The following is a 230,686-nucleotide window of genomic DNA, read 5'->3' as shown; positions in this document are numbered from 1 at the left end:
CTACATAGCCCTTACCTGTTTCATCACCCGTTCCTCTCGTCAAGGAATCCCCTAAGGCCACAACTGTTAGTCCTTTTTGATTTTCAACTTTCATGGTTTCATCCACTGTCTTCTCGATCTTTTCGGGTTTTACAGCATAATAATCCCCCACCGCCCAGCCAAGTCCGACGAGCCAAATAAGGAAAAAGAAAACGGCAATGACTGTGATGGTTCGAACAAGGTTTTTACTCAAAAAAAATCTTCCTTTCACGACCTTTTCTTTTATTTAATCATAGTTAAAACGAAAGTCAATTTTTAGTGTAAGTGAAAGTTCCTGATCATATTATGCGGTAATCAGTAGGTTTTTTTGTATAATAGAATGATGAAAAATGATTGGCGGTGTTATAATGAAATCTCTACAAAAATGGAAAATTAGTTTTATAGTTTTCATCATCATGGCTGCTACATATGGTGGTTTTCTTCAATTTAAAATATCTGAATATAGCCATTTGAAAACGCCTGAGAATGCGGATTATTTAATTGTTTTAGGAACATCCGTGAAAGGACAGGTCCCTTCGAAAGCACTCTCCTGCAGAATTAACACAGCAGCCCATTTCTTACAAAAAAATAAGCATACTATTATTATAGCTTCCGGTGGCAAGGGGAAAGCAGAAAAGATTTCCGAGGCCGAGTCCATTAAACGTGAGCTTATAAAAAGGGGAATTGACGAATCAAGAATCATAAAAGAAGACCGTTCAACCAATACAAAGGAGAACATTCGCTTTTCAAAACAACTTCTCCCGGATAAAAATATGTCCGGAGTCATTGTTACTAACAATTTTCACATGTACCGTTCTCTTTCAATTGCACATGATCAACATTTGAAGGTACAAGGTCTCCCTGCAAGTACACCAAAGAATGCAATTATAAAATTGTATACGCGAGAGTATCTTGCCATCACCAAGTACTATTTATTAAAATATGTTATATAGAAAAAGGCCCCTGCCAGGGGCCCTTTTTCCATTTTTTAGTATGCTTTAGCCCAATAAACCATTTGCTTTGCTTCTTTACCACAACAAACACATGATTCGGACAGTTGTTCCTGTTCAAACGGAATACATCTAGAAGTGGCTGTTGTCTCTTCTTTGATCTTTTCCTCACAGGCTAAGTCCCCACACCACATAGCTTTAATAAATCCAGTTTTTTCCTCTAATGTTTCTTTTAATTCGGCCAGGGTTTTTGCAACTGAAGTTCTTTCTTCTCGATGGGCCAACGCTTTATTATAAAGGTTTGCTTGAATGTCATCCAATAATTCTACAAGTTTTGCTTCTAATTGATCCAATGGTACGATGACTTTTTCCAGAGTGTCACGTCTTACCAAGACGACCTGTTTATTCTCAATATCTTTAGGCCCAACTTCTAAGCGAACTGGGATTCCCTTCATTTCGTACTCATTAAACTTCCACCCTGGCTTTTTGTCACTAGCATCAATATCGACGCGAGCCACTTTGCCAAGCTGATTTTTCAAGTCATAAGCAAAATCAAGAACACCTTCTTTATGCTGAGCAATTGGAACGATCATTACTTGGGTTGGTGCTGCTTTTGGCGGAATCACCAAGCCGCGATCATCGCCATGAACCATGATCAATGCACCAATAATCCGTGTTGTGAAACCCCAAGAAGTTTGATGGACGTATTGCAGCTTGCCTTCCTGATCAGTGTATTGAATGCCAAATGCTTCGGCAAATCCGGTTCCAAAATGATGTGATGTTCCAGATTGCAAAGCTTTTCCGTCATGCATTAAACTCTCAATCGTAAAAGTTGCTTTAGCACCAGCAAATTTTTCCTTTTCTGTCTTTTGTCCTTTTACTACCGGAATAGCCAGAATTTCTTCGCAAATCGCAGCATAAACATTTAACATTTTAATGGTTTCTTCCATGGCATCTTCGTCAGTAGCGTGTGCAGTGTGCCCTTCTTGCCATAGGAATTCTAATGTACGTAGGAATGGACGTGTTGTCTTCTCCCAACGAACCACGTTTGCCCATTGATTATACAATTTCGGAAGATCTCTATAAGAATGAATAATATTTTTATAATGCTCACAGAAAAGCACCTCTGACGTTGGGCGGACTACTAGACGTTCTGCCAGTTCTTCAGAACCGCCATGAGTTACCCAAGCCACTTCAGGGGCAAAGCCCTCGACATGATCCTTTTCTTTTTGCAGCAGGCTTTCTGGTATGAATAATGGCATATAGACATTCTCATGTCCTGTTTCTTTAATGCGTCGGTCAAGTTCATTTTTAATATTGTCCCATAAGGCATAGCCGTACGGGCGAATAATCATCGAACCACGAACGCTTGAATAATCAATTAAATCTGCTTTTGTTACCACATCTGTATACCACTGGGCGAAATCATCGTCCATCGCCGTAATATCTTTTACAAATTCCTTTGCCATGTTGACACCTCATTTAAATTTTTAAAAATATAGCTCCGTTTTACATGGCTGTTGATTTGCGCTCCAGGCACTTCGCTTTCCGCGGGCGGTCCGGTGAGCCTCCTCGGCGCTTTGGCGCCTGTGGGGTCTCACCTGTTCCGTACTCCCGCAGGACATTGAATTGCTACCTTGAATTTGCCCACGCACGAAGAAAATGCGTTAGCATTTTCGAGGAGTCTGCGTGCCTTCCGCTCCAATCAACAGGTTCCAAAATCAACAATGAGCTTAAATCAACTTAAAACATAAAAAGGCCTTGATCCTAAAAAAGGGACCAAGGCCTGGCGGTACCACCCTACATTTAATAAAGCAATGCTTTATACACTCTCCATGATAACGGATTTGATCCGCGTGTATCTTCAAGTAAAATCCGATACAGAACTCGTGAGGCAGGTTCAAATGACTGTCTTAAGAAACCTCGCACCATTGGTTTCCTCTCTTGGTAAGACTCAAACATTTTACTAGTCCCCGTCATTGTTTCAAGTATATTTTTGAAAAAATTATATATTTCCCGAACATAAATGTCAATTGAAAATCGGGAAATTTTTCATTCTTAGCTCAGTTTTTCCAAAATACTATATTCCTAAACTTTAAACAGCTTGTAAATTAAGGTAGAATAAATGAAATGCTGGGGCAGGTGATTAGTTTGACAAAGGAAGAAAAAGATGAACTTGAATTAGAAGCAGAAGAAAAAGAATTTCTTCTTGAATTTATGAAAATGCAAAATGAAGCCCTTAAACGGATCTATCAACAAACGCTCGATAAGAAAAAAGAAGATTCATAAAACGTTCATATAGCAATATTTAACAACTGTTAATTTACATTTATAATACTCTTATGTTGTAAAAAAAGAGCAGCATTTGAGGAGTTTTCAAATATGATGATTTTTTCGGTACTATCAACTGTTATTGTAGCCATTTCCACAGGATATTCGATTGTTCTCCTGTATCGTAATAAAACAAAAATTTCCAAGACTCCCGGTTTGATGATTGCCATCGGGATTGCGTGCATGGCTGGTCTTTTATCTGGCACTATTATTGGGATGGTCTCAGGTGAGATGTTTCTAGTCGTTGGTGTCAGCATGATTATTGGATTTATGATCGGCTTTTTGTCTGGTCATCCAATTGGACTATTGGCAATCATTATGAGTTCTATTTCAGGTTTATTCGGTGGAATGGTAGGCGCCGTTCTGGGAGTTTTTCTCCAATTTATTACCGCCACTATTTTGCTGGGAATTTTACTAGGAATCTATGTGATCATCAGCGGGTTAATCATTTTGTTTATCCTATCCGAAACGAAGGATCAATTCACCGTTCAGACAGAGGAAATTTCGCCCTTTGCGATTATCTCTGCAGGGGTTATTTTTGTTTCATTATTCCTTTTTTTGTATAGCAGCAATCTAGTGAACATTCCAGACAAAGCGGGGTCAACTGCTTCTGCTCAAACTAGTGAAAAAAACACTATGGTGAAAACCGTTGATAAAACCGAAGTCGACGTTTCAGAAGAAAGTACTCCTAAGGTAAAGATGCTCGTGACTGAAAAAGGGTATAGTCCCGCTACTATTCGTGTAAAAAAAGGGGTACCTGTGGAACTGGAGATTCAAAATCCTTTAGAAAACAGTTGTTTATCTATTTTAAATATCCCCGATTTTCATATTAATAATGCCAAACTTAATGTTGGTATGACAAAATTGACGTTTACGCCAGATGAAACAGGCCAGCATACTTTTAGCTGCGGAATGAATATGTATAAGGGTACTATTATTGTAAAATAGCAAAAAAGACTCTCAACATGTGTTTGGGAGTCCTTTTTATATTAATGCTCAGTTAAACTTGTCTGTTGATTTCCGCTCCAGGTGCTTCGCTTTCCATGGGCGTTTCGGCGAGCCTCCTCGGCGCTTGCGCCTGCGGGGTCTCTCCAGAACCGTACTCCCACAGGAGTCTTCGCACCTTCCGCTCCAATCAACAGAGTGTAAAAAATCAACACTAGTCTTTAACACAGCCTATATTAAAGTAATACCTGCTCATCTAGTCGTTTTTTTTATGTTTTTTGGGTTCTCGGGAAAGTGATTTCAATTGTAGTTCCTTTGCCAACGGTGCTTTGAACTTTTGTTTTTCCATGATGTTTTTCAATGATCCATTTTGCAATTGATAGCCCTAATCCTGTTCCCTCTGCGGATGTCCTGGCTTTATCGCTTTGGAAAAAACGGTCAAAGATTTTCGGAATATCTTTTTCCGGAATGCCAATTCCTGTATCTTTTACTTTAAGGCTAATAGAATTAAGCGTTTGTTCGCAGGATAGTAGAATTTCCCCACCTTCATTTGTATACTTCATCGCATTATCAAGAAGAATGACAATTAATTGATGGATTCTTTCCTTATCCGCATAAAATTGGACCGGTTTGGGTGCCTGCAATCTGATCGCTTTTTCTTGATACATCGCAAATTCTTCATAATGTTGTATAATTTCCTTTAACAATTCATCTAACTGGAACAGCTGTTTCTTTACTTCAATTTGGTCTGAATCAGATCTCGCCAGTGTTAATAAATTGGTTACTAACTTGGACAATCGACGTGATTCAGTTGAAATCGCGGATACATCTAATATCTTTTCTTGAATCGTCGCTGATGGCTGACGGAACAACAAGTCGGTTTTTGCTTGAATCACCGCTAATGGTGTTCTTAGTTCATGCGAAGCATCAGAAACAAACTGTTGCTGTTTCTGCCAAGATTTTTTGATGGGAACAAGGGCTCTTCCCGCCAAAAAATAACCTGATGCCACTGCACAGAGGATCCCTATTCCACAGCCGACTATTAAAATTAACAAAAGTCTATTTAATAACTCTTTTTCGGAGTTGACGTTGCGGATAAATTGAATCGTTAATTCTCCGTATTGAGGCATGTTCACCTTAACAGCCATATATCTAAATGAAAACTCCTCTACTTGAACATCCTGCAAAGCGTTCAACTTTTTTGGTATAATCCGTTTCTCATTCCCTTGGAAAAGCTCAAAATTTCGGTCTTGTTCAGTTAATAATTTATTATTTTCATCCCAAATTAACGTCATAATCCGCGGGTCTCTTCTCATGAATTTTGGAGCCCCTGCATTGTCATCGTCCCGCTTATCCATATCTCCAGGAGGCTCCTGAAAATGAGTGACTGATTCCGTTAAAGATTGGTTTACATCTTTATATAACTTATTTTCCGTATAAAAATAGATGACACTCGCCAGGATGCTGATCAATACCATGAAAACGATTGAATTAATTAACGTTAGTTTTATGTGTGTTTTCCGAAACATGGCTAACTCCTACTCTTCACTTAAAATATACCCTACACCGCGTATCGTTTTAATATCCCTATGATATCCGAACGGTTCAAGCTTTTTACGCAAATGATGCATAAATACTTCTACAATGGCAATAGTTGTATCAGAATCAAAACCCCAAACCCGGTCATAAATCTGTTCTTTTGTTAAAATAGCACCTTTATTTTGGATTAAGTATTCTAACAGCTCATATTGCTTGGTTGTTAGTTTAATCTGCTCATTGTCAACGTGAATTTCACGTTCTTTTCCAAACAATTCGATTCCACGGTATTGGATTGTTTGATTAGTGGTCAAACTGCCGCTCCTTCTCAATAAGGCCCGAATTCTTGCTTTTAATTCAGCTGATTGAAACGGTTTTACTAGGTAATCATCACCACCACTGTCCAAACCCATTACCCGATCTTCAAGTGAGTCTCTTGCAGTTAGAAATAATACCGGAATTTTCAAGCCCTCTTTGCGAATGGTTTGCAGAACCTGAAATCCATCAATTTCAGGAATCATAACATCCAAAACAATGGCATCATGGATGTTTTGCATCGCTAAAAATAAGGCATCCTCACCGTTTGAGGCCTGATCGACTTCAAATTCATCCGATAATAGTTGAACGATTGATTCTAATAAAGGAAGGTTGTCTTCTACTACTAATAATCGCATCTTATCTCTCCTAGTAAAATAGAACTAATAGCCCTATTATATAGTAATTAAAGCGGCCGCAATAGGCGCGACCACTTTTTTAGTGATTCTTATTCACACTGAGCACTTGTATGGTATCCGGATTTAAGCAGTATGATCAATTTCTGCCCATACTGCGAGTCATTCCACCCAAGCCTCCCAAACCTCCAAGACTGTTATTATTAGAGTTTGTCGTTGATGCAGCATTGCTGGCAGCTAATTGGGGTAACTTAACTATTTGGCCTTCTGATAATCCTTCCGTGATTTCTACGTAATCTTCATTTGCCAATCCTGTTTTAATTTCTATTTTCTCTGAGCTTGCTCCTGACAGATCTACATATTTTTTGCCCTTTGATAAATGGACAGCATCAAGCGGAACATATAAAGCATTCTCTTTTGTATCAGTTAGAATACTTGCCTCTGTGCCCATGCCAACTTTTAGATGATCGATTTTGTCAATATGAATGTAAACTTCAAATGTTGAGACTCCATTTGATGAAGTTCCTTCCTCAGATACTTTTGAAACAGTCCCCGAGTAGGTTTGGTCTGCAAATGCATTCACTTTTAAACTGACAGATTGTCCAACTTTTACCTTGCTAATATCTAATTCATCGATTTGTACGACAGTCTGTAAATCCGAATAATCAGAAACATGAGCAACCACTTGCCCCGTGTTTACCTTATCACCGGATGCAACTGAAATTGAGGTGACAACTCCTTTAGCCGGTGAAACAATGGGATCACTGCCATCTGTAAATGTAACAAGTTCATCGCCTTCATTCACTTCTTCCCCAATCGATGCCAATACTTCATCGATTTCATCATTATTTGAAGTGGATTCAACATCCTTGCTGACCACTGGCTGAACAGTTCCAGAGCCACTTAATTTAACTTCCAACTTACCTTTCTTGACTTCAGCTGTTCTCTCTTTAACGGTTGCCGCTGATGTTTTGGTAGTTGAAGAATATAATTGAACACCGATGATACCCACCACCAATATACTCACAGCAATCCAGATCCATTTTTTCATACATACTAAACTCCTTTTCTAATCCTGTACAACGGGTCAGGAAGATTTGATATTGGAATAAGCTTATTATTCTATGAAATCCTTAACTTTTCCTTAATGAAATCAATTGACAACCATTTTACCCTAATATATAGTTAAACACATTAATAGTTAAACAGTTTAACTAATTTTTAAGAGGTGATCATCTTTAAATGGAAAACAGTCCTATTCAATATCTAATCGATCGTTATATTTCACTTAACTTTCAGGTGCATAAAAAAGCGGAAGCGTTGATAAAAGGTAAGATTGGAGATGATTTGACTAATGACCAGTACTACATATTAAAGTACATTTATCAAACCGGTGAATGTACATCCAGTGATTTAGCTGCGGTTTTTGAAGTAAATAAAAGCGCCATTACGGCCATTATTAACAGAATGGTTGACAAAGGACTCATTGAAAGAACCCGTGATGAAAATGACCGTAGAGTGATCTATTTAACCCTTTCTGACGAAGGCAAGGAGCTTCACCAAAATTGCATGAAAAAAGTACGTGTGTTAGTCGAATCCATCATCACTCAATTTGATGAAGTTGAAATCACGGCTTTTTTAGACACGTATGAAAAATTAGCTCAAATGATCAACAACAAGAAGAAGGAAGAATTGGGGGAATAACCAGTGCGGGCCATTATTAAAGGTAAATGGATGATTCTAATGGCATGGATTGCCATTATTGTCGGATTAGCCATGATTGCTCCGAATATGGAGGGCTTAGTCAGAGAAAAAGGCCAGATTTCAGTACCAGAAGGATACTCTTCCACCATTGCCCAAAAAATTCTTAAGGATGTACAGGCAGATGAAAATAAGGGTTCAAATTTATCTACTGCCCTTGTTTTTCACAGTGATAAAAAGCTGACGGATGCTGACTTTAAACAAGCTGAAAAGGCTGTAAGAGAGTTAGAAAAAAACAAGGATAAATTAGGAATTACAGATCTGCTAACCCATTTTAGCCAAAAAGAATTAAAAGACCAATTGATTTCAAAAGACGGAAAAACCATTTTAGTTTCTGTAAAGGTAACCGCAAATGACCGTCAAGCAAAAGAAATTATTAAAGAATTATACAATTCTATTCGTGATGTTAAACTATCACATTACTATACCGGCAACTGGGTTATTGGCGAGGATCTTGTTACAAACTCTCAAGAAGGTCTAAAGAAAACAGAAGGCATAACGGTTGTTTTTATTTTGGCTGTATTGCTGCTAGTTTTCAGATCGGCAATTGCACCGATTATTCCGTTAATTACCGTAGGCTTCAGCTATTTAACCGCACAATCCGTCGTATCAATTTTAGTAGATAAGCTGAATTTTCCTTTATCTACTTTTACCCAAATTTTCTTAGTAGCTGTCCTTTTTGGAATTGGAACAGATTATTGTATATTATTACTCAGCCGCTTTAAAGAAGAATTGGCTAAAGAGGAAAATGTGACAGAAGCGATTATTACTACCTACAAGACAGCTGGAAAAACCGTTTTCTTTAGCGGAATCGCGGTATTAATTGGATTTGCCTCCATTGGATTCTCTACATTCCAGCTATATAAATCAGCTTCTGCTGTGGCCATTGGGGTAGCCGTATTATTATTGGCACTCGTGACCGTTGTTCCATTTTTTATGGCTGTTCTCGGAAAAAAACTATTCTGGCCATCGAAAGGCAAATTGGAACATAGCGACAGTAAAATTTGGGACGCCATGGGCCGGTTTGCCCTGCTTCGACCATTAATTGCTTTTATCATCGTTGCTGCCGTCTCTGTTCCCTTCTTATTTTCCTTTAAAGACCAACTTTCTTTCAATTCATTAGAAGAGATTAGTGATGAATATGCCTCAATCAAGGGCTTTAATATCATTTCAACATCATTTGGCCCTGGCGAATCAATGCCGACTCAAATCGTAATCAAGAATGATGACCAAATGAGTACTTCTGAGTATATCGGGATTACAGAAAAAATTAGTCAGGAACTTAAAAAAGTGAATGATGTCAAAACGGTTCGTTCCGTTACCCGCCCTACCGGGAAACCCATTGATGATTTTTATATTTCTAAACAAGTCGTTTCTTTAGAAGAAGGAATTGGCAAAGGAAATGACGGACTAAAACAAATTAGTGATGGTCTTTCCGATGCAGGCAGCCAAATGGCAGCGAATCAGCCGAAAATGGATGAAGCAGTCAATGGGATCAGTAAATTAATCAATGGCACCAATGAAATGAAATCGAAAATGGGCGAACTTCAAAACGGCCTCGCGCAAATTGAGACCGGGCTGAAAGGCGGTTCTATTGGGGCCGGGCAAGCAATAGAAGGTTTAAATACGATCAAAGCTGAATCTGAAAAAATAGTTGCTGGAAGTAAACAATTACTTGCGGGATATCAGAAAGCAAGTTCCGGGCTAGGTACCTTAGAAAGAAACTATGAAAAAGTTGCAGGTTCACTATCCTTACAACACCAAAAGCTACAAACACTAGATACTAAATTTACAGGGCTTGAAAAAGATTATCCTGGTATTTCCGAGAATACAACCTATAAAGATATAAAAAATACAGTTGGAGAAGTAAAAGCTGCCACAGACTCAGCAATTCCTGATCCACGGGTTTCAGTGGCAACCTTCCTAAACTCTCTTAATTTAGGTCTTAAAGGTGCACAAGACGGGTTAACTACAGCTAATACCAGTTTGGAACAAATAATTTCGGGCCAGGAACAACTGATTATTGGAATGGGAAGCCTTGTTACAGGCCTCGATCAGCTTAAAGTTGGACTAATCAAAATGGAGGAAGGACAAGGAACTGCCGTTTCCAATTTACCAAAGTTTACAGAGGGTCTATCAGGGATCAACAATGGACAGCAGCAGCTCCTTACGGGATTTCAATCGGTAGGATCTCAAATTTCCCAGCTGTCTGATGGTTTGACCAAAAGCGCAGACGGTTTGAATGAAGTTTCTAACGGCCTTGGATCTGCCCAAGATTATTTGTCGGGTGTATCCAAAGAAAAACAAACTGGCTTTTATATTCCACAGAATGTATTGGACAGTGAAGATTTTGCCAAAGTAATGGATACGTATCTATCAAAAGATCGAAAAGTGATGACGATTGATGTTATCTTTAACAAAAATCCATATTCAAATGATGCAATCGGGCAAATCCCGGCAATCAACGATGCCGTAAAACGCGCGATTAAACATACAAAGCTTGAAAATGCAAAAATCGCTATTGGCGGTGTTTCCAGCATGCATCATGACCTGGATACAATTTCTGAGGGTGACTATTCACGCACAGTCATCCTTATGCTTGCAGGTATTAGCATCATTTTAATGATCTTGCTCCGCTCTTTGATCATGCCGATTTACTTAATTGGTTCACTAGTCCTAACCTACTATACGTCTATGTCTATCTCAGAAATGATCTTTATTAATTGGTTAGGGTATAGTGGGATTAGTTGGGCCGTCCCATTCTTTGCGTTTGTTATTTTAGTAGCACTCGGAATTGATTACAGCATTTTCTTAATGGATCGTTTTAACGAATATAGGGATCTCCCTGTCAATAAAGCGATTCATGAGGCAATGAAAAAAATGGGGACAGTGATCATTTCTGCCGCAGTGATTCTAGGCGGTACCTTTGCCGCCATGATGCCATCAGGGGTACTGTCATTACTTGAAATTGCCACCATTCTATTAATAGGTCTTGCCCTTTATGCCTTGGTTGTTCTGCCATTATTTGTACCAGTTATGGTTCGAACTTTTGGAGAAGCAAATTGGTGGCCATTTAAAAAATAATCAAATCCAAAGCACGCTAAAACTCAAAGATTTTAGCGTGCTTTTTTTTCCAGGTTACTATATAATAACATTCTAAATATATTTAAGATTCCATATTTACTAACTTATCAGTCACTTATTGTTATATAATAACTTATATAGATAGGGTTGTTATATAGTAGCGTCAAAACCTATTAAAAAAAGGGGGAAATTTATGGAACAATTTGTTAACTAGCTCAGTGGAATCATTTGGAGCCCTGCACTCATTTATCTTTGCTTGGGAACAGGTCTATTCTACTCACTTGCAACTAGATTTCTTCAAGTCAGGCATATGAAGGACATCATACCGCTTATGTTTAAAGGAGGAAAATCCGAAGCAGGTATTTCCTCATTTCAAGCTTTAACACTTGCCTTATCTGGAAGGGTTGGTACCGGAAATATTGCCGGTGTTGCCACTGCGATTGCTTTTGGTGGTCCGGGAACTGTATTCTGGATGTGGGCAATTGCCTTCTTAGGAGCTGGTTCCGCGTTTGTTGAAGCAGCATTAGGTCAAGTATATAAAGTAAAACAAGACGGTCAATTCCGTGGTGGTCCAGCCTATTACATAGAAAAAGGCTTAAAAATGAAATGGTATGCTGTATTATTTGCCGTTGTTACCGTGCTTGCAACCGGAGTTTTATTACCTGGTGTTCAGGCAAATAGTATCGCTTTGAGTGTTGAAAACGCTTTCGGTATTAGCCCGATGATTACAGGTATTATTTTAATAGTTTTCCTAGCTGCCATAATTTTTGGCGGAGTAAAACGTATTGCTCGTGCCGCGGAATTAATTGTTCCTTTTATGGCACTGGGATATATATTAGTGGCTTTAATCATTACATTTATGAATATTAGTGAATTACCTGGAGTCATCAAACTAATCTTCTCTAGTGCATTTGGTGCTAATGCGGCATTTGGAGGTATATTGGGATCAGCAATTTCTTGGGGTGTTAAACGAGGAATTTATTCAAACGAAGCCGGTCAAGGTACAGCCCCACATGCAGCTGCAGCCGCGGAGGTTTCCCACCCTGCCAAACAAGGCATTGTTCAGGCTTTCTCGGTTTATGTTGATACCCTTTTTGTTTGCTCAGCAACAGCGTTTATGATTCTAATTACAGGAATGTACAATGTTACACCTGATGGAAAACCGGAAATTGTCAATAACCTTGGAAAAATGGAACCAGGCCCAGGTTATACACAGGCAGCAGTTGAATCTGTCTTCCCAGGATTTGGCGCTCCTTTCGTAGCCATTTCACTATTCTTCTTTGCCTTTACAACCATTATGGCTTATTACTATATGGCTGAAACCAATCTTGCGTATATTAACAAAAATAAAAAACGTATCTGGTCTGATTACCTTCTGAAAATCGCCATTTTGGGTATGGTGCTATACGGAAGTGTGAAAACTGCTGGTTTAGCATGGACATTAGGTGATATTGGTGTAGGAAGTATGGCCTGGTTAAATATTATTGCCATTCTATTGCTTACAAAACCTGCTTTAAGAGTTCTTCGAGATTATGAAGCACAATTAAAGGATGGCAAAGATCCTGTTTTTGATCCCGTGAAACTAGGAATTGAAGATGCTGATTTCTGGGAAAAAGAATACACTTATATTGAAGAAGAGAAAACAGGCTGATCTATTAAGGACTGATTGCATTTTACATCAGTCCTTGTTATATAACACCATTTTTTATTGTGAGCTTCTTTTTAGAAGTATTGAGGGTTGCATGGACTCCTAATGGTATAGCAATATTGGGATTACAATGGCCAATCTTAAAACCTTTTATAGCAGGTTTTCCAGCTAAACGAACATAATAATTTATAACCTCATCGAGTGTTAGGGACTGATCACTTCGTGACGTACAATTGCAGAAATCTCCAATTATGATTCCCGAGGCAGCTTGGAGCTTCCCTGACAATAACAGTTGATTTAACATTCGATCGACAGCCCGCGGCTCTTCATTAATATCCTCGATTAAGAATAATTTTCCCGTGGTATCAATTTCAAATTTTGTCCCCATTGTACTGATAGCTAAGGTTAAATTGCCCCCGACGATTGGTCCTTCTGCATAACCTTCAACCACCACTTCCAATGGTGAGAGTTCCTCTGTATAAATAAACTCTTTAGGTTCAAATAATTGACTGAAACATTGTTTCGAAACTGGATGAACGGACTCCCGTCCTAAGTCGGACCCTATCATCGGCCCGTGAAAAGTACAAAGTCCTGTATGTTGGTTGATTGCTGTATGCAAAAAAGTAATATCACTATAGCCCCAAAATAATTTGGGATTGTTTTTAATAAGTCCATAATCGATCTGTGAGGCAAATCTGGCCGTACCATAGCCCCCGCGAGCACAGAAAATCCCCTTAATTTCAGGATCACGAAACATTTGATGCAAATCTTCTAATCTTTCAGCATCTGTACCTCCCAAGTAGCCATAAGATCTTCCGACGCTATTTCCCATTTTAACTTTCAGTCCCTGCTCCTTTAAAAATGCGATTCCTAGCTCTAATTTTTCAAGCTCTATTGGACTTGCAGGTGTAATAACTCCGACGAGATCTCCTCTCTGTAAACGGACCGGTTTAATTTCATCCATCTCCTCCACCCCCATCTTCTTCTTTTCTATCCTATTTATAAAAAACCAAAATATACATTTGAAACTTGTCATTTGGCGAAGACGGAGGACTAGTTAAACTGATACCTGATAGAACGTTTATACTTTCCTATTCACTAAAAAAAGCCTGCATTAGCAGACTTCTACTTTTTCCAGACACGCTTATTTTCAACTCTCTTTGTCAACCCAATAGCATCCAATCGCTCTAAAAATGGAATCATATATTTGCGTGAAAGATTCAGTATCTCTTTCGCCTCACCTACTTCAAATTCTGTACCTGTATGTTCTCTCAGCTTGTTCACAGCATTTTGAAAAACTGACTCAGCATAGGCAAATTGATCATCCAGCATAACGATTAAGTTTTGATCCTCTAAAAATCGTCTTAACTCTACCGTTAAATGATCTGGGATTCCTGCAGTTGCAAAGTAGTCCTTTACGTAACGAACCTTGTAGCCATCTTTTGTTAATTCCTCCAACAGGTTATCCACACGCTTGGCCCAATTTTTCGGGACATGAGGGTAAAATTCAGCCAATGATACAAATTGTTCCCTGCGGTTAAAAATATGGTTCGAGATGCCCTTCTCCACTACAAATTCTACTAATGATTTAGGAAATCTTTTTTGCATGGATTGTAACAGTTCAGCTTTATTTAACCCTATTTTCATCGGATACTTTTGATGAAAGTCCTGTATAAGATCGTATATATCTTCTTCGATGGAATCAATCATTGTCTGCAATGTAAATTCTTTTCCATTATAAAAAACAAATGACGAATCCTGTAAATGTTCAGTTAATGTTTCCTCATCAAGAGCCGTCCGTTTAATCAGTTCATGAAGCGGCAGACTTCTTGCTTCCATTAAAGCCGCAGTTATTCGCTCTTTTGGCGAACCAACCTTTTTTTTCTCAAGCTCATCAATGGTTTGGTTTCCAAAACGATATTTGTTCCCTCTAGGGTCTATCACCCAGCCGCCGCCAATGGTTTCAGTAGGACTAGGTCTTCTAATGATAAATCGATCGCCACGCTTAGTAAGAATTTCCTCTTCCAAACGAAGTTGGCATAGGATTTCACCGTTCTCTTCCTTTATTTCATTTCGGTCAAAAAAGACAATCCGCCCCATAACTTCTGCAGTCCCTATATGGAGCTTTATTGGCATCCGTTGTTTTATCAAATGCTCAAGTTCGGAAACAACACGAATAGCTACATCAATTGTTTTTGTTACGATAAAATGTTCTGATGAAACAAGGACGTCTCCCCGTTCTAAATCTTCCCTGGAGATCCCGGATAGATTTATCGCAGCTCTTTGGCCGGCAAATGCTTTTTCTGCCTGCTTATGATGGACCTGAATTTGTCTAGCTCTGACCTCTATCCCTTTTGGCATAATTTTCAAAGCCTGTCCTTCCTCAACCGTTCCCTCATAAACCGTACCTCGGACTACTGTACCTTGCCCTTTCACGGTAAATACCTGATCAATCGGTAAACGGAAGGCACCCTTTGCATCACGCATTTCCAGTTCCTTTAACTTCCTGATAATCAATTCCTTTATCTCGGCTATTCCTCTTTTGGAGATACTGTCGACAAGAACAACTGGTGCTTCTTGAAAAACAGTTCCCTCAAGTTCTGTTAAAATGTCATCTTTTACTAATTCGATAAACTCTTCATCCACACGGTCCATTTTTGTGATCGCAATGATTCCGTTTTTCACACCCAAAAATTTCAAAATATCAAGATGTTCCTTCGTTTGTGGCATAACTCCTTCATCCGCTGCAACAACAAGCACAACTAGATCGATTCCGGCAACACCGGCTATCATTTGTCTGATAAAACGTTCATGTCCGGGTACATCTATCACAGATATTTGTATTTCGTCATCTTCATATAATGGTGCAAATCCTAGTTCAATTGAAATCTGACGTTCTTTTTCTTCCTTTAAGCGGTCCGTATCTACATTAGTTAATGCTTTGGTCAACGACGTTTTTCCATGATCAATATGACCTGCCATCCCAATGGTAAAATATCTTTTTTCCAAGCTAGCCACCTTCTTTAACGGTCTTCCATTCTACTGTAGCCTTCTTGGAGATAATGTTCAAGAGGACTGTTAGTTTTTCACGATTCCTCCACATTCACATCGTCCATCGTTTTTAAGAGTATGCTATGGTTAATTAAGAATACATAAAAAAGGGACGAGAACAATGAAAAAATATTTATTGCCATTTATGACAATTATTATTTTACTAGCGGCGTGCCAAAATCAGGAGCCTAAAGCAAGTTCCTCAAAAAAAACGTGCAAAACCATTACTCAAACGGCAACGGAAACGAAAACTCCCAACAACTTTCCGTACCCAAACCTTTTAGCTGAAAATAATCAATCCTATTCCCTATTGGTTGTTGGAAATCAAAATGAGCAAACTCCGATTGAGAAAAATGAAAAGGTTACTTCACAAGTCAAAAATATTTTAAGTTTACCAGAACGGGAAATGGTTACAAATGTCTATCCAAAACTCGAAATTCAAAAAGAGGCAGCTTATATTCTTTTTAGTCAGACAGGGATCGTACATCAATCTGCCACAATAGAAGATCTCATTGAATATTTGAGCAAAAACCCTATAAAGTAGCGGCCAGAATAATTTCTGGCTTTTACTTTTACTATGTAAAGTTGATAAAGGAATCAAAGGACTTAAATACTTGAAGCTAGATTTTTAATTTATTGACAAGCAATTTAATTGTAGTGCCCTGAATAAGCAAAGAGAACAATACATTGGCAAACGTCATCGCCAAAATTAAATCTTTCCCGGTAAAATCAGGAGAAATGGATAAAATGAGGGCAATGGATAAAGAGCCCTTTAATCCTCCCCAACCAATGACAGCTTTCCAAGATAACGGGACTGATTGATCGAATGACAGGCTTACAAAAACAGCTATAATCCGTGAAATGACCACAATGGCAGTACTCCCCAAAACAACTGACCATTTTCCTTCAAGGCCAATTCTTGCTGCTTCTAAACCTACCATGAAAAAAATCAAAGCATTAGCCAAAAATGAAATAGTCTCCCAAAAAGAATCCATTTCACGCAGAGTTTTCTCCGACATCCCTATTTTCTTTCCGTAATTGCCAAAAATGAGACCCGCGACAACGACTGAAATGACCCCTGAGAAATGAAAGTGCTCAGCAATTCCAAAGGCACTATAAAAGAGAACAATGGATAATCCTATTTCAACTAAATGTTGATCAATATGTCGAGTAATCCTAGAAGCTAAAAAGCCGAACAAAGCGCCAACCAGTATTCCACCAAGGACAACCTTAAAAAATTCAGCAGAAGCATCTAAAACCCCAGCTGATGTCAACGCAGTAGTAACAAGAGCAATCTTAAATAGGACAACGGCCACTCCATCATTCCCTAGACTTTCCCCTTCAACCATGATGGACAATCTTTTGTTTAACTTCATTGATTTAAAAATGGTCAAAACAGAGATAGGGTCTGTGGCGGACATGACGGCCCCAAAAATAAGTGCCAATTGAAAGGGTAATTTCAAAACAAAATATGAGACTGTTGAAACCAATAAAAAAGTAAGAAATGTTCCTAATAAGGACAACAATAAAATGGGTTTTCTATTTTCTTTCAATTCATTAAAAGGCAGCTTCAGTGTGGCATCTCCTAATAATGCAGATAAAAAGATGGTTATAATTGCTGTTTGAAAGACAATATCATTTGTTGCGTAATGTTTTACCTCTTCCAAAACTGGAATATTAAGCAAACCTATAAGCAGCCCTGTAATAACAAGCAATGTCGGGTATGGCTGATTTATTTTTTCAGCAATAAAAGCAACTCCAACAGCAATTCCAAGTAGAATGATCCAAACCTCAATCATCATATTAATGTCCCTTCTAAATTAAGTTTTCCTTGCTATCCTTAATCTTTGCTTATAAACCAACTTAAATTCAAAAAGAGCCTGTTTCCATGGGGATGATATTCCCCTTTGTGACAGACTCCTCCGAATTAATTTTTTATTCAATTATTTTTTATGAAGGATGTATTTATAGTGGTAACTTTGATTAAAATCTGCAATAATATAAATTATAAAGTTGCACAAGGGCAAAAAAAATAGCCTTGTTTAAAAAAATCGAATTAGGTAAACATTTTTATTTCAACTCATTAAGGAGAGAATTTAGATGAGTGAGTTAGGGAGAGAAATTTCTATTAAGAATAAAAAAGTGCTAACAGCTGCTAATGAAGCAGTAAGTGGAAAGCGAAAAGGTTTATTTGCCCTACTTCCTTTCCTTGGCCCTGCTTTCATTGCATCCATTGCTTATGTGGACCCCGGTAATTATGCAACAAACATTTCTGGTGGAGCACAATTTGGATATAAATTGCTTTGGGTAATCGTGATTGCCAATTTAATGGGGATTCTATTCCAAAATATGTCGGCTAAATTAGGAATTGCTACAGGCAAAAACTTGCCTGAACTCTGTAAAGAGCACTTCCCTAAATGGATGAATATGGTCATGTGGATTTTCTCAGAGCTTGCTGCGATGGCTACTGATTTAGCCGAATTTTTGGGAGCTACCCTGGCACTGAATTTGTTGTTTAACATTCCCATGATGATAGCTGTTATTATTACTGGAGTTGTAACATATGCAATTTTGATGATGGAACGTTTTGGGTTTCGTCCATTAGAAAAGTTTATTACAGCCTTTGCCATTTCTATAGGGTTATGTTATTTGGTTGAAATGTTATTATCACATCCCTCTTTATCGAAGATCGCGTATCACAGTGTCACACCGTGGATAGGGGGTACCTCTAGTATTATGTTAGCCGTAGGGGTAATTGGAGCAACAGTAATGCCACATGCCATTTATCTGCACTCAAGTTTAACTCAAAAGAGAGTTGTTCCCGTTAATGACCAACAAAAGTTACGCATTCAAAAATTCAGTACCATTGAAATTTTTATCGCGATGGGGTTGGCTGGACTTGTAAATTTAGCCATGATGGCAATGTCCGCCGCTGTCTTTTTTGAATCAGGGAATACAGTCATAGCGAGTATTGAAACAGCCTATCAAACGTTAACTCCTTTACTAGGTCCAGCAGCTGCATCTGTCTTCCTAGTATCCTTATTAGCATCTGGAATATCAAGCTCAACTGTTGGAACTATGGCGGGCCAAGTAATTATGCAAGGTTTCGTGGGGTTTTCAATCCCTTTGTGGCTTCGTAGAATGATTACAATGTTTCCAGCTTTTATTGTCGTTTTTCTTCATTTAGATCCAACCCATACACTCGTTATAAGCCAGGTGGTCTTAAGTATTGTGCTTCCGTTCCCAATAGTAGCGCTTATCTACTTCACCAGGAGAAAAGATATTATGGGGGTATTAGTGAATAAACAGTTAACCACAATCGTTTCTATTTTATGTGCTGCAATTGTCCTTATTTTGAATATCGTGTTGATTCTCCAAACGATTGCATAATGAATAAAAAGAACCCACAGCGGTCAGCTGTGGGTTCTTTTTTCAAAAATACTTATAAAAAAACCAGGAGCAACTTCCATATCACTAGTCCATTTAAAACCGTTTTTTAAATAAAGCCTTATGGCAGGAAAATTATCCCTACCTGTCGACACTTTAAATACTGATATTTCATTGTTATTTTCTTCTAGGTTGATCAGCAGCTTTTGGGCAATTCCTTTCCTGAAATGGTTCGGATCCACGATCAACCTGCAAATGGTCAGTTCCTGACCGACCATTGTATATGACAAGGCTCCCACCAGTTCATCCTCGTCAAAGAAACCTATGAATTGCTCTCCACTATCCACTAAATCCTTGATGGTTTCCTTCAATGGAGGAATATCATAAAAATCAATTAATTTTGCCTCTATCAAATAAGAGGATCTCTGTAAGGAAAAAAGACGTTGTAACAAGTTGCCATTCTGTAGATTAATTTTCTGGATCATTTTTCTTCCCCCAAAAAAATCCTTGTATAGAATGATTCTATACAAGACATTTATTTTCCTATTATTCAACTTATTTTTTTAAGTGATATGGGACAGTTGTAATCACAACATCCTTATGTCGGAAAAACCAGATTCTTAGCTGTAATGCTGTTTGGTTATGCAAAAGGTTGTGCCAGCCTTTTCTAGGAATAAATTGTGGAATTATCAAGTGAATGTGACCTTTACTTCCTCGTTTTTCTTCTATTACCTTTATAAAACGATTTAAAGGTTCAATGACAGACCGATATTTACTTCGTAACACAACAAGCCGGCAAGGGTTGCCCCATTCCTCCCATTTTTTTTCAATCTTATGAATTGAATCATCATCAAATCCTACATAAACAGCAATCGGTTCTCCACCTAAACTTTTAGCAAATGATAGTGTATTACTTACCACGCGGTGAACACCTGAAATGAGCACGATGGTTGTAACATCTCTGATTTCAGGGAATTCGTTAGTCACATCAATATGAAGCTCCTGTGCAATAAATTCATAATGCCGATGGATCGCTAAACATAGGCATACAATTGATGGCAACACGATTAACACAATCCAGGCCCCACCCATAAATTTGGTTACCGCAAAGATGACGGTCACACTGCTGGTAATGATTGCACCAAGGATATTAATAGATAGTTTTATTTTCCAATGTGATCCTTTCACTCGCAGCCATCGGCGGATTAAACCGAACTGTGCGGTTGAAAATGAGAGGAAAACACCGATCGCATACAATGGAATCAACGAGTTCGTATGGGCATGAAAAGTCAGAATCAGTATACTTGCACAAGCAGATAAGGTGATGATTCCGTTCGAATATCCCAGTCTGTCTCCCCGATTGGTTAATACCCTTGGTAAAAATCCATCAGAGGCGACAATTGCTGCTAGGTGTGAAAAACCAGTATAGGTAGAATTCGCAGCCAAGATTAAGACAATAAAAGTGGACCAAATAATGATTTGATAGATCACTCCATCTCCAAAATAAAGACCCACCAATTGGGAGAACATCGTATTATCCGCTTTGGGAGAAATCCCTTTTATATACAATAGATACACAAAACCTGTCAATGTGAAGGAAGTAATGGTACCTAAGGCGATATAGGTTTTAATCGCATTTCTCTGCTGGGGAATCCGAAATACCGGAACTGCATTTGAAATGGTTTCAATCCCTGTTAATGCAGAGCATGCCGAACTAAAAGCTTTTAATACAAGCAAAGTAGTAATACCGTCTGGAATAGTGCCAAACGAAGGAGTCGTGGATTGTACAAATCCATTTTTCCAGCCGTCATATAAACCGGTAAAAATGAGGATGATCATACAAACCATAAAAGCAATGGTCGGCCATGCAAAGACCTTTGCTGATTCCGCCACTCCTCTTAAATTCATGACTAATAATATAAAGACACAAAAATTAGCTAATTCCGTTTCAACCGGTGCAACTGCCGGATAGGCAGATGAAACCGCCTCTAAAGCAGCTGAAACGGAAACTGCCACGGTTAAAATATAATCAACAAGTAAAGAACTTGCTGCAACTAATGAGATCCACCTGGGTTTAAAATTATCCTTAGCGATGGCATAAGCGCCTCCCCCATTCGGATAAGCTAAAATCCCCATAATATATGATAAAATCAAAATTCCCAGGAGGATAACAGTCGCGAATGTTATCGGTATAATGTACCATTTGGCTGCAGGGCCAAGCTTCAATAATTCTGTAATCCCCGCCTCCGGACCATAGGATACAGAGGAATATAGATCCGCAGAAAGAATGGGCAGGGCTATGAACCACAGCAATTTAGTATGCGGAGTATAGAGTTCAGCAGTTCGCATGGGTCTACCAATTAAAAATCGTTTGACCACACTAAAATTTGTTATTGAAATCCAGATTAACAATATCATGATGACGAATAAAACAACATTTACCCAATGACTTGGAATATTCATGTTCATGCGCCTTCTTCTTTTTATAATAAAAATGCAACATGATTTTGATTTGAATATATTCCTAATCTTGGTAGAAGTACATGGAAAATTTGTGAATTTTTCTACTATATATAGCTCTCTATTAAGATATAATGATATTAGACTAATTTTCAGAATAGTATGTATATCAGATTGTTTCTGGAGGTTGAGAGATGAAATATGATGTCATTGTAGTAGGCGCCGGTCTTGCAGGTCTAGTTGCCACCGCCGAACTGGCCGAGGCTGGTAAAAAAGTTCTCTTGCTAGACCAAGAGCCAGAAGCATCCCTTGGAGGTCAAGCTTGGTGGTCTTTTGGCGGGCTCTTCTTGGTCAATTCACCTGAACAGCGCCGAATAGGAATCAAGGATTCGCGTGAGCTTGCATGGCAAGATTGGCTCGGTGCCGCAGGTTTTGACCGGGAAGAAGACGAAGATGTTTGGGGAAAAAAATGGGCGGAGGCTTACGTTAATTTCGCTGCAGGAGAAAAGCGTCAATGGCTTTATAACATGGGAGTCCGTTTTTTCCCTGTTGTGGGCTGGGCTGAACGCGGCGGCTATCTTGCCGAAGGTCACGGGAACTCAGTTCCAAGATTTCATATCGTCTGGGGCACCGGTCCGGGGCTGGTCAAACCTTTTGAGGAACGAGTCCGCAAGGGAATGGCCAATGGCCTGATTGATTATCGACCGCGTCATCGCGTTAATGAATTAATTACTGAAAATGGTACTGTCATTGGGGCTCGAGGTGATCAACTTGTCCCAAGCGATGCTGCCCGAGGTGAATCCAGTTCACGTGAAATAATCGGAGATTTTGAGTATCACTCCCAAGCCGTCATGGTGACAAGTGGCGGAATTGGCGGGAATCACGAATTAATTCGAGAAAATTGGCCTGCACGACTAGGCAATCCCCCAAAAAATATGATCTCCGGAGTCCCTGCACATGTAGATGGCAGAATGCTGTCCATTACCGAAAAAGCAGGAGGACGGATTGTAAACCGGGACCGTATGTGGCATTATACAGAGGGAATTAACAACTGGAACCCGATTTGGCCAAGTCACGGGATACGCATCCTTCCAGGCCCTTCTTCTATTTGGCTGGATGCCGAAGGAAGGCGCTTTCCAACTCCTAACTTTCCTGGATTTGACACATTAGGTACTTTGGAAGCAATCATGAAATCAGGCTATGATTATTCTTGGTTTATTCTGAACCAGAAAATTATAGAAAAGGAATTTGCATTATCCGGCTCCGAACAAAATCCAGACTTAACAGAAAAAAGTATCAGAAAAGTATTAAGTCGTGTCCTTCCCGGACCGACTGCTCCAGTAAAGGCCTTTATGGAAAAAGGTGAAGATTTTATCATTGCTGATACACTCCCTGAACTTGTCTCCGGAATGAATAACCTTGTGGAAAATGACTTGCTGCAACTGGAAGAAATAAAACGACAAATCCACTCCAGAGACAGGGAAATCGATAATCCATTTGCTAAGGACCTCCAGATTACTGCCATTCACGGAGCGAGAAAATATCTCGGCGATAAATTGATCCGTGTGGCACCTCCACATAAAATTCTTGATCCAAAAGCGGGTCCATTAATTGCAGTACGGCTTAATATTATCTCACGAAAAACCCTTGGCGGCCTCCAAACTGATCTATCTGGAAGAGTCCTAAATGCTTCCGGAAATCCTGTTCCGGGATTGTATGCTGCTGGGGAAGTTTCTGGGTTCGGCGGTGGAGGAATACACGGATACAGATCACTTGAAGGAACCTTTGTCGGCGGCTGTCTTTTTACAGGAAGACAAGCGGGTCGTTTTTTGGCTAAAGAACTAAAATAAAGGGTGCTCGGAGCACCCTTTTTAATTAGTAAAGACAAATTCTGTTCTACTGCCAGTTTGACCGGAAATCACTTCTAATCTTGCATCAATCCGCTCTTTTAACTCCGGAACGTGGGAGATGATGCCAACCAAACGGCCACTGTTTTGGATATCCATCAACGACTCAATCGCCTGATCTAATGATTCAGGGTCCAAGGTTCCAAAACCTTCATCTATAAACATTGTTTCCAATGATACCCCGCCTGCATATTGTTGAACAACATCTGCCAATCCCAATGCCAGCGAAAGGGAGGCCTTAAAGCTTTCCCCACCTGATAAGGTTTTAACATGTCGTTCCTGACCCGTATATTGATCATAAACCAGCAATTCCAATCCGCTTTGAGCATTTCCTTTGGAACGATCCGTTTTTCTACGCAATTGAAAACGACCAGATGTCATTTTTCTTAGTCTGCCATTTGCTTCTCTTAATATATCATCCAAAAATGCTGCGAGGACAAAACGTTCAAAGGTAACTTTAAAGCTATTATCTCCTTTGGCAATCCTATAGAGGTGACCGATCAAGCTATAACGTTCTTCCAGCTCTTTCACTACTTCATTTAAACGTTCAATTTGCTGTTGAATCTCCTCATTATTCTTCTTTTTAATGACAAGATCTGTTCGTTCTTGTGATAATGTGTGAATTTCGTTAGTAATGTTCTCTAATTCCAGTTTTAAACTGGCAATATCAGGTGTTGGTATATTCGCTAAACGTTCTGTTAATTCCGTCAAACGATCGGAAACAGACCGTAACTCCTCCCGATAGTTTCGAATTTGAGACTCTAGTTCCTTTGTATCCGATTCGGTAAGCTTTGCAGCGTGATATTCAGTATAGTTTTCAAATCCTTGTTCTGCTAATTTATTTTTAAACGTTTCTCTTTCAGTTGCTAGTTCCTGTTGTTTGGTTAAGAGAAATGCCTCTGCATCCTGCAGACGGGCAACCACGGCTGCCAGCTTTTCCTTGACATCATTCACTTTCTTTTGTGCATCCTCAAGACGCTTTACTAAATTTTGCTGGTGATTTTGTGCAGCAGTTAGCTCCTTTTCATATTCTGATTCCGTGCGAAGATTCTCTGGAATCATCTTCATCATTCTGTTTAGGTTAGTTCCTTTTTCAGTAACCTGTATCGTTAATTCTGTTATTTTTTCTATAACATCCTGAATTTGATTCTGTAGATTCATTTTTTCAGATTCATACTTTTCTATTTGAACTATTACCTGGTCAACTAGCTCCATTTGTTCTTTTAGTTCTACTTGTTTGTCCAACAAACCATTTTTGGCCGACAGCGTCTCAGCTTTTAAAAGAAACAATTGGTCCTTGGAAAAATCAGGACGGATTGTTTTTAATTCAATGAATGTTTCACTTAGAGCGTCCAACTTTGCTTTTTCATCAGCTTTACTTTGAAAATAGGAGGACTCATCTTTGGATTTTTCTTGTTCCCATTTTTGAACCTGCTCTTTCGATGCCTTCAAATCTTCTTCATTGGGAATTTCCCCATTTTGAGACAGCGTCGGTGAAGGATGATGTTCAGAACCACAGACTGGGCATGGTTCCCCGGATGTTAGTGATGCTGCTAATAAAACAGCTTGGCCATGTCTCCACTTTTTCTCCAGCTCTTCAACAAGCGCCTTGGCATCTGTCCATTTTGCTAGGCTATTTTCATAACGGGATAAAGCCAACACTAATTGTTGCTCCGCTTTTTGATGCTTTTCCATGATGGTTTCATATTTCATGATAAGGTCATATTCTGTTTGCAGTTTTTCTATCTTTGCCTTATTTTCTAAGAATACTAGTTTACCTTGCTCAATAACTTCTTTTTTCCGTAGTTTAGCTGATAGTTCCCTTTCCACTAGACCAAAAGAATTTTCTAGTTGCTTCTTTTTCTCCTGGGCTGCTTGAAGAACTGCCTCTAATTTGGTAGTTTGCTTTTGCAATGCGTCAAAGGAATATATGTCTTCCTTCATATTGGTTAATTTGGTGACTTGATCAAGGGCTGCCTGGCGCTCTGCTTCACGGTCAATTTCCTCCTGAAGATGATTTACAGCCTGTTTGGACATCACGGTCAATTTTTCCTCTTGTTCTTTGATATTGTTAAGATTCAAAATTGCTTGATCTACATCCCGCTTTAATCGGTGACAGGTCTCTTCCTTACTTTCTAAAAGTGCTGCCTTTTGCGCCCGCTGAACTTGTTGCTCTTTTTCTAAAAAGAGGTTTGCTTGGGCCACAAGTTGAGTTTTTAGCTTCGTTAACTCATCCCTTTTTTGCAGGCTTTTAATAATTTCTTCTGCTTCAACAAGTCTGGTTTTCACTTGGTCTTGAAACAGGGTTTTTTCTTTTAACTTCATTTCTTTTTCCCTCAGTAAATTCCCCATTCCCTCGATTTCTAACAAGAGCAGCGGTAAAATCAAACGATCATTTTCACTACCTGCTTCTAGGTATTTTTGCAATTCTTCGTTTGTCAGTGCTTGGATACGATGTATGGCTTCATTCCGCAATTGTACTTTGTCATCAACTGCTCGCTTCAGTTCGCTCGACTCCTCCTTCAGCCTTTCTTCCACCTGCTTATAAAGCTGCGTATGGAATAGACGCTGAAGGATGACTTCCTTATCTTTACTATCCGATGTTAATAGTTTGCGAAATTCCCCTTGGGGGATCATAAGAATTTGCCGAAATTGATTGGCATCAATCAACATGATTTCCTTGATTTTTTCCTCAATATCATTGATCTTAGTTGCCAAAAGCTTTTTTTCATTGCCTTCCCAAACATACAATTCAGCTTTTGCTCCGATCTGTGTATAACCTTCACCCTTGTCCTTCTTTTTTAGTTGTTGGGGAAACCTTGTAATGGAGTAAACTTTATTTCGTAATGAAAAATCAAGGGATACCTCTGTCAAAATATCATCTTTGGCAAATTGGCTTCGCAATTCAGGTCCATTGCGGTCTTCACCGCTTGCCTTCCCATAAATGGCATAACTAATCGCATCAAAAATGGTGGTTTTGCCTGAGCCGGTTTTTCCGGATATAACAAACATGGTCCGATTGCCCAGCTTGGTAAAGTCAATCGTTTCTGTTTCTGCGTATGGACCAAACGCCCTCATTGTCAAACGCAATGGTCTCATTTTGCCGCCTCCCCTCGTAAAACACTATTAATAATGTCTGACATTGTTTCTCTTTTTTCTTGAGTAAATTCAGCCGTTGTCATTTCTGTATAAAATTGTTCGAATAACTCAATCTCAGATTTTTTCTCACTTCTGATAGACTGATAGAATTGTTTATGTTTAAGATCTGTTAGATCCATTTTTCTTTCCAGATGAAGAACATTTGGATATACCTGCCGCAATTTGTTAATAGGATCGATGATTTCACCTTCATCTAACAAGGTAATCTTTACATAATCATTTGTTTTTTGTTTTTCATAAAATTGTGGGTCAAGCAGTTCATCCATATGCCCCTCAAGCTCATGCATATCAATAGAAGGAATCAGGTATCTTTCACGATGAGTAAATAAGCCTTTGTCATCCATTTCAATAATGGAAATGGCTTTACGTTGCTTTGCCTCGGAAAAGGAGTATTTTAATAGGGATCCAGAGTATTTAACCTTGTCGTGTTTAATGGCATCCGGACTATGCAAATGTCCGAGGGCAGTGTACGAAAAAGGTTCAAATAACTCGGCACTAACGCAACCGGATCCGCCAACAGAAAGGATTCGTTCTGAATCTGAGGTTTGTCCGCCTAAAACGAAGGCATGTCCTACTAAAATATTGGGTTCATTAGGATTAAGCTGTTCCTCAATTTTCCCTATCAATGCCTTCATGGCATCCTGATGGGAATGGATCGAATCATCATTTAATAATTGACGGACAACACCAGGCTCTGCATAGGGTAAAAGATAAAAATTGGCCCCGATTAAACGGACAGGCTCTAAGCTAAAAGGTGTTAATTTTCCCGATAAGTGGAGTTGGCTATGCTTATACCATGAGGTACCAAATGAAAGCCGTTCCGCACTGTCATGATTACCCGCAATCGAAATGATGGGTGTTTTTAATGTTACATTTATTTTAAATAGAATATCGTCGAGTAGTTCTACCGCATCAATTGGTGGCACGGAACGATCATAAAGATCACCGGCAATAATGACGGCATCCGGTTTTTCATCTGCTACAAGGTCGACAAACTGCTCTAATACTTCGCGTTGATTTGGCGTCATGTAAATGCCGTGGACCAGTTTTCCCAAGTGCCAATCGGCTGTATGAATGAATTTCATTTATTTCACCTCGTCTGGAAATTTCACTCTGTTCAATATAGCTATTATAGCAAAATAGAATGGGTAAGAGTCTTTGTTTTAAGAATGGATTGTTGGAACTGTGGGGATTAAATGGATGCAGTGGAGTGGGGATCAAGCAAAAAACAGCCCGGTCATGAAACCGGACTGTTGTCAATTTTATAGGGAATTACTTCTTAGTTACGTTAGCAGCTTGTGGTCCACGAGCTCCTTCAACTACTTCGAAAGAAACTTCTTGACCTTCTTCTAAAGTTTTGAAACCATCAGTTTGGATTGCAGAATAATGAACGAATACGTCGTTTCCGTCTTCTCCTTCGATGAATCCGAAACCTTTTTCTGAGTTAAACCATTTAACTTTACCGTTTTTCATGAAAAAAAATCCTCCTATTGGCTTACACGAAAGCCATGTGTAAAATTCACCAAATTACAACGTGATAACTTTACTTTCATTACCTATCCAAAAATTCGGTTAAAACCTTGAACAAGCTTGTAACATAAATCTTATCTCGTGCAACGGCTGTTTTCAATTTATCATTTATTAGTTTTGATGTCAAGATTGGAAGAAATGACACAAAATGACACATTTCGATTCGTTCTCCTACAGTTTGATTTTTCGTTTTTTGCATTTTTACAAATGGACTTTTCCTATTTCCAGATCAATCCAATTATTTGAGAACGCTGTCATATTTTGTTGTAATTTATTTAAGCAAAACGAAAAAAAACCAGCGGAGAACCCATTGATCCTAGAGTATTTATTTATGATTGCTCTTTGAAATGACGACCATGTTTCGGTCAATTTTTCCTAATCGGCACTTAATCCCTTTAATGATTTCAGTTACAAGCAGTTCCGCTCCAATATAGGTTAAGGATGGAATGTCAGCAAACAGTTTTTTGACCTCCCATTTTAGTTCATTTTTTCCACATATACTATGTCGGTTAATTTTGTCCACCTCATCCTTGATCTTAGCCAATTCGTCTGATTTTAGGGAGTCAGGCAAATGCTCAATTTCATCAAGTCGGTGCAAAAACTCTACTGATTTGGAAATTTTATGTGCAACCTCGTCATAAACATCCTTCGTTATGATGTTATGCCTAAATTTAAATTCATTTAAACGTAGTGCTGAGTCATAAGTCGCCCTGACGATTTCCTCTCTTGTCATTTTATTGGTTTCATAACTAAGCATATTTTTCCAAGATGGCTGTTTCATTGCTGCCCTGAAATCCTCAAGGGTATAACAGAATTTTTTATACCCGTATTTATCGGGATTTTCAAAAGCTGGACTTCCTGGATCAAGAAATGGTGATAAAGGTGCAACGAAATAAGAGATTCGTGAGCTTTCGTCACATTCCTTGTGAATAATTTCACAGAAATCCACGTTCCTCATCGCGCTTTCATAGTCCTGATTTGGAATACCGGTCATGAAAAATAAATCAATTTTGGCACAGTTATGTTTTAAGGCGTATTGCAGCATTTCTATTACTTTCGTGTTCGTACATGGCAGCTTGCCATTGTATTTACGAATATCCTCATCAGCAGATTCAAGAGTCAACTCTATACTGTATTTAGGCATGGCCCGATCAAGACGCCTGAAGAATTCTTCATCTGCATAGTTAAACAATTCAAATACGATTTCATTTTTCAAATCCATTTTCTCTAAGCCGGAAAGGAATTCATCTACATATTCTTTCCCCCCCTGCCTAATATCGTTTAGCAGGAAAATAGGTGCTCTTGTAAACCGTTGAATAAAGGCAATATCCTCAAGCATTTTTTTCGGTGAGCGCATCACCAGTTTTTTACGGTTGCAATTGAGCTCATAGGCATTTTTCGAACCGCCGCAAATCAGACAATTGTATGTACATCCCTTAGAAGTAAGAATGGCAGTGTTCGGATATTGGATCCACCCTTTATATGGAAGCGGGTCCAGTAAATTAAAGTATTTAAACACAGACCGAATGATATATCGGTAGCCGGGAAATTCGAACTCATCTAGGCTGTCAGGGACATAAGTAAGTTCATTATAAAAATATTGATTATTTCGCTTCCAGGTCAGATTCGGAATATCGAAGAAGCTGTCATTTTCCTTATTTTCAAGTTTATTAAGTAGCATGAGAATTAATTTTTCCGTCGTATCGCCGCGAACAACGAAATCGATACATGGGTACTCAATCAATTCTTTGTGAAAATAAGTGCTTGAAAGTCCGCCAAATAATACGGGTGTGTCGGGATGATATTTCTTAATAATCTTCGCCAGTTCGACACTGCCGTTTGCATGTGGGAGCCAATGCAGGTCAATACCGAATGCTTTAGTTTTAATCCCTTTTATTTTTTTTTCAACATCAAAATTAGGATTTAACAGCATTCGATTGGCGATATTAATAATCTTCACCTTTAACCCATATCGCTCCAGATAATCTCCAATGCTTGTTAAACCAATTGGGTACATTTCAAAAACAGGTGAAGAAGGGACAACATCGCTGATTGGCCCGGTAAACAGCATTTCTTTGCGAAAATCATATACGGTTGGTGGATGCAGCAAGACCAAATCATACTTCATTTAATCACCTTCCTACTATTATTATTTAGTCTTAATTTAATAGTAAACGATTTCCTTAATTACCAACTAAGAAATTTATTACAAAAAACCGATAATTTCCAAAAGGTTACATTTTTAACATAATTACTGTATAAAAAGAAAAAACCGAAGAAATTATTTCTTCGGTAAAAGGAAAACCTCTTCATCTTCTTTAAATTTATCTAGGATGGTTATGGTATCTACCAAGTGATTATTAAAAATTTGCCTTGCCACTGCAAGAAGCTCGATAATCATTGGATCCTTGAGGGTATATATGACTTTGTTTCCTTCCTTTGTTCCAGTCACGATATTTTTAGCTCGCAAGACTTGCAGCTGTTGTGATACCGCTGATCCTTCACTGCCTGCGAGAGTCTGGATTTCGTTTACACTCTGATCTCCCTCAGCTAATATTTCCAAGATCCGAATTCGTAAAGGATGTGCTAACGCTTTAAAGAATTCAGCCTTAAACTGTTGCATTTCTAAATTCAATATCCCAACTCCTAACCTCTAGAAAGTGGCCGTAAGTTTCTTTCTTCCACTGCTTCCTACAGCCTCTGCCCCCGATAGCTTTTTACATTCCCTAAAGGCAAAATGTTTACATCCAAGGCATTTATTTTGATTAATTTGAATAAGTGCAAACTGAATTGCATCCCCGGTATGTTCAAAAAAATGTTCTTCACCAATATTCTCGTACAATCCGGTCTTTTTCAAGACATTTTCAGGCTGAGGATTCAATCCCGATATTAGTACTATACCATTTTTCGAAAAATGACGCACAATACTGGAAAGGTTTGCTTCACCAGTGGTATCTATAAACGGTACCCGCCCCATCCTAAGTAACAGAATTTTGGGCCGATAATTTATAGTGTTCATGATCGTTTTTTCAAAGGTATCTGCCGCGCCAAAGAACAATGGGCCCTCAACATTAAAAATACTGATTTGCGGACAATCGTGCGTATCCGTCACCATTCCTGTTTCCACTTTTTCATGTTTATGCATTGGGTTCGGCAGGGCCTTTTCAGTAATCATTAAATCACTCATTCGTTTTGTAAAGAACATCGCCGCCATGATTAAACCCACCTCAACAGCTGTTGTTAAATTCACAAAAACAGTCAGTAGAAATGTTACGACAAGTACTAGAGAATCTGTAGATTTTGTTTTAAATACATGCGCAAAAACTTTGCGTTCACTCATGTTCCAAGCCACTACCATCAGGATTGGTGCCATACTAGCCAAAGGAATATAGGATGCATAGGGAGCAAAGAACAATAAAACAAATAAAACTACGATCCCGTGAATAACACCGGAGAGCGGAGAAACAGCTCCATTTTTTATATTGGTTGCAGTCCTGGCAATCGCTCCTGTTGCGGGAATTCCACCAAATAATGGGGTAATCATGTTAGCGATCCCCTGCCCTATTAATTCTTTATTGCTATTATGTCGGCTGTTGGTCATTCCATCGGCGACTACCGCTGAAAGAAGCGATTCAATGCCTCCTAACATAGCAATAATAAAGGCAGGTTTCAATAATTTTGTTATAATTTCAAGATTGATTTCAGGTATATGCAGTTGTGGCAGTGTATTTGGAATTTGCCCGTATGCTGTTCCTATAGTGGCAACTTGACTTGGGTATAAGAATGTAGCCGCTAAGGTGGATACAAGTAACCCAATCAGCGGTCCTGGAACCTTTGGTGCAAATTTTGGCGTCAAAATAATGGTAAGTAAACAAAGGGCTGCCGTTAAAACACTATAGATATTTGTTGTACCGAGATGGATGATAATCTCCTTGATATTAAGGATAAATTCCTCATGCTTTTCAATTCCTTTTAACCCAAGAAAACTGGCAATCTGCCCTGTAAAAATGGTTACAGCAATCCCCGTTGTAAAGCCAATTGTTACTGGTCTGGGAATGTATTTAATTAGAACCCCCATTCGGAATACTCCCATTAATAGAAGAATAATCCCCGCCATAAATCCTGCAATAAGAAGATTTTCATAACCGTAAGACATGACAATCCCAAACAATATTGGGATAAAGGCACCGGTCGGACCGCCAATTTGATATTTTGATCCGCCAAATAAGGATATGAGAATCCCGGCAACAATTGTCGTATAGATTCCATACTCCGGTTTCACTCCTGATGCAATGGCAAAAGCCATACCGAGTGGAATAGCGATGATCCCCACAATTAACCCTGATAGGAGATCCTTCGGCATGCTTCTAATGGAATACTGATGGAACCTTTTGTCTGTAAACATATTCACCCTTCTTATCTTTTTATTTTCGTATATTCGATTATTTGAATATATTATAATAGTTTCATATAGTCAATATGTTTTGTCAACAATTTGAAACTTGTGTTTAAAAGATTGCTATGCTATAATAACAGAGCGATGAGCTGAATTGTGTAAGCCGAAAAACATTCCTTTTTGGAGCGCACTATGTGGAGTGTGGTTTTTCGCCTCAATACGCAAAGACGTCTGTTTTATACAGGCGTCTTTTTATTTTTTATTTTTTGTTATGGAACTTTTTTCCTAAGTATTTTAAAATGAGAATGTGTTCAATTATTAGAATGGAGGTATTCCCATGAACAATCATGAAATTGATTTTAAAATTTATGGCGATGATATGCAATTTGTTGAAGTTGAGCTTGATCCACAGGAGACAGTTATTGCCGAGGCAGGCAGTTTTATGATGATGGATGATGATATACATATGGAAACTATCTTTGGAGATGGTTCTAGCGGTGGAGGCACTGGCTTGATGGGCAAGCTGTTCAGCGCCGGTAAACGTGTTCTTACAGGTGAAAGCCTGTTCATGACAACCTTTACAAATGGTGGAAGCGGCAAAAAACATGTGTCTTTTGCGGCCCCCTATCCAGGAAAAATCATTCCAATGGATTTAAGTCAATTAGACGGAAAGATTATCTGTCAAAAAGATGCATTCTTGGCAGCGGCAAAAGGCGTTCAAGTTGGCATAGAGTTTCAACGTAAAATTGGGGTCGGATTCTTTGGCGGTGAAGGCTTTATTATGCAAAAGCTTGAAGGCGATGGAATGGCATTTGTTCACGCCGGCGGGACTATTACGAAAAAAGACTTGCAACCTGGGGAAACACTTCGGGTGGATACAGGCTGTTTAGTGGCTATGACTAGTGGAATCAGCTATGATATTGAATTTGTGAAAGGAATTAAAACGGCTTTGTTCGGTGGCGAAGGTTTGTTCTTTGCTACATTACGAGGACCTGGTTCTGTTTGGATTCAATCACTGCCATTCAGTCGTTTGGCCAGTCGTGTATTCGCTGCAGCCCCTTCACGCGGTGGTTCACGTGATGAAGGCAGCATTGCCAGAGGACTTTTTGATATGTTTAATGGGGATTAAGATGATGGAAAGGCGGAGCCGGATTGGCTCCGCTTTTTTGTTTGTGGAGGTTTGTTGAATTCATCAATGGTTTTGTTGAATCCTTCTATTTTTTTGTTGAATTCACCTGTAGCATTGTTGAATCCTTTATTTCTATGTTGAATTCACCTGTAGTTTTGTTGAATCCTTTATTTCTTTGTTGAATTCACCTGTAGTTTTGTTGAATCCTTCTAAAAACAGGGACAAATCTACTTCATCAATCAAGATTAAGCTCTTTAAGCTTCTCAAAAGCCTGCTCCCGTTTTAAATTAAATGATTGCCACGGATAAGTCTCCACCATCGCTTCCTGTTTTCGTTCTTTTAAAATAGTAGCTAAACCATCAATATATTGATCTTCCTCATAAAGATCCATTAAACCTAAAACACCGGTATAGGATAAACTATTTAGATAGTGAAGATCAATTTTCTCTGTTACTTGATATCTCTTGATATTTTCTTTTACCACAATTCGATTCAGATCAATCATGCAGATCGAAGTGTAATACACTAGCGAAGCAACAAAATAGAAGTGAAAAAGAGACAGTTTTTCCATCCAAATTTTCACAAGTGTATACATAAATATGAGCCCAAGAAAGATCATGAAGGAGTGGGCTAACACCCTTGTCAATGTATAACCATACGCATCTTCATACAGGCTTAGCCGTATAAAGGCTGAACATAACATTACCGCACTGGAAACCACAATTAAAGTCAACAACGTTTGCGTCAATCGTTTCAAGAAACCATCCTCTTGTTTACCTAACCATAAAACCATTACTGTAATAGAAAGATTAATGATCGTCACAAACAACAGTTCAAAAAAGCCTTTTCTAGCGTATTCCGCATAGGTGAAGTCCTGGTCCAGCGACCCGCCAAAAAAATATTTGAATTGGACCACCGTAAATAATACATAAACTACATTCATGATAATTAATACCGTAATGGTGATGATGCTATCCAGTTTGATTACGGTCACTTCCGATTGCTTTAATACTGTAACCTGTTTTTTGAATAGCACTTGAAGAAATCCAAAGAAAGCAATGGTAAAAAGAAATATGACAACTGATCGGAAGACAACTTCCCCATCCAACATGTTAAACCAGTTTGGAATACCTCCGATTAATAATTCAAATTGTGTATCAGCCATCATTAATAATCTCATGACTACAAGCATTAGCGGAAAAGCAATAACAACTCCTAGTGCTATCTTTTTTCCTACTATAAATTTTTGATGATCTACATCACCTTTAAAACCTTTGCCTATTTGTTTCGTAAAGCTGACATCATATTTAATGGCATTAAGTATTCTTGAAAAAATCAAGGCCATAAAGGACATTTGGTTCCACTTCAAGTTTTTGGGGCCCGTGACCAAAACTAAATGAAAAATGACTAAAGCTGGAATGAACAATATATTTAATACATAAAAAAGCATGCTGTCATTAAGAACATAGCTTGCTGATAAAAGCCATATACAGCAAAGAATTAGATAACCCAGACGTTGATGGGAAAATACGAAGCTTTTGCTACGGTAAAACAATACTGCATAAAAAGCTAAAATAAAAACAAGATAGGAAATCCCGATTTGTCCACGAAAAAAAGCCTCCTCAGCCAATATACCCAATATTAAGCAAAAGACTAAAAAAACCCAATCTGACTTTTCAATTTTTTGTACCATTGTTTTCCCCTCTTTTATATAGATTTTCTATATACATTGTTATTCTAGGTATAATTTCAAAAAAAATTGCTTATATGGATGCTTTCCTACCCCAACGATAGCCCAACAAGCAGATTGGATAGAGGAACATCGTTAAAACAATACAAGCAATGATAAACGTTTTTGTCAATAAAGGTGCAAACCATGAATTCGGTATAATATGAAAGACAGTTAAGACCATTAGCATTAAATTTGGTATTAGTGATAAGAGAAAAGTTTTCTGAAGCAGCTTTCGTCCTCCATGACCAAATCCTCTTCCTATTTCATAGCCAAGCAGAGCCCAAAAAAATAAATATAAAAAGGCAATGAGGGTTGGGGTTGCGGTTAACTGTTCCCAAACAACCGTAAGCCAATCCCAACGAAACAAATTATGAGCCAAGGTTAAAAAACTGCCCCCCAAAAAGAAGCATATATTTAACAGGATGAACAACCATTTCATATTACTTGGGGTAACCGTAAGCTCTTCCCGCCAGGCCTCGGCAATTTCCTCGGGGCTGCCTAACCGCGAAATGAACAAATTCATAAGTTCTTCTTCTGTACATTGAAAATTTTCAAGAATCATCTCATCAATATGGCATTCATATTCGCGTAATATCGAATCTTTATCTTCGTGATTCCCCAATTTCACACCAAGGTCTTCAAGGAATTTATTCTTTTGCTGTTCCATGATTAGTTCTCCCAATCACTTTGTTCATTACTTTAACAAAATCCCGCCATTCTCGTGTTTTTTCATCTAAAACCTCTCGGCCTGCAACGGTGATCCGGTAGTATTTGCGTGCAGGACCCTTTTCCTGTTCCTGCCAATAGCAGTCAATATACTCTTGTTTTTCAAGTTTATGAAGGGCAGGATATAAGGTACCCTCTTTCACACTCAAGCCATTGTCGCTGCGCTTCTCCAATTCTTTCACAAGTTCATATCCATACATATCACGTTCATCAAGTAACTGAAGTAAAATTAATGAGGTACTCCCCTTAACTAATTCTCGGTTAAACATGTTATTCACCTACCTAGATTTATTAGGTACATAGATATTCTATATCTATTAAAAAACTTTGTAAAGGAATTATTGGTAAATTTTCCTCCAAAGAAAAAGCAGCGATGTTCCCATCGCCACTTTTTACTTCATTTTCAAGTTTTTTTGCTGCTTGTTAATGTACTCGTCACGTTCACCACCATCAGATAGTTCTTCTGAAAATTCATGAGCAACATTACTTCCCGGCAATTTTCCTGTTTTTATTGTTTTTGGCGGCAGATTATTGTTTGGCGCTGATTGTCCATTCCATTTTCCCATGTTAATCACCTCACCAATAGTATTTGGTGAATGAATTTGTTTATCCACAAAAAAATGCCCGGATTTATATCACCCGGACATCGATTAAAGATTAAATAATCATACGCTTGTCATCTTGTAATTGTAATTCATGTTCTTCCAATCCGCCTTCTTCACGGCTCTTTTTAATGCGGAAATGGTAGATCAAATAACAGGCAATGACGAATGGTACCCCAAGGTATAGGGCTAAGCGTTGCTCAGAGTCAAACGCTAAGCTGACTAATACCGAAATATTTAAGACTAAAGCAATAATCGGTAAGAGCGGGAATAGCGGTGTTTTGAATTTTAGCTCCTCCACTTTTCCGCCTTCGCGAATAAACACTCTACGGAATGCAATTTGTGATGCTGTGATGGAAATCCAGCCCACTTGCGCACCGAGCCCGGCTACTGAAAGCAACCAAACAAAAACGGTTTCCTCTGCGAAAAATCCAGATAATAAAGATAATAATGCAATACCAATCGTTAATACTAATGCATTAATTGGTACCCCGCTCTTGTTTACCTTCGCTAAAGACTGGCTTGCCATTTTTTCACGAGACATCGCATACAACATTCTTGTTGCAGCATAAAGTCCTGAGTTTGCAACAGAAAGTAATGCAGTCAAAATAACGAAGTTCATAATATCTGCAGCATAAGGAATACCAATACTATCAAATACGACAACAAATGGGCTCTCGATGACACCTGCTTTGTTCATTGGGATGAGACCAGCTAAAACAAAGATTGCCAAGACAAAGAAGAATAACGTACGCCAAACTGTTTGTTTAATTGATTTTGGAATTGTTTTTTCAGGCTCTTCACTTTCACCCGCAGCAATTCCAATTAACTCTGTCCCTTGGAAGGAGAAGTTTACGGTAATCATGGTTATAATCAATGCAGTTAATCCATGTGGCAGAAGACCATGTGCTGTAAAGTTGCTCATAAATGGTGCACTATGGCCGCCTTTCATATGAATTAATCCGAACATGGCAGCTCCACCTAAAACAATGAACATGATAATAGCTAGAATTTTTATGCTGGAGAACCAAAATTCTGCTTCTCCAAACGCTCTTGCAGATAAAGCATTTAAAAGGAATAAGATAACAGCAAATACACCGCTCCAAACCCATACATCAACATGTGGAAACCATCTTTGCATTAATTGGCCTGCAGAAAGTAATTCCAAAGCCACTGTTACTGACCAACCTAACCAATATAGCCATCCTAGTGCAAAACCTGTTCCAGGACCAATAAATTTAGTAGTATACGTTTGGAATGAACCGGATACCGGCATGGCAACAGAAAGTTCGCCAAGGCAAAGCATGGTCAAAAACATGATAATACCGCCAACAATATAAGAGAGAATGGCTCCAGTAGGTCCGGCCTGACTAATTGTATAACCAGAACCCAGGAATAAGCCAGAGCCAATGACACCCCCAAGTGAAATCATAAATAAATGCCGTGATTTCATCGTTCTTTTCAATTCGTGAGTAGATTGGTTTTCTTGTAGCTGCATTAAATTTCCCCCTTTGTTTGAATGCGCTTCCAAAATAAGTAAATGTCTTGATAAAAATAGGAGAATTTTAGAATCCCAGACATGATGTTCACATCTTTGTCACAAAAAATAGCTTAATATATTTGTCGACAAATTACAACACCAAATCTTTCTAAAATTTTCACTATTATAAACTTTTATAATGCAAATACCGTGCCAAGCCTAAAAGTTGAATTTGTGAACATTTTTCGAACAAAAACCGCAAATTTTTTTGGCACACATGGTCGTTTTTTGCATCACACATGCAAAAAAATGCTCTTCCCATCGAAATGGAAAGAGCGTTTCATTATACCCAGCCTCTGAAGCTTGCTGCTTCCGCCATCTTTCTAATACCGACCATATAGGCTGCTAATCTCATATCAACTTGATGTTTTTGAGCTGTTTCATAAATAGTTTCAAATGAATGAACCATAACCTTAACTAGTTTTTCATCTACCTCTTCTTCCGTCCAATAATAACCTTGATTATTCTGTACCCATTCGAAGTAGGAAACTGTCACACCGCCTGCACTAGCCAAAATATCCGGAACGAGTAGAACACCACGTTCTGAAAGAATCTTTGTCGCTTCAAGTGTTGTTGGCCCATTTGCTGCTTCTACAACAATTTTCGCCTTAATATTAGCAGCATTTTCAACAGTAATCTGATTGGAAATTGCCGCAGGAACGAGAATATCACAATCCAATTCCAACAACTCTTTATTGGAAATCGTATTTTTAAATAGTTGAGAGAACGTACCAAAGCTGTCTCTGCGATCAAGTAAATAATCGATATCAAGACCATTTGGATCATGAACAGCACCGTATACATCAGAAACAGCAATTACTTTTGCACCAGCATCATGCATAAATTTCGCCAAATAACTACCTGCATTTCCGAAGCCTTGGATAACGACGCGAGCACCTTGTATGTTAAACCCTTTTTTCTTAGCAGCTTCATCAATACAGATCGTTACACCACGGGCTGTAGCTGTTTCACGACCTTGAGAACCACCCAAAACAATCGGTTTTCCGGTAATAAATCCCGGAGAGTCGAATTCCCGTAAACGACTGTATTCGTCCATCATCCAAGCCATGATTTGTGAGTTTGTGTATACATCTGGTGCTGGAATATCTTTCGTAGGTCCTACAATTTGGCTGATAGCACGAACATATCCTCGGCTTAAACGTTCAAGCTCTCTAAAAGACATTTTCTTTGGATCACAGATGATACCGCCTTTACCGCCACCATATGGTAAGTTAGTAATTCCGCACTTTAAGCTCATCCAAATTGATAATGCCTTTACTTCTTCTTCATTAACTTCTGGATGAAAACGAACGCCACCTTTTGTTGGTCCGACAGCATCGCTGTGCTGAGAGCGATATCCAGTGAAAATTTTAACCGTTCCATCATCCATCCTTACAGGAATTCTCACGGTTAACAAGCGAAGCGGTTCCTTTAATAATTCGTACATTTCGTTAGGATAGCCCAGTTTACCCAATGCTTTTTGAATTACGGTTTGAGTAGAATAAAATAAATTTAATGACTCTTTTTCCTCTTGCTGTTCCTTTGAAATTTCAGTTGTCATTGAATTTGCAGTCATCGTTCACACCTCATTGGATTTGATTATAGTCATAAAAAATTACGCTAAAACTTTTTTAATTTTTTCAAGCGCCCAGTCAATTTCCTCTTTGGAAATAACTAATGGAGGTGCGAAACGAATAACGGTATCATGAGTTTCTTTACATAGTAAGCCTTCTTCTTTCAATTGTTCACAATATGGTCTTGCTTCTTCAGTCAACTCTACTCCAATAAATAATCCTTTTCCGCGAACATCTTTAATAACAGGATTTTTAATAGATTTTAATTCGTTCAAGAAATATTCGCCAAGTTCAAGAGAACGTTCAGCAAGTTTTTCTTCTTCCAACACTTCCAATGAGGCAATAGAGACTGCACAAGCGAGTGGATTTCCACCAAAAGTTGAACCGTGCGAACCTGGATTAAAAACTCCAAGTACATCAGAATTGGCCACAACACAAGAGATCGGGAATACTCCTCCGCCAAGAGCTTTACCCAAAATCCACATATCCGGCTTAACATCTTCCCAATCGCAGGCAAACATTTTTCCAGTACGTGCCAAGCCTACTTGGATTTCATCAGCAATAAACAAAACATTATTTTCTTTACATACATCAAAGGCTTGCTTTAAGAAACCTTCCGGTGGCAAGATAATTCCGGCTTCACCTTGGATTGGCTCCATTAAGAATGCTGCCGTATTTGGAGTGATGGCTGCTTTTAATGCTTCTAAATCACCATATGGAATTAATTTGATGCCAGGTAGCATTGGGCCGAATCCACGCTTATATTCAGGATCAGAAGATAATGACACGGCTCCCATTGTCCGGCCATGGAAGTTGCCGACACAAGCAATAATTTCAGCTTGATTTTCTGCAATGCCTTTCACATCATAGCCCCAACGGCGTGCCGCTTTAAGAGCAGTTTCAACAGCTTCAGCTCCGGTATTCATCGGCAGAGCCATTTCTTTTTCTGTTAGTTTGCAAATTTTTTCATACCATGGTCCTAACTGATCATTATGGAAGGCACGAGATGTTAATGTCACTTTATCTGCCTGTTCCTTTAATGCCTGAATAATTTTTGGATGACGATGTCCCTGATTTACGGCAGAATAGGCGCTAAGCATATCCATATAGCGGTTTCCTTCAGGATTTTCTACCCAAACCCCTTCTGCTTTCGCAATAACGATTGGCAGTGGATGATAGTTATTGGCACCATATTTTTGTGTTTGTTCAATTAAATTAGATGTTTTAGAAGTTGTAGCTGTCATGTGTATTTCCCCTTTGTTTTAGAATTATATTTTTATAGATTTCAAACGTAGTTTTTTGCCTGCATATGAGGCAATTAAAAATCAGGGCCTTTAAAAGCTGTTTTATTTTTTTCTAAAGAATAATCTGTAAATGGTTCACGTGAATACGTTTTCATTTATTCCCCCCATTTTGTTTGTACAAATACCTATATTGCATTTTTCGTGCCAACTTTTTTTGGTAGATAAATTCACATTTTCGCCATATTTGATGCCAGTTTTTTTTGCGTTTTTTCATCTCTCACCATTAAAAACGCAAAAATATTTTGCATTTCAATGCTAAGTTCGTTTAAAATAGTGCAAAAAGGGATCATTAAGAGGGAGATAAATTTATGGAACAGACAAAAAGGTCGGTGAATCATTTGGAGTATCTAAATCAATTTTATAAGAGAATTTTAGATGAAGTTGATGTTGGGATTCATGCGGTCGATGAAACAGGAAAAACGATTATTTATAACAAAAAAATGATGCAGATAGAAGCTATGGACATTCAAGAGGTTATAGATAAAAATCTTCTGGATGTATTTAGATTCAAAGACAATCAAACTAGTACGCTGGTAAAAGCTTTACAAGAGGGGAAAGAAACCAGCAATGTGAAACAAACCTATTTTAATAATAAAGGCAGAGAGATTACAACGATTAACAACACGATTCCCATTTTCCATGAAGAAAATGTTCTGGGGGCCGTGGAGATTGCCAAAGATGTAACCAAACTGGAACGGCTGATGAAAGGTAATTTGAATAAAGGCGCAACCAGGTATACATTTGATCATATTATTGGCAACAGTCCAGCAATTAAAGAAGTCATTGAAGCGGCAAAGCGAGCAAGCAGAACAGCTTCCTATGTCCTTATTGTTGGGGAAACTGGAACGGGAAAAGAATTATTCTCGCAAAGCATCCACAATGCTAGCAATCGATTGTCCGGCCCGTTTATTTCTCAAAACTGCGCAGCTTTACCAGATAATTTAATTGAAAGCCTATTATTCGGGACCAAACGAGGAGCTTTTACCGGTGCAATGGATACCCCCGGTTTATTTGAGCAAGCAGAAGGTGGAACACTGCTTCTCGATGAAATAAACTCATTGAATCTAAATCTGCAAGCGAAGCTGCTTAGGGTTTTACAGGAGAAAACCATTAGGAGAATTGGTGATACAAAGGATACCTCTGTAGATGTCAGGGTCATCGCCAATATTAATGAAGACCCCATTGATGCAATCGCCAATAATCATTTACGGAAAGACTTGTATTATCGACTTGGGGTCGTCACCATTTTTGTCCCGCCGTTACGGAATCGAAAATCCGATATTCCTCTTTTAGTTCAGCATTTTATCGAAAAATATAATGATATGTTCCATATGAACGTAAAGGGGTTATCAAAAGAGGTTGAAAATTCCTTTTTTGAATATGAATGGCATGGTAATATTCGTGAACTTGAACATATTATTGAAGCAGCCATGAATATCATGGATGACGAAGATGTCATCCAGTATGCCCATCTGCCTTATCAATACCGCAACAAAATGCAACTCAAAGAACGGATGCTGCCGATCTCTTCTGTCGATACATTCATCTCCGATATGGCAGATGAACCGGTGCCGCTAAAAGAGCAATTGGAGTTATTTGAAAAATCATATATCGATCATGTTCTAAATAAAAACGACAGAAATATTTCAAGAACAGCAAAATTACTTGGATTAAGCCGTCAAAGCCTACAGTATCGAATGAAAAAACTGGGTATCTTTACTGAATAATTTTTTTCTAAAGGTGGATGGCTATTATGCCTTTCGCCTTTTTTTTTAACAATTAATGTAAACAAAATAGGATTTTATACATAAAATTATTATTACATAATAGTATTTTTTTAGGACAATCTTTACTATTCTTTCTTCATTCGATGCATAAATATTCCATTTTTCCTCCAAACTAAGTTTAAAGATGAGGTGAAAAAAATGGGACTGCTCAGTTCATTTAATCAATGGAGAGAGGCAAAATACCAAAGTCATCTCTCCGATATGAAGGACCAAGGCAAATGCCCAGATTGTGAGGGCCGCGGCTACACGATTTATCCTTATAATGAATTTGCTTACTTTAATTCTTATGAATGCCCTGGGTGCCAAGGCAGCGGTCATTATACTGATTGGGAAGAATTTAGATAATACCTATAAAAACTCGCTAGCTGAAAAAGCGGGTTTTTTTTTCCGAATGGCTGTGTAAAAAAACAGTGTTGATTTTTACACTCTGTTGATTGTAGCGGAAGGTGCGAAGACTCCTCGAAAATGCTAACGCATTTCCTTCGTGCGTGGGCGAATTCCAGGAAGAAATTCAATGTCCTGTGGGAGACGGTTCTGGAGAGACCCCGCAGGCGCAAGCGCCGAGGAGGCTCGCCGAAACGCCCACGAACCGCTTGCACCTGGAGCGAAAATCAACAGACAATTTTAACAGAGCCTTCCGAATAAAAATCATTCAATGGTCCAAATTAAACTTATCTATGTTTGAGTTCACTGGAGGTGCCTGAATGTCTGTACTTGTCCATCAGACGTTTATCATTAAGCAAGATAAATTTAAAGAAGGAATTGAAAATTTACGAGAGATTAAAAAATTTAGAATGGAAAATTATAATCATAAGGTCGAAATCCTTACACCTATATCGGGTAAAGATCATACATATGCTTTACTCACCACTTATGAGGGTCTAGCTGAAATGGAACTGCAAAATAAAAAAATGTTTGATGATGATGAATACCTAGAATTAATCGGTCCTTTTTTCCTGGAAAACATCGTGGAAAACAGTATGTATACGCAAATCTACCGTACCCTAAGCGATAAGAATACCGAGAAAAAAAGTGAAAAAAAATAATGTATTGCTCCCCCCTGCAGAAATTACAGTACTGCAGGTTTTTTTTTGGACAACTGCACCATTTTTAACTTAATGATATAATAAAATTAGAAATCCTCATCCTGCATGATCCTTCTCTTTGAACTACGCTAGGTATGCTCCCTGGATTCTTACTAAAATAGATCGGGGGAAACCTTATGACAAAAATCCTGATTTTAGTTGGGCTGATCTTATTTACAACATTTATCATTTTAGCTGTTATTTCTTTCATTAAAAAGACTGGTATGCGATGGTTTTACTCCATTTTAAGTGCAATTTGTTTAGCAAGTGTTCTATACACTTTATTTTATTTTGATGTGGGCCCGAACGACAAAAATCAAGCAAATCCTGAAAATCCACCTAAAACTGAAGCTCCCGGACCAAGCCCTGGAGAGCACAAACCTGACCCAGGAGGACAAGAACCGCCTGAGGAAACTCCCCCACCTAAAGATGACCCAATGATCCCTACCCCGTCCGATACTGATAAAATTATCATTTCTTCAGATCAAGTGGTAAAGTATACCGTTGTGAAAGGCGACACACTTTGGTCTATTGCGAAACGCGCGAATCTTACAGTTGACAAAATTAAACAATGGAACAACTTAAAATCTGATGCAATCTACGCTGGACAAATTTTACTCCTTTATGGAAAAAATGCTGAGCCTCCCGTAACCACCCCACCGCCAAAAGAAGATCCACCACCAGCCACGGTCTCTTCAAAACTCATTTATAATGGCAACGAGAAGCAAAAAGAGATTGCCCTGACCTTTGATGCCGGCAGTGACGCTGCAGGGATCAGTATTTTAGATATCCTACGAAAATATAACATTAAAGCTACCTTTTTTCTCACTGGGAAATGGGTTGAAAAATTCCCGGAATATGCAAAAAAAATCGTGGCAGATGGCCATGAAATTGGGAATCACACGTATTCACACCCCGATGCGGTTAAAACAACATCAGAAGCTTTTAAAGCGGATATTATAAAGGCCGAACAAATAATCAAAAACATTACAGGAAAAACACCACGTCCGTATTTTCGCTTCCCTTATGGCTCTTTTAATGATGCAGCCCTGAAAACAGTTGGTGAGGCTGGTTATCCATATAGTATCCAATGGTCCATCGATACAATTGACTGGAGGCAGCCATCCGTTGAAGAAATCGTCTCTCGAATAGAAGAAGGAGCGAGCAATGGGGATATCATTCTGATGCATATTGGTGGGATCCATACTCCCGAAGCTGTTAATAAAATCATTCCGATTTTGCAGGAAAAAGGATATAAAATCGTGACATTAACAGAGGTATTAAATTAGGGCTGCTTTTCATAGCAGCCCTTACTTTTAATCCCGATCTAATAATGAAGCTCCCGCAATGCCTGGTTCGGTCATTTCATAGATATTTAATATTAAGTCTAATTCTTCTTCTGTTAAAACGTCATGCTGCAAGCACAGTTCACGAACCGACTTCCCTGTTAATGTTGCCTCACGTGCAATTCTGGCGGCAATTTCATAACCTAGATGAGGATTCACTGCGGTGATGATCCCAACACTTTTTTCTACGTAATCCTTTAATCTCTCGGCATTGGCTTCGATGCCTCTTAAACAATTATCTGTAAAAGAGCGGAAACCATTATTCATGATGCTGATGGATTGCAGCAGATTAAATACTAAAACAGGCTCCATCACATTCAATTCTAACTGGCCGGCTTCAGAAGCAAGACAGATGGTATGATCATTGCCGATTACTTGGAAAGCGATTTGGTTAATTAACTCAGGCATTACCGGATTTACTTTTCCCGGCATGATGGATGAACCTGGTTGACGAGCAGGAAGACTGATTTCAGCTAACCCTGCACGTGGTCCGGAAGCCATTAACCTTAAGTCATTCGCAATTTTTGACATATTCATCATGCACACCTTAAGTGCAGCGGAAACCTCTGTATAAGCATCTGTATTTTGGGTGGCATCCACTAAATGATCCGCATTCACTAACGGCAGACCACTTATTTCGGCTAATTGCTTTACCACATCTTGGATATATTTCGGGTCAGCATTTAATCCAGTACCTACTGCTGTTGCTCCCATATTTACCTCATATAAGTGATTTCTGGAATCTTCAATTCGTTTAATATCTCGTGCTAGAACTCGACTGTAAGCTTCAAATTCCTGTCCAAGACGGATCGGTACAGCATCTTGAAGGTGAGTACGTCCCATTTTGATCACTTTTTCAAACTGCTTTGCTTTTTCCTGAAACACCTTATGCATTTCTTTCATGGTGTCTAATAATTTTTCTAATAATTTAAGGGTAGCAATATGTATCGCCGTAGGGAACACGTCATTTGTTGATTGTGACATATTGACATGACTGTTTGGACTTAAATGTTTATAAGCCCCTTTCTCATGTCCCATCAATTCAAGAGCACGGTTAGCTATAACTTCGTTGGCATTCATATTCATCGAAGTACCTGCACCACCCTGAATCGGGTCTACGATGAACTGTTCGTGCCAATTACCTTCAATAATTTCAGTGGCTGCCTGAACAATTTTTTCACCAAGCCCACTGTATAGACGCGTTGTGTTCATGTTAGCAATGGCTGCAGACTTTTTCACGATTGCAAGCGCTTTAATTAATTCTTCATGGATTCGATACCCAGTAATCGGAAAGTTCTCTACTGCTCTTAATGTCTGAATTCCATAATAAACACCAGCAGGAATCTCTTTCTCCCCTAAAAAATCATGTTCAATCCGTTTTACATTATTCTCCATTTACTATCCCACCTTAAAAAATAAAACTTTCATAGCAATAATAACATATATTTTAAACTTGTCTCCTTTTTAAACTATTAATTTTATAATTACTCTCTGTATATTGATAATGGTGACAGACACCATTGGAAATTACTACGTTAAAATAATAATTTATTTGCGTTTCCATGCCCTTAAACCTTTATCATCATTTGTTAAAAAATAAGTGAGACTTTCACAATTATGAAATCGCTTTCATTATTTTTCACAATTTAACAGGAATTAGGAGATTTTGAATTCAGAGAATATTGTAGAAATTTGTCAGAATTTTTAATTAGTTGTTATCTTATATTATCACAACTTAAATGTTATAATTTACTAAAATATTATTTCGAAATTATAAATGAAAGTTAGAAAGAAAGGAAGGATTAATGGTGTCAACAAATAGTAACAAGACTGAAATTCCGCAACCAAAAACCTTTGGTCCGTTAGGGAATCTCCCACAATTAGACCTGCAAAAGCCATCCCAATCAATCATGAAGCTTGCCTATGAGTATGGACCAATTTTTAAACTCAAATTCCCTACAGGGACAGGTATTTTCATATCTTCTGGAGAATTGGTCAAGGATGCCTGTGATGAATCCCGTTTTGATAAGCTTGTGAATGCACCGTTACAGAAGGTCCGATCTTTTTCGGGTGATGGTCTTTTTACGAGTTGGACGAAAGAAGAAAATTGGAAAAAAGCCCATAATATACTGCTGCCGAGCTTCAGCCAAAGTGCCATGAAGGGTTATCACTCCATGATGGTGGATATTGCTGTACAACTAATCCAAAAATGGGGCAGGCTTAATTCTGATGAAAGTATCGATGTTCCTGAAGATATGACAAGGCTTACGCTGGATACAATTGGGCTTTGTGGATTTAACTACCGTTTTAACAGCTTCTATAGAGAAAAACCCCATCAATTTATTCAATGTATGTCCAGTGCTCTTGATGAAGCAATGAATCAGAGCAATCGTCTTGGTATTCAGGATAAATGGATGGTAAAGAAAAGACGACAATTTAAACAGGATATCCAATATATGTTCTCTTTAGTAGACGAAATTATCAAGGAACGTAAATCCAGTGAAGAACATGATGGTGAGGATCTTCTGTCAAGAATGCTGAATAGTTCAGATCCCGAAACTGGTGAAAAATTAACAGATGAAAATATCCGATATCAAATTATTACTTTCTTAATTGCCGGTCATGAAACAACCAGTGGGCTTCTTTCATTCACTTTGTATTTTCTTATGAAACATCCAGAAAAATTAGCAAAGGCTTATGAGGAAGTGGATCGCGTTTTATCTGGTTCAGTACCGACCTACCAGCAGGTGCGAAATCTTAAGTATATACGAATGATTTTAAATGAGTCTCTAAGATTGTGGCCAACCGCCCCTATGTTTTCGCTTTATGCCAAAGAAGACACGATTCTGGCCGGTAAGTATCCACTAAAAAGACGTGAAGTTGTTAACATAATGAATTTAAAACTCCATCGCGATAAGGATGCTTGGGGCGACGATGTCGAAGAATTTAAACCGGAACGATTTTCCGATCCAAAAAAAGTGCCACACCATGCATATAAACCGTTTGGGAATGGACAACGCGCTTGTATCGGACAACAGTTTGCCATGCATGAGGCTACCCTGTTAATTGGGATGATCTTAAAACACTTTGAATTAATTGACCATACAAATTATCAGCTCGAGGTAAAAGAAACCTTAACCTTAAAACCAGATGGATTAACGATGAAAGTCCGCCCGCGTGATCCTGAAAGTAATTTTGCCTTAATGGCTAGCGATACAGACAATACTCAACAGTATTTTGAAAAACAAGCTTGGGCAAACCAACAATCCATTAAGAATGCACATAATACACCGCTTCTTGTGCTTTACGGTTCGAATATGGGGAATGCTGAAGGAATGGCTCGCGACCTATCCTTAACAGCACGCTTCAAAGGATTTCGGAGTGAATTCGCTGCGCTCGATGAATACGCTGGCGTACTCCCAAAGGATGGTGTGGTGATAATAGTTACCTCCTCTTACAATGGGAATCCTCCAAAAAATGCTAGAAAATTTGTCAAATGGCTTAAGGATGCTGAACCTGCTTCTTTAGAAAATGTAAAATATGCCGTATTCGGATGTGGTGATACAAATTGGGCAAGCACCTATCAAAGCGTTCCAACTCTAATAGACGAAAAGCTGAGTGAATTGGGAGCCTACCGTGTTTCACCAAAAGGTCAAGGAGATGCTAGCGGAGATTTTGATCTGCATTTTGAAGAATGGCACAGTCAATTATGGCCAAACATTTTTCATACTTTAGGATTAGAAATGACTGTTGACTCTGACACATCAAGTACACTATCTGTACATTTTATTCAAGAGAATGAAGATGCAAACAATGCTACTCCTTCTCATCCAACTTTCAAAGGGAGGTTATCTCAAAATCCTTCTGATGTTGTAGAAAAGGCTCTTAACCGATTCGCATTAAATGGGAATGAACTCATCCTTCTATCTGGTAACAAAGAAAAATTAGAACATCTTCCGCTGGATATACCAGTCCGAATGCGGGATTTGTTAACGTATAGTGTCGACTTACAGGAACAAGTTACGGAGAAGCAACTCCATGAACTTGCCGAACATACAGTTTGTCCCCCTCATAAACGTGAGTTGAATGAAATGAAAACAGGCATAAATAATGTAAAAATGACGATGTTGGATTTATTGGTAAAGTACCCCGCTTGTGAACTACCCTTTGAACAATTTATCGAGCTCTTAGAACCTCTCAAAGTGAAGGTTATGTAATTCGTAATAGGCAGCTTAGTCTGCCTATTTTTTAGTTGCTTGAATGTATTACCTTCCCGTTTTTTTCCATAAATCTATCTGCTCCCTTTAGACTCGCCAATAGTCGGTTTTTTTGAAAATGGCAATCACGTTTTCTTCTATACTTTATAAATAGTGAGGAAAATTATAGGAGATGTAGTCGATTGAAAAAAATATTAGGAGTATAATAGCTATATTCAATCCTTTTCGAAACCATTTGGATTAAGGAGGAAACACTATGAAAGCAAATGAGATCATGATAACCCAAGTCCACAAAGTAAAGGAAAGTGATTCAGTCAGGTCGGTAATCGAGAAATTCTTAGAGTACCGGATCAGCGGACTTCCTGTGGTTAATGATAGAAATGAAGTAGTTGCTTATGTTAGTGATGGCGATATTTTGCGTTATATTGGGAAGCATGAAGACCGTGTAGTGGATAATTTCTATTACACTTTTGTCATAAAAGGGGACCAGGAAGAGTTTGAAGAACGGGAAAAACGTCTGTTAAACCTTAATGTTATGGAAATTGCTAAAAAGAAAGTTTTCACTGTGTCTTGGAATGAAGATATTGAGAACATTGCTGCTTTTTTAGGAAAAAAACAAATTAAGAAAGTCCCTGTAGAACGAAATGGCGTTTTAGTGGGGATTATCAGCCGCGGTGATGTCGTTAGAAATGCATTTAAAGCACTTCTATAAGTTATTGAAAAACGGTCACTATTCAGGGTAGTGACCGTCCTCTTTTAGGTTTAGAAACCATTGGTAAAATGGTCAGGATCTGGACCAACTCGTTCATCTTTATTTAAGCCATCGATTCTAGCCATATCATCTGCTGAAAGCTCAAAATCGAAAATATCAGCATTCTGAATAATCCGCTCTTCTTTAATAGATTTTGGAATAGTGACGACCTTATTCTGTACGTCCCAACGCAGGATTACTTGAGCAGCCGTTTTTCCGTATTTTTCAGCAATTTGATTTATGGTTGTATCTTCCAGAAGTTGTCCCTGCTTTAGTGGTGACCATGCTTCAAGCTGGATTCCTTCTTTTTGGCAAAATGCCAAGAGTTCTTTTTGTGTTAAATGTGGATGGAATTCCACTTGATTGACCATAGGCTTGATTTCAGCATCCTTTAATAATTCCTCTAAGTGATGAACATTAAAGTTGCTGACTCCGATTGCCCGGACTTTACCATCTTTATATAATTTTTCAAGAGCCTTCCATGTTTCTTTGTATCGATCTTTGCCTGGCCAGTGGATTAAATATAAATCGAGGTAATCCAAACCCAATTTCTTTAAGCTTGTTTCATATGCCTGCAAGGTGGATTCATAGCCCTGATCAGAATTCCATACTTTTGAGGTAATAAATAGTTCCTCTCTTGGAATTCCTGATTCTTTAATCCCTATTCCCACTCCTTCTTCGTTTTGATAGACGGCAGCGGTATCAATGCTGATATAACCATTTTTAATAGCAGCCTTGACAGAATTAACCACTTCTTCTCCTTCTTTGACTTTGAAAACCCCTAGTCCAAACCAAGGCATTTTGATTCCGTTATGTAAGGTAGTTGTATCTTTGAGACTCTTTGGCATATGATAACCCCTCTCTTATGTTATATGGATTAGACAGAACTTTAGTATATCCAACCTACTCCACATTCATTTTACAATAAAATGTTTCGACTTCCAAAATATTTTATCCTATAAAAGTGCTTTCCAAAGTAGGGTTTGATTTACGCTCCAGGCACTTCGCTTTCAGCGGGCGGTCCGGGGAGCCTCCTCAGCGCTTTGGCGCCTCCGGGGTCTCTCCCCTGCCCCGTCCTCCCGCAGGGAGTCTACGTGCCTTCCACTCCAATCAACGTGTATAAAAAACGTATTATTCAGGTTATTAAAAAGAACCTCAAAAAGGTTCTAATTAATGATTCATTGAATTAAGAGGTCTTCAAAAATTTTGTGCCTGCTTAAAGGAACGGTGCTTATAATTGAGTGCCCTTGTTTTTGTAAGCGGCGGACTTTTTGCTGGACTTCGTTTAACAGGAGGCCGGAAAATAATAAATAGGGCACAACAATGATTCTCTCGGAAGTTTCTTCTGTTAGCCTTTCTAATCCTTCTGTCAATGTTGGACGGCATGCCGCTAAAAAACAAACAGAAATCCGCTTCGCATCAAGTCGGCACTGCAGGCCATTGGCTATTTGATCAAAAGCAAGCTGAATGGCCGGGTCGCTGCTCCCCCTACCGACTATTAACACTGAATCATTTTCTGAAACCTCACCTGCGGTATCCTTTATTAACTCGGCAAGCCCGTCCAATAGGCAATCTTGAATACCAAAAGGCTCGGTGATTTGAAAAGAAACCTTTGGAAATAGCATACTAATCTCATTAAGTGCTTTTGGGATATCTTCTTTAATATGGGCGGCAGCCAAAAGAAATAAAGGAACAACAGTAATTTCTGTTGCTCCCCTTTCTACGCATCGACGAAATCCTTCGGCAATGGTCGGTTCAGCCAACTCTAAAAAGCTAATTTCTTGAATGGGTACATTACTACGCTCCATTACTCGCTGAATGAACGCTTTTGCCTCTTGAAGTCCTGTTTTAGAACGAGTTCCGTGACCAATGTAAAGTATTGCTTTCAATGATGGCTGCTCCTTTCTATTTTGCTCTGTTAAACTTGTATGTTGATTTCCGCTCCAGGCACTTCGCTTTCCGTGGGCGTTTCGGCGAGCCTCCTCGGCGCTTGCGCCTGCGGGGTCTCTCCAGAACCGTACTCCCACATGATTTTCTTCCTAGACTTCGCCCACGCACGAAGGAAATGCGTTAGCATTTTCGAGGAGTCTTCGTGCTTTCCGATCCAATCAACAGGGTTTAAAATCAACAGTATTCTTTAACATAGCCTTCTACTAAATAATTTCTTTCTTATTCAAATAATCCAAGACCTGCTTAACAGCTTCTTCCACTTCCACTGCATCCGAATGAATGATCAATTCAGGCTGTACCGGAGCTTCATACGGGGAATCAATACCGGTAAAATCCTTGATTTCTCCTCGTCTTGCCTTGGCATATAACTGTTTAGGATCCCTTCGTTCACATTCCTCAATTGGACAGCTAATGAAGATTTCAATAAACTCTCCTTGTTCAAACAGCTCCCGGACTTGATCGCGATCAGAACGAAATGGTGAAATAAAAGCAGTGGTAACGATTTTTCCACTGTCCACGAACAGTTTCGCCACTTCACCTATTCTACGGATATTTTCTGTACGGTCAGCTTCAGAAAAGCCGAGATCTTTATTTAAGCCGTGTCTAATATTATCTCCATCAAGTACATATTCACTAATTCCAAGACGGTGCAACTCATGGGATACGGCATTGGCGATTGTTGATTTCCCAGAACCAGATAATCCGGTAAACCAGAGAACACAACTGCCGTGTCCATTCCGCTGGCGACGATCTTCTTTCGTGACTGTTGTATTATGCCAAGTTATATTCGTTGCTTTAGACATCCCAATTCCTCCCTATGCGTGAGCTTTCTCTCGTAAACCTTCAATTAGTACTTCAACAACCTCTTTACGGCTGAATGTGGAAGGCGGAAGTTCACCAGCTCGAAGCATTTCACGCACTTTTGTTCCTGAGAGAATCACTCTATCTTCTTTACCATGTGGACATGTTTTATCAGATGCCATTCCTTCGCACTTTGTGCAATAGAAGCTGTGCTCAAAGAATAAAGGTTTAATTCCTAACTCTTGTTCTGTAAAGTTACTGAAAATATATTGGGCGTCATATGTCCCATAATAGTTTCCAACACCAGCATGGTCACGACCGACGATGAAATGTGTACAGCCATAGTTCTTACGGGCAAGCGCATGGAAAATGGCTTCACGCGGACCGGCATAACGCATGGCAGCAGGATGTACTCCTAGCTGTACACGGTCACTAGGATAATAGTTGTCAAGTAATGCCCGATAGCTTTTAAGGCGTACATCTGCAGGGATATCATCTGATTTTGTTTCGCCAACCAATGGATTCACAAACAATCCATCAACTGTTTCTAAAGCTGCTTTTTGAATGTATTCATGGGCACGGTGAATTGGATTCCTTGTTTGGAAACCAACCACTGTTTTCCAACCCTTCTCTTCAAATAGTACTCTTATATCTTTTGGCTCAAACCAGACATCGCCGAATACGCCTTTTTCTGGTTTCTTAACTAGAGTTACATCCCCAGCAACATATACCGGGCCTCTTTCAAAAAGTCGTTTCACTCCAGGATGTGCCAATTCATCTGTCTTATATACCTCGACAGCTTCCTTTTGAAGATTTGGTTCATACCATTCAGAAACCTCAATTACGCCATATACAACATCTTTATGCTTTAATTTGATTTTCTCGCCTACTGCTAAATTAGCTGCAAATTCTTGTGAAACAGGAAGGTTAACAGGGATTGACCAGATGGTATCATCTGCTAAACGCATTCTGCTAACAACCGATTCATAATCCTTTTGCCCTAAAAAGCCTGTTAGGGGGCTAAATACACCAACCCCGATTAACTCTAAATCACTAAGAGCAATTGAGTCAATTTCTAATTCTTTTGCAATATCACTATAATCGAAATTGGGACGATATGAATTTATTAATTTTCCGCCATGTGGTTTTGGTAAAAATGACATTTTCAATCAACCTTTCTTTATTAGAATTCCTTAGGTACATTAGTTTCTGTGACATTTGTTTTTGAAATGGGGCGTTTCATTAACGATCGTACGCCAAACACAGATATAAGTGCCCCAATGATCATGATTATTGGGTAAACATTTCTAACGATTACTAATTGAATTATTGTATATGATATGACCATCGACAAAACTGGCGAAACTATCCAAACTGTTAACAATTGAACTACAATATCCTTTTTTAACACGGATAAACCATGCTTGGCAAAACCGATACCGATAATGGAAGAAGTCGTAATTTGTGTAAGCGGAACTGGAATGCCGAAAACGGATGCTGCTGTAACAATACTTGCTCCAGTTCCTGATATGATACATCCTTCTTCAAGTCTAAGGTCTGTTATTTTTTTACCGTTGGTCTCAATAACCTTGTGACCAAGAATGATGGCACCTACTGCTACTGCCAGTCCTCCCCAGAAAATTCCGTCCCCTTTTGATATGATGGAAGCTGCAACAAGTGGTCCTACTGCATTGGCAACATTATTCATCCCCGCTGAGAACGCTTCAAACAACCCCATAAAGACAACTAGAATAGACAGGATTGGAATAAATTTTGGTTTTTCAACCAAACCTTTGATCGTTTTTATTTTTAAAATTTTTATAGCGAGAATGGCGATGATAAACGCCGCAAATGGAGTTAGTAGCCAGAATAGGGCAATCCACAAAATATTGCCTAAAATAACAGATTGATAAACAATCCCTGCCCCAACCACGGAGCCTACTGCTACTTCGCTGGTAGAAAGTGGTATACCAAAGGTATTTGCCAAAAACAGTGATAGTGCAGCTGAGGCTAATACAATTAATGCAATAGCATTTGTAAAAGTCTCACTTGGAACGATTCCGCTTCCTATTGTTTTGACAACTTCCCCACCCCCAAGCCAAGCACCAAGGAATACAGCTGCTCCGCATAGGAGGAGAGCTACTCTCTTTTTCACCACTCCGGCGCCGTACGAGATCCCCATTGAGGCTGCCGCTCCACTCGCACCGATATTGATTGCAAAAAACAAACCTATTATAATCGCGATGATGGTAAGCGTAAGGAATCCCTCCTTTTCCCGTGCTATGGGAAGTTCATTATTTCATGTGCAAGCCGCACTCTGTTTTTCCGCTGCCAGCCCAGCGCCCTGCACGGGAATCTCCACCTTCTAAAACAGCCTGAGTACAAGGGAAACACCCTATGCTTGGGTAATTGTGGTCATGTAATTCGTTATATGGAAGATCTTTTTCACGAATGTAATTCCAAACCTCATCCCATGTCCAGTGAATAAGCGGGCATATTTTAATATTTTCAAATTTTTCATCCCGGTTAAGGAATTGTGTATCTTTGCGGGTTGGCGATTGCTCCCGACGCAAACCTGAAATCCAAGCTTGTTTTGAGGTTAATGTTTCTCTTAACGGAATGACTTTTCTTAACTGACAACACTGGTTAGGATCCCGTTTCCAAAGTGCAGACCCATACTGTGCAGCTTGTTCATCCAAACTAATGGCAGGCTTTTTCTTTTCAATTTTTAATTCCGGGAACCGTTTCTGGATTTTATCAATCACATCATATGTTTCCGGAAAATGAAGATCTGTATCTAAGAAAACGATATGGGCATCTTTTTTCACCTGATAGATCAAATCAATTAGGACAATTGCTTCTGCCCCAAAACTTGATGAATAAACGATTTGATCTTCAGGATAACTTTGGTATGCCCACTCTAAGACGGCAAGTGCCCCTTTTGTATCATCCTCTATAGAAAAGCTATCGGAGATTTGGCTCCAATTTTCAAATATAATCGCAGTTTTCATCGTAATTCCTCTCCTCTGCTTATAAAAAAGGCAGTCTTCATCTGAATATGTGAAGACCGCCTCTAGTTTGTCTAGTCAGCGTGGCTTATTTGATTGAAGACGAACCTTTTCATTTTTCTCAATTTGGATGATCTTTCCATCTTGAACAACCAGTGTGATGGAGCCGTAATTTAATTCTTCTAGCATTCTTTTAATCTGCTTGGAAATTTCCTCCCATTCAGATGTTTGCAAATGATTCGCCTCCTTTTCTAAAATATCTGTTATTTATTCCACTTAAGGTACCACCTTTTAGTGGTTGATGGAATTAATCCTATTATACCAATAGGAATTTGTCAATATTGTTAGTGAAAATATTTAAAAAATTTGTACCTTTTGATAAAGTAATCCTCATTTTTTCAGAATTTTCCATGGTTTTACCTAACGAAACACTTTTGTCCTTATCGACAAAAGTTAACATAGATTAAAAAGGTTTCTCTAGACCCACATGTCATTTGGTTGCTAAGATAAAATGGAAGATAAAAATATAGGAGCCCTTTTTATGGAACAGCAAAAATATTTAGAATTAAAAAAAGGTGAACAAGGTGCTATCATTAGTATCATTGCATACCTATGTTTAGCAACTTTGAAATTAATCATCGGATACGCTGCCCATTCCGAAGCGCTAACGGCTGATGGATTAAATAACACGACGGATGTCCTTGCCTCTATCGTAGTTCTGGTGGGATTAAAACTATCCCAAAAACCAGCTGATCATGATCACCCCTATGGTCATTGGAAATCAGAAACCGTTGCCTCAATGATTTCTTCTTTCATTATGATGGCTATTGGATTGCGTGTACTTTATGAGGCGTTTACGTCTGTGATCAATGGAAAGACAACTGCACCGGACCCCATTGCTGCGATAACGGGGTTATTTTGTGCGGTTGTGATGTATTTTGTTTATCGATATAACAAGAAACTAGCCAAAGAGATTCGTAGTCAAGCTGTAATGGCCGCTGCCAAAGATAATCTTTCCGATGCTTGGGTTAGTGTGGGAACGGTAATTGGGATATTGGGAGCACAGTTTCATCTCCCATGGCTTGATCCGGTAACGGCAATCATTGTTGGTTTCTTAATTTGTCATACAGCTTGGGATATTTTCCGTGATGCTTCCCATACATTAACAGACGGATTTGATGATCAGGAAATCAATGTCTACCGTGAAGCTATTCAAAAAATACCTGGTGTTAAGGGAATTTCAGATATCAAAGCCAGAAATTACGGAAATAATGCAGTTGTCGATGTGGTGATCTTAGTTAATTCCAATTTAAATATTCGTGATGCTCACGATGTTGCCACGAGAGTTGAGAGTGTTTTAATGGACGAGCATGGTGTTTTTGATGTGAATGTTCATGTTGAGCCTAATTAATTAAGATTACACACTTTGTTTATGGGATAAACTACTCCTAGTCATCTTAACGACAAGGAGTGTTTTTATTGGAAAAAGAGTTGTCATATGGTGAAGATTATAAAATGATTCCAGCAACCTCCATTGGAAGTGGTGTAGGAATTGAAGTGCTGCCGGATTTATATTGCTATACCATCCAAATTGTTAACATTTGTTTATTCGGTAATTCAGAAGATTTTGTCTTGGTTGACGCTGGTATGCCTGGATCCGCTTCTGAAATAGTGGCCGTGACTGCGGAAAAATTTGGTGAAGGCAGAAAACCAAAAGCGATTATATTAACACATGGTCACTTTGATCATGTTGGCGGGATTATTGAATTGGTTAATGAGTGGGAGATTCCTGTATACGCACATGAAAGGGAGTTACCATTTTTAACAGGGAAAACTAGTTATCCTGAACCAGATTCATCTGTTGAAGGAGGCTTGGTGGCCAAAATGTCCCCGTTGTTTCCAAATGAACCAATAAATCTTGGATCTTACGTCCACGCATTACCTGCAGACGGCAGCGTTCCATATATGAAGGGATTTCGTTGGATTCATACTCCAGGGCATTCACCAGGACATGTCTCTTTCTTTAGAGAACAAGACAGGGCCTTAATAGTTGGAGATGCTTTTATTAACGTAAAACAAGATTCCCTTTACAAAGTGATAACCCAGGAAGAAGAAGTAAGTGGGCCACCAAGATACCTAACAACTGACTGGCAACAAGCGAAGCAATCCGTTAGTAAACTTGCAGCGCTGAATCCTTCTGTTGCGGTAACAGGCCATGGTCTTCCTCTTTCTGGGGATGCTCTGACCATCGGTTTACAAAACCTCGTTCAACATTTCGATCACTTAGCCATCCCTGATTACGGAAAATACGTCGACAGAAATTTACACTAAATCAAGTATTACATAATAAAAAACTAGATCCACCGGTTTGGCGGATCTAGTTTTTTTACTTATACCATGATTTTGCAGATATTGTTGGTGAATTCTACAGGGTCTTCGATTGGAAGCCCTTCGATGAGTAATGCTTGATTGTAAAGCAGGTTGGTGAAAAGTGTTAGTTTGTCTTTGTCGTGTTGGAATGCTTCTTTTAACGATTGGAATACTTCATGATTTATGTTAATTTCTAGTACTTTGTCTGCTTTAATATTCTGATTGTTTGGCATGGCGTTCAGGATTTTTTCCATTTCAATAGATACTTCACCATCTGTTGTCAAACAAACCGGGTGTGATTTTAATCGTTTAGAAACTCTTACGTCCTTCACTTTATCAGATAGGATACTCTTCATGAGGTCAAAGAGCTCTTTATTTTCAACATTCTCATTTTCAGTCTCATTTTTTGTTTCGTCTGCTTCTATTCCTAAGTCACCACTTGAAACGGATTTGAATTCTTTTTCTTTATAATTGATTAGCATTCTAATAGCAAATTCATCGATATCATCCGTAAAGTATAAAATTTCATAGCCTTTATCGGCAACTAGTTCGGTTTGCGGCAGCTTGTCAATTCTCTCATTTGATTCGCCAACAGCATAGTAAATATATTTTTGGTCTTCAGGCATCCTTGCAACGTACTCGTCAAGCGTTACTAGCTTTTTCTCTTTAGAAGAATAAAACATCAGAAGATCTTGCAATTCTTCCTTATGACTACCAAAATCACTGTAAACTCCAAACTTTAACTGTCTGCCGAATGATTGATAGAATTGATCATACTTTTCTCGCTCATTTTTTAATAAGCTTTGTAATTCACTCTTAATTTTTTTACTAATGTTTTTCGCAATTAGCTTCAATTGGCGATCATGCTGCAGCATTTCTCTTGAAATATTTAGTGACAAATCTTCTGAATCCACTAGCCCTTTCACAAAACTAAAATAATCAGGCAGTAAATCAGCACATTTGTTCATGATTAGGACACCGCTTGAATATAATTCAAGTCCCTTTTCGAACTCCGGAGAATAATAATCAAATGGAATGTTCTCAGGTATATACAAAATGGCGTTATATCTGATAGCCCCATCAACACTTACATGAATATGCTTTAATGGCTTATCAAAGCCGTATCGTTTTTCAGTATAAAATTGTTCATAATCAGTATCAGTCAGTTCCTTTTTATTTTTGCGCCAGATTGGAACCATACTATTAATGATTTCTTCCTCTTGAAAGTCCTCATATTCATTGTCACTGCCCTCTTTTAAACGGCTCTTGGTCACATCCATTTTAATGGGGTAGCGAATGAAATCAGAATATTTTTTGATAATAGATTTCAGGCGATATTCTTGTAAATACTCGTCATAGTTTTCTTCTTCTGTGTTTTCTTTCATTTTTAAAATAATCTCTGTTCCAACAAAGTCTTTATCAACTGGTGTAATGGTGTATCCCTCTGCCCCTTGAGATTCCCATTTGTAGGCCTCCTCACTTCCCAATGCCTTACTGATCACAGTTACGACATCAGCAACCATAAAAGCAGAATAAAAACCCACTCCAAATTGACCGATAATATCATAACCATCTTTCAATTCATTTTCTGATTTAAACGCTAAAGAACCACTTTTGGCGATCGTGCCAAGGTTATTTTCTAGGTCCTCCTTCGTCATTCCAATTCCTTTATCCATTATTTTCAAGGTTCTGTCTGCCTGATTAGCAACTACCTTTATGTAAAAATCGTCTTTATCGAAAGAAATTGAATCATCTGTCAGTGCTTTATAATAAATCTTATCAATTGCGTCACTGGCATTTGAAATTAACTCTCTTAAGAAAATTTCCCGATGCGTATAAATGGAATGGATCATCATGTCTAATAATCGTTTCGACTCTGCCTTAAACTGCTTCACTTCCATATAAGACCTCTCCCTTAAAGTTAAATTTAAAAGCTACAAGTACAATTAGCACTCTAATACATTGAGTGCTAAACACAATAAAATAAATATCATAAAAATATCATTTCGTCAATCATATAAAAAAAGTCAAAGGGTGCCTGACACCTTTTGACTTATATTGGAAAGGTTGTGACGATGGTCGTCCCATTCTGATTACTAAAAATTTGGAAAGTTCCGTTGTGATTGTCGATGATCTGCAGACTGATCATCAGTCCAAGGCCCGTGCCTTTTTCTTTTGTTGTAAAGAATGGTTGGCCAATCCGATGGAGCTGTTCCTCAGGTATCCCGCACCCCTGATCAATGACACGAAGCTGGATCTGATTAGATTCAAGCAAACCTACTTCAATCGTAATTTTTCCGCCGTTTGGCATGGCTTCAATAGAGTTTTTAAGAAAATTGATAAACAGCTGTTTTAATTGATTTTCATCACAAATAAAGCTAGGAATCTCTGAAAAGGATTGAATCTCAATTTCTACATTATTCATGATAGCCTGTGTATCAATCAGAGCTTTTACATGTTCTAAAATAGTGAGGATGTTTCCCCTTTTAAACTTCATTTTTTGTGGCTTCGATAGTAAGAGTAATTCACTAAGAATCAGCTCAATACGGTTCATTTCTGAATTAATAATTTCTAAATAATTTTGTTTAAATTCATTTGCGGCTTCCATCAGCCTAATAAAGCCCTTTATAGCTGTGATTGGATTTCTGATTTCGTGAGCGATACCCGCAGCCAATTGTCCGGCAACCGATAATTTTTCCGATTGAAGCAACAGCTCTTGAGTCCTTTTCTTTTCGGTAATATCGCGAATAATGATATGTCGGGCAGGTTCATTTTGATAAATAGCAGGGATGGACTTAACTTCTACTTCAATTTTTTTACCGTCCTTACGGATCAATCTTTGCTCCATAAAATCAACGGCGCTTCCCTTCTCAACATCTTTAACCCGTTTTTCCACCACATCGTAGTAACAAGGATCCACAAAATCAAATAAGTTTCTTCCTATAAGTTCATACTTATTTAGTGCCCCAATTAATGCTACAGCTGTGTCATTGGCAAATAAAACCTCTTCATTTCTGGCAATCACAACAGCATCAGGGGAATGTTCGACTATTTCGCGATAAATTTCTTCGCGGTGCTGCATTTCTTCTATGTATTTTTTTCTTTTTTGTTTTATTTCCGTAATATTTTTGGCAACTCCATAAACTCCCACAATTTTCCCATCAATTAGAATAGGATAATTGGTGATATTTACGTCAATGATTTCGCCGCTTTTATGGATAATCTGACAATCAAAATTTTGTAATTTTCCATCCACCGATTGATAAAAGAAGGAGAATGCCCGCTCTAAATGCTCAAGAACAATCACTTTCATATAAGAAAGTTTTGAGAATTCTTCTGCTTCATAGCCAAATAGTTGCTCACATGCTGGATTAACCGGTAAAAAATAGCCATCCAAATCCATCGCATAAATAGCATCTGAATCACAATCTAATAATGGTTTATGATGAATAAGACTTTCTTTCAGATACTTTTCCAATAATAATCTTTTTTCAATCTTAACTATGGAACTATTCATCTCTCTTTCTTGTTCCTTTCTATATCTTTATAAAAAAACCAAACTAGAAATAGACTTTGTCTCCTACTTCCAATTTGGCTTTGTCAAGGGACAGGCTTACTTAATCTGCAACTAACTTCCAGATTCTTTTATACTAAAATAATATTAATCGGAATTTGATGATTATTCAATGGGATTAAAGGGGTTATTTATATTAAAACCTTAATTTAGAAGAAATGCAATTGGGAAATATTTTTTAAAGGGGAGAATATTCATTCTTTCCATTGGAAAAAATAAGCAAAACTAATAGCTATGGAGGATCGCGATGGCAAAGGAATCCAACATGAAACCCGATTATAAAATAATTGCTTATCTAACATCAAATGAAGAACGAAAAGTAACTGGAGCTCCACTTTTTCTATCCTTTAAGACAGAAGAAGAGCTTAAAGATACGACTTTGGAAATTGCCAAGGCCTTGAAAGCAGAAATAGTAAAATTAAAAAATAATGATTACTTAATTATTCGGGCTTAAAACTGCTATATTATTTTCTCATATTTTTTTTTCATTCCTCATAAAATGGACAAGGAAGGCAAGTCCTAGGAGGAATGAATTCCAATAAAATGAGCAAAAAACTGTTAGTTTATGGTGTTTTACTTTTTGGGGGAACTTTGCAAGGACTGTCGATGTCCTTATTTTTATTTCCACATTCCATCCCATCCGGCGGAGCAGCTGGATTAGCGATTTTATTGAACCATTGGTTCCATCTTTCACTTGGCTTTTCCTTATGGCTGGCCAATATCGTTTTTTTACTTTTCGCGTTAAAACATTTTGGCTACACTTGGACATTACGTACGATTATTTCCGTAGCAACGACCTCAACGACTGTATCATTCATTACGGCCCATGTACCTCATCTGCATTTTCATTTATTAGTAGACATTGGTGCGGGGAGTCTCTTGTTTGGAGTGGGTGTGGGTTTGCTAATCCGCGCCGGGGCATCCAGCGGAGGGATGGTCATACCTGCATTAATGATAGCCTCATATAAAAAGTGGAGTCCGGGAAAAGTGATGATGGGCATTAATCTAATTATCTTTTTGTTAACTGCATTGGTGATTGATTATAAAATTGTCATTTTTGCGGTAATATGTCAATTTCTATCCACTAATATTATTGATTTTATTTATGAGTTACGCTTTCAAAAGCTATTGTTTCTGACTGCAAATTGGCGGCGAAGATAAGAAAGAAGATCCTACCTATTACAGGATCTTCTTTTTCGTTAAATAATCGATAACCTTATTTACCGATTCTTCAATTGTTTCCATAGCAGTTTCGATAGTAACTTCTGGTTTCTTAGGTGCCTCATAGGGGGAAGAAATCCCAGTGAATTCTGCAATTTCTCCTTTTCTTGCTTTTAGATAAAGGCCTTTAGGATCCCTGTTTTCGCAGACTGAAATCGGGCATTTCAGATATATTTCGATAAATTCATCAGCTGCAAACATGTTACGAACCAAATCGCGGTCTTGCGAAAATGGTGATATGAAGGCGGTTAAGACTATTTGCCCACTGTCAACAAACAATTTTGCCACTTCACCAATTCGACGAATATTCTCTTTTCGATCACCCACACCAAAGCTTAGATCCTTGTTCAGTCCATGACGGATATTATCACCATCCAACACATAACTTCGTATCCCCTGTTGAAATAATTCTAGATCCACAGCATTAGCTAATGTCGATTTACCAGATCCAGATAGTCCAGTAAACCACAAAACACAGCTTTTATGCCCATTCATTAAGTGGCGGTCCGCTTTTGAGACGGTAATATGATGCCAAGTGATATTCCTGTTTTTCCCCATTTTCGACATCCTTTTTTATTTTGTAAAAACTTCCTTCATTCCTTGAATTAGTATCTCAACAACCTCTGGACGACTGAATTCTTTTGGTGGTTGTACCCCATCTCTCAGCATTCCCCTTACTTTGGTCCCTGAGAGTATTACGTGGTGTTCCTTTGTATGAGGGCATGTTTTTTCAGAGGCCATGTTTTCGCATTTTTTACAATAAAAGCTGTGTTCGAAAAATAAAGGTTTTATTCCTAGCTCCTCTTCACTAAAATGGCTGAAGATTTTCTGAGCATCATATGTTCCATAATAATTTCCTACTCCCGCATGATCCCTGCCTACGATAAAATGGGTGCAGCCAAAATTTTTCCTGACGATAGCATGAAAGATAGCTTCCCGTGGTCCAGCATAACGCATTGCAGCTGGAAAGACAGAAAGAAACACCCTATCCTTTGGATAATAATTCTCTAACAGCACCTGATAACTTTTCATTCGGATTTCACTAGGAATATCATCTGCCTTGGTCTCACCGACTAACGGATTTAAAAACAACCCATCTACTGTTTCCAACGCTGATTTTTGTATATATTCATGTGCCCGATGAACCGGATTGCGAGTCTGAAACCCAACAACCGTTTTCCAGCCTAATTCCTTAAATTTTGCTCTTGTTTGTAGAGGATCTAGATAAAAATGCTCAAACAATCCTTTTTCAGGCCTGTAAAATAGTTTAATTGGACCCGAAACATATATATCGGGACGATCAAATAATTTCTTCACACCAGGATGGGCCATGTCAGTTGTTTTAAAGATATTCTCTGCCTCAAAATGTTTTTCAACTTGATAGATTTCTTTTACTCGCATTTTCCCGTAAACTTTATTTCTAAAAGCAAGGTTAACATCTTCACCCACACTTAGTTCCGAAGCCTTTTCAGCAGTTACAGCGATTGTGATCGGCAGTGACCATGGTAAACCGTTCGCTAACCTCATATTTCTTACGACTGACTCATAATCCTTTTTCCCCATAAACCCATCTAGGGGACTGTAAGCCCCGTTAGCAATTAGTTCCAAGTCACTGAAACCCATTTGATCCAATTCGATATAGTTCAATGAAAAATCTATTGGTCGGTTGTTTTCAAATAGATTTATTAATTTACCTCCATGAGGCACACTCTCAGTCAACGTGATTCCTCCTCGGTTTTCACAACGATTCTTCTCTATCTATTGTCTAATTGATGTAGTCCGCACTCTGTTTTAGACAGTCCTGCCCATCTTCCTGCTCGAGAGTCTCCTTCATCAGCAACTGGCTGAGTGCAAGGTGCGCAGCCAATACTAGGATAGCCCTGATCATGTAATGGGTTATATGGAAGTTTATTTATTTCAATATAGGCTAAGATATCCTCCCATTTCCAATGGATAAGCGGGCAAATTTTGATGTTGTTGAATTTATCATCTTTATTAAGGTACTGCGTTACACTTCGGGTTGGGGATTGTTCTCTTCTTAAACCTGAAATCCAAGCTTTGTGTCCACTCAATGCTTCCTGCAACGGAACAACCTTTCGAAGGTGACAACAAAGATTGGGATTACGTTTCCACAGTGCAGATCCATGTTTACTTGCCTGTTCTTCTAATGATAACTTTGGCTTTATTAATGAAATCTTTAATGTTGGATATTTGTTTTTAACTTGATTTATTAAATCGTAGGTTTCTTGGAAATGAAGTCCAGTGTCGAGGAAAACTATTTTTGCCGTTTTATTTACTTTATGAATTAAGTCTATTAAAACAATCCCTTCGGCCCCGAAGCTGCAAGCATAGACGATTTCTTCTTTGTATGTTTGATATGCCCATTTTAATACGTCCAGATAATCGGGCAGCTCTGTAAGTGTTGAATCAACTATGCGCTGGTCCCAATTTTCATAAGTAAGTAATTCCGACACCCCCTCACCCCTCCCTATCTTTTATTGTTAAGGTTACGCATGAATTATTTTTAAGTTCTATTTTATTCATGTTATTGATGTGGCCATATTCGGAAAAAGAAATAGAAGCGCGGATCCAGGCTCCGTGGCCAAATGCTAATAAATGATGAACACTATGATATTTTTCAAAAAATAACTCGATTCGTTTTTTTAAATGAAGTAATGATTCTCCCAATACGATTTCTTCGGGATGTTCAATCCAAAGGTCCCCATAGGTATCTTTTAAGTGTTTCTTTGGCTTTCCCTCAAATGAGCCGAAATCTAATTCATCTAATAAAGCTTCTGTTTCAGGTTCATACCCGTAAACCTGTGCTGTTTGATGAGTTCGCTTTAACCTACTGGCTAAGATGAGGTCAAATGGTGCAAGTTTTGTTAAAAGACGATGATTCTCTGCAACCCCTTGCTGATATTCAACCGAAACGGGGGATATTTCAATATCCCTCCTACCTTGTAATTGTTGCTGATGATTCCATTCAGTTGGAAGATGCCTTATTAAAGTAATTCGCATTCACGTTCCTCCAAGAAAAAGGTTTCACTTCGTAACCCGCATCGCTGCGTCTCTAACACTAAAACATCCTGCAGCTTAACATTCCCCAAATTGACATTTGCCCCAATTTCTTTTATAAAGTACATCTGATGTTTGGGAGTCGGAGCTTCAAAAATAATTTTTTTGGGATCAAGATCTTTTATTAACTCTTCTATCAAGCAGCTTTTAATCTGACCCGTCTTTTCATAAATGCCTGATGTCCCCGAATCCCGTCCCTCGGTAATCACATATTCACACCCGGCTTCAAGCAGTAAGGAAATTTCTCTTCTCCATTCATCAATATTCATTTCCTTCTTGCAATCCTTTGAGCCTACCTCCGAAATAACATAGAAATCTTGCTTTAATTGGTTAATCATATTTAAACGTTCTCCAAGCGGTATATCAAGGGTCCCATTTGACACCTCTACCCATTCAATTCCTAAATCACGTAAAAATGCTGCGTATTCAACTACCTTATTTTGATGATAGCATTTCTCGAATAAAGTTCCGCCACAATACGGCTTAATGTCATATTGCTGATAAAGCTCTATTTTTTGCTTAAGGTTGGGGGTAACATAAGCTGAACCAATTCCAATTTTTGCTATGTCAATCAAATGACTGTAATCTGATAAGATGTGCTTTAATTCCCCCATTGAAGTTCCAAAATCAATGATCGAGGTGATTCCATAGGTTCTCTTTCCAGAGGTCCTTTCAGGCAGTGTTAAAAAGTCCATAGGAAAAACTCCTCCTCTTTTTTCTAGGATAGATTATTCAAAAATTGGGTGAATGTGTAAAGATTGAGGTTTTTCCTCAAAAATTAGGCATTTGTCTTGAATAAACAAAGAGGGCATATCAAACAATATAAGAGCTTTAAACATTCATTTAAGGGGGGTACTTTTGTTGTCGCAGCAAAAACACAAAGGCATGACTATTTTTGCAATCGGTTCGATCCCTCTTATCCTTGTGTTGGGAAATTCAATGCTTATTCCGATTCTTCCCAAAATGAAATCTGTCTTGGATATATCACAATTTAAAGTAAGTCTAATTATTTCAGTTTTTTCAATTGCTGCTGCTATTTCCATTCCAGTTCTGGGTTATTTGTCAGACCGCTTTTCTCGTAAAGCTATTATTATTCCAGCATTAATTTTATATGGAAGCGGTGGTTTGCTTGCCGGGGCTGCAGCTGCTTGGTTTTCAAATTCTTACATGTGGATCCTTGCCGGAAGAATTATGCAGGGTATTGGTGCAGCAGGAACCGCCCCAATCGCCATGGCCTTGACAGGAGACTTATTTAAGGGCGGCGAACAAAGTAAGGTTCTTGGACTGGTTGAGGCCTCCAATGGCTTCGGAAAAGTAATCAGCCCGATCATCGGATCTTTATTAGCCCTACTGTTTTGGTATGCTGCTTTCTTTGCTTTCCCTCTTTTTTGCCTGATTTCCATTTTGCTAACCATCTTTTTCATTAAAGAAAAAAAGGCAAAGAAGGAACCGCCACCTGTCGGTAAATATGTGAAAGGACTCGTTTCGGTTTTTAAAACTGAAGGCAGATGGTTATTTGCAGCTTATTTGACCGGTGCTGTATGTTTGTTTACTTTATTCGGTATTTTATTTTACATATCGGATATTCTTGAAAAAGATCATCATATAGATGGTGTATTGAAAGGAAGCATACTAGCAATACCGCTTCTGTTCATGACTACCACTTCTTATATTACGGGGAGTAAAATCGGGAAAAGGATGAAATTGATGAAATCTTTAATCATCATAGGTCTTCTGTTAATGACCGGCTCCTTTGCCTCTTTAATTTTCTTTAAAAAATTAATTCCGTTTTTTTCGGTCTTAGTCATTAGCAGTGTTGGAACAGGTTTAGTGCTTCCATGTATCAATAGTTTTATTACCGGTTCAGTTCCGACAGACCGCAGAGGATTTGTTACATCACTTTACGGATCGGTACGGTTTTTGGGTGTGGCTATTGGTCCCCCTATTTTTAGTAAATTAATGGACTGGTCCCGCGCTGGAATGTTCCTGACAACAGCAGGGTTAACACTGGTTTGTGCCATTCTTTGTCTAGCACTAATCCATGTGGCTAAAAAAGAACCAACAAAGGAAAATGATTCTTTATTTGAAAAGCTTCAGTTCACTTAAAAAGGAGTAGATTTATGTGCAAATTTATTTTTCTCCTGAGGTTATTACACCCCAATTTCAAGTTTTAAATGTGGTAGACACAAACAACAAGGCTGTCGGAAATGTCGCCTTTCTATTTGATGAAAAAAAGCTGTATGTATATGGAATTTTAGAGGAAGAAGGAGTCGGTGCAGACTTTAAGGATTTGGTCACTCCCTACATCAAAGGGTTGGCAAAAGCAAAAGAAGGCACTGAAATTTATTCCTGTCTTTATATCGGCTGTAAGAAGATTAAACTGCAAGAGGAAGAAGAAAAATAATCACTGGCTGGGGTGAAACAAATGAAAGCACAATGGATTTCCCACGAACATGTCGTTATGATTGTCACAGCAGTTATTGTAGGCACCTTAGCCAGAGTGTTTACTATTAAAGAGGATTATCGACAATACCCCAGTTACCCGAATGGATATTTGATTCATGTAGTGACTGGATTTGTATCAGCTTCCATTGGTGCTGTGGCAATCCCAGCATTAATGACTAAAAATTTTATTGCCGTTACATTTCTAACTGCGGCTACACAGCAATTTAGAGATGTCCGTAAATCAGAGAGAGAAAGTTTGAAGGATCTCGAGAATACTGAATATGCTTATCGAGGCGATGCTTATATTGATGGGATTGCCAAAACGTTTGAATCACGAAATTATTTTTCGTTAATTGTTGCACTAGTAACAGCCATAACCATGCAGGTGGTGGATACAAAAACTACTTGGATTGATTGTTTGTCAGGTACGGTTGTGGGCTTCCTTGTATTCTTCATATTAAAACGTTTTTCAAAGGGCAAAACAATTGGAGATATAGCTCAAGTTGAACAAGGTTCAATAGAGGTAAAGGGCTCTGATTTATATGTAGATGGGATTTTTGTTTCTAACCTATTGGGTACGGATTATGCGTCGGAATTGTTTGAACGAGAAGGTCTAGCCGTAGTCATTCATCCGAATGAAGAACGATTTAGAATTACACTGGACAATTTTGGCCAAAGACAGGCCGCTCTATTTGAAGCTGCAAGAACGATTGGATTGAAACGATACTCATTTACCCGAAAGGATTTTGACAAAGGACGGGTCATAATTGCTTTAGTTCCAATCATTAAAGATATTGACCGGTTCATTGAAGCTGTAAAGAAAACCCCATTGCTCGAAAGCACGAAAAAGACCCCAGCAGTGATGAAAACAAATATAGCAGGTAAGGAATAGAGCATTCAAGGAAAAAAAGTCTTTGGTGTTCTTTTTCTATTGCTCCGAATCTATGCTCGTATTTCGGTCAATTTCATTTGAAAGGTAACAAGGCATTTAACTACTTCATATTTTATTGTGACGTTTAGTATAAAGAGATATTGGAGTGTGTGCCTTATGAGTATTGGCATTATCATAATGGGGCTGTTAATTGGCTTTATGGTTGGGTTAACTGGAGTTGGCGGAGCGGCGCTATTAACACCAGTATTAATCTTAATTGGCATTAGCCCATCCATCGCAGTTGGGACAGATCTTTTTTACAACTCCATAACAAAGCTGTTTGGTTCCTTCCAGCATTGGCGGCAAAAAACGATTAATCTGAAGCTGGTCAAACATTTAGCTATGGGGAGTATTCCTAGTGCCATTTTAGCGGTAGGGATTCTTCATTTATTTGATTCTTATTTTCATAATCAGGAGCAAATCATTAAACATGCATTAGGATATGTATTAATATTAGTCGCTCTTGCCACCTTGGTTAAAACGTTTATAAAAAACAAATTGGTGTTGAATAAAATTCAGATGAAGTCTTTAGAGGAAAAGCGGACCATGACCATCATGATTGGCGCTGTTTTGGGCTTTATTGTCGGGCTGACCTCCATTGGTTCAGGATCATTATTTGCCATTGCTATGTTGTACCTATATAGAATGACTCCTTCCGAATTGGTTGGTACAGATATTGCCCACGCCTTTTTACTCGTATCAGCAGCGGGTTTGATGCATGCTGGCATTGGCAATATCGATTATTTATTAATGGTCAATCTATTGTTAGGCTCCATTCCTGGTGTCCTATTGGGCAGTACCCTTTCTTCCAAATTTCCGGCTAAACCATTAAGAACCATTATGGCCCTGATGATTTTAGTTAGTGGGATCAAATTAATTTAAATACCCCATTAAAAAAACACGGCCCGCCCGCCGTGTTTTTATTTAAGAATGTAATGGTTCCTTTACATCTTTGTGCCTGATCCTTATAACAATATATAAAACGATAATTATCACCTCTAAAAATAACCCCAAAGATGTCCATGTGTAAAAAGAAAAGTGCAGGTGATTCATACTATTTTTAAATAATAGAATCGATAAATACCCCAGTATTAGGCCGATTGGAAAGAGAAACTTGTTTGTATTGGACTTATATAAAAAGCTTGTACAATAATTAATAGCATAAAGAAGATAGGCTGCTTTAGCAAAAAATGTAGGAACCCAAACCGCAACAACTAACAAATCAATTCTGTCGAGGAAATCCGTTATATTAATTTGTTGTATTAGAATATAGGAAGGGTAGGCAGCTTCACTGACAAGTTTTACACCAAGTACCGAAATATCTAAAATAAGGATAATCAAAAACATAAATAATCCTAAAGCAGTCCCTGAAATGACTGCTTTTCTTGCTGCACCTACTGGGTTAACATTAGCAATCACTAGGATAAATAAAACCATTTCCCCCATCCAGGCAAAAGTAAAAAAACTTGATTTTATTAAAGATGTTACAGTCTTAAAATGAGGAAGAGGCTGAAAATTCCCTATTTGCCATTCATTGAGTAAAAGCAATGGCAAAAGAAGAATGATCACAAACAGGATCCCAAAGTGGACTGCGTTAATTCGGGAGATAACCTCAATTCCTGCCATACTGACATAGACGAGGACAAATACAGAAAGCACCATTATCATATCAATAGGTGTATTGGGTAGTAACACGGCGGCAATAAAATCAATTACCCCCCTTAAATCGCGTAAAAACAAAATGGACGCAAAAGCAATAAAAATAAGAACAAATCCCTTTTCTAAAACTTTGCTTTGTTGACCGATTAAAAACATTTGGCTAAGGCGATTGACATGAAGTTTCTTTCCGAAAATCAGAAAAGTCAAGAACAGAAAAACAGGAAAAAGAATAATCGGAATCATCCAAGTATTTTGTTCTCCTATTTGAACCATAATCTGTGGCAGGCTGATGATGGTGGAGGTAAAAATAAAGTTGGCCACTAATAGCATCAATTGAAGATTGGATATTTTTTGCCTCATATATCGACAACCAGCCTTGAAATTCTACCAAAAGAATTATTCAAAAAATTTGTAATACTGTTTAAGGAAATATGGAGGGCGACCAAAAGCGAAACTCCCATCGCTGCTAAGATGAGCAAATACACCCACTTCCGCTCTTTTTTATCTATAATTTTTGCTTTTAAGACCACGATTAAATAGATCATCAGCGAAATCCATACAATCACAATTCCAATACTCATGATGTCATCCTTTCTCTACTTTTCCTGAGTTAGTGATTCGTTGAATATCCGCATCAACCTTCACATTGACTTTCAAGTCAGAAAGTATCTTACCCCAATTTTTCTGCCACTTATTTTCCCATTGGATATTGTGATTCCGATATAAATACCAACCAAATCCAAACGGGTCGACTCCTTGAGAATGGGTGTGTGAAATAATAGAATCTATATCATCTTTGATTTGTTTCTCCATTTTTTTGGTTATAAGATGATAGGTTGAAGGGTCTTCAATCCTTAAATTTGGTTCATTTTCTAACAGAGTTCCATTCAATTTAATAGTAAGATCAAAAACAGGTCTGTCATGAACAGATTGGAAGTTTGTTTTAACACTACTATCAATAATTTGTAAAGTAATCTCTTGATTTTCATCAACAGGAAAAGAATATGTCTTTTTTGCCATTTTTTCTAAAAGCCAGAGTATTCCTTGGGATTCATTCTTATTGGTGAGAAATAGCATCTTATCACCTTTAAACACGCCAAAACTGCTCATTAGGATTTCTTTACCATTTTTTTCTTTTTTTAACGTTCCAGTATTTTCAATAACAGGTATAATCGTATCTTTCCCCGGACGGTTCAAGTCCTGTAGAGCGTCCTTAACCGTTGTATTGGTGCTCGCTTTCGCCATTTCCCGAATCGCTTCTCCTGAAAATTGTTCCATTCTTGGCTGAGTATTTAACATTTTAACAGCATCCCCTTTAGAGATGACAATGAATGTGGATATTCGGGATTGCGGTTGTATGAATACTGCGTTTAATGTTTCGGTAATCCCCTGCTTTGCCAGATCCTCCCCAATAATTAACACCCTTCTATGAGCAAAATAAAGTTTACGGGATAATCTAATCTGGATGTCCTCCATCCCTTCGCGCAAATTGCCGCCAGTTCCTTGAGCAACGAAAAACGGTCCCTCACCGCTTGTTCCGCCTCCACCGCCACTCGAACCCGAACCGCCTAAAGAACTTGGAAGGGGTATTTGCACTGAAAATCTGTAATTATGTCGGTCTCCTTTATCCACACCTGTTGCAACAACAAATGCAATATCATTGATCTCTTGTCGATCCCAACAGCCAGTCAACATGATCAAACATAATAGGCACAGCAATGGTAAACTTTTTTTCATGTTGGGCTCCCTTCTTCGTTACCTTCGGGAGGGGACGGCTGTAAATGTTCTGTCTGTCTTAGGGAATCACGCTTCACAAATTGATTCGGTCTGTCGTTCATTGCCCACCAAGGCACACGGATAAACACATCCTTAAGTGCCTGAAAGGATAACGGGGCAAGCGGCCAAAAATAAGGGATGCCGAATGAACGCAATTTGCAAAGGTGTGTCAGAATTATAAGGGTTCCTAACACCACTCCAAACAGGCCAAACATCCCGCCTAAGATCATTAATGGGAACCTAAGCATTCTGATGGAAATGGACATGTTAAACCGAGGAATTGTAAACGAGGCAATTCCCGTCATGGAAACAGCGATTACGGTAGGAGCTGATACAATTCCCGCCTCTACAGCTGCCTGTCCTACGACCAAACCCCCAATAATCCCGACCGCCTGTCCTACCACCTGAGGAAGTCTTACCCCCGCTTCCCTAAGTGCTTCAAATGATAATTCCATAATGAGGACCTCAACAAACATAGGAAAAGGGATCGCCTCCCTGCTTGCGGCAATAGAAAACAGTAAGGATGTTGGAATCATTTCTTGATGATAAGTTGTTACAGCCACGTAAATACCAGGTAAAGTTAAAGCGATAAATAAAAAACCGACTCGCAACAATCTAAGAAATGCAGATATGTGATAGCGCCCATAGTAGTCCTCACTCGCTTGGAAAAACTGCCAAAACGTGGCAGGCATGACCAGAACAAATGGAGTACCATCAATAATCACGGCCACTCTTCCTTCGAGAAGATTAGCAGCAACAGTATCGGGACGTTCAGTGTTTTGAATTTGCGGAAACATACTCCATGGACTATCCTCGATAAATTCTTCAATATAACCACTTTCCAAAACCCCATCTACTTTGATGCGGTCAAGACGTGCCAAAACTTCTTTGACAAGCTCAGGAGGTGCCAGTCCCTCGACGTATAAAATGGCGATCCCTGTCTGGGTCTCTTCTCCAATTTCCTTGGACAGAATCTTTAATCGATTCGAACGAATTTTGTGGCGCACGAGGGCCGTATTGACTCTTAATCTTTCATTAAACCCTTCCCTTGGCCCTCGAACAGCTGATTCTGTTTGCGGCTCTGCAACACTGCGCCGCTCTCCTCCTTTAGCATCAAAAATGATGGCCTTCCGCATTCCATCTACAAATAGGACCGTATTGGCTTTTAATACATTACTTATCGCTTCATCCAGTTCTGTTGTTTCAGCAATAGAGCTAATAGATATGACTCTTTCTTTTAAAACGTCAATGGTTAATCTCTCTCGCTCAATTTCCTCAATGAGCTGCCTTAAACCATGCATTTCAACAGAAAGCGAATCAATAAAACCATCTACAAACACTAAATAAGCTTTTACCTTTCCTGCTATAAAGGGACGAAAAACAATATCCGTGCAATCTTTAAACAACTCTTGTAAAATCTCAATATTATCCATTATGTCAGCTTGAATTGGTTTTTTCGTTTCATCACTAGTTATCACTTTTTTACTTGTTTTCTTAGGTTTCAATAATTTTCTCATTACAAATCTCCACACTAAAGAGTAAGAATATCCAACCTTAATTTGACCAAAAGATAGAAATTTATTCCTGATTTGGTTAATGAGTTCATAAACCTGTCCTGATCAAAGCGACTTGAACATATACTGTACAAGATCTTTTTTTCTGGGGGTTATTATGTTTAATATGCTGGAAAAAGCAGTACTTGGTATGGCCACTTTAAGGGTCCTTTCAGGTAGTATAGAAATTTTTGCTGCCATATTAATGATTAAATTTAATACAGTTGAAAAAGCATTACTGGTAAATAGTTCTTTAGCCCTTGTAGGACCGGTGGTTTTAATCTTAACAACTACCATTGGTGTTTTGGGAATGATGGAAGGTAATATTTCCATAGCTAAAATTGCCTGGATTTTTCTCGGGGTAAGCTGTATTTTAATTGGTGTGATGAAATCTTAAAAAAGGAAGGACGAATGGCTGTGCTGTTCGTTTTTTTTTGAAGAAAAACGGTAGTATTTATTAGTTCCATTTAATAACATTTGACGTTAAGAGGGGTGAATTTTATGAATATTCGACAACCAAACATTCTAGTTTATAGTCCAAATCAGGCTGAGGAATACGCGAACTATATACGAAAAAAAGGATTTTCTTCTGTTATGGTTGCAACAACCCGTGATGAAGCGGAAAAATTGTTACTAGGCACTGAGGTCATTTTAGGGTGGAAGTTTCCTACTGAATTATTGAGTTCGTCTGCTGCGGCTACTGTTAAATGGTATCAATCCACTGGGGCTGGAGTGGATGATTTGGTCGCTGATTCTTCAATCCCAGATCTTTTGATTCTAACAAGGATTGTAGACCAATTTGGTGGTTATATTTCTGAATATGTTTTTACGTATTTATTATATTTAGTGAAAGATGTAGCACGAATCAGTCAGGCTCAATTGGAACATCGTTGGGATCCATTTATTGCTGATTCATTAGCCGGAAAAACAATCGGGGTGGCAGGGATGGGGTCGATCGGTACTGAGATTGTCCGAAAAGCCCGAGCCTTTGAGATGAAGGTATTTGGCTTAAGTAAAAGTGGAGTTAATTCGGAAATAGTAGACAAACATTTTTTTTCAGATCAATGGCCTGAATTTGTTAAGGACTTAGATTATTTAGTATTGACCCTTCCCTTAACAATGTCTACTTATCATATAGTAAATCGCGAGCTATTACTGTCTATGAAACCTGGAGCGATAATCGTTAATGTAGGTCGTGGAGCATTAATGAATGAAAACGATTTGGTAACCGTGTTGAAAACTGGACACCTTGGAGCTGCGGTTCTTGATGTGTTCGAGACGGAGCCTCTGCCAGTAGAACACCCGCTTTATTCCATTCCAAACGTATATATCACGCCCCATCTTTCAGGACCAAGTACGGCTGATGGTGTTTGTGATTTCTTTGCAGAAAATTTGAATCGATACATGGCTGGACAACCATTAGCAGGTGTAGTTGATTGGAAGCGCGGATATTAAATCAATCAACAAGTCTATTAGTGATTCATAAACTATTAAACTGAAAGCACCCCAATACAATGGAGTGCTTTTATCCAGATTTATTTATAGATCGGATATCCAATAAATTTAAAATCCTTACCGATTTTTTCAATCGTTGTATCTGTTAACTCAATTGCCTCAAGCATTTTATCTACCCCAGTACCTTCCAAGAAGGTAGGAGCATCTCTTCCACCGATTAATTTAGGGGCAAAATAAAGAACCACTTTATCAATAAGCTGATTCTCTAAAAAGGAGCCATTAACCGTCCCTCCCCCTTCAACTAAGACAGAGGAAATAAGGTGTTCACCCAATGTATCGAGGACTTCTTTTAGATGTACATTTTTTGAACCATTCGTATGAAACACTTTAATCCCCAGTGATTGTAAAACAGACTCTTTCTCTTGGTCATATTGATTACTTGTAAATATCCAAGTATCCGCTTGCTTGTCTGTGATGACCTTTGAATCCAGCGGAATTCTTAAGGTAGAGTCTAAAATAACCCGGAGGGGGTTCCGTCCATTTGGGATTCTGGCAGTCAATTCTGGATTATCCTTTAAGACCGTATTTACTCCGACTAATATTGCCATATGTTCATTTCTCATATGATGAACGTCTAACCTCGACTCTTGTGAGGTGATCCATTTGCTATCAGATGTATGTGTGGCTATTTTCCCATCCAAGGTGGTACCAGCTTTTAAGGTGATAAACGGTTTTTTCTGAACGATAAATTTATTAAACACTTCATTCATTTGACGGGATTCTTCTTGTCGAACTCCAACGATCACCTCAAGACCAGCATCCTTAAGGATCTTTACCCCGTTTTCAGAAACAATTGGATTCGGATCAAGAGTGGCAATTACTACCTTTTTAATTCCTGCCTCCACAATGGCAACAGCACAAGGGCCAGTTCTTCCATGATGCGAGCACGGTTCAAGTGTAACATAGATGGTTCCGCCCTTTGCTTTTTCTCCAGCCATTCTTAATGCATGAATTTCAGCATGGGGTTCTCCCGCTTTCAAATGGGTACCAATTCCCACAATCCGATTATCATTCACAATGACCGATCCAACTAATGGATTCGGATCTGTCTGTCCTTTCATCGCCTTTGCATTACTTAAGGCCAAATCCATATAAAACTCGTGATTAGTCATTACAACAGGTCTCCTCTTCCTTCAAATGACCAGATCGTTTCACTTTGGTTTCTAAGTATTTCTCGTTAAATTCAGACACGTCTCCCCATAAAGGTTCCCTGCCTGAAACCGGTAAACCGGACTCTTTTAATGCCGTTAATTTTTTCGGGTTATTTGTAATTAAGGCGACAGGTTTGGAACGTAATGCCTTTAAAACCTGTATGGCATCACTATAATTTCTGGAATCATCAACAAAGCCAAGTGCTTGATTTGCTTCAACGGTGTCATAATTATTTTCTTGAAGTATGTAGGCAAGAGCTTTACTAAATAAACCAATTCCCCTTCCTTCATGGTTCGCCAAATAAAATAATGCTCCCGTACCGTGCTCTACAATCATTTTCATCGATTGTTTTAATTGGAATCCACAGTCGCACCTTTTACTGCCAAAAATATCCCCAGTGTGACAAATGGAGTGCATTCTTATAATGGCGTCATCTCCATACTCAAAATCACCGTAAACCAACACACTAGATTGTTGGAATTCGGCTAAATTCGCTGATGATAATTTTTCAATAATACGCTCAAAATTCTCTGTTACCTCATCACAATTTAACCAGCAATACCAATTAAAAATAACTGTTTCCCCATATAGATTAACTGGCAGGCGAATCGGACCTACTAAATAAATGGCCCCTTTGTCTGTTTTTATTAATTGAATCTTATCGTTTAAGACAGAAAGAACCTTTGTATCAAATTTCGTCTGTGCCATTTTTTAAAATCCCCCTAATTAAAGACTTATTGTTAGTTTTTTCATGAAAGTTATTGGTATCCAATATAAAAAGAAAAAAGTTTACCTCAGTCAGTAGAGATAAACCCATTTTAGCGTATTTTACGAATATTATCCAAATTGCCACACGCTATGGCTTAGATTTCCATAACGGAAACTACGATGGAGTAAGGTTGCTTTATGCTCATTGTCTGCTGCGCCCATTGCATAAAAAATCGGAACAAAGTGTTCAGTCCCGTACGGTGGCACGGCAAACTGTGCATTTGGGGCTAATTGATTGTATTGAAAAAGTGCTGATAAGTCCCAATTTTCGATATGATAGGCGAGCCAATTTTCAAATTCAAGGGCCCATTCATCAGCTCGTCCATCGTCTGCCCAGTTAAGTGCACGAAGATTGTGAGATGTTCCACCGCTGCCAATAATTAAAATATCTTTTTCTCTTAAAGCTGATAATGCTTTTCCAATATTATATTGTTCTTGAGGTGTTAGTCTCGAATTGACTGACATCGATATGACAGGAATATCTGCATTTGGATAAAGCATACGAAGGACCACCCAAGCTCCATGATCTAAACCACGCTGAACATCTTTTTCAAACGGTATTCCACTGTCAATGAATAAATTCTCAATTTCTGAAGCCATTTGTTGATCCCCTCTGGCAGGATATTGAATCTTATATAGTTCTTCATCAAATCCTCCAAAGTCATAAATGGTCCGATACTGCTCAACATTGCCCACTTGTTGGATTCTTGATTCCCAATGAGCTGAAAACAAAACAATGGCCCTTGGACGAGGCAAATCTTTTCCTAATTGGTTAACAAACTGTGTATATTCATTGTTTTCTACTGCAAGCATGGGAGAACCATGGGCAATAAAAAATGATGGCATCATAACTATTTCCTCCTCTTTATATCGGTTTATATTTAGTTTTGTTATACGAAAATTTATTTCTTATTAGGATAACTTAGCTAAAGCTTAGCATGAGATAATAAATTTGTAAATATGAAATTAAGTTCTCTATTTAAAAACTTTCATCTTAAAAAAGGTTATATTTTTATATGGTGTTCAGTATTGAAGTACCAAAACAGGAAATCGCCCAAAAGTATATACCTGTGTTTAGTGGGTTTTCATAGACATATTGTGTATGGTCGAGAAGATTTTTGCACTTATTGTAATGGAAGATAAGTTACATTCGTTTTTTTCTAATCCAAAAGGAATAGTTCTACCCGCATCGAATTATTAATTTAAAACCAGTGAAAAAGGAGAGTTAAGAGAATGATTGGTGAAGAGAAAAAAGAAATGGTTAAAAAATATGTAGATGCATACAATTCGTTTAATGTTAATGATATGCTTAAGCTTTTACATGATGAAATCTTGTTCAGAAATATTTCAAATGGTCAAGTTGACACGGAGACCAAAGGAATACTAGAATTTAGAGAACTTGCCGAAAAGTCGTCAAGGAACTTCTCAAGCCGAAAACAAACAATTATTAACATTGCAACTATTGACAATCAAGTTGAGGTGCAAATTGATTATGAGGGAATACTAGCTGTTGATTTACCCAATGGATTAAAATCAGGTGATAAGTTACAACTCATAGGAAAGTCTCTATTTGGTTTTAAAGAAGGAAAAATTTCTTTAATTGAAGATTATAGTTAAAACAGCTTAAGCAGGTTCTACTATTAACAAATAGCTCCCGAGTCGTAGTTACGACTCTTTTTTCTCTTTGAAGATTACTTCTAGAAATATTATCAATCCCCTATTTGACAAACAGGGACAAATATTATATTATTATCTCGAATTCGAGATATTGAAATTTGAGATTGTTAAAATAAAAATAAGGGGTGTAAAAGTATGTTAAAGAAATTAGATCACACAAATATGGGTAAAAGTAATTTGGGTTGGCTTAGAAGTATTTTTCATTTCTCATTCGCGGAATATTATAATCCACAAAACATACAGTTTGGAAAACTGCGGGTGGTAAATGACGACTTAGTTACCCCTGGAACAGGCTTTGATTTTCATCCTCATAAAGAAATGGAAATCATTTCATATGTCGTGAATGGTAAGCTAACTCATGGTGACAGTATGGGCAATCAAAACACCATCTCGCGGGGACATGTTCAATATATGAGTGCAGGAACCGGTGTGTTTCATAGTGAGCATAATTTGGGTGAGGAAACATTAAGATTTTTGCAAATATGGATCTACCCAGATCAAGCAGGCTACGAACCAAATTACGGTGATCACCGATTTGATTGGGACGAGAGACAAAATAAATGGCTCCTCATGGTATCAAGCAAAAACGGCAGTGCTCCTATAAAAATAAACCAGGACGTAAATATTTATGCCCTTGAATTGGAAGCAGGCAAAGAAATTGAGTTTCCAGTGGACGCTAATCGACAGGCCTATTTAGTGCAAGTTGAAGGAAGCTCCATGATTAATACTGTTACTTTAAAAACAAGAGATGCATTGGAAATTGTGGAAGAAAATATCTTCATTAAGGCTAATGAAACTGCCCATTTCGTTATTTTGGAAATGGAGAAAATTTCTTAAAAAACATGGTCCTTCGTACTTTACGAAGGACCATGTTCATTTTTTAGTTTGATTTTAAAATCCTTTTAAGATCTTCCACAAATCCTTGGACCGCTTCTTCTTTAGTTGCCCAGGATGTTACTAGGCGAATGGCAGATTGATCAGGATCAGTCTTTTCCCAAATTAAAAAGCCATATTTCTTTTGCAGTTGTTCAATAGATGCATTTGGAAGAATAGGAAACAGCTGATTAGATGGTGAATGAATTAAAAAAGGAATATTCGCTTCACTAACCCCCTGTCGAAGGATGCCTGCCATTTTATTGGCATGCTCCGATAATTCAAAAAACAAATTATCACGAAACAATTCAGAAAACTGAATGCCCAATAACCTTCCTTTTGCCAGGAGAGCGCCCTTTTGTTTCATATGGAAGCGAAAATCTTCTTTAAGACTCTCCCGACAAATCACTAATGCCTCGCCAATCAATGCACCATTTTTGGTGCCGCCTATGTAAAAAGCATCCACAAGTCTAGGTAAATCACTTAGCTCGAGGTCATTCTCACTCGAACACAATGCTGAGCCAAGCCTTGCACCATCCATAAACAAGATGAGCTGATTTTGATCACAAAAATGACGCAGTTGTTCCAAATCATTTTTTTTATAAATCGTGCCAATTTCTGTAGAGTTTGATATGTATACTAGCTTTGGTTTTACCATATGCTCATCCGAATGGGTCTCAAGTACCGAATGTAAGTGCTGAACCGTTAATTTTCCGTCATTCGTCTCTACTGTTATTACTTTATGGCCGGTAGCTTCAATTGCTCCGGTCTCATGCGTTGCAATATGAGCAGTAACTGCGGCTATTGCTGCTTCATGGGGTCTTAAAAATGCTGAAATAGCAATCAAATTGGTTTGAGTTCCACCTGATAATAAATGAATGTCTAACTCATTTTGCTTAAGTCTTCGCTTTAAATACTCAATGGCTCTTTTGGAAAATGTGTCTTCTCCATAGCCATCCTCCTGATCTAAGTTCGTTTCTATTAAAGCATTTAAAATTTGGGGGTGTGCGCCCTCGCTATAGTCGTTCTTAAAGCTGTACATTTCAATGCCTCCCTTTTTACACTATCATTCTTTCAATATCGTAACATAAGATTGATCCAATTAAGAACCATATTTAAAGGGTGCAACCAAATTTTGGGCACCCTCTAAATTCTATATCGAAGTAGATTGATCCGCTTCTTCTAAATTAAAGTCTTTAATGCTTATCTTGAAGAATTTCGTCTGAAATACCATATAAATTAGCCCAATAGCCGTCCAAACAAGCCCACCTATTAGGGCATCTGAACTTAGATTAACCCAAAGAATCCCTGTCGATCCCGCCCCAAGCAACGGCATAAAAACATATGAGAAAAGCTGTTTCCCCGTTTTATATTGCTTTTGCCGGAAAACAAAATGGGCTAAAACAGATAAGTTAACGAATGTAAAAGCAATTAGCGCTCCAAAATTAATAAAGGAAGCAATTAGTTCGAGACTTGGTGTGATCGCAAGCAGTGAAACCAAACCAACTAAAATTGCGTTAAATGTTGGAGTCCGAAATTTTGGATGAACATAACCAAACACCTTTCTTGGCAGAACACCGTTGCGACCCATGACATAAAGAAGTCGAGTTACACTTGCATGGGAAGCTAATCCGGAAGCTGCCGTTGCGGCAAAACCACCGGCTACAAGGAAGACTTTAAATAAAGTTCCCCCTACATACAAACCGATTTCAGGTAGAGTATTGTCTGTCACTTTAAAATTGGAGAGATCCGGAAAAAGGGCCTGTGCAAAGTAGGAAGCAACAAAGAAGATCGCTCCACCAATAAACACTGTTAAGATAATGGCACGTGGCAGTGTTTTTTGATTGACGGCTTCCTCTGCATACATGGTGATAGCATCAAATCCAATAAAGGAGAAGCATACTACAGTAGCTCCGGCTAAAATAGCACTGAGATGGACATTGGAATGGAAGAATGGCTCTGAGGTGAATAGGGTTCCTTGCCCCATGCCTTGAGATAACTTCATGAATGCAAGGACAAGAAATGCTACAATTAGAAACAATGAAAAAACAACCAGTACCGCATTTGCACTAGAGGTTTTCCCCATGCTCCAAACATTAAATAGGGTCACAACAGCAACATAAGTGACAACCCAAATCCAAGGAGGAACATTCGGAAAAAATGATTCCATATATAGTCGAATAATTAAGGCGTTTACCATGGGAAGTAGGAGATAATCTAGCAAAGCTGTCCATCCAACTAAAAATCCCAAGTAAGGGTTCATAGTCTCTCTGGTATACGTGTAGGCCGATCCAGCACTTGGATATACCTGAACCATCTTCCCATAACTAATGGCAGTGAATAGCATAACGATCAATGCAGCAAGGTATGCCATTGGAACAACACCATTTGTTTCCTCTGATACAATACCAAAGGTATCAAACACAACAGTTGGTGTCATATACCCCAATCCAAGTCCAACAATTGCCCATAGACCTAACGAACGCTTAAGAGTTACCTTCTCCAATTGAACCTACACCCCTTTTTTATACGCTTGTTTTTATTTCACCTCTCAATAGAGAGATTGAAACCAGCCCTTATCGCACTCCTACATTTTTCCTATTTTTAATTACTATTCATCTTTTTTACTAAACCAGCCACTTGGACAGACATTTAGGTTGATGTTGACCTGCTTTACTTCTTGATACGCCTCTAATCCAAACGTACCAAGTTCCCGACCGATTCCGCTTTGTTTATACCCACCCCAAGGGGCCTCATTAAAGGTTAGATGATACGTATTAATCCAAGTAATGCCGGCTCTTAGTTTACGAATTACTCTCTGTGCCTTAGCCCCATCGGCTGTAAAAACAGCACCCGCAAGTCCATAAATAGAATCATTCGCCAGCCGAATTGCTTCTTCTTCTGTTTTAAAACTTTGAATGACTAAGACTGGACCAAAAATCTCCTCTTTTACAATTCTCATAGTAGGTTTGGTTTTACCAAAAATAGTAGGAGCAACATAATAACCCTTTTCATATAACCGGTTGCCCCCGCATAATAATTCGGCTCCTTCTGCTATTCCGACTTTAATATAATCTAACACCTTTTCCATATGAGGTTTCGAGATTAACGGGCCCATTTCAGTATTAGCATCTAATCCGTTTCCAACGCTAATTGCTTTTGCCCTTTTAACAAGTTCCGGTACAAATTTTTCATAGAGAGAATCTTGCAGCAATAGCCTCGATCCTGCAGAGCACACCTGACCTTGATTGGCAAAAATGGCATATAAAGCATAATCTACTGCCGTTTCAAAGTCTGCATCTTCAAAAACGATATTCGGGGATTTTCCTCCCAATTCAAGTGAAACATTTTTTAATGTTTCCGTGGCAGCTCTCATGATCTTCTTTCCTGTAACCGTTCCCCCTGTAAAGGCTACCTTATCCACCAGTGGATTTTCTGAAATCTCGGCTCCAACGGTTTGGCCTGGCCCAAGGACCAAATTGACAACACCTGGTGGAAAGCCTACTTCATCGATAATCTCAAATAGTTTCATTAAACTTAATGGGGTATGCTCAGCAGGTTTGATCACAACCGTACACCCTGCGGCAAGTGCGGGAGCAATCTTTTGGACAGCCATTACTAATGGATAATTCCACGGTACGATTTGACCAACAACTCCAATGGGTTCCCTCACAACATATGCTTGTATATCATCTGGCACATCATATACCTGCCCGGTAGGTTTTGTGATTAACCCTGCATAGTATTCTAATTGATTGACGGCATCTGCAATGTCATAGCTTGACTCCCTTAATGGTTTTCCATTATTTTTCGTCTCTAGCAGGGCAAACGCTTCGATTTGTTGCTTAAGCTTATCAGCCACTTCAAAAAGTAGTTGAGCCCGGTACCTGGCATGCGTCTCTCCCCAACCAACCTCGTAAAATGCTTTATATGCTGCATGAATGGCTTCACGTGCATCTTCTACCGTACCTTCTGTAACGTTTGCAATCACTTCCTCAGTTGCAGGATTGATGATTTCTCTGTGTTCCCCACTTTTGCTTAACACCCACTGACCATTGATATACATCTTGTTGACATTCATCGATTTAACGTCTCCTTTTTATTAAACTATTAATCTTTGTACATTTTAAACTGAAGAAATAATTCATTATAATAGGCAAGATTTTTCTTACCAAGGTTTTCATAAACTTCTAACTTTTTTGTAAGCTCGGGTGATGGGTAGAAACGTTTATCATTTACCATTTCTTTCGGCATATATTGAAGGGCTTGCTCATTTGGCGTTGAATATCCAACATATTCTGCATTTTTCGCCGCATTTTTTGGATCCAACATAAAGTTAATGAATTGATGTGCACCTTCAATATTTTTGGCAGTTTTCGGGATGACCATGTTATCAAACCACAGGTTGGAGCCCTCCTTTGGAACGACATAATCCAAGTTTTCATTATTGGATATGGCTTCAGAGGCCTCACCTGACCATGTAAGCCCAACGGCAGCCTCTTCATTGGCTAAAAGGATCTTGATCTCATCCCCAACAATCGCCTTTACGTTCGGCATCAGTGTTTCAAGTTTTTTCTGCGCCTCAATGAGATGATTTCGATTTGTATCATTCAGCGAGTACCCTAAGCTATTCAAACCTACCCCCATCACTTCCCGAGCTCCGTCAATTAATAGAATTTGATTTTTCAAGTCGGGATCCCACAAGTCTTCCCAGCTCGCTATTTTTTTACCATTAAGCATACTGGGATTGTAAACAATCCCGACCGTTCCCCAAAAATAAGGGATTGAGTATTTATTTTTGGGATCAAAAGAAAGATCCATAAAACGTTTATCGATATTTACTAGGTTGGAAAGCTTAGAATGATCAAGCGGAATGAGTTGCCTCTTTTTTACCATTTTCATAATGGTATATTCTGATGGGACTGCAACATCGTAATTTGTGCCACCCTGCTCAATTTTCGTCATCATCGCTTCATTCGAATCAAACGTTTCATAGATAACCTTGATTCCAGTTTCTTTTTCAAAGCTTTTGATTAATTCAGGGTCAATATAATCACCCCAATTGTAAACGGTCAGAGTATTCTCGCCCGAATATCCCTCTGAAGCGTTCAAGCGGGAATTAATAAAAATCAAGACCGCTGTGGTAACCAGAAGCGTAATAAAAAAACGCAGGAGTTTTTTCATTGTTTATAAACCCCCAGTTCGTTCGCCTTTTTATTCCTTACCGAAATCAATTGGTAGATGACTACCATCAACAATGTAACGAGGCAGAGTATGGCAGATAAAGCGTTAATATTTAAGGAAATTCCACGGCGAGCAAGGGAGTAAATTTCAACTGAAAGTGTTGAAAAACCATTGCCAGTTACAAAAAATGTGACGGAAAAGTCGTCAAGGGAATAGGTTAAGGCCATAAAAAAGCCAGCAAAAATTCCGGGAGCAATAAATGGAACGATCACTCTTGTTAAGACATTCCAGCTACTTGCTCCAAGGTCAAGCGCCGCGTCGATTAACGACGGACTCATCTCCATCAATTTTGGCAATACCATTAAAACGACGATGGGAATACTGAAAGCAATATGTGACAACAATACGGAATAGAATCCCAGTTTTATTCCAGCCATCGTAAATAGGATTAAAAAGGATGCTCCAATAATTACGTCCGGGCTGACGATTAACACATTATTTAAAGACATTAATAGATTCTTGGTCCTTCTTTTTTTGGCATAGTAAATAGCCAGTGCCCCTAGGACACCTATAATGGTAGAAATTATCGCTGATAAAAGAGCAACGATAATGGTATTTAACACTATGATCAATAACCTAGTATCATGAAAAAGTTCACGATACCATTCCAGCGAGAAGCCTTTAAAATCGAACATCGTGTCTCCACTATTAAAAGAAAAAATAATTAAGAAGAAAATGGGTGCATACAAGATGAAAAAGATGAAACCTAAAGTGATTTTTGACAAAGGCGAAATCCCTTTTTCCATCTTATACACCTCGCTTTCGGGTACTCGTTAGAATCATGAATAAAACCATGATGATAATCAAAAACACCGCTATAGTAGAACCCATGCCCCAATCTTGAGTGACAAGAAATTGCTGCTCTATGGCTGTACCTAAGGTGATCACCCGATTACCAGCTATTAATCTAGTAAGCATGAACAATGAAAGTGCCGGTATAAAGGTAACCTGCCAACCAGATTTTACTCCGTCTAGGGTCAAGGGAAAAATAACTCGATAAAAGGTTGTCCATGAGGATGCCCCAAGGTCATTGGCTGCATCTAACAAGGATGGGTTTATCTCATTTAAACTATTAAAAATAGGAAGGATCATGAAGGGGATAAAAATATAAACGGATACAAACACAAAGCTAAAATCTGTAAACAAAATTTGCTGTTCCCCGATCCCAATACTTTTTAAAATACTGTTTACGGTTCCATAGGTACCAAAAATACCTAAGAATGCATATGCTTTTAATAGCAGGTTAATCCATGATGGAACAATAATTAATAAAAGCCAGAATTGCTTATGTTTTGTTTTCGTTAATAAATAGGCGGTTGGATATGCCACAATGAAGGTGAATAGGGTAATTAAAAAGGCATACCAAAAGGAACTAAGCATCATTTTCAAGTAAACGGCAGTGAAAAACTTTTGATAGTTGGCTAGTGAAAGATTTCCTTCAATATCTATGAATGAATAATAGACAATTAGTAATATAGGAACGATGACAAATATGAGAATCCATAGATAGTAGGAAAAAGAGTAAAGGTTTCTGGTTAGTTTACCTTCCATAGGGTTGAATCCTCCTTATCCGCATATGTTTCCAAGCGGCGGTCGAATTCTTCCTCTGTCTCTCCATAGCGCATAACGTGGATGGCTTCTCGATCAAAATCAAGGCCAATTTCTTCACCTACATTAGCCTTCTTAGTAGAATGGACCAGCCATACATTTCCATCTTGATCGTTGCAGCATATTTCGTAATGGACTCCCCTAAATAATTGGGAATCCACCACCACACGAAGTTTACCTTTTTCAGGAGAGGTGATTTCTAAATCCTCAGGTCTTATGACAATCTCTACCGATTCATTTTCTTCAAAACCTTTATCATCACATTCAAACTTTCTTCCGACAAACTCTACTAAATAGTCTTTCAACATTTTTCCTTGAACGATATTTGACTCACCGATAAAGTCCGCCACAAACCGGTTTATCGGATTGTCATAAATATCTGTCGGCGTCCCACTTTGTTGGATTTTTCCTTTATTGATGACAAAAATTTCATCCGACATGGCCAAGGCTTCCTCTTGATCATGGGTGACAAAAATAAACGTGATACCTAATCGAAGCTGGAGCTCCCTTAATTCATATTGCATTTCGGTTCGCAGTTTTAAATCAAGAGCAGAAAGCGGCTCATCAAGGAGGATTACCTCTGGCTTATTTACAATCGCCCTGGCAATGGCAACCCTTTGCCGCTGTCCACCTGACATTTCTCTGATTTCTCGATTTTCATATCCCTCGAGATTGACAAATTTCAACGCTTCCTTCACTTTTTCATTCACATCAGCCTGTTTCGCCTTTTTTATACGGAGACCAAAAGCAACATTTTCAAACACATTTAAATGAGGAAAAAGCGCATAATCCTGAAATACAGTATTGACCTGTCGCTTATTGCTGGGAACATGGTTAATCATTTCACCATTAAACAAGATCTCACCGGTAGACGCTTCAGTAAAACCGGCAATTAATCTTAAAATGGTTGTTTTTCCGCATCCCGATGGACCCAGAAGTGTATAAAATTTTCCCCGTTCCAGTTTAAAACTGACATTATCTAATATAGAAGGATTATTCCCATATTTTTTTGTTACATTGTTAAATTGAATAATCGGCATTCTCCATTTCATAAGGTCCTCCCTGATCTATTCATTTCAGTTTGATAAACCTTTTTAGTAATCGCTTTCATTTTAATGTTATTAGAGAATAACCCCATTGAAGGAGTTATTCTCTAAGATGACGTTGATTAAATTCTATGATTAAGCCGTTTTGATAATTGGACTAGTTTTCTTCATCACATACCATTCCATTCCTCTTGCCTGTAATCTTTCAAAGAATGGAACAGGATCGATTTTTTCAGGCGGTATACAGCCTGTTTCAGTTAATAGACCTTCAGCAATCATATCAACTGCTACAACCGGCGGAACACCGGTTTGCCATACTGTTGCCTGAAAGCCTACTTTTTCATATATCTCATCATGGTTGGCCATTGTATAGACGAACATCTCCACGTTTTGACCAGCTTTGGTTCCTTTCACATTGGCACCAACGCATGAATATCCATGAATTTTTCCGGCCAATTCTGCTGGCTTCGGCATGGTTGTTACCACCACATCGCGTGGTACAACATCCGCACCGCCAACACTGATTGGCTCTTTGCTATCAAGCCCTAAATAGCTTAGAACTTTGAGCGTGTTGACAAAATCCGGATGCAGCGCATATCGGAACTCTACGTGTTCACATCCTTTTCCAATAGATCTTCCTAAGGTCACTGCTTCCTCATGTTCTACCACATAACAGTCCAGCCAGCCAATCGGCTCTGGAAATTCGAATTCATCTCTATTGGCAAAAGGGGTTGGATAATATTGCAATCCCTCTTTTGCTGTCCAGTAGTTAGGTTTGGCTAAACATTCCTGAATGGCTGTTTGCGGGCTAAAATAAGCACAGAAGCCTTCATAGTCTACATCGGAATTATCCCCATCAAGTATCGTAATCGATTTAACAGTATCCATCTGGTCGGCAGCGAATCTAGCCGCTATATTAGAAAATCCAGGGTCGCAACCTAACCCCATAATCCCCAGCACTCCTGCTTGCTTAAACTTATCACCCCATTCCAGTTGCTTTAATAGGTCATCTGGGCTATCGGAAGCCATATCAATATAATGGGTTTTTGTATCAATACATGCCTGCATTACCGTATAATTAAATTCTGGTATCCCCGCATGAAGCACCACATCTACATCATCCAAGATAGAAGCTACACTTTCACGATTGTTCGCATCTACCTGACAAACCTCAATCGGTGTCGTAGTTTGCTTCCTTAATTGTTTTGCAATTTTCTCAGCTGACTTGGTTGAAATATCTGCGAGAACTAATTCTGATAAATACCCTTTTTTGACAACCTCCGACGCACACACCTGACCTACACCGCCAACTCCTAAAACTACAACTTTAAAACTCAAACAGTCGTCCTCCTAATTTTTTTAAATTTCTAAATCCGAATGTGAAACAACCAACGTTTTCTGAATACAAATACGCTTTTCAATTTACCTTGTCACGCTCCTCTCGGAAAATTCGCAAGTTATTTATATTAAGCCGAAAAAAGGATCTACCCTATTCGGCTCAATAACCAATTATAGCCGGCAACTAACATCCCATATATTGGTATTTTACCATTTATAAAGTGATAACTGAAGTTTTATTGCCAATTTTCAGACTTTAGAAACTGTACTTTTACACACGAACTGATTGACGTTTTTGTTCCTCAGCCAATTTTTCAATATGTCGCTCAATGGCATTAAGAACTGTATCAATTTGTTCATAAGAAATGACTGCAGGCGGCTCAATTCGGATCACGGTGGCGTTATTAAGAGTACCACCTACCAAAATATTGTCGGTAAATAGGCGCTTCGCTAAATCAAAACCTATATCGTTATTAGCAAACTGCATTCCAATCAATAAACCTTTCCCTCTCACCGCAACCATTAAATCAGAATACTTATTTTGGATGTTAGATAGCCTTGATAATATATATTCACCTTTTTCCCTCGCCATCTCAGGAATATTTTCTTCAAGGATTGTTTTAATACCAGCTATTGCCCCTGCACAGCAAAGCGGGTTACCACCAAACGTAGAGGAACCTAATAAAAACGGATTCTCCTCTAACTTAACCCAATGTTTTGGACGGGCAACCATTGCAGCGATTGGCATTACACCTCCACCAAATGCTTTACCAAGTGTCATAATATCTGGAACGACATCAAAGTGTTCAATACCGAACATCTTACCTGTCCGACCCATACCCGTTTGAATTTCATCCACAATGAGCAAACAACCATGGTTATCACAAATTTCACGTAAGCGCTTAAAATAATCCTGTGAAGGAACGTTGACCCCACCTTCGCCTTGAATTGGCTCCACTAAGATCCCGGCAACGGATTCTCCGGTGGCTTCTAGATTTTTTACCATTGTTTCCATTGCCTCTGCATTACCATATTCAACATGATAAAATCCAGGTAAAAGCGGCATATATGGTTCACGGAAAACTGCCTTTCCAGAAGCTGAAAGGGACCCAAATGTTTTACCATGGAAGCCATTTGTGGTAGAAATAAAACATTTTTTCCCTGTTGCAATCCTTGCTAATTTAAGAGCCATTTCATTTGCTTCTGTTCCACAATTGGTTAAATAGGAATATTGGAGATCACCAGGGGTAATTGCTGCAACTAGTTTTGACAAGTATCCACGAAGAGGATCAACCAACTCCTGACTATGCAGTGCGTATCGTTTAATTTGCGATTCTACAGCCTTCACCACATTTGGATGACGATGGCCGAGTAAGTATACACCGTAACCTCCAAGACAGTCGATAAATTCCCGACCCTTTGTATCCCGAAATACAGCACCTTCTCCTTCCCACTCCACAAACGAGAAATCAGTGGAAGCAGCTTTGCGGTGTTTAAGGATTGCTTTATTAACATACTGTTCGAAATTCTCAACTGAGTCCTCGACAATCTGGTTCTTTTCCTCCGACGTAAGTTGATCACTCTCAATTAGATGTAAAATATTTTTGGCAAGACTTAAGCTTTCTTCTCTTGGTTTTTGCATTCTATCCATCCTTTTTATCATTTTTAAAAAGCTCATAAATCTAAAATGCAAGTATCGTGCCAATTAAATAACATTGATAAATCAATGTTTACTTAAAAGGGTACTTCTCATTTTTGAGAAATACCCTAATTATAGAAATGATTTTTCTATTGAAGCCTGCCACCCATCTAGGGAAAACTGCAATTTCTCGAAATTTAGAAATTTTTCTCATAATTGAGAAGGTCATACTCTTCTAATTTGCGATAAAGGGTTGCTAAACTGATTTCAAGCTCATTAGCCATCTTTTTTTTGGCCTTGACACTTGTACCATAGTTTTTCATAAAATGGGATAAAATCTTTTTCTCTTCTAGCTGTAACCTCTTTTTTAAATTTAAATGATTAGCATGTTCGTTTGGTTTCCTCCAATTAAAAATACGCCGCGGCAAACTTGATGGGGTGATTTTTTCTGTTATTTCCATATTTACTGCGTATTCTACTGCATTTTCTAATTCTCTAATGTTACCCGGCCATGTATACTCCGTTAAAATAGAAATTGTTTCATGATCAAACTTTTCCACGTATTTACGGGCAATTTTCATATGCTTATAGAGGAAGTGATTCATTAATATGGGAATGTCCTCTGCCCTCTCTCTCAATGAAGGCATCGAAATGGGAATAACGTTTAGTCTAAAATATAAATCAGCCCTAAATTCACCATCTGAAACCATTTGCTCCAGATTTTTATTAGTGGCAGCAATTACCCGAACATTAATGGGAATCGCTTTTGTACCACCGATCCGTTCAATCTCTTTGTTTTGCAGAACATGAAGAAGTTTAATTTGCAAATGCAGGGGCATATCACCTATTTCATCTAAAAAAATGGTTCCTTTGTCCGCCAATTCAAATTTCCCTGCTTTTCCTTGGTGTCTGGCACCTGTAAAGGCTCCATTTTCATAGCCGAACAATTCACTTTCCAATAAAGATTCAGGGATGGCCCCACAATTAATATTAATAAAGGGACCATCATAGCGGTTTCCTGCATTATGTATCGCCATGGCTAATAAACCTTTTCCTGTACCTGTTTCTCCGGTAATGAGAACCGTTGATTGGCTATTACATACCTTTAAAGCTTGTTCTTTTAATTTTTTCAATGGTTCGCTATCTCCAATAATTTCATCCATAGAAGAAATACGTTGCAAGCTGGTCATGGAAAATGCCAATTTTCGTACATCTGAGCTTTTTCGAAACGAGGCAACAGCTCCAATAATCCGATTGTGGGCACGAATGGGCGATGTGGATACTAAAAAATCAGCCTGTACCCCACTCACTTCATAACTTTCCTCTTTTTCTTTATATTCTTGACCGTTGATTAGAACCTCTAACATAGGTGAACCTGGTAAAATTTTTGATAAATGAAATCCAATCAGTTCTTCCTTGGGGCGTTCCATTAAAATTTCAGCCGTTGGGTTTACATGATTAATGATGCCTGTAGCATCAATTGCCATGATCCCTTCGTGAATAGATTCAATGATGGTGTTCAGCTGATTAGTTGTAAGTTGTAATTTTTTTATTGCTTCTTGTTCGGTTATTTTTCCTGCTAATAACTTTTCCATTTGCTGGAGGAACTCAAGCATTTGATGCTTATTTTCTATTAGTTGCTGCTGCTGTTGTTGTGTGAAGGCCAACAGTCCAATCACTCCGATGGCCCTGCCTTTAAACCGGATCGGGCAGCAAATTTCGGCGAACTCTTCTGTTTGACTGGTTAAGTAGGATGGATCGTAATTGGGGTCATTTCGTGCATCTTCAATTATATAAGGACGATTAGTGGTTAGGACTCTGCCATATAAAAAACCAGCTTCCTTTGATCCGTTTTCTTCTTTGTGATTAATGCGCTTTTCAATATGACCAGTACCAGCAACTACTGTCATGTTTTCATCGACAATCTCCGTATCCAGCTTTAATGCTGCGGAAATGGCAGCTGCGATTTCTTGCACCTGCACCTGGAACTCCATTAATCTACTTGTCATCCTATCCCTCCGTAGATTGGTATATTTATTTAATTTTACAATAAATTTCGCAAAAATTCTGTAAAATAAATTTTTATGACTCTTGCAGAATTCGTAAGCTAATAAAATATCCATAAGTTGTAATCATATAATTTACCAAAAAATCACACTTCAAATGTTCCACAATATTGACACATTGGGAATGATTGGCTGAAACGAAGATATGCTAAAATTTTTGGTATGAATTGTGATGAAAAAATCCATGAGGTTTCGCATGAATTTTTTCAAAAATAATAGGTAAAGAGGTTATTTGTTATGAAGAGAATTGTCACACTTACTACACGAAAACTGATGGATACTGTAAAAAATGGCGGTTGTGGGGAATGCCAAACATCATGTCAGTCAGCTTGCAAAACTTCTTGTGGGGTTGCCAATCAGAAGTGTGAGAACACAATGAACAGATAGGAAAAAGAGTGGGCCGCCCATCTGGTTTCAGATGGGCGGAAATTTTTTGTCTAAAGGAGTAAGAATTACAAATGATTCATCAATACAAACTAAACGGATACAACATTGTACTCGACACCTATAGTGGTTCAGTTCATGTTGTAGACGATCTCGCTTATGAAATCATTGGACTTTATGAAAATACAAGTAATGATTGTATTTTGAGCAAGTTGAATGACAAGTACGAACATAATTGTAATATATCTAAAGAAGATATTCTAGAAACTCTTTCAGATGTTGAGAACCTAAAAAAGGCTGGACAGCTCTTTACTCAAGATGAATATAAGGATCTCTCGACTGATTTAAGAAATCGTCAAACTTATGTAAAGGCTCTCTGCCTAAATGTTGCACATACCTGCAACCTTTCATGCGAATACTGTTTTGCCAGCCAAGGGAAATATAACGGTGACAGAGCGATTATGAGCTATGAAGTGGGGAAAAGAGCCATTGATTTTCTATTGGAAAACTCAGGACACCACCGAAACCTTGATATTGATTTCTTTGGTGGAGAGCCTTTGATGGCCTGGGAGGTTGTCAAACAGATTGTCGCTTATGCTAAAAGTAAACAGAAGGACTACAAAAAAACATTTCGCTTCACCTTTACTACAAACGGCTTGCTATTAAACGACGAGGTCACTGATTTTCTAAATAAGGAAATGCACAACGTCGTTTTAAGTCTGGATGGTAGGAAAGAAGTCCATGACAGGCTGCGGAAAACCGTTACTGGAAAGGGCAGCTACGATTTGATCATTCCAAAGTTCCAGGAATTCGTCAAAAAGCGTGGAGACAAAGAATATTATGTTCGGGGAACCTACACAAGTAACAATGTAGACTTTACCAATGATATTTTTCACTTAGCTGACCTTGGATTTAACAAACTCTCGATGGAGCCAGTTATCTGTGATCGACAAGAACCATACGCGCTTACCGAGGAGCATCTCCCTGAAATCTACAAACAGTATGAGATTCTCGGCAAGGAAATGATTAAGCGCAACGAACAAGGCAATGGCTTCACTTTTTATCATTACATGCTAGACCTATCAGAAGGACCTTGTATTCAAAAGAGAATCTCAGGCTGCGGATCTGGAACCGAATATCTTGCTGTAACACCATGGGGTGAACTCTTCCCATGCCACCAGTTTGTCGGAGATGAAAAATACAGCATGGGAAACATTTGGGACGGAATTAAAAAACCCGAGATCCAAGATCAATTTAAAGAAAGCAACTGTTACTCAAAACCAGAATGCCAAAACTGCTGGGCAAAATTATACTGCAGCGGCGGCTGCCCTGCGAATGCATTACATGCAACCGGCTCTCTCACCGGAACCTACGATTTCAGTTGTGATATCTTCCGTAAGAGGGTCGAGTGTTCCATTATGGTGAAGGTAGCTGAAGCCATAAAATCTATGGAAGATACCAAGGACATGTAACCAGTTCGTCCCATTGACAAAAGACTACCTCAAAAAAGAAAGCTGTCTCATTGAGAGACGGCTTTTTCTATACTATTTTGTTTACGCAGTCGGTCCCTCTCCAACAACAGTTATCATCCAGCCCTCTCTTTTATACGACACATAATAAAATCTAAATCTATAACGTTTAATATTGAAATTATTCAGTGTTATATAATATAATCGTATATAAATAATCTGTTATATAATAATTGATTTATGGAGGGAAATTAGGCTATGAATAAGACAGATTCGATTGCTCGGAGAATTTTGGGATGGAAGTTAAATCGATGGGATCGATGGTTTGATTTTGAAAATGGGGTGTTTATCCATGAATCAGAATTTCAGCCAGAGCATAATCTGGACCATGCGATGAAAATCGTACAAAAATTGGAAGAGTTCGGATATCATTACACAACGGACGGTGTTTCAATGGTAAGATTCAATGACATTCAAGCCTCCGGTGATACCTTGCCAAAGGCGATCATTAATGCTGCATATTCTATCATCGAAAGGCATGCTAATATACACACTCCTAATATATGGAACCAATTATGTTAAGCTGCTGGCAGTAAATGCTTTTCCTGTTCATAAAACCCTGGATAACTATGATTTTAGCTTAATGCCATGCTTGAATAAGAATCGTTTTTTAACTTTAGCAAAAGGAGAATTTGTAGAGAAGAAGGAAAACGTCATTTTTTTGGGGAACAGTGGGACTGGGAAGTCTCACTTAGCTACCGGCCTCGGACTTGAAATGATCAAGAATGGCTATAAGGTCAAGTTTATTACAGCTGCAGAATTAGTAGAAGAACTTTTACTGGCCAATCAGGAGCATAAGCTGGGGGCATTAGAAAAAAAGTGGCTCAAATTCGATGTGATTGTTGTCGATGAACTTGGATATGTACCTTTTACGAAGGTAGGATCTGAACTATTGTTTCAATTCTTTGCCCGTCGATATGAAAGAGCCAGTGTAATGATTACGTCCAATTTAGAGTTTACTGAATGGACATCTATCTTTGGTGATGAAAAAATGACAGCTGCCCTTCTAGATAGATTTACTCATAAAGCTCACATCCTTTTATTAAATGGTGAATCTTATCGTTTTAGGCAGAGTATGAAACAAAGAGATGAGAGAGACCAGTAGTCTGGAAGTGCAAGGAGTTTAGGAGATCTTGCCCCTCGGGGCAAGATCTCCTAAACTCCCAAACATCCCCCAAATATGGTAATAATGCAGAATGAAGTGGCTCACTTTTGAAGTGATAGCTCTGGCTCAAATTAATATTGACAAATACAATCAATAACAATCTAAATGTAAAAAGAGATTGGAATTTCCAGCCTCTTTTTACGGATTAAATAAACATTAGTTTTTCTTTCTCCTAGTAGTGTTTTATTTAAATGATCTTTTTTTCTGCTTGATAACCTAATTCCCCAAGAGCTTGCTCATATTGGAGAAGTAACATTTGTAAGCTGTTAATATGCTGAATCAACTTTGGAATATCGTTTCGTGCATGGGCAATAAATTCACACTCTTGCCTCGTAAATGGTATTTCTGTGTCGCCGTCTGTAACTACATCATAAAATGAAATATCACCAAATGTAATTTTACTAACCTTCCAATTTTGACTTGGTATTTGATTACACCGATGTGCTATGGCGCTGATTTCAGTTTTTGTTAGAAACTTCATGTGAATAATCTTCCTTTCTTAACGAAATTAAAGTTAATTCGATAAATAGGAATAAAAGTCATAAATTAATAACTATGAAATTAATATGCGAAATGGAGACTTATACAAAAATGAAGTAAATCAGGTAGTAATCTATCGTAGAATATGGAAAGAAATAGAGAATAATTATTTGTAGGATTTTTTCGTTTTCCCCCCTTATTTGCAACGCAAAATAATTATATATTATCAAATCATCGAAAACCTCTTTGCAGGAAATTATTAAATGGCTAATCTCATGCCCCAAAATTCTTTTTTTTCTAAAATTGGTTAAAGTGGTGCGACTGACATTCTCACGTGTTGTATTACAAAGTTGCCTTATATCTACATTATTTAGTAGCCAAAATTCTTCCGCAATCTAAAACCTTACCAAACTTATTTGCCAAATAATACAACATATGCAAAATTATTTCACTTTTCTTTAATAAGGATAAAATAAATAGTCTTTGGACGGAATCTTGCAATAAAGCTCCAAATACTCCCAAAAAAATTAGCTCTTAGTTTATTATTCATAATGGAATGATTTTGTATTGTTTCATTATCTAAAAACAATATTTCTGTATCTTAAAAAACTCCAGTTTTGAATAACATTAACCTGTAAAATAAACAAAATCTAAATATCCAAAGAATTCCCCCTCTTTTAAAAAAATCGGCAGCAATAACCTAATCCTTTGAATGTCCGTATAACAATTTAACAGTCCCGCGATTAATGTAATAAAGTCCATTATTCATGTGTATATTTAAACCGTCATTCTTTTTATATAATGCCTTTTTTCCATATTTTAAAGCCAGTTCATTTAACAACATTTAATACACCCCTTTTTGTTAACATATCCTCAAACTCACTTTCCCAGGAAAACCAAATATTAATTCACTTATATAAGTCTGCAGATAAATTGTGGAATATATCAAAAAATTACTTAATCAATGATAAAAAATCTACTAATTACCTGTAATTTTAAAGGGTTAACTTATTAATTTTTTTACTTTATCCATCATACTTTTACAATCAAATGGCTTTACTACAAATTCATTAGCTCCGGATTTCATAAAGAAGGTCATAACATTTTCATCATCTTGAGAAGATACTATGATGACCGGTGTTGATTTTATCTCTCTTAATTTTGTTAAAACCTGGTATCCATTAATACCTGGAAGTAAAAAATCTAATATGATTAAATCATAATGTTGATTTAATGCCTTTATTAATCCAGTCCTGCCGTTCCCATTTATGTCAGCTATAAAGGATTCCTTTTCCAAATATATTTTTAATAGTTTACAAATTCCTATCTCATCGTCGACAATAAGTATTTTTTTAGGCAAAAAAACCCTCCTTGGGATCTTTTATTTAATTATTTATTAAAAGAATATTCCTTTAAAGGCTCTATGAAAATACTCCTTATTAGTAACTTATCTTGATGGTATTATCTATATTTTACTTAGTTTATTTAATAGGTTATCTAATTCTTGGCTGCATTTAAGAACCTCTTGACTTGTTAACCCATATGTTCTTACTAGATCGTATAATTCACCTCTTTTTTTCATGACTTGACACTTTAAATATTTATAATTATTATTGTTTGAAGTTACTATAATATAAATCACCACCTTCCTACCACGCAGATAGTGTTAACCTTTGCCTTAATTATCCAAAAATAAGGCATATTTTCATATCCACTACCATTCCTATTTTTCGACATAAATAACGAATAGGAATGTATTCCTATTCGTTATTTATGTCGAAATACATAAAAAATTTAAAGATTCTTGCATCTTTAACTCTATGAATTTTCATTAATTGAATTAATTATAAAAAGAAAAAAGCATCCAATTTACCTAGTTGGATACCTTTGTCTTTTTAATATATTTGAACCTCAAAAAATTTTATTTTTCTAAGACCAGACTAAACTAAACAGTTATGCCCTTTTTTATTACATTTTTGGAGGCTGAATTCCCAATTGATAGATTTTCGCGAAAATTTGCGATCGGTCATTTACGCTTAATTTTTTGAAAATACGAGACATATGATTTTTAACAGTATGTCCACTTATATACAAATTTTCCGCTATTTCACGATTATTTTTTCCTTCAAGTACCAATGTTAAAACTTCATTTTCCCTTTTAGTTAAGATATTATAATCTCTAAAATTAAAAGACGTCATAGAGTCATCATGATCTCTCTCATTTAGTTCAGATACATATAAATTAAAATTCTTGAGCAAATCAGTATTAATTCCACTAAGAGTTGATACGAATTTAATATTATCTCCTTCATTTATATAGTTCATAACCAGGACGAGTGTCTGAACATTAAGTGAAGCGTCTGATAATGCTAAGAGATTCTGCTTCACTAACATATATTCTTGGTATATTTCCATCAAAACTTCATTTTTTAATCCACTCATAAAGCTCTCATCGTATACAGATAAAAGATAGCATACTAATTTTAAAGCATTTATATTTATTTTAAGATCAGGTTGATATGTTCCAAATCCTTTTAAGATTTCCCATGCTCTTCTTACTTTTTTCAAATGCTCAGGATTATTGAATTCCAGCAATTTAACTAATGAGTCAATCATATTCCTATCAATTTCTTTTTTGCAAAGGGTTTCCACCAGGTAGAATCCCATCCCCCCTGCATTTGCAAGTATTTTTAGTAATGTTAATTGATTCTCTTCAATATCATCAATTTGCCCGATACAAATCCATCCATAAAGGTTATTTTTATGGCAAATTGGGATTTCAAGAATTTTATCTCCCCATGTTGATAAATGCTTGTTAGGTTCCAAATTATGTAATTCTAAATCATTGTTTTGAAAGTACCTAAAAAGAATATCTTTCTTATACTCATCCATATTTTCTATAGATAAGCCATTTGAAACAATATCTATTGAATAATCTGATTTTCGCAAAAATAAAACTGAAACAAATTTTGCAAAAAGAATTGCCATGCTCATGTCTAACAAAAACATTTGAACACTTTTAATATCTTCAAATGATGCCATTGCTTGATATATCTCATTGAACATTTTATTTTTTTCATGGTAAGTAATAGCTTGTTTTCTCCAATACATTTTAATTTCTAAAAAAGAAATCATCGATGCTGTTAATTTAACTTCCAAACTAATTTCTTTTTCTATAGCTTCAAATTTACTGCTTCCCCCAAAGAATAACCCAAGAATATCCTGTCCATGAATAATTGGAAAACAGAATATGGATTTTGGAAAAATTCCTCTACGATGAAAAAATGCACTTCGGGGATCCCACTCAATATCTTCCCAGAATTTCACCGTATTTGTTGCTGCAACTTGCCCCAATATTCCTTCGCCTATCATAAATACTGTGCCTATTAATTCGGTGCTAAAAGGTAAACAATCTTTTATTTCAAAATGAACCGGGCTAATTCTCTTTGCAAAACCAATAAAATCTACTTTGGTATTTTTTTTATAAAATCGTTGTAACAAATCATTAACTGTTATATTATCATTTGCAACCATACTAACAAGCTCATCTTGATTAGTAATTTGGGCCATTATATCAGCATTTATTTTTTTTATTTTCAACCCATCAGACAATATTTCTGACATTTTTTTTATTTTTTTAATCTTATCCTGTATCTCACCTAAAGTAAATTCTTGAATAAGTGACATAATTAAATTGGATTTCTTAGTACTATTCAAAAACCTGTTAAGATATATTTGAACTGACTGTTTAGAAGGAGATTCTATCATGCAACCAGCATAAATAAAGTACTCAATTTCCTCCTCCAAATAAATTGGGCAAACTATTATTTTTACTTCTGGCAACACTTCATATAAAAGGGGATCGTTAATTTCAGGATAATTCTGAGCTATTTTTCCAAATAATACTTTTGAATTTTCTTCTTCACTAACTAAATCAAAAATATTAGTAGCATTACTTAGTTGTATAATATTATTTCCTTTTTTATCAGTAATACTAATTTGGAGATTTGTTAATGCAGAATACAAAGATTGAATTTCATGAAAGTATTCCAATTCAGAAAGTATCATGCTTTTCTCACCTCTATAATTGATTTCTTTTAGTTTGAATAAAATATATTGTAGTTATTTTATAGAGTATGATGCTTGTTAAAATACTAATATATAATATATTTATCGAAACACAAATACTTTTATATTTTATTGCATATTAATATAGATATTACTATAAGTATATAAGAAACCTTTCCTATTTTTGTCGATTAGTATATCCTAGGCATTTGTTTCAGCAACAAACTCAAAATCTAATTCACTTTTATTAAGTAATTTTTTCCATATATATCAGGAGCGTGTAACAGATTTCCATGATCAGCTAATACTGTTAGCACAGTAAGAGCATTCCATTCCAACTGCTAAAATATTCTTTCCTTCAAGTGGATCAAACAGCAACATTCTACATGTGGACCATAACCTGTAACTAGTTTTTCCACTATGAATAATATTTTAGCTTTATGCGTCTCTCCTTCACCAATTCCCACTGTACCTTTTCATGGGGATTGTATAAAAAACATCCCGCATACTTTCAGTAGCCGTATCCTCAGCTTCTGCCTTCTTTACTCTTCCCATCCATCTTGCAGCTAATGTTGCTGCTTCAGTTATACGGAACAAGTTCCAGTGTGAAGCTTTTATCTACACATTAACACATTACATTCTATGTCTTAGTACTAATTTAATATAATGAATTTTGAAATCACACCTAAAATAAAAAGGGTCAACCTTCTTGGGAGAATAGTGACCCAAAAACAAGGTTAATCCCTAATTTTTTCACCAATTATTGATCCTGTACCTTTTTTTAATACTTTATCTACAATTGCTTTTGGACTAATTTCTGGACTTGTTAAAACAGGTATTTCAATATTTTGCATCCTATTTGTCGCTCTTGCCATTGATAACTGAGCCAGTATTACTACGTCAATATCATGCTCTCTTATTAATTTGTTAATCATTTGAGAGAAATCATGCCTGTCATATTCCTTTTCATTTAAGGCATCGAATGCTAATATACAAAAAAGTACACCACTATCTATAAGGGATGTACTAATTATCATATAATGTTTGACATTAAAGATAAGTTGCTGTTTTTATAATAAAAACAAACATTCACTTATCTTTAATTTTACAAAGTAAATCAACTTCTTTTTACTTTAATGATTACGGTTCACAATGTAGTTCAATAAATGTTTAAGAAACGGGATATTTCGCGGTACTTCCTGAAGGGCTTCCATGGCAAGACAATAATGGTTCCACATTTCTTTTTTGGCACCCTCAATACCTAATATAGTTACAAAAGTAGAGTTTTTGTTTTCAGCATCTTTGCCCGGTAATTTTCCAAGTACCGACAATTCCCCTTCTACGTCTAATAAATCATCTTTTATCTGAAACGCAATACCGGCATGACGGGCAAATTTTTTCAATGAGTCCATTTCAGCAGCATTGGCATTAGCTAGAATCGCCGGCATGATGAGCGATGCCTCAAACGCCATCCCTGTTTTATAAAAGCACAATGTATTTAATTCTTCAACGGTTAATGCTTTCCCTTTCGAATTCAAGTCCATTGTCTGACCCTTACACATTTCTTCGGTTACCATTGCTGAGTATTGAATAAGCCCAAGGACTGTTTTCGCATCAAAATGGGTGATCGAAGCTTGTTCTTCAATGGCCTTTTGGGTAAGAAATAATCCCGTCAACTCAGCAGTAGCGGAGTTAAAAACTTGATGTAATGTTGGACGTCCCCGGCGGAAAGCTGCATTATCCTGTGATGGCAAATCATCAAAGATTAACGAGGCGGTATGCATATATTCTAATGATCTTAATAGTGGAATAATGGTCGATTCATCCAACCCATAGCCATTGACCCCCATCACCCAAGTCATGATGGGTCGCAATCTCTTTCCATCACCATCGAGACTGTAATTGGCAGCCTTGACTATAGGATCGACAGCATTCACCATTTGATTGATCTTTAAATTACTGTTGATCTTCACTCGTACTTGTTCAACCGTTTCTTTAAATTGATCCTGCTCTTTTCGATCATTTTTCAAATTCGAAATCATCTGATCACGAAGCAGTTTATCAAAAAAATCTACATCATCTGCTTTTCGCACCAATTTTTGAATCAGCTCATTAAACCCTCCCATTTTAGAGGAAAACAGCTTCATCACTTCATTATACTTGTCGGCCCCCATTTTTTCCTTATAACGTTTTAATCCGTTAATGGCCCGATCCAACATCACTTCACATGTTTTACGGTCTGAGTTGTAAACATCGTGAATTAAATGAGAAATAACCGCCCAGTACAATTCAAAAGGGTTTATCAGATCAGGTCGAATAGTATGATATTTCATATAATAGGTATAAGGTGTTACAGCGCCCTCTTCCAAATCATCAAACATATCGGCGAAATCATCTGCCAATTGATTATAGATTCCATAGAAAAATGTTCTTGCATCAAATCCTTGATCCTCTGGTGCATCCATTACAGACCTTGCGATTAAACGAGACGAAGCTGATTTTAAAATGACTGGGATGAAAAGCTCCTCATTCATATAGTTTGGATTCCTTAAATCCTTTTCTCGATCTAATTCTTGCGATCGGAAAAACACGTATGCCTGTTCGAAGAACAATTTCCTTGTATCAGGTTGATGGTAGGATTTTATAAATTTGAAGGCTTCGCTAAGTTCGGAATGAATAAATGAGATTAGGGTCATATTGCTTCCTGACCATGGACCAAAATCCGAGACTTCCCCTGTCAAAAGGGCTTTTTCAATTAAATTGGAATACTGTTTTTTTTCATTATTCGATAAAATATTGGAATCAAGGAGGTCATCAACAAATGGGTAGGTTAATCCATAGGAATAACCCAGCCTAATGGCTTCATCTAACCTTCGTGACCGCTCAACCGGAGGTGTATCCTCATCCAACTCATCATCCACATGCATGACAACACCTGCGATTATTTTCATGAGTTTGCGTTGGGCATGTTCTGCATCCATTCCTTTTGGAAGATTGTCAGAAACCTTTTTTAATTTTTCCAACAGCCAAATAATCGTGGATTCAATCGCCTCCTTCTGTCCCCAGCGGTATAACCATGCGATATCAAAAACCTCTGTTTTCGTTTCATCCTCATTTGTCAGATTTTTTTTCAAGCGTTGCACCACTTGAGTAACTTTGTCTCTTGTACTCTGATCCCTTAAGTCTTTGCCTAAATCACGCATGTATAAATAAGAAATGCTCCGATCAAGGTAACTTTCTAATTTTCCCTTATAATTCAACCACTTAATGTAATGATGATAATTATTGGTCTCAGGTTTACCCTTCCGCTGTGAAAATAATGAAAACACTGGGTAATGGTGAATATGATTTTGCTTCCATGTATGAAAATCTTTAGTCAGGTGATCGACATAGGTCTTTTGCATAGCCTGAGTGTAAAGTGTCTTGAAGTAATCAGCCGCTTTCTGCTCTGCCTGCTGATAGCAAACCTGAGGATCTATCATTAACGTTGTATTCATTCTCCACTACCCCTACTTAATATCTATTGAAATACCATAATATATATCTTTTATTACCACTTTATTACCTAAAACTTAAGTTTACCTTATTTGTCAAAGTTAGTTAATACTATTACGTAAACTTCAATTAAATGTTTCAACTACTTTTGAAAAATAAAAATGACTATCAAATAGGCAATTTGATAGTCATTTTGGTATTAGAATGATCCTACCGGTTCCTTCACTTTTTCGATATTTGTTGCAAGGGACTCTAATACATACGCTTTTTCAAAACCATCTTTAATGGCATTTGTTATGGAGCTCGGGTCATTGGCATCGCCTAGAACGAAGACATTTTCAAAATGCTCGAGGTAGGATTCTTCAAATGGGTTATGGGCCTGTGTTCCCATTGAAAAGACAACATGATCCACGTTCATTTCTGTTTGTTCTTCCATTTCGTCCTTTATAATAATAGAATTCGGAAGTATTTGGTCCAGTTTCTTTCCTTCTATGATTTGGACATGATTATTTCTTAACCGATTTAATAACATCATTCTTGTAGGTGCTGAAACCTTTCCACCGGTAGCTGTTGGGACATCGATTAAGATCACTTGGTTCCCTTTTTCGGCAAGCTTCCTAGCAACACTATAACACACCATTCCGCTACCGATTACGGCAATTCGTTTATTTACAAAAGCCTGTCGTTCCAAAAGTACATCTTCATAGTCACAAACGATTTGTAGGTCCATTCCCTTCATATTTGGCATGATTGGTTTAGCTCCAGTTGCAAGGAATACGGCATATGGATTTATTGCCTTGATTTTATCAATGGTAGCCTCTGTTCCTAATCGTACATCTACATGCAATCGTTCCATCTCATTGCGATGATAATCAATGATCCAGTTCATTTTTTCCTTGGCCACAGGTGTGGTGACAAGATTTAGTTGACCGCCAAGTTTGTTGTCTTTTTCAAAAATGGTTACCTGGTATCCTTTTAATGATAGGATCCTGGCTGCCTCCATTCCTCCAGGTCCACCGCCAACGATTGCGACATTCCGGTTTTCCTCAATTGGTTTCATTTCCAGAAATTCCAGCTCTCTACCGGCTCTAACATTTACAGAGCATTTCACGTTCATTTCCATCGCCGATCTTATACAACTCAAGCAGCAAATACACTTTCGAATCTCTTGATCTCGACCTTCTAATGCTTTTTTCGACCATTCAGGATCAGCAATTTGTCCACGACCTATTGCAATAAAATCCGCTCGTTGTTCTTCTAGAATATTCTCCGCAAATTTAGGCTCGCGAATGACCCCAACGGTTATCACAGGAATGTTTACTACTTTTTTTATTTCTTCGGCAAGATACACTTTCCAACCTTGTTCAAACATCATGGATTCGATCATCTTGTCCATAGAGTTATAATTACCGCAGCTTGCATGGATACCATCAACACCTATTTTTTCTAGATACATGCTGATTTCTTTACTTAAACTTACATTCTGTCCTCCTTCATCAAATTCATCTACACTAAGACGAACCGTGACAGGATAATCCCAGCCGCACTTTTCCTTTATGCCGACGACAATTTCTTTTAAAAATCTCATGCGGTTTTCAAAACTTCCACCGTATTCATCTGTTCGCAAATTGGTATTGGGACTTATAAATTGATTGATTAAGTAGCCGTGGGCACCGTGCACTTCCACACCATCAATACCCGCAGTTTTACATCTGATTGCAGCTTTAATAAATTTATTTACTAACTCTTTTACTTCGGCATTCGTTAACTCCCTAGGTTCTTCCCCTACTGCTGCACATGTAATCGCACTTGGAGCAACCATTTGTTTCCCTTCTGTCAGTATAGAATTAGATTGCCTTCCAGCGTGATGGAGCTGAACAAAAATCTTTGCATCATATTTATGTACGGCATTGGCTAAGCGATGGAAGCCGGTAACAAATCGATCTTCATCGATTCTTAATTGATTAAGCATTCCCTTTCCTAATTCATAGTCAATGGAAGTAAACTCGACGATGATTAATCCCGTACCACCCATTGCCCTTTCCTCATAGTAGCGAATCTGACGGTCAGTCACTTCACCGTAAGGACCAGCAAGGTTGGTTCCCATAGGTGGCATCACTACTCGATTTTTCAAAACTAAGCTGCCGATTTTTCCTTTTTCGAATAAATGAGGGTATTTCATATGTTTCCTCCTTTATTTTGTGAAAACTTTCACAAATATACTTAAAAAGAAAATATTCCCAAACTCTATTATATACAAAAAAAAGGTTGAAATTGTGATAATAATGCGACACTTTGTTTTCTACCATCTACTAATAAAAAATTTTCTTGAAGTAAATCATATGTTGAAGAAGAATATGCCACTGTTCAAATATATAAAACTGGGGGAATAATATGGATAAAATTGTCCAAGCCATTAGACAATCGGCAATACCACTGACTAAAAATGATGGATATTCTATTCTTTTAGAAAAGGCTGCCCAAGTAAAACATGTGTTATTAGGTGAATCATCACATGGAACTTCTGAATTTTATAAGATTCGTGCTCAGCTATCCAAAAGATTGATTGAGGATTTGGGATATTCATTCATTGCCGTTGAAGGAGATTGGCCAGCATGCCAAAAAGTAAATCGTTATATTAAAGGCTATGACCAAGTACACAAAAACGCCCGAGAGGTGTTGTCGACTTTTCATCGTTGGCCAACTTGGATGTGGGCAAATGAAGAAATGATTGAACTAATCGAATGGATAAAAGAATTGAACCTAAAGCGCCCCAAAAATAACCAGGTTGGATTTTATGGAATTGATGTCTATAGTTTATGGGAGTCCATGGAAGAAATTATTCATTATTTAGAAAAAATAAACTCCCCTGATATTGAAAAAGCCAAAAAGGCATTTGCTTGTTTTGAACCCTTTAATCGAGAAGCACAAATGTATGGTGTTTCAGCTGCTTTTTATTCGGAGGACTGCCACGATGAGGTGATCCAACTTTTGACTGAAATCGTTACAAACAAGGAAAAATACACTAGTTTGGAAGAAAGCCAATTAAATCTCGAGGTAAATGCGTTGATCACAGCCAATGCAGAAAACTATTATCGGACTATGGTTGTAAATGATAACGAATCGTGGAATATTCGTGACCAGCACATGGTTGAAGTATTAAATAAAATCAGTTCTTTTTACGGTCAGGAGTCAAAGGGAATTATCTGGGAGCATAATACCCATGTTGGAGATGCCCGAGCAACCGATATGACAGATGCAGGGATGGTTAATGTGGGACAAATAGTTAGAGAGCAGCTTGGGACTGAAAACGTGTTTATTGTTGGATTCGGAACCCATCGGGGAACGGTCATCGCCGCGGATGCATGGGGTGATGACTTTAAAAAAATCGTGGTTCCTTCTGCTCAAGAAGAGAGTTGGGAAGATTTCTTGCATAAGGCAGGCCCATACGACAAAATGATCATTTTCAGTGAAAATACCAGTGAATTTAACAAGAGAATGGGTCACCGTGCCATCGGAGTGGTGTATGATCCTAGATACGAGCATTTTGGAAACTATGTTCCATCCATCCTTCCTCAACGATATAATGCATTTATTTATGTTGATTCTAGCAATGCCCTTCAACCATTAAAGTTAGAGAAAATATATATTTAAAAAAGCGACAACTAGGCTTTGTCGCTTTTTTTACTGTTATTTTTTCACTTGAAGAAATTCTGTTACAAAGTTGGTAGTTGTATTCCCCACTTTAAAAGCTGGGTGACTTATTACTTCTTTTAACATAGGGATATTCGTTTTTATTCCTTCTATTGAAAAATCATTTAAAGCGTTTAGTAAGGTTTTAATCGTTTCATCACGATCTTCTCCTTTAGCTATCAACTTGGCAACCATCGGATCGTAAAAAGGCGTTACCTTTGATTGATCATGTATAGCTAATTCGTTACGGATATTAGGGCCTTCTGGTACAATTAATTTTGTGATTTGCCCTGGAGAGGGGAAGAATGTTATGGGATCCTCGGCATAAATCCTTACCTCTATTGCATGGCCCTCGAATTTTACTTCCGATTGGGTAAAAGTTAGGTGCTCACCAGCTCCAATGCGAAGCTGCCATTCCACCAAATCAAGCCCAGTAATTTCCTCTGTTACTGGATGCTCTACTTGAAGTCTTGTATTCATCTCTAAAAAGTAAAAATTTTTGTTTTCATCAACTAAAAATTCTATTGTACCGGCATTGGTATAGCCGAGAGACCTTACTGCTTTGACAGCTGCTTCGCCCATTTTTTGCCGTGTTTCTTTATCTAAAAACGGTGATGGCGCCTCTTCCACTACTTTTTGATGGCGGCGTTGAATTGAACATTCCCTCTCCCATAAATATAGAGCATTTCCATGGGAATCTGCTAACACTTGTATTTCAATATGTCTAGGATTGGCTATGAACTTTTCCACATACATGGCCCCATCACCAAAGAAATCAGTGGCGCGTTTTTGATTGCCAGCATATGCTCTTTTTATTTCATCATCATTGTAGGCAATCTGCATACCTATTCCTCCGCCCCCTGCAGAGGCTTTTAGCATGACCGGATATCCAAATTTAGCTGCGATTAAAGCCGCCTCCTCAGCATCTTTTAGAGGATAGGTAATCCCTGGAACAACAGGCAACCCAGCTGATTCCATCATTTTTCTAGATTCAATTTTGCTTCCCATTTTAGCAATGACGTCAGGGCTTGGTCCGATAAATACGATACCAGCATCTTCACAACTTCTAGCGAAGGTGGCATTTTCGGAAAGAAGTCCATACCCAGGATGAATGGCCTCTGCCCTAGTCTGCTTGGCCACATCAATTATTCTATTAATATTTAAATAGCTCTCATTCACTCTTGGCCCACCAACTAGATAGGCTTCATCAGCAAAGCGGACATGAGGAGCGTCTGCATCTGCTTCTGAAAAGATGGCAACTGTTTTAATCCCCAGTTGTTTACAAGTTCTCATAATACGTACAGCAATTTCTCCACGATTGGCAACTAATATCTTTGTAAACATCGTAATCCCTCCTCTTGGAATACCTGATTGAACCTTATAGAGTAGAGTGAGTTTGAATCTCACCCTCAACTAACACTATTAGACATCTTTTCTCGATATTCCTGCTAATTGAGTTGGGTCCTTGGTTTATTGAACAATTTTGCTTTAGAATTCTGTCGCTTGGGCATTGAATCTATTTCTATCAAGACATCTCTTGCTGACTTTTCTGCTTACCGTTCCTTGAGACGATTTTTATAAAAGCAGCTTTTACAGTGATATGCTTTTTCTAGCTTTCCTATAAAGAAGTTAAAACAACTTCGGACACGATTTCTCTTTTTCAGCACTATCTTGTTTGAGGGATGCTCGACTTCGGACATCAACTGATTTTTTTGCATCTTCCTTTTCTGAAGTTGGCTTGGCTTCGGACTCAATCTCGGTCGTTTGGCTTTCCCTTGTCTGAAGCTCGCTCGACTTTGGACTCAATCTCGCTCGTTTGGCTTTCCTTTGTCTAAAGTTTGCTCAGCTTCAGACATCAACTGATTTTTTTGCTTACTCCTTGTCCGAAGTTGGCTTGGCTTCAGACTCTATCTCGCTCCTTTGACTTTCCCTTGTCTGAAGGTTGCTCGACTTTGGACACAATCTCGCTCGTTTGGCTTTCCTTTGTCTAAAGTTTGCTCAGCTTCAGACATCAACTGCTTTTTTTGCTTACTCCTTGTCCGAAGTTGGCTTGGCTTCAGACTCTATCTCGCTCCTTTGACTTTCCCTTGTCTGAAGGTTGCTCGACTTTGGACTCAATCTCACTCGTTTGGCTTTCCTTTGTCTAAAGTTTGCTCAGCTTCAGAGATCAACTGATTTTTTTGCTTCTTCCTTGTCTGAAGTTGGCTTGGCTTCAGTCATCAACTGATTTTTTTGTTTCTCCCTTGTCCGAAGTTGGCTTGGCTTCAGACTCTATCTCGCTCGTTTGACTTTCCTTTGTCTGAAGGTTGCTCGACTTTGGACACAATCTCGCTCGTTTGGCTTTCCTTTGTCTAAAGTTTGCTCAGCTTCAGACATCAAATGTTTTTTTTGCTTACTCCTTGTCCGAAGTTGGCTTGGCTTCAGACTCTATCTCGCTCGTTTGGCTTTCCTTTGTCTGAAGGTTGCTCAGCTTCAGACATCAAATGTTTTTTACATCTTCCTTGTCTAAAGTTGGCTTGGCTTCGGAAACATTCCTCCGTTTTTGCCTTTTATAAAGTAAATAGTCCAATTCATATTGAATTGGACTAAAAATGCAATGAAAGGAAAATTTAAAATCTACTCAAATTTTGCTAGTGCTTTTTGTAAGAAATGTCTTTAGACCGGTACGGCGGCAAAAAACTCGTCATATAAAGCTTTTACTGCTCTTTTTTCATCGACTACTTTTACACCAAACATCATGCTCACTTCTGATGAACCCTGGTTGATCATTTCAATATTAACTTCTGCCTTAGCAAGGGCTTTCGAGGCTTTGGCCATTGTTCCAACATTATGGCGCATTCCTTCGCCTACCACCATGATCAGCGCGAGGCTGTGTTCAAACTTAACTTCATCGGCATTCAGTTCGTTTTTGATCCGGCTAATGATTTTTTGCTCAGTTTGTTCATCAAACTGATTTTCTCGTAAAATCACTGAAACATCGTCTATTCCCGAAGGAGTATGCTCATAAGAAAGGCCGAAATCCTCTAAGATTCCCAATAGTCTGCGCCCAAAGCCAATTTCCCTGTTCATTAAGTATTTGCTGACATAAATACTGCAAAAACCTTGATCACTGGCAATCCCTATCACTGGACCATTGGTATTATCCCGCTCAGCAACAATCTTAGTTCCCGGTGCCCCAGGGTTATTCGTATTTTTTACCTGTACCGGGATCCCTGCACGAAAAGCCGGGACAAGGGCTTCATCGTGTAGGACACTAAAACCGGCGTAGGATAATTCTCTCATTTCCCGATACGTCAATTCCTTAATCTCTTTAGGGGAATTTACAATAAACGGATTTACTGAGTAAACAGCATCAACATCTGTAAAATTCTCATATAAATCGGCCTTTAAGGCGTTGGCAAGAATGGAACCGGTTATATCGGAACCGCTTCTAGAAAACGTATAGACGTCCCCCTCTTTACTGTAGCCAAAAAATCCAGGGAAGATCAAAATTCCAGGCTGATGTCTTAGTTCGAATAAATTTTCATATGCCTCTGGAAGTGCTTGAGCGTTACCCGGTTCATCACTGACGAGCAAACCTGCTTCTTTGGGATTTATGTAAGATGCTTGAACGCCCATTTTACGGAAGTAGGCCGCCACCAATTTTGCATTATTATCCTCCCCGCTCGCCTTCAATAAGTCGATAAAGCGATCTGAATTCCGTTGGTCTCCATTCAATCTATTGAACAAATCTTCTGATATCTCATCAATAACTTCTGAAGATAAAGATAACTCTTCTGCAATATCTTTATATCTGGCAATGACCGCTTTTAAAGGACCGCTCCAGTCGGCACCCTGCAAGCATTGTTCTGCACACTCAATTAATAAATCTGTTACTTTTATGTCATCACTGGACCGCTTTCCCGGTGCTGATACCACTACAACCTTACGCTCAGGGTCCGACATAACAATCTGAAATACTTTTTCTAGCTGTTGACCTGAGGATAAAGAGGATCCCCCAAACTTAACTACCTTCATTCTGACCTCTCCCAATAAAAAAATATAATCTCTATTTTAACTTAATTTTAAAAATTTTCAAGCACTTTATTCCACCTTAGAAAAACAATTGTATTTTCGGAAAAGACAGCACAAAAAAAAACACAGAGAAATTCTGTGTTTTCCTTCAACGAATTAATTCAATAAAATGCGAAAGAATCCTTGCTGTTAGTCCCCAGATGGTTTTATCCTCATATAAATAAAAATATTCCTCCACCCCACGAGTTCGCCAATTATAATTTTCACCACCGACAATGAGGTCAAACGGGAAATTTTCCTCTGGTTCCATTTTTAATTCTATTTGATAAATCTCTGGTTCTTTTTCAAAAAAGAAAGATAATGGGACTGAAAATACTTCACCAACCTCGGCAGGATTCAGTTTAATCTGGGCATGTTCACTAATAAAGCCTGCAAAGGGATACACAATCATGCCAAAGGGCGAAACCATGTAATCGAGAGGATAAACTTCCTGTATTTCATTACTGCTTAGACCTAATTCTTCCATTGTCTCTCTAATTGCTGCAGCTTTCTCGTCCGAGTCATTGACATCAATTCTTCCACCCGGAAAGCAAATTTCCCCTGGCTGCCGCCTTAATTCAAGCGAGCGAACCTCAAACAATACATGAACTCCGTCCTCTTTTAGAATGAGAGGAATCATCACCGCATATTTTGAAAAGTTCTTACTCCCTAAAATCGTCGGTATATGCTGTTTTAATTTTGCTATTATCTTCTCCTGAGCCATCATTTCACCTCACAATAAAGACTCGATATTTTCAGGATAGCATGTTTTTAAAGATAATACCTTTGTAATGGTTTATGTAAAAAATACAACCCTATACCGGATTGTATTTCAAGATAAATTATTTGTTTTCAACCCATGAGTACATATAGTCTGGATCCTCCAGTTCCGCTGCTTGCTTTACTACTTTTAGCGGATGGAAGGTATCAATCATAACTGCGAGTTCTAATGTTTCCTTCTTGCCGATACTGGCCTCCGCTTTTCCAGGATGCGGACCATGTGGAATGCCACTTGGATGGAGTGTAATCGATCCTTCCTGTATCCCTTTTCGACTCATAAAATTACCCTTTACATAATACAGCAGTTCATCGCTATTAACATTACTGTGGTAATATGGAGCCGGGATTGCTTCCGGATGGTAGTCATACAGTCGCGGTACAAAGGAGCAAACTACGAAATTGTTTCCTTCGAACGTCTGATGGACAGGCGGCGGCTGATGGACCCGACCGGTGATTGGTTCAAAATCCTCAATATTAAACGCACAAGGATATAGATAGCCATCCCATCCGATGACATCTAAAGGATGGTGTCCAAGAATATGGCTATGGATGGCTCCCCTTGATTTAGTTAGTACTTCAAATTCTCCTTTTTGGTCGTGAGTGATCAAGTTCTCTGGTCCACGAATATCCCGCTCACAGAAGGGACTATGCTCCAATAGCTGCCCATATTCATTGCGATAACGCCTAGGTGTCGTGATATGACTAAAGGATTCGAGGAACAGAATTTTTGTGGGTTCATCCTGGTCTGGTACCATTCGGTAGATTGTTCCAATAGGGATCATCAGGTAATCTCCTGCACGATAAGAAAGAGTGCCGAACATCGTTTCCAACTTCCCCAAACCATTATGGATAAACAATAGCTCATCACCATCGCCGTTGCGATAATAGTTTTTCATAGGCTCAGTCACATTGGCGGTACCGATTAAAAGATCCTGATTCCCCAAAAGATAATACCTAGCAGAAACAGCATCACCTGATTTACTTACTGTACCAGTAAAAAAGTGTCGATGCTTAAGTGGAAGCTGTTCTTCATATTCGGGTAGGTAACCCCGAAGAAGATCTGTCTTGACCACCTCCGTCGGCATAAAATGGTGATAGAGAATGGACTGTGTTCCTGAAAACCCTCGCGTTCCCATAACCTGTTCTCGATATAAATTCCCATCTTCCTTTTTAAAAATGGTGTGTCGCTTATGAGGGATTTGACCCATTTGCCTGTAAAACAACCTTTTCACCTCTCTTCTGCTACAATCGTATTTTCTAATACACCTAGATGTTCTATTTCCAACTCAATCTGATCCCCAGGCAAGAGCCAGCGATGGACACTAGTCCCCAACTCAAGAATGCAGCCCGTGCCTACTGTTCCCGATCCGATGATTTCCCCAGGATATATAGAGACACCTTTTGATGCTCGCTCAATCATTTCCTCAAAAGAATAATAGATGTCCCCTACATTGCCTTCTGATAGCGGAATTCCATTGACCTTTGCTTTCATTGTGAGATTAAAACCTTTTGCTCTTTTTAATGACTCCAGTTCGTCCTTTGTAACAATCCATGGGCCAATGGATGTGGCAAAATCTTTCCCTTTGGCCGGGCCCAGTCCCACCACCATTTCTTTCCGCTGTAAGTCTCTGGCGCTCCAATCGTTTAAGATGCAGTAACCAAAAATATACTGATCAGCGTCAGCGGCTTTTATATCTTTTCCCTGCTTCCCAATGATGCAGGCTAATTCTAGTTCATAATCGAGACATTTGCACTCTAGCGGCTTCTCTATAGGCTCCCCAGGGCCTTTAATAGCTAGATGATTGGAAAAATAGAAAACAGGGATTTCATACCATTCTGGAATCATATCAAGGCCTCTTTTTTGTCTTGCTGTTTTCACATGCTGCTCAAAGGCATAAAAATCTCGAAAGCTTCGGGGTACAGGTAATGGTGCCATTAGTTTTACAGCTGATATGGGATACACTCCTTTATCGATTTCAGTAAGATTAACTAAGTTTCTTGTTTTTTCCAAATTAATTTCACTGGAATCTAGAAAATCTAAAAAGCTCTCTGGCAGTTCACCATTAGATGCTTCATAAAGATCGATTATATGATCTGAATTCAATAATATTCCGGTCCGAATTGTCCCATCCTTTTTTTCGAAGGTTATAAATTTCATTTTTATAAGTTCCCCCGACGTTCCTGTTCCCGCTCAATTGATTCAAATAAGGCCTTAAAGTTTCCTTCACCAAAGCCCCTAGCCCCTTTGCGTTGAATGATTTCAATAAATAATGTTGGACGGTCTACAATCGGCTTTGAAAAGATTTGCAGGAGATATCCCTCATCGTCGCGATCCACCAAGATATTCAATTCCCTAAGTTTTTCTATTTCTTCATCAATGTTACCAATTCGTTCACCAAGCGATTCATAATAAGTACTAGGTGTTGATAGAAATTCGACCCCATTCTTTTTTAAGGTGGTAACGGTTGAAACAATATCCTCCGTTAATATGGCCAAGTGCTGAACTCCTGGTCCATTATAAAACTCCAGGTATTCTTGAATTTGCGATTTACGTTTTCCCTCCGCCGGTTCATTAATTGGGAACTTGATACGTCCACCATTATGCATGACTTTTGACATGAGAGCGGAATATTCTGTTGTGATATCTTTATCGGTGAAATGCTTCATTTCTCTAAAGCCCATGACTCTTGAGTAATATTCAACCCATTCCTCCATACTTTCGACGTTGCCTACCACATGATCGAATCCGATCAAGCCGGCATCGACAATCGGCAAATTAGATGAGAATGGTTGAAATCCTGGCAAAAACACTCCTTGATAATGCTTTCGCTCAATTAAAGTATGGATCGTATCTCCATAGGTTCCAATAACCGCCTTTTTGACAACTCCCAGTTCATCTGTCAACTCAAAAGGCGCTGTCACCGCAATAGCACCTCTGGTTACGGCCTCAGCATATGCTTTTTCCACATCATCTACTAAAAGGGCTACATCTTTTACTCCATCTCCATGTTTTTGAACAAATTGGGCCACTTGGCTTGATTCTTGATAAGATCCTGTTAGAACTAAGCGGATATTTCTCTGTTCAAGTACAAATGAAACCGCTTCCCGATTACCCGTTTCTAATCCAGAGTAAGCAACAGGTTTAAAACCAAAGGCGGTGCAAAAATAGTGACATGCCTGTTTCGCATTACCTGTGTAAATTTCGATATAATCAACATCTTGAACCGGAAAAAAATCCTCCGCCAATTCTTCTGCCCGAACTCTATTTTCTTTCATCCATAGGCCCCCTTTTTTCAATACTATTATAATATTCAGAATTTATTTTAAGTCGAAGGGTCCCGTCTACTCAAGAATTGGAGCTAAAGCAGTAACGCTTTCGGGCAGTAAAGGGACTTTCTTTTTCAATAACATAAAAAAAAGAAACATACCCATAAACGAGCATGTTTCTACTTTTAAGCCTTTTATTATGTTTTCTACAAAAATATTTTAGATAAAAATGATCTAAAATATTTTTTATGAAAGAATCGCACGGTCACTCGCCATTTGGACCCCACGAATCCGTTTAAATTCTTCAAGTAACCCTTCGATCGTAAGCTTCTCTTTTTCCTGCTCATTAACCTCTAAAATGATTTGACCCTTATCCATCATGATTAATCGATTTCCAAGATCAATCGCCTGCTGCATATTATGAGTGACCATTAAGGTTGTAAGCTTATATTTATCCACAATTTCCTTCGTTAAATTCGTAATTAACTCAGCCCGCGATGGATCTAGTGCAGCAGTATGCTCATCCAACAGCAAAATGGAAGGCTCAGTAAAGGTCGCCATTAATAAGGAAAGAGCTTGCCTTTCACCACCTGATAATAAGCCGACTTTTGCGCTAAGTCTGTTTTCCAAGCCTAAGTGTAATGACTCCAATACTTCGCGGAAATAATCCCGACGCTTTTTTGTTACACCTCTTCTAATGGTTCTGGATTTATTTCGCGAGTAGGCCATGGCCAAATTTTCTTCAATGGTCATGCTCGGAGCTGTCCCAGCCATTGGATCCTGGAACACACGGCCAATCATTTTGGAACGCTTGAACTCCGACATTTGCGTTACATTTTTACCATCGATATAAACTTCACCCACATCCGGTATTAATACACCGGAAATGATGTTCATTAACGTGGATTTTCCAGCACCGTTACTTCCGATTACTGTTACAAAATCCCCTTCCTTTAGGGTGAGGTTAACATGGTCGATGGCAATTTTTTCATCAGGTGTCCCTTCATTAAAGATTTTATGAATCTGATTTAATTGCAGCATGATTTTCACCCTTTACAGAAGCTTTTATAATGTTGATTTTTTCCGCTTTGCGGCGAGCCTTGCGTTTTTTCTCTTTGGACCGGTCAACGATTTTTGGCATGGTTAATGCAAGAATGACGATAATGGCAGTAATCAGCTTCATATCTCCAGGCTCTAAAAATTCAAATCTTAGAGCTATTGAGACCACAATTCGGTAAATAATCGAACCGCCTATAACGGCTAGTGTCGTTCTTGCTATTGTTTTAGTGCCAAACAGAGCTTCACCGATAATAACGGAAGCCAGCCCAATCACAATCATCCCAATCCCCATGCCCACATCAGCAAAGCCACCTTGCTGAGCGATTAAGGCACCGGAAAAGGCCACCAATGCATTAGAAAGACCCAGGCCTAATACTGTCAAAAGATTTGTATTGGCGGAGAAGCTGCGAATCATGCGTTGGTTATCACCCGTCGCCCTGATGGCAAGACCAATTTCGGTTTTTAAGAACCAGTCGGTAATAAATTTGATGAGGAATGTAACAATGAACATAAAAATTAGAATTCCCCAAGTTTCCGGCAGACTGTCTCCTAGTCCAATTAATGTTAATACATGATTTAAAGTGGAATCTATCCCAATCTTTTCAAAAAGATCGCCAATTTTCGTAAAGATGGTCTCCGTATTTAATAAAGGGAGATTGGAGCGACCCATAATTCTGAGATTAATAGAATAAAGAGCAATCATCATTAAAATTCCGGATAGCAAGTTGTTAATTTTTCCAAAAGTATGAAGGATTCCGGTCATGCACCCAGCAAGAAATCCGGCAACTAATGCCAAAAGAGTGGCGATGAACGGGTTGACACCATTTGTAATTAGGATCGCTGCAATGGCGCCTCCAGTGACAAAACTTCCGTCTACCGTTAAATCCGGGAAATCCAAAATACGAAAGGAAAGATAGACGCCAATGGCCATTATTGCATATATTATTCCCGCTTCAAATGATCCAAATATGGCTGTAAACATAAGAATCTTCCTTTCTACTACGCTTTTTTACATATTATGTAAAGAAACCGGAGTCAATCCCAAGAGATTGACTCCAACCTATATTTTACTCGTTATTTTCCATCATAAAATTCGCCAAGCTTGCTCCATTCATCCTTCACTTTTAATCCTTGAGCTTCCGCTGCAGCTTTGTTAATAACTAGCTTCAGGCTCTTTGGCAGTTCAACCGGAATTTCAGATGGTTTTTTCTTCCCAGTTAAAATGTCAGCTGCCATTAGACCAGATTGGTAACCAAGGTCGAAATAACTAAATCCGCTCGCTGCGACAGCCCCTTTTTTCATAGAATCCAATTCTCCTACGAATAATGGGATTTTCTTGCTATTTGAAATGGCAATAACAGAATCAAGTGCTGTAACAACTGTATTATCTGTAGGAATATAAATAGCATCTACACGACCCACTAAGGATTCAGCTGCTTGCTTTACTTCAGATGTATTCGCAACGGAAACCTCTACAAGTTTTGCCCCTTTATCTTCCACTAATTTTTTAACTTCTTTCACTTGAACTACTGAATTTTGTTCACCTGAGTTATAAACTACACCTACGTTTTTCGCTTTTACCTCTTGTGTAATAAAACTGATTGTTTTCTTTGTAGCATCTGGATGGTTATCCGTTGTACCAGTTATATTTTTGCCAGGTTGATCAAAGGATTTCACAAAGCCCGCTCCAATCGGGTCAGTAACGGATGTAAATACGATTGGAATGTCCTTTGTTGCATTTAGAGCGGCAGTAGCACTTGGTGTTGCATTGGCGAAAATCAAGTCAACTTTATCACCGACAAAATTCTTGGCAATCGTCTGTGTATTGTTCATGTCAGCTTGTGCATTTTGCTCATCAAATTTGACATCAATTCCCTTGTCTTTCAAGGCCTTTTTAAAACCCTTTGTTGCCGCATCTAATGATGGGTGTGGCGCAAATTGCGAAATTCCTACCGTATACTTCGCATCCTTACTTCCTTTTTCCGTACTACCAGTTTCCTTGCTACTGCATCCAGCAAATAGCAGCATGCCTGCTAATGCCATTGACAAGGCTTGTACCTTTTTCTTCATGAATAAAAAACCCCCTAAAATAATTTTAATTTACCAATTATCTAAAAATTTATTATATTAAAAATTATTCTAGTATTTTTTTCTAGTAAAATCAATAGAAATCACAAAAATATTTTTTTGCTTTAAAGCGACATAATCTAATTGGAATGCCCCGAATAAAAGAAAAGAGGTCTTCCGCTAAGAAGACCTCCAACTTTTTATGAAATTACTTTTCGACCGAAACAATAATATTCCTTACCATTCCTTTGTATGATCTAATAACCGATCAATTTCTTCCAATGTCATAAAATAATTATTTTTCTCAGCTGTCAGATCGGTCGTTGCTTCTAGTAATTTATCAATGTCAATTTTTGTGGTACCCATATACGAAACCTCCCTGTCATGACTGTCACTACAGTTTTCGTTTTTTATTGGATTTTCATGGGGGTATTTTAAAAAACGATAAATTTTTTATACCAAAAATTTGGAGTAGCCTAGAAATGTTGGAAAATCCTCTGATTCCTTTCTTTATTTGAAAGGCTTTCTTCAAAAAAATCCAGCTATATCTAGTAGCTGGATTTTTCGTTTATGCAGTACTTTTCATATCATTACGTTGGTCTTCTTGTTGAAAGAAGAATTTCATCATTGGTGGTGTTACGATAGTGGTAATTAATACTACAATGACCAAAATAGAGAATAGTTCTTGGCCAATTAGCTTTGATTCCAAACCAATGGTGGCTAGGATTAAGGCGACTTCTCCACGTGAGACCATGGCTGCGCCAATTCCCATTGAACTAGCCCATGAAAAATTAGATAATTTTGCTCCTAATGCCGCACCAATTAACTTTGTTAGGATGGCGATTATGCTGAATAATAAAATCAATCCTATATTTTGAGAAAGTCCATCAAGGCTTGCTTTTACACCTATTGACGTGAAAAAAACAGGAACAAAAATGGAATACCCGATAGTTTCTATCTTTTCAAAGACTTCTTGGCGATAATTTGTTTGACTGATGGCTACCCCCGCTATATATGCACCAATTATGGCTGCAACACCAGCTAATTCTGCTGTATAAGCAAATAGAAAACAAATGATTAGCGCAGCAGAAACCAGTGATTCGGTTACTCTTAATGGAGAGAATTTCTTGAGAAACCAAGGGACGAGTTTCCATGCAGCTAATATGGCTAACCCAAAGAATAATACCTTTTTAAAAAGGACCATTCCCAAATTAACATCTCCACCAGCCATACTCATTAAAAAGGCTAAGGCAATGATGACGACTACATCATCAATGACCGCAGCTCCAAGTATTGTGGCGCCCTCTTTCGATTGCATTTTATTTAATTCCTTTAATGCTTGAACAGATATACTTACACTGGTAGCTGACAATAATAATCCTAAAAACAAGGCCTCAATTGTTGTCATATTCATGATGATTCCAGCAAAGTAACCTACTAGAAATGGAACCATAATACCGCTAAGACCTACGAGTGTTGCTGCTTTGCCTGAGCGCTTAAATTCCTGTAAATCTGTTTCCATTCCGGCGATAAACATTAATAAGATCACGCCAATTTGACTAAGTTCCTCTAAAGTTGTTGTTTCTGAAACCAATCCCAACACAGCAGGACCTAATAAAACCCCGATTAACAGCTTACCTAAAACGGCAGGCTGCCGCAGTTTTACACTAATTTCCCCCGCCAGTTTTGACGCCACTAAAATAATGGCTAACTCAAAAATTAAATCCATCTAATCACCATTCCTTTTATTGAAATAGAAAAAGAGCCCATAAATGGAATACAGGCCCTTTTTTAGGTACAGAAAAAGCCTGTCAACCAAAGGACATACGTATCCTTAGGTGACAGACTCCTCCAAAAAAATATACCGTAATATTAAGTTATTAATATAGTAACAGATTTTAAAGTATTTTTCAAGCTACTCCCATTTCTTTATCCTATTGATAACCTTTTCCTTAAAGAGCATGATGAATGTGGTTTCTCCTTTTTGAACTTTTTGCTTATTCCATTCATTCAAACTGGCAATTAAGATCAGAATGAAACCGGCAATTAATAAATAGATCCACCAAGGCATATTACCCCAATATGGTCTTGTTTGAAGAAATACATTTAATAGCAAAACGCCTGCTCCCGTAAAAAAATATGATTTTATTTGTAAAGTCATCCCAGCAATCATCGATAATAAAGATAGTGAGCCGATAATAATCGCATCATAAATTGTATTGCTCGCAAGACCGTCTTGAATAAGCAATAATGAAACAATTAGCAGAACACTCCACTGTAATCTTTTAGTAAATCCATTATATCGTCCTTTTAACATCTTTCTAATAAAGATGACAACTACAATAAATGGCAGAACAAGAACTTCCCTTTGCCATAAAGGCGGAATATTTAATAATTCAATCAACACGTAATAGGGCTGTAAAAGGTAAATACCACCAAGAATCGGCATGAAAACAGACAATTGTTGTGGTACTCTTTTACTTTGCAATAAAAAGGTAATCGCAATGAATAATCCCGGCAACGTCCGTAACCATAAATAAGGCTGAACAAAAAAGTATAAGGATCCAAAATAAAGAAAGCTAATCAATGTATAGGCATCCAGTTTAAACGTACGTTGCTTTGTTCCAACCTCAAAGATTTGAGCATATAGGAATTGACCTAATGCAACCATGCCCACCCCAATTCCTCCAGATAGGAGGATTTTGGAGAAAGGAGCCAGTTCCTCTAAAAAGGAGAATTCCATGGTTGCCATAAACATGATAAATAGTGGAATAATCCCCCATTGATCCCATTTGATTTTATGCATATAAAAACAGGTCATCAACACATACGTACATAAAACTAAGTATGTCTGCCAATGAAAAGGATACGTCCAAAGCATACATAAGATCCCGAAGATAGAAAATGGAACCAAGTAATAGGTAGTTCGTTTTTTAAATTCATCATTCGTCAGGTATGAAAACCCGAGGAGCAGTACACTTACAATTGGAAATTCATAGTACCCACCATATTCTTCAATGAAAAAGTCAAACCCTGTTAAGATACTAAAAAATAACGTGGTAAAACTGCCATATAAGAAACTTTTTATTTTCCATTCCACCGATGCCAGTTTAGCGCAATATCCGTAAATAAACACTGCTAGGATGAAACTGTAAATCGAATCTGCATGATAAACAAACCAAGTAATAATGAGGGCTAATGGATAAATGCAATGACCTACCCATGCAAATTCATGAGACAAATCATTGTCATTTCTCCTCAATCCAAATGCAATAATTAGCAATAGAATTGCACTACCTGTAACCATTAAAGCTTTTATGGCGACATGAATTGCACAAGTAACAAATAAGGAATGCATAATTGAAAAATAGGCTAAAAGTGTTTCCACACTTACTAGATACGAAATCCATTTAGCCCCCACTTTTCTATAAAAATAATAAAGCATTCCAATTCCCATGGATAGAATAAGCGGCTGAACCCATAATTGATTGATGGGGCCAGTCAGAGCATAGAGTATGCTGATTCCATAAAATGCTACAGATGTATATAAGGAAGTCTCGGCTAGTTTTATTTCACCTGTTTTCTTCCATACAAAGCTGGAACCAAGTAAAAGAAATGCCGCGACGGCAAAATGGACTGCTGAACCATAATATAAAGAATACTCTAGATTATATGCGTTTATTTGCTCTCCAAACGCAGTAAAGGATAGACCAAATGTAATAGGTAATGCCCATATCGCCGCTTGGGTGAATGGTTTCCTTGTTTCAAACTTCCATTCCAGAAAGGATATCAGGGCTAAAGCCAACAGCATAACCCCTAACTCCCACCACATAAAAAGTGCTAACGTATTTAAAATAGCTAAGGCCATTACTGCTAATCCGGTATCTTTTGAACTATTTTGGATCACCAGAGTATATTTTGACCATTTTATGACTCCAAAAACAATAAATAACAAAAAACCACTGAAAAATAAAATCAGAGAAACATGAGCATCTGTTATCATGGTTAATGCCTCGTAGATACCAGTTGCTGCGAATACAGAGCTTAGATACGAAAACAGCAGAATAGAACTATTATGAGTTAAATAAATAAAGTTTATGGCAATAATCCAGTATGCAATCATCAGGATCACTGAATGGTGCTCTGAACGGAGAAGAATGCCTTCCAGAGTTATATAAATAAAGGCAAATCCTGAAATAACCGCACTAGTATACTGAAAGATTTTATCTAATGAAAACCGTTCATCCAACCTCTTTGGAACCAACACCATACCAAAACCTATTAGAGCATAGACGATTTCACCAAAATAATCCAGAAAACTATGTTCAACCAATTGATAGGCTCCATATACAATCATGATGCTAAAGACAAAATGATAATGTCTTGTCCCGCTTACATACATCATCGATAAATAAATAATCGCTGTTAATAGGATGTTCATCCCATAAACGGCTGGGTGATCAAAGAAAAACAGCAGAAATATAGTGCTTAAAACAAGATTTACTTGAATAAAAACAACAAATTCATTAACAAATAATTGGAGTCGGGACCAGTTTTTCCATTTGTGGTATAGGAAAATCAGGGTAGCATTAAATAGTGTCAACCCAAGATAAAAGAAATCAATATTGATTGGTAATCCTGCTAATAGAAAGGCAAATCCTGCTGAAGCAAACACATATGAAAACCAAACAAAAAGTCTAGAATTTAATTTATAAGCAATACATATGTACACGATCGCAGGAATCCAGCTACCCACCACTCCGAGAAGGTATCTTCCCCCTCCATAAATTGACATATAGGGCCCCAATAGACCAAACCATCCAAGTGAAAGGATGAATATGGGTAAAAAAAGACTACCTAATACAAGAAAAGAAAATGCCGTTTTTTTAATTTGTAAAAATTTATACGTTAAAAAGGCGATACCAAAAAAAACTAATGAAACGACAGCGATTGAGGCACTTTTCATGATTGCTGTCATTGTATCCCAATTACTCGTTGCGACGAATAGTCCTCCGATTAGTAGAAAGATCACTCCGATATTTAATGACCATGTTATATTTCTTTCCCGGATTTCCTCAGGAGTTAACGTTTTTTTAACCTTGGACTGTTTTTTGGGTAATCCCAAATTTTCTGATTCTAGTTTCACTTCAGGTAATTGTCTAGCTTCTATTTCTTGAAGATCAATATGATAAAGGTTATCTGCTTCTACGACTGTTTCAACGATTGATTCAGAAAGATATCCCTTTTCCATTAAAGTAAACAATTCTTTTCTAAAGATTTTTCTCCTCTGATCTCTTGTCGTCTGTTCCACTTTATTCTCCCCTTACTATTATGAAGGATTTTCCAATAATTCAATTTTACACCTAGTGTAATATTACACTTTTATATATGATTTTTCAACATTTTTAAGGAAACTTATTTGTGGACTGCCCTTTTTAAGCCACATTAGGCATTTACTCAAACTAAAGGACATGCTCTAACATAATGTAATGTAGTAATTGTAAGGAGGTGGGAAGAATGACTGGAGCAAACAACAGCTTTGCATTAATTGTTGTGCTGTTCATTTTGTTGATTATTATTGGTGCTTCTTTTATGGGAGGATACTATTAATTTAGTATTTTTTAGTAGATTCAGCAGTAAGGACACAAATAATAGCACATTATGAAGATGAAAAAAGCTGTGCATTTGCACAGCTTTTTTTAATGATCAGATGATGTTTTCGTTGCTTTACTATTTTTTGGCCCTAAATACTGATAATCATTTGGATTAATTGAAGTATAACCTTGTGGCTTATAGAAACGTAATAGATCTTTATAGACAATTTCATCTGACATTTGTAATTCGGTACTGATTTTATCGGAAATTTCTTTACATGCATCTGCCTGTTCTGTTAATTCACCAGTCTCGGCAGAATAACATTTATCTTTAATTTGAATTTTGTCAGATGAGGCAAAATCGCCATTTCTAAATAATGCCCAATTACGGTGTTGTGGTGATAATAAATCTGAACCAAATTCCATATAGTCCTTTGTGTCAATTCCCAATAAATGTAGAAGAGTTGGACGAACGTCTACTTCTCCACCCACTTGGGATTGTACCCCGCCTTTAACTCCAGGTACATGAATGAATAAAGGAACTCGTTGTAGTTTTGCATTGATAACTGGCGTAACCTCATCCACACCTAATACTTTCGCCATAGCATCATTGTGGTTTTCGGAGATACCATAATGGTCACCATACATCACGATCACCGTATGATCATATAAACCTGATGCCTTTAAATCATTAAAGAACTGTTCCAAAGCTTGATCCATGTAATGAGCAGATTGGAAGTACTGGTTAACAACCGTATCACCATAATCCCCAGCAGGGAAATCAGTATCTTCTGGATCCATGGCAAATGGGAAATGGTTTGATAATGTAATAAACTTTGTATAGAAAGGTTGTTTCATGCTAGTCAATAATGGCATAGATTCTTTAAAGAATGGCTTATCTTTCATACCGTAGTTCTTTGTATTTTCATCTGACATGCTGTAATATTCTGCATCATAAAACTGATCATAACCCAATGCTTTATACATTACATTTCGGTTCCAGAATGTCTTATAGTTTCCATGGAACACTGCTGAATTATACCCGTAGCCTTTTAAAATTGCAGGGGCTGCTTGGTAAGTATTCTGACCTTTGTTCACAAAAACTGCGCCTTGTGCCATTGGATATAATGAGTTTTCCATTAAAAATTCTGCATCGGAAGTTTTCCCTTGTCCTGTTTGATGGTAAAAGTTATTAAAATAGAATGTATTGCCATCATGTGCTAATGAATTTAGAAATGGAGTAACTTCTTGGCCGTCTGGCATTTTGTAATCAATCATAAATGATTGGAAAGATTCCATTGAGACGTAAATCACATTCATACCTTTTGCTTTACCAAAGTATTCAGGATTCGGAGCAGCATAGTTTGCTTTTCTATAGTTCTCTACATCAGTAATATCACTTGAATCAGCTAATGCACGTTGACTGGATGATTTTATATTTTGAATGACATCATAAATGGTAAAGTTATAGGCACCTAGGTATTTCACAAGGTAGTTTCTATCAAAAGAACGGGTTAAAAGCTGCGGACGATCCTTTTCAGCCAAACCTAAGTTAAAAAGAAATGTTGTAATAGCCATTAAAAGAACAATCTTATATGATTTTCTGTTCGTTACCGTTACTTTCTTAAATACAGTTAATGCAAGTGCAATTAATACAAAAAAGTCCGTAAAGTAAAAAATATCAAGTGGAGACATTAATGAAAGTGCGCTATCTCCCAGCTGCCCCGCATTTGTTTTCGTCTGCATTAATACCGGAACTGTAATGAAATCATTAAAAAACCGATAATAAGCAATATTAGCATACAATAAGAAGGATAAAATAAAGTTGGTAATAATCATTACCAGTTTTGAACGCTTTTTAAAAAGAAGAGCTAATCCAAAAAAGAATAATGCTGAGCTTATTGGATTTATTAATAATAAAAATTTCTGCAGATTGTTATCTATACCTAGATTAAATTCAATTTGATATGCCGCGTACGTTTTGACCCAGAACAGTACTACAGCAATTGCAAAAAACGTCATGTGATTATTGTTTAGTTTTTTAGGAAGTCTAATTTTCTTCATTGCCTATTTCTCCTCTCACTTACCAAATTAAGCTTCGGTAAACGAACCTCAATTACTATATCACACTTTTTATAAAAAGAAAAACATAAATTATCCCATTTTTTGTGTTATAGGACTTTGTCTTTTTTCTGCTTTTTTCGACAAACTTCACCTTGTTCCATTCCCCATTTTTCTCTTAAAACATCTCTTAATTAATATGCCCCGTTCACTTTGGACATGTCTTTTTCAGTCTCAATTATATAAGACGTTTTTGATTTCCATTTAGTTTCATTTTTTTTGCTTCCATGATCTCAAGAAGAAATTACTTTTACCAAGCAAGAAATTGTTTTTTTCATTTCCCACTATCATATACACGAATAATGGGATATTCAATCGGCTTTTAGTCTTATCTTTAGATGAAATATTTTCATAAAATAAGGAACATACTAATAAGGAACAAGTCTACATAACAAATAAGGAGAATTTTCTAATGCCAAGAATTAGGCCGGAATTTACTAAAAGCCCCTATTTTGTGGATGAACCAGGAAACTGGCATCTTAAGCCAGGTGCTCCAAAAGAACTACATGATGAGCTTAATAAGTATTTAGAAAGCTTAGAGAATCTTGATGAATCGGGTACTATTGAGGGCGTTAAAATTGATTACCCGTATGATCGTTAAACTGACTTTCTGCTATTATTATATAGAAGAAAACGATTACAAGTTGTACGCGTATGATTGCAAGAAAGATAACAAAAACTAACATGAAAATTTGATGGAGGTGTTGGTTGTGAATGTAAATCGTGTAAAACAAATTTTATCTTCTTCAGCTGATATTGAGGTTAAATATAATGGTGCCTCTGTGTGGATTGATCAATTAAATGAAGACGGAAGAACAGCAACTGTTCATTTAAGGGGTCCTCTTGAAGAACGAACTACTGTGGAAATAAACGAATTGGTTGAAGAATAAAACAAAATTTAGAAAGGCAGGAATCTCCTGCCTTAAATTACGTCTTTATTTTCCTCTTTGGATTTTACCAGCCTGCGGCTGTTCTTTTGATACGATGCTTCCTAACACTTCTCGATCATAATTCCCGGCATCCTTACCTGCGCCAGGGGAAATATGTGACATCGGCAGTTGTTCTAATTCTTTTCCTCTTGGCAAATTCCTCACTCCTTTCTTTTAAAATAACCAAAAACATAAATATTAATCGACAATTTTTGAAGGTAGATTGCTCCTTTTTTCATAATAAAAAACCAGCCAAAAATTTTTCGACTGGTTGCATTTTACTGATTATTTATACTAATAGTTGCCAAAGATTTTAATGTCATGTCATCCATTGGCGGGTTATGTAAACCAGCTCTCACATCCCTGTAATAGCGTTGCAGGGGATTTTTTAATGAAAGACTTTGGGCTCCCACAATTCTCATTGCCAAATCTACGATCTTTATAGCATTGTTGGTTACCGTTAGTTTTGCAGCACCCAGCGCCGGTCCCAGTTTTAATTTTTCCTGATCGTTTGAAAAATCCCACTGTTTGGCAACCCCGTAAAGAAAATATTCACATTGCATTAATAATAACTCTATTTCCCCCAATCTATTCTGAACATTAGGCAGTTCAATGATTGGCCCAGTAATACTGTTTGGAGAATAGCTACTTGCAAACTCTATTGCATATTTTTTTGCCGATTTCGCAATCCCTAGATAACAGGCAGGTATATGCAACAGCCAGCCATTCGTTTTTTTATCATGATCATTTAGCTTCTCAACTAAATACTGATTAGGTACTTGAACATTTTTTAAAATTAAATCGTGACTACCGGTTCCTCGCATGGCAATGCTATCCCACGTCTCCTCAATCTCTACTCCTTGGGTTGTCCGAGGGATTAGAAAATTAACGACCTCATTTGATTCATGAATAGTCGCACTTACAATAAATAAATCAAGCATGGGTGACATCGTTGTATAAGTTTTACGGCCATTGATGATCCATTCATCACCGATTTTTTTTGCAGTTGTTTCTGGTCTTCCTCCACGGGTAGGGCTACCTGTCTTCGGTTCTGTTTGTGCACTATTCAGTAAGTGACCGGATAGTACTTTTTCGCATAATTCCGCAAAGACTGTTTCGTTCCAAAGCTCTTTTTCACTTAAGTTAAAAACAATTCCCATATGCCATCCAATTGATAACGATGTAGCTCCATCCCCTTCAGCCATTTTTTCTTGAAGTCGAACAAGTTCATAAAGTGAAATGCCCTTACCGCCAAATTTGGTCGGTACGGTTAGAGCTGTATATCTTGTCTTCTTTAAATCCTGAATATTTTCATATGGAAAACTACCATCTAGATCTACCTGATGAGCTCTTTGGGAAAATTGTTTAGACAGTTCTTCCATTAATACAAGTCTTTCTTCAATTGAACTTGTCTCATAAAAATTCACGCTTCTTCTCCCCCTTATATTTTATCTATACTTTAGAATCCAGGTTAGCAAAACTCTCCAAGTTTTTATTATCACCTATCACAACAAGGACATCGCCTATTTCAATTATCTTATCCGGTGAAGGGGAAATATCAATCTCGTGCTTATGTCGAATGGCGATAACACTTAAATTAAATTTTGCTCTTAAATCAAGTTCCCTTAATGTATTATTTGTCATCTGATCGGGTATTCTGACTTCTTCCACACTATAATCCTTGGAAAGTTCAATGAAATTCAACACATTGGGCGATAAAAGCTGGTGAGCGACTCTTATTCCCATATCACGTTCAGGAAATACTACCCAATCAGCACCAACCTTTTTCAAGACTTGTCCATGCAATTTATTTAAAGCTTTGGCTATTACTTTTTTTACACCAAGCTCTTTTAATAATAAAGTACTTAAGATGCTAGCTTGTATGTCATTTCCAATTGCAACGATAACCGTATCAAAATTTCGAATGCCAATTGATTTTAACGCTTCCTGATCTGTTGAATCAGCAATGACAGAATGTGTCACAAACGGATGGGATTCGTCCACTCGTTCTTCATTAATATCTACCCCAAGCACTTCTTGACCTGATTCGAATAATTTATTAGCAATGCTTAATCCAAATCTGCCTAATCCAATTACTGCATATTGATTAGCCAATCCAAAAACCTCCTTAGAAGTCATACTACCCAATCATGATCTTTCCTTTTGGATAACGGAAAGCATCCGGGTTTCTTCGTATGGTGACAGCATAAGCAATGGTTAGCGGGCCTACCCTTCCTGCAAACATGGTAAATATAATTAATGTTTTCCCAAATGGGGACAAATCAGGGGTCAGCCCCATCGATAAACCAACTGTTGCAAATGCGGATGTTGCTTCAAAGATAATCATTAAAAAATCTTTGCCATGCTCCGTTATTGTTAAAATCAGAGATACAAAAATGACAAGAAATAGTCCACTAAAGGTTACAGTTAAGGCCTTATAAATCGTTTCATAAACAATCCTTTGCCGATAAAAAATAACATCTTCTTTCCCACGAATTTGGGACCAAACAGCTCCAATTAAAGTGGTAAATGTCGTTGTTTTAATCCCACCACCTGTGGAACCCGGCGATGCCCCAATGAACATGAGGATTATTAATAATAATAGTGAGGATTGAGTCATGTCGCCAATACTGATAGTATTTGCCCCGGCAGTACGCGCTGTCACAGACTGAAAAAGTGAACCAAGAATTTTTCCTGTCATCGATAAAGGTTTAAGCGTTTTTACATTATTGTAATCTAAAAAGAAAATACCAATTGTCCCAAAGACAACTAAAAATATACTTGTCATAATGACAATCTTTGTATGAAGGGACAAACGTTTTGAGCGTCGATACTCATAAAGTTCGTTCATGACAATGAAGCCGATTCCTCCAAGAGTAATTAACGCACAAATTGTTAAAGTTACGGTCGGATCATCCACATAACCTGTTAAGCTATGAAATTCTCCCATTAAATCGAAGCCAGCATTATTAAAGTTAGAAATAGAATGGAATATTCCATAATAAATTGCCTTTCCGAGCGACATATCAAATGAAAAACGAATCGTTAAAAAAAAGGCTCCGACCATTTCAATGACTGCAGTAAATATCAAAATCCTTTTGGCTAAACGAACAACACCTTCCATTGAAAGATTATTTAACGATTCTTGTAGAAGGATCCGTTCTTTAAGCGAAATCCGTTTACCCAATAGAAAGGCGAAAAGAGTGGCAAAGGTCATAAATCCTAAGCCGCCAATTTGGATTAAAAATAAAATAACCAATTGACCAAACATGGTAAAGGTGGTTCCTGTATCGACCACCACTAGTCCTGTTACACAGGTAGCAGAAGTGGCTGTAAATAACGCATTTAAAAAATGCAAGCCTTGCCCATCCTTTGTTGAAACTGGGAGTGTTAATAATAAAGCCCCGATGAAAATGATTACTGCAAATCCAATCACAAGAATTTTAGGTGGATCAAGTAATGGTTTTTTCCTTTGCATAATTTCCTTCCTATCCCTTTTAAATTTGTTGATATTTTTCTATTTGTACAGACCTGTTTATACTACTTTTCCCCAACAGTTCACAAATATTTTTTTAAATCCTTACTTTATATATTCTTCCTCTTAAGCTAAATTGGAATATATGAACTTCACAGGAAAAATATACTACCAGAAATAAATTCTGTAAATCATTAATAATTGTGCCGTACCTCACTGTGTAATAACAGGGGTTCTTTTATAATACTATAAGGGAAATTTTTCATGCGTTTTCATATCGTATATTTTATACTAATTTAATATAATTTTGGAATAATAAGTAAACGGGAATAAGGGGGATTATCATGAATAGAGGAACAAAACAACTTCTGGTCCAAACAAGCAGCCTAGTAGCTGGTTTTATGGTCTGGGTACTTATTTCATCACTTATGCCATTCATTAAATCAGATATTTCATTAACTTCTACCCAAATCTCTTGGGCCACCGCTGTACCAGTTATCCTTGGGTCACTTTTAAGGGTCCCAATCGGCTATTGGACGAATCGTTTTGGAGCAAGACTTTTATTTTCAATCAGCTTTTTAGTTCTTTTAGCGCCAATCGCGATTATTAGCTATGCAAATTCCTTACTTGTCCTAATTTTAGGAGGATTTTTACTGGGTATTGGAGGTGCCGTATTTTCTATTGGTGTCACCTCTCTACCGAAGTACTATCCAAAATCAAAACACGGTTTTATTAATGGTATTTATGGTGCAGGAAATATCGGAACAGCCATTACTTCTTTTCTTGCCCCTGTTCTTGCTGACCAATTTGGTTGGAGATCAACAGTCAAAATTTATTTAATTATTGTTTTATTTTTTGCTGTCTTAAATTTCCTTTTTGGGGATCGTAAAGAACAAAAAGCACACATTCCATTATCAAAGCAAATTAACGAAGTATATAAAAATCCTAAACTTTGGTGTTTAAGCTTGTTTTATTTTATTACATTTGGTTCTTTTGTGGCATTTACTATTTATTTACCGTCATTCTTGGTTAATCATTTTGAATTAACCAAAGTGGATGCTGGACTAAGAACAGCAGGTTTTATTGCCTTGGCCACCATTTTCAGACCGATTGGCGGTTGGCTGGGGGATAAAGTAAATCCATTTATCATTTTAATGGCAGTCTTTTTTAGTTTGACATTTGCCGGATTTTTACTTTCTTTCACTCCATCATTGCCTATTTATTCCTTTGGCTGTTTGTTAGTAGCTTTCTTTGCCGGAATCGGAAATGGTGCAATCTTTAAACTAGTCCCTTTATTTTTCTCAAAACAGGCAGGAATTGTAAACGGAATTGTTTCAGCTATGGGTGGTTTAGGTGGTTTTTTTCCACCGATTATTCTGACGATCTTATTTAATTGGACTGGGCATTATGCGATTGGATTTATGTCCCTTTCCGAATTTTCCTTAGCGAGTTTGGTTATCGTAGTATGGCTATTTTATCAAGATAAATTGGATATCTCCGCTAAAATTGTCAACCATGCAGTAGATGGTATTTGTCTTACAGACGTGAATGGAATTATCCAAAAAGTAAATCCTGCCTTTACAAGAATCACCGGATATTCTCAAGAAGAAGTCGTCGGGAAAACACCAAGTGTGCTGCAATCTGGAGAACATGGAAATGATTTTTATAGAGATATGTGGGAGCAATTAAAAACAGATGGCTTTTGGGAAGGCTTCATTTGGAATAAGCGGAAAAACGATGAAATCTACAAGGAGTGGTTGACCATAACAGCTATTAAGGATGATTCAGGCGATACCAAAAATTATGTTGGTATGTTTAAAGAAGAAACAGAAAAATAGTAATTCTAACTAGGGACCCTTTTCACGTAATAGGGTCTTTTTTTTGTGAAAAAGGACTTTTTGACAACTTTTTGTCATCCTCCCCGTGTTCACAATTCCTTCACCACTTTTGTGACGTACGTCACAAAATTAAGGTTGGCATGTGATTTATATTAACAATGTAAACATTAACTACTTCAGAAATGAAAAATAAGGATAAAGGATTAGGGGGAATAAATAATGGCCCGAATTACTTATTGGAATCCAGAGGATGAAAAGTTCTGGAATGCCGAAGGAAAAAAACATGCAAGAAGAAACTTATGGATCTCAGTACCATCACTTATGCTAGCATTTATTGTCTGGCAGATCTGGTCAGTTGTTGCTATCAGACTTAATGATGTTGGCTTCCACTTTTCAGAAGAACAATTATTTACTCTATCAGCTATACCAGGTTTAGTCGGTGCAACACTACGATTTGTCTATACTTTTGCTGTCGGCTCATTTGGCGGAAAAAACTGGACTGTCATTTCAACAGCATTACTTGCTATTCCAGCGATAGGCATTGGTTTTGCCGTACAAAATCCTGACACATCTTACACAACGATGCTTTTACTTGCTGCACTTTGTGGATTAGGCGGAGGCAGCTTCTCTTCTTCAAGTGCAAATATCAGCTTCCTATTTCCTAAAAAAGAAAAAGGTACTGCTCTAGGAATCAACGGCGGACTTGGAAACATGGGTGTATCTGTTGTTCAATTCGTAACACCACTAGTTATTACATCTGGAACATTTGCTTTAGTTGGTGACAAACAAGTTCTGGCAAACGGTCAAGCTCTTTGGTTACAAAACGCTGCATTCGTTTGGGTAATTCCAATCATCATTATGACTTTACTTGCTCTATTTAAAATGGATAATGTCCCTGGAGCAAAACAATCAGTTGCAGAGCAATTTGTGATTGTGAAACGTAAACACACTTGGATCATGACGATTCTTTATATCGGAACATTCGGATCTTTCATTGGTTATTCAGCAGCATTCCCGTTATTATTGAAATCTCAATTCCCTGAACATATTTCTCTTGCCTTCCTTGGTGCATTAGTTGCAGCAGCTGCAAGACCTGTCGGTGGATGGATTGCAGATAAATTGGGTGGAGCAAAAGTTACTGCAGTCGTATTTGTAGTCATGACAATTGGAGCACTAGGCGTAATCTTCTTCCTAAATGCTCATCAATTTAATGGTTTCTTAGCAGCATTCTTAGTACTATTCTTAGCAGCTGGTATTGGTTCAGGGTCAACATTCCAAATGATTCCGAACATCTTTATTCCTAAAGAAGCAGCTCCAGTTATTGGGTTCTCTGCAGCATTTGCTGCCTACGGTTCATTCTTAATTCCAAAATTATTTGGTTGGTCCGTAAAAGCTACTGGTACTCCAGTTACAGCATTCTACTTCTTTATTGGATTCTATGTCATCTCATTTGCTTTAAACTATTACTTCTATCAAAGAAAAACTACAGCTGCAAAAACAGCAATCAAACATGCCGGGTAATCCCCGGCATGTTTTTTTATTGAACGACTAGAAATATTATCGTAATATAACCGCCATTCTTGTAAATAAATTAACATCTCCCTGTTCTTTTTCTGAGGAAATACCATGTTATCATGGTTACAGTTAGCAGCAAAAGAAATGGGAGGTATGTACATGATAAAAAAAATATATTCTATGATAACAGTTGCTGTACTCTCAGTATCTCTTGGTGCTAAGGTGCAGGCTGAAGAGATTCCTTTAAAAAGCGTTGTTCAACAAGATCACCATGCCAAACAGAGTTTAAAAAAATGGCAGGATTTATCCCTTACTTTCACAATGGCAGATCCTATAAAAATGTCTTTATATACCCAAAGCAATGCGACAAATCAAACTACATTTTGGGCTATTGCAGATCATATTCATGATTTAGCTGAGCAAGAAAATATCATAAAAGTATCACCGGAATATCCGGTTACGGTTGCCGCTGAGCCTACGCAAGTCACTACTCCGGAAGTAGTTGCACAACGAATTCAGCAAAGAGATGTTGCTAAAGAGGTAGAATCTGTATCTGTACCCCCGGTTACTAGTGTACCAGTTAAAACAGAACCCGCTCCATCGAATGTTGAGCAACCTGTGGAAGTAACTGATGATAAACCCGCAGAGGCACAGACTGAAAAACCAGTTGAGGCAGATAAACCTATATCCACTGAAGAAGCAACAGCTGTACAACAGGCTACACAAGAAATCACCGTAAAGGCTACTGCTTATACTGCTTCTTGCGAAGGGTGCTCAGGAGTCACAGCTACTGGTGTTGATATTAAGGAAAATCCAGAAGCCAAAGTTATTGCCGTAGATCCAAAGGTGATTCCACTTGGTAGTACGGTATATGTAGAAGGATATGGCCAAGCCATTGCTGCTGACACTGGCGGTGCCATTAAAGGAAATCGCATTGATGTTTTTATCCCATCCGAAGAAGATGCAATGGAATGGGGGAAAAAGGAAGTTACTGTTAAAATTATTCATTAAAGCTGCCAGTTTTGGCAGCTTTTTTTTGGTGCCACGTGGCCATCGGTTCTAGGTGTTCATAGGGACCGTTTCGATGAAAATAGATAGGAAGTGAGATTTATAAAAGGTTCATAACAACTGTTTCATTCCATAATCATTCGGCGCTGGCACTATGATGGTCTCATAACGACCGTTTCGTTCCTTATTCCTTCGGCTCGGGCTTTATAATGGTTTCATAACAACCGTTTCGTTCCTTATTCCTTCGGGGCGGGCTTTATAATGGTTTCATAACAACCGTTTCGTTCCTTATTCCTTCGGCGCTGGCACTATGATGGTCTCATAACGACCGTTTCGTTCCTTATTCCTTCGGCGCGGGCTTTATAATGGTTTCATAACGACTGTTTCGTTCCTTATTCCTTCGGCGCGGGCTTTATGAAGTTAGCTCATCTTCGGTCACTGTCTGGCTTTCTCGTCTCCCCTTTAGCCTGAAAGATAATCGAAAAAAATAGTGCAGCCCATACGCTGCACTATCTTAAATAACCATTATATAATTTTAGAAATCGCTACGGCACAGGCTTTGTACTCGGCCGTTCCGGAGATTGGGTCGTATTCGTTTAATGTTAATACATTAGTTGGTGTTTCGCTCCAGTGGAAGCTCATAAAGACGAGTCCTGGCACGACCTGTTCAGTAATCTTTGCTTTTACGTCCAGTTCTCCTCTTCTCGAGCGAACATGTACCACTTCACCGTCAACGATCCCCAACAACGCTGCATCTTCGGGATGGATATCGATTGTCTCTTCTGTTTGCTTGATTTTAACACCGGCTGCATAATGACGAGTTTGGGAATGTGTATTATATGATTCGTAACGTCTTCCCGTCGTCAGCATAAACGGGTACTCATCATCAGGCAGCTCCATTGGCGGCGTGTAATCAACCGGAACAAATGGGGACTTTTTCGATACAGCCTCTGTTTGATGAAATCTTTCATGCAAGATGAATGTTCCCGGATGGGATTCATCAGGGCACGGATAATGTAGACTATACTCATTTTCTAAACGAGAGTAAGAAATTCCACCATACATCTCCCAGGCAAGCCGTCTTACTTCATCCCAAATTTCCTCACTATTATGATAAAGCATCGGATAGCCCATTAATGTTGCCAGCTCTGAAAGAATCACCCAGTCTTCTTTTGTGTTTGGATGGGCTTCAACAGCTTTGCGTACACGTTGGACTCTACGGTCTGTATTGGTAAACGTCCCCTCTGTTTCCCCCCATGAACGGGCAGGCAAGACAACATCTGCCATTCTAGCAGTTTCTGTCATGAAAATGTCTTGAACAACCAATAAATCGAGCTTTTTAAATAGTGTTTTAGTATGGTTCATATGAACATCGGCAAGGAGCGGGTTTTCTCCAATAATATATAGTGCTTTCAATTCACCTAATTCAATTCTGTCAAAAGTCCTAGTTTGAGTGTCGCCTGCCTGAGGATTAAGCATAACTCCCCACTCATTTTCATAACGGGCTCTGTATTCATCATTTGCTAGGCTCATTGCCCCAGGCAATTGGTTTGGCAGACAGCCCATATCTCCTGCACCTTGGACATTATTTTGTCCGCGCAAAGGCATGATGCCTGTACCTGGTTTTCCGATATTTCCAGTTAACAGTGCTAGGTTTGCTATGTCAAATACATTATTTACTCCACAATGATGTTCCGTGATTCCTAAAGTATAAGCAATCATTGAGCAGTTTGAATTCGCATATTCCCTGGCTGTTGCCACAATATCTTCTTCGGTTAAACCAGTTATGGCAGCCACATATTTAGGAGTGTATCGCTCAACCTGTTTTTCAAGCTTCTCAAAATCAATCGTGAATTGTTTTACAAAAGCTGCATTATACAATTTCTCTTTCAGAATAACATGAATAAAGGCATTGATGAGGGCAATATCGGTCCCTACATTAATTTGTAAGTGACGATGTGACACCTTCGTCATATCGATTTTTCTTGGATCTATGACAATAATTTTGAGACCTGATTTAACGGCTTTTTTCATCCTGTTTGCAATAATTGGATGAGCCTCCGTAGTGTTCGAGCCCATTAATAATAATACCTCGGCTTTGTCAAAATCGTCTAAGGTATTCGTTGGTGAACCGCTTCCAAAAATAGTTGCCAGACCGGCAACGCTAGGAGCGTGTCACGTTCGGTTACAACCGTCGATATTATTGCTTCCAATAACGGTTCTCATAAACTTTTGTGTCACATAGTTTGATTCATTTGTACTTCTAGCACATGCAAACATACTGATGGCATTGGGACCGAATGAATCTTTCACATCCGTCAATTTGCTCGCTATAAACTGATAGGCTTCCTCCCATGTTGTCTCAACAAGCTTTCCGGCTTTTCGAATCAGTGGCGACGTTAAGCGGTTAGGAGCATGAACATATTCATAAGCAAAAGCTCCTTTTACACAGGTTTGTCCTTTATTTACGGGAGCTTCCTTGTCACCGCGAATTTTCATGATTTTGTTGTCTTCAACTTCAAGGATTAATCCACAACCAGTACCGCAGTAACCACATATGGTTTTTACTAAACTTGCTGCACCCACTAACATCTCCTCCTAGAAAAACATAAATACCTATATAATCATATTAATCTATTTAAACGTGTTATAGGTTTTATTTTTTTAAATATTTTTCGAAAAAAATGCAAACAAAAAAACGGGGATAAACCCCGTTTAAGCTGTTCTTGCTGGTAGTAAGATATTAAAGGTGGTTCCTTTATTCGGTTCGCTTTCAACAAATACCTTTCCATTATGGCTTTCGATAATTTTAAAGCTTACCATTAAGCCTAAGCCGTTTCCATTCTTCTTCGTTGTAAAGAATGGTTCACCTAGCTTTTTCAATTTTTCCTTTGGTATTCCTACCCCTGTATCTTGGATAGAAATTTGGACATTATTTTCATGAATCATTGTATTTACGTGGAGATCCCCACCATTCGGCATGGCTTCGATACCATTTTTAATAAAGTTTAGAAATACTTGTTTCAAGCGGTTCTCATCGCATTCAATTTGAATGATTTCTTGATTGCAGTTGAAGTGAATACGCACATTTTTCTTTCTAGCCTCAAATTCGAGCAGAGAGACAACATTTTTAATAACCGGAACTACATTTTTCTCTTCCAGTTCAACGGCTTTTGGCTTGGCAAGAACCATGAAATCCTCAACAATGGTATTAACCCGTTCGATTTCATCTAAAATGATATTTAAAAATTCTAGGCGATCCGGATCCTTTTCGTCCAATTGCAAGAATTCAGTATATCCTTTCATTGATGTCAATGGATTTCGTATTTCGTGGGCTACACCAGCAGCAAGTTGCCCAACGGCGGCCAGCTTATCCTGACGGTGCAAAGCTTCCTCCTGCTTTTTCCGTTCAGTAATATCATTTCGGATCGCAAGATATTGATACGGCTTACCATTCTCATTTAAAAAAGGAACAATTGTCGTATCCACCCAATAATAAGTTCCATCCTTTGCTTTATTCCGAATTTCCTCTTGCCATACGTGCCCTTGGCCAATTGTTCGCCACATATCCTTGAAAAACTCTTTTGAATGATAGCCGGAATTAAGAATCCGGTGATCCTTTCCGATTAATTCCTCACGAGAGTATTTTGAGATCTCACAGAATTTATCATTAACTGTGGTGATCCTTCCCTTTTCATCGGTAATAGCTACGATGGAAGATTGATTTAGAGCAAAGGTGATGTCCTTTACCTCTTTCATGGATTGAATTAGATTTTCCTCAGCCGCTTTGCGCTTAGTAATATCCGATCGTATTGCTATATACTGAATCGGCTTGCCCTTTTTATTAAGAAATGGAACAATCGTCGTATCCACCCAGTAAAAAGTCCCGTCCTTTGCTTTGTTACGTATTTCCCCACGCCATATTTCACCAAATTGAATGGTATTCCATAAGTCTTTAAAAAATTCTTTGGTATGATATCCCGAATTTAGGATTCGATGATTTCTTCCAAGGATTTCTTCCTTTTTGTACTTTGATATTTCTTCAAATTTATCATTTACAAAAACAATCGTTCCCAACGGGTCAGTGATGGTTACAATCGTGGATGCATCAAGTGCTGCTTTAATATCCTTTAAATTGGTATCCGATGTAGCCAACTGTTTACTGATTAAGGTGCTTGATACAATGAGTCCTGCCATAATGAGTACGGATACAAATAACACTAAATAAATGAAAAATGAATTTCCAGCTCCGGTACTGTCCAATAATTCATTTGTACTCAAAATAACAGAGGATTTATATAATAGCATGTGTCCTTCGGCGATGGCAGCTGACATAATCAACGCACTAACCGGTTTTAACCAAACTCGATGACCAGTTGTAAAGTTCCTAGTTGAAAAAAGAATCCATAATGAAAACAAGAATGCACCAAATATTAGGGTTCCAGAAAAAATAAATAATGGCAAATTATATTTTATCGTCATGTTGAGTGAATATATGCTAAAAATATGAATACCCAGTATAGCTACTGTTAAAAACAAGCTTCCTGCAAACAAATGAATGAATCTTATTTCTTTTCCGAAGAAGGGAAAAAATGCCATCCCGGTAAAAGCAATACCAATAAAAATTGATAATAACGTAAGGGATATATGATTATTAACTAGCAAGCCCGGGTTATTGGAAATAATTCCAAAAAAGCTAGTAACCCAAATACCTATCCCCATTGAAATGGTCCCACTGATAAATAAAAAACTCTTATTTCGATCGGATGATCTGATTAACGTAAACATATCTAATGCCGTATATGAAGCCATAATTGTTAAACCTATGGCAATAATGAAAATATATGGCTGAAAATCGCCAATAATTGCATCCATTAAAACGCATCCCCTCATTTGCCCTATCTATTTCTACTATGATTGTAATGTAAAGTATATCGATATGGAAGTACAAAAATTAGGTTTAGTTCATTATTTGTTATTTAAACTGGAGGAACATTCTCAATATATCTTAATTGCAGCTAAAAAACATGATAAAAGACTTATTTTTAATAATAACTATATTTTTTTATAAAAAAGTCTACACTTTTTAGAAATTTTTGTTTATACTGTACTATAACAAGACGGATATTAATAATCTGTATTAATAAAGGGGATGTTAATAATGATGATAAGTCCAGTTGAGTTTTTCCGTAGCCTTCCTAAAAAAGTTTGCTGTGAATGTGGTCAGCACATCGAGGAGCAAGCTGAATCTTACTTGTTGGAATGCGACCGTTGTTTATCAAAAAAAGAGGAATAATTTTTTTAATATCGCTGTACTATAACAATATAAACCATTCATATACTGTATTAATAAAGGGAGGAATTTAAAATGTTAATGAGTCCAGTAGAGTTTTTCCGCAATTTACCTAAAAAGGAATGCCCAGAATGTGGTCAACACATGGAGGAACAGGCAGAATCATACTTATTAGAATGTGACCGTTGCTTAGCAAAGAAAGCCGAATAACAAAAAACCTCTCCTACTCGGAGAGGTTTTTTTGTTATATGGAAAAAAAGCCAAGCATAAAGACCTTCAGTTAAGTAAAACCTTTAGATAAGGAGTTGAATTTATATGGCAAAAAGGAAAGATTATTTAACAACCGCACCGAAAGAACCTCAGATGACCATCAATAATGGTGCAGTGTTTCCAAATAAAAAGAATGTTCCGGGTGAATCCGTTGATGAACACGAATATCTTGAAGAGGCCAATTCGATTATTGCCGCGGGTGAGATAGGTCAACAAAATGAAAATTTATAAAAGACTGCCTTTATATAGACAGTCTTTTATAAATACCATTAAATTTTAGGCAACTCTTTAATTTCAAGAGCCATTTCCGTGCCGCACATTGGACATAGTAAATCATCCGCTACAAAATCTTTTCTCATCCAGCCAATACATGCTTCAGCCAAGCAAGAGTATATTTCGGTGTCTACCAGGATTGTTTCCATTTCTTCTTCTTTTGCCCGTTTACCAAAAAAAATAGGAACCGCCTCCTTTTAATGTTAGTATGCCCAAAATAAAAGAAAAAATGTCTAGGAGGAGAAAAAATGAATAATGACCAAAAACGATTTACAATCGTCGGTACAGATATTAACAAGGTAAAGCGGCAAAACAGCCAATCGGGTTTAAGCTATAATGAAGTAAAACGAATGTTGGCTTGGGAATATGCAAAAAAGCAAAAATAAGAGGCTTCTATTCAAAGGAGCCTCTTATTTTGTTAATCCACTTTATCTTTTGGTCTCTCTGTAGACATTGCCACAGTGCGCCTCCCAAAAATTGCCCGGTAAACCACATATTTTCGATTTAAATATTCAAGTGGCAAACTCCAAACATGAACAAGTCTTGTAAAAGGCCATATTCCAAAAAGAAAAAAAGCAGATACTACATGAATTTGAAATCCGACCGGTATACCAACCATTAATTCTGGAACAGGGTTTAATGAAAGGATCCCCCTGAACCATGGGCTAATTGTATCTCTGTATTCAAAAGCAACTCCTCTTCCTGTGTACCAAACTGTATTAACAAATCCAGTGACAATGGTAAGGGTTAACAGGACAAGGACGAGAACATCTCGAAATGTGCTATGAATATAAATCCGCTTCACAGTAATCCTGCGCACCATGAGTAACAAGATCCCTATTATAGTTGCAATACCTGCCAATCCGCCAATCCAAACTGCTCCAAAATGATACATATGATCGGTAATTCCCACTGAATCATAAAATGCTTTAGGAATTAAGATCCCAGCAACATGCCCAAAGAACACAAAGAGTATCCCATAATGAAAAAGGAGACTTCCCCACTTCAACTGCTTTTTTTCTAAAAATTCACTTGATTTTGCAGACCAGCCAAACTGGTCCACATTATAACGATAAATATGTCCAATAACAAACATAGTTAACATAATGTAAGGGAAGGTAACCCAGAATAAAGTTTGGAAATATGTCATGTAAATCCCCCTACGAAGCCTTTTGTTTTGCTATTATATGGTCCATGATCTGCACACAGCCTTGAACAATTAATTGATACGGGCTTTCCTTAACTGATAATTCCTTTAACAATTGATCAATCGATCTTTTGTGAATAGTTATCATTTTTGTCATTATATCAATTGGTACCAAGGAGCAGAATTCAAGAATTAAAGGAAAATAATCTGGAAGTTCATTACTATCCAATGGATAACCTGCTTCCTTGAATTCATTTTTTAACTTAAGCAGTGCCTTTCCTCGATCGGGATTATCTCCAAAGATCGAATAGGTTAAATAAAGGGTCGTTTTTTCATTAAAATCAAATGTTTGTGCATATTCAGCACAAAGATCTACATACGAAGTGCTTTTTAAATAATGATGAAATTGCTTAAAAAGTAATTTTACCAATTGGTGATCAATGGAATTTATCTCATTTAAAAGCAAATCGTCCATCAGCCAGTCCTGCTCAGGATGCTGCAACAGAATAGATGCCATACCGAAAATATGCTGGTGCTTATCCATTCAACTCCCCCCAATAATCATCGCCGACTTTGTAATCCTCCGAAATAATTGGCGAAACAGAACAGCCGGAGCAGCCTTCCATGAAGTCATATCCTACTGTACCCTGTCCTAAATACATATTGGCGGCGTCTTCGCGATGTGACTTTGGAATAACATAGCGATCATCATATTTGGCGATAGCAGCGAGCTGATACATTTCGTGCATAGTTTCTTCTGTCATTCCCACTGCATTCAGAATACTTTTCTCGGGCTGTTTGCCTAAATTAAGTGAACGCATATAGCTTCTCATTGCCACCATTTTCTTTAATACATTTCTTATGACATCAGTGTCTCCGGCACTTAGCATATTTGCCAAGTATTCAATTGGAATACGTAACTGGTCAATTTGCGGGAAAATGACATGCGGATTTACTCCGTCCAATCCTCCATCAAATGCACTCATGACAGGGCTTAATGGAGGAATATACCATACCATTGGCAATGTGCGGTATTCTGGATGTAACGGCAATGCAATTTTTTGTTCAACTGCCAGTTTATACACTGGAGAATTTTGGGCCGCTTCAATCCAATCCTCTTGATAGCCTGCCTTGCGTGCTTCTTTAATGACCTTTGGGTCATGTGGATCTAAAAATACACCTAAATGGGCTTCGTAAAGATCTTTTTCATTTGTAACAGAAGCCGCCTGCGCAACTTTATCTAAATCGTAAAAAACGATACCAATATAGCGCAATCTGCCCACACACGTCTCCGAGCATACCGTTGGAAGACCTGTCTCAATTCGCGGAAAACAAAAGGTGCATTTTTCAGCCTTATGGGTTTTCCAGTTAAAATACACCTTTTTATATGGACAGCCTGTTGTACAAAAACGCCAGCTGCGACAGGCTTCCTGATCTACTAACACAACCCCGTCTTCTTCTCGTTTATAAATGGCTCCTGACGGACAGGAGGCCACACAAGAGGGATTCATACAGTGTTCGCAAATTCTAGGAAGATACATCATAAAGGTTTGCTCGTATTCAAATTTTACTCTCTCTTCAATCCCTAAAATATTTGGGTCCTTTTTTCCTGTTTCATATACACCAGCCAGATCGTCCTCCCAATTTGGCCCCCATTTAATATCCATATACTCCCCGGTAACTTGTGATTTTGGACGAGCAACAGGCTGATGCTCCTGGTCAGGACTATTAGTTAAATTTTCATAATCATAGGTCCATGGTTCGTAGTAATCATCTAGTTCTGCTAAATTCGGGTTATGAAACAGGTTTAACAGCTTGGAAACTCTTCCTCCAGCTTTTAATTCAATTTTTCCATTTTTTAATTTCCAACCACCTTTATATTTCTCCTGGTTTTCCCATTCTTTCGGATAGCCAATCCCTGGCTTTGTTTCAACGTTATTCCACCACATATATTCAGCACCCGGACGATTGGTCCAAGTGTTATTACAAGTAATACTACAGGTATGGCAACCAATGCATTTATCTAGGTTCATGACCATACCGAACTGTGCCTTAATTCTCAAGCCAATCCACCTCGTTCCTGTCAAGCCGGCTTATGATGACTTTTTCATCCCGTTGGCTTCCGCATGGACCATAATAGTTGAATCCAAAGCTAAGTTGAGCATATCCGCCAATCATGTGGGTCGGCTTCATTTGCAATCTAGTTGTACTATTGAAGGTACCACCACGCTCCTTCGTAATGGTTGAACCTGGAACGTTGATATGGCGCTCTTGAACGTGATACATAAAGGCGACGCCTCTTGGCAGTCTGTGAGTTACTACTGCTCTGGCTACGACGACTCCATTCCGATTGTACATTTGCAGCCAATCATTATCAGCAATTCCAACTTCCTCTGCATCTGTTCTGTTCATCCAGACATGCGGTCCTCCCCGAAACATCGTTAACATTGGGAGGGTATCTCCGTATGTACTATGATAAGACCATTTAAAATGCGGAGTTAAATAACGGAGGGTAATTTCTTTACCCATACCGGTCGGCTTTCGCTCATTACTCTGAAAAGCTACCTTCCTAAGTGGAGCCTTAAAAGCTGGAAATTCTTCTCCAAATTCCAACATCGTTTCATGATCGAGATAGAAATGCTGTCTTCCTGTCAACGTCCGCCAAGGTATTAGTCTCTCAACATTCGTTGTAAATGGTGAATACCGCCGTCCGCCTGTCTCCGTTCCGCTAAAAACGGGGGTAGAGATAACTTGGCGTGGCTGCGCTGTAATTTCATTAAATGACATGTGCTCTTCTGCACGTTCCTCTGCAAGATCCTTTAGCTTTTGTCCAGACCTTTTCTCGAGAGCATCCCATGCTTTCATAGCCAATGATCCATTGGTAGAACTAGAAAGAGTTAGTATGGTCTCTGCAGCATCTCTAGCCGTGTAAAGACTCGGACAATCAGGGTAGGCAGTTTTACTTGCCGTTCCGAGAATCTTCTTTAATTTTTCATATTCTTCTTTTGCCTTCCAGCCCAGACCTTTTGCCCCAATTTGTTCTTTAATGACAGGACCAAGGGAAATAAATTTATCAAAAACTTTACTATAATCCCTTTCTACCACATGCAGTCTAGGAAAATTCTGTCCCGGTATCGGTTCAACATTTCCATTCAACCAATCTGGAATTTTTCCAAATGAACAGGCTTCTGATATTTCATCACGAGAATCATGGAGTAATGGCGTTGCAACTAAATCTTGAACGGGTGCCTGAAAATACCGTTCTGACATCGTTGAGAATGTTTTTGCCAAAAGCCTAAACGTATCCCAGTCTGATTTTGATTCCCATGGAGGAGCAATGGCTGGATTAAACGGATGAATAAATGGATGCATATCAGTACTACTAATATCATATTTTTCATACCAGGTTGCAGCCGGTAACACGATATCGGAATAGAGCCCTGTTCCAGCCATTCGGAAATCCATATTGATTAATAAATCCAGTTTTCCTTCTGCAGACGGTGTATTCCATTCAATTTCTTCCGTTTTCAATTGATCATTTTGCTCGCCTAATGTTCCATGGTGAGTTCCCAGCATATATTTCAAAAAATATTCATGTCCTTTAGAAGAACTTCCAATGAGGTTCCCACGCCAAACGAACATGACTTTAGGAAATGACTTAGGATCTTCCGGATTCTGAATCGCAAATTTTGTATTTCCCTGTTTTATATCATTTACAATGGATTGAATGATTTCTTCTTTTTGATCCAGCTTTGTTTGATCAATAAGCTTGATAGAGTTTTTATCAAACTGCGGGTAAGCCGGTGTCCAGCCAAGTCTCGTTGCAAGCGAATAATAATCACCAGAATGCTTATACCGCGGTTTTTCGATCAAAGGTGAAATTTGATCTTCAACCGATTGATCATCGTACTTCCATTGTTCTGTAACGAAATAAAAGAATGGAGTGGCTGCATGTAATCTTGGTGGTCCTCCCCAATCTCTTGCCAGGGCGATTGTTTGCCAGCCCTCAAGCGGACGCACTTTTTCTTGTCCAACATAATGAGCCCAGCCACCACCATTAACACCTTGGGAACCGGTTAGTAAAACCAAATTCAAGATTGTTCGATAGGTTGCATCTGCGTTATACCACTGATTGATCCCTGAACCCATAATCACCATGGAACGACCCTTTGAATCAATCGCATTTTGAGCAAACTCTCTAGCAACCTGTGCAACCAATTTGCGATCTACACCTGTAAGACCCTCCTGCCAAGCTGGTGTATATGGTTTAGGATCATCATAATCCTTCGGAAAATCACCCTTTAAGCCGGTACGGGAAACGCCAAATTTTGAGAGCATTAAATCCAAGACAGTCGTTACATACACAGTTTCCCCGTTGATATCTATTGCCTTTACAGGAACTTCTCTTTTGAACGTGTCCCTTTTTTCCACTTCAAAGTGGGAGAATTCAACCTGCACAACTTTATCTTCATTGCCCAGTAAGGTTAAGACTGGTTGTAATTCATCCAAGCTTTGTTCAGAATCTTTTAAATGAAGATTCCATTGACCTTTGTCCTCCCAGCGATGGCCAATAGTCCCATTAGGAAAGGCTGGTTTATTCGTTTTCCCATCCCAAACAACGGTTTTCCAATCGCCATTTGAAATAGAAGAATTCAGCTCACTGGCACGCAAAAAAGTATCCGAAACATAATGATCGCCATGTGTTTTCAATTTTACGAGGAAGGGCAGGTCGGTAAACTTCTTGGTATAATCAGCAAAGTACTCTGTTTCTTTATCCGCATAGAACTCTTTTAAAATCACATGGGTCATGGCCATTCCCAGTGCTCCGTCCATCCCTGCCTGCACATTCAGCCAGTTATCGGCAAATTTTACATACTCGGCATAATCCGGGCTAACAGCTACAACCTTTGTGCCCCGATAACGTGATTCGACCATAAAATGGGCATCAGGAGTTCGAGTCTGCGGCACATTCGATCCCCACACCAATAGGTAGGAAGAATTAAACCAATCAGAGCTTTCCGGTACATCTGTCTGTTCACCCCAGACTTGTGGAGATGCCGGTGGAAGGTCTGCATACCAATCATAAAAGCTTAATAGTGAACCTCCCAATAGTGATAAAAATCTGCCACCACCTGCATAGCTAACCATTGACATCGCCGGGATTGGTGAAAATCCAAATATTCGGTCCGGACCAAATTCTTGAATCGAATAAATTAATGCTGCGCAAATCAGCTCGGTTACTTCATCCCAAGAAGTTCGGATCAGTCCACCCTTTCCTCTTGACTGTTTATATCTTTTTGTTTTTTCCGGATTGGTGACTATTTCTTTCCATGCGGCCACAGGGTCATTTGCCTTCTTCAATTCTTCTCGCCACATTTTTAATAGACTGCCTCGGACATATGGATAGCGAACTCTAAGCGGGCTATAAATATACCAAGAAAAGCTGGCGCCTCTTGGGCATCCCCTAGGCTCATATTCAGGCATGTTTGGTCCTGTTGAGGGATAGTCCGTTTGTTGGGTTTCCCACGCGATAATGCCATCTTTTACATGGACCATCCAACTGCAGGAGCCGGTACAATTCACTCCGTGAGTCGTGCGGACAATCTTGTCATGCTGCCATCTACGCCGGTAAATTTTTTCTGTCTCCCGATCCATTGGTGACAATACCGCATGCTCTGCCATATCTCTTGATTGACCGAAGAATTTTAATTTCTTCATAAACGGTGCTCGTTTCCGCTCCATTTACTCACCTTCTTATGACATTTTTATCTACTAACTTCTCCACAAATTGTCAATGTATGCAGGAAATAGGTGGATTTTAAAGTTATAAAAAAAGTGATTATGGGTATGAATGGAATAGATTACTTATGAAGGAGTATAAACATGTCTGGACCCTCTTTACGAAAACAGCATTCCCATCATGCAATACATGATGGTATTTATGTAGAAGCCCGTGATTTAACAAAAATATTAAAGCAACTTTTTAAGGAAAATAATCAAGATAAAATAAAAGAGGTCTGTGAAGCGTTGACTGAACATTGGGAGCAACGGACACTTGCCCATGCACAATCAGAGGAGGAAGGTTTTTTTGTTGAAAAGCTCAAAGAACAGCCAGAATTACAGGAAACGATTATCAAATTAAAACGTGATCATCAACTACTGGAATTAATCCTTGAGAAGATCAAAGACCATTTGCAAAAAGAGGAGATTTCGGAGGAGACTATTCGTTACTTTGAAGCTTTGTTGGTTGTTTTTGAAATACATAATCAAGAAGAAGAGACGCATTTATTTGAATAAAATGTTGTAGGCTTTCCAATTTGGAAGGCTTTTTTTATTTCTTGGCTAAAAATTCAAAAACCTTTAACAAAACTGCCATATAATATTTCATTTTTCTACTATGATAGAATTAGGAAATAAAATAGTTGGGTGATAGTTGTGACGAACAATACAGCTGAACATGCATTAACTGATGAATTTATTGGGCTATTAAAAACAACCGGACGAATACTAACGGTCCAAAAGGGTACTTTTCTCTTCCAAGAGGGGCAAGCTGCCAAAGAGATGTATCTAATAATGAATGGGAGAATTCACATTTCAAAAATGAATATGGAAGGACAGGAGTTATGTTTGCGACTATGCTCTGCCAATGAAATTGTCGGTGAATTAACCTTGTTTACTGAAGACCCACGATATATTTTTAATGCGAGGGCCATTGAGGATTGTACAGTAGCTGCTATACATCTAGATTCATTAGAAAAGGCAATCTTTGAAAATAGCCGGTTTTCCTATCTATTTTTAAAATGGATGAATGATCATATGCGTCGGACCATGACAAAGTTCCGTGATTTGGTATTATACGGCAAAAAGGGTGCACTGTATTCTACCTTAATAAGACTTTCAAATAGTTATGGAGTTGTGAAAGCAGATGGGATCCACATCACCGTTCCGCTAACTACCCAGGAATTGGCTAATTTTTCCGGAACTGCAAGGGAAATTATTAGCAGATCATTGGGTCATTTAAAAAAGGAAGGAATCATTTCCATTCACCATAAAATGATTACTATTCACGACCTTGAATACTTAAAAAAAGAAAATGACTGTGAAAATTGTCCCGTTTCTTTTTGTAATGTAGAATAACCCGCTTCAAAAAATGTAGGGAGCGATATATGGAATGATAAAAGATGTAATAATAGCCGCAATTCCCATCGCTCCTCCAGATACCGCCCCTTGCACTTCCCCTTCTCTGATGGCTTCAGCTGTTCCAATTCCATGAGCAATTGTACCAATAGCAACCCCCCTAGCAAATGGATGATCAATTTTGAACACCGATAATATTCGAGGCCCAAACATCGCCCCAATCATTCCCGTCACGATAACAACAGCAGCTGTTAAAGAAACATTACCACCAACAATTTTGCTTATTTCCGCCGCAACTGGTATGGTTACAGATTTAATACTTAATGAAATCAAAAGGATTTTATAAAAATGCAGCATCTTCGCTAGGATGATGGCCATAGAAATGGTCACAACACTGCCCATGATCATTCCAGAAAATGCTGCAGCAAAATATTTTTTTATCAAGCTGCCATTTTTGTAGATAGGAATGGCCAAGGCCACTGTAGCAGGTCCGAGCAAAAAGGTCATGATTCTTTTTGCGGGAATGTATTCATCATAGGTGATATGTGATGCCAAAAGTAAACATATGACAATACCGCTACTTAGAAAAACAGGATTCGTAATCGGAAGAGGATATTTTTTCGATAAAAAGAGAGTAAAAATATAAACGGTAATGGTTACTAAAATACTATAAAGTGTAATCATGGTCTTTTTGTTCCTTTTTTGATATTAAAATAATTCTTTGAGTTGTTTTTCCTGCCGCAATCAGTCCCGCTATTGCACTGATCACAAGAATAATCAATAGATAAACACCCTTTAATCCGAAAAGATTTCCCAGTGTCATTAAGCCTACCGAAATGGGAATGAAAAAAAAGCCGAGATGTTTTAAGAGCAAAGCTGAAGCCAATTCAATTTGCTCCACTTTCAAAAATCCTGTCCACAAAAGTAATAAAAGCAAAAGAATTCCAATTACATTCCCTGGGATTTGTAAATGAAGTAGTTTTGAAATGAATGCGCCCATTTGATATAGGATGATAAGCAGGAAAAGTTGCCATACTATAGTGCAAACTTGCCTGACCATATAAACCACCTGTCTTTCAACCAAAACTCAGAATGTTCCTATTATTCTTATATATCATTATAAAGGAAAAACCTTACTAACACATGATTATTTGTTCACAAAATATCCATATCTTTTTCAAAGAAACTTCTTTAATCTTAATTGTTAGGAGGGAAAACGAATGAAGAGAATTTATCTTATTTGTGGTTTAACCATCTTTTTGGGAATTGCTGCAGGAATTTCATTTTTTCTGATCCGTGATGCGAATGCAACCATTCCTTCTAATGTAACGATGACAACTCAAAACGGTGAGAAATATACCTTTGGTCAAGATAAAACGAAGTTAAAGCTAATTGAATTTATTTACACACACTGTCCAGATGTTTGTCCAACAACAACACAAAAAATGGTTGAGTTGAAAAAGGAATTAACGAAAAGCGGAGTTTTCGGCAAAAATATCGAATTTGTTACCGTAACGATTGATCCGTATCGTGATACTCCAGAAGTATTATCAAAGTATATGAATGGGTTTGGTATCGAAGAAAATAATCATTGGGTATTTCTGACCGGAGAGAAAAAGAATATTAAACATGATCAAAAACAATTAAGAAAACTGACAGATGCCTTGCAATTTCAGTATAAAGATCCAGGAAATGGACAGTTTGTCCATACTACATTCACCTATTTAGTAGATGAAAATAATAAGTTTGTCGCTAAATTCCCAATGGGGAAAGATTTTAATAAAGAAGAAGTAAAGAAAAAAATCTTAGACAAAATAGAATAAACAAAAAAAGCGGTTAATCCATTGGATTAATCGCTTTTCATTACCTATTTCCTTATTTAATTGACGGATGAAGGGTATTTTTTTATTGGTTGCAAAGGTAAAAGGTAATTGGACTTTGGTTTTGTTAAACTCGCTTTAATTCCAGCCTTTTTTAATTTATTTACAAGTTCAGCCAGTTGTTTTTGGGCCACACTTCTCACCTTCTTTTACTTCTTACCCCAATTTTACACCAAATTTATGAATAAAGTGTGAAAACGTAAAAAATTTTTTAATTTTTTTCCTAAAAAAAAATGTGTTTTTTAACCTGATACTAAAGTAAAGATTAGCCCTTCTTCATTTTTTTTGGTATAATTAAAAGCAATATGGTTTTTTGGAGGCTGTTTTAACTATGATTACCGTTAGTAACGTAAGTTTAAGATATGGTGACCGTAAGTTGTTTGAAGATGTAAATATTAAATTTACACCTGGCAATTGTTATGGTCTGATCGGCGCCAATGGTGCAGGAAAATCTACATTTATAAAAATTCTTTCTGGAGAAATTGAGCCGCAATCTGGGATTGTGCAGCTTGGTCCAAATGAACGAATGGCTGTATTAAAGCAGAACCATTTTGAATATGAAGAATTTGAAGTTTTAAAAACCGTCATTATGGGTCATACAAGACTTTACGAAGTTATGCAAGAAAAAGACGCTATTTACATGAAGGAAAATTTCACAGACGAAGATGGAATGAAGGCTGCGGAGCTTGAAGGTGAATTTGCCGAATTAAACGGTTGGGAAGCTGAATCAGAAGCTGCCATCCTTTTAAAAGGATTGGGCATTGGTGAAGACCTCCATTATAAGAAAATGGCCGAATTATCAGGTTCTGAAAAAGTAAAAGTATTACTGGCTCAAGCATTATTTGGCAGACCAGATGTTTTACTTTTGGATGAACCAACCAACCACTTAGATATTAAAGCAATCCAGTGGCTGGAAGAGTTTCTGATCAACTTTGAAAATACGGTCATCGTCGTATCCCACGACCGTCATTTCTTAAATAAGGTTTGTACCCATATCGCTGATTTAGACTTTAGTAAAATCCAAATTTATGTAGGAAACTATGATTTTTGGTATGAATCGAGTCAATTAGCGTTAAAAATGGCGCAAGATGCCAATAAAAAGAAAGAAGAGAAAATTAAAGAGCTGCAGAGCTTTATTGCTCGTTTCAGTGCAAATGCATCTAAATCAAAACAGGCAACTTCCCGAAAAAAATTATTGGACAAAATTTCACTTGATGATATCAAACCTTCTTCCCGTCGTTACCCATATGTTGGATTTACACCTGATCGCGAGATAGGGAATGATTTATTGCGAGTGGAAGGATTAACAAAAACGATTGATGGTGAAAAAGTTCTTGATAATATTAGCTTTATCATGAACAAAGGAGATAAGATTGCCCTTGTTGGTACCAATGAACTTGCAAAAACCACTTTGTTTAAAATTTTAATGGGTGAAATGGAAGCGGACAGCGGCAGCTTTAAATGGGGGATTACTACTTCTCAAGCGTATTTTCCAAAGGACAATTCAGAGTTTTTTGAGGGTAGTGATTTAAATTTGGTTGATTGGCTGCGTCAATTCTCTCCAAAAGATGACAGTGAAAGCTTTTTACGCGGATTTTTAGGTAGAATGTTATTTTCTGGTGAAGAAGTATTAAAGAAAGCCAGTGTCCTTTCAGGAGGAGAAAAAGTTCGCTGTATGCTATCCAAAATGATGCTTAGCGGCGCCAACGTGTTAGTGTTAGATGAACCTACAAACCACTTGGATCTAGAGTCTATTACCGCACTAAATAACGGCTTAATTAACTTTAAAGGTTCACTATTGTTCTCTTCACATGACCACCAATTTATCCAAACCATTGCTAATCGTATTTTCGAATTAACACCAACTGGTTTAGTGGATAAACAAATGTCTTATGATGAATATCTTGAAAACAGCGACTTGCAAAAGCAAATTGCAGAAATGTATAAATAATAGTTAGGGCATCACGATTGTGGTGCCCTTTCTTTATGGTCATTAATAGCGTTTCTGTTTTTTTCTAGATGACGGCATTTCAACAGATCCCGTTTCTGTTGTTGTTGTTCCTTGACCTTCTACCTGCGATGAATTTAACCCAACTTTAGATGGATCTTTTTTGCGTTTACTCAATTGACACACCTCCCATCTTAGCTTTTGAAAGGTGCTTTACTGTTATACGAGAATATTTTAATAAAATGTAGGCAAAATATTGAGGGAGGAGGTGTTTTGTATGGCAAGAATTGGTGTTGAACAATCACTTACGAACATTCAACAAGCACTCAAAGAAAAAGGGTATGATGTAGTTGAACTAAAGCAGGAGTCAGATGCCCAAAATTGTGATTGCTGCGTGGTAACTGGTCTTGATTCTAATGTAATGGGAATGCATGACACCGTTACAAAATCTCCGGTTATCGATGCTGATGGTATGTCAGCTGATGAAGTGTGTCAAGCTGTGGAAAACAGACTTCAGTAATTCCCTCTAAAGACTAAAGACTTCTGCTTTAGTCTTTTTTCCTTTGAATATTAATTCGGGGGCCCTTCTCCTCTGCTGGTTTAGTTTTTTTTCGAACTGGACCCTCTTCTTGATTTTCTTGTTCATCCGGCACCGGGGTGTACTCACTTCCATATGTAGCTCCGATATTCAGTTTCCCTTTTAACTCCTTGATTCCCAATTGACCAAAATTATTATTAAGCTCATATTTATCTAAAACGATTTTTTCAATATTTATTTTCTCTATAATAATCGGAGGTTCCTTTTTACGATCTTTTTCCGGCTGGTTTTGTTCCTTTAGAATTTGCAATGATTTTTCCAGCTCAAATATATTTTTCTCCAAGGAGGTTATTTTCTTCCTTAATTCCTTTTCAGCTTCATGATTGTGAAAAATAGGGAATAAATCTTTAAATGACATGACAAACTCTCCCTTTTTATACCTTCTTTTATTTATATGGGAAATTGCTTGTTACCATGTCCAAAAATGCTGTTTGTTTGAAATTATTTAATCAATTGGGATGATTTCACCTTTTTCAACCCTTCGTTCATAACGGACAATCAAAAGACCATTCCAGAATTTTGCACTAATATCGCCTGGATTAATAGTATCCGGTAAAGTGATCTGCCGCTGGAATTCACCATAAAACCGTTCTGAATAAGTTATTTTTAAATGGGGATGTACGGGCTGAGCATTTCCCTTAACTGTCAATATGTTCCCGTTCAAGCCTAATTCAATATTTTCTTTTATTATGCCTGCTACTTCAATTATAATGATAACCTCCTCTTCCCCTTCAATGATGTCTATGGCAGGAAATGTGGTGGTTTTATTAGGTGTTTCAGAAGCATTTGGACCGTTTCTTGTAAAAGGCGCTTTGAACTGTGGATCATTCATAAATTCTTTGGCAAACTCTTGATCAAAAATATTCCCCCAAAAGTCGCCTCCATGCATATTCTTTGCAAGATCTAACCATTGTTTCAATTTGTCCATGTCCACTTTCAGCCCCCCCTTTTACTTGGCTCATTAGAAACTCTACCCTATATTCCTACTTCCATCATACGAAGCATTATTAGATTTTATCCATAAATTACTAAACTGCCTTCTTAAACAAAAATAGAGTGCATATATTTAATTGCGATTAACAAGGGGGGGAAAAGACATGGCGACACCTGCACCATATGTTAATATCAATATCTTTATGATTAAAATAAATTCTTTTGAAAATGCTTCAGCGGTGAATATAGGCCAAAATCTATTGGCTGAATGGTATAATTCTGATAAAAAAAATCAGGGGTATGGGCAAAATTTTGGTGACCATAGTGACTTTTTTGGTAATCGTAGTATGGTAGATGACAGGGACCAGATTGATTTTCCAAGTTCTTTAGAATCCGTACCAAAAGTTAATAATAGTATTTAGAGCTGCCAGATGGCAGTTTTTATTTTAATCACTTTATTGATTTCTTCGCTTTCGCTATAATGATAAAGAGTGCAAAGGCGTTTGTTGAAAGAAAGAGTGAAAGTTAATGTATACTGAATTTTGGTCCCCCATTCTCTTATCTCTTAGAGTGGCTGCTATTTCAGCGACCATCGTGTTTGTGATAGGGATTTTGATTGGGAGGTTATTAGCTAACCGTGAATTTAAAGGAAAAATGCTTCTGGAAACCATTTTATTAATGCCGATTGTACTGCCTCCCACTGTCATTGGATTTTTACTTATTTTCTTTTTTGGGAGAAATAGTCCAATCGGATTAATAATAGAGGAATTGTTTGCAAGAACCATTATCTTCACACCTTTGGCAGCCGTTATTGCTTCAACCATTGTCGCGTTTCCACTCATGTATCAAACCGTTAAAACAGGATTTCTTGCGGTAGATAAGGATATTGAAGAGGCAGCACGAACGGATGGAGCCAATGAATTAAATGTTTTTCTACTAGTCACAATCCCCTTATCCATTAAATCGATTATAACCGGTTTCATTTTAAGCTTTGCTCGGGCACTGGGGGAATTCGGGGCAACATTAATGTTCGCTGGAAATATTCCCGGAAGGACGCAAACGGCTCCGACAGCGATTTATATGGCAATGGATGCAGGAAATATGAAGATCGCCTGGCTCTTAGTAGCTGCTATGGTCTTGATTTCATTTTTCATGCTGTTTGTTACCAATTGGATTCAAAGAAAGCCATGAAAAGGAGAATTTCTCCTTTCATGGCTTTTTAAAATCTTTTTGTTGCTTTCTTCTTAACGTTAAATAAAACGAGAACTCCTCCAAGCAACATCACACCAAAAATAGCACTAATATATGGCAACTGGTCTTTTTCTTTTGATTTTTCATTTTTGACAAGTTTTATTTTGGGCTTCGGTTCCTTATGTTTTAATTGAACCTGCTGTAAAACTTGTCCATCATTTTTTTCAATGGATAAAATCCCGTTGCTACTTACCTTTTTAATGATGCCATTATTATCCTCTGTTATAGGAGTATCTTTCTCCAGGTAAAATTCTTCGTGATCTACAGTAAATCGTTCTCCATGGTTAAGAGTGGAACGTTTATACTCCTTAAAACCATAGTCAAATAAACGGGCAGTATCCTCATACTTTGCCATTTTTCCATCTGACCTTAGGACAATGGCAGTTAATTTAATATTTCCGTTGTTTGCTGTTGTAGCCAAGGTTTGTTTAGCATCAGTGGTATAGCCTGTTTTCCCACCAGTTATTCCCGGGTAAGGCATTTCACCCTTTAACATGATATGATGCGTAACCAAGGTAGTATTCCATGCTTTTCCTTCCCATGGAAGGAACTTGGTTCCAAAAATTTCAGCAAACACCGGATTTTTCATTGCGTAATTTGTAATCAGTGCCAAATCCCTTGCTGTTGTATAATGATTTGGGTCATGCAATCCATTTGGATTCATAAAATGTGTATTAGTGACGCCAATTTTCGTTTTAAGAAACTCATTAATATTTTCTGAAAACTTTTCTACGTTTCCATCAAGATATTCAGCAATCGCGATAGCAGCATCATTCCCAGAATTAATTAGCATCCCCTGGATCAGTTTTTTCAGAGGAACTTGTTCCCCTTCGACGAGGTAGACTCTTGTTCCATCTTGATTCACCGCATTTGCACTAACCGTTACAATATCGTTCAGCCTGCCTTTTTCAATGGCGTAAATGGCTGTAGCAATTTTTGTAACACTTGCCGGAAACAGTTTTTCATCTGGATTCTTAGCGTAAAGAACGGCATTTGTATCAGTATCCATAAGTACCGCAGCCTCACTTTTTAACCCAAGCGGATCATTTTCCTCCGCAGAAACCTTCTGTTGGAACGAAAACATCATTAAAATTGCTAGAATAATAGGACCAATCTTATACAAATAAAACACCCTAACTATGAAAATTTTGTACCTTATATATTTTACCAAAATTTACATTATATTAAAATTCTTTTTCAGTAGAAAACCGGCTAGCATCACCAACCGGTATTCTAATTATCTACCCTCTCTTCTTAGATATCAACAGGGTAATTTGTGCCATAATAAATGGTAAAGAAGATTTTCTTCGGTAGGCCAAATATTTAGGTTCAAAAGTATCCCGATATTTTTCTTTAAATTTATGCAACTCCTGGAAATGACCGACAAAATGTCCATGGAAAAATATTTGGGCTGCAACTTTTTCGCTTAGAAATGCAAATCTTGAAAGACCAACATTTGCCAATGGAGCCAATCCCATATTAAAACGATGATAACCTTGCTCTTTAGCCCATTGACATAACGAAAGAAACATGTAATCAACCGTTCCTGAGGGACTATCTTGTCTTAAACGCATTAAATCGACCGAAATGGTTTTCTGGGAATCATAATATCCCATAATATTAATAAATCCGAGAATTCGCTTGTTTTGATCCCGAACGAGGCCAATTGGACCCCTGTTAATATAAAGCTTATCAAAATAACCCATTGAAAAGCCTTTTTCTTTTTGCCCCATCAACCATTCATTAGAAACATCCTCAAGTTCATGAATGAAGTTATCAGAATAGGGAGGCACAACCACTTCGAAGGAGAAATGTCCCTTTGTAAATTTATTTTTAATATGACGAAACTCTTTCATTTTTTCCCCGCTAAATGAGAATTTCTCTAAATGGACAAATACTTCCTCCCCCAGCTTAAAAAACGCAAACCCATGATTATGTAAAAGCGCCAGCATTTCATCACCAACTTGATAAAAAACAAGGGTATAACCATATTTGTCAGCAATCTCCTGAAATTCCTCCACTGCATTTGAAAGTTCTGTCTTTTCTCCTATTGGATCTCCTAAGATGATTAATTTGTCTGCGTATTTCTGATAAATAATCATGATATTTCTCTGGCTGTTCCAAAATATGTTCTTATCGTGCAAGAAAATAAGATGTGATAATGACTTACCTCGATATTTATGTAAATGTTGGATAATTTCTTCCTCACACTCGACTGTCGATTCAAATTTCCATTTTTTCGGCAGGCTAATTAAATAACCCAAGCCTAAAATTGAAATGGCTATGATAATACCGATCATTGCACTAGTAAACAAGTCACTTGAATCCTTAATGACAAACGGTGCAAGTTTCGTCGGTATTCCCATTTTTGCAGACGGTAGATTTAAATAGCCGATAATTAGATACATAGAGGTAATGATGAGAATAACTGTTACATCAAAAAAGGTTTTTCCCCATGTTAGTACATAGCTTTCTCGGTAAAACTGGCCTTTCGAAATTCTTAATAGCAAGGCAACAGTGATGAGAAAAATCGCCTCTTCATAATCGATACCTTTAAATATCGAAAATAGCGCCGCAAGAATCAAGGCAAGCATTGTCAGATCATAAGTCCGTTTAACGCTGTATTCGATGCCCCGGGACAATCCCAACAGTAAAAACCCTGCTGCAACCGAAAGCTGATGCGACACATTAATGATTGGAAACGACAAGAGCTCTTGGGCAATTCGGAGTCTAGACATAATTCCCGGAACACTGGCAGAAAGCAATAAAATCAATCCGGATAAAAAAACCAGCATGGTCAACAGTACATGGCTAATCCCTTGCGCAATCGCCTTTGGCAGATCGTTCCATGACTGATTCCATTTTTTCCAGTATAGTTTTATAAAGAAAATAGAGCTGATAAAAAATGGTACAAAATAGTACCCAAGCCGATAAAACAACAACAAAACAAGTGTTTTTTCTTCTGGTATATGTAAATCATGCATTCCCCAGATGAACACTAGATCAAACGAACCTAGACCTCCGGGAATCATGCTTAAAATACCGGCACATGCTGCAACGATATAAAGCGGGAAAAGTTTATCTATCGGTACGTTAATCCCTAAAATTCGACTGATCAAGAAGATTGCCAAAAACACAGCACACCATTCAATAATGGAAACGGCAATCAATTCCAAACCCACTTTTTTCGTTATGAGTGAATGTTCATCTTTTTTAAATTTGATAATATGTATCGTAATAAAAACAGGTAAATATAAACCTATACCCAGGACGGCAAAATAGAGCCATTTAGTATCTAAGAACAAAGGAAATTGTCTAAAACCAATTGTCACAATCCAGGATAGAAAAGAAATTCCTGTTAAATAAAAGAGTGACACAGTGGCTATTATACTTAAAAGTTTCCGCTTATCCATTTCAAATTTATGGAAGAAATACGTTCTTAACATTGCTCCTACAATGCCGCCAAAGCCAATCAAATTCGAAAAGGCATTGGCAATAAATGATTGCTCCAATAGTTCGTTTTTTGGTACCTTGAGCTTAAGAATCCGCACTAAAACTACATCATAAAGCAGCATTGGCAACACTGCAGCCAAGGTAATTGCCAAGATTAATAATAAAACCCAAATATCCAAATGACTTAATTCATTTTTTAACAGCTGGGAATTTAAGTTCTTAGTAAACTTTTGAATTTCAATAATGGCAAAAACTAATAAAAATAATGGAAAAATAAATTTAATTGCTTTAATCATTTTTTCTTTGCTAATCACCAATAAAATTACCACCTATTTTTCGTTCCTTACTTAAATATAAACGTTTAAAGAGTAAAATTAAAGTTGAAGTCTTTAATATTGTTGACATTTTCCTTTTCATTCAACCATATGGAAAATTATCACATTAAATAAAAAGTAGACAAGTTTTCTGACCCCGCCGGCATAAGTATGAAATAGAACAAATTTATCCAAGGGGGTTTTTTGGTGAAATTTCTTGTTTTAAAAAAAGAGACTTTTCTTTTCTTCTTAACAGTCGGTCTGATGTTAGTAGTTATTTCAGCTTGGTTTATGTTAAAGGCAGGGGATGCAACCGTTTTTAACCAACAATCAAAACAATCAATCCGAGAGATTCACATGGTCACCGCTGAATTTAAAACAAAAATGAACAATGGAAAAGAAATGGAGGCCTACAGGTGGGATCCTGGCACCATTTTTTTACAGAAAGACGAGAAGGTAAGATTATACATCAGCGGTATTAATGGGGAAAAACATCCTTTTTATATTGAGGGAACCGACATAAAGGGTACAGTAGAAAAAGGGAAAGAAACCATTGTTCCCCTTCAATTTGAAAAAGAAGGTACTTATCGTTTAATCTGCGAAATCCATTCAAACCGAGAACATAACGGTCCGATGATTGCTTATATTGTAGTTGATTAATACTATTAATAAGTAAAAGGAATCCGTTTATTTGATCGGATTCCTTTTTAGTTGCTGACTATATCATTACTTTTGCAGAACTTACTTTACAATTGGTTTTTTCCAATGTGCCGTTAACATTTGAGAGGCAAACTCGACCTTATCTTCGGTTGGCGGTTCTATGTGATTAAGTTGGTACTCATGACCTAGTGCCTCCCATTTATAAACTCCAAGCTTATGATAAGGAAGGATTTCGATCTTTTGTACATTTTGAAGAGTTCCAATAAATTCACCAAGTTGTTTAAGATCCTCTGGTTCATCGGTAACGGTTGGAACAAGAACATGACGAACCCAAATCGGCACTTGCCGATCAGATAAAAATTTTGCAAACTCCAAGATGTGGTCATTGGCCATACCAGTCAATTGAATATGTTTTTTACGGTTAATGTGCTTTAAATCTAATAAAATGAGATCTGTGTATTTAAGAAGTTCCTCCATCTGTTCAATAAACAAGTGAGCATGAGAAAAACAGCCGCCAGAAGAATCAATTGTAGTATGAATGCCTTTCTTTTTACATGCTTTAAATAACTCGATTAAAAACGGAACTTGCAATAAAGGTTCTCCACCGCTAACGGTTATACCACCGCCGGATGCTTGAATGAAAGGAAGATAAGACTCCAAATCATTCATGATTTCAGAAACAGTCATCTGTTTACCGGTACCTATTTCCCATGTATCTGCGTTATGGCAAAATTGACAGCGCAGCAAGCACCCTTGTGTAAAAATGATATAACGGATTCCGGGACCGTCAACTGTACCTAGTGTTTCTATAGAATGAATATTTCCGTTCATGATGATTTACCCCTTTCGTATAAAGCAGGAGCCCCCTTTAGGATAAAGGGCGGCTCCAATCATTGATTAAAGTGACTGATGGAATGTACGGTTAATAACGTCTAGTTGTTGTTCTTTTGTTAATTTGATGAAGTTAACCGCATAGCCAGAAACACGAATCGTTAATTGTGGATATAATTCTGGATGTTCCATAGCGTCTAAAAGTGTTTCTCTGTTAAAGACGTTGACATTTAAATGGTGACCTGACTTAATTGCGTAACCATCAAGGATGGATACAAGGTTGCTAACTTGACTTTCTTCTTCTTTTCCTAATGCTTTAGGAACAATGGAGAAAGTATTAGAGATACCGTCCATAGCATATGCATATGGAAGTTTTGCAACAGACGATAATGATGCTAATGTACCTTTAGTATCTCTTCCGTGCATTGGGTTTGCACCTGGTGCAAAAGGTTCCCCTGCACGACGTCCGTCAGGTGTATTACCTGTTTTCTTACCGTAAACAACGTTAGAAGTAATCGTTAAAATTGAAAGTGTGTGTACGGAGTTACGATAAGTTACATGCTTACGTAGCTTTTTCATAAAGTTTTCTACGATTTCTACTGCAATGCTGTCAACACGATCATCGTTATTTCCGTATTTAGGGAATTCTCCGGTTGTTTCAAAGTCAACTGCTAAGCCGTTTTCATCACGGATTACTTTCACTTGACCATATTTAATAGCACTTAATGAGTCAGCAGCAACACTTAATCCAGCAATACCAGTTGCCATCGTTCTTAAGATTTGTGTATCATGTAATGCCATTTCAATACGCTCATAGCTATATTTGTCATGCATATAGTGAATAATATTTAGTGCATTAATATAAAGACCTGCAAGCCATTCCATCATATTATCGAATTTTTCCATTACCTCGTCAAAATCAAGAATGTCAGAAGTAATTGCTTGGAATTTAGGGCCAACTTGCATTTTTAATTTTTCATCTACGCCACCATTGATTGCATATAGAAGGGTTTTTGCTAAGTTTGCGCGTGCACCAAAGAATTGCATTTGTTTACCGATTTCCATCGCAGATACACAGCAAGCAATACCATAATCATCGCCGTATTCAGGGCGCATAATATCGTCATTTTCATATTGAATTGCACTAGTTTTAATGGACGTTTTCGCACAGAACTTTTTAAAATTCTCAGGTAGACGGCTAGACCATAAAACGGTTAAGTTTGGCTCTGGTGCTGGTCCTAAGTTTTCAAGTGTATGAAGGAAACGGAATGAGTTCTTTGTTACAAGTGAACGACCATCGTTACCCATACCACCGATTGATTCTGTTACCCATGTTGGGTCACCGCTGAATAGATCATTATAATCAGGTGTACGTGCAAATTTTACAAGACGAAGCTTCATGACAAAATGGTCAACCAATTCTTGAGCTTCTGTTTCTGTTAATGTACCGTTTTCTAAATCTCTTTCAATATAAATATCTAAGAAAGTAGACACACGTCCAAGGCTCATTGCTGCCCCGTTTTGCTCTTTTACAGCTGCTAAGTATCCGAAGTATACAAATTGGAATGCTTCTTGGGCATTTCTAGCTGGTTTGGAAATATCAAAACCATAGCTTGCAGCCAATTCTTTTAATTCTTTAAGTGCACGATATTGCTCAGAAAGCTCTTCACGTAGGCGGATATTATCTTCCGTCATAACAGTGCTTGTATTGTTGAAATCTTTTTGTTTTGACTTCATTAAGAAATCAACACCGTATAAAGCTACGCGGCGATAGTCACCGATAATACGTCCACGGCCATATGCATCAGGTAAACCAGTAATAATACCAGCTTTACGGGCACGAAGTATTTCAGGAGTGTAAGCATCAAAAACACCTTGGTTATGAGTTTTACGAAAATCTGTAAAAAATTTCTCAATTTCAGGATTTAATTGATAACCATAAGCTTCACAAGCTGACTTCGCCATACGAATTCCGCCAAATGGCTGCATGGAACGATTAAATGGCTTATCAGTTTGAACACCAACTACTTTTTCAAGATCTTCATTAAGATATCCAGGACCGTGGGAAGTAATAGTGGAAACCGTTTCGGTATCCATATCAAGTACCCCACCTTTTTCTCTTTCTTCTCTGGTTAACTCCATTACTTGAGCCCAAAGTTTATCAGTTGCTTCTGTTGCACCTGCTAAGAAAGTGTCGTCACCTTTAAATTCAGCGTAGTTCTTTTGAATAAAGTCACGAACATTCACTTCTTTTGCCCATGTACCTTCTGTAAAACCTTTCCATTGTTCCATGATTTTTCACCTCTTAATTTATTGACCAAAATATATAACAGATTAATGTTCCTTTCACAATTAAAGTATAACAGCTAAAGTATGTGAAACAACGTGCAAATGTTAATAATTTGTGAAATGCGTGTTTTATAAAGATAAATTAAGTTATTTTTGAACGAATTATGAACATCTTGCAAAACTGTACTATAAAAAAATGGCGAAATAACAAAACTGTTATATAAGAAAAATGTGAGATTATCAACGTTTTTAACGTGTTAATCGGTGAAACAGCACGAAAAAACAGAAGTAACTACTTCTGTCTTCAGTGTAAAAACTGCTATATAGCAAAACTTTGGGTTTTCATATAGTTTGATTGATTATTTGCCGATTCTCCATTATACTCTTATCATTGGCTCTTTTTTGCGAGGTGAAATATTTGTTTCAATTAATCGTTGATCATTCAGATATCAATACCTTAAACGCACTCTATTTAAGTATATATTTGGGGATTGTTCTGAAAATATTATGGGTTCGTGGCGTTGAATATTCATTTATTGGATCCATATCCAATTCCGCTGATACCAAAATCATTCACCCGCAATTTTTCCATAAAGAGAATAGCAGGTTTGCTAATAACCTGATTATTATTCGCGTTGTCAAATATATACGTAAAAAGGCATGTTCACAGGATGATTCTGAAGACCCTATTTCCTTCCTGTTTACTTCATACTATTAACTACATTTTAGGAGGAAATATGAAAAAGAAATATTCTACTTTACTATTAATTGCAATTTTGTCTATGACAACTCTCATTTTATCAGCTTGTTCAACACAAGCACAAAGCGGTAAGAATGATGGGTTTTTCCACCACTATTTTGTAAATACGTTCTCTACCATTATTAAATCGGTGGCGGACCTATTCAATGGTAATTACGGTTTAGCGATTATAATTGTGACCCTCATTATAAGACTTGCCCTTATGCCGCTGATGCTTAGACAGTATAAAAACCAAATGAATATGAAGGAAAAAATGGATGCATTAAAACCGGATATGGATGCGATCCAAAAGAAAATGAAGGCGGAAAAAGATCCGAAGAAAAAGCAAGAACTTCAAGCCGAAATGATGGGTTTATATCAAAAGCACGGTGTAAATCCATTGAATATGGGATGTCTGCCAATTCTGATTCAAATGCCGATTTTAACTGCTTTCTATTATGCGATTCGTAGTTCTCACGAAATTGCCAAGCATAAATTTTTATGGTTCAGTTTAGGGAAACCTGATATCGTGTTGACAATCGTTGCCGGGTTAATTTACTATTTTCAATTTAAGGTTTCACAAACAACCATGCCAAAACAGCAGCAGGAACAAATGAAATACATGGGGTTAATGTCTCCACTTATGATTGTTATGTTTTCATTCAGTGCTCCTTCTGCCCTACCACTATATTGGGTAGTCGGGGGAATTTTCTTAACAGCACAAACTATGATCAGCCAAAAGCTTTATGCGAAAAAGCCTTCCGTTACACCAGTTAATCAAAAGTAAAAAAATAGATGCCTAAAAAGTTCAGTTCTTAGGTAGAAAAACTAAATTATTATTTTTATTAGTCCAATTCAAAATTGAATTGGACTTTTGCTTTTGTTGTGGTGCTTCTTTTTAAATGCTTTTCCCGACCAGTATTCCACAAAAGCTAATGAGCAGGCCAAATCCATAACTACATAATAAATATCGATTAAATAGTTGAAATTCCCCATCTCTTCTCAGCTGTACTAATTCAAGTTTCAGTGTGGAGAATGTGGTAAAAGCTCCCATAAAGCCTACTCCAAAAAGAGAATACCATTGGCCCTTAACATCCGTCCCGACTAATACGCCTAACAGAAATGCCCCGACTACATTTACCGATAATGTCCCTATTGGAAAACGGGATTTCAACAGAACTTGAACTGTTTTACTCAGGGTAAAACGGGCAATGGCTCCTAAAAATCCCCCGATCGCCACCATCATGATATTATTCATGGGAGATTCCCTCCTTTTTCCTACCTATTAACCCCACTTTTAAGCCTAAATGGACAAAGTAGAGCCCGCCGATCGCACTGAGAATAAAATAAAGGAGAGCATAAAGGTATTGATTAACCTCTATCAAACGGATCGTTTCCACACAGAAGGTCGAAAAGGTCGTATACGATCCAATTACTCCTGTTGTTAATGCAGTAAAAAGCTGCGGTTTTCGCTCTTTTGTTTTTGCCAGCTTATTGGTTAAGAAACCTAATATAAATGCACCAGTTAAATTAATGATCATGGTGCCAATTGGGAAGTTTCTGCCCCACAGGTAGGTACCAAATATGGAAAATAGATACCTAGTCAAACTCCCCAATATACCGCCAAGACCAACATAAAGATAAATCACCAGAAAAACACTCCAATTGACTCAAATCTATCTAGAAGGATAGATCTCATTATAATTTGGAAACCTAATCGAGTAAACCATAAAAAAGGAGAATAAGACTATCATGAAATTTCGTCTAATCATTATCACTGCTCTTTTTTTCACTATTAGCCTTACAGCATGTAACAATAATAACGATAATGCCGCTAGCAGGAACGGGGACAAAACAGAACTTACAAGGGTAAAATATAATATACCCAATCATGGAGGTCCCGCAATTAGCAGCGTGGATGTAAGTGATAAAAAACTTGATCGAAATGCCAATCATATAAACAACGAACTCATCAATAATCCCAATCACACTAATCAATCACGTATGAGAGTTGCGGATCATGCTGCTAAAAAAATCGCAAGCCTTCCAGGAGTTGAACGGGCAAATGTGATTGTGTCTGATGAAAAAGCGTATGTTGCTGCCAAAATGGACCGCAACACCAACAATCAACTTTCCAATCAGGTAAGAAATCAAATCTCAAAAACAGTAAAAAGTGTTGATAAAGATATTAAACACATCTATATCTCGGCCAATCCGGACTTTTATGACCGTCTCGATACATATGCCAATAAGATTCGAAAGGGAAAAGGAAAACCTTCCTCAGGATTCATAAATGAATTTACGAAAACAATGCAAAGAGTTTTTCCTGAATCAAAATAAATCAAAAATGCCTGGCGATTTACGCCAGGCTATTTTTACACATCTTGAAAGTAATCTTTATAAAACCCGCCTACTTTTCCAGAATTATCGATGAGATAATAAAATTCCTCGGTTTCATTTTTCACATCATATACTTTTCCGGCAGTTAACATATTGTTTACAATGTACTTTTCAGCATTGGTATGTACGCATTTCACCTGTTTAATGGTGTCTCGTTCCCGCCAATTTAAATGAATCATGGTGCTCACCGTCCTCTTCAATATTGTCCAACCTCTAGTATAATCAAAACCATCAACATGGTGCAACTGCAGAAAAAAGGTTTTTCTATACTCCAATAAATAGTGACAAAATTATGGATATTCATAATTTATGGTTCTCAAAGTAAGCGTTACCTATTACAATAGTAAAAACTGAATATTCAATCCGTTTTCCAAGGAGGGCATTCTAAAGTTGAAAATTATGAGTAACGAGCAGTTAATCGTATCGTATCGGGATGCATTAAAGTCTGGCAAGGAAAAGGAATGGATCAAAATTTTAAAGGATGAAATTGAACGCAGGGGATTAAAACCAATCATTGTCCGCTAGATGAATAACCTAAGAAACCGCTGAACAAAAGGGAGCTTCAGCGGTTTTCCTATTTAATTATCCATTAATCAATAATTTTTCCGGATCCTCTAGCAATTCTTTCACCATACTGAGGAAACTCACTGCTTCTTTCCCATCGACAATTCGATGATCATACGATAACGCAACATACATCATTGGCCGATTTTCCATCTTCTCTTTATCAATGGCAACTGGACGGAGTTGAATTTTATGCATCCCTAATATACCAACTTGCGGCCCGTTTATAATGGGTGTAGACAGCAGAGAACCGAAAACTCCCCCATTTGTAATGGTAAACGTTCCTCCTTGAAGATCCTTTAATCCTAATTTGTTCGTTTTTGCTTTATCGGCTAGCCCAATAATTTCTCCTTCTATCTCAGCAAAAGATTTTTTGTCCGCTTCTCTAACTACAGGTACAACAAGGCCTTCTTCTGCAGCAACTGCTATTCCAATATCATAAAACTTTTTAACCAAGAGCTGATCCCCTTGAATCTCCGCATTTAAATATGGATATTTTTTTAGAGATGCCACTACCGCTTTTGTAAAAAAGGACATAAACCCAAGTCTTACATTATGTTCCTCAAAAAACTGATCTTTTCTTCGCTTTCTGATATTCATGATAGCAGTCATATCTATTTCATTAAAAGTTGTCAACATCGCAGCAGTTTGTTGAACTTCTACAAGGCGTTTAGCAATGGTTTGCCTTCTTCTTGACATTCTCTCATAAATAATTGGCTTTGCCTCTTCGAACAACTTCGTTTCTGACTGGCTATCCTTTTCGGAAGTTTGAATTGAGATCGGTTTCTGTTTGGGCACAAAAGAGGAAACATCCTGTCTTCTGATTCTTCCAAGCGGATCTGTACTCTGAATATCCTCTAATTTAATCCCTTTCTCTCTTGCTAACCTCCGTGCAGCTGGAGAAGCAATTGGCCGTGGTGACTCTGTATTTTCCTGCTCTTTATTTGGTAATATGGCAGCATTAATCTTTTGCTGGGATTCGATCGCTGGCTCCTCTATTTGAAATTTCGATTGTGTTTCGGCTCTTGTAATTGCCTCGTTTTCACTTAAGATAGCAATCGTTTCCCCTACTCTAACGGTATCTCCCTCAGTAAACTTCTGTTCGGTTAAGGTGCCAGAAAAATCTGAGATCATTTCAATATTTACTTTATCAGTTTCCAGCTCAACCAGATATTCTCCTTTTTCTACATAATCTCCAATATTTTTCAGCCATTTTGCAATTGTACCCTCTGTGATGGATTCTGCTAACTCGGGAACCTTGATTTCGAACATCAGGAATACCCCCTTATTACACTTTCGTCAGTGCGTCAGTGATTATTTTTGATTGAATTAGTTTATGAATATGAGATTCACCCTCTGCAGGACTTGAACGGCGGCGGCGACCAATAAATCTCACTCTTATATCGTTTGGTGTCAGTTCATTAATACGAGGCTCAACGAATGTCCATGCCCCCATATTTTTAGGTTCCTCTTGAAGCCAAATGAATTCTTTTGCATTAGGATATTTCGCTAATATTGTTTTAAGTTCATTTGTAGGGAACGGATATATTTCTTCTAGTCGAAGTAGTTGAAGCCAACTCATGTGAACCTGATCTTTTAGAAATTCTGCAGCATCAATAGCCATTTTTCCTGTACAAAACACAATTCTCTCCACATGGTCATTTACATCATTAGACGGATAGTGCACGATAACAGGTTTGAATTCTCCTTCACTTAACTCATTCCCCTTTGAAGCAACAAGCGGATTTCTTAACAGACTTTTAGGAGACATTACGACAAGTGGCCTAATCTCATCTTTCGTCAAAAGTGCCGCTTGACGCCTCAATATATGAAAATATTGTGCAGCGCTTGTCAAATTGACAACCGTCCAGTTCTTTTCCGCAGCAGATTGGAGGAATCGTTCAAGTCTTGCACTAGAATGTTCTGGTCCTTGGCCCTCATATCCATGCGGAAGCAGCAGGACAAGCCCGGATTTTTGTCCCCATTTTGCCCTACCTGCAGCAATAAACTGATCAAATATCACTTGGGCCGCATTGGCAAAATCACCATATTGCGCCTCCCAGATCACCAAAGTATCTGGCGAAAATACATTATAGCCATATTCAAACCCGACTACAGCCGCTTCCGTTAACGGGCTGTTATAAACTGCAAAGGACGCAGCAGCATCAGGAAGATGGTGCAATGGAATAAATCTCTCGCCTGTCTGATAATCATGTAATACCAAATTTCTTTGGGCAAAGGTTCCGCGCTCAGAGTCCTGACCTGTTAAACGAATCGGAGTTCCATCCTCCAAAATGGAAGCGAATGCCAAGGTTTCTGCCAGCGCCCAATCCACATTGCCATTGTCACGAAATGCTTCTTTTCGTCTTAATAAGATCTTCTCCAATTTATGAAATACCTTAAAGTTTTCTGGCCATTTTAACAGTTCTTCGTTCATTTTCTGTAATCTGGTTAAAGGAACGCCTGTCACAATATTTTCTTTATCTCGAATAAAGACTGGCGGTTCTGGTATTTCCCTCGTGTCATCCGACTTAATTGATGACACCTTTTGATAGGCTATTTTTAACCTTTCATGAATACTCGTTTCAATTTGGTTAATGGTTTCTTTTTTAAGGATGCCTAAATGGATTAAGTACTCACCGTAAATTTGCTTAACAGTGGGATGTTTGCTTACTTTTGTATACATTTGTGGGCTGGTAGTCATTGGTTCATCCATTTCATTATGTCCAAATCGTCGGTATCCAATTAAATCGATTAAAACATCCTTTTTGAACACCGAACGATACTCAGCTGCTAATACGGCTGCTGACAAACATGCCTCGGGGTCGTCAGCATTAACATGCAGGATCGGAATCTCATAACCCTTAGCCAGATCACTGGCATAACGTGTAGAACGGGAATCGCCTGATTCTGTGGTAAACCCAATCATATTATTTGATATGATATGAATGGTTCCTCCTGTTCGATAGCCTATCAAACGACTTAAATTTAACGTTTCAGCTACAATGCCTTCCCCTGGGAAAGCAGCATCACCATGAATAAGGATCGCTAAAGCAGCCTTATTAGACTCATTAGGGTACCCGGGGTTTTCTCTGTCATCTTGGGCAGCACGTGTAAACCCTTCAACAACTGCACCAACGTATTCCAAATGGCTTGGATTATTGGCAAGTGTAATTTTTGCTTTTTGAATATTGTCTGAAAGCTGGCGATTTAAACCTAAATGGTACTTTACATCTCCAGTCCAACCAAAATTGATTCCTATTGAACCTTCAGATGGTACAAGTTCTTTGTTCGGTGCATGTTGAAATTCTGCAAAGATCATTTCATAAGGTTTCCTCAGCACATGTGCCAGAACATTTAATCTGCCTCGGTGAGCCATACCTATATTGATAAACTCAGCTCCATGTTTGATCGCCTCAATCATAATTTCATCAATTAGCGGAACCATTGTATCTAGTCCCTCAATTGAAAATCGTTTCTGCCCAACAAACGTTTTATGAAGAAATTTTTCAAATCCCTCTACTTCTGTTAACCTTTTAAAAATACTAATTCTTTTTTCGGAGGTTATGATTGGTTTATGCTGGATATTTTCGATGCGGTCTATTAGCCAATTTTTTTCTGTCTCATTATGCACATGATGAAATTCAAAGGTAATTGTTTTGGTGTAAACATCTAACAAATGTTGATAGGCTTCAAGAGCAGAAGGAAAATAGACTGAACCATCTTTAATCATGATGTCAGCAGGCAACATTTTTAAATCAGTTTCGGAAAGATTAAATCTTCCGGGGGTTAATTGATTGGCATCTATTCTACTGCTTTTTAGCGGATTTATGTCAGCAACAAGATGCCCGTAATGACGGACATGTTCTGCTAACTTAATTGCGGCAAACATCTTATCATTTGACACTTGCAGTGGAGATTGTTCTGTCACTTGAAGAGTTCCTTCAGTTACTTTACGGAGATCGGCTTCATCGATTCTTTCAAATAATTGCCTCAAATCATTTTCCACATCTTGTGGATTTTTTAGGTATTTCTCAAACTGTTCAATAACATAACCTAAATTAGGACCAAAAAATTGACTTAAATATTGGTTTTCTTCAGGTTTTATCCTCATTTTCCATGTTCCCCTCACTATATATGTATCTTTTTCCAAAGCGTTTATATTAGCATAAATCAATATATTACTATGTAATCGATTCAATATAGTGTGTGTAATGAACCATCAAAAAATTAAAGAATAAAAAAATGGACCATTCCGGTCCATTTAACATAATTAGGTGGGAATGATCAACGTAACTTTTGTTCCTACCCCTTCTTTACTTTCAATTACAATTGATCCATGATATTTATCGATGATTTGTTTTGCGATGGAAAGCCCCAGTCCTGTACCTCCACTTTCGCGTGACCTTGCTTTATCTACCCGATAAAACCTGTTAAAAACATTGGAAATTTGCTCACTAGGAATTCCTATTCCATGATCACGCACTGTAAAACATATATGATTTTCCATATGTTTCACTGTAATTTCAATCGTTTTATTTTCGGGTGAATATTTTATCGCATTATCAATTAAAATGATTAAGATTTGTTCTAAGTGCTGCTCAGAAATTGCTGCATGAGGAATCTGCTTGTCTAAATCCAATACTAGAACATAGTCAGGATGAAGCAGTTCCAAATTTTTAACTAAACGAATTATAATTTCATATACATCTGCTTTAGTTACTGTAGTGACCCATTGATTCTCTACCCTTGTAAGTGTTAGCAAATCATTGATTATTTTTTTTAGGCGATTGATTTCCTGAAGCGAGGCACCCAAAGACTCTTCTAAAATGGCAGGATCCTTTTTACCCCAACGGTTTAGTAGAGAAACGTGTCCTTCAAGGATTGAGACCGGTGTTCTTAACTCATGGGAGGCGTCCTCAACAAATTGTTTCTGCTGTGTGAAGGACTTTTCTAGATTATCCATCATTTCATTAAAAACATTGATCAAATCAGATAATTCGTCCTTTTGAGAGGAAGCTTCCATCCTCTCATGAAATCCATTTTCTTTAATGCGCTTCATAGTATTAGCCAGAGCTCTTACAGGTCTTAAAAGTTGACTTGCTAATACATATCCACTTAATGCACTTAAAAGAATGGCCGCCATTCCAAAAACCGTCATTCCCCAAGCTAAGTTCTTCATCATTTCATGATAACTTTTTAATTGACGAATGACTTCAATGGTACCGGTAAAGTACTTTACATTTAATGGGTATCTTGCAACAAGTAAATCTTTATCTTCAAAATATACTCTCTCTACTCGTTGGCTAAATCCAGGATTGGGTTCTAATACTGAAAAACTAACATTCTTATCAGAAATAATGATAGCTCCGCTTTGATCGTATACCCTGATCATTTGATCTTTGGTATTCATTTTCTTTAAAAAGAGGCCACTGCTTTTAATATCTTTTTCAGTTAAAGTATCCTCATTTTGCTTATAAAAAGTTGCAATATCGGCAAGCGTTTTTTTTACATTGCTTTCCTCCCGATTCATCATCCATTTTGAAACCATATGATATTCCATCAAACTGAACAATAAAAAGGCCAAAAAAATTGCGATTGCCCCGCTTAACATTAATTTGATTTTCCAAGGGAGCTTTTTTATGAAATTTGCTGAATTTTGTTTCATCTCATTACATATCCAATTCCGCGGACTGTTTGTATATAGCTTCCATCTTCTTCTTTGTTATCAATTTTATTTCTTAAATATCTAACATAAACATCGACAACATTTGTTTCAATTCCGGTATGATAACCCCAAACTTTATTCAGTAAGACTTCCCGCGATAACACTATATTAATATTGCTTATAAAAATAACAAGCAAATCATATTCCCGTTTGGTGAGAGTAATGATATCCTCCCCTTTTTTGACCACACAGGATTCCAATTCTACTGTAAGGTCCTTAAAAGTAATTGTCGTTACCTCATGAGATGTGATGGCTTCTATCCTCCGAAGCAGTGACCTTAAGCGCGCCAGTAATTCTTCTATGGCGAATGGCTTAACAATATAATCATCCGCCCCACTGTCAAGACCGGAAACACGGTCAAGTACACTATCCCGTGCTGTAATCATCATGATCGGCACAGTCTTATTACTTTGTCTGATTCTTCGGCAAACCTCCAACCCGTTTAATTCAGGCAGCATTAAATCAAGAAGGATGGCATCCCAGTTTTCTGTTTCTGCCAACTGTAATCCACTCCGCCCATCAGTGGCTATTTTGGTTTCATAGCCTTCATGATTCAGTTCCAGTTCCATGAATCTTGCTAGGTTTTTTTCATCCTCTATTATTAATAATCTTGTCATAGTTATCACGTCCGATTAGAATTTATACCATTATTGTATCTAATTGACCTTTCTAAATAAAATATTATCCTGTTTGAAGGAAATCGAAATGAAAAATAAATGAGAATTTGCTTAAAAATATCAAAAAGCCCACGCAGATACGTGAGCCTAAACATTTTTTAGTGTCATGGTTGGATGGAATGATAATTCTTCAAGTTTTATTGCTATTTTTTCAGCAGCATCTTCAGGATTCTCTGCGTAAATATCATAAAAAGTTCCGCCATATTCTTGTCTGGCATGATCATAACGGGGATCATAATAATGTTCCAGTAGAATTGGGATTATTTCGCGATAATTCCGTTCATTCAAGAACTCAATAAGACTTGTTTTTAGCTCCGTATTTTTAATTCGTTTTAATACCTTTTCTATGCCTTGAGAAATTTTTGTGTGAAACCACTCTTCATTTTGATACGGTAGGATATATTCTGAAACAAGAAGCTTTACTCTTTGTTCAATGGTTGTGTGCAAATAAATATTAATCCCATTAAATTTTACATCCATTAGTTTCTCAGGCTGCACCGCTTTACCAATTCTCTTACTTTCTGCTTCCACAAGAAAGTAATCAGAAGGATTAATGTCCTGTAACCCTTTAAATAATAAAGAATCAAAGGTTTTTTGATTATTGCCTTCACCTAGTCCGATTGTCCCGAATATGGAGCCTCTATGGGCAGCCATGTCCTCAAGATCCAAAACAGGATAGCCTTTTTTAGTTAATATCTTTAATACTTCGGTTTTCCCGACACCTGTCATGCCGTGGAGGACAACCGATTGATTTGGAATCATGCTTGGAATATTTTCAAGTATATAGTGACGATATGCTTTATAACCACCTATTAACTTCCAGGCATAAATGCCCGCAAATTCTAAAAATGTCACGACCGCTTTACTGCGCATTCCGCCCCGCCAACAATGAATAACCAGCTCACCTTTTAATTGATAGGATTTAATCGTATGAAGCAATTCAGGAATTTTCGGGGACACTAACTCCATTGCACGCCATTTAGCCGCTGCCTGTCCATCATTTTTATAAATTGTTCCAATTTCCTGACGCTCTTCATCTGTAAATAACGGGATATTAATAGCCCCGGGAATTGCTCCATCCTTAAACTCAATCGGTGAGCGTATATCAATGATCATTGGATTTTTAATGGTAAACAATTCTTCAACAGAAATTTCTTTCATTTTAGTACGCTCCTTAAAAAAACAAAACAAAACTTCCTAATATGGAAGTTTTCATTCGTGCATTCAATATATAATGATTATAAAGAAGTTTCACACAGCTATCAAGTTGATGTCATTTCCATTTAAAAATGATAGAGTCATCGAAAAGTAATCCCAGTTAATCGTTCTAATGCCAGGCAAAACCTTTCCCAGTTCATTGGAAAATCCTCTCCTCCTTCACACATATATACCTGTCCATCTGTTGTTAACTTAACAGACCAATATTCCCCTTCAAGGATTATTCCAGATTCTTTACGATAGTTTGGCTCCCATTCCCAAATTTTCAACAAAGAAATTTCTTTTTTAAATTCCTCTATACTACCTGGCCTGACCCACTGCAGATTGGAAAACGGCTTAGGATGTTCTCTATTTCTCCATTCTAAAAAGACAAATCTGTTCTTAATAAAATTCACTTGTATATGAAAGGAAACTCCACCAAAGCGATCTAATTTTACTGATATTTCATTGACTCTCATATTCTTCTCATTCCTATATAAACAAGCATCATTAATTAACATTATAATGAATAAGTAGCGTTTTTTGCTGTAACAAATGACACGTTCACGAACCATATTTGTTACGATTTTTCATATAAGAATAAAAGGTCTGTTCCCTTTGAACAGACCTTTCTTTTTAAGCTAAATGGGTTATTTGTTTGTAGCTAGTCATAAAGCTGGCTAATTCATCGAGTTGGTTACTTGTAAATAAATCAACGATTTTACTTCCAACAACAACCCCGTCACAGTATTTCGTCAATTCCTTTACCTGCTCCGCATTGGATATGCCAAAGCCAGCCAAAACAGGAATTGGACTCACTTCTTTTACTCTTTTCAAAAATGAGTAGAGTTCATGATCAAATTCATTTCTTGTTCCGGTAATTCCTTTTACTGTCACCGTATATAAAAATCCTCTTCCATTGCTCGCCAATTGTTTTATTCGTTCAATTGGTGTTGTAAGGGTCGCCAGCCGGATCAATTCTATTCCTACCTTTTCTAAATGCGGGGCTATAAGATCCTCTTCTTCCATTGGGAGGTCAGGGATTATACATCCATCTACTCCTGCTTTTTTGATATCTTCAATGAACGATTCGATTCCATAAGCATAAACCGGATTTAAGTATGTCATTAAAATAATGGGAATGGAGATTTTGTCTCTCCCTTGGCTAATTGCTGCAATAATACCTTTTAAGGTAGTTCCATGCTCTAGTGCCCTAATGCCCGCCAATTGAATCGTAGGACCATCCGCAACAGGGTCGGAAAAAGGAACACCTACTTCAATGGCTGTTGCTCCGCATTCTTCTAAAATACTAAGCCGCTTTACCAGGTTCTCTAATCCGCCATCACCAGCCATGATATAAGGAACAAACGCCTTTCCTTTCGTTTCATTTAAAACTTGAAAAGCTCGTTCAATTCGATTCATTTTCCATATCCTCCTTCCAATCTTTCCTTTACAGCATCTACATCTTTGTCACCTCTACCGGATAAGCAAACCACAATATTTTCCTCTGGTTTCATTTGCTGTGCTAATTTTACGGCAAAGGCAACGGCATGTGCGCTCTCCAGAGCAGGAATGATACCTTCTTGTTTGGATAACAACTGGAAAGCTTCAAGTGCTTCTTGATCAGATATTGATTGATAGGATGCACGGCCGATATCTTTCAAATAGCTATGTTCTGGGCCTACTCCAGGATAATCGAGGCCGGCGGAAACCGAATGTGCTTCTTGAATTTGGCCGTCCTCATTCTGCAATAAATACATGAGAGCCCCATGTAATACTCCTGGCTTTCCTTTTGTTAAGGATGCGGCATGAAAAGGAGTATCAATTCCCTTTCCTGCTGCCTCTACTCCGTATAAACTTACTTCTTTATCTTCAATAAATGGATAGAACATCCCCATAGAATTGCTGCCACCTCCGATACAAGCAACAACCGCTTCCGGAAGATGGTGATTTTCCTCTAAAAATTGTGCTTTTGTTTCCGATCCAATAACACTTTGAAAATCCCTTACCATCATCGGAAAAGGGTGCGGTCCCATGACCGAGCCCAGAAGATAGTGGGTATCATCCACATTTGCTACCCAGTATCTCAGTGCTTCGTTTACCGCATCTTTTAAGGTCGCACTTCCAGAGGAGACACCAACCACTTTTGCTCCCAACAATTCCATACGGAACACATTCAAGGATTGGCGCTTAATATCTTCTTCTCCCATAAAAATAATACATTCCAAGTTTAATAGAGCACAGACAGTAGCGGTTGCAACACCATGTTGCCCAGCTCCTGTTTCAGCGACAATTTTACGCTTCCCCATTCGCACTGCCAGAAGCGCCTGGCCAATTGCATTATTGATTTTATGTGCACCTGTATGGTTCAAATCCTCCCTTTTTAGGTAAATTTTCGCGCCACCGGCATGCTTAGTTAAGTTTTCAGCAAAATATAACGGGGTTTCTCTTCCGACATATTTTTTTAATAAGTATTGATATTCCCTAAGAAATTCCGGATCATTTTTTGCTTCTTCATATGCTGTGCTTAATTCTGTGACTGCCTTCATCAGTGTCTCAGGTACAAATCTTCCACCGTAAATGCCAAAATGTCCTTTTTCATTTGGTAATGTATAAGTATTCATTATTTCCCCTCCACTAGTGTTCCCTTTGCTTTTTCGATAAAGGTTTTTACTTTGCTTAAATCCTTGAAACCATCCGTTTCTACTCCTGAACTCACATCCACCATATAGGGATGAATGATCTTGATTGCTGCATCAATATTATCAGAGTTCAAGCCACCAGCTAAAATAATTTTCTTATCTCGAAGTAGCTCTATATTTACTCCATTCCAATCAAACGGCGTTCCATTGCCTCCACGATATTTCCCCTTTGGACCATCTAGCAACACATATTCAGCAGGAAATAAATTATATTTGGCTAATACTTCATTATCTTGGAAACTAATCGCTTTGATGACTGGTAATGAGATCGACTGACTAAATTCAACTGTTTCATCTCCATGTAATTGAATATGGGTTAGACCTGTAACAGAGGCTATTCTGTTAATCTCTTCACTTTTTTCGTTAACAAATACACCGACCTTACATACATGCTCCGGCAATTGCGAAATAATTTCTCTTGCCTGCTGTTCCGTCACTTTGCGCTTGCTTTCAGCAAACACAAAGCCAATGGCATCTGCTCCAAAGCTGGCAGCAGCAACACCAGTTTTCACATCCATGATTCCACAAATTTTTACTTTCATCGTTTTACTCCTTGCATGAATGGTAATCGAAAGTCTGAAAACATCTGCTTCATATTATCGCTCTTCATGAATGCCTCACCTACTAAAATGCCATTGGCACCTGCTTGAAGGACCCGTTTAACATCTTCTTGCTGATGGATTCCACTTTCACTTATTAGGAAAGCTCCAGCATTTTTCACTTTGGCTGCTAATGATTCCGTTACCTCAAGAGTAACATGGAACGTTTTTAAATCCCGATTATTGACCCCAATCAATTTAGCCCCAATACTAATGGCTGTTTCGAGTTCAGCTTCATTGTGAACTTCTACCAATACGTCTAGTCCCCTATTTGCTGCATACTGATAAAGTTCTTTTAGCTGTTCTTTTTCTAACGCTGCAACGATAAGCAGGATGATATCGGCCCCGAATGAGTCTGCCTGATCAATTTGGATCGGATCAATGATAAAGTCCTTACATAGTACAGGGAGTTGAACAGCTTCCCGAACCTCCTTTAAATCAGAAAACGACCCTTTAAAAAAGGTTTGATCCGTCAGAACCGAAATGGCACCAGCACCGAATTTTTCATATTGCATCGCCTGAATGCAAGGAATCGATTGGTTATTGATGATTCCTTTTGAAGGGGAAGCCCGCTTAAACTCTGCAATGATGGTCAGTTCTTTCGCTGATTGTAATTTATCAATAAATGGCCTTTTTTGATGACGATCATGATCAAAGTGCACTCCAGTTTCCTGAAGATTCTGAATCTCTAATTTCTTCTGCTTGATTATTCGCTCCAAAATAGTTGCCATTTTATATCGCCTCTCTTTGTTTCGACCTAGATTTCTCAATTAGTGTATTTAATTTTTCAATCGCAGCACCTGAATCAATCACTTCACGAGCTAATTCAACTCCTGCCCCAATCGCGCTTGCCTTTCCCGCGGTATAAATGCCAATTCCAGCGTTCAATAATACGGTATCCCTGTGGGCACCGCGCTTACCCTTTAACACATCCAGTAATATTTCTGCATTATCCTTTGGATCTCCACCTTTTATCGCATTGTTATCATAAAATGGCAGTCCTAATTCTTCAGGAGTAAATACATAATTGGAGATCTCTCCTTTATCCAATAATGTATAATGGTTTTCACCTTGAAGGGATGCTTCATCCATAAATCCTGCACCATTGATTACGACTGCTCGTTTTCTTCCCAATTGCTTTAAAACTTCAGCGAATACATTTAACAAATCCCGACGGTAGACGCCCAGTAATTGATAATCAAGTTCAATGGGATTCGTTAAGGGACCAATGAAATTAAAAATCGTAGGAATTTTTAACTCCCTTCGAACCGTCATGACCTTTTTTAATTTAGGGTGAACATGAGGGGCAAATAAGAAGGCCAATCCCACTTCCTCTATAAGTTCTTCCGTACTTTCTACAGACAAATTCAAGTTAATACCCAAATATTCCAATACATCAGCACTGCCGGTTTTACTAGAAACACTACGATTTCCGTGTTTAGCTACAGGGATACCTGCCCCCGCAATGACAAATGCCGAAGTTGTGCTAACATTAAAGCTTGAGGAGCCGTCACCACCCGTGCCGCAATTATCAATCGCGTTGACGAATTTCTTTTTAAATGGGAGGGTATTAGCTTTCATGGCTTTTACGATCCCAACAATTTCATCAACGGTTTCACCTTTAGATTTCAGTCCCATTAGAAATGCAGCGATTTCAGACTCAGATACTTCTTCTCCCAGCAAAAAGTCAACAGCTTCTTGCATTTGGTACTCTGAAAAGGATTTTTGTTCAGCTAGTTGGAGTAGATATTCTTTCATAGCGATCCTTCCTTTCGATTTCATGTAAAAAGTTTTTCAGAATTTGTTTACCAGATGGAGTTCCGATTGATTCTGGATGAAACTGCATTCCGTATACAGGGTACTTATAATGCTTAATGGCCATTACTTCCAGATCGTCCATTGCATGGGCAATGCATTCAAGCTGATGAGGCATGCTTCCCTTTTCAATGGTTAAAGAATGATATCGCATCACCTCTAACGGTGATGACTGATAGTTAAAAATCGTCCCGCCATTATGTTTAATATAAGACGTCTTTCCATGCTTGATTTGAGAAGCTCTCTTGATTTCACAGCCGAATGCTGCTCCAATTGCCTGATGCCCTAAGCAAATTCCTAAAATTGGTATTTCTTGATAAAAGGTTTTGATTAAAGGAATACAAATCCCTGCATCTTCCGGTCTGCCCGGTCCGGGAGATAGGATAATGGCTTTCGGATTTAATTCTTTAATTTCTTCCAGAGTGATTTGGTTATTTCGAAATACCTTAACCTCTTCACCCAATTCACCTAAATATTGATAAAGATTAAAGGTAAACGAATCAAAGTTATCAACAATAAGAATCATCCTGCACCCTCCAAGAATGTTTTTAATTTATTTAGGGTTTCCTCAAACTCATTTTCAGGGTCAGAATCATGCACGATTCCGGCGCCCGCCTGAATATAGGCTGTGTTATCTTTTAAAATCATCGTTCGAATCGCCAGGGCAAAATCGATATTTCCATTTACGGATAAGTATCCTACGGCTCCTGCGTAAAGGCCACGTTTTGATTGCTCAAGGGTGTTGATAATTTCCATTGCCCTGACCTTCGGTGCTCCGGATACTGTTCCGGCAGGCAAGCACGCGGCAAGCGCATCCAGCGGTGAATAATCAAGATGTAGTGTTCCGCTAATTTCAGATACGAGGTGCATCACATGTCGGTATTTCTCCACTGCCATATATTTATCAACCTGAACCGAGCCAAACTCACAGACTTTTCCGAGATCGTTCCTTCCCAAATCCACTAGCATTTTGTGTTCTGCCAACTCTTTTTCATCCTGTAACAGTTCCTTTTCGATTTCCTCGTCTTCCGCTAGATTCGTCCCTCTCCTTTTTGTCCCGGCAATCGGATTAGCTATCACTGTTTTCCCCCTTGTTTTAATTAAGCTTTCAGGTGAAGAGCCAATGACGACGTAATCTTCAAAATCGATATAAAACATATATGGAGTAGGATTATTAGCACGATGCTTTCGATAAAGAGATAAAGGCGCACCTTGATATTGAGACTTCATTCTTCGAGAAAGCACCACTTGGAAAATATCGCCCGCTAGAATATGTTCCTTCGCAATCTCAACATTTTTGATAAAGGTTTCTTTAGACATTTCAGAATGAAAACCTGATAAAGCAAAGGGGAGTTCTTCTTCATAGACATTTGCTTGTTTAAGTTCTTCGATTCTTTTACACATTCTCTCTTCTACTGTTTTTTCTGTACTTGTTTCTAACAATGGGAGACCGAAAATATAAACTTTTTCCTCATGATGATCAAATACAATTACCTCTTCAAAGAACAATAAATGGACATCCGGCATATTTAATTGATTCGAATATTCCTGGCCAATTACCTCAAATTGTCTGACAATGTCATATCCAATATAACCAATTGCTCCGCCAATAAATGGGATTTGCGAATCTTCCATTGCCTTTATCGGGAAAAGTTCTTTTAAGATCTCCAATGGATTTCCATGAAGATTTCTCGTTTCCCCAGTGCGATTGATTAATACATTTTCTTTCCCGATAGAAATGATTTCAAACGCCGGATCAGCACCAATGAATGAATAACGGCCAGAATGATTAAATTTATGAGAACTTTCCAATAAAAATTTTTTCTTGCCACTTATCTTTTGAAGAATTGATATTGGAGTGAGGACATCACCTCTAATTTCCTTCCTTAACACATTCGTTTGTGTTTCCATGTTTTTTTACCCCTTTCTGAATAAAAAAAAATCGTCCTCTATGCGCATAAATAAATATTTATGCGCATAGAGGACGATTCTATAACCGTGGTGCCACCTCAATTTGAAGCAAAAAATTGCTCCCTCATTTTCAGATACGGAATGATTAATTCGATATCCTATCCTTTTAACGGTGGAACTCCGTGTATCCCTACTAGTGTTCAAGATACCTCTCACAAGTCCATTCGACAAATTCTCTCTTATCGGGCTCCCACCAATACCCGACTCTCTGAAAAGAAATAAATAAGTGTACTCCTCTTGTTCAACGAGTTACTGTATTAAATTATTTTGTTTTATCTTATTAGTTTTTTCTTTACCTGTCAAGAAATTTTATTCGAATTTTCAAAACAAATGAAAAGCTCGAGCAATTCTCTCTGCCATTAAAAGGATATATCTTTCTTCATTATTTTTAAAGAAATAAGTCCATATTAACATTACAACTAATGAAGGCGGGATAGTGGACAAATGGAATATATTGAACAACTGTCGAAATCTCCAAGGACCGCAAAAAAGAAGCAGTCTCAAGCTGGTAAAAAAAATTCCGGGGAGATATCAAAACAAAAATGGGCGATCCTTTCCTTATCTTCTATTCCTTTAGTAATGACCTTGGGAAATTCAATGTTAATCCCAATCTTACCTTCAATGGAAAAGGAACTTTCCATTTCCTCATTACAATCTAGTTTGGTCATTACGGTTTATTCAATCGTTGCCATTATATTAATCCCCGTAGCAGGTTATTTATCTGATCATATAGGTCGGAAAAAGGTTATAATCCCGAGTCTTATTTTAGCTGGGATTGGAGGAATTATTTCGGGATGGGCGGCTTGGAAATTTGAAAATGCTTATTGGGTTATCTTAATCGGACGATCCCTTCAGGGAGTAGGAGCTGCTGGAGCCTTTCCAATTGTTTTGCCGTTAGTAGGTGATATGTTTAAAAATGAAGATGATGTTAGTGTTTGTTTGGGGCTTATAGAAACCTCCAACACCTTTGGCAAGGTTCTCAGCCCAATATTTGGGGCCTTTTTGGCCGGAATCCTATGGTATATGCCGTTTTTTGCATTTCCTGTATTCTGTGCCGTCTCCATCATCCTAATGATCTTTCTTGTTAAATCCCCAAAAAAGAAACAAGAAAAGATCCCATTTAAGGATTTCTTTATGGGTGTGAAAAAAACATTTACCAATGAGGGTCGTTGGTTATACGCGATTTTTTTTATTGGTGGAATTTTGATGCTTGTCTTATTTGGAGTGCTATTTTACCTTTCTGAGACTTTTGAAAAAGAATATAATATCAAGGATTTAAAAAAGGGGTTCTTTTTGGCACTGCCATTAGGTGCACTTTGCCTTTCATCGTTTATAAGCGGAAAAATAATTAAAAAAAATAAAATACTTATGAAATGGCTAACATTTGGCGGAATTCTTGCGGCAGCACTTTCCATTGCAGCACTTTGGTTCTCGATTAAATTATGGTATATGATTACGATGTTTTTGATTATGGGAATAGGGATTGGAGCAGGTCTACCTTGCTTAGATAGCCTCATTACCGAAGGAGTAGAAAAGAAAGAACGAGGAACCATTACTTCAATATACAGTTCCATGCGGTTTATTGGTGTGGCTGCCGGTCCACCAATTATTGCTTTGTTAATGAAACAGTCCAACCACTGGATTTTTATCCTGATGTCCAGTTTAAGTCTCATTGCTGCGTTCGTAGCTTTAAAGGCGATTAATCCACAGAAAAATGAAAAATAATTGTAAAAAAGAGCTGAGTAGGTCTCAGCTCTTTGAGTATTTCTCAGCTCTTTTCATGGTCTATTGTTTTACCGGCTTTTTTAATAAACCGATTAACAGTGCAGAAACAATGGAACCAATTAAAATCGCCAATGCGTATTTCAGTGCACCGTGTTCCACTAACGGAACAACGAAGATTCCACCGTGTGGGGCTCTTAAGCCTATTCCAAAGGCCATTGAGAGAGCTCCGGTAACTGCTGATCCGATCATAATAGATGGAATGACACGTAATGGGTCAGCTGCTGCAAATGGAATTGCACCCTCAGTAATGAATGATAATCCCATGATATAGTTCGCTTTTCCTGCATCTTTTTCTTGCTCTGTAAATTTATTTTTAAATACAGAAGTAGCAATCGCAATACCTAAAGGAGGAACCATACCGGCCGCCATAATCGCTGCCATTGGTTCATAAACCCCACTTGCTAAAAGTCCAGTTCCAAATACATAAGCTGCTTTATTTACAGGACCGCCCATATCAAACGCCATCATCAAACCAAGTATGATTCCTAATAAAACAGCATTTCCAGTTCCCAAGCCAGTTAACCAATGAGCAATTTCAGTGTTAATCCAAGCGACAGGTTTATTTATGACAAAATGCATGATAAAGCCAGTAATGGCAATACCTAAAAGTGGATAGATTAAAATACTTTTAATACCTTCCAATGATCTAGGCAAATTAGCAAACACTTTTTTAAGTAGATTTACGATATACCCTGCAAGAAAACCAGCAATTAATCCACCAAGGAACCCTGCACCACCATTGGCAGCCATCATACCCCCTACCATACCAGGAGCAAAACCAGGGCGATCAGCGATACTCATGGCGATAAAACCTGCCAATACTGGCACAATCAATTTGAAGGCATTACCGCCGCCAATTGTCATTAAGGCATCGGAAATCGGATTATAGGATGGGTCTTTAGGATTAAATGAATTATAGCCAAACATAAAACAGATCGCGATTAAGATACCGCCCCCGACAACAAATGGCAACATGTTGGAAACACCATTCATTAGATGCTTATAGAAACCTCCAACGGAAGAGCTTGCATCAGAAGTAGATTTTTCACTACCATTCCCCTTATAGATAGGAGCATCTTGTTTCACAGCACGATTGATCAATTGTTCAGGCTTGCGAATTCCATCCGCTACAGCCGCCTGGATGACATGCTTGCCACTGAATCTTTCCATTTCCACTTTTATATCTGCTGCGATAATGACGGCGGTTGCATTTTCAATTTCTTCTTTTGTTAAAACATTCTTTGCTCCGCCGGAACCATTCGTTTCGACTTTGATGGTAACACCCATATCAGCAGCTTTTGCTTTTAATGAATCCGCTGCCATATAAGTGTGAGCAATTCCGGTTGGACAGCCAGTGACCGCAACAATTGATGCAGCCTTCCCTGAAGTAGATGTTTCTACTTGTTCCTCTTTATCAAAGCGATTGATTGTCTCAATGATTTCCTCAGCTGTAGTGGCCTTTAGAAGCTCATAACGAACCTCAGCTTTCATCAGTAGACCTGAGAGACGGGCAAGTGCTTCTAAATGGGTATTATTCGCTCCATCCGGTGCTGCAATCATGAAAAATAAGTGTGCAGGTTTGCCATCCAAAGAATCATAGTTAACCCCTGTTGCTGATTTACCAAAGGCAATGGCAGCTTCTTTAACAGCTTTTGTTTTTGCATGAGGAATAGCGATCCCGTCACCAATTCCTGTGGTGCTTTGCTCTTCGCGTTTAAGAATAGCCGTCTTAAATTCACTTTTATCAGATATCTTATTCGCTTCGAATAATTTATCAACTAACTGATCAATTGCATCTTGCTTTTGATTGCCTTCAATTTGAAGTAAAATGGTGCTTTTTGTCAGCAACTCTGAAATTCTCATAGCGGTCTCTCCTCTAATGATTTAATATGAACTTGTGGCAATAATTCTTCAACATTTTCTTTCGTGCAAAGCCCCAATGAAAATGCTGTTGAACTTCCTGAAGCAACACTAAATTGGAATGCTTTTTCAACATCAGCTTTTTTTCGATATGCAGCCAAGAATCCTGCCACCATCGAGTCACCTGCCCCAACAGAGTTTTTCACTTTTCCTTTTGGCACCTCTGCCAATAACGATACCTCCTTGTTAATAAAGACAGCTCCTTTATCTGCAAGCGACACAATAACATTTTGTGCACCCATCTCAATAAGCTTCTTTCCATATGGAATAACTTCATCAGGCGTTGAGAGATTAACATTGAATAATTCTCCAAGTTCATGATGATTAGGCTTTATTAAGAATGGCCGAAAAGGGAGTACCTTTTTTAATAGATCCCCTTCTGCATCTACAACAAATTTTGCTCCCTTTGCCTCACAAATTTTTACTAGCTCCTCATAGGTTGTTGGAGGTAAGGTTGACGGGATGCTTCCCGCTAATACCAATAAGTCATCTTGATCCAAATAATGAACTTTTTCCTTCAGCAATTGAAAATCCTCTTCTGTGATCATAGGTCCCCGAGCATTAATCTCAGATTCTATACCCGTTTTTAGCTTAATATTTATCCTTGTATCTTCTTTCACTTCCACAAAATCTGTAGCGATACTTTCATTTGAAAGATACTGTTTAATATAAGCACCTGTAAAGCCGCCCACAAATCCAAGAGCCATACTTTTTATGCCAAATTGTTTTAAGACTCGGGAAACATTAATCCCTTTGCCTCCAGGATATTTTGCTTCACTAATCGTTCGATTTAACTGTCCTAATTCAAATTGTTCCAACTGTACAATGTAATCGACAGAAGGATTCAAAGTTAACGTATAAATCATGTTGTCACAACCTTTATTGTCGTTCTATTTATATATTGATTTTCCGTTTCAGCTTCCAATTCATTGGTGATAATGGACGCCTCATGGATTTCAGCAATTTTCGCGAATGAAATTTCAGCAAATTTTGTATTATCTGCGAGCACATATGATTCTCTTGAAAGTGAAATGGCTTTTTGCTTCACCATTGCTTCTTCCTGATCCGGCGTTGTAAAACCAAATTGCGGATGTATACCATTTACCCCCATAAAGCATTTATCAAAACGGTACAAGTCAAGACTTTCCAATGCACCTCGTCCGATAAAAGCATTTGTAATTGGTTTAACAAATCCTCCAATTAAATAGGTCGGTATCCCCTTAATTAACAACGGGGCTACATGCATTAATCCATTTGTCACTACAACGATATTTTTTGATGGAAGGAATTCTACCATTTCAAATATGGTCGAACCTGCATCTAGATAAATACAATCTCCTTCTTCCACCAAGGAAGCAGCATATTGCGCTATTAATCGCTTTTCATGAAGGTTTTTGGATGATTTTTCAATCATGCTCGGTTCTTGAAGTTTTCCCTGCAATCTTGAAGCTCCCCCATGAATCCGCTTTAAAAATTTTTGATCCTCGAGTTGGGATAAATCTCTTCGAATGGTTGATTCAGAAGAATTTGTCAGCTCCATAATATCCTGTATTTTCACCGTATTTCTATCTTTAAGTAATTGAAGAATAATCTGATGACGTTCAGGAGTTAACAAGTTATCACCACCTAACTTCTTTTTCTACCTTTATAATACTGAAACCGATTGCAAAAATCAATCATTTTCTTTCAAAAACTTTCATTATTTGAACGTTTTTGATTACTTTTTGACAATTACTTTAAAAAACTATCATTTAGTTGGCAATTTTAATTATTTTCTACCATCACATTTAATATTATGTTATAATAGTTTTCACTATTATCAGATATGCGGGTGTGGTTTAATGGTAGAATTTCAGCTTCCCAAGCTGACGGCGGGGGTTCGATTCCCCTCACCCGCTTCATACTTATGGAGGAGTACCCAAGTGGTTATAAGGGGGCGCACTCGAAATGCGTTAGGGCGGGTAACCGTCGCGTGAGTTCGAATCTCACCTTCTCCGTTAAAATCAAAAAAACGCCAACTAAACTGGCGTTTTTTTTGATTTGCTTAACCATACGGGCTTAACCATTCAGGATCTCTATTTAAGCAGATAGGGCATTCTTTTGCTCTTGAATGAAAGGTTTTGAACGTTTTACCGCATGACTGGCAGATATTTATTAAAAATTCTTCAGTTACCTCAACGTACTCACTGCATTCAAAATAGATCTCCAATGCATTTTCAGGGCAAATATCTGTACAATCCGTACAATTCACACATCGGTTGCTCATTATGCAGAGAATATTCTCTTTTATTTGGAACACATTTTGACTGCATAAAGTAAAACATGCCTGACAAAGAGTACACTTTTCCTTATTAAGCTGGACAGTGTAAAACTGGTTTCCGGGATAATATTTAGTTAAAACCCATTCCCCATCCTTTATTTTCCATGCAGCAGGAGCAGCAATTTTAGCTATTTTTCTGCCTTCACTTTTTAATGATTGTAGCAATTCTCTTCTTGTAGTTTTGGAATCTCTTTTTACAACCACTTCAAATGGGGTCTGACCCAATTGTTTTAAAAGGATGTTCGCTTCTTTTATTACATCATGCCACTTGTTTTGATGAGTAGTCTCCAAAGAAATGGACTGAATGCCTCTTTTTTTATAAATAAGTAATTCCTTTACAGAAGGTGTAAAGCTATCATTATAGATTATACTTCTATCAGAAAATTGACGTTCTGAAGCGATACCTGTGATTGCAGATAATGGGCAGGAAATCATGCATTCACCGCAAAATGTACAAAGATCCTTATTTAGTGTCATTTTTTTATCTTGTATTACTAATGCATGTAATTGGCAGGCATTCATGCAATAACTACAAGTGGAATGATTGTTTCGCACCTTTGAACATCGATCTGTCAGTTCAAAATCAATATGCATACTTTCCAGCCAATCCAGTATTAATGACACAATATCACCCCCAAATACCGGTTATTAAGTATTGGATAATTTTGCATCTTTATGTGGTAAAATAACAAGATTTGGATTTGTGATTTTACTGCTTGGCATACCTTTAATTTGGCTGACCCGACCATACTTTTTCCGAAGCTCGTCTATTGGCCCAAATTCAATTGCTCCCATTGGGCAGGTAGAAACACAAACAGGATCCTCCCCCTTTTCTTGTAGATCAAGGCAGAAATCACATTTATTTGATCTAAATACTTTTTTATTATATTGAGGAGCTCCGTACGGGCAAGCTTTCACACAAAGCTGTGTTCCCTGACAAACATCTTGGTCAATGGTGACAACCCCATTGTCTTTATTCTTACTAATAGCTCCAACTGGGCAAGTCGGTACACATCTTGGATTGGTACAATGATTACAAGCGATAGAAAAATAATAGGCCTTTACATTTTGAACGATTCCACTCGTTGGCTTTTGAAGGAAACTGCCCTCTTCATACGCGTAAACCCTTCTGAAATTGATTCCGACATTTAAATTATTTTTATCCTTACAGGCTACGGTACAAGCTTTACATCCGGAGCAAAGACTTTGATTAATATAAAACCCCAATTGCGCCAATTCACTCACTCCTTATGCTTTTTTTACTTCGACTAAATTCGTTTGCTGCGGATTGGCTTTAGCTAACGGGGTTGGCTTTTGCGAGGTTAATACATTGATCGACCCCCGTTGGTCCATACCAGTTTGATCTGGTGAGTACCAAGCACCTTGTGGAATTCCTACCACTCCGGGAACAATTCTTGGTGTTACCTTAACTGGAATTTGTATCATTCCACGGCCATTAAAGACTTGGACAAAATCTCCATTTTGAATACCCCTACCTTCTGCATCCTTGGGATTCATCCACATTTCTTGTTTTGCCGCTTCCTCAAGCCATTCTTGATTGTCATAAGTTGAGTGACATCTACGTTTATAGTGCCAGCTAATGAGTTGGAGTGGATATGTTTTAATTAATGGATCACTTGGACCTTCCCATGATGGAATGTACTTTGCAATAGCCGGAATTTCCTCATGTTTGTTCATAGCCCATAAATCTTTTGAAAATAACTCTATTTTACCTGAAGGTGTTTCAAAAGGATGTTTTTCTGGGCTTTCTATTTGGTCCTTAAACGCAATTAACGGTTCTTTATGTTTAAAATGGTAAACCCCCATTTTTCGAAATTCCTCAAAGGTAGGAAAATCCGGGTCTAGTTCCTTTTTCGTTCTTTTCACACTTTCCTTGACTAAATCTAGGGTCGTTTTTCCTTCGGTGAATTTCTCCTTCAGTCCCAGCTTACCGGCAATCTCCGCAAATACATCATATTCATCGCGGCATTCATATAGAGGTTCAATTGTTTTCTCCCCTAATACAACATAATCACCAAAACACCATGGAACTCCTATGTCCCACCGTTCAAAAAAAGTTGTGCCTGGCAGTAATATATCAGCATACTTCGCACTTGGTGTCATAAACAGATCACTTACTACGATAAATTCAACTTTACTTTCATCTTCAAGCAATTGCTTTGTCTTATTAATGTCAGAATGTTGATTAATTAACATATTGCCAGCCATATTAAAAATACATTTAATATTACTTTTTAATTTGTCGGTACCCAATAATCCATCGTCCACTGTCATTTCAGTGCCTTTTTCAACAGCTGCTGTCCATAGGAAGCAAGGAATTGATGCCTTAACCGGATTTTCATAGGTAAATGGATAAACAATGTCCGAACGGCTCCAATAACCCGTTCCAGCGGCCCATCCGCCCAATTTCCCTACATTACCAGTCAAACAGGCTAATTGTGCACCGCCACGCATGAATTGTTCCCCATATGCCTGTCTTTGGGCTCCCCATCCTTGTATAAGGACTGCAGGCTTTTGTGTAGCATACTCCCTAGCAATCTCACGGATCTTATCTGCCGGCACATGACATATTTTTTCTGCCCACTCCGGTGTTTTACGGATGCCATCCTTTTCACCGAGCAGATAGCTTTTTAAGGACTCCGTACCTGCAATTCCCTCCGGCATATGCTCCCCGTCAAACCCGATGCAGTACTTATCCAAAAATTTCTGATCATGCAAATTCTCGGTAATCATCACATAGGCCATCGCATCCATCAAAGCATTATCAGTGGTAGGGAGGATGGGAATCCATTCATCAGCAAATGCGATTGCTGTATCTGTATATCTTGGATCAATGACAACTATTTTGGTTCCATTTTTCTTTGCTTGAATCAAATACTCCCTATATGGAGTCGAAAAAATCATCTCGGCAGGATTTTGTCCCCATAAAATAATGTATTTGGAATGAAGTAGATTATCAAAACTACTTCCAGAGTTATTCGTACCATATGTATAAGGGGTGGCGATATTTCCTGCGCCTGAGCTGTAGTCATTTCGATAATTTAGAAAACCACCAGTCAGTGCCAGTAATTTCCTGGCAGCATTTTTACCGCCGTGCAGTCCCCAACTTTGCCCTGATGCATAGTTAACATATCGTGATTCTGGTCCATATGTATCACCTATTCGTTTTACTTCAGAGGCAATGGTTTCAATCGCTTCTTCCCAAGAAATTCGTTTGAATTTTCCCTCCCCTCGTTTTCCAATCCGTTTCATTGGATATTTAAGCCGGTCAGGATGATAGAGCATTTTTCGATAATTTCGACCTCTAACACATGCCCTTAAAGGAGGTGTGGATGGATCGCCGCTTTCATGTGAATCCGTACTAACCCTGACAACTGCTCCATCTTTAACATGAGCTTTAATGACACATCTTCCACCACAGTTATTAATACTACAGGTAGAAATAACTTGTTCCTTGTCAATTTCCTTTGCGCTTGTTATTTTTTCTTTTTTATTGCTGTCTACCAGCATTTTTGTTCCTATTCCGCCAGCAATAACAGGAATTCCAATGGCACCTGACCATTTCAAAAAAGTGCGCCGTTGCATTTTATTTGAAAACAGATTGGTAAGCCCTTGTTTTTTAGACATCGGCCAGTACCTCCTTTATCTCTTTTAAAGATGTCAAATCATCGCTTATAAAGTCTTCTAGCAACATCGATACCCCAAGGTACAAAGTACTTGTAGTATTTCCGATGATCCTTTTGCAAAAATCAGGAACCCAAAACAAAAGATGCTGTTCCAGAAAGTCAATTTGACACTGGATGATGTCCGTTATTTGATTCAGGTTTATTTCTGATTGACATAAACTCGAAAGGTAGATCATAAATTCTAATTCCAAAAGAAGATGGTCATCCGGTTCATTATTTTCTTTTACATATTGTAGACCAAACGTTCGATATTTCTCCCTTACCTGGAAGGTCCATTCTTCAAAAACCAAATGTTCTTTACTTCTGTAATAGGATTCCCATGGAGGTGCCACTAGAGGGCCTGGGCCAATAAAAAGTCGTTGGTACTCTTCACGCTCAAACATTAATTGTTCCAATGTTAAGGTTTTAAAAAATTGATCAAGAATTTTCCCACCTTCGTGAAACTCACCCAACATTCCAAAATTCCCATATATAGAAAGCTGAAAAAATATTTCTTCCTTATCTGGTTCAGAGAAAAGGATATGGAGTATTTGATAAAAATTTTTCCTAGATAACATGTATGATTGAAGTTGACCATAAACAGATTCAGTGAAAATGTTCATTTCTCCCCTCCTTTTTGTGAATGTATTCACAAATATATATAAAATTTTCTTGTTTTTTTACAATTTTATATTACCGCATAATTCCATTAAAGGGTTTACAATGTGCATTATTTCACATTTATTTCATAAGTATTATATTTACTGATGCAATTATTTTTTTGTTATGGAAAAGATGTGTATAATAAAATCGACTAATTAAATGCAAAGGATGATTTTTTTGAACATAACAGGCCATACAGTAGAAAAGCTGGAAGATCCATTCGGATTAATCTCAGGTGAGCGCTATGAATTCTTTTTAGAACTTGAGGTGGATGAAGAGGATGAACTTTTTTCTGAAAAAGGAATTGGACTAAGGGTCCTTTTAGGTATAGATGATGGCAATGCAAGAATGATTAACTATCATTTTTATGAACAAGGCAAAGAAGAAGTGCTTGATTTTGCCCTTGAGGACGATGAAGAGGAATTAATACTTAATTATTGTAAAAACAATATAGAAGACTAAAAGCAGGGAGTAACCCCTGCTTTTCTACATAAAATTCTGGCTATGGTTATGAATGACCTGTAGCATCTTCGTACTTTCACTCATTGGATTTTTGCAAACTGGACAAAGGGGCACATCACTGCTTTTAAAATTATCGCGAATCCAGCACTTACAATTCTCGGAAGTACAAACCCAAATCTTTGTTTCCTCCAATTTGATTTCCTCTTCATTTCTTCTGCCAAATGCCATTATTCCCCACCCCTTGTTTTTCATAATGAATATATAGTAAAAAAGGTAATGCTTTTCTTGTTAAGCATTACCTTTTTTTAATAAAAATGATTAAACTGCTTGAACGTTTGCAGCTTGAGGTCCGCGAGCACCTTCAACGATTTCAAAAGATACTGATTGACCTTCTTCTAATGTTTTGAAACCTTCAGATTGGATTGCTGAAAAGTGTACGAATACATCTTGGCCGCCTTCAGCTTCAATAAATCCAAATCCTTTTTCTGCATTAAACCATTTAACTTTACCGTTTTTCATTTAAAATTACCCCCAATATTTTGTTCACTTTAAAGTTAATTTCACATTAATATAAAAAGTCGCACTACACTGATGGGCATAGAAGACATCACCCACATTTCGTGCAGTTACGACTACTAAATCAACACATATATAACGAACTTAAAAGCGTAATTTTATTATCCCTCATTTTAAAGCTTTTGTCAACAAATTATTAGGCTTCCTTTTTGACTTTGGCTGTTGCTTTCTTTCTTGGAGCTGCTGCTTTTTTCGGTTTGGTACGATCGATTGATGCCTGTAAAGCAGCCATTAAATCAGTAACATTTGTAGCCATTTCTTTAGGTGCCGCAGAAACAGTTTCTTTTCCCTGGCGTTTCGATTCAATCAGTTCGAGAAGGGCTGTTCGATATTCATCAGTATATTTTTCAGGTTCAAAAGTGGAGGTTAATTGATCTATTAATAAAATGGCGGTATCCAGCTCTTTCTTTGTCACCTTATCTTCAGATGGAACATTAGGTACATCAGTGGCATTTCGTACTTCATCTGGATAATGAATGGTTTCCATAACTAAGATATTCTCATAAACACGGATGACCGCCAGCTGCTCTTTGGAACGAATCACAATTTTAGCCAAACCAACTTTTTCGGATTCTTGGAGTGCTTTCCGCAATAAGGAATAGGCCTTTCCACCACCCTCGTTTGGTGACATATAATAACTGCGGTCAAAATATATAGGATCGATTTCTTCCATTTTGACAAAATCAATGATTTCTACAGCTTTTTCTTCATTTTCTTTTCGAAGTTTTTCAAGCTCCTCGTTGTCGAGGACCACAAATTTGCCTTTTGTATATTCATAAGCCTTAACTATATCCTCAGGCTTTACTTCCTCTTCACAAACTGAACAAATTTTTTCATATTTGATGGGGGCATGACATTTATTATGAAGGGTACGAAGCTTGATATCTTTATCTTCTGTTGCAGCATGGAGCTTAATTGGAATATTAACCAGTCCAAAGCTAATACTGCCCTTCCACATTGTATGCATAAAAATTCTCCATTTCTTTTTGTTTCTAGTGTGTGTGTTAGGAACAAGCTGAATTCCTTAAAACAACTGGAAAAAGGATATTTGTCTCCCTTTTACACAAAATAAAGGAAAAAAGGGGTAAAGTGATGAAACCAATGCTTCCTAGTCTGACTTTTGAGACCCCAATCGAAAAAGACTGGTTTTATGAAGTAAAATATGACGGTTTTCGTGCTATTTTAGATTGGAACACCGCCAATCCTGTATTAACAAGCCGCAACGGGAAAGCGTTATTGCCGCAATTCCCTGAAATAAGCAGATTTTTATTAGATCTAAAGGATCAAATTGCTCCCTTTTTACCCCTACAGCTAGATGGTGAGCTTGTGGATCTTGAAAACCCCTATAAAGCTAATTTTTCTGCGATTCAAGTACGCGGACGTATGAAAGCAGCAAAAAAAATAAATGAGCAGGCAGCTTTGTCACCTTGCAGACTGATGGTTTTTGATGTACTGATGTTAAGTGGAAAACCATTGAATACTTTGCCTTTTCCCAAAAGGAAGGAAAAATTGAAGCAATTTTTTAAAGCACTCGAATTAGACGAAACACCGGATCCATATAATGAACAGCTGCTCCAATTTGTTGAGCCCTACTCTGATTTCAATGAAGTTTGGGAAAAAGTTGTGTTATATGATGGAGAAGGAATTGTTGCCAAACATGCGAATAGCCAGTGGGAAGAAGGAAAACGATCTTTACAATGGTTAAAATATAAAAATTGGAAATATGTAAGTTGTTTTGTCACAGCATATGAGAAATCAAATGGGTACTTTTATGTTGGCGTTTATCGAAATCAAACTGTAACGACTATTGGTCAAGTACTCTTTGGGTTTAAGCCAGATGAAAAACAAGCACTTCAACAAATAATCAAGCAAAATATGAAAAGGGAAGATTCTCAATTTATCCATGTCGAACCAGCAATTTGCCTGGAAATTAAATATTTGGAACTCTATGAAGACCACTTGCGAGAGCCACATTTTCATCAATTTCGCTTTGATTTAGAGCCTGCTCAATGTACATATGAAAACTTTATTTTCCAACAAAAAAACTTACCAGAAGAATTGAAAATTACTCATCCTGATAAACCATTGTGGGAAACTCAACAAATTCAAAAGGCAGATTATATACTATATTTAAGGGAAGCCTCCCCCTATATGCTGCCTTTTTTAAAAAACCGGCTATTGACCGTTATACGTTTTCCACATGGGATGTTTGGCGAAGCCTTTTATCAAAAAAACTGTCCAGATTACGCTCCCTCTTTCGTGAAAACTCATATGTCTATGGATATCCAATATATTCTCTGCAATAATCTTAAAACGCTTATTTGGTTAGGAAATCAACTGGCCATTGAATTTCATATACCGTTTCAAACAGTTAACAGTCATGGTCCAAGTGAAATTGTCTTTGATTTGGATCCTCCGTCACAAAAGGAATTTTCGCTTGCTGTCAAAGCAGCATTGCTTATAAAGGAAGTAACGGATCAATTAAATTTAGTTAGTTTTATAAAGACATCTGGCAATAAGGGTCTTCAGATTTATGTACCTTTGCCAGAGAATAAATTTAGTTATGATGATACAAGGCTGTTTACTAGTTTTATTGCAGACTATTTAATCTCACGGGATCCTGATTCATTCACGATTGAGAGGATGAAGAAAAATCGCGGGAACCGGCTCTATGTCGACTACGTCCAACATGGTGAAGGGAAAACCATTATCGCTCCCTATTCAATGCGCGGAAATGAGCTTGGTGGAGTAGCTACCCCTCTTTATTGGGAGGAGGTAAACGATAAGTTGGATCCGAAGGCCTTTACCATGCAAAATGCCATTACTCGACTTAAGAAGTTAGGCGATCCCTTTAGAAATTATTTTCAAACAAAAGCGATTCAACCATTTGCCCCTGTATTAGAGGTTTTAAAAAAAGGCAAAGGATAAGGCAGAAATGCCTTATCCTACATGTTTTCCTTGAGATATTGCTGGACTTTCTGCTGCAGCTTTTCATAATCAGGCTGTTCGAGAAAATCTTTTTTAGATATCACAGTATATAGGCTGTCGTGAAGGTTCACTTCAACTTCAGCTTTGTATTGATAGGTTGCATTACCTATAAGATCGATGGTGAAGGTTCCGTCATGCTCGTGAACCACACATTGAACCATTCCGCCGTTATTGTATACATTGATGACTTCCTCAAATCGATTCATTTTTTGCAGACACGTCACCAGAGATGAAGCTGACATGGCTGTACCACAAGCATTTGTAAAGCCTACACCCCGTTCATAGGTCCGAACATAAATAGCATTTTCCTGTATTGATTTAACAAAGCTCACATTAACGCCGTCAGGAAATAACTCGTTAGGACCATTAACATATTCACTTAACTGCCGTTGAACCTCATTTTGCAAGTCCTCTGTTTCCACTAGTGTGATTAAATGAGGATTCGGTACTGCCAAAGCTGTAAAAGTAAAGCGATCCGAAAGCTGCATTATTTTTTCATTCACCAATGTAGACTGATTTAACCTTAATGGAAGTGACTCAAGATCAAATAACACTGGAGATATCTCAACTTGATAGGTATGAATTTCCGGAAAGAGCTCCTCTTGCCTCCCTACCTTAAGGTCAGCTTTCATCGTTTCAATTACACCATTCTTTTTCCCAAGAAGCTCACAAACATAGCGGGCAACTAGGCGAAGTCCATTACCGCACATCGAAGCCTCCGAGCCGTCGGCATTAAAAACCCGCATTCTGGCATCGGCATGGTCACTTTTCATTGTAAAAAGAATTCCATCCGCTCCCATTCCAGTCTTGCGGTCACATAAAAGCCTCGCCATGTCAGCCCTTTCCTGTTCGGAAAAAGCGTATTGATTTGTGATTTCATCTATTATGAAAAAATCATTTCCTGAGCCATGTCCTTTTATGAATTCAATTCTCACGTCAAAACCCCCAACAACACGTAATAAAATATTGCTACTATCATATCAAATATCGATTATAAGGGAAACTAATTCAAATTTAGCGTTCGAGGAAGAATTCGTTGATTAATAAAGACATTCTAATCAGTCTGTCCCCTTGGGATAAATCCACCTTAAAAGACAGTACTGGGGTATTCGGATTAGGAAACAATGCACTCCATTGTAAAGGCATCCACCCTCTCCTTAATCTGCCTTCTTGTTTTTCATGGAGATTCCACATTTTTTCATCCATAAATCCAGGCGACCCTTCAATCATACCAATCAATTCTCCTGTCTCATTAAACAGTTCCTTTTTATCCTTTTTGAATGGCTCATTTTTTTTTACCATGCATCCCATATATTTCTTGTTCTGATCATAGACTTCAATTTTAATACCGTTCTGCTTTTTAACAACAAAAAAAGCTAAAGGAAATTGTTCCGAACTTCTGAGAACATATATTTTGTATGGTTGACGCCATTCTTTTCCCCTTTTGGGGACCTTTTCAAAACTTCCAGCTAAAAAGCCATTTGAAAAATAGAGCTGAAGCGAGGAGGAGGTAGTATTCATATGGAGGACTAATAACTGTTGAGCATCTAATAATAATCCGTTGCCATTTCTACTAATCAATTGTTTACTAATAGAATTGGATTGATTTCTCTTATAAAGATAAAATTGAAAGCTAATAAAACTATAAACAAAAAACGGTATTGCCAGTAACATGATCTCTTGATTTTTTAAAAATGACAGATTTCCCACGATAATAAAACATGCAGGAATAAGCGAAGCAATACTACCGTTTAAGCTAATTAAAGCCTCATTTCTATAAAAATCATGAATCCTCATTTTGAAATCTCCTTATCTGTTGCTCTTATATCATTCTATTATTTATAAGAGAAAAAAATGATAGGAGATAAAAAAAAGAAGAGACACTCTCTTCTTTTTCATCCAATATATTCCACAATCGATTCTTTCAATGCCTTGGCATCTTGATAACCCTGTTGATAAAGTTCCATTAAACGCTGTGGATTTCGCTCGATTCTTCCTACTTTTAATGGGACAGATGGCCGGATTAAAAATACATTTCCTTTTTTCTCTTCCTCAATAAGATAGGAAATCGTATTATTGTAGATTTCGTATCTGTCTCTTAACGATTTCTGCAGGCCTGTATATTCGGGATATTTCCGCTCCACCATAAAATGAAACTTGGAAGGCTTTTTCGCATAGCCCTCATTACGAGTTAAAACGACAATATTTTTTGTAAAACCATCCTTCTGTGCTTGTCTAATTGGAATCGGATCACTAATCCCACCATCCAGCAATAACTTATCTTTAAATGAAACTTCAGGAGCAATAAATGGCAATGAACTGGAAGCTCGTAAAACAGTCAATAAATCTTTTTGGTAATCCTGCCTTTTGTAATACACAGGCTCCCCAGTGACACAATCGGTTGTCCCTACAACAAATTCCGAAGTGCTGTTATAAAATGCATCGTAATCATAGGGAACATACTTATTCGGAATTTCATCAAAGATAAAGTCCATCCCGAAAATTTGTCTATTTCTAAAATAGTTTTTCCAAGAGATATATCTTGGGTCATTAGCATACTCAATCGTTACGGTTTTATTTCTCCCTTTTTGCTTTGATAAATAGGATGCTGCATTACAGGCACCTGCTGAAACTCCAATGACATAAGGAAAAAACAAATCCTGTTCAAGAAAGCATTCCAGGATTCCCGCCGTATAAACACCACGCATCCCGCCACCTTCTAACACTAAACCAGTTTGACCGATCACATTTGCTTCTCCCTTCTATAAAAAAAGAATTAATAAAAATTATAGTCCACCTTGATTTAAATGAAAACTATCTTGCTTTAAAACCATTATGTAAAAAACCCGACATAAATAAAATGCCAGGCTAATAATCCCATTACTTAATTATTCTAAAGATTAATGGGAATCGATATTCACTGCCTTCGTAGGCTTTCACCGCTGCAACAATCGTAAATACAAATAACATGACGCTGAAAATAGCTAATCCGACAAACCCAATAAGGATAATGGTTAAGATTCCACTAATCGTTAAATAGACTGTATAAGATATAAGAAAATTAAAATATTCCTTTCCATGGTAATCGATAAATGAGGATTGATCCCTTTTTAGAAGCCAAATAATCAAAGGTCCCACTACAGGTGCAAAGAAACTAACCACATAAAGGACAGCGGCCAACATTTTTTCATCATTACTAACCATTTCAGACCCTCCTAGCATTTCCTTCTTCTCATTATTTACGTATGATCCTTTCAAAGGTTCCATCATTTCCTTAAAATTTACTTATATAAAATTAGGCTCTGTGAAACTTGTATGTTGATTTCCGCTCCAATCACGAGCGGTTCGTAGGCGTTTCGGAGAGCCTCCTCGGCGCTTGCGCCTGCGTGGTCTCTCAAGAACCGTACTCCCACAGGACATTGATTTTCTTCCTAGAATTCGCCCACGCACAAAGGAAATGCATTAGCATTTTCGAGGAGTCTTCATGCCTTCGCTCCAATCAACAGGGTTTAAAATTAACAGTATTCTTTAACATAGCCTAAAATTAAAACAAAAACTTTTTTTCCAATAACGATCCCTTGTTATAATGGATAAAATAGAATTAACACGTTTAGAAAGGTAGTATTATGAAAAAGTTACTGTTAAAAAATGCAACGATTTATCCGATTACAACTCCACAAATTAAAAATGGTGATGTATTCATTGAGGACGGAATCATTACACAGGTGGCACCAAACATTATTCCAAAATCAACTGAAATACAGATTATGGATTGCAAAGGGGATTACCTTTTTCCGGGATTTATTGATGTTCATACCCATTTGGGCTTATATGATGAAGGGACTGGTTGGGCAGGAAACGATGCCAATGAAACGGCGGAGGCAATGACACCGCATATTCGGGCTATTGATGGAGTTTATCCGTTGGACCCCGCATTTACAGATGCCCTCAAAAGCGGGGTCACGACGGCACATGTGATGCCTGGGAGTGCTAATATCATCGGTGGAACCACTTCGGTAATCAAGACGGCAGGGAAAAATATTAATAAAATGATTTTCCAGGATATATCCGGTTTGAAGATTGCTTTAGGCGAAAATCCAAAACGAGTGCATAGTCATGGCAAAAGTGATTCTATTACACGAATGGGAATTATGGGGATGTTAAGAGAGGCCTTCTATTCAGCCATCCATGCCGAAAATACCGATGATCTCAGAATCAAGCCGCTTGTCATGGCTCTTAAAAGGGAGATTCCGGTAAGAATCCATGCCCATCGAGCAGACGATATCATAACAGCACTTAGGCTTGCTGAAGAATTTAACTTGGATTTACGGATTGAGCATTGCACCGAAGGACATTTAATTGCTAATGAGTTGCCTAATACTGGTTTAAAAGTATCTGTAGGACCAACCTTAACAAGAAGATCTAAGGTTGAATTGAAAAATAAAACGTGGAAGACCTATCAGGAATTAACGAATCAAGGGATAGAGGTTTCGATTACCACTGATCATCCCTATACACCGATTCAATATTTGAATATTTGTGCCAGCCTCGCCATGAGGGAAGGACTCTCAGAACAAAAAGCACTTGAAGGTATCACCATTCTCCCTGCCAGAAATTTAAAAATTGATGCCTCGGTTGGGAGCATTGAACCCGGAAAACATGCAGATTTGGTTTTATGGGACCATCATCCGTTCCATTATTTAGCCAAACCAAAATGGACCATGATCGCTGGAGAAATAGTGTATTCAGATATGTAGAATATTGTTGAAATGAGAGGAAAATTTTTAACAAAAATGAAGCAAAAAAACTATTTCTTTTTTGAAATTTTTCTTGTATTATACTCTAGGTAAAACTATTTTTTTATACTAATCTGCGGGGGTTTTACAAAGCATTATTAGTAAGTACAACAAAAATGATATAGGGAAGGCAAATGGTGCGCCACCAGTTTATACTGGTTCTAGTGGGTTCGATTCCCACCCCGAAATTTTTTTTCAACTTAAAAAAATTTCGAGGGTGGGCCGCTTCTTTAGACATGGAATCGGTATGCCCTAACTGGAGGGATATTCATGCTTAAGAAACGAGATCTTCAAGATAGCCATGAACTATTTGAATTAATTACGCACCCAGATGTCTTCCCTTTTGTGCGCCAAAAAGCCACTTCTTATGAAGAATTTTTGTTTATTACAAAACAAACCATTGAAGCAGAAGAACGTGGTGAATTAATCTCACGGACCGTTCTGGATGAATGGGGAACACCGATTGGCACTATCAGCTTATTTGATCTTGAATCACAAGCTGGCTTTTTAGGGACTTGGCTCGGAAAACCCTATCACGGAAAAGGCTATAATGCGATTGCAAAAGATGCTTTTTTTCAAGAGCTTTTTTTCGAGTTGGGAATTGAAAAAGTTTTTATGAGGATTCGCAAAGTTAACATCCGCTCGATTAAAGCAGCGGAGAAACTGCCTTATGTTGTAAAAGCGAATGAAACGAGAAAAAACTTATATGAACAAATAAATGCCAATGGAGATATTTTTGATTTATACGAAATACCTAAAGATTTATATACATTATATCTATGGCGGAATGGTGCTGCGCAGGCTGATTCTGCTCGTCTTGAAGCGTAAAAGCAATCGGATGTCCGATTGCTTTTACTTATTTTATTATTCAATGAGATTCTGTTCTAATGCTTCATTTACATCACTAAGACCCATTTGGAGCAAAAATTCTTCAAGTTCCTCATTGGTCATCGTTTCTAAACGTCCATCATGAAAAAATACTTGGGTTTGATTAGGGTTGATTCTATTGAGGTTAAAACTCATAGTCTTTGCTCCTCTCTTTAATGTTACTTTATATTATCCACAAAAGGAGCAACTTTCATACTATAGCTACTTTTTAAATACTTTCCCTAACACATCTATTCCACCGGTTACCGGAATAATACTTCCTGTTATAAAATCAGATTTTTCGTCAATTAAAAATGCGATGGTTCTGGCGATATCCTCTCCCGTTCCTTCTCTTGAGGGCAACCGACTTTCGGAAATGGCATCTTGTATGGATTTTTCTTTCCATTCATTCACGATATCTCCGGGACTAACCATATTGGCTGTGATTCCATTCTCTGCCTCTTCCATTGAAATCGTTCGCGTTAAAGAAGCTAACCCTGTTTTGGCTGCAGCAAAGGCTGAACGGTACATCCAACCTGGAGAAGTTTCCACTCGATCAAAACCAAGGGTAATGATCCTCCCCCATTGCTGTCTTCTCATTGATGGAATAATGAGCTTGGTTAAATAAAAAACAGAATGCAAATTGCCTTGCATGATATAATTCCATTCTTCGAAAGAATAATCGGTCAGTTTTTTTCGCTCATGTATGTACGGTCCGGCATTATGGATTAAAATATCTATACTTTCAAAATGGGCTAATGCTTCATCGACCACTCTCCTGCAATCCTGTTGATCCGCCACATCCCCCCGAATTGCCATATTTTTTGTCCCATAACAATCGGTTAATTGATTTGCTAGTGCAATCGCTTCCGTTTCACTCTTTCTATAGTTAATAACCAGCTGGATACCTAATTCTGCAAGTGTCATGGCCGTTCTTTTGCCAATGCCGGACGCTCCCCCTGTAATTAATGCCGTTTTGTTTTTCACAGACATTACCTCTCTACTTAAAAATTTCTCCCTAACCCCATGTTAAAAAGATTTATTCTGATATGCAAATATTTATTTTATATTTTTATGTACAACCATAGCTTGGATATCCCAATTATTAATAACCCATGGGCATTCATTTGCATATGATGGGGTATCAAAGAAAAGGATGTGACAGCATGCAGACTGTAATCAATATTTTCAGCCTGAAAATTAACAGTGTTTCTAACAATGGGTCTGTCAACATCGGTGACGCACTTCATAATGCTCACACAGCTAACAGTAAATCTCAAGGGCAAAATTCCTCATATGGAGATTTTGCACCTCCAACAGCAGCTATGGAAAATGTATTTATTGATCCGGATATCAATGATATGGGAGATATCGCCAACCCATCAAATGTCTTCTCTAATCCCATATAAAGGACTGAAACATAATCATGCCTTTTCAAATAAATATATTTAATATTAAAACAAATGCCATTAACAATAATGGCAGTATTGATCTAGGACCAATTGTTCACAACTCACATACTTCTAACCAAAAACTAATTGGGACGAATATGGCTTTCGGTGATTTATCCCCATCAACCTCAGGTCATTTAAACGGATATACCGATATTGACATTACTGATCAGGACCAAATTGCAAACCCGTCGGCACCAATTCTAAATCAAATTTAAAGAGAAAAGGAGTGTCACCATGTTCCCTTGGAATATGTTCCCATTTAATAAAGAAATTAGGGATTCATTACAAAAAATGAATCCCGGGGAAATAGATAAATACGTCCAAGATATTATAGGTAAAGTTATGCCCAATAATATGGGTGGAATGATGAATCCGCAGGATATGTTCAGCAACTTTACCTCATCCACCGCTCAACGAAGCTCTCAAACTGAAACATTAAATTCCTCTGCCTTTGAGACTCATGATTATGTTTTTGTTAGAATTCCCTTAAAAGATGAAGAATGGGTGAAGAAACTTCGTCTCTACCACACATCCAATCAGTTAATTATTGAGCGAGTACCAGAGGATGATGATAAACACACCATAACTCTTCCGGCAATCGTTAAAAAGAAAGGCGCGATCGCAAATTATAAAGACGGAATACTTGAAATAAAAATACCTAAAAATGTGGATATGCAGTTTTCCCAAATCGACGTGACTGAAATTTTATAAACCGTCTTTTTTTTTGCATGTTTTTATGAACGATTAATAATATGAATTAATAAGTCTACGCCTAAGGGGTGAAAAAATGGAAATCGATAAATTTAAACACTGGATGGATGTGGCCCAGAAGTTTCAAACCGAAACATTTTGGAATAAAATATTCGATACCCAACAGAAAAATCCTTCCCCCATTTCACCTACATCATCCATCAACGATTTCTTTCCAAAATGTGATTTATTTGAAATAGATAAGAAACTGGTGGTTGAAGCAGAAATTCCTGGCATTTCCCGAGAAAATCTTCGTATTTCTATTCAGCAACAGGTGCTCACGATCACCGGGGAATTTAAATCGTTACAGACAAATTGCAAATATTATGTCAAAGAACGCATGAATCGAAATTTTAAAAAGGAACTAACGTTGCCTTATCCAATTTTAATTCAAAAGGTAAAAACTGAGATTCAACAAGGTATTTTATATATTATGATGCCAATCAATGAGGAAGAAGTAGAAGATATCCCGATTTCCGTTAACCCAACGTCTAATGAATAGAGGGATCTGATGCGTTTCTTCATTCGATTTTTCACCACGAACAAAACATACTCCCAAAAATTCACGGTATTAGAGCAGAAAATAGCTGAGTTGGAATCAAGCCTAAAAGAAGTCAAGTCCAAAAGGGACCCGCCTTTAAACCCAAAGAAAGAAACAGAGTCGATCCCGGTCATTCATGTAACTCATCTAACTGTGGAGAACATCAATATCGAAAAGCTAGATTATGCCAATAATTTTGGCCAACTGGGGATAAAGGAATTAACAGGAAAATTAAACATTGGTACATCCTACGAAGGAGAATTTTCAAAGGAAATAAGTGATAAGGTTAATCAATATGTGGATGAAAAACTAGGAAAAAAAACAAAAGTGAACATGAGAGCAAAAAAAGATAAGTAAAAGAGGGGGCTAATATTTGATGCTCCCTCTTTGAGTTTCATTTTACTAGTCTGATTTTGCTACAATCAACTAGTGTTAAATTAGTTTGCATTTGTATTCCTTTTGTTTGTAGTCCTTAATGCCCTTCATCTTGATCCATTTCCATGTTATCCATAGTCCCTTGTGTGGATGGTGCTTCCGGTTCACTCGGGGTTCCAACGGTAAATTCTGTTTTAGGCATGTTATGCATATTTCTGGCGGTAACATGGGAAACGAAATAGTATGTCCCTTCTTGGGTAAATGATTTTTCCAGCCGATAAATGCCGTTTTCAGCATGTTTAACTTTAATCTTCTCATGGTTTTCATCCTTTGACCGCCAAATCTCAAAGACCACTTCATCCGCATCCGTTACCGCTTCACTCCCTTGGGTCACTTTTGCTTCGAACGTGACTTGTTGATTCGGTTCAGCCTTATCTGGATTTACAGATAAATGAACCTCTACCATCTCTGGCATCTTACCACTATCTTCCTTTTTAGTAGTATTTCCGCAGGCAGCTGCCGAAATAATAAATAGAACTGAAATAAGTCCAATAATAAGTTTTTTGACCATTCAATCTCCCTCCATTTGCATTGTTACATATTTACCTACGCAATTGCAAAAAATAGATTCAAAATACACTTGGAAAGGAGCACTATATGGATACCCCATATCGCTGTCCAAATTGTAAAACAAATCGTAGCCGTTTCAATATTATTGAACAAGTATCCCATTCTGTAAAACTTGACCCTGCTACAGGTTCTGTTATAAAAGAATATGAAAAAGGAGAACTTGAACCGTTTCATCGGGCCTACAACGGGCCAGATTATCGGATTCAATGCGGAGTTTGTGGATTAGTAGAGGATGAACTTACATTTGCAAAATTTGGTGAACAGCCAATGTAAAGCATACAAAAAACACCTTTCATAGGTGTTTTTTGTATGCTTTATAGGTGATGTTCCTGTAAAAAATGTTTCGAATCAACTTTCCAGGGATCTGTCAGAGAATAACGGACCAAATGGATCTTTCCTCTAAAAACCTTTCTGCCTTCATTTTTAATAAACCAATCCACAGTAATAGGGATGTCGATATATAATTCCTCCGTTAAATCCTCTGGCGGTAACAGCTCCATCGTTGATATTCCCACATTCTCCACTTTTTTTAAGATAGGCGGCCATTTCACCTTTTGTAGAGATGCCTGTGAAACAATTTTAACATCTTGCTGTTTAATGCCGGCAATATAAGCATTGGTTACCTCATAAGGATTTGCTTTCCCAAGGTATTCATCCAATTGTCCCGATGCTTTCAACACCATTAGCATGTGGGATAAATCCATGGAATTAGACCGATGTGTCGTGCTTCCATAAAAATGAATACAAAAATGGCCGGGAAAATCATTTTTCAATGCTCCGGCTCCATGTGGCATTCCATGCATGGATGCAGCGAACCAATGATCCTTTTGAATAACAATGATGGCCCGCCGCTTCCAACTCCATTTCCCTCCATAAATCGATTTCATGATTTTCGTATCTTTAACAGACAGCGGTTGAACATCTGCGTGATGACTTCCTGCACGCCTTTGAACACGAAACCGCTTACCCGTCTCTACATCCATCACTGTAAACTTGGAATACCGGGGCAGAATCCGGTCAACTTCCTTCCAATTTGGCATTTCCACCTTATAACTAATTTCAGACGTAGCATCGACCCGTGGTCCATTTAGGAGGATCTGAAAAAATATAAGGATGATGACAAACCTTTTCACGTAACTCCCCCTTCAGCAGACAAAAATACTACATTTTAAGAGTTACCTGAAGTTCTCCATCTCATTCATTTTTTTCATGAATAAAAAATCCCGACTCTCATCGAATCGGGATTTTTCCTCTATTTCATTCTTCCTTTTAATACCTCTACCGCTTTTTGCAGCTGAGTATCATTAGCTTGAATTTTTTCTCGTAACAGTTCCATCAGTTTCATGCTGGAATCACCTTTTAAAACACCATCTGCAGGTAATTGATTGGCTGTTTGGAATGCGATTACGGCAGCCTTTGTTTTTTCATCGAAAAATCCATCTTCACGCCCAGGGTCATACCCAATTGCTTTTAACATTTTCTGCGCATTTTGGACCTCTGTGGAGGAGGATGATAGGGCTAATTCTTTATCAGGGTTAATAATTGACAAAGTTGCATATTCAGGAAGTGCGACCTCGTAATCAGGTTTAATCCCTTTTTTGTGAATCCAGTTGCCATTTGGCGTTAACCATTTCGCTATCGTGTATTTCAAATTTGAACCGTCTTTAAAGTTTGATGCCGTTTGTACTGTTCCTTTACCAAATGATTTCTCTCCAACAAGCGGTACTCCAGCTGACTCTTTTACTGCTGCTGAAAGGATTTCCGACGCACTTGCACTTCCCTTATCGATTAAGACAACAAGCGGAAGATTAGGATTACCTTCATTCTGGGAAGGAATTTCCTTGATTTTCCCGTTTCGATCTTCTTCTTTCACAATAAGCTTTCCTTTAGGAACAAACATACTTGATATGGAAATAGCTTGGTCCAATAATCCTCCTGGATTTTGTCTCAAGTCTAAAACCAATCCTTGCATCCCTTTTTTCTGCAAATCATTTAAGGTTGTAACCAGTTCCTTTGAAGTATTGCTGGAGAAACTTGTAATTTGAACTTTAGCGATTTTATCATCTACCATTTCACCATAAACGGTTTCAATTGGTATCTCATCCCGGACAATCGGAACACTGATCGGTGCTTCTGAGCCCGGACGTTGAATGGAAAGCTCCACTTTTGTTCCCTTTTTACCTCTAATTAAAGTGACAGCTTGACTTGAAGTCATTCCTTGAAGGGATTTCCCATTAACCGATAGGATCATATCATTTGGTTTTAAACCGGCTTTTTCTGCAGGAGACCCTTTAATTGGTGATACAATTAAAATGTGTCCGTCCTTCTCTTGAATCTCAGCACCAATTCCTTCAAACGAAGAGGAGATGCTGTTATGAAAACTTGTCGCTTCTGACTTGCTCATATAATCAGAATAGGGATCATCCAATGATTCCACAAGACCATTAATTGCCCCGTTAATTAACTTTTGATCATCAAGTTTTTTATAATATTCTTTTTTTAATGTATCATATGCTTCGTACAGCTTGCTGAATTCAGTTCTTTCATTATTAACGGTAACCACCTTCTCATCACCAAACGAAAGGGCTACGGTCGTTATTCCAGCTGATAAAAACACAATTAAAAACAACAGCATAATAAAGTGGAACTTTTTCAGGCGAATATACCCCGACTTGTTTTCAGTTGCTTGCTCTTGAGTTTCTTTTTGTTGTTCATTTTTCTCTTCTTCCAAAGCCTTCACCACTTTCAATAACCATAAAAATAAATAACATAATGGGCTAAAACCTATTTCTACAACCTTAAGCTTACTTCCAAATGATTAAAACAATTGTAACATAATAAAAATAAAACCCTTAGTGTTTAGAATAACATCTTTTAATTAAAATTAACAAAGAATTAATCATGAAAATGTAATTTTTAATAATCTGTTCATACTTTTTATCCCTCTGTCATGAAATTTTAAAAATGAGGCATTCTATTAATAGCTCCAAAGAAAGCACTATGTATTTTTCCACAAATATAAAATGAGGAGAGATCCATTATGGGAAAAAAGCATCGCAGCCGCATTAATTCACCGAAAAAAAATAATCATATTCCTGCCGAAGCGATTGTAGCCGAGCATGAGGCCCATGCCAAAGAAAACCAAGCAAGCGGCGGACGTAAACGCTAACCACTAAAAAAATACCTAAGGGAGCTACCCTTAGGTTTTTATATGTTAAAGCAAGAGGATTCGATTAATAGGAAACCAGCCACCTGGTTTTAATTGATAGTAATGCTGTCCACCACGTCCTTCATCAATTAGGACGATATCCCCGGTAGTCAAGAATCTGCCCTTATAGTTTAGGGGAATTCGATCGGTTACATTAAATCGACTAAAGGTTTCCTTCAAACAATTTTCTCGGCTATTGGCCTCAATAGTTGTTCTATAAACTTGTTTATGCCCTTTTTTTTCCCGCTGCCTTGGAGTTTGAAAGATCGTCACATCATAATGAGTACCACTTTTATTTGTTAATAGTTTGATCATTTGATCTCCTCCAACCAAAAGAGTTATTTGACTATTCTAATAATTGGAGATAACCATTAAAAATTCCTTCATCAAATTTCCACTAATTTTGTCGAATCCAATTTTTTTGATTTTCTAAGAATATCTTTCAATTACGCTTTGAATTTTCTGTTGTAGATATGGCATGTCCTGGTTGGTTATGGATAACCTGACGTTGGTTTCATCCGTTCCTATTGCTTCAGAGAATAAGCCGGCTAAACCTCTCGCTCTTCGGTCAACTTGGAACATAATATCTAATTCACCGTTACCTGATGGGAGGAAGACTACTTCAAGTTCATCCAGTTTTCCTCTAAAGGGACCTGATGTTGGGACAAACTCAAATTCTTGAACAAAAGGCAAACGTCCACGCAGCCTTCTTGGTGCTTCTTCACAATCTGCTTCACGTATTCTGAAACCGAGTTGATCAACAGCATTAAACACAGCCGTCATTAACGGATTAGGGACCACTTTTAAATAATCCTTGTCACTTGGATCCACTCCACCTTTTATATCTAGACCGGTGCTCACCCATATCTTAGACCTACCAATGGATAATGGTGTATCATATGGCAATTGGAATGAGAATGGAACTTCTTTTCTTTCATTCACTCTAATGGTGAAAGGGGCTGTCACACGAAAACGGTCAATCGTTGCGGTCACAGAATATTTACGATCATCTGATTCCCGTAAATAAGTGGTGTTCACAGAAAGATAGATATCATCTACTTGTTGATCAATCTTTCCACCTTTTATCTCCACTACCCCATTAATCGTCTCTCCAGGCATATACGTTTCCTTTTCAAGCTTTGTATCCACAGTTGCTGATCCAATCCCCACACTTGCAAAAACTTTGTTAAAGAATGACATGTTTCATACCTCCTAATTGTTTCGTTAATAGATGTATATCCGCTCTTACTTGATCACAATTCTCGTATACAGGATTTATTTGGAGTAGCCGTTTTATAATTTGCTGGCCTTGTGGCGATATATTTAACTCCTCTTCCCACGATTTTTCTTGCTGATTCTTTTCAAAGGAAAAATTCGAATAGAGCAAAAACAGTAGAAAATGACCGAGCCCGTAAAAATCTGCCTGAAAGTTTAGCTCCTTTCTTAGATCTTGGCTGGGACCCTTCTTCTTTTTTGAACCATCTAACGGTCTAGCCAATCCTAAATCGATTAGTCGAATCGAAGTCCCGTCTAATAGGACATTAGGAATTCGAATATCTCGATGAATGACTCCCATTCGGTGCAAATAGTCAATTTGCTCCAGTAATTTGGAGGCAATTGTAAAAGATTCTAATTCAGTTATTTTCCAGCCCTCATAAAAAATGAGCTGCTCAAAATTCTTTCCATTAATATATTCCATCGTAAAAAATGGGATGGTATTATGCATTCCATCCTCATAATATTTTGGAAATCCAGGATGTTCAAGTGAGCCTAATAGTTTCTTCTCAACCTCAAATCCATTTCTTCCCTCTTTAGTAAGCCTTTTATGAAGGCGAAGTGCTTTTAATACCTTTTTTGTACCAGTCTTTTCATCAAACACTAGATAACTGTGCCCATAACCGCCAGCCCCTAAATGCTTAATCACTTCGTATCGTCCAGCAATTACATCAGCTGAATGAAAAGGTCTCTCTAAAATATGGGAAAGCAATAACATCACTTTTTTGATCATCGTTTAACTGCTAAAAAAACTAGACAAGAAACTGCCGCTTTTATGCTTCTTTTTATAATGATGATGCCCCATATGATTGTGCTTATAATATTTTTGTTTTTTCCAAGCATCACTGGACGAACCGTAATGATGGTGTTTATGATGAGAACCCAACTTACTTTGGATAATCGATTTAATGATCTTTTTGAACATCCTATTCCCTCCTCCGTCTTCGTAATCATTTATACGAAGCCACTAATAAAAGGTTTCGTGATTTCATAATTTTTCCCTTTTATCTTTGAGGAACACAAACAAAAAGCGGGCAATAAGATGCACGCCTTTCGGTTGATTTATCATAAAGGAATAACTAAATCCCCTAATTTTAAAATAGATATTACCTACTCGTCCTCTACTTCCTCATCAATAATACTTTTTTCAATTAAATATTCGAAGGTAATATCTGCGATTTCCTCCAACTCCTCTTCACTGGGAACGTATCCCCTTTTTACCAGCTCATGAAAGAAAAATTCTGCAATCTCTTCTGTATCAATAAAAACCTCAATTTCTTTCAAGCTATCGCCCCCTTTTTACAGAATGTATGAACCATAAAGCTTTTTCATGCTAGTTACTTAAAAAAGCTTCTGATATAATTTCGTGCTTTTGTGTACAACGTTAAAAAGGAAGTCTTTTTAAGAATGGACAAGCATAAGATAAGTAAAAACAACCATTAGAGGTGTGAGAATATGTCAGAATTAAAATGGAAGTTAGAAGCTTTAAGAAATGATCTGAATCAAGAAGAAAGTCATATCATTAAATGGTTTGAAAGAATAACAGATACCATGTTTTCTATGATTAAATGGGCGGGAATTCCATTCGTCATCTACCTATTAGTTGAAATCATCAGATGGTAGCTATACATGGCTTTTTCCGTCTTCCTTTGAGATGGCTTTCAATTTTTTCAAGATAACCCGCATGACCTGATAATATTCCTGGTCATGAAATAAATTATATAAAATTCGATAATCATTATAGAGATCTAATAGATCATCTATCAATCTCTTCTTTTCTTTTTTTCGGGTGATTTCTTCAAGCTCTGATTGGCGAACTTGATTCTTTATTTGCGACTTAGAATTGTTTTTTTCCTGCTTATTCACTAAGTATAAGAGACCTAGTTTTTGAATAAAGGTGTCCGCACTTTCCGCATCGGCGATTAAAGTAAGTTCGTCCTCCCCGACTTCAAGCCACTCCCCATCATGAACCCTGGAGAGCTCATAAATAACATCTTCCCACGCATCATCTTTAGAACGCCAAATTTCTGTCCGGAAACCAACTACTTTGAAAAGGTCTGCCTCATATCCCTTTACTTGAACAACATCCCCAATGAAAAACTTATATTCAATATCAATATGCTCCTGTTCCAACACCTTGCCATCGTAATCTGACAACGGCTTTAAAGCAGATTCAACAAATAAGCCATGGCTTTTATTTACTTCATATACATACGAACCATCCAGCCATTTTACATCTGTTACATTTCTAAATTTACTGGATCCTTTAAACTTTTGGTTTAAGGTTTTTCCATCCATAATATAAAACAATAAAAAAAACCGCATACCATATTGGTACACAAGTTTACTTTGCTTTAATCTCCGCTCTATCAGGTGGTTTATTTTCTTGACTATTTTGCTTGTAGGTTTTATTAAACAATTCAATTAGTCCCCTAGCCGCTTTATCCGGATCAAAAGTACCTCTTTCTGCATACTTAACTTTCATGGTGAAATCACCTCGTTGTATAATATGCAAGTCGTTTTTGAATGGAATCTTGTCTATTATGTATGTGTTATAATTTTAGAAAAAACGGAAAAATGAACTTATTGAACCGTTGACCCAAAACCTTTCAAAAAAAATAAGAGCTGCTGCAGCAACTCGATTATTACTTTCAAGACCAAATGCTTTACACATTCTCTAACATTAGCTGTTTTCTAGTTTATTGTGTACTGCCTGTAAGATGCGCGTCAAACATATCAATGATTTCAAGAAACCTATCAGCTTCCCGGAAAACATGGTCTGCTAATAAAGGATGAATAATGCTCTTTATTCTACATTGCTCAATTAAATCACGAGCTGTTCTCTTAAAGTCCCTTAGAGAAGCGACCGACACCCGATTTTGATCAAGGAATTGATCTAAAAGAGGAACTGTTTGAGATTGTGGCTTCATAGAATCTAAATCTCTTGCTTGATACAGCAATTGATCAAAATCATTGCTGAAATTGCGTGCTAAATCAACTAGTTTCCTTTCTGATGGATCAAGGAGATGGCCAATAAATTTGGCGTGATCTGCCATAATCCTTAAAAAGAAGACATTTTCTTTAATAATGGCATCTGGAAGCGGTTGTAATTTTCCTTCATTTAATTCCATTAATCTTTTTCTAAAATAATTGGCTTCCCTACTTGTATGGTCAACTAATAGTGGGAAATTATTTTGCCCAGGTAATTTGCATGTGAGAATTAATCCTAATACTTTTCTTTTAAATACGAAAATATTCGTTGCAGCTTGTTGTACCTCGGAATTAAACCTTCTTATTTGTTCGGGGTCTGTTTGGTTATTGAAGGAATAGGCAGTTTGTTCGATTTGTTCAAATAAACGATAAAATTGATTAGCCTCTTGAATGAGTTGTGTATCCTCTGCTCTAAAACCTAATCGAAGAAATAAAGAATGCTCTTTCATGATCCTAGCCCAAAAACGAATTTCATTTAATGAACGCTCAACGAATAGCCCAGATGTAACCCCTGTATCAGCATGTAATTCGCGTTCTTGTCCGTTCATGCTAAGGCCCCCTTAAATACTGCAATTATTCTATTGTTATTGAATAGGTCATTTAAATATTCCTAAAACAGTTCCGCCACATAAATTATTGTTGGGATTATAATTTAACTCAAAGTAAAACGAGACCTAATAAAGATCTCGTTAATGCTTTAAATCTCTTATAAATTAATAGTGTGCTTTGTTCTAAGCTTTTCCCTTGTTTGTTTTGCTGCTTCAACCATCACCTTAAGTGCATCCACCGTTTCATTAATACCGCGTGTCTTTAAACCGCAATCAGGATTAATCCAGAACAGCTTCGGATCAAGTACTTGAAGAGCACGATCAACGTTTCTTACCAGCTCTTCAAGCTTTGGTACACGTGGGCTATGAATGTCATATACACCAAGACCGATACCTTTGTCATACGTATTTTCTTCAAAGGCATGAATTAATTCACCATGACTTCTTGAGGTTTCAATTGAAATAACATCAGCATCGAGTGCTTTAATGGCATCGATAATCTCTTCGAAGTCTGAATAGCACATATGAGTATGAATTTGTGTATCATTTCGCACTGAGGTGGTAGCAAGTTTAAATGCATAAACGGCAGCGTTCAGATAGCTTTCCCAGTTTTCACGTTTTAATGGTAGTCCTTCGCGAATTGCCGGCTCATCGACTTGAATCATATGGATTCCATGAGCCTCAAGTGTTTCCACTTCTTTTCGAAGCGCAAGCGCAATTTGATTGGCAACATCATAGCGTGAAATATCATCCCGTACAAACGACCAATTTAATATTGTTATTGGACCTGTTAACATCCCTTTTACCGGCTTGGTTGTTAACGATTGTGCATATACAGTTTCTTTAACTGTCATTGGTGCTTGATAAGACACGTCCCCATAAATAAGAGGTGGCTTTACACAACGGGAACCATATGACTGAACCCAGCCAAATTTTGTGAATTGAAAACCGGCTAATTTTTCTCCAAAATATTCAACCATATCTGTACGTTCAAATTCTCCATGTACAAACACATCTAAGCCAAGCTCTTCTTGAATATCAATCCATTTTCTTATTTCTGCATTAATATATTCTTCATATTCCGCATCCGTTAACTCGCCTTTACGCCAATTTAAACGCTGTTTTCTTACCTCTTGGGTTTGTGGGAAGCTTCCAATTGTTGTGGTTGGTAGAAGTGGCAATTGAAAAGCCTCTTCTTGAATCTTTTGACGAACATGAAATGGTACTTCACGTTCTACTTTATAGTTAGGCAATTTTTGAATGGCTTCACGAACTTGTTTGTTATATCGAAAAGATGATTCATTTAAAGTTTGAATCACTTTTGTACTTGCCGCCATTTCTTCTTGTATCGCATCTCTTCCAATTTGTATACCTTTTGTAAGGACAGCGACTTCATATAATTTTTCATCAGCAAATGATAATGCTTCCTTTAATACCTCATCGAGTGATTCTTCACTTTTAACGGTCACAGGTATATGCAATAAACTTGATGAAGGTTGTACAATAAGGTGATCTTTTGAAACGACTTTTGTAATCTCTGCTAGGGTGGATAATTTATCATCTAGATTCGCACGCCATATATTACGTCCGTCAATTATTCCAGCAGCAAGCACCTTATCTTTTGGGAAACCATGTTTTTTCAAAGCAATAAGATTCTCACCATGATCATGTACAAAATCAAGACCAATCCCTTGAACAGGAAGTGAAATGACATCTTCGAAATGTTCAATACTATCAAAATATGTTTGTAAAATCACCTTTACGTTTGGTGCCGCCTCATGCAACGTTCTATAAACGCCTTTACATAATGCTACCTCTTCTTTTGAGATTGTTGTAGAGAGAATTGGTTCATCGATTTGTACCCACTCTACACCTTCTTTTTGCAATTCACGTAAAATCTCAGCATAAAGCGGTACAAATTGATCTACAACTGCATGGAACTCACTTTCTTTATACCCTTTTGACAACTTTACGAATGTTACAGGTCCTAAGATAACAGGCTTTCCGTCAATACCAAGTTTTTGCTTTGCCTCTTTATAAAATTGAAGTGGGCGATTTTCGACAAGGGAAGGTATTGCTCTGTCCAGTTCTGGAACAATATAATGATAGTTTGTGTTAAACCATTTTGTCATTTCAGATGCAACCGAACCGTTAGTGCCTCGTGCTATATCAAAATACGTTTCAAGTGATACTTTACCTCCATCGTATTTAAAGCGCTTCGGTACTAGACCGAACATAACAGCAGTATCAAGAATATGGTCATACAAGCTAAAGTCTCCGACTGGGATCAGGTCAATTCCTTTATCCTTTTGTTTTTGAAGATGCTGCAAACGAATCTCCTCGACCTGTTTTAAGAACGCCTCTTTTTCTAGTTTACCACCCCAAAACTGTTCGAGAGCCTTTTTCCATTCACGATTTTCACCAATTCTCGGATAACCCAAATTCGAGCTTTTCACTTTATTCATCGCATTTTTATCTCCTTCTATGTTTGTATTTTCGTCTTCAACTAAAAAATCTCTCTTTTCAATTAGAAAAGAGAGATTTATACGCATAGCTAACTAGAGTTGAGACCATCTGGTTTTCTCAACACGTATTCATCACTCCTCCCTATACATCCGTAGAGTACAAGAGCATACAACAGGCAGGTCTCCTGACTTTGGTTCATCGCTTCTTATCCCTTCCCATTTCAAACTATGAAACAGTGGTTCATGATAAGTCGCTCCCCATTACAGTGGCGGGACCGTGCCGGAATTTCACCGGTCTTCCCTTTTAAGCTGTGTAGATCATACTCACAGCACCTATGCATCTGATATTTAATTTTAAATTAGAAAAAGACATAAGACCCCTCTATTTGAAAATAGAGAGGTCTTCATCACTTATGGAATCCTCTCTTATTTGTCAAAGCAAAATGCTTTGCAGGAATTAGCACCTTTTCAACAAAATTGTTGAATGGTTGCCGGGCTTCACAGGGCCAGTCCCTCCACCTCTCTTCATAAGAGTTTTAATAGTTTATAATGTTCTGAATTTAATAGTCATAATAGCATTAGAAACACGAGCTGTCAAAGTAATTTTCAAAAAACATAAATATTTTGCCTATTTCAATAAAGTTTTTAATCCTCAATCAACCTATTAAGAAGGAGTTATTTTGCCACCCACTTTAAACAAAAAAGGAATAAGTGCCAATAAAATAATTCCTACTACAAATGTTGATATGATTAACTCTTTCCATATAATTATATTCTTTGAAAACATTTGATAGATAACTAATGAATTTATTGGAAGGTTAAGTAATAAACCAGTGAGAAGTCCTGGTGCATACTTTTTCATCAATATGGTCGCAATAAGGTGCGGAAAAATAGCATTTAAAATCATTGAACCTAAAAATCCAATAAACATCCATTTCGCAAAATCTAATTCTGGCATATACAAAAAACTAAATGCAGATAAATAAGCCAAAATAGTTATAAAAATAACAGCAAAAAGGAATTCACTTGAAGAAACTGGCTTTTGAAACCTTGAAGATTGCTGTGACCATTTAGGCAACCATATTGCTTCTTCGATATTATGAAGTGTAATAGCAAAACAAAAAAATATAACAAGATAATAGTCCATATATCTTCCCCCTCTTCAAGTAACTTACATCGTTAATTGAATAAGAATTACGCAATAAATTTTGATAGTCTCAGACTTTCATATGTGTCTGTCATTTCAAATACAAATGAGTTTTATTTATAGCCATTCAATTTCAATCGTGACTTCAGAAGATACTTTTTTTGTATTATGATTTGCTATTTCGTTCGTCGAAAACCAGATTTTCTTTATAAATGTTTTTAGGAAAGTATTACAATCTTCTGGTTCGAGTGTCTCAATCCTAGTTAACATTTCAATTATTTGTTCTAAACGTTGTTGTTCTTTATCAGATTGATTCAAGTTTTCTAATTGAAGATCGATGAATTCAATCTGTTGAACCACTTGTTTGATTTGTCTCTCGTTTTCATCGCTCAATTCCAGAAACTCACTCTTGCTTATTTCTCCATCCGCCCTCATGATGGTTAAATTTCTTTGCCTCTTTTCAAACCTTTCAAACTGCTTTACCATTGATTTTTTTTGGTATGTCAACTTCTTTTCTTCATCCATTGTATCAAGGGTTTTTAATTTTTCTAATGAATTTTTAAAGTCTTCTTTTTTTTCTTTTATCTTTTTTATTACGTAATCTTCTACCGGGAGATACTTGTGCCCTTTATCTCTACAAGTATTATTACTTATTTTATAAAAACAAGATTTTATAAAATCATTCGCTGCCCCATCCACTTGAATGTATCGTTTTCTTCCACAACAGTTACAATGAATAAGGTTTTGCAGTCTTCGTGTTGCTTTCTTTTTATTAAAAAAATTACCCATTGTATTTTCATCCAGTATTTTCTGAACTTCTAACCATTGTGGCTTTGGAATAATTGGTTCGTGAGCATTTTCAACAAATACTTCATCAATTACTCTTCCATTAACTCTTCTACAAGCTTTGACCACCCCATAATAAACAACATTTCTTCTTGCTGCTGAAATATGTGATGTTGTTAAAACTTTGCCACTCCTGCTTCTCCACCCCAGTGTATCTAATTGTTTGGCGATTTCATTCGCGCTAACCCGTTCTAACGTTTTTTCAAATATGTGCCTGATTATTTTTGCTTCCTCTTCAACAATGACTAGACGTTGATTTTCGTCTTTCTCATAACCCAATGGTTCCTTATTACTCATTGTCCACCTACCTTGCTCAGCGGCGGCCAAACGCCCTCTACCCAAACGCTTACGAATTTGTTTATATTCAAAGTTTGCTAACATTGCTTGGAATGAATATAGCATTTCATTACTTTCTTGAGTAAGATCAATAGCCCCTTGAGGTGTCAATATTTTAATATCGTGAGCGATCAACATCGTTTTGACCTGTTCAGCATATGCATTGTCACGGGAGATCCGGTCTATATCCATTACTAAAAGATAATCGTATTCATCTAACTTTTTAAGTAAATTATTCATTTCCGGTCGTTGAGTATTAACACCACTCGATATTTCTTGATATATGTCAAAAGTTAATTTATGTTGGTTGGCCAGTTTAACTAGAGCATTTCGATGACTTGTTAAAATTTCTTCAATATTCAATTGCTCCTCATTTCTTGATAAACGCAAGTATATTGCAGCCAATGCCATTTTTTCGTTCCACTCCATATGTTATATATATTCAAATTTTTCATTTTTTTATAACGAATAAAATTAGAAACATAACATCTGTAATTTTACCAACTGTTCCATATATGGTAATCACGACTGTATCGCCAATCACATATTTTGGTTTTTTTCTCCTCGCCATTTCCTCCCATCCTCTCAATTGTACTTCTTGAAGTTTGTTTACAATAGTATATGCGGGATCTTTTTCAAAAGCGAATGGCTTTTAGAAAATGAAAAAATCGCCCCAATCTAGGCGATTTTCATTTATATTGTTTCTTTTTTTCTGCATTCTGGTATTGCTGCCATGCGTCATCAAAAATAGCCATGGATTCCAAATAATGACCATTCAGTTCAAGATAGGAGCTTAGTTCATCATATTCATATGAATGCTTCGGAAACCCATGATCCATGTAAGCGTGATTAGCAAAACGACTAATAGAGTCCTTTGGATTTGGATGACGATATTTCATTAAAAAATGATAGAATGATTTGATCATCAATTGTTACCTACTTTCCGTCATATTACCGAATACTATAAAGGATTCTCCATTATTCGTCTAGTTTTCCTCATAAAACAAATGGCAGCCTGTTTTCATTAAACCTACAAGTTTCGTTGTTCATCACCCCGATGAAGGACTGTTCCTTTTTGGCTTGACCTCATTTTGTCTTTCATCACCCCGATGAAGGACTGTTCCTTTTTGGATCGATCCCATTTTGTCTTTCATCACACCAATGAAAGACAGTTCCTTTTTGGTTCGACCCCATTTTGTCTTTCATCACACCGATGATAGACAGTTCCTTTTTGGCTCGACCCCATTTTGTCTTTCATCACACCGATGAAGGACAGTTCTATTTATGCTCGACCTCATTTTGTCTTTCATCATACCGATGATAGACAGTTCCTTTTTGGCTCGACCTCATTTTGTCTTTCATCATACCGGTGAAAGACAGTTCCTTTTTGGCTCGACCAAGTTCTGTCTTTCATCACACCAATGAAAGACAGTTCCCATAACACCATACCAAGTTTTGTCTTTCAAAACAAAAGCAGCCCAAAGGCTGCTTTATTTATCAGGAAAAATCAAAATAGTTTCGTTTTAATAAACGAGGTATGGTCATTAATTCTTCAAAGGTAATCGTTTTGCCTACCTTTTTACAATCTATTAAAAATAATTGATCCTCGATTTCTTTCACAATCGTTTCTTTTTGATACACCATTTGACAATCGGGACAGGTGATCGTGGGAGCATCGGTTATTTCAATTGCTCTTGTTCCATCTGGCAATTCCCAATAAACTGAACCGGAGATCATTTCGGCATTTGGTGCCTGGCACCATTCACAAATTTCTTTCAACAAAATCCCTCCTACTCGTTTACGGAGTTGGCTTCAGATTTTTCTGTAGATGGACTATCTTTTTGCACCATGGCCTGGTATTTCTTTTCCTTCATTTCATCGCGTTTGCCACGTTTATCTTTAAGTGTAGAATGAGATGGATCCTGATTATATTGATTTCTTCGATTTAATCGTGACAACCCTTCAGGAATCAAATTGAAATGCTCATCGTTCATGATGCCGGCGATACCTATTAGCGATTTTTTCTCATCCATATCCGGATATACTTCCTTAAAATAACCCTCAGCTCTTCCCGGAACGTAATTTTCCGGCTCTGGATAGGAGGTAATAACCCCTTCAAAATTGCGTAGTACAACCTTTTCAGCACTTTGAGAGATTAAATAATTGGGCTGCAGGGCAATTTTTCCGCCACCGCCAGGAGCATCGACGACAAAGGTTGGCACAGCATAGCCGCTAGTGTGCCCGCGAAGTCCCTCAATGATTTCCAACCCTTTTGAGACAGGAGCACGGAAATGACCAATCCCTTCTGATAAATCACATTGATAAATGTAGTAAGGGCGGACACGAATTTTTACGAGGTCGTGCATTAAGCGCTTCATAATCGGCACACTGTCATTAATTCCGGCAAGAATGACCGATTGGTTCCCGACAGGTACCCCGGCATTTGCGAGCATTTCACAAGCTTTTTTAGAATCCTCGGTGATTTCAATGGAAGTGTTGAAATGGGTATTCAGCCAAACGGGGTGATATTTTTTCAGGATATTGCAAAGATTTTCGGTAATCCTTTGCGGAAATACTACTGGAGCTCTTGTACCGATCCGAATTATTTCCACATGATCAATTTCACGTAAGTTTTTCAAGATATATTCCAAAATATTATCGTTGATTAACAGGCCGTCACCACCGGATATTAACACATCTCTTACTTGTGGTGTTTGGCGAATATAGGAGATGGCAGCATCGAGTTGTTTCTTCGGGACTCCCATTCCGATTTGTCCGGAAAAGCGTCGTCTAGTACAATAGCGGCAATACATCGAGCACTGATTGGTTACCAAAAACAGCACACGATCGGGATAGCGGTGCGTCAACCCTGAGACTGGTGAATCTTCATCCTCATGAAGCGGATCTTCTAAATCATATTTCGTTTTATAAATTTCCTTGGAGATTGGAACAGACTGCATGCGAATCGGACAGCGCGGATCATCTGGATTCATGAGTGAAGCATAATAAGGAGTAATATTTAGCGGGATGGTTTTGGTTGAAATGCGAACGCCCTCCTCTTCATCAGGCGTCAAATGAATGACCTTTTTCAAATCATCTAATGTGCGAATGGTATTCGTTAGTTGCCATAGCCAATCATTCCATTGCTCTTCCGTCACGTCTTTCCATAGTTCAATATCTTTCCAATACCTCGCTGGCTTATATAAAAATTGTTTCATGCACCATTCCTCCTACATATGCTTTACTAAATAATATGCAAGGAACGTGCCAACGCTAAAAGGAGTAACAGCCCTTTTGTTAAGGCATTCATTATTTATGAGAATAAAAAACGTGCCGATTACTCGGCACATTCAATGGCTACCTTTTTCAATTTGTATTGCAGAGTTTGTCTGGGAATTTCCAACAGCTTGGCCGCATGTTTGACATTCCCATTACATTGATTCATCGCATCGATAATTAACCGTTTTTCTAAATCGTCGATATTTTTTCTTAATGACATGCATTCCTTATTTTCAACTTTCTTTATGACTGGCCTTTGCTGCTGCAGCATGAATGGCAAATCTGTGCAAGTTAAACTGGATCCTTCACACACATTCATCATATACTCCAACGTATGCTTTAATTCTCGGACATTTCCAGGCCAAGGATATTCTTCGAGAAACAGCTTCAACTCTGGATCTAATTGATGAATGTTTTTGTGCAATTTTTTATTAAATTCTTTTAGAAAATATTCCGTTAAAAACAGGATATCCTCCTTCCTCTCTCTTAATGGAAGAAGGGAAAAAGTAAATACGTTTAAACGGTAATAAAGATCGGAGCGCAAGTTCTGATTTTGAAGAGCTTTGCTTGGATGGACATTCATCGCGGCAATCACTCTGACGTTCACCAAAATATTTTCCGAGCTCCCCACCCTTCTCACCATGCCATCTTCCAAAACTCTAAGCAATTTGGCCTGAAGCTCAATGGGCATCGTATGTAATTCATCCAAAAAAAGGGTACCGCCGTCGGCCAGCTCAAATAAACCTTTGCGATCAACTGCACCTGTATAACTTCCCTTTGAAGTACCAAACAGGATACTCTCCAGCAATGTTTCCGGGATTGCCGCACAATTCTGCGCAATAAACGGGCCATTTGCTCGTAACGATTCATGATGAATTCCTTGGACAAATAGCTCTTTACCGGTACCGCTCTCACCATATACGAGAATCGGAGAATCTGATTTTGCCAGCTTCCTTGCTTCGTCCTTTAATTTTAAAAAAAGAGGATGGATGGTCTTAAGATCGTTTAATGTATAGTTTACTTGTCTGGTTGTCTTTTTTCTGCCCGTTTTATTTAATCCCCTTTGCAAATCAAGCAGTCGTTCCGAAAGAATTTTCATTCGTGAATAATCCTTGGCAATCTCCACAGCCCCAATGATTTCTTCCCCTACAAAAATGGGCAAGGTCGTGTTGATGGTATCAATCCTCGAGCCATGTAGATTAACGTACTCCTGGGTTTGGTTAAAAATCGGCTTCCCCGACTTAATCACCTTCAATAAAGTGCTGGATTCTTTTGTAAGGGAAGGAAAGGCTTCAAATAGGTGCTTTCCTAATACCTCATTCACTTCCATCCCATCATGTCTTGCAGCCACTTCATTATAAAAAATGGTTTTTCCATCTATATTCACAACATGAATACCTTCATCGATACTTTTTAAAATTGCCGTTAATACTTCTTGCGTTAACGCAGTTAATTGGACCATGTCTGCCCCCCATTCCCATCAACATGAATCAGTGCCTAATTTTCAGCACGCAAAGCCAAATACCTAGCAGCTTGCCAAATCTTTCACCCACATATTCATGTTTTCAAGCTTGTCATAAATATAGACATTATTCATTAACCTGCCCCGATAAGCAAAGCCCAATTGGAATAACACGGCATTCATCCCAAACGATAATGCACGGGCAATCGAATAGGCACAATAGATCCCCTTTTGTTTTAATTCCTTTTCCAGTTCCATTAGGATCAATTTCATCAACCCGTATTTCCGATGTTCCGTTAGCGTTGCACAATCGGTTAACTCGGCATTTTTATAAAATAAATTCAACTCCGCAGATGCAGCACTAACGATTTTTCCCTTATAATAATAACCGTAATAAATCGTTCCTTCCTTCATGGTCTTTTTTATATATGCCGGGTCATGTAACGGGGTTGGATAAATTTGAAAAACGTGTTTATACAAAGTAGAAAGATCGTCTGCGCAGCTTTCATTTACTTTCCGTAACTCATATTCCTTTGGTGGCAATGATTTTTGAGAATTAACATTTAACTGATAAATACTGTGAATCATACCATCTTCGGTAACCCAATGATCGTTTTTCTTTCGTTCAGTTGTATAATATTTTGTGAGTAAATAGGCATCAGATCCGTGAAAATAACGATCAATCACTCCTTCAGGCTGAAGACCAAACTCGAAAAAAGGAATGGTGTCCTCCTTGCGCCCTTTTATTATTAATTTTTCTGCTTGATGCTCATGGACCAATTCCTCGACCTTACTCAGCAATTGTTTTAGATTTCCACGGTAGTCATCCACTCTAATCCGTTTGTTAAATGGGTCCAGACAAACCTCAAGATAATAGCTGCTCTCGTCTATATAAACAGTAGTTGCCAATTGATTCATCGAGGTCACTCCCTTTTATTCGAAAAAATGCCTGGCCCGGGGAAAGCCAGACATTTTTACTAAAATAACTATTCTTAATAAAATATTACTTGAATTTTCACTATTTTTCTAGATTTACTTTTTGTACGATTTTACAGAAGCCTAGATTTCTTCCTGTACCCCACACCAATTTAATATAGTTAAGGCAATAATTTCACTTGCTAAAAACATATCTTCTAGATGGATATGTTCATTGGCGTCGTGGGCAACCTCTGTAATACCCGGTCCAAAAATAACCGCAGGGGTATGGCCAAAGTTCGATAGAATTCCTCCATCCGTTCCCCAAGGACTAGCTTCTATAACTGGATGCTGCCCTTTAATCTCTTTATAACTAGCGGAGAGTTCGGTAACCAAAGGATGTTCCTCATTCAAACTGCCTGGCTGCCATCTGCCGCCAAACCACTCAATGGATAATGGATGGTCCTGAAACCAAGGATCGTGCTGATTAAGCTCTGCCAGACAATTTTCCATTTCTAATTGGGCTGCTGAGATTGTTTCCTCCGGTGCAACCCCCATTCTCCCTTCAATAATCGCTGTGTCAGGGACAGAGGATGGCCACTCGCCGCTGTTCATTTTTCCGATATTAATAGGAATGGGAATTGGAATATTATCGTAAAAAGGGTCTGTTATACGTTCATTCCGGTCTTTTTCTAATTTTTGCAGCCGTTGGATAACAGCTAGTGATTTTTCAATCGCGTTAACCCCTTCATATCGTGTACCACCATGGGCAGCTTTTCCTTTTACGGAAATTCGGAACCACATTGAGCCTTGCTGCTTCGGAAAGACCTTCATGTTTGTTGGTTCCGGAATGATGGCACCGTCTGCTTTGTATCCTCTTAATACTGCAGCCAAAGTACCTGCTCCACCGCTTTCTTCTTCTATTACACTCTGAAAAATAACATCACCCTTAAGCTTAGTTTCGGTTGCAATAATTGACTCCATTGCCATAAGTAAGGCAACGGTGCCCCCCTTCATGTCGGTTGCACCACGGCCATATAATTTGCCGCACTCTATATGACCGCTAAAAGGATCCTCTTTCCAGCTTTTTTCGTCACCAACTGGAACTACATCAATATGACCGTTTAAAATCAAAGATTTTCCGCTACCTGTACCTTTTAAGATGGCAACCAAATTTGGATTCCCATCGAAACTGGTGCGATCACAGCAATAGGCCTCATGTTTTTTTAACTCTTCCCCGCCAATTTCCCAAATATCCATTGTTAATCCCAGCTGACGGCATTTTTCAATTAAAACGGCTTGGGCACCGCTTTCATTGCCTCTTGTGCTATTCTCGCGCACCAAAATTTGCAATAATCTTGCTCCTCTAGCTCGATTCCCCTTCAGCCAAGTTTTGATTCGTTCTTTTTGATTGATCAAATACCACCACTCCCTTTAAATATTCAGAACAGATTAATACGAGACTCTTCTAATATTTTCACTAATGGTAAACTCACACTCAGTCTTTTTGATTACCTCGTTCAGGTCATAGGGCGAGAATAATTCTGTTAATTGTAAACCTTTGTCAATAACTTTAAAAACCGCCAACTCGGTTATGATGAGATCTACGCATGAGGAGGAAGTAAGAGGAAGGGTACATCTCTTAACGATTTTTGGCATTCCATTTTTATCACAATGATTCATTAAAACAATTACTTTCTTTGCCTTTTGGGCCAATTCCATGGCACCGCCCATGCCAGGCACCCTTTTACCGGGGACAATCCAATTGGCCAAATCCCCTTTTTCACTGACCTGCAGGGAACCTAATATCGTGATGTTTACTCTTCCTTTACGAATCATCGCAAATGCAGTGGCACTATCACAATAAGAACCTCCAGGATTTAAAGTGACCGGAAAACCTCCAGCATTACAAAGGTTTTCATCCTCCTCACCTTTTCTCGGTGTGGGGCCCATTCCGGTAATCCCATTCTCAGCATGAAACATGACACGGATATCTTTATTAAGATGATTAGGTACAAGAGAAGGGATGCCAATACCTAAGTTGACCACCATTCCATTTTGGATTTCCTCTGCTGCGCGTCTCGCTAACATATTTCGAATATCTACTCCCATGCCCATTTCCAATTTACTCCTTTCGAGGGAACGATATAATCTACAAATACCCCGGGAGTTATAATTTCTTCAGGGTCAAGACTGCCAAGGGGGACGATATCCTCCACTTCGGCTATGGTTATATCCCCAGCCATCGCAACTAGTGGATTCGTGTTACGAGCACTTTTGTCAAAAATCAAATTTCCATACTCATCTGATGCTTTTGCAAAAACGATTGAAACCTCAGCCGTTAGGGCTGTCTCCACTAAGAATTCTTTCCCATTTAATTGAAAGCGAGGTTTGTTAATAGCAACAATTTCATTATCTAAACCAATATCTGATAGAATAGCAGGGAGTCCTACTCCTCCTGCACGTATTCGCTCCGCCAATATACCCTGTGGTGAAAACTCTACATCCAGCCTCCCTTCATGCATAAACTTTCCGGCAAACGGATTCGAGCCAATATGAGAAGCAATCACCTTTCCTGCTCTTCCGCGGCTTACTAATTTACCAATGCCAATTTCGGGGAATCCTGTATCATTTCCAATCAGCGTCAGATTGTTCACTCCTTTTTCAAGAATGGCATCGATAATCGTTGGTGGAGTTCCAACGCCTCCAAAACCCCCAAACATTAAAGTCATTCCATTATGGAAAAATTTCATAACTTCCTCTATTGTTGTGATTTTTCCAAATGAATTTTCCATTAACTGTCACCTGCATTTTCCGAAATTTCATTTAAAAAGGCTGTAAAGGTTTGTTTTAGTAAACTTACCAATTCAACCATTTCATTTGTTGTAATGGTTAATGGAGGAGATACAATAATCGCGTCCCCATGCACCCCGTCTATGCCGGCTCCTGCCGGATAAAGAAGCAGTCCCTTTTCTTTGGCGATGGTAATCATTTTACTGGTCACCCCCAAATTCCTTGGGAATGGTGCTTTTGTTTTCTGATTTTCCACAAATTCAATTCCCAATATCAATCCTTTACCCCGGACATCTCCAATAAAGGAAAATTGGTTCTTCAATTTTTTCAATTCGTTTTTCAAATAAACTCCTTTTGATTCTACGTCTTTTAAAATCTGGTTTTTTTTCAGATACTCGAGAACTGCCAAGGAAACGGCACATGATTGTGGGTTGGCGCTTAATGTATGTCCGCTCATAACGGATTGTGACCCTGCTAATATAGGGGCCATTACTTTTTCACTTGCCACGGCTGCGGCAATTGGCGCATATCCTGCGCCCATTCCTTTTCCTAATGCAACAATATCCGGAACGACCCCCCACTGCTCACAGGCTAGCATCGTCCCAGTCCTTCCAAAACCAGTCATCACTTCATCAGCAATGAACAGAATATGATAGCTATCACAAATCTGTTTAATTGTTTTTAAATAGTCTTTTGGCGGTGCAATAGCACCTCCTGCAGCCCCAATTACCGGTTCTGCGATAAAGGCAGCGATTTGATTCGCACCAATTCGATTGATCGCTGTCTCTAATTCTCTCGCACATAAATATTGACATGAAGGTGCCTCAAGATTGTAGGGACAGCGATAACAATAGGGGGGATGAACGACCGGAAACTCCTCTAAAAGCGGGACAAAACGTGCCCTTCTACCGGAATGTCCTGACATAGAGAGTGCCCCTAAAGTGATGCCATGATAACTGACCCACCTGGATAATACCTTTGTTTTTGTAAAAATCCCTTGTTCCTGCCAATATTGAATCGCCATTTTCATCGCTGTTTCTGTTGCTTCGGAACCACTGTTTACAAAAAAACTCCAGTTTAAGTCACCGGGAGTCCATTGAGCAATTTCCGCTGCTAATTCCTCTGCTGCTTTGCTTGTAAACTGGGACCTGTAAATAAACGAAATCTTGTTAGCCTGTTCATTCATAGCTTCAATAATTTCTTTTACCCCATGTCCAATATTTGCGGTTACAGCACCGGAAGCAGCATCCAAATATTTTTTACCATTTATATCGTATAAATAGACCCCTTTGCCATAATCAATCATCGGGTATTCTTCGCCTAGCATTGGTTTGATTAAATACGATTGCTCCAACCTTTACCACTTCCCTTACGTAATGAAGTCAGTCCTATTAAAAGTGTATGATTCGATATTTTGTTTCTTTCATTGAAATAATGTTTAAAGCAAAGAAAAAAACAGACACCATTCATGTCTGTTTTTTTAATAATAATAGTAATCGTTCTGTTACTTTACTTTCTCTGTATGGTAGGGTAAGTACATTAAACTTGAACTGATTCTCTTCCTACTTTTGCTGCTTGCTTCTCAATAATATCCCGGGCAATCCAGACTCCGCAGGCACTTGCCTGTGCAAGTCCTCGTGTGATCCCTGCCCCATCACCACCGACATAGAGACCATTAATTTCAGTTTCAAAACGTTCATTTAGCTTTGGTCTTGCGGAATAAAATTTTGCTTCTACCCCATAAAAAAGGGTATGTTCAGAAGCAAGTCCAGGTGTTACTTGATTAAGTGCCTCAGTCATTTCAATCAAACTCTTTAAAGTGTTATAGGGAAGAACTAATCCCAAGTCGCCTGGTACAGCTTCCTTTAAAGTTGGCTCGATAAACCCTTCACGAATTCTTTTTTCAGTAGAACGGCGGCCCTTAAGAATGTCACCGTATTTTTGTACAATCAATCCACCGTTTGATAACACATTGGCCAATCGGGAAATCTCATGAGCGTATTCATTCGGCTTATCAAACGGCTCTGAAAACTTATGTGAAACCAGCAAGGCAAAGTTTGTATTCGGGCTTCCCAGCTTCGGATCTTTATAAGCGTGTCCGTTTGCAAGCATGATCCCGGAGTGGTTCTCCACCACAACGTGGCCGGAAGGGTTGCTGCAGAATGTTCGAACCCTTGTACCAACTGAGGTATTAAACACAAACTTCCCTTCATATAAATGTTCGTTGATTTCCTGCATAACGATATTCGAAGTTTCCACACGGACCCCAATATCCACTTGATTACTAGACATTTTTAAGCGGCGTGATTTCATAATATCTGTCAACCATTTTGAACCATCACGACCGGGTGTAATGACGACCCTATCCGCATAAACATGTTGGTCACCCTTAATATTAATCCCTTTGACGACATATCCGTCAGCTGATTTTTCTGTTATTAAATCCTCTACTTCTAATTTAAATCTCATATCAATTTTATCTTTTAAATACTCAAAGATA

General features: G+C 37.9%; 221 protein-coding genes, 2 tRNA genes, 1 pseudogene, 2 riboswitches and 2 other annotated features (2 of these 228 only partly in view). Of the genes and pseudogenes, 70 read left to right on the top strand and 154 right to left on the bottom strand.

Annotated elements, in window-relative coordinates; genetic code table 11:
• On the bottom strand, window positions 1–232 hold the 5' portion of the coding sequence (locus tag ACI3K6_RS02160; protein ID WP_435553510.1) for an SGNH/GDSL hydrolase family protein. The gene continues 545 nt to the left of window position 1, outside the view; only the first 232 of its 777 coding nucleotides appear in the window; the start codon lies at window positions 230–232; the stop codon falls past the left edge of the window.
• Between the two features lie 154 nt (window positions 233–386).
• Between ACI3K6_RS02160 and ACI3K6_RS02155 the strand changes: the two genes are divergently transcribed.
• Window positions 387–971: a YdcF family protein gene (locus tag ACI3K6_RS02155; RefSeq protein ID WP_435553509.1), complete on the top strand. Its 585-nt coding sequence runs from the start codon at window positions 387–389 to the stop codon at window positions 969–971.
• Between the two features lie 35 nt (window positions 972–1,006).
• Here the strand turns inward: ACI3K6_RS02155 and proS are convergent, their stop codons facing one another.
• Window positions 1,007–2,437: a proline--tRNA ligase gene (gene proS, locus ACI3K6_RS02150; protein ID WP_335482584.1), complete on the bottom strand. Its 1,431-nt coding sequence runs from the start codon at window positions 2,435–2,437 to the stop codon at window positions 1,007–1,009.
• A gap of 302 nt (window positions 2,438–2,739) precedes the next feature.
• Window positions 2,740–2,957, bottom strand: a binding site (T-box leader).
• A 162-nt stretch (window positions 2,958–3,119) separates the two neighbouring features.
• Here proS and ACI3K6_RS02145 point away from each other — a divergent pair.
• On the top strand, window positions 3,120–3,257 hold the full coding sequence (locus tag ACI3K6_RS02145) for a hypothetical protein (protein WP_335482586.1): 138 nt from the start codon (window positions 3,120–3,122) through the stop codon (window positions 3,255–3,257).
• Between the two features lie 93 nt (window positions 3,258–3,350).
• Complete coding sequence (locus ACI3K6_RS02140) at window positions 3,351–4,247, top strand: cupredoxin domain-containing protein (RefSeq protein WP_435553508.1); 897 nt, start codon at window positions 3,351–3,353, stop codon at window positions 4,245–4,247.
• 266 nt (window positions 4,248–4,513) lie between these two features.
• On the opposite strand, the gene ACI3K6_RS02135 is transcribed toward ACI3K6_RS02140, so the two are convergent.
• From ACI3K6_RS02135 to ACI3K6_RS02125, 3 genes are all read right to left on the bottom strand, one after another.
• The gene (locus ACI3K6_RS02135) at window positions 4,514–5,773 is read right to left on the bottom strand and encodes a sensor histidine kinase (protein WP_435553507.1); all 1,260 of its coding nucleotides are present in this window, start codon (window positions 5,771–5,773) and stop codon (window positions 4,514–4,516) included.
• Window positions 5,774–5,782: 9 nt separating this feature from the next.
• Window positions 5,783–6,454 carry a response regulator transcription factor gene (locus ACI3K6_RS02130; RefSeq protein WP_435553506.1) on the bottom strand — a complete coding sequence of 224 codons (672 nt, stop codon included), beginning with the start codon at window positions 6,452–6,454 and terminating at the stop codon, window positions 5,783–5,785.
• A 136-nt stretch (window positions 6,455–6,590) separates the two neighbouring features.
• The gene (locus ACI3K6_RS02125; protein WP_435553505.1) at window positions 6,591–7,502 is read right to left on the bottom strand and encodes a biotin/lipoyl-containing protein; all 912 of its coding nucleotides are present in this window, start codon (window positions 7,500–7,502) and stop codon (window positions 6,591–6,593) included.
• 191 nt (window positions 7,503–7,693) lie between these two features.
• Here ACI3K6_RS02125 and ACI3K6_RS02120 point away from each other — a divergent pair, with 191 nt between their 5' ends.
• From ACI3K6_RS02120 to ACI3K6_RS02110, 3 genes are all read left to right on the top strand, one after another.
• Window positions 7,694–8,155: a MarR family winged helix-turn-helix transcriptional regulator gene (locus ACI3K6_RS02120; protein WP_435553504.1), complete on the top strand. Its 462-nt coding sequence runs from the start codon at window positions 7,694–7,696 to the stop codon at window positions 8,153–8,155.
• A gap of 3 nt (window positions 8,156–8,158) precedes the next feature.
• A complete protein-coding gene (locus ACI3K6_RS02115) occupies window positions 8,159–11,296 on the top strand; it encodes an MMPL family transporter (protein WP_435553503.1) in 3,138 nt (1,045 codons plus the stop codon).
• A 223-nt stretch (window positions 11,297–11,519) separates the two neighbouring features.
• Window positions 11,520–12,947, top strand: a complete 1,428-nt coding sequence (locus tag ACI3K6_RS02110) for an alanine/glycine:cation symporter family protein (protein WP_435553859.1) — start codon at window positions 11,520–11,522, stop codon at window positions 12,945–12,947.
• A gap of 37 nt (window positions 12,948–12,984) precedes the next feature.
• Here the strand turns inward: ACI3K6_RS02110 and ACI3K6_RS02105 are convergent, their stop codons facing one another.
• Window positions 12,985–13,908 carry a S66 peptidase family protein gene (locus ACI3K6_RS02105; RefSeq protein ID WP_435553502.1) on the bottom strand — a complete coding sequence of 308 codons (924 nt, stop codon included), beginning with the start codon at window positions 13,906–13,908 and terminating at the stop codon, window positions 12,985–12,987.
• A gap of 161 nt (window positions 13,909–14,069) precedes the next feature.
• Entirely contained in the window at window positions 14,070–15,953 is a 1,884-nt protein-coding gene (selB, locus tag ACI3K6_RS02100) for a selenocysteine-specific translation elongation factor (RefSeq protein WP_435553501.1), read from the bottom strand.
• Window positions 15,954–16,116: 163 nt separating this feature from the next.
• On the opposite strand from selB, the gene ACI3K6_RS02095 reads away from it, so the two are divergent.
• On the top strand, window positions 16,117–16,539 hold the full coding sequence (locus ACI3K6_RS02095) for a hypothetical protein (protein WP_435553500.1): 423 nt from the start codon (window positions 16,117–16,119) through the stop codon (window positions 16,537–16,539).
• A 76-nt stretch (window positions 16,540–16,615) separates the two neighbouring features.
• On the opposite strand, the gene ACI3K6_RS02090 is transcribed toward ACI3K6_RS02095, so the two are convergent.
• On the bottom strand, window positions 16,616–17,797 hold the full coding sequence (locus tag ACI3K6_RS02090; RefSeq protein WP_435553499.1) for a cation:proton antiporter: 1,182 nt from the start codon (window positions 17,795–17,797) through the stop codon (window positions 16,616–16,618).
• A gap of 298 nt (window positions 17,798–18,095) precedes the next feature.
• Here ACI3K6_RS02090 and ACI3K6_RS02085 point away from each other — a divergent pair, with 298 nt between their 5' ends.
• On the top strand, window positions 18,096–19,385 hold the full coding sequence (locus tag ACI3K6_RS02085) for an Nramp family divalent metal transporter (protein ID WP_435553498.1): 1,290 nt from the start codon (window positions 18,096–18,098) through the stop codon (window positions 19,383–19,385).
• Window positions 19,386–19,408: 23 nt separating this feature from the next.
• Here the strand turns inward: ACI3K6_RS02085 and ACI3K6_RS02080 are convergent, their stop codons facing one another.
• Window positions 19,409–19,867: a GNAT family N-acetyltransferase gene (locus ACI3K6_RS02080; protein ID WP_335479601.1), complete on the bottom strand. Its 459-nt coding sequence runs from the start codon at window positions 19,865–19,867 to the stop codon at window positions 19,409–19,411.
• 70 nt (window positions 19,868–19,937) lie between these two features.
• Complete coding sequence (locus ACI3K6_RS02075) at window positions 19,938–21,845, bottom strand: APC family permease (protein WP_435553497.1); 1,908 nt, start codon at window positions 21,843–21,845, stop codon at window positions 19,938–19,940.
• A gap of 191 nt (window positions 21,846–22,036) precedes the next feature.
• On the opposite strand from ACI3K6_RS02075, the gene ACI3K6_RS02070 reads away from it, so the two are divergent.
• Window positions 22,037–23,692, top strand: a complete 1,656-nt coding sequence (locus ACI3K6_RS02070; protein ID WP_435553496.1) for an FAD-binding dehydrogenase — start codon at window positions 22,037–22,039, stop codon at window positions 23,690–23,692.
• Window positions 23,693–23,713: 21 nt separating this feature from the next.
• Here ACI3K6_RS02070 and ACI3K6_RS02065 read toward each other — a convergent pair whose 3' ends face one another.
• The 6 genes from ACI3K6_RS02065 to ACI3K6_RS02040 all read right to left on the bottom strand — a co-directional run bounded on the left by ACI3K6_RS02065 (window position 23,714) and on the right by ACI3K6_RS02040 (window position 32,843).
• Window positions 23,714–26,848 carry an SbcC/MukB-like Walker B domain-containing protein gene (locus ACI3K6_RS02065; RefSeq protein WP_435553495.1) on the bottom strand — a complete coding sequence of 1,045 codons (3,135 nt, stop codon included), beginning with the start codon at window positions 26,846–26,848 and terminating at the stop codon, window positions 23,714–23,716.
• Window positions 26,845–27,993, bottom strand: coding sequence for an exonuclease SbcCD subunit D (locus ACI3K6_RS02060; RefSeq protein ID WP_435553494.1), 1,149 nt, complete (start codon window positions 27,991–27,993; stop codon window positions 26,845–26,847). The genes ACI3K6_RS02065 and ACI3K6_RS02060 overlap by 4 nt, the downstream gene beginning before the upstream one ends.
• Before the next feature lie 187 nt (window positions 27,994–28,180).
• Window positions 28,181–28,381 carry a cold-shock protein gene (locus ACI3K6_RS02055; RefSeq protein ID WP_335478333.1) on the bottom strand — a complete coding sequence of 67 codons (201 nt, stop codon included), beginning with the start codon at window positions 28,379–28,381 and terminating at the stop codon, window positions 28,181–28,183.
• A 382-nt stretch (window positions 28,382–28,763) separates the two neighbouring features.
• Entirely contained in the window at window positions 28,764–30,566 is a 1,803-nt protein-coding gene (locus tag ACI3K6_RS02050) for a TIGR04190 family B12-binding domain/radical SAM domain protein (RefSeq protein WP_435553493.1), read from the bottom strand.
• Window positions 30,567–30,719: 153 nt separating this feature from the next.
• Complete coding sequence (locus ACI3K6_RS02045) at window positions 30,720–31,073, bottom strand: ArsR/SmtB family transcription factor (RefSeq protein ID WP_335478337.1); 354 nt, start codon at window positions 31,071–31,073, stop codon at window positions 30,720–30,722.
• An 18-nt stretch (window positions 31,074–31,091) separates the two neighbouring features.
• Window positions 31,092–32,843, bottom strand: coding sequence for a SulP family inorganic anion transporter (locus ACI3K6_RS02040; protein ID WP_335478339.1), 1,752 nt, complete (start codon window positions 32,841–32,843; stop codon window positions 31,092–31,094).
• 328 nt (window positions 32,844–33,171) lie between these two features.
• Here ACI3K6_RS02040 and ACI3K6_RS02035 point away from each other — a divergent pair, with 328 nt between their 5' ends.
• Window positions 33,172–33,963, top strand: a complete 792-nt coding sequence (locus tag ACI3K6_RS02035) for a TIGR00266 family protein (protein WP_335478341.1) — start codon at window positions 33,172–33,174, stop codon at window positions 33,961–33,963.
• A 235-nt stretch (window positions 33,964–34,198) separates the two neighbouring features.
• Here ACI3K6_RS02035 and ACI3K6_RS02030 read toward each other — a convergent pair whose 3' ends face one another.
• The 7 genes from ACI3K6_RS02030 to ACI3K6_RS02000 all read right to left on the bottom strand — a co-directional run bounded on the left by ACI3K6_RS02030 (window position 34,199) and on the right by ACI3K6_RS02000 (window position 41,381).
• Window positions 34,199–35,656, bottom strand: a complete 1,458-nt coding sequence (locus ACI3K6_RS02030; RefSeq protein WP_435553492.1) for a DUF4153 domain-containing protein — start codon at window positions 35,654–35,656, stop codon at window positions 34,199–34,201.
• A 70-nt stretch (window positions 35,657–35,726) separates the two neighbouring features.
• Window positions 35,727–36,362, bottom strand: coding sequence for an HAAS signaling domain-containing protein (locus tag ACI3K6_RS02025; RefSeq protein WP_435553491.1), 636 nt, complete (start codon window positions 36,360–36,362; stop codon window positions 35,727–35,729).
• Window positions 36,343–36,690: a PadR family transcriptional regulator gene (locus tag ACI3K6_RS02020; RefSeq protein ID WP_435553490.1), complete on the bottom strand. Its 348-nt coding sequence runs from the start codon at window positions 36,688–36,690 to the stop codon at window positions 36,343–36,345. The genes ACI3K6_RS02025 and ACI3K6_RS02020 overlap by 20 nt, the downstream gene beginning before the upstream one ends.
• A gap of 123 nt (window positions 36,691–36,813) precedes the next feature.
• A complete protein-coding gene (locus ACI3K6_RS02015; protein ID WP_435553489.1) occupies window positions 36,814–36,987 on the bottom strand; it encodes a hypothetical protein in 174 nt (57 codons plus the stop codon).
• A gap of 91 nt (window positions 36,988–37,078) precedes the next feature.
• Entirely contained in the window at window positions 37,079–38,521 is a 1,443-nt protein-coding gene (locus tag ACI3K6_RS02010; RefSeq protein ID WP_435553488.1) for an amino acid permease, read from the bottom strand.
• A gap of 325 nt (window positions 38,522–38,846) precedes the next feature.
• On the bottom strand, window positions 38,847–40,139 hold the full coding sequence (locus tag ACI3K6_RS02005; RefSeq protein WP_435553487.1) for a Glu/Leu/Phe/Val family dehydrogenase: 1,293 nt from the start codon (window positions 40,137–40,139) through the stop codon (window positions 38,847–38,849).
• Window positions 40,140–40,178: 39 nt separating this feature from the next.
• A complete protein-coding gene (locus tag ACI3K6_RS02000; protein WP_435553486.1) occupies window positions 40,179–41,381 on the bottom strand; it encodes an ornithine--oxo-acid transaminase in 1,203 nt (400 codons plus the stop codon).
• Between the two features lie 368 nt (window positions 41,382–41,749).
• Between ACI3K6_RS02000 and ACI3K6_RS01995 the strand changes: the two genes are divergently transcribed.
• From ACI3K6_RS01995 to ACI3K6_RS01980, 4 genes are all read left to right on the top strand, one after another.
• Window positions 41,750–43,168 carry a sigma-54 interaction domain-containing protein gene (locus tag ACI3K6_RS01995; protein ID WP_435553485.1) on the top strand — a complete coding sequence of 473 codons (1,419 nt, stop codon included), beginning with the start codon at window positions 41,750–41,752 and terminating at the stop codon, window positions 43,166–43,168.
• Between the two features lie 198 nt (window positions 43,169–43,366).
• Window positions 43,367–43,573, top strand: coding sequence for a methionine aminopeptidase (locus tag ACI3K6_RS01990; RefSeq protein ID WP_435553484.1), 207 nt, complete (start codon window positions 43,367–43,369; stop codon window positions 43,571–43,573).
• Window positions 43,574–43,932: 359 nt separating this feature from the next.
• The gene (locus ACI3K6_RS01985; protein WP_335481247.1) at window positions 43,933–44,274 is read left to right on the top strand and encodes a hypothetical protein; all 342 of its coding nucleotides are present in this window, start codon (window positions 43,933–43,935) and stop codon (window positions 44,272–44,274) included.
• 176 nt (window positions 44,275–44,450) lie between these two features.
• Window positions 44,451–45,602 carry a polysaccharide deacetylase family protein gene (locus ACI3K6_RS01980; RefSeq protein ID WP_435553483.1) on the top strand — a complete coding sequence of 384 codons (1,152 nt, stop codon included), beginning with the start codon at window positions 44,451–44,453 and terminating at the stop codon, window positions 45,600–45,602.
• Between the two features lie 27 nt (window positions 45,603–45,629).
• Here the strand turns inward: ACI3K6_RS01980 and aspA are convergent, their stop codons facing one another.
• Window positions 45,630–47,054, bottom strand: coding sequence for an aspartate ammonia-lyase (gene aspA / locus ACI3K6_RS01975; protein WP_435553482.1), 1,425 nt, complete (start codon window positions 47,052–47,054; stop codon window positions 45,630–45,632).
• 410 nt (window positions 47,055–47,464) lie between these two features.
• On the opposite strand from aspA, the gene ACI3K6_RS01970 reads away from it, so the two are divergent.
• Window positions 47,465–49,876 carry a cytochrome P450 gene (locus tag ACI3K6_RS01970; RefSeq protein ID WP_435553481.1) on the top strand — a complete coding sequence of 804 codons (2,412 nt, stop codon included), beginning with the start codon at window positions 47,465–47,467 and terminating at the stop codon, window positions 49,874–49,876.
• Between the two features lie 256 nt (window positions 49,877–50,132).
• The gene (locus tag ACI3K6_RS01965) at window positions 50,133–50,588 is read left to right on the top strand and encodes a CBS domain-containing protein (protein WP_435553480.1); all 456 of its coding nucleotides are present in this window, start codon (window positions 50,133–50,135) and stop codon (window positions 50,586–50,588) included.
• Window positions 50,589–50,638: 50 nt separating this feature from the next.
• On the opposite strand, the gene ACI3K6_RS01960 is transcribed toward ACI3K6_RS01965, so the two are convergent.
• The 7 genes from ACI3K6_RS01960 to ACI3K6_RS01930 all read right to left on the bottom strand — a co-directional run bounded on the left by ACI3K6_RS01960 (window position 50,639) and on the right by ACI3K6_RS01930 (window position 56,596).
• The gene (locus ACI3K6_RS01960; protein WP_435553479.1) at window positions 50,639–51,475 is read right to left on the bottom strand and encodes an aldo/keto reductase; all 837 of its coding nucleotides are present in this window, start codon (window positions 51,473–51,475) and stop codon (window positions 50,639–50,641) included.
• 330 nt (window positions 51,476–51,805) lie between these two features.
• On the bottom strand, window positions 51,806–52,654 hold the full coding sequence (locus ACI3K6_RS01955; protein ID WP_435553478.1) for a sirohydrochlorin chelatase: 849 nt from the start codon (window positions 52,652–52,654) through the stop codon (window positions 51,806–51,808).
• A gap of 126 nt (window positions 52,655–52,780) precedes the next feature.
• Window positions 52,781–53,380, bottom strand: a complete 600-nt coding sequence (gene cysC / locus ACI3K6_RS01950; RefSeq protein ID WP_335477818.1) for an adenylyl-sulfate kinase — start codon at window positions 53,378–53,380, stop codon at window positions 52,781–52,783.
• Window positions 53,381–53,392: 12 nt separating this feature from the next.
• Window positions 53,393–54,541, bottom strand: coding sequence for a sulfate adenylyltransferase (gene sat, locus ACI3K6_RS01945; RefSeq protein WP_435553477.1), 1,149 nt, complete (start codon window positions 54,539–54,541; stop codon window positions 53,393–53,395).
• A 20-nt stretch (window positions 54,542–54,561) separates the two neighbouring features.
• Entirely contained in the window at window positions 54,562–55,605 is a 1,044-nt protein-coding gene (locus ACI3K6_RS01940; RefSeq protein ID WP_435553476.1) for an inorganic phosphate transporter, read from the bottom strand.
• Window positions 55,606–55,672: 67 nt separating this feature from the next.
• On the bottom strand, window positions 55,673–56,389 hold the full coding sequence (locus tag ACI3K6_RS01935; protein ID WP_435553475.1) for a phosphoadenylyl-sulfate reductase: 717 nt from the start codon (window positions 56,387–56,389) through the stop codon (window positions 55,673–55,675).
• A gap of 75 nt (window positions 56,390–56,464) precedes the next feature.
• The gene (locus ACI3K6_RS01930; protein WP_435553858.1) at window positions 56,465–56,596 is read right to left on the bottom strand and encodes a YezD family protein; all 132 of its coding nucleotides are present in this window, start codon (window positions 56,594–56,596) and stop codon (window positions 56,465–56,467) included.
• Window positions 56,597–56,927: 331 nt separating this feature from the next.
• On the opposite strand from ACI3K6_RS01930, the gene ACI3K6_RS01925 reads away from it, so the two are divergent.
• Entirely contained in the window at window positions 56,928–57,797 is an 870-nt protein-coding gene (locus ACI3K6_RS01925) for a cation diffusion facilitator family transporter (protein ID WP_435553474.1), read from the top strand.
• A gap of 68 nt (window positions 57,798–57,865) precedes the next feature.
• Entirely contained in the window at window positions 57,866–58,717 is an 852-nt protein-coding gene (locus ACI3K6_RS01920) for an MBL fold metallo-hydrolase (protein ID WP_435553473.1), read from the top strand.
• A 59-nt stretch (window positions 58,718–58,776) separates the two neighbouring features.
• Here ACI3K6_RS01920 and htpG read toward each other — a convergent pair whose 3' ends face one another.
• The gene (gene htpG / locus ACI3K6_RS01915; RefSeq protein WP_435553472.1) at window positions 58,777–60,657 is read right to left on the bottom strand and encodes a molecular chaperone HtpG; all 1,881 of its coding nucleotides are present in this window, start codon (window positions 60,655–60,657) and stop codon (window positions 58,777–58,779) included.
• Window positions 60,658–60,809: 152 nt separating this feature from the next.
• Window positions 60,810–62,273 carry a PAS domain S-box protein gene (locus tag ACI3K6_RS01910; RefSeq protein ID WP_435553471.1) on the bottom strand — a complete coding sequence of 488 codons (1,464 nt, stop codon included), beginning with the start codon at window positions 62,271–62,273 and terminating at the stop codon, window positions 60,810–60,812.
• A gap of 304 nt (window positions 62,274–62,577) precedes the next feature.
• On the opposite strand from ACI3K6_RS01910, the gene ACI3K6_RS01905 reads away from it, so the two are divergent.
• Together ACI3K6_RS01905 and ACI3K6_RS01900 are read left to right on the top strand one after the other, a co-directional pair.
• The gene (locus tag ACI3K6_RS01905; RefSeq protein ID WP_335477804.1) at window positions 62,578–62,784 is read left to right on the top strand and encodes a capping complex subunit for YIEGIA; all 207 of its coding nucleotides are present in this window, start codon (window positions 62,578–62,580) and stop codon (window positions 62,782–62,784) included.
• A 74-nt stretch (window positions 62,785–62,858) separates the two neighbouring features.
• Complete coding sequence (locus ACI3K6_RS01900; RefSeq protein ID WP_435553470.1) at window positions 62,859–63,491, top strand: YitT family protein; 633 nt, start codon at window positions 62,859–62,861, stop codon at window positions 63,489–63,491.
• Between the two features lie 18 nt (window positions 63,492–63,509).
• On the opposite strand, the gene cysC (ACI3K6_RS01895) is transcribed toward ACI3K6_RS01900, so the two are convergent.
• Genes cysC (ACI3K6_RS01895) through ACI3K6_RS01875 form a run of 5 tightly spaced genes read right to left on the bottom strand, consistent with a single transcriptional unit; the run spans window position 63,510 to window position 67,324 of the window.
• Window positions 63,510–64,109 (bottom strand): adenylyl-sulfate kinase, encoded by a 600-nt coding sequence (gene cysC, locus ACI3K6_RS01895; protein ID WP_435553469.1) that lies wholly within the window; start codon window positions 64,107–64,109, stop codon window positions 63,510–63,512.
• Window positions 64,110–64,124: 15 nt separating this feature from the next.
• On the bottom strand, window positions 64,125–65,270 hold the full coding sequence (gene sat, locus ACI3K6_RS01890; protein ID WP_435553468.1) for a sulfate adenylyltransferase: 1,146 nt from the start codon (window positions 65,268–65,270) through the stop codon (window positions 64,125–64,127).
• A 35-nt stretch (window positions 65,271–65,305) separates the two neighbouring features.
• Complete coding sequence (locus ACI3K6_RS01885; protein WP_435553467.1) at window positions 65,306–66,025, bottom strand: phosphoadenylyl-sulfate reductase; 720 nt, start codon at window positions 66,023–66,025, stop codon at window positions 65,306–65,308.
• A gap of 4 nt (window positions 66,026–66,029) precedes the next feature.
• Window positions 66,030–66,572, bottom strand: a complete 543-nt coding sequence (locus ACI3K6_RS01880) for a histidine phosphatase family protein (protein WP_435553466.1) — start codon at window positions 66,570–66,572, stop codon at window positions 66,030–66,032.
• Window positions 66,557–67,324 carry a phosphosulfolactate synthase gene (locus ACI3K6_RS01875; protein WP_435553465.1) on the bottom strand — a complete coding sequence of 256 codons (768 nt, stop codon included), beginning with the start codon at window positions 67,322–67,324 and terminating at the stop codon, window positions 66,557–66,559. The genes ACI3K6_RS01880 and ACI3K6_RS01875 overlap by 16 nt, the downstream gene beginning before the upstream one ends.
• 190 nt (window positions 67,325–67,514) lie before the next feature.
• On the opposite strand from ACI3K6_RS01875, the gene ACI3K6_RS01870 reads away from it, so the two are divergent.
• The 4 genes from ACI3K6_RS01870 to ACI3K6_RS01855 all read left to right on the top strand — a co-directional run bounded on the left by ACI3K6_RS01870 (window position 67,515) and on the right by ACI3K6_RS01855 (window position 70,887).
• Entirely contained in the window at window positions 67,515–68,735 is a 1,221-nt protein-coding gene (locus ACI3K6_RS01870; protein WP_435553857.1) for an MFS transporter, read from the top strand.
• 16 nt (window positions 68,736–68,751) lie between these two features.
• Entirely contained in the window at window positions 68,752–69,033 is a 282-nt protein-coding gene (locus ACI3K6_RS01865; RefSeq protein WP_435553464.1) for a hypothetical protein, read from the top strand.
• A 21-nt stretch (window positions 69,034–69,054) separates the two neighbouring features.
• On the top strand, window positions 69,055–69,966 hold the full coding sequence (locus ACI3K6_RS01860) for a YIEGIA family protein (RefSeq protein WP_435553463.1): 912 nt from the start codon (window positions 69,055–69,057) through the stop codon (window positions 69,964–69,966).
• A 156-nt stretch (window positions 69,967–70,122) separates the two neighbouring features.
• Complete coding sequence (locus tag ACI3K6_RS01855; RefSeq protein WP_435553462.1) at window positions 70,123–70,887, top strand: sulfite exporter TauE/SafE family protein; 765 nt, start codon at window positions 70,123–70,125, stop codon at window positions 70,885–70,887.
• Between the two features lie 42 nt (window positions 70,888–70,929).
• Here the strand turns inward: ACI3K6_RS01855 and ACI3K6_RS01850 are convergent, their stop codons facing one another.
• Genes ACI3K6_RS01850 through ACI3K6_RS01835 form a run of 4 tightly spaced genes read right to left on the bottom strand, consistent with a single transcriptional unit; the run spans window position 70,930 to window position 74,957 of the window.
• Entirely contained in the window at window positions 70,930–72,024 is a 1,095-nt protein-coding gene (locus tag ACI3K6_RS01850) for a GerAB/ArcD/ProY family transporter (RefSeq protein WP_435553461.1), read from the bottom strand.
• A complete protein-coding gene (locus tag ACI3K6_RS01845) occupies window positions 72,021–72,245 on the bottom strand; it encodes a hypothetical protein (protein WP_435553460.1) in 225 nt (74 codons plus the stop codon). Before ACI3K6_RS01845 ends, ACI3K6_RS01850 begins: the two co-directional genes overlap by 4 nt.
• A gap of 4 nt (window positions 72,246–72,249) precedes the next feature.
• The gene (locus ACI3K6_RS01840) at window positions 72,250–73,401 is read right to left on the bottom strand and encodes a Ger(x)C family spore germination protein (protein ID WP_435553459.1); all 1,152 of its coding nucleotides are present in this window, start codon (window positions 73,399–73,401) and stop codon (window positions 72,250–72,252) included.
• Entirely contained in the window at window positions 73,398–74,957 is a 1,560-nt protein-coding gene (locus tag ACI3K6_RS01835; RefSeq protein WP_435553458.1) for a spore germination protein, read from the bottom strand. The genes ACI3K6_RS01840 and ACI3K6_RS01835 overlap by 4 nt, the downstream gene beginning before the upstream one ends.
• A 163-nt stretch (window positions 74,958–75,120) precedes the next feature.
• Between ACI3K6_RS01835 and ACI3K6_RS01830 the strand changes: the two genes are divergently transcribed.
• On the top strand, window positions 75,121–75,390 hold the full coding sequence (locus ACI3K6_RS01830) for a YqhV family protein (RefSeq protein WP_435553856.1): 270 nt from the start codon (window positions 75,121–75,123) through the stop codon (window positions 75,388–75,390).
• Window positions 75,391–75,494: 104 nt separating this feature from the next.
• Window positions 75,495–76,448 (top strand): D-2-hydroxyacid dehydrogenase, encoded by a 954-nt coding sequence (locus tag ACI3K6_RS01825; RefSeq protein ID WP_435553457.1) that lies wholly within the window; start codon window positions 75,495–75,497, stop codon window positions 76,446–76,448.
• An 80-nt stretch (window positions 76,449–76,528) separates the two neighbouring features.
• Here the strand turns inward: ACI3K6_RS01825 and ribD are convergent, their stop codons facing one another.
• The 3 genes from ribD to ACI3K6_RS01810 all read right to left on the bottom strand — a co-directional run bounded on the left by ribD (window position 76,529) and on the right by ACI3K6_RS01810 (window position 79,277).
• The gene (gene ribD, locus ACI3K6_RS01820) at window positions 76,529–77,620 is read right to left on the bottom strand and encodes a bifunctional diaminohydroxyphosphoribosylaminopyrimidine deaminase/5-amino-6-(5-phosphoribosylamino)uracil reductase RibD (protein ID WP_435553456.1); all 1,092 of its coding nucleotides are present in this window, start codon (window positions 77,618–77,620) and stop codon (window positions 76,529–76,531) included.
• Entirely contained in the window at window positions 77,613–78,368 is a 756-nt protein-coding gene (locus tag ACI3K6_RS01815) for a GTP cyclohydrolase II (RefSeq protein ID WP_435553455.1), read from the bottom strand. Before ACI3K6_RS01815 ends, ribD begins: the two co-directional genes overlap by 8 nt.
• 129 nt (window positions 78,369–78,497) lie before the next feature.
• Entirely contained in the window at window positions 78,498–79,277 is a 780-nt protein-coding gene (locus tag ACI3K6_RS01810; protein WP_335478934.1) for a DODA-type extradiol aromatic ring-opening family dioxygenase, read from the bottom strand.
• A 384-nt stretch (window positions 79,278–79,661) separates the two neighbouring features.
• Between ACI3K6_RS01810 and ACI3K6_RS01805 the strand changes: the two genes are divergently transcribed.
• Complete coding sequence (locus ACI3K6_RS01805; protein WP_435553454.1) at window positions 79,662–80,045, top strand: nuclear transport factor 2 family protein; 384 nt, start codon at window positions 79,662–79,664, stop codon at window positions 80,043–80,045.
• Window positions 80,046–80,240: 195 nt separating this feature from the next.
• Window positions 80,241–80,942 (top strand): pirin family protein, encoded by a 702-nt coding sequence (locus ACI3K6_RS01800; protein ID WP_435553453.1) that lies wholly within the window; start codon window positions 80,241–80,243, stop codon window positions 80,940–80,942.
• A gap of 43 nt (window positions 80,943–80,985) precedes the next feature.
• Here ACI3K6_RS01800 and ACI3K6_RS01795 read toward each other — a convergent pair whose 3' ends face one another.
• The 10 genes from ACI3K6_RS01795 to ACI3K6_RS01750 form a co-directional block, all read right to left on the bottom strand.
• Entirely contained in the window at window positions 80,986–82,020 is a 1,035-nt protein-coding gene (locus ACI3K6_RS01795; RefSeq protein WP_435553452.1) for a threonine aldolase family protein, read from the bottom strand.
• Between the two features lie 111 nt (window positions 82,021–82,131).
• Window positions 82,132–83,484, bottom strand: coding sequence for an APC family permease (locus ACI3K6_RS01790; protein WP_435553451.1), 1,353 nt, complete (start codon window positions 83,482–83,484; stop codon window positions 82,132–82,134).
• A gap of 105 nt (window positions 83,485–83,589) precedes the next feature.
• Window positions 83,590–85,059 (bottom strand): aldehyde dehydrogenase family protein, encoded by a 1,470-nt coding sequence (locus ACI3K6_RS01785; RefSeq protein WP_435553450.1) that lies wholly within the window; start codon window positions 85,057–85,059, stop codon window positions 83,590–83,592.
• A gap of 29 nt (window positions 85,060–85,088) precedes the next feature.
• Window positions 85,089–86,162 carry an ABC transporter substrate-binding protein gene (locus ACI3K6_RS01780; protein ID WP_435553449.1) on the bottom strand — a complete coding sequence of 358 codons (1,074 nt, stop codon included), beginning with the start codon at window positions 86,160–86,162 and terminating at the stop codon, window positions 85,089–85,091.
• The gene (locus ACI3K6_RS01775) at window positions 86,159–86,968 is read right to left on the bottom strand and encodes an ABC transporter permease (RefSeq protein WP_435553448.1); all 810 of its coding nucleotides are present in this window, start codon (window positions 86,966–86,968) and stop codon (window positions 86,159–86,161) included. Before ACI3K6_RS01775 ends, ACI3K6_RS01780 begins: the two co-directional genes overlap by 4 nt.
• A gap of 1 nt (window position 86,969) precedes the next feature.
• The gene (locus tag ACI3K6_RS01770) at window positions 86,970–87,773 is read right to left on the bottom strand and encodes an ABC transporter permease (RefSeq protein ID WP_335480839.1); all 804 of its coding nucleotides are present in this window, start codon (window positions 87,771–87,773) and stop codon (window positions 86,970–86,972) included.
• Window positions 87,758–88,882, bottom strand: a complete 1,125-nt coding sequence (locus ACI3K6_RS01765) for an ABC transporter ATP-binding protein (protein WP_435553447.1) — start codon at window positions 88,880–88,882, stop codon at window positions 87,758–87,760. Before ACI3K6_RS01765 ends, ACI3K6_RS01770 begins: the two co-directional genes overlap by 16 nt.
• A 129-nt stretch (window positions 88,883–89,011) precedes the next feature.
• Window positions 89,012–90,214, bottom strand: a complete 1,203-nt coding sequence (locus tag ACI3K6_RS01760) for a saccharopine dehydrogenase family protein (RefSeq protein ID WP_435553446.1) — start codon at window positions 90,212–90,214, stop codon at window positions 89,012–89,014.
• Between the two features lie 271 nt (window positions 90,215–90,485).
• On the bottom strand, window positions 90,486–91,856 hold the full coding sequence (locus tag ACI3K6_RS01755; RefSeq protein WP_435553445.1) for a putrescine aminotransferase: 1,371 nt from the start codon (window positions 91,854–91,856) through the stop codon (window positions 90,486–90,488).
• A gap of 194 nt (window positions 91,857–92,050) precedes the next feature.
• Complete coding sequence (locus ACI3K6_RS01750) at window positions 92,051–93,862, bottom strand: sigma-54-dependent Fis family transcriptional regulator (RefSeq protein WP_435553444.1); 1,812 nt, start codon at window positions 93,860–93,862, stop codon at window positions 92,051–92,053.
• A 294-nt stretch (window positions 93,863–94,156) separates the two neighbouring features.
• Here ACI3K6_RS01750 and scfA point away from each other — a divergent pair, with 294 nt between their 5' ends.
• The 4 genes from scfA (at window position 94,157) to istB (ending at window position 96,937) form a co-directional block, all read left to right on the top strand.
• Window positions 94,157–94,306, top strand: coding sequence for a six-cysteine ranthipeptide SCIFF (gene scfA, locus ACI3K6_RS01745; RefSeq protein WP_335480849.1), 150 nt, complete (start codon window positions 94,157–94,159; stop codon window positions 94,304–94,306).
• 71 nt (window positions 94,307–94,377) lie between these two features.
• Window positions 94,378–95,775, top strand: coding sequence for a thioether cross-link-forming SCIFF peptide maturase (scfB, locus tag ACI3K6_RS01740; RefSeq protein WP_435553443.1), 1,398 nt, complete (start codon window positions 94,378–94,380; stop codon window positions 95,773–95,775).
• A 255-nt stretch (window positions 95,776–96,030) separates the two neighbouring features.
• Entirely contained in the window at window positions 96,031–96,354 is a 324-nt protein-coding gene (locus ACI3K6_RS01735) for a BC1872 family protein (protein WP_435553442.1), read from the top strand.
• Window positions 96,311–96,937 carry an IS21-like element helper ATPase IstB gene (gene istB / locus ACI3K6_RS01730; RefSeq protein ID WP_435553855.1) on the top strand — a complete coding sequence of 209 codons (627 nt, stop codon included), beginning with the start codon at window positions 96,311–96,313 and terminating at the stop codon, window positions 96,935–96,937. Before ACI3K6_RS01735 ends, istB begins: the two co-directional genes overlap by 44 nt.
• A 247-nt stretch (window positions 96,938–97,184) precedes the next feature.
• Here istB and ACI3K6_RS01725 read toward each other — a convergent pair whose 3' ends face one another.
• The 9 genes and pseudogenes from ACI3K6_RS01725 to ACI3K6_RS01685 all read right to left on the bottom strand — a co-directional run bounded on the left by ACI3K6_RS01725 (window position 97,185) and on the right by ACI3K6_RS01685 (window position 107,222).
• Window positions 97,185–97,478 carry a hypothetical protein gene (locus ACI3K6_RS01725; RefSeq protein WP_435553441.1) on the bottom strand — a complete coding sequence of 98 codons (294 nt, stop codon included), beginning with the start codon at window positions 97,476–97,478 and terminating at the stop codon, window positions 97,185–97,187.
• Window positions 97,479–98,177: 699 nt separating this feature from the next.
• Window positions 98,178–98,321 carry a hypothetical protein gene (locus ACI3K6_RS01720; protein ID WP_435553440.1) on the bottom strand — a complete coding sequence of 48 codons (144 nt, stop codon included), beginning with the start codon at window positions 98,319–98,321 and terminating at the stop codon, window positions 98,178–98,180.
• Between the two features lie 159 nt (window positions 98,322–98,480).
• Window positions 98,481–98,837 carry a response regulator transcription factor gene (locus ACI3K6_RS01715; protein WP_335482669.1) on the bottom strand — a complete coding sequence of 119 codons (357 nt, stop codon included), beginning with the start codon at window positions 98,835–98,837 and terminating at the stop codon, window positions 98,481–98,483.
• Between the two features lie 105 nt (window positions 98,838–98,942).
• Entirely contained in the window at window positions 98,943–99,059 is a 117-nt protein-coding gene (locus ACI3K6_RS01710) for an aspartyl-phosphate phosphatase Spo0E family protein (RefSeq protein ID WP_335482667.1), read from the bottom strand.
• Window positions 99,060–99,445: 386 nt separating this feature from the next.
• The gene (locus tag ACI3K6_RS01705) at window positions 99,446–101,545 is read right to left on the bottom strand and encodes a LuxR C-terminal-related transcriptional regulator (RefSeq protein WP_435553439.1); all 2,100 of its coding nucleotides are present in this window, start codon (window positions 101,543–101,545) and stop codon (window positions 99,446–99,448) included.
• A gap of 263 nt (window positions 101,546–101,808) precedes the next feature.
• Window positions 101,809–102,100, bottom strand: a pseudogene (locus tag ACI3K6_RS01700) (fructose-bisphosphatase class II); the annotation flags it as partial.
• Between the two features lie 182 nt (window positions 102,101–102,282).
• Window positions 102,283–102,582, bottom strand: coding sequence for a hypothetical protein (locus tag ACI3K6_RS01695; RefSeq protein ID WP_435553438.1), 300 nt, complete (start codon window positions 102,580–102,582; stop codon window positions 102,283–102,285).
• 96 nt (window positions 102,583–102,678) lie between these two features.
• On the bottom strand, window positions 102,679–105,042 hold the full coding sequence (locus tag ACI3K6_RS01690) for a polyprenyl synthetase family protein (RefSeq protein ID WP_435553437.1): 2,364 nt from the start codon (window positions 105,040–105,042) through the stop codon (window positions 102,679–102,681).
• Between the two features lie 197 nt (window positions 105,043–105,239).
• The gene (locus ACI3K6_RS01685) at window positions 105,240–107,222 is read right to left on the bottom strand and encodes an oxidoreductase (RefSeq protein ID WP_435553436.1); all 1,983 of its coding nucleotides are present in this window, start codon (window positions 107,220–107,222) and stop codon (window positions 105,240–105,242) included.
• Window positions 107,223–107,434: 212 nt separating this feature from the next.
• Between ACI3K6_RS01685 and ACI3K6_RS01680 the strand changes: the two genes are divergently transcribed.
• Window positions 107,435–108,694, top strand: coding sequence for an erythromycin esterase family protein (locus ACI3K6_RS01680; protein WP_435553435.1), 1,260 nt, complete (start codon window positions 107,435–107,437; stop codon window positions 108,692–108,694).
• Between the two features lie 36 nt (window positions 108,695–108,730).
• Here ACI3K6_RS01680 and ACI3K6_RS01675 read toward each other — a convergent pair whose 3' ends face one another.
• From ACI3K6_RS01675 to ACI3K6_RS01620, 12 genes are all read right to left on the bottom strand, one after another.
• Window positions 108,731–110,077, bottom strand: a complete 1,347-nt coding sequence (locus ACI3K6_RS01675; RefSeq protein ID WP_435553434.1) for an acetyl-CoA carboxylase biotin carboxylase subunit — start codon at window positions 110,075–110,077, stop codon at window positions 108,731–108,733.
• Window positions 110,078–111,388: 1,311 nt separating this feature from the next.
• Window positions 111,389–112,750 (bottom strand): aspartate kinase, encoded by a 1,362-nt coding sequence (locus tag ACI3K6_RS01670; protein WP_435553433.1) that lies wholly within the window; start codon window positions 112,748–112,750, stop codon window positions 111,389–111,391.
• A 145-nt stretch (window positions 112,751–112,895) separates the two neighbouring features.
• Entirely contained in the window at window positions 112,896–113,510 is a 615-nt protein-coding gene (locus ACI3K6_RS01665) for an NUDIX hydrolase (protein WP_435553432.1), read from the bottom strand.
• Window positions 113,511–113,628: 118 nt separating this feature from the next.
• Window positions 113,629–114,789, bottom strand: coding sequence for a homogentisate 1,2-dioxygenase (locus ACI3K6_RS01660; RefSeq protein ID WP_435553431.1), 1,161 nt, complete (start codon window positions 114,787–114,789; stop codon window positions 113,629–113,631).
• A 5-nt stretch (window positions 114,790–114,794) separates the two neighbouring features.
• Complete coding sequence (locus ACI3K6_RS01655; protein ID WP_435553430.1) at window positions 114,795–115,724, bottom strand: fumarylacetoacetate hydrolase family protein; 930 nt, start codon at window positions 115,722–115,724, stop codon at window positions 114,795–114,797.
• 2 nt (window positions 115,725–115,726) lie between these two features.
• The gene (hppD, locus tag ACI3K6_RS01650; protein WP_435553429.1) at window positions 115,727–116,842 is read right to left on the bottom strand and encodes a 4-hydroxyphenylpyruvate dioxygenase; all 1,116 of its coding nucleotides are present in this window, start codon (window positions 116,840–116,842) and stop codon (window positions 115,727–115,729) included.
• A gap of 237 nt (window positions 116,843–117,079) precedes the next feature.
• The gene (locus ACI3K6_RS01645; protein WP_435553428.1) at window positions 117,080–117,874 is read right to left on the bottom strand and encodes an ABC transporter ATP-binding protein; all 795 of its coding nucleotides are present in this window, start codon (window positions 117,872–117,874) and stop codon (window positions 117,080–117,082) included.
• Entirely contained in the window at window positions 117,849–118,874 is a 1,026-nt protein-coding gene (locus ACI3K6_RS01640; RefSeq protein ID WP_435553427.1) for an ABC transporter permease, read from the bottom strand. Before ACI3K6_RS01640 ends, ACI3K6_RS01645 begins: the two co-directional genes overlap by 26 nt.
• 92 nt (window positions 118,875–118,966) lie before the next feature.
• On the bottom strand, window positions 118,967–119,962 hold the full coding sequence (locus ACI3K6_RS01635; RefSeq protein ID WP_435553426.1) for an ABC transporter substrate-binding protein: 996 nt from the start codon (window positions 119,960–119,962) through the stop codon (window positions 118,967–118,969).
• A 234-nt stretch (window positions 119,963–120,196) separates the two neighbouring features.
• Window positions 120,197–120,325 (bottom strand): hypothetical protein, encoded by a 129-nt coding sequence (locus tag ACI3K6_RS01630; protein WP_435553425.1) that lies wholly within the window; start codon window positions 120,323–120,325, stop codon window positions 120,197–120,199.
• Window positions 120,326–120,527: 202 nt separating this feature from the next.
• A complete protein-coding gene (locus ACI3K6_RS01625; RefSeq protein ID WP_435553424.1) occupies window positions 120,528–121,688 on the bottom strand; it encodes a cation:proton antiporter in 1,161 nt (386 codons plus the stop codon).
• A 186-nt stretch (window positions 121,689–121,874) separates the two neighbouring features.
• The gene (locus ACI3K6_RS01620) at window positions 121,875–125,270 is read right to left on the bottom strand and encodes a hypothetical protein (protein ID WP_435553423.1); all 3,396 of its coding nucleotides are present in this window, start codon (window positions 125,268–125,270) and stop codon (window positions 121,875–121,877) included.
• Between the two features lie 206 nt (window positions 125,271–125,476).
• Between ACI3K6_RS01620 and ACI3K6_RS01615 the strand changes: the two genes are divergently transcribed.
• The gene (locus ACI3K6_RS01615) at window positions 125,477–125,569 is read left to right on the top strand and encodes a YjcZ family sporulation protein (protein WP_335475854.1); all 93 of its coding nucleotides are present in this window, start codon (window positions 125,477–125,479) and stop codon (window positions 125,567–125,569) included.
• Window positions 125,570–125,658: 89 nt separating this feature from the next.
• Here ACI3K6_RS01615 and ltaS read toward each other — a convergent pair whose 3' ends face one another.
• On the bottom strand, window positions 125,659–127,617 hold the full coding sequence (gene ltaS, locus ACI3K6_RS01610) for a lipoteichoic acid synthase (RefSeq protein ID WP_335475856.1): 1,959 nt from the start codon (window positions 127,615–127,617) through the stop codon (window positions 125,659–125,661).
• Window positions 127,618–128,086: 469 nt separating this feature from the next.
• Between ltaS and ACI3K6_RS01605 the strand changes: the two genes are divergently transcribed.
• Both ACI3K6_RS01605 and ACI3K6_RS01600 read left to right on the top strand, forming a co-directional pair.
• Window positions 128,087–128,275: a hypothetical protein gene (locus tag ACI3K6_RS01605; RefSeq protein ID WP_435553422.1), complete on the top strand. Its 189-nt coding sequence runs from the start codon at window positions 128,087–128,089 to the stop codon at window positions 128,273–128,275.
• A gap of 109 nt (window positions 128,276–128,384) precedes the next feature.
• On the top strand, window positions 128,385–128,564 hold the full coding sequence (locus ACI3K6_RS01600) for an H-type small acid-soluble spore protein (protein WP_335475860.1): 180 nt from the start codon (window positions 128,385–128,387) through the stop codon (window positions 128,562–128,564).
• A 45-nt stretch (window positions 128,565–128,609) separates the two neighbouring features.
• On the opposite strand, the gene ACI3K6_RS01595 is transcribed toward ACI3K6_RS01600, so the two are convergent.
• The 4 genes from ACI3K6_RS01595 to ACI3K6_RS01580 form a co-directional block, all read right to left on the bottom strand.
• On the bottom strand, window positions 128,610–128,759 hold the full coding sequence (locus ACI3K6_RS01595) for a hypothetical protein (RefSeq protein WP_435553421.1): 150 nt from the start codon (window positions 128,757–128,759) through the stop codon (window positions 128,610–128,612).
• Window positions 128,760–128,881: 122 nt separating this feature from the next.
• A complete protein-coding gene (locus ACI3K6_RS01590; RefSeq protein WP_435553419.1) occupies window positions 128,882–130,030 on the bottom strand; it encodes an acyl-CoA dehydrogenase family protein in 1,149 nt (382 codons plus the stop codon).
• 25 nt (window positions 130,031–130,055) lie between these two features.
• Window positions 130,056–130,718 carry a potassium channel family protein gene (locus tag ACI3K6_RS01585; protein WP_435553418.1) on the bottom strand — a complete coding sequence of 221 codons (663 nt, stop codon included), beginning with the start codon at window positions 130,716–130,718 and terminating at the stop codon, window positions 130,056–130,058.
• A 25-nt stretch (window positions 130,719–130,743) separates the two neighbouring features.
• On the bottom strand, window positions 130,744–132,081 hold the full coding sequence (locus ACI3K6_RS01580) for a TrkH family potassium uptake protein (RefSeq protein ID WP_435553417.1): 1,338 nt from the start codon (window positions 132,079–132,081) through the stop codon (window positions 130,744–130,746).
• A gap of 341 nt (window positions 132,082–132,422) precedes the next feature.
• On the opposite strand from ACI3K6_RS01580, the gene ACI3K6_RS01575 reads away from it, so the two are divergent.
• The 3 genes from ACI3K6_RS01575 to ACI3K6_RS01565 all read left to right on the top strand — a co-directional run bounded on the left by ACI3K6_RS01575 (window position 132,423) and on the right by ACI3K6_RS01565 (window position 136,442).
• Window positions 132,423–133,916 (top strand): nitrate/nitrite transporter, encoded by a 1,494-nt coding sequence (locus ACI3K6_RS01575; protein ID WP_435553416.1) that lies wholly within the window; start codon window positions 132,423–132,425, stop codon window positions 133,914–133,916.
• A 219-nt stretch (window positions 133,917–134,135) separates the two neighbouring features.
• The gene (locus ACI3K6_RS01570) at window positions 134,136–135,437 is read left to right on the top strand and encodes a NarK family nitrate/nitrite MFS transporter (protein ID WP_335475871.1); all 1,302 of its coding nucleotides are present in this window, start codon (window positions 134,136–134,138) and stop codon (window positions 135,435–135,437) included.
• A gap of 153 nt (window positions 135,438–135,590) precedes the next feature.
• Window positions 135,591–136,442 carry a 3D domain-containing protein gene (locus ACI3K6_RS01565; RefSeq protein WP_435553415.1) on the top strand — a complete coding sequence of 284 codons (852 nt, stop codon included), beginning with the start codon at window positions 135,591–135,593 and terminating at the stop codon, window positions 136,440–136,442.
• A gap of 522 nt (window positions 136,443–136,964) precedes the next feature.
• Here ACI3K6_RS01565 and fdhF read toward each other — a convergent pair.
• Both fdhF and ACI3K6_RS01555 read right to left on the bottom strand, forming a co-directional pair.
• Complete coding sequence (fdhF, locus tag ACI3K6_RS01560; protein ID WP_435553414.1) at window positions 136,965–139,031, bottom strand: formate dehydrogenase subunit alpha; 2,067 nt, start codon at window positions 139,029–139,031, stop codon at window positions 136,965–136,967.
• 123 nt (window positions 139,032–139,154) lie between these two features.
• Window positions 139,155–141,314 (bottom strand): PAS domain S-box protein, encoded by a 2,160-nt coding sequence (locus tag ACI3K6_RS01555; RefSeq protein ID WP_435553413.1) that lies wholly within the window; start codon window positions 141,312–141,314, stop codon window positions 139,155–139,157.
• A 286-nt stretch (window positions 141,315–141,600) separates the two neighbouring features.
• Between ACI3K6_RS01555 and yhfH (ACI3K6_RS01550) the strand changes: the two genes are divergently transcribed.
• From yhfH (ACI3K6_RS01550) to ACI3K6_RS01540, 3 genes are all read left to right on the top strand, one after another.
• A complete protein-coding gene (yhfH, locus tag ACI3K6_RS01550) occupies window positions 141,601–141,735 on the top strand; it encodes a protein YhfH (protein ID WP_335475879.1) in 135 nt (44 codons plus the stop codon).
• Between the two features lie 72 nt (window positions 141,736–141,807).
• Window positions 141,808–141,942: a protein YhfH gene (gene yhfH, locus ACI3K6_RS01545; RefSeq protein WP_335475881.1), complete on the top strand. Its 135-nt coding sequence runs from the start codon at window positions 141,808–141,810 to the stop codon at window positions 141,940–141,942.
• A 105-nt stretch (window positions 141,943–142,047) separates the two neighbouring features.
• Window positions 142,048–142,233 carry a hypothetical protein gene (locus ACI3K6_RS01540; protein WP_335475883.1) on the top strand — a complete coding sequence of 62 codons (186 nt, stop codon included), beginning with the start codon at window positions 142,048–142,050 and terminating at the stop codon, window positions 142,231–142,233.
• 38 nt (window positions 142,234–142,271) lie between these two features.
• Here ACI3K6_RS01540 and ACI3K6_RS01535 read toward each other — a convergent pair whose 3' ends face one another.
• A complete protein-coding gene (locus ACI3K6_RS01535) occupies window positions 142,272–142,457 on the bottom strand; it encodes a cold-inducible protein YdjO-related protein (RefSeq protein WP_335475896.1) in 186 nt (61 codons plus the stop codon).
• A 66-nt stretch (window positions 142,458–142,523) separates the two neighbouring features.
• Between ACI3K6_RS01535 and ACI3K6_RS01530 the strand changes: the two genes are divergently transcribed.
• A complete protein-coding gene (locus ACI3K6_RS01530; RefSeq protein ID WP_435553412.1) occupies window positions 142,524–142,661 on the top strand; it encodes a hypothetical protein in 138 nt (45 codons plus the stop codon).
• A 32-nt stretch (window positions 142,662–142,693) separates the two neighbouring features.
• Here ACI3K6_RS01530 and narI read toward each other — a convergent pair whose 3' ends face one another.
• The 4 genes from narI to ACI3K6_RS01510 are packed head-to-tail and all read right to left on the bottom strand — an operon-like array spanning window position 142,694 to window position 149,164.
• Window positions 142,694–143,425, bottom strand: a complete 732-nt coding sequence (narI, locus tag ACI3K6_RS01525) for a respiratory nitrate reductase subunit gamma (protein ID WP_435553411.1) — start codon at window positions 143,423–143,425, stop codon at window positions 142,694–142,696.
• 10 nt (window positions 143,426–143,435) lie between these two features.
• Window positions 143,436–143,966, bottom strand: coding sequence for a nitrate reductase molybdenum cofactor assembly chaperone (narJ, locus tag ACI3K6_RS01520; protein ID WP_435553410.1), 531 nt, complete (start codon window positions 143,964–143,966; stop codon window positions 143,436–143,438).
• Window positions 143,959–145,485, bottom strand: coding sequence for a nitrate reductase subunit beta (gene narH, locus ACI3K6_RS01515; protein WP_435553409.1), 1,527 nt, complete (start codon window positions 145,483–145,485; stop codon window positions 143,959–143,961). Before narH ends, narJ begins: the two co-directional genes overlap by 8 nt.
• On the bottom strand, window positions 145,475–149,164 hold the full coding sequence (locus ACI3K6_RS01510; protein WP_435553408.1) for a nitrate reductase subunit alpha: 3,690 nt from the start codon (window positions 149,162–149,164) through the stop codon (window positions 145,475–145,477). Before ACI3K6_RS01510 ends, narH begins: the two co-directional genes overlap by 11 nt.
• A 141-nt stretch (window positions 149,165–149,305) precedes the next feature.
• Between ACI3K6_RS01510 and ACI3K6_RS01505 the strand changes: the two genes are divergently transcribed.
• Window positions 149,306–149,719, top strand: coding sequence for a hemerythrin domain-containing protein (locus ACI3K6_RS01505; protein WP_435553407.1), 414 nt, complete (start codon window positions 149,306–149,308; stop codon window positions 149,717–149,719).
• Window positions 149,720–149,857: 138 nt separating this feature from the next.
• Window positions 149,858–150,559 (top strand): Crp/Fnr family transcriptional regulator, encoded by a 702-nt coding sequence (locus ACI3K6_RS01500; protein ID WP_335477875.1) that lies wholly within the window; start codon window positions 149,858–149,860, stop codon window positions 150,557–150,559.
• Window positions 150,560–150,565: 6 nt separating this feature from the next.
• Here ACI3K6_RS01500 and ACI3K6_RS01495 read toward each other — a convergent pair whose 3' ends face one another.
• Entirely contained in the window at window positions 150,566–151,243 is a 678-nt protein-coding gene (locus tag ACI3K6_RS01495) for an LrgB family protein (protein ID WP_435553406.1), read from the bottom strand.
• Window positions 151,227–151,619: a CidA/LrgA family protein gene (locus ACI3K6_RS01490; protein ID WP_435553405.1), complete on the bottom strand. Its 393-nt coding sequence runs from the start codon at window positions 151,617–151,619 to the stop codon at window positions 151,227–151,229. Before ACI3K6_RS01490 ends, ACI3K6_RS01495 begins: the two co-directional genes overlap by 17 nt.
• Window positions 151,620–151,779: 160 nt before the next feature.
• Between ACI3K6_RS01490 and ACI3K6_RS01485 the strand changes: the two genes are divergently transcribed.
• Complete coding sequence (locus tag ACI3K6_RS01485; RefSeq protein ID WP_435553404.1) at window positions 151,780–152,382, top strand: SCO family protein; 603 nt, start codon at window positions 151,780–151,782, stop codon at window positions 152,380–152,382.
• Window positions 152,383–152,438: 56 nt separating this feature from the next.
• Here the strand turns inward: ACI3K6_RS01485 and ACI3K6_RS01480 are convergent, their stop codons facing one another.
• A complete protein-coding gene (locus tag ACI3K6_RS01480) occupies window positions 152,439–152,573 on the bottom strand; it encodes a hypothetical protein (RefSeq protein ID WP_335477869.1) in 135 nt (44 codons plus the stop codon).
• Window positions 152,574–152,770: 197 nt separating this feature from the next.
• On the opposite strand from ACI3K6_RS01480, the gene ACI3K6_RS01475 reads away from it, so the two are divergent.
• Window positions 152,771–154,390: an ABC-F family ATP-binding cassette domain-containing protein gene (locus ACI3K6_RS01475; protein WP_335477868.1), complete on the top strand. Its 1,620-nt coding sequence runs from the start codon at window positions 152,771–152,773 to the stop codon at window positions 154,388–154,390.
• Window positions 154,391–154,432: 42 nt separating this feature from the next.
• Here ACI3K6_RS01475 and ACI3K6_RS01470 read toward each other — a convergent pair whose 3' ends face one another.
• Window positions 154,433–154,573, bottom strand: coding sequence for a YuzL family protein (locus tag ACI3K6_RS01470; protein WP_435553403.1), 141 nt, complete (start codon window positions 154,571–154,573; stop codon window positions 154,433–154,435).
• A gap of 91 nt (window positions 154,574–154,664) precedes the next feature.
• Here ACI3K6_RS01470 and ACI3K6_RS01465 point away from each other — a divergent pair, with 91 nt between their 5' ends.
• On the top strand, window positions 154,665–154,907 hold the full coding sequence (locus tag ACI3K6_RS01465; RefSeq protein ID WP_435553402.1) for a YkuS family protein: 243 nt from the start codon (window positions 154,665–154,667) through the stop codon (window positions 154,905–154,907).
• Window positions 154,908–154,935: 28 nt separating this feature from the next.
• Here the strand turns inward: ACI3K6_RS01465 and ACI3K6_RS01460 are convergent, their stop codons facing one another.
• Entirely contained in the window at window positions 154,936–155,343 is a 408-nt protein-coding gene (locus tag ACI3K6_RS01460; protein WP_435553401.1) for a hypothetical protein, read from the bottom strand.
• An 87-nt stretch (window positions 155,344–155,430) separates the two neighbouring features.
• Window positions 155,431–155,913: an Hsp20/alpha crystallin family protein gene (locus ACI3K6_RS01455; RefSeq protein ID WP_435553854.1), complete on the bottom strand. Its 483-nt coding sequence runs from the start codon at window positions 155,911–155,913 to the stop codon at window positions 155,431–155,433.
• Window positions 155,914–156,082: 169 nt separating this feature from the next.
• Here ACI3K6_RS01455 and ACI3K6_RS01450 point away from each other — a divergent pair, with 169 nt between their 5' ends.
• On the top strand, window positions 156,083–156,340 hold the full coding sequence (locus ACI3K6_RS01450) for a hypothetical protein (protein WP_335477862.1): 258 nt from the start codon (window positions 156,083–156,085) through the stop codon (window positions 156,338–156,340).
• Between the two features lie 106 nt (window positions 156,341–156,446).
• On the top strand, window positions 156,447–157,109 hold the full coding sequence (gene modB / locus ACI3K6_RS01445) for a molybdate ABC transporter permease subunit (protein WP_335477860.1): 663 nt from the start codon (window positions 156,447–156,449) through the stop codon (window positions 157,107–157,109).
• 28 nt (window positions 157,110–157,137) lie between these two features.
• On the opposite strand, the gene ACI3K6_RS01440 is transcribed toward modB, so the two are convergent.
• Window positions 157,138–158,301, bottom strand: a complete 1,164-nt coding sequence (locus ACI3K6_RS01440; RefSeq protein WP_435553400.1) for a D-alanyl-D-alanine carboxypeptidase family protein — start codon at window positions 158,299–158,301, stop codon at window positions 157,138–157,140.
• 109 nt (window positions 158,302–158,410) lie between these two features.
• On the bottom strand, window positions 158,411–160,936 hold the full coding sequence (mprF, locus tag ACI3K6_RS01435; RefSeq protein WP_435553853.1) for a bifunctional lysylphosphatidylglycerol flippase/synthetase MprF: 2,526 nt from the start codon (window positions 160,934–160,936) through the stop codon (window positions 158,411–158,413).
• Between the two features lie 207 nt (window positions 160,937–161,143).
• Here mprF and ACI3K6_RS01430 point away from each other — a divergent pair, with 207 nt between their 5' ends.
• Window positions 161,144–161,596 carry a cupredoxin domain-containing protein gene (locus ACI3K6_RS01430; protein WP_435553399.1) on the top strand — a complete coding sequence of 151 codons (453 nt, stop codon included), beginning with the start codon at window positions 161,144–161,146 and terminating at the stop codon, window positions 161,594–161,596.
• Between the two features lie 81 nt (window positions 161,597–161,677).
• Here the strand turns inward: ACI3K6_RS01430 and pflA are convergent, their stop codons facing one another.
• Both pflA and pflB read right to left on the bottom strand, forming a co-directional pair.
• Window positions 161,678–162,427, bottom strand: coding sequence for a pyruvate formate-lyase-activating protein (gene pflA / locus ACI3K6_RS01425; protein ID WP_335477855.1), 750 nt, complete (start codon window positions 162,425–162,427; stop codon window positions 161,678–161,680).
• A gap of 66 nt (window positions 162,428–162,493) precedes the next feature.
• Window positions 162,494–164,719 (bottom strand): formate C-acetyltransferase, encoded by a 2,226-nt coding sequence (gene pflB / locus ACI3K6_RS01420; RefSeq protein WP_435553398.1) that lies wholly within the window; start codon window positions 164,717–164,719, stop codon window positions 162,494–162,496.
• A gap of 415 nt (window positions 164,720–165,134) precedes the next feature.
• Between pflB and ACI3K6_RS01415 the strand changes: the two genes are divergently transcribed.
• On the top strand, window positions 165,135–165,434 hold the full coding sequence (locus tag ACI3K6_RS01415) for a hypothetical protein (RefSeq protein ID WP_335480943.1): 300 nt from the start codon (window positions 165,135–165,137) through the stop codon (window positions 165,432–165,434).
• Between the two features lie 19 nt (window positions 165,435–165,453).
• Window positions 165,454–166,242 carry a membrane protein insertase YidC gene (gene yidC / locus ACI3K6_RS01410; protein WP_435553397.1) on the top strand — a complete coding sequence of 263 codons (789 nt, stop codon included), beginning with the start codon at window positions 165,454–165,456 and terminating at the stop codon, window positions 166,240–166,242.
• Between the two features lie 111 nt (window positions 166,243–166,353).
• Here yidC and ACI3K6_RS01405 read toward each other — a convergent pair whose 3' ends face one another.
• Window positions 166,354–166,713: a fluoride efflux transporter FluC gene (locus tag ACI3K6_RS01405; RefSeq protein ID WP_335480939.1), complete on the bottom strand. Its 360-nt coding sequence runs from the start codon at window positions 166,711–166,713 to the stop codon at window positions 166,354–166,356.
• Complete coding sequence (crcB, locus tag ACI3K6_RS01400) at window positions 166,706–167,104, bottom strand: fluoride efflux transporter CrcB (RefSeq protein WP_435553396.1); 399 nt, start codon at window positions 167,102–167,104, stop codon at window positions 166,706–166,708. The genes ACI3K6_RS01405 and crcB overlap by 8 nt, the downstream gene beginning before the upstream one ends.
• A 103-nt stretch (window positions 167,105–167,207) precedes the next feature.
• Between crcB and ACI3K6_RS01395 the strand changes: the two genes are divergently transcribed.
• The gene (locus ACI3K6_RS01395) at window positions 167,208–167,795 is read left to right on the top strand and encodes a YhcN/YlaJ family sporulation lipoprotein (protein WP_435553395.1); all 588 of its coding nucleotides are present in this window, start codon (window positions 167,208–167,210) and stop codon (window positions 167,793–167,795) included.
• Window positions 167,796–167,830: 35 nt separating this feature from the next.
• Here ACI3K6_RS01395 and ACI3K6_RS01390 read toward each other — a convergent pair whose 3' ends face one another.
• Window positions 167,831–168,034: a DUF6501 family protein gene (locus tag ACI3K6_RS01390; protein WP_335480933.1), complete on the bottom strand. Its 204-nt coding sequence runs from the start codon at window positions 168,032–168,034 to the stop codon at window positions 167,831–167,833.
• Window positions 168,035–168,254: 220 nt separating this feature from the next.
• On the opposite strand from ACI3K6_RS01390, the gene sda reads away from it, so the two are divergent.
• Window positions 168,255–168,380 (top strand): sporulation histidine kinase inhibitor Sda, encoded by a 126-nt coding sequence (gene sda / locus ACI3K6_RS01385; RefSeq protein WP_435553852.1) that lies wholly within the window; start codon window positions 168,255–168,257, stop codon window positions 168,378–168,380.
• Between the two features lie 57 nt (window positions 168,381–168,437).
• On the opposite strand, the gene odhB is transcribed toward sda, so the two are convergent.
• The 13 genes from odhB to trpE all read right to left on the bottom strand — a co-directional run bounded on the left by odhB (window position 168,438) and on the right by trpE (window position 183,048).
• A complete protein-coding gene (odhB, locus tag ACI3K6_RS01380) occupies window positions 168,438–169,691 on the bottom strand; it encodes a 2-oxoglutarate dehydrogenase complex dihydrolipoyllysine-residue succinyltransferase (RefSeq protein ID WP_435553394.1) in 1,254 nt (417 codons plus the stop codon).
• A gap of 16 nt (window positions 169,692–169,707) precedes the next feature.
• Window positions 169,708–172,554 (bottom strand): 2-oxoglutarate dehydrogenase E1 component, encoded by a 2,847-nt coding sequence (locus ACI3K6_RS01375; protein ID WP_435553851.1) that lies wholly within the window; start codon window positions 172,552–172,554, stop codon window positions 169,708–169,710.
• 138 nt (window positions 172,555–172,692) lie between these two features.
• Complete coding sequence (locus ACI3K6_RS01370) at window positions 172,693–174,087, bottom strand: sensor histidine kinase (protein WP_435553393.1); 1,395 nt, start codon at window positions 174,085–174,087, stop codon at window positions 172,693–172,695.
• Window positions 174,084–174,764, bottom strand: coding sequence for a response regulator transcription factor (locus tag ACI3K6_RS01365; protein WP_435553392.1), 681 nt, complete (start codon window positions 174,762–174,764; stop codon window positions 174,084–174,086). Before ACI3K6_RS01365 ends, ACI3K6_RS01370 begins: the two co-directional genes overlap by 4 nt.
• Before the next feature lie 147 nt (window positions 174,765–174,911).
• Window positions 174,912–175,985, bottom strand: a complete 1,074-nt coding sequence (gene mnmH, locus ACI3K6_RS01360; RefSeq protein ID WP_435553391.1) for a tRNA 2-selenouridine(34) synthase MnmH — start codon at window positions 175,983–175,985, stop codon at window positions 174,912–174,914.
• A gap of 137 nt (window positions 175,986–176,122) precedes the next feature.
• Window positions 176,123–176,500 (bottom strand): hypothetical protein, encoded by a 378-nt coding sequence (locus ACI3K6_RS01355; protein ID WP_435553390.1) that lies wholly within the window; start codon window positions 176,498–176,500, stop codon window positions 176,123–176,125.
• 157 nt (window positions 176,501–176,657) lie between these two features.
• Window positions 176,658–177,443, bottom strand: coding sequence for a tryptophan synthase subunit alpha (gene trpA / locus ACI3K6_RS01350; protein WP_435553389.1), 786 nt, complete (start codon window positions 177,441–177,443; stop codon window positions 176,658–176,660).
• Window positions 177,440–178,645 (bottom strand): tryptophan synthase subunit beta, encoded by a 1,206-nt coding sequence (trpB, locus tag ACI3K6_RS01345; protein WP_435553388.1) that lies wholly within the window; start codon window positions 178,643–178,645, stop codon window positions 177,440–177,442. The genes trpA and trpB overlap by 4 nt, the downstream gene beginning before the upstream one ends.
• Window positions 178,645–179,265, bottom strand: a complete 621-nt coding sequence (locus ACI3K6_RS01340) for a phosphoribosylanthranilate isomerase (protein WP_435553387.1) — start codon at window positions 179,263–179,265, stop codon at window positions 178,645–178,647. Before ACI3K6_RS01340 ends, trpB begins: the two co-directional genes overlap by 1 nt.
• A complete protein-coding gene (trpC, locus tag ACI3K6_RS01335) occupies window positions 179,262–180,053 on the bottom strand; it encodes an indole-3-glycerol phosphate synthase TrpC (protein WP_435553386.1) in 792 nt (263 codons plus the stop codon). Before trpC ends, ACI3K6_RS01340 begins: the two co-directional genes overlap by 4 nt.
• 1 nt (window position 180,054) lies before the next feature.
• Window positions 180,055–181,080 (bottom strand): anthranilate phosphoribosyltransferase, encoded by a 1,026-nt coding sequence (gene trpD, locus ACI3K6_RS01330; RefSeq protein ID WP_435553385.1) that lies wholly within the window; start codon window positions 181,078–181,080, stop codon window positions 180,055–180,057.
• Window positions 181,052–181,663 carry an anthranilate synthase component II gene (locus tag ACI3K6_RS01325; protein WP_435553384.1) on the bottom strand — a complete coding sequence of 204 codons (612 nt, stop codon included), beginning with the start codon at window positions 181,661–181,663 and terminating at the stop codon, window positions 181,052–181,054. The genes trpD and ACI3K6_RS01325 overlap by 29 nt, the downstream gene beginning before the upstream one ends.
• The gene (trpE, locus tag ACI3K6_RS01320; protein ID WP_435553383.1) at window positions 181,660–183,048 is read right to left on the bottom strand and encodes an anthranilate synthase component I; all 1,389 of its coding nucleotides are present in this window, start codon (window positions 183,046–183,048) and stop codon (window positions 181,660–181,662) included. The genes ACI3K6_RS01325 and trpE overlap by 4 nt, the downstream gene beginning before the upstream one ends.
• Window positions 183,049–183,114: 66 nt before the next feature.
• Window positions 183,115–183,362, bottom strand: a binding site (T-box leader).
• A 190-nt stretch (window positions 183,363–183,552) separates the two neighbouring features.
• On the opposite strand from trpE, the gene ACI3K6_RS01315 reads away from it, so the two are divergent.
• Complete coding sequence (locus ACI3K6_RS01315; RefSeq protein ID WP_435553382.1) at window positions 183,553–184,833, top strand: MFS transporter; 1,281 nt, start codon at window positions 183,553–183,555, stop codon at window positions 184,831–184,833.
• Window positions 184,834–184,893: 60 nt separating this feature from the next.
• On the opposite strand, the gene ACI3K6_RS01310 is transcribed toward ACI3K6_RS01315, so the two are convergent.
• From ACI3K6_RS01310 to ACI3K6_RS01300, 3 genes are read right to left on the bottom strand one after another with little or no spacing between them, the layout of a single operon-like run.
• Entirely contained in the window at window positions 184,894–186,756 is a 1,863-nt protein-coding gene (locus ACI3K6_RS01310) for a PTS fructose transporter subunit IIABC (protein ID WP_435553381.1), read from the bottom strand.
• Window positions 186,753–187,679 (bottom strand): 1-phosphofructokinase, encoded by a 927-nt coding sequence (gene pfkB, locus ACI3K6_RS01305; RefSeq protein WP_435553380.1) that lies wholly within the window; start codon window positions 187,677–187,679, stop codon window positions 186,753–186,755. The genes ACI3K6_RS01310 and pfkB overlap by 4 nt, the downstream gene beginning before the upstream one ends.
• A complete protein-coding gene (locus ACI3K6_RS01300) occupies window positions 187,676–188,428 on the bottom strand; it encodes a DeoR/GlpR family DNA-binding transcription regulator (RefSeq protein WP_435553379.1) in 753 nt (250 codons plus the stop codon). Before ACI3K6_RS01300 ends, pfkB begins: the two co-directional genes overlap by 4 nt.
• 212 nt (window positions 188,429–188,640) lie before the next feature.
• Between ACI3K6_RS01300 and ACI3K6_RS01295 the strand changes: the two genes are divergently transcribed.
• Window positions 188,641–188,711 (top strand) — tRNA-Gly (locus ACI3K6_RS01295).
• A 10-nt stretch (window positions 188,712–188,721) separates the two neighbouring features.
• Window positions 188,722–188,810: transfer RNA gene (locus tag ACI3K6_RS01290), tRNA-Ser, on the top strand.
• Window positions 188,811–188,857: 47 nt separating this feature from the next.
• Here ACI3K6_RS01290 and ACI3K6_RS01285 read toward each other — a convergent pair.
• Genes ACI3K6_RS01285 through ACI3K6_RS01270 form a run of 4 tightly spaced genes read right to left on the bottom strand, consistent with a single transcriptional unit; the run spans window position 188,858 to window position 193,442 of the window.
• The gene (locus tag ACI3K6_RS01285; RefSeq protein WP_435553378.1) at window positions 188,858–189,757 is read right to left on the bottom strand and encodes a 4Fe-4S binding protein; all 900 of its coding nucleotides are present in this window, start codon (window positions 189,755–189,757) and stop codon (window positions 188,858–188,860) included.
• 24 nt (window positions 189,758–189,781) lie between these two features.
• Entirely contained in the window at window positions 189,782–190,369 is a 588-nt protein-coding gene (locus ACI3K6_RS01280) for a DMSO/selenate family reductase complex B subunit (protein WP_435553377.1), read from the bottom strand.
• 12 nt (window positions 190,370–190,381) lie between these two features.
• Window positions 190,382–192,781, bottom strand: a complete 2,400-nt coding sequence (locus tag ACI3K6_RS01275; RefSeq protein ID WP_435553376.1) for a DMSO/selenate family reductase complex A subunit — start codon at window positions 192,779–192,781, stop codon at window positions 190,382–190,384.
• A complete protein-coding gene (locus tag ACI3K6_RS01270; RefSeq protein ID WP_435553375.1) occupies window positions 192,774–193,442 on the bottom strand; it encodes a TorD/DmsD family molecular chaperone in 669 nt (222 codons plus the stop codon). Before ACI3K6_RS01270 ends, ACI3K6_RS01275 begins: the two co-directional genes overlap by 8 nt.
• Window positions 193,443–193,650: 208 nt before the next feature.
• Here ACI3K6_RS01270 and ACI3K6_RS01265 point away from each other — a divergent pair, with 208 nt between their 5' ends.
• A complete protein-coding gene (locus ACI3K6_RS01265) occupies window positions 193,651–193,944 on the top strand; it encodes a DUF6509 family protein (RefSeq protein WP_335481791.1) in 294 nt (97 codons plus the stop codon).
• A gap of 24 nt (window positions 193,945–193,968) precedes the next feature.
• Here ACI3K6_RS01265 and ACI3K6_RS01260 read toward each other — a convergent pair whose 3' ends face one another.
• The 3 genes from ACI3K6_RS01260 to ku form a co-directional block, all read right to left on the bottom strand.
• Complete coding sequence (locus ACI3K6_RS01260; protein ID WP_335481767.1) at window positions 193,969–194,172, bottom strand: cold-shock protein; 204 nt, start codon at window positions 194,170–194,172, stop codon at window positions 193,969–193,971.
• Window positions 194,173–194,262: 90 nt separating this feature from the next.
• Window positions 194,263–194,463 carry a cold-shock protein gene (locus tag ACI3K6_RS01255; RefSeq protein WP_335481764.1) on the bottom strand — a complete coding sequence of 67 codons (201 nt, stop codon included), beginning with the start codon at window positions 194,461–194,463 and terminating at the stop codon, window positions 194,263–194,265.
• 193 nt (window positions 194,464–194,656) lie between these two features.
• Window positions 194,657–195,487 carry a non-homologous end joining protein Ku gene (gene ku, locus ACI3K6_RS01250; protein ID WP_335481762.1) on the bottom strand — a complete coding sequence of 277 codons (831 nt, stop codon included), beginning with the start codon at window positions 195,485–195,487 and terminating at the stop codon, window positions 194,657–194,659.
• Window positions 195,488–195,612: 125 nt separating this feature from the next.
• Here ku and ACI3K6_RS01245 point away from each other — a divergent pair, with 125 nt between their 5' ends.
• The gene (locus tag ACI3K6_RS01245) at window positions 195,613–197,448 is read left to right on the top strand and encodes a DNA ligase D (RefSeq protein WP_435553374.1); all 1,836 of its coding nucleotides are present in this window, start codon (window positions 195,613–195,615) and stop codon (window positions 197,446–197,448) included.
• A gap of 17 nt (window positions 197,449–197,465) precedes the next feature.
• On the opposite strand, the gene dapF is transcribed toward ACI3K6_RS01245, so the two are convergent.
• The 4 genes from dapF to ACI3K6_RS01225 form a co-directional block, all read right to left on the bottom strand.
• The gene (gene dapF / locus ACI3K6_RS01240; protein ID WP_435553373.1) at window positions 197,466–198,443 is read right to left on the bottom strand and encodes a diaminopimelate epimerase; all 978 of its coding nucleotides are present in this window, start codon (window positions 198,441–198,443) and stop codon (window positions 197,466–197,468) included.
• A gap of 79 nt (window positions 198,444–198,522) precedes the next feature.
• Window positions 198,523–199,305 carry a hypothetical protein gene (locus ACI3K6_RS01235; protein WP_435553372.1) on the bottom strand — a complete coding sequence of 261 codons (783 nt, stop codon included), beginning with the start codon at window positions 199,303–199,305 and terminating at the stop codon, window positions 198,523–198,525.
• Window positions 199,306–199,403: 98 nt separating this feature from the next.
• Window positions 199,404–200,255, bottom strand: a complete 852-nt coding sequence (locus ACI3K6_RS01230) for a patatin-like phospholipase family protein (protein ID WP_435553371.1) — start codon at window positions 200,253–200,255, stop codon at window positions 199,404–199,406.
• A 133-nt stretch (window positions 200,256–200,388) separates the two neighbouring features.
• Window positions 200,389–200,712, bottom strand: a complete 324-nt coding sequence (locus ACI3K6_RS01225; protein ID WP_435553370.1) for a DUF4870 domain-containing protein — start codon at window positions 200,710–200,712, stop codon at window positions 200,389–200,391.
• A gap of 422 nt (window positions 200,713–201,134) precedes the next feature.
• Here ACI3K6_RS01225 and ACI3K6_RS01220 point away from each other — a divergent pair, with 422 nt between their 5' ends.
• The gene (locus tag ACI3K6_RS01220; RefSeq protein WP_435553369.1) at window positions 201,135–202,265 is read left to right on the top strand and encodes an amidohydrolase; all 1,131 of its coding nucleotides are present in this window, start codon (window positions 201,135–201,137) and stop codon (window positions 202,263–202,265) included.
• A gap of 309 nt (window positions 202,266–202,574) precedes the next feature.
• Entirely contained in the window at window positions 202,575–203,132 is a 558-nt protein-coding gene (locus ACI3K6_RS01215; RefSeq protein WP_435553368.1) for a GNAT family N-acetyltransferase, read from the top strand.
• Window positions 203,133–203,168: 36 nt separating this feature from the next.
• On the opposite strand, the gene ACI3K6_RS01210 is transcribed toward ACI3K6_RS01215, so the two are convergent.
• Entirely contained in the window at window positions 203,169–203,327 is a 159-nt protein-coding gene (locus ACI3K6_RS01210; RefSeq protein WP_435553367.1) for a hypothetical protein, read from the bottom strand.
• 66 nt (window positions 203,328–203,393) lie between these two features.
• The gene (locus ACI3K6_RS01205) at window positions 203,394–204,158 is read right to left on the bottom strand and encodes an SDR family oxidoreductase (RefSeq protein ID WP_435553366.1); all 765 of its coding nucleotides are present in this window, start codon (window positions 204,156–204,158) and stop codon (window positions 203,394–203,396) included.
• A gap of 179 nt (window positions 204,159–204,337) precedes the next feature.
• Between ACI3K6_RS01205 and ACI3K6_RS01200 the strand changes: the two genes are divergently transcribed.
• The 5 genes from ACI3K6_RS01200 to ACI3K6_RS01180 all read left to right on the top strand — a co-directional run bounded on the left by ACI3K6_RS01200 (window position 204,338) and on the right by ACI3K6_RS01180 (window position 206,273).
• Window positions 204,338–204,580, top strand: a complete 243-nt coding sequence (locus tag ACI3K6_RS01200) for a spore germination protein (RefSeq protein ID WP_435553365.1) — start codon at window positions 204,338–204,340, stop codon at window positions 204,578–204,580.
• Between the two features lie 17 nt (window positions 204,581–204,597).
• The gene (locus ACI3K6_RS01195) at window positions 204,598–204,840 is read left to right on the top strand and encodes a spore germination protein (RefSeq protein WP_435553364.1); all 243 of its coding nucleotides are present in this window, start codon (window positions 204,598–204,600) and stop codon (window positions 204,838–204,840) included.
• A gap of 19 nt (window positions 204,841–204,859) precedes the next feature.
• Window positions 204,860–205,336 (top strand): Hsp20/alpha crystallin family protein, encoded by a 477-nt coding sequence (locus ACI3K6_RS01190; RefSeq protein WP_435553363.1) that lies wholly within the window; start codon window positions 204,860–204,862, stop codon window positions 205,334–205,336.
• Between the two features lie 76 nt (window positions 205,337–205,412).
• On the top strand, window positions 205,413–205,877 hold the full coding sequence (locus tag ACI3K6_RS01185) for an Hsp20/alpha crystallin family protein (protein WP_435553362.1): 465 nt from the start codon (window positions 205,413–205,415) through the stop codon (window positions 205,875–205,877).
• 9 nt (window positions 205,878–205,886) lie between these two features.
• Entirely contained in the window at window positions 205,887–206,273 is a 387-nt protein-coding gene (locus tag ACI3K6_RS01180; protein WP_435553361.1) for a hypothetical protein, read from the top strand.
• 115 nt (window positions 206,274–206,388) lie between these two features.
• On the opposite strand, the gene ACI3K6_RS01175 is transcribed toward ACI3K6_RS01180, so the two are convergent.
• The gene (locus ACI3K6_RS01175) at window positions 206,389–206,862 is read right to left on the bottom strand and encodes a FixH family protein (RefSeq protein WP_435553360.1); all 474 of its coding nucleotides are present in this window, start codon (window positions 206,860–206,862) and stop codon (window positions 206,389–206,391) included.
• A gap of 86 nt (window positions 206,863–206,948) precedes the next feature.
• On the opposite strand from ACI3K6_RS01175, the gene ACI3K6_RS01170 reads away from it, so the two are divergent.
• Window positions 206,949–207,194 (top strand): DNA alkylation repair protein, encoded by a 246-nt coding sequence (locus ACI3K6_RS01170; RefSeq protein ID WP_335481903.1) that lies wholly within the window; start codon window positions 206,949–206,951, stop codon window positions 207,192–207,194.
• A 41-nt stretch (window positions 207,195–207,235) separates the two neighbouring features.
• On the opposite strand, the gene ACI3K6_RS01165 is transcribed toward ACI3K6_RS01170, so the two are convergent.
• Both ACI3K6_RS01165 and ACI3K6_RS01160 read right to left on the bottom strand, forming a co-directional pair.
• Window positions 207,236–208,054, bottom strand: coding sequence for a hypothetical protein (locus ACI3K6_RS01165; RefSeq protein ID WP_435553359.1), 819 nt, complete (start codon window positions 208,052–208,054; stop codon window positions 207,236–207,238).
• 119 nt (window positions 208,055–208,173) lie between these two features.
• On the bottom strand, window positions 208,174–209,652 hold the full coding sequence (locus tag ACI3K6_RS01160) for a lmo1851 family serine protease (protein WP_472850919.1): 1,479 nt from the start codon (window positions 209,650–209,652) through the stop codon (window positions 208,174–208,176).
• 309 nt (window positions 209,653–209,961) lie between these two features.
• Here ACI3K6_RS01160 and ACI3K6_RS01155 point away from each other — a divergent pair, with 309 nt between their 5' ends.
• Window positions 209,962–210,090: a hypothetical protein gene (locus ACI3K6_RS01155; protein ID WP_435553358.1), complete on the top strand. Its 129-nt coding sequence runs from the start codon at window positions 209,962–209,964 to the stop codon at window positions 210,088–210,090.
• Window positions 210,091–210,135: 45 nt separating this feature from the next.
• Here ACI3K6_RS01155 and ACI3K6_RS01150 read toward each other — a convergent pair whose 3' ends face one another.
• The 5 genes from ACI3K6_RS01150 to ACI3K6_RS01130 all read right to left on the bottom strand — a co-directional run bounded on the left by ACI3K6_RS01150 (window position 210,136) and on the right by ACI3K6_RS01130 (window position 212,688).
• The gene (locus ACI3K6_RS01150) at window positions 210,136–210,444 is read right to left on the bottom strand and encodes a YodL domain-containing protein (protein ID WP_335477822.1); all 309 of its coding nucleotides are present in this window, start codon (window positions 210,442–210,444) and stop codon (window positions 210,136–210,138) included.
• Window positions 210,445–210,558: 114 nt separating this feature from the next.
• Window positions 210,559–211,329, bottom strand: coding sequence for a sporulation protein (locus ACI3K6_RS01145; protein WP_435553357.1), 771 nt, complete (start codon window positions 211,327–211,329; stop codon window positions 210,559–210,561).
• Window positions 211,316–212,137, bottom strand: a complete 822-nt coding sequence (locus ACI3K6_RS01140) for a serine/threonine-protein kinase (protein ID WP_435553356.1) — start codon at window positions 212,135–212,137, stop codon at window positions 211,316–211,318. Before ACI3K6_RS01140 ends, ACI3K6_RS01145 begins: the two co-directional genes overlap by 14 nt.
• Before the next feature lie 3 nt (window positions 212,138–212,140).
• On the bottom strand, window positions 212,141–212,329 hold the full coding sequence (locus ACI3K6_RS01135; protein ID WP_335477827.1) for a hypothetical protein: 189 nt from the start codon (window positions 212,327–212,329) through the stop codon (window positions 212,141–212,143).
• A gap of 185 nt (window positions 212,330–212,514) precedes the next feature.
• On the bottom strand, window positions 212,515–212,688 hold the full coding sequence (locus ACI3K6_RS01130) for a YozD family protein (protein WP_335477829.1): 174 nt from the start codon (window positions 212,686–212,688) through the stop codon (window positions 212,515–212,517).
• Window positions 212,689–212,859: 171 nt separating this feature from the next.
• Between ACI3K6_RS01130 and ACI3K6_RS01125 the strand changes: the two genes are divergently transcribed.
• Window positions 212,860–213,027 carry a hypothetical protein gene (locus ACI3K6_RS01125; RefSeq protein WP_335477831.1) on the top strand — a complete coding sequence of 56 codons (168 nt, stop codon included), beginning with the start codon at window positions 212,860–212,862 and terminating at the stop codon, window positions 213,025–213,027.
• Here the strand turns inward: ACI3K6_RS01125 and ACI3K6_RS01120 are convergent, their stop codons facing one another.
• From ACI3K6_RS01120 to ACI3K6_RS01045, 16 genes are all read right to left on the bottom strand, one after another.
• Window positions 213,028–213,702, bottom strand: a complete 675-nt coding sequence (locus tag ACI3K6_RS01120; RefSeq protein ID WP_435553849.1) for a hypothetical protein — start codon at window positions 213,700–213,702, stop codon at window positions 213,028–213,030.
• Window positions 213,703–213,748: 46 nt separating this feature from the next.
• Window positions 213,749–213,889 (bottom strand): hypothetical protein, encoded by a 141-nt coding sequence (locus ACI3K6_RS01115; protein ID WP_335477833.1) that lies wholly within the window; start codon window positions 213,887–213,889, stop codon window positions 213,749–213,751.
• Between the two features lie 214 nt (window positions 213,890–214,103).
• A complete protein-coding gene (locus tag ACI3K6_RS01110; RefSeq protein ID WP_435553355.1) occupies window positions 214,104–214,943 on the bottom strand; it encodes a DUF2935 domain-containing protein in 840 nt (279 codons plus the stop codon).
• A gap of 158 nt (window positions 214,944–215,101) precedes the next feature.
• Window positions 215,102–217,408 carry a 5-methyltetrahydropteroyltriglutamate--homocysteine S-methyltransferase gene (gene metE, locus ACI3K6_RS01105; protein ID WP_435553354.1) on the bottom strand — a complete coding sequence of 769 codons (2,307 nt, stop codon included), beginning with the start codon at window positions 217,406–217,408 and terminating at the stop codon, window positions 215,102–215,104.
• A gap of 159 nt (window positions 217,409–217,567) precedes the next feature.
• Window positions 217,568–217,760, bottom strand: a riboswitch (cobalamin riboswitch).
• A gap of 71 nt (window positions 217,761–217,831) precedes the next feature.
• Window positions 217,832–217,942: riboswitch (SAM riboswitch) on the bottom strand.
• Between the two features lie 130 nt (window positions 217,943–218,072).
• Window positions 218,073–218,555 carry an HXXEE domain-containing protein gene (locus tag ACI3K6_RS01100; RefSeq protein ID WP_435553353.1) on the bottom strand — a complete coding sequence of 161 codons (483 nt, stop codon included), beginning with the start codon at window positions 218,553–218,555 and terminating at the stop codon, window positions 218,073–218,075.
• Between the two features lie 117 nt (window positions 218,556–218,672).
• Window positions 218,673–220,148: a recombinase family protein gene (locus ACI3K6_RS01095; RefSeq protein WP_435553352.1), complete on the bottom strand. Its 1,476-nt coding sequence runs from the start codon at window positions 220,146–220,148 to the stop codon at window positions 218,673–218,675.
• 278 nt (window positions 220,149–220,426) lie between these two features.
• On the bottom strand, window positions 220,427–220,660 hold the full coding sequence (locus ACI3K6_RS01090; RefSeq protein WP_435553848.1) for a YozE family protein: 234 nt from the start codon (window positions 220,658–220,660) through the stop codon (window positions 220,427–220,429).
• A gap of 574 nt (window positions 220,661–221,234) precedes the next feature.
• The gene (locus ACI3K6_RS01085; protein WP_435553351.1) at window positions 221,235–221,516 is read right to left on the bottom strand and encodes a YokU family protein; all 282 of its coding nucleotides are present in this window, start codon (window positions 221,514–221,516) and stop codon (window positions 221,235–221,237) included.
• A gap of 11 nt (window positions 221,517–221,527) precedes the next feature.
• Entirely contained in the window at window positions 221,528–222,955 is a 1,428-nt protein-coding gene (kamA, locus tag ACI3K6_RS01080) for a lysine 2,3-aminomutase (RefSeq protein ID WP_335480091.1), read from the bottom strand.
• Window positions 222,956–223,074: 119 nt separating this feature from the next.
• Entirely contained in the window at window positions 223,075–224,478 is a 1,404-nt protein-coding gene (locus ACI3K6_RS01075; protein WP_435553350.1) for a sigma-54 interaction domain-containing protein, read from the bottom strand.
• Window positions 224,479–224,541: 63 nt separating this feature from the next.
• Window positions 224,542–225,396 carry a putative beta-lysine N-acetyltransferase gene (ablB, locus tag ACI3K6_RS01070; protein WP_435553349.1) on the bottom strand — a complete coding sequence of 285 codons (855 nt, stop codon included), beginning with the start codon at window positions 225,394–225,396 and terminating at the stop codon, window positions 224,542–224,544.
• Between the two features lie 141 nt (window positions 225,397–225,537).
• The gene (locus ACI3K6_RS01065; RefSeq protein ID WP_435553348.1) at window positions 225,538–226,812 is read right to left on the bottom strand and encodes a peptidase; all 1,275 of its coding nucleotides are present in this window, start codon (window positions 226,810–226,812) and stop codon (window positions 225,538–225,540) included.
• 33 nt (window positions 226,813–226,845) lie between these two features.
• Window positions 226,846–227,511 (bottom strand): 3-oxoacid CoA-transferase subunit B, encoded by a 666-nt coding sequence (locus ACI3K6_RS01060; RefSeq protein WP_435553347.1) that lies wholly within the window; start codon window positions 227,509–227,511, stop codon window positions 226,846–226,848.
• A complete protein-coding gene (locus ACI3K6_RS01055) occupies window positions 227,496–228,188 on the bottom strand; it encodes a CoA transferase subunit A (RefSeq protein ID WP_435553346.1) in 693 nt (230 codons plus the stop codon). Before ACI3K6_RS01055 ends, ACI3K6_RS01060 begins: the two co-directional genes overlap by 16 nt.
• Window positions 228,188–229,540 carry an aspartate aminotransferase family protein gene (locus ACI3K6_RS01050; RefSeq protein WP_435553345.1) on the bottom strand — a complete coding sequence of 451 codons (1,353 nt, stop codon included), beginning with the start codon at window positions 229,538–229,540 and terminating at the stop codon, window positions 228,188–228,190. The genes ACI3K6_RS01055 and ACI3K6_RS01050 overlap by 1 nt, the downstream gene beginning before the upstream one ends.
• 185 nt (window positions 229,541–229,725) lie before the next feature.
• Window positions 229,726–230,686: the 3' portion of an NAD(P)/FAD-dependent oxidoreductase gene (locus tag ACI3K6_RS01045; protein WP_435553344.1), read on the bottom strand. The gene runs 506 nt beyond the window's last position; the window shows 961 of its 1,467 coding nt (coding positions 507–1,467); the start codon falls outside the window, past its right edge; its stop codon occupies window positions 229,726–229,728.

Origin of the sequence: Neobacillus solisequens (genome assembly GCF_051233465.1) — a bacterium.
Classification (GTDB): Bacteria; Bacillota; Bacilli; order Bacillales; family Cytobacillaceae; genus Neobacillus.
This window is presented reverse-complemented; position numbering and strand designations above follow the sequence as displayed.

Excerpts from the sequence above, each read along its gene's own strand:
- ACI3K6_RS02155 (WP_435553509.1), top strand. The coding sequence starts at position 387 with ATGAAATCTCTACAAAAATGGAAAATTAGTTTTATAGTTTTCATCATC.
- proS (WP_335482584.1), bottom strand. The coding sequence starts at position 2,437 with ATGGCAAAGGAATTTGTAAAAGATATTACGGCGATGGACGATGATTTC.
- ACI3K6_RS02140 (WP_435553508.1), top strand. The coding sequence starts at position 3,351 with ATGATGATTTTTTCGGTACTATCAACTGTTATTGTAGCCATTTCCACA.
- ACI3K6_RS02135 (WP_435553507.1), bottom strand. The coding sequence starts at position 5,773 with ATGTTTCGGAAAACACACATAAAACTAACGTTAATTAATTCAATCGTT.
- ACI3K6_RS02130 (WP_435553506.1), bottom strand. The coding sequence starts at position 6,454 with ATGCGATTATTAGTAGTAGAAGACAACCTTCCTTTATTAGAATCAATC.
- ACI3K6_RS02125 (WP_435553505.1), bottom strand. The coding sequence starts at position 7,502 with ATGAAAAAATGGATCTGGATTGCTGTGAGTATATTGGTGGTGGGTATC.
- ACI3K6_RS02120 (WP_435553504.1), top strand. The coding sequence starts at position 7,694 with ATGGAAAACAGTCCTATTCAATATCTAATCGATCGTTATATTTCACTT.
- ACI3K6_RS02105 (WP_435553502.1), bottom strand. The coding sequence starts at position 13,908 with ATGGATGAAATTAAACCGGTCCGTTTACAGAGAGGAGATCTCGTCGGA.
- ACI3K6_RS02095 (WP_435553500.1), top strand. The coding sequence starts at position 16,117 with ATGAAAAAATATTTATTGCCATTTATGACAATTATTATTTTACTAGCG.
- ACI3K6_RS02090 (WP_435553499.1), bottom strand. The coding sequence starts at position 17,797 with ATGATGATTGAGGTTTGGATCATTCTACTTGGAATTGCTGTTGGAGTT.
- ACI3K6_RS02085 (WP_435553498.1), top strand. The coding sequence starts at position 18,096 with ATGAGTGAGTTAGGGAGAGAAATTTCTATTAAGAATAAAAAAGTGCTA.
- ACI3K6_RS02080 (WP_335479601.1), bottom strand. The coding sequence starts at position 19,867 with ATGATCCAGAAAATTAATCTACAGAATGGCAACTTGTTACAACGTCTT.
- ACI3K6_RS02075 (WP_435553497.1), bottom strand. The coding sequence starts at position 21,845 with ATGAATATTCCAAGTCATTGGGTAAATGTTGTTTTATTCGTCATCATG.
- ACI3K6_RS02070 (WP_435553496.1), top strand. The coding sequence starts at position 22,037 with ATGAAATATGATGTCATTGTAGTAGGCGCCGGTCTTGCAGGTCTAGTT.
- ACI3K6_RS02065 (WP_435553495.1), bottom strand. The coding sequence starts at position 26,848 with ATGAGACCATTGCGTTTGACAATGAGGGCGTTTGGTCCATACGCAGAA.
- ACI3K6_RS02060 (WP_435553494.1), bottom strand. The coding sequence starts at position 27,993 with ATGAAATTCATTCATACAGCCGATTGGCACTTGGGAAAACTGGTCCAC.
- ACI3K6_RS02055 (WP_335478333.1), bottom strand. The coding sequence starts at position 28,381 with ATGAAAAACGGTAAAGTTAAATGGTTTAACTCAGAAAAAGGTTTCGGA.
- ACI3K6_RS02050 (WP_435553493.1), bottom strand. The coding sequence starts at position 30,566 with ATGAAGTATGATTTGGTCTTGCTGCATCCACCAACCGTATATGATTTT.
- ACI3K6_RS02040 (WP_335478339.1), bottom strand. The coding sequence starts at position 32,843 with ATGTTTACAGACAAAAGGTTCCATCAGTATTCCATTAGAAGCATGCCG.
- ACI3K6_RS02035 (WP_335478341.1), top strand. The coding sequence starts at position 33,172 with ATGAACAATCATGAAATTGATTTTAAAATTTATGGCGATGATATGCAA.
- ACI3K6_RS02030 (WP_435553492.1), bottom strand. The coding sequence starts at position 35,656 with ATGGTACAAAAAATTGAAAAGTCAGATTGGGTTTTTTTAGTCTTTTGC.
- ACI3K6_RS02025 (WP_435553491.1), bottom strand. The coding sequence starts at position 36,362 with ATGGAACAGCAAAAGAATAAATTCCTTGAAGACCTTGGTGTGAAATTG.
- ACI3K6_RS02020 (WP_435553490.1), bottom strand. The coding sequence starts at position 36,690 with ATGTTTAACCGAGAATTAGTTAAGGGGAGTACCTCATTAATTTTACTT.
- ACI3K6_RS02015 (WP_435553489.1), bottom strand. The coding sequence starts at position 36,987 with ATGGGAAAATGGAATGGACAATCAGCGCCAAACAATAATCTGCCGCCA.
- ACI3K6_RS02010 (WP_435553488.1), bottom strand. The coding sequence starts at position 38,521 with ATGCAGCTACAAGAAAACCAATCTACTCACGAATTGAAAAGAACGATG.
- ACI3K6_RS02005 (WP_435553487.1), bottom strand. The coding sequence starts at position 40,139 with ATGACTGCAAATTCAATGACAACTGAAATTTCAAAGGAACAGCAAGAG.
- ACI3K6_RS02000 (WP_435553486.1), bottom strand. The coding sequence starts at position 41,381 with ATGACAGCTACAACTTCTAAAACATCTAATTTAATTGAACAAACACAA.
- ACI3K6_RS01995 (WP_435553485.1), top strand. The coding sequence starts at position 41,750 with ATGGAACAGACAAAAAGGTCGGTGAATCATTTGGAGTATCTAAATCAA.
- ACI3K6_RS01990 (WP_435553484.1), top strand. The coding sequence starts at position 43,367 with ATGGGACTGCTCAGTTCATTTAATCAATGGAGAGAGGCAAAATACCAA.
- ACI3K6_RS01985 (WP_335481247.1), top strand. The coding sequence starts at position 43,933 with ATGTCTGTACTTGTCCATCAGACGTTTATCATTAAGCAAGATAAATTT.
- ACI3K6_RS01980 (WP_435553483.1), top strand. The coding sequence starts at position 44,451 with ATGACAAAAATCCTGATTTTAGTTGGGCTGATCTTATTTACAACATTT.
- aspA (WP_435553482.1), bottom strand. The coding sequence starts at position 47,054 with ATGGAGAATAATGTAAAACGGATTGAACATGATTTTTTAGGGGAGAAA.
- ACI3K6_RS01970 (WP_435553481.1), top strand. The coding sequence starts at position 47,465 with ATGGTGTCAACAAATAGTAACAAGACTGAAATTCCGCAACCAAAAACC.
- ACI3K6_RS01965 (WP_435553480.1), top strand. The coding sequence starts at position 50,133 with ATGAAAGCAAATGAGATCATGATAACCCAAGTCCACAAAGTAAAGGAA.
- ACI3K6_RS01960 (WP_435553479.1), bottom strand. The coding sequence starts at position 51,475 with ATGCCAAAGAGTCTCAAAGATACAACTACCTTACATAACGGAATCAAA.
- cysC (WP_335477818.1), bottom strand. The coding sequence starts at position 53,380 with ATGTCTAAAGCAACGAATATAACTTGGCATAATACAACAGTCACGAAA.
- sat (WP_435553477.1), bottom strand. The coding sequence starts at position 54,541 with ATGTCATTTTTACCAAAACCACATGGCGGAAAATTAATAAATTCATAT.
- ACI3K6_RS01935 (WP_435553475.1), bottom strand. The coding sequence starts at position 56,389 with ATGAAAACTGCGATTATATTTGAAAATTGGAGCCAAATCTCCGATAGC.
- ACI3K6_RS01925 (WP_435553474.1), top strand. The coding sequence starts at position 56,928 with ATGGAACAGCAAAAATATTTAGAATTAAAAAAAGGTGAACAAGGTGCT.
- htpG (WP_435553472.1), bottom strand. The coding sequence starts at position 60,657 with ATGGAAGTGAAGCAGTTTAAGGCAGAGTCGAAACGATTATTAGACATG.
- ACI3K6_RS01910 (WP_435553471.1), bottom strand. The coding sequence starts at position 62,273 with ATGAATAGTTCCATAGTTAAGATTGAAAAAAGATTATTATTGGAAAAG.
- ACI3K6_RS01905 (WP_335477804.1), top strand. The coding sequence starts at position 62,578 with ATGGCAAAGGAATCCAACATGAAACCCGATTATAAAATAATTGCTTAT.
- ACI3K6_RS01900 (WP_435553470.1), top strand. The coding sequence starts at position 62,859 with ATGAATTCCAATAAAATGAGCAAAAAACTGTTAGTTTATGGTGTTTTA.
- cysC (WP_435553469.1), bottom strand. The coding sequence starts at position 64,109 with ATGGGGAAAAACAGGAATATCACTTGGCATCATATTACCGTCTCAAAA.
- ACI3K6_RS01880 (WP_435553466.1), bottom strand. The coding sequence starts at position 66,572 with ATGCGAATTACTTTAATAAGGCATCTTCCAACTGAATGGAATCATCAG.
- ACI3K6_RS01875 (WP_435553465.1), bottom strand. The coding sequence starts at position 67,324 with ATGGACTTTTTAACACTGCCTGAAAGGACCTCTGGAAAGAGAACCTAT.
- ACI3K6_RS01870 (WP_435553857.1), top strand. The coding sequence starts at position 67,515 with ATGACTATTTTTGCAATCGGTTCGATCCCTCTTATCCTTGTGTTGGGA.
- ACI3K6_RS01860 (WP_435553463.1), top strand. The coding sequence starts at position 69,055 with ATGAAAGCACAATGGATTTCCCACGAACATGTCGTTATGATTGTCACA.
- ACI3K6_RS01855 (WP_435553462.1), top strand. The coding sequence starts at position 70,123 with ATGAGTATTGGCATTATCATAATGGGGCTGTTAATTGGCTTTATGGTT.
- ACI3K6_RS01850 (WP_435553461.1), bottom strand. The coding sequence starts at position 72,024 with ATGAGGCAAAAAATATCCAATCTTCAATTGATGCTATTAGTGGCCAAC.
- ACI3K6_RS01845 (WP_435553460.1), bottom strand. The coding sequence starts at position 72,245 with ATGAGTATTGGAATTGTGATTGTATGGATTTCGCTGATGATCTATTTA.
- ACI3K6_RS01840 (WP_435553459.1), bottom strand. The coding sequence starts at position 73,401 with ATGAAAAAAAGTTTACCATTGCTGTGCCTATTATGTTTGATCATGTTG.
- ACI3K6_RS01835 (WP_435553458.1), bottom strand. The coding sequence starts at position 74,957 with ATGAGAAAATTATTGAAACCTAAGAAAACAAGTAAAAAAGTGATAACT.
- ACI3K6_RS01830 (WP_435553856.1), top strand. The coding sequence starts at position 75,121 with ATGCTGGAAAAAGCAGTACTTGGTATGGCCACTTTAAGGGTCCTTTCA.
- ACI3K6_RS01825 (WP_435553457.1), top strand. The coding sequence starts at position 75,495 with ATGAATATTCGACAACCAAACATTCTAGTTTATAGTCCAAATCAGGCT.
- ribD (WP_435553456.1), bottom strand. The coding sequence starts at position 77,620 with ATGACTAATCACGAGTTTTATATGGATTTGGCCTTAAGTAATGCAAAG.
- ACI3K6_RS01815 (WP_435553455.1), bottom strand. The coding sequence starts at position 78,368 with ATGGCACAGACGAAATTTGATACAAAGGTTCTTTCTGTCTTAAACGAT.
- ACI3K6_RS01810 (WP_335478934.1), bottom strand. The coding sequence starts at position 79,277 with ATGATGCCATCATTTTTTATTGCCCATGGTTCTCCCATGCTTGCAGTA.
- ACI3K6_RS01805 (WP_435553454.1), top strand. The coding sequence starts at position 79,662 with ATGATTGGTGAAGAGAAAAAAGAAATGGTTAAAAAATATGTAGATGCA.
- ACI3K6_RS01800 (WP_435553453.1), top strand. The coding sequence starts at position 80,241 with ATGTTAAAGAAATTAGATCACACAAATATGGGTAAAAGTAATTTGGGT.
- ACI3K6_RS01795 (WP_435553452.1), bottom strand. The coding sequence starts at position 82,020 with ATGTACAGCTTTAAGAACGACTATAGCGAGGGCGCACACCCCCAAATT.
- ACI3K6_RS01785 (WP_435553450.1), bottom strand. The coding sequence starts at position 85,059 with ATGAATGTCAACAAGATGTATATCAATGGTCAGTGGGTGTTAAGCAAA.
- ACI3K6_RS01780 (WP_435553449.1), bottom strand. The coding sequence starts at position 86,162 with ATGAAAAAACTCCTGCGTTTTTTTATTACGCTTCTGGTTACCACAGCG.
- ACI3K6_RS01775 (WP_435553448.1), bottom strand. The coding sequence starts at position 86,968 with ATGGAAAAAGGGATTTCGCCTTTGTCAAAAATCACTTTAGGTTTCATC.
- ACI3K6_RS01770 (WP_335480839.1), bottom strand. The coding sequence starts at position 87,773 with ATGGAAGGTAAACTAACCAGAAACCTTTACTCTTTTTCCTACTATCTA.
- ACI3K6_RS01765 (WP_435553447.1), bottom strand. The coding sequence starts at position 88,882 with ATGAAATGGAGAATGCCGATTATTCAATTTAACAATGTAACAAAAAAA.
- ACI3K6_RS01755 (WP_435553445.1), bottom strand. The coding sequence starts at position 91,856 with ATGCAAAAACCAAGAGAAGAAAGCTTAAGTCTTGCCAAAAATATTTTA.
- ACI3K6_RS01750 (WP_435553444.1), bottom strand. The coding sequence starts at position 93,862 with ATGACAAGTAGATTAATGGAGTTCCAGGTGCAGGTGCAAGAAATCGCA.
- scfA (WP_335480849.1), top strand. The coding sequence starts at position 94,157 with ATGAAGAGAATTGTCACACTTACTACACGAAAACTGATGGATACTGTA.
- scfB (WP_435553443.1), top strand. The coding sequence starts at position 94,378 with ATGATTCATCAATACAAACTAAACGGATACAACATTGTACTCGACACC.
- ACI3K6_RS01735 (WP_435553442.1), top strand. The coding sequence starts at position 96,031 with ATGAATAAGACAGATTCGATTGCTCGGAGAATTTTGGGATGGAAGTTA.
- istB (WP_435553855.1), top strand. The coding sequence starts at position 96,311 with ATGCTAATATACACACTCCTAATATATGGAACCAATTATGTTAAGCTG.
- ACI3K6_RS01725 (WP_435553441.1), bottom strand. The coding sequence starts at position 97,478 with ATGAAGTTTCTAACAAAAACTGAAATCAGCGCCATAGCACATCGGTGT.
- ACI3K6_RS01720 (WP_435553440.1), bottom strand. The coding sequence starts at position 98,321 with ATGTTGTTAAATGAACTGGCTTTAAAATATGGAAAAAAGGCATTATAT.
- ACI3K6_RS01710 (WP_335482667.1), bottom strand. The coding sequence starts at position 99,059 with ATGAAAAAAAGAGGTGAATTATACGATCTAGTAAGAACATATGGGTTA.
- ACI3K6_RS01705 (WP_435553439.1), bottom strand. The coding sequence starts at position 101,545 with ATGATACTTTCTGAATTGGAATACTTTCATGAAATTCAATCTTTGTAT.
- ACI3K6_RS01695 (WP_435553438.1), bottom strand. The coding sequence starts at position 102,582 with ATGATAATTAGTACATCCCTTATAGATAGTGGTGTACTTTTTTGTATA.
- ACI3K6_RS01690 (WP_435553437.1), bottom strand. The coding sequence starts at position 105,042 with ATGAATACAACGTTAATGATAGATCCTCAGGTTTGCTATCAGCAGGCA.
- ACI3K6_RS01685 (WP_435553436.1), bottom strand. The coding sequence starts at position 107,222 with ATGAAATACCCTCATTTATTCGAAAAAGGAAAAATCGGCAGCTTAGTT.
- ACI3K6_RS01680 (WP_435553435.1), top strand. The coding sequence starts at position 107,435 with ATGGATAAAATTGTCCAAGCCATTAGACAATCGGCAATACCACTGACT.
- ACI3K6_RS01675 (WP_435553434.1), bottom strand. The coding sequence starts at position 110,077 with ATGTTTACAAAGATATTAGTTGCCAATCGTGGAGAAATTGCTGTACGT.
- ACI3K6_RS01670 (WP_435553433.1), bottom strand. The coding sequence starts at position 112,750 with ATGAAGGTAGTTAAGTTTGGGGGATCCTCTTTATCCTCAGGTCAACAG.
- ACI3K6_RS01665 (WP_435553432.1), bottom strand. The coding sequence starts at position 113,510 with ATGGCTCAGGAGAAGATAATAGCAAAATTAAAACAGCATATACCGACG.
- ACI3K6_RS01655 (WP_435553430.1), bottom strand. The coding sequence starts at position 115,724 with ATGAAATTTATAACCTTCGAAAAAAAGGATGGGACAATTCGGACCGGA.
- hppD (WP_435553429.1), bottom strand. The coding sequence starts at position 116,842 with ATGAAAGAAAATAGAGTTCGGGCAGAAGAATTGGCGGAGGATTTTTTT.
- ACI3K6_RS01645 (WP_435553428.1), bottom strand. The coding sequence starts at position 117,874 with ATGCTGCAATTAAATCAGATTCATAAAATCTTTAATGAAGGGACACCT.
- ACI3K6_RS01640 (WP_435553427.1), bottom strand. The coding sequence starts at position 118,874 with ATGTTTACAGCCATATTTGGATCATTTGAAGCGGGAATAATATATGCA.
- ACI3K6_RS01635 (WP_435553426.1), bottom strand. The coding sequence starts at position 119,962 with ATGAAGAAAAAGGTACAAGCCTTGTCAATGGCATTAGCAGGCATGCTG.
- ACI3K6_RS01630 (WP_435553425.1), bottom strand. The coding sequence starts at position 120,325 with ATGGGTACCACAAAAATTGACATTGATAAATTACTAGAAGCAACGACC.
- ACI3K6_RS01625 (WP_435553424.1), bottom strand. The coding sequence starts at position 121,688 with ATGGATTTAATTTTTGAGTTAGCCATTATTTTAGTGGCGTCAAAACTG.
- ACI3K6_RS01615 (WP_335475854.1), top strand. The coding sequence starts at position 125,477 with ATGACTGGAGCAAACAACAGCTTTGCATTAATTGTTGTGCTGTTCATT.
- ltaS (WP_335475856.1), bottom strand. The coding sequence starts at position 127,617 with ATGAAGAAAATTAGACTTCCTAAAAAACTAAACAATAATCACATGACG.
- ACI3K6_RS01605 (WP_435553422.1), top strand. The coding sequence starts at position 128,087 with ATGCCAAGAATTAGGCCGGAATTTACTAAAAGCCCCTATTTTGTGGAT.
- ACI3K6_RS01580 (WP_435553417.1), bottom strand. The coding sequence starts at position 132,081 with ATGCAAAGGAAAAAACCATTACTTGATCCACCTAAAATTCTTGTGATT.
- ACI3K6_RS01575 (WP_435553416.1), top strand. The coding sequence starts at position 132,423 with ATGAATAGAGGAACAAAACAACTTCTGGTCCAAACAAGCAGCCTAGTA.
- ACI3K6_RS01570 (WP_335475871.1), top strand. The coding sequence starts at position 134,136 with ATGGCCCGAATTACTTATTGGAATCCAGAGGATGAAAAGTTCTGGAAT.
- ACI3K6_RS01565 (WP_435553415.1), top strand. The coding sequence starts at position 135,591 with ATGATAAAAAAAATATATTCTATGATAACAGTTGCTGTACTCTCAGTA.
- ACI3K6_RS01555 (WP_435553413.1), bottom strand. The coding sequence starts at position 141,314 with ATGGATGCAATTATTGGCGATTTTCAGCCATATATTTTCATTATTGCC.
- yhfH (WP_335475879.1), top strand. The coding sequence starts at position 141,601 with ATGATGATAAGTCCAGTTGAGTTTTTCCGTAGCCTTCCTAAAAAAGTT.
- yhfH (WP_335475881.1), top strand. The coding sequence starts at position 141,808 with ATGTTAATGAGTCCAGTAGAGTTTTTCCGCAATTTACCTAAAAAGGAA.
- ACI3K6_RS01540 (WP_335475883.1), top strand. The coding sequence starts at position 142,048 with ATGGCAAAAAGGAAAGATTATTTAACAACCGCACCGAAAGAACCTCAG.
- ACI3K6_RS01530 (WP_435553412.1), top strand. The coding sequence starts at position 142,524 with ATGAATAATGACCAAAAACGATTTACAATCGTCGGTACAGATATTAAC.
- narI (WP_435553411.1), bottom strand. The coding sequence starts at position 143,425 with ATGACATATTTCCAAACTTTATTCTGGGTTACCTTCCCTTACATTATG.
- narJ (WP_435553410.1), bottom strand. The coding sequence starts at position 143,966 with ATGGATAAGCACCAGCATATTTTCGGTATGGCATCTATTCTGTTGCAG.
- ACI3K6_RS01510 (WP_435553408.1), bottom strand. The coding sequence starts at position 149,164 with ATGGAGCGGAAACGAGCACCGTTTATGAAGAAATTAAAATTCTTCGGT.
- ACI3K6_RS01505 (WP_435553407.1), top strand. The coding sequence starts at position 149,306 with ATGTCTGGACCCTCTTTACGAAAACAGCATTCCCATCATGCAATACAT.
- ACI3K6_RS01495 (WP_435553406.1), bottom strand. The coding sequence starts at position 151,243 with ATGATTACACTTTATAGTATTTTAGTAACCATTACCGTTTATATTTTT.
- ACI3K6_RS01490 (WP_435553405.1), bottom strand. The coding sequence starts at position 151,619 with ATGGTCAGGCAAGTTTGCACTATAGTATGGCAACTTTTCCTGCTTATC.
- ACI3K6_RS01485 (WP_435553404.1), top strand. The coding sequence starts at position 151,780 with ATGAAGAGAATTTATCTTATTTGTGGTTTAACCATCTTTTTGGGAATT.
- ACI3K6_RS01475 (WP_335477868.1), top strand. The coding sequence starts at position 152,771 with ATGATTACCGTTAGTAACGTAAGTTTAAGATATGGTGACCGTAAGTTG.
- ACI3K6_RS01465 (WP_435553402.1), top strand. The coding sequence starts at position 154,665 with ATGGCAAGAATTGGTGTTGAACAATCACTTACGAACATTCAACAAGCA.
- ACI3K6_RS01460 (WP_435553401.1), bottom strand. The coding sequence starts at position 155,343 with ATGTCATTTAAAGATTTATTCCCTATTTTTCACAATCATGAAGCTGAA.
- ACI3K6_RS01455 (WP_435553854.1), bottom strand. The coding sequence starts at position 155,913 with ATGGACAAATTGAAACAATGGTTAGATCTTGCAAAGAATATGCATGGA.
- ACI3K6_RS01450 (WP_335477862.1), top strand. The coding sequence starts at position 156,083 with ATGGCGACACCTGCACCATATGTTAATATCAATATCTTTATGATTAAA.
- modB (WP_335477860.1), top strand. The coding sequence starts at position 156,447 with ATGTATACTGAATTTTGGTCCCCCATTCTCTTATCTCTTAGAGTGGCT.
- pflA (WP_335477855.1), bottom strand. The coding sequence starts at position 162,427 with ATGAACGGAAATATTCATTCTATAGAAACACTAGGTACAGTTGACGGT.
- pflB (WP_435553398.1), bottom strand. The coding sequence starts at position 164,719 with ATGGAACAATGGAAAGGTTTTACAGAAGGTACATGGGCAAAAGAAGTG.
- yidC (WP_435553397.1), top strand. The coding sequence starts at position 165,454 with ATGAAAAAGAAATATTCTACTTTACTATTAATTGCAATTTTGTCTATG.
- ACI3K6_RS01405 (WP_335480939.1), bottom strand. The coding sequence starts at position 166,713 with ATGAATAATATCATGATGGTGGCGATCGGGGGATTTTTAGGAGCCATT.
- ACI3K6_RS01395 (WP_435553395.1), top strand. The coding sequence starts at position 167,208 with ATGAAATTTCGTCTAATCATTATCACTGCTCTTTTTTTCACTATTAGC.
- ACI3K6_RS01390 (WP_335480933.1), bottom strand. The coding sequence starts at position 168,034 with ATGATTCATTTAAATTGGCGGGAACGAGACACCATTAAACAGGTGAAA.
- sda (WP_435553852.1), top strand. The coding sequence starts at position 168,255 with ATGAGTAACGAGCAGTTAATCGTATCGTATCGGGATGCATTAAAGTCT.
- odhB (WP_435553394.1), bottom strand. The coding sequence starts at position 169,691 with ATGTTCGAAATCAAGGTTCCCGAGTTAGCAGAATCCATCACAGAGGGT.
- ACI3K6_RS01370 (WP_435553393.1), bottom strand. The coding sequence starts at position 174,087 with ATGAAACAAAATTCAGCAAATTTCATAAAAAAGCTCCCTTGGAAAATC.
- ACI3K6_RS01365 (WP_435553392.1), bottom strand. The coding sequence starts at position 174,764 with ATGACAAGATTATTAATAATAGAGGATGAAAAAAACCTAGCAAGATTC.
- mnmH (WP_435553391.1), bottom strand. The coding sequence starts at position 175,985 with ATGAAAGAAATTTCTGTTGAAGAATTGTTTACCATTAAAAATCCAATG.
- ACI3K6_RS01355 (WP_435553390.1), bottom strand. The coding sequence starts at position 176,500 with ATGAGAGTCAATGAAATATCAGTAAAATTAGATCGCTTTGGTGGAGTT.
- trpA (WP_435553389.1), bottom strand. The coding sequence starts at position 177,443 with ATGAATCGAATTGAACGAGCTTTTCAAGTTTTAAATGAAACGAAAGGA.
- trpB (WP_435553388.1), bottom strand. The coding sequence starts at position 178,645 with ATGAATACTTATACATTACCAAATGAAAAAGGACATTTTGGCATTTAC.
- ACI3K6_RS01340 (WP_435553387.1), bottom strand. The coding sequence starts at position 179,265 with ATGAAAGTAAAAATTTGTGGAATCATGGATGTGAAAACTGGTGTTGCT.
- trpC (WP_435553386.1), bottom strand. The coding sequence starts at position 180,053 with ATGGCAACTATTTTGGAGCGAATAATCAAGCAGAAGAAATTAGAGATT.
- trpD (WP_435553385.1), bottom strand. The coding sequence starts at position 181,080 with ATGAAAGAATATCTACTCCAACTAGCTGAACAAAAATCCTTTTCAGAG.
- ACI3K6_RS01325 (WP_435553384.1), bottom strand. The coding sequence starts at position 181,663 with ATGATTCTTATTGTTGATAACTTTGATTCGTTTACCTTTAATCTTTAT.
- trpE (WP_435553383.1), bottom strand. The coding sequence starts at position 183,048 with ATGGAAACACAAACGAATGTGTTAAGGAAGGAAATTAGAGGTGATGTC.
- ACI3K6_RS01315 (WP_435553382.1), top strand. The coding sequence starts at position 183,553 with ATGGAATATATTGAACAACTGTCGAAATCTCCAAGGACCGCAAAAAAG.
- ACI3K6_RS01310 (WP_435553381.1), bottom strand. The coding sequence starts at position 186,756 with ATGAGAATTTCAGAGTTGCTGACAAAAAGCACCATTTTACTTCAAATT.
- pfkB (WP_435553380.1), bottom strand. The coding sequence starts at position 187,679 with ATGATTTATACGTTAACTTTGAATCCTTCTGTCGATTACATTGTACAG.
- ACI3K6_RS01275 (WP_435553376.1), bottom strand. The coding sequence starts at position 192,781 with ATGTCTAAAAAACAAGGGCTTACCAATCTGTTTTCAAATAAAATGCAA.
- ACI3K6_RS01270 (WP_435553375.1), bottom strand. The coding sequence starts at position 193,442 with ATGAACATTTTCACTGAATCTGTTTATGGTCAACTTCAATCATACATG.
- ACI3K6_RS01265 (WP_335481791.1), top strand. The coding sequence starts at position 193,651 with ATGATTTTTTTGAACATAACAGGCCATACAGTAGAAAAGCTGGAAGAT.
- ACI3K6_RS01260 (WP_335481767.1), bottom strand. The coding sequence starts at position 194,172 with ATGGCATTTGGCAGAAGAAATGAAGAGGAAATCAAATTGGAGGAAACA.
- ACI3K6_RS01255 (WP_335481764.1), bottom strand. The coding sequence starts at position 194,463 with ATGAAAAACGGTAAAGTTAAATGGTTTAATGCAGAAAAAGGATTTGGA.
- ku (WP_335481762.1), bottom strand. The coding sequence starts at position 195,487 with ATGCATACAATGTGGAAGGGCAGTATTAGCTTTGGACTGGTTAATATT.
- ACI3K6_RS01245 (WP_435553374.1), top strand. The coding sequence starts at position 195,613 with ATGAAACCAATGCTTCCTAGTCTGACTTTTGAGACCCCAATCGAAAAA.
- ACI3K6_RS01235 (WP_435553372.1), bottom strand. The coding sequence starts at position 199,305 with ATGAGGATTCATGATTTTTATAGAAATGAGGCTTTAATTAGCTTAAAC.
- ACI3K6_RS01225 (WP_435553370.1), bottom strand. The coding sequence starts at position 200,712 with ATGGTTAGTAATGATGAAAAAATGTTGGCCGCTGTCCTTTATGTGGTT.
- ACI3K6_RS01220 (WP_435553369.1), top strand. The coding sequence starts at position 201,135 with ATGAAAAAGTTACTGTTAAAAAATGCAACGATTTATCCGATTACAACT.
- ACI3K6_RS01215 (WP_435553368.1), top strand. The coding sequence starts at position 202,575 with ATGCTTAAGAAACGAGATCTTCAAGATAGCCATGAACTATTTGAATTA.
- ACI3K6_RS01210 (WP_435553367.1), bottom strand. The coding sequence starts at position 203,327 with ATGAGTTTTAACCTCAATAGAATCAACCCTAATCAAACCCAAGTATTT.
- ACI3K6_RS01200 (WP_435553365.1), top strand. The coding sequence starts at position 204,338 with ATGCAGACTGTAATCAATATTTTCAGCCTGAAAATTAACAGTGTTTCT.
- ACI3K6_RS01195 (WP_435553364.1), top strand. The coding sequence starts at position 204,598 with ATGCCTTTTCAAATAAATATATTTAATATTAAAACAAATGCCATTAAC.
- ACI3K6_RS01190 (WP_435553363.1), top strand. The coding sequence starts at position 204,860 with ATGTTCCCTTGGAATATGTTCCCATTTAATAAAGAAATTAGGGATTCA.
- ACI3K6_RS01185 (WP_435553362.1), top strand. The coding sequence starts at position 205,413 with ATGGAAATCGATAAATTTAAACACTGGATGGATGTGGCCCAGAAGTTT.
- ACI3K6_RS01180 (WP_435553361.1), top strand. The coding sequence starts at position 205,887 with ATGCGTTTCTTCATTCGATTTTTCACCACGAACAAAACATACTCCCAA.
- ACI3K6_RS01175 (WP_435553360.1), bottom strand. The coding sequence starts at position 206,862 with ATGGTCAAAAAACTTATTATTGGACTTATTTCAGTTCTATTTATTATT.
- ACI3K6_RS01170 (WP_335481903.1), top strand. The coding sequence starts at position 206,949 with ATGGATACCCCATATCGCTGTCCAAATTGTAAAACAAATCGTAGCCGT.
- ACI3K6_RS01155 (WP_435553358.1), top strand. The coding sequence starts at position 209,962 with ATGGGAAAAAAGCATCGCAGCCGCATTAATTCACCGAAAAAAAATAAT.
- ACI3K6_RS01150 (WP_335477822.1), bottom strand. The coding sequence starts at position 210,444 with ATGATCAAACTATTAACAAATAAAAGTGGTACTCATTATGATGTGACG.
- ACI3K6_RS01145 (WP_435553357.1), bottom strand. The coding sequence starts at position 211,329 with ATGTCATTCTTTAACAAAGTTTTTGCAAGTGTGGGGATTGGATCAGCA.
- ACI3K6_RS01140 (WP_435553356.1), bottom strand. The coding sequence starts at position 212,137 with ATGATCAAAAAAGTGATGTTATTGCTTTCCCATATTTTAGAGAGACCT.
- ACI3K6_RS01135 (WP_335477827.1), bottom strand. The coding sequence starts at position 212,329 with ATGTTCAAAAAGATCATTAAATCGATTATCCAAAGTAAGTTGGGTTCT.
- ACI3K6_RS01125 (WP_335477831.1), top strand. The coding sequence starts at position 212,860 with ATGTCAGAATTAAAATGGAAGTTAGAAGCTTTAAGAAATGATCTGAAT.
- ACI3K6_RS01120 (WP_435553849.1), bottom strand. The coding sequence starts at position 213,702 with ATGGATGGAAAAACCTTAAACCAAAAGTTTAAAGGATCCAGTAAATTT.
- ACI3K6_RS01115 (WP_335477833.1), bottom strand. The coding sequence starts at position 213,889 with ATGAAAGTTAAGTATGCAGAAAGAGGTACTTTTGATCCGGATAAAGCG.
- ACI3K6_RS01110 (WP_435553355.1), bottom strand. The coding sequence starts at position 214,943 with ATGAACGGACAAGAACGCGAATTACATGCTGATACAGGGGTTACATCT.
- metE (WP_435553354.1), bottom strand. The coding sequence starts at position 217,408 with ATGAATAAAGTGAAAAGCTCGAATTTGGGTTATCCGAGAATTGGTGAA.
- ACI3K6_RS01100 (WP_435553353.1), bottom strand. The coding sequence starts at position 218,555 with ATGGACTATTATCTTGTTATATTTTTTTGTTTTGCTATTACACTTCAT.
- ACI3K6_RS01095 (WP_435553352.1), bottom strand. The coding sequence starts at position 220,148 with ATGGCATTGGCTGCAATATACTTGCGTTTATCAAGAAATGAGGAGCAA.
- kamA (WP_335480091.1), bottom strand. The coding sequence starts at position 222,955 with ATGAAACAATTTTTATATAAGCCAGCGAGGTATTGGAAAGATATTGAA.
- ACI3K6_RS01075 (WP_435553350.1), bottom strand. The coding sequence starts at position 224,478 with ATGGTCCAATTAACTGCGTTAACGCAAGAAGTATTAACGGCAATTTTA.
- ablB (WP_435553349.1), bottom strand. The coding sequence starts at position 225,396 with ATGAATCAATTGGCAACTACTGTTTATATAGACGAGAGCAGCTATTAT.
- ACI3K6_RS01060 (WP_435553347.1), bottom strand. The coding sequence starts at position 227,511 with ATGGGCATGGGAGTAGATATTCGAAATATGTTAGCGAGACGCGCAGCA.
- ACI3K6_RS01055 (WP_435553346.1), bottom strand. The coding sequence starts at position 228,188 with ATGGAAAATTCATTTGGAAAAATCACAACAATAGAGGAAGTTATGAAA.